This is a genomic window from Leptolyngbya sp. Heron Island J, from assembly GCF_000482245.1.
Lineage (GTDB): Bacteria > Cyanobacteriota > Cyanobacteriia > Phormidesmidales > Phormidesmidaceae > Leptothoe.
Genome location: NZ_AWNH01000036.1, coordinates 1 through 197,419 on the forward strand (window position 1 = coordinate 1; position 197,419 = coordinate 197,419).

Consider the following 197,419-nt stretch of genomic DNA (forward strand, 5'->3'; position numbering starts at 1 on the left):
CCTTTCGCTGACCTATCTATGTCGCAACCTAAGGCCGGTTCACTTATCGTTTATCCGCGGATACTTCCTCTCACCGGGGCACCGAATTGGGGCTCTCAGTTCCCTTCGGCTTTATCCATCGCTTCACACCCCATCGTTACCGATGACGCATGGATGAATTGAGGACTCACCTAGACACTGGTTTGGCTATTGCAATGTTTCACAACAGCACTCGTTCGAGCGACTTCGTGTCGCACAGGCTTGGGATACTTTATCCTATTGCTGCCCCGGTTTGCATCACATAATCGGGGCAGCTAAATTTGAGCTTTGGTTTCTTACCGAGCTGCCAGACTGTAGGTGTTTAGCTACAGCTTTCAAACGCGGTAACGGTTTAACAACTCTAGATTTGGAGACCAAAGCTTATGTTTCTCGATATGACTCAGGGCGCTGTTGCGTCCACATTATCTGTTAGTACCGCACCATTGCCCGACCACCAATACGAAACGGTGCGCCATCTGCTGTTTGGCAGCCTTACTGCCGTGCGACTGACCATTCAAGACCTGCACAAAAAACGCTACGCCGAGCCCAACGACTGGAGTAAACCCATCTCCACCGGACGCCCCAATGAGGTCATGGCCATTTTGACCAAACGTGTGGCTATCAAGCCATAGGCGAGGCATAAACTGGGTACGTTTTGCGATCGCAACAGGCCGCAAAATCTTCAAAGAGAGCTTCTCGACCAAAGCCACCATGGATCTAATCGCAGCCCAAAACCTGCACTGCGGCTGGATACTGTCAGCCATTGTTGAACCGACAACAACACTGTTGTTCAACAAATTACTGACCCACTATCCAGCCACAGTAGCTTCCTAGATAAAAAGCCTCAGACAGCCCAATCCCTAGCGTCTAACCCCAACCAGTGCTGGTTGTTTAGAAGACCTAACCAAAACTTGAGCATCATCATCTAGATCAAAGATAGCCGTATCGCCATCGGCAATGGTTCCAGCTAACAGAGCCTCTGCTAGATAATCTTCAATTAGACGAGAGATAGCACGACGCATAGGTCGAGCACCGTAGGCCTGATCATACCCTTCATTCACCAGATGTTTCCTAAAAGCATCAGTAAGTTCTAGGGAGATATTGCGCTCAGTTAGACGGGCAGTCACTTGAGAGAGCAAAATATCGGCCACCTGAGCCACCTCACTCTTAAGCAGCTGACGGAAGACAATGATCTCGTCAATACGATTCAACAACTCAGGTCGGAAGAACTGCTTCATTTCTTCATTGACCAGGTTACGAATGTTGTTGTAGCGAGAGGTCATCTCGTCATCGACGTTGAGTTCAAAGCCGAGGCCGCCACCACCCTTTTCAATCACCTTGGAACCAATGTTGGAGGTCATGATGATCAAGGTGTTTTTAAAGCTCACCTTGCGCCCTTTGGAATCGCTCAGATGGCCATCATCTAGCAGCTGCAACAGAATATTAAATACATCGGGATGGGCCTTTTCAATCTCATCGAGCAAGATCACGGTGTAGGGCTTGCGCCGGACGGCCTCGGTGAGCTGACCACCCTCGTCATAGCCTACATAGCCTGGAGGAGAGCCAATTAGCTTAGAAACTGACTGAGGCTCCATAAATTCCGACATGTCAATGCGAATCATGGCGTCCTCTGCGCCAAAGACAGCCTCAGCCAGGGCTTTGGCTAGCTCCGTTTTACCCACGCCGGTGGGCCCCGAGAAGATCAGACTGGCAATGGGGCGATCGGGATTCCGCATGCCTACGCGAGAGCGGCGTATCGCTTTGGACACGGCTTCTACGGCTTCATTCTGCCCCACTACTCGCTTATGAAGGGTGTCTTCTAGATGCAGAATCATAGCGGATTCTGACTCGGTCAGGCGGCTAACCGGGACGCCAGTCCAGGAGGCAACAATATCAGCGATGTCTTCATCGGTCACTTCGGGATGAGGCGTACCATTGGGCACTAGCTCAGCCAATAATCCTTGTTCCCGAATCCGGAGAGCGGCCATGTCATTGAATGACTGGCTTTCCAATCGATCCGTAATCTCAGTTTGAACCTGACGCAGCTCTGTGCGCTTATCTCCAGCTGGAATTTTCTGTGAGTAGCGCAGCCGCACCCGTGAACCGGCTTCGTCAATTAGGTCGATGGCCTTATCGGGCAGGTGACGGTCGTTGATATAGCGATCTGCCAGAGTAGCAGCGGCTTCCAGGGCAGCATCGGTAATGGTCAAACGGTGGAACTGTTCGTAACGGCCTCGCAAACCACCAAGGATTTCCAGGGTATCTTCAACGGAGGGGGGGGCTACGGTCACCCGCTGGAAACGACGCTCCAGGGCGGCGTCCTTCTCGATGTACTTACGATACTCTTCTAGGGTGGTGGCTCCGATGCATTGCAGCTCACCTCTGGCCAAGGCAGGCTTGAGCAGGTTGGCTGCATCCATGCTGCCTTCTAAGGAACCGGCACCGACTAGGGTATGAATCTCGTCAATCACCAGGATGATGTCCTGGGATTCGCGAACTTCGGACAGTACCTGATTGAGCCGCTCTTCAAAGTCGCCTCGGAAACGGGTGCCCGAGACTAGCATGGCTAGGTCCAGACTAATCACCCGACGTTCAAATAAGGCTTCAGGGACATCCTGGTTGATAATGCGCTGGGCCAAACCTTCTGCGATCGCAGTCTTACCCACCCCTGGCTCACCCACCAGGACGGGATTATTCTTAGTACGCCGACCCAGAATTTGCACTACTCGCTCAATTTCCTCAGCGCGACCAATCACGGGGTCAAGCTTACCTGCAGCTGCCAGTTCCGTCAGATCCGTGCTGAATTCCGCCAAAACGCCACTGCGCTTCGATGTTTGGCTAGATTTTTCACCATCACGGGAGCGACCACCCGCAGGTACCGCAGACACCTCACCAATGGTACGAATCAGTTGGGTACGTACCTGGTTGGGGTCTACTCCCAGGTTATTCAGAACGCGATAGGCAACACTCTCCACGTTTTGAGTCAAACTCAGTAGCAAGTGCTCAGGTTCAATATAGGGATGATCCAGCTTGCGAGCTTCCTGAAACGCCTGCTCAAAAACTTGCTTAACCTTGGGCGTAAAGGGAATCTCTGTCGGACCATTGCCCGAGCCACGCCCAATAATTGATTCGACTTCAGCCCGAGAATTTGCCAGGTTGACTCCAAAATCGCTTAATACTCGCGCAGCAATGCTAGAACCTTCCTTCACAATCCCCAGTAGCAGCTGTTCACTACCAACGAAATTATGACCCAGGCGTCTTGCCTCTTCTTGGGCTTGCATGATCACCGCAATTGCCGCATTGGTGAAATGTTCAAACATGTTTTATGGACCTCTGCCGGGATATGGAGTCGAAACCTATAAGAGAAACAAACTCAAGTAATTTGGTGTAAACCAAGATTACTGTAGACATTAAGTTTTTTAACTATGTAATAAAAATATACCCATCTTCGAGCATCTCGACAGCCTGGAGAGCCGAATTTGGGTAAGTGGGGTAATCCGTATAGCCCTGTAGGCAACGGATATGGTTTCAGTTTGCCCGAAGGATAAAAGAATTTATAGGAATAAGAATAAACAGGTGTCGAATCTCCATGATCCACGCAACGTGGATAAAAAGTTTATAAAGAAGGCAGATTCTTACCTGTCTCTGCGGGGCTATGGGCAGAGGGGCCTTAGGACTAGCGTCTAGGGTTAAGTTATGAACTTTTACAGGTGATATTGGGCCGTTGACATATCGACAGCCATAAAGCTTGTCTATCCCTGCCAGCCGGGTCACCGTGGCCCCATCTTGCAGCAGACCGTCTAATTTCTATTGGTAAAGCAAATAATAAGGAGTAATCCCAGTCCCATTTAGCCGGGTTAAATGGTGTCAGCTTGCACAGTCTGACAAGTCTCTAAAATGTGCTCGTCAATTTCAGAGAGCGCTTCAATCCGAGTAAATCCATTAATGCTAAATTCGGCCCCTGCCTGACCCGCCGCCAGAACAGGCTGGGTTTGAACGGCCAGGGAGTATGGATGACTGGTTTGCTCGTAGCTATCAATCACGGTTAAATCCAAACGCGTGGATGAAATATCGCCAGAAAAACAATCGAACGAAGAACTGGGCATGTAAAATCCACCGACAGTCTGACGACCCGTTACCTCAAACACCATATAGATAGAACCAGGCTGCGCCGCCGCCGGGGACTGACCATATAGATACACACCATCAGCGAGCGGTGCACTTGACTCTGAATTAGCAAAAGCAATAACAGGAGCTAAGCCACTTAGCAACGTAGCACCCAGAACAACCAGAGCAGACTTGACGAATTTCGGACAACGGGGGTGAACTGACAAATGAGTCATGGGATACGTGATTACACCTCTTACATGTTCAGTATTCATGAAGCTCAGAATTAACTAAGTGATGCCTCTGGACCTCACTGATGACGTTCAACACAGGCTGATGTGATTGCTGTCACAACTGACCGTATTGCTTGGAATTTGGGACTTATACAGGTTTGATCCGATTGGCAAAACCCGCTTTAACCGTAAAATCATGGTTGCTTGGCCCCATGCTGATCCCACGCCAACTACCATGCCAACGATGACGTCACACCACACTCTTGGGCAGCAGTTAGAAACGCTTGATGGTCGCAGCTACTCTGCCTATAAAAGTCTGAAGGGAAAATATGCATTTCCTGACTTTAAACTCACCCTGGCCCATATTCAGGGAGATCCGTTTGCATCCCCTAGCCGCGTCCGCATCTGGATCAGTCATGGGTGTAGTCGGTGGCCCCAAGACTACTGGCGTGACCAGGCCCGTCGCGTCGCTCTGGCAGATTTTTTGCATCGCAAGATTAGTGATGCTATTCCCAAGATTGAGCAACGTCGGGGGTCAGGCAAAAGCGGTCGTTTGATAGTGGCGTCCACCAGTCAGACAATCCTGGCCCGCACAGCCCTCCAGGTTACCCCCGAGGGGATCGAGCTACGTCTGGCTGTGGGGCTACCTGCCTTTGGCCGGAGAATTGCTGGTTATGGGGCCAGGGAGTTGCTGACTCAGGATATACCTCAGCTGGTGGCTGCCACTCTGCACCATCAGCCCCAGTGGAGTCAGGCCCTTGAGCAACATATTGCCACTGTCGAAGATGCCAATGCCCTGAGACAGCAGCTTTCTGCCCACAATCTGGTGGCCTTTATTGCTAACGGTGCAATTTTGCCCAGACGTAGCGGTGTGGATGCACAGCCTTTGGCGGCAGCCATTCCTTTCCAATCACCCAGCTCCCTGGAGATTACTCTGCAAACCCCCCATGCTGGCTCGATCACGGGTTTGGGAATTCTCCAGGGGGTTACTCTGATTGTTGGCGGTGGCTACCATGGCAAATCGACGGTGCTCAAGGCGATTGCCCAGGGAGCCTATAATCACATTCCTGGTGACGGTCGTGAACAGGTGGTGGCTGCTGGGGCGACGGTCAAAATTCGGGCGGAAGATGGTCGTAGCGTGACGGGGGTAGATATTTCGCCGTTTATTGATCGGTTACCCCAGGGGATTTCTACCCAAGCTTTTAGTACGACGAATGCCAGCGGCAGTACCTCCCAGGCGGCCAATATTTTGGAGGCGATCGAGGCGGGGGCGCAGGTACTGCTGATTGACGAAGATACGGCGGCAACAAATTTGATGATTCGCGATCGCAACATGCAAACCTTAATCACAAAAGATAAAGAACCGATCACCCCATTTATCGACAAAGTCAGACAGCTGTATACCGATCATGGTATTTCTACGGTGCTGGTGATGGGCGGCAGCGGCGACTATTTTGAGGTGGCCGATCGGGTGATTGCCCTGGATAACTACATGGCCCAGGATGTGACGGCTCAAGCCAAAGCGATCGCTGCTGACTACCCGAGCGATCGCAGCGCAGAAGGCGGTCAACAGTTTGGCACCATCACCCCACGACAGATTCAGCTGCCGCAATTTAACACCGATCGTAAACCGGCCAAAGTCAAAACCCAAAGTCTCACTACCTTAACCATCGGTTCAGAGGACATCGACCTGCGCGGCATTGAGCAACTGGTGGAACCAAACCAAACCAGGGCCATTGCCCATGCCATTCTTATCTGGCAACAACAAGAACGAGCACACCCACTGCAGGCCCTCTTAGACGACATCATGGGCTGGGTAGAGCGCCAGGATTTTGACGCCTTATCTCCCTATCCCATGGCCGATCTCAGTGAATTCCGTCGTCATGAACTTGCCGCTGTGATCAATCGGCTGAGAAATCTCAGGGTGATTGCGGATCAATCGGCTGAGTAAGAGGAAACATGTTGTCGCGAGGGGTAGTCGGTCCATGCAGGTGGGCACGTTGAGCTAGACGTGTCTTTTTATACTGCTGACCCGATGAGTTCTACGCAACATCCCCAAGCACCCAACTGCAAACGTCCACGGATTAAATGGGCCTGGTTGACCCTCAGCTGTGTGAGTCTCTGTGCTGGCTTTTTACATCTGGCCATGGTGGATATGACAGGTGCTGTGCAGCTGTCACAGCAGCCAACCGAGCAGCAGCTAACCGAGCAGCAGCCATAGGGCAGGCTAGCGGGGTTGCCAGGTGCCATGAAACCCAAAGGGAATAATTTCCGGCAGGGCTAACACGCAGACAGGACCAGCCGCCAGGTTATCTGCCGAGAAAATCTGGAGAGTGCTCTGGTCTTGATTGCCATCAAAAACAACGGTGAGCAGCCAGCCAGTGCCTTGGGGGCCTGGCACATAGACAGGTTCGACGGGATAGCAGCCGCTGGCCAAGGTGACTTGATGCAGTTGGCCCCTGTCGGGGTCTAAACGGCCAATGCTGTCAAAGTATTCTTCGTTGCGATTCTGAGATTTATAACAAAAGCAGAGAGACTGGTGATGCTGCCCCACATCCTGGGGAGATATGATCGGAAACTCGCATTCGAGGTCAGACAGAGGCTCATTGGATAGCACGCTACCTGCGATCGCATCTAGCCGCAATCGATATAGCCTGGATGACACCTGGGTTTTTGGATAGCCCGTGACAACCTCTTTGAGCCACTGATTGGTGTCAAAGTTGGCATAACGCACGTAGTCGATCACCACTGTACCATCAGCGGTTTGATATCCGTTGCCAAAGTGCCACTGATACCAGGGATCGGTCTCAAAGCGCGAGACTGCTTGGAGGGTATGACGATCAACAACAATAATCTGGGTGCCATACTGGGGTCGCCACTGCATAGCATCGCTAAATCCCTTAGTTCCCAACAGAATCGGTAAAACCGACAAGACTACAGGCGGCACGACAAAAACTAGATAGGCTCCTGCTATGACAAAATCATGCACCAGGGCCGGGCGCGGCAGTGGAATCTGGCTTTGCTGATAAATTTGGCCAGACGCGTCACTGCGATAAAGCTGTAGATAGTTACGGGGACCAAAGACCACCCCAAAATTATAGATCTCTCCACTATGTGGGTCCGCTTTAGGATGGGCCGAATAGGGCTGACCAGGCTGAAGTGAGCCTAGATTCTCTAAACCCAGGGTTGCCAAAGTATCTAGATCTAAACTGTGGGGATTGCCCGCTTCCCAGAGCGCTAGGAGTTTATCTGGCAGGGCTAACACCGCAGTATTAGCCGCATTTTTGGGCTGAGCCCCCCAGCGTTTCCAAAAGGGGCCAGGAGCCATTTGTCCATAGCCAGCATAGAGAAAGTCGTCAGCGGCGGCTTCTGCCTGGAAACCCTGGGTTTGCACATAGCGATACAGGGCAGTGGCCTCCGCATCCCTAAAGTGAACCGCCAGGATACCCCCATCCCCATCAAACCAATGGTCAACAGACTGTCCTCCCCGCTGCAAACGACCGGCTCCATTGCGATACAGGCTACCTCGCAAATCGGCTGGGAGCTGCCCGCTGAGCACTGGTAGGGTAACTGGTCCAAATTCAACGGCAGGGGTGGCAATCGATCGCGACCAGAGAGGTTTACCTTGACTAAAGGTGTCACGAACTTGGTCTCGCGTTGAGGTTGGCATTGCGGCTGGTCAAGGGTATGAACATTAACCAGTATAAAGAGGTGGGCGCTCAACTTGCCTAGGATGAGATGAACGCTTGCAGCTCCTGTTGTAGTTTTTGATACAGTTGAGTCTGGGCCTCATCTAGCGTTTCTCGGGCCGCTTTACGCTTTTGTAAACTATAAAGCAGTGCGAGATTACGTAGCTTTTGGGCATCAGCACTCGCTGTGTCAAACTTGGGCGGTCTGACCGTGTCATCTAGTTGTCCCTCCATCGTGCTGAGGACAGTGGCTACTTTCTGGTGTTTGAGGGCCAGGGCTTCGTTGCTACCGACGCGAATGGGGATTGGTACCACTTTAACAACAACATAATCGTGGGGAACAGGTCGGGTCGGGTCGTCTGCAACCAGGGGTTTTAGCTGTAGCTTATGCAGTTTAAACTTGGCACCATCCACCAGCGTTTTGAAGAAAATATAGGCCCCGTAGCGTAAACGCGCCTCGCCTTCTCCTCCGACTCCATAGAGATCTAGATTGCTAAAAAAGATGCGATCGCTTTGTTTTCTAAAGGTGTTGACATCCTTAATCACATCGTAGGCAATCCCCCCAAAGGGAACCAGGGAGCTTAAGACCATACCAAAAGTATTCTTGATGACCCTGAGACCCTTGCCAATCTTACCGTTCAGGCTAATCTTACCCGGCAGTTCCATGACCTCGATTTCCAGATGGACCCGGTCGAGTTTGGAATAGTTCTCTTGACCGTAAATATACTCACACAACAGATTGCTGATCACGATGCCAGCGGGAACATCGTTGGCAAACAAGTTAATTGCTTCTACAACTGGGGCGTTGCCATACTTAAGTCGCGATCGCACCAGCAAATCGTTATTACTTTTGCGATCGTGCTTTTCAACAATCAACAGACTTTCCAAGGTCACCAGAAACGAATCCTCTTCTTTTGCCAGCGGGTCGTCGTCAGCTGGTTTCATGTCTGCCGGTCTCAGCGGTGCCCCTCGCTCCGCATCCAACTCGTTCAGAGGTACAAACCAATGGGCGGCGGGGTGAAAGTTGTCAGTGGCGATTTCCATAGTGTTTTACATCCACAGACAGTGTGCAAAGCGTTTAACCCAATGCCGTAACCGCCCGATGGTCTCAAAAAATCAACAAAATTAACGATATTAGACGATGCTGCCTCTCTTTTCAGCTTACCCGCGCTTTTAGCAACCAGAGAGCAGATTTTAGGTATCTTCACCTGTTTCCCAGCCCATAGGCTACAAGCGGCCAATGCCGCTATCTCCGGGCAGGCCGATATTCAAACCGCGCACACACCACTCCGTGGTCTGAAGACCCATCTTCCTGATGGTTGTCCCAGTTGAGATGATCATTGCTGACATCCATGCCCTTAAACGCCCACAGCCGCTGGCGAGAATTGTCATAAAATTCTTGAGAGACCAAAATGTGGTCCAGGGACTCTCGAAAATTTTGATAAATGTGGGTATAGAACACGTTGCGATCGCTACGGTACTGCTGTAGTCGACTGACGGCGTAGAGATCGACATCGCTGCCACCCTGTTGTAAACCACTGAGGATATAGTTGGGCTGCCCCGTCAAAATGTTGAGGGTATTGCTGTTTTCACCATCATTCAGATCGCCGAGCACCACCACTGGCTCATTCGTATTTTTCATCTGCTCAGTGAGAATCATTTTTAGCGCCGTTGCTTCTGCGGTGCGGCGAATGGTGGAGATAGCTGCACCGAGGGCTTCACCATGCTGTCTGTAGTATTCATCGTCTGCCCGATACCAGCCTTCACGATAGACTTTGGTGGGAGCCTTCGACTTAAAGTGAGCCACGTAGACAGAAATCGGAGCAGATTGTGTGTGCGCCTGCACCTGAAAATGGAGTACTGGTCGAGAGAATCTATTTACACTGACTGAGATATCAGAGGTTTGGGCATCATCGCCACCGCTTTGCAAAATAAATTTCTCAGGAAACGCTTCAATCCAATGGGGTTCACCCACCAGCAAATCTTTGCGTACTGCACCAGCGCAGACAATCCGCTGACCGGCATGATTTTTAGGCGCTAGCAGCTGATAGTCGTTTAACTCTTCATGGTTAAAGATATCTTCTAAAGCCCCTAGATGCCACAGCTCCTGGAAGCCCCAAACATCAGCCTTGTGGTCGAGAATTGTGCGACGGCTCCACTCTAGCTTGCGCTGATAGGCTGCTTGATCCCAACCGTCTTTATCTGAATAAACTCTCAGACCCGGACGGTTAATGTTGTACAGATTAAACGTTGCAATGGTGAACTGGGTACGTCTGGCCATGACGGTGATTACAGATAATGCTAGAAATCAGACTATTTGAGCAATTTTGCCACTCTTTTCTAACCTCTACAGTGCCAGAGTTTGAGATTTCTGACCTGGTCTATAGATTTAGCAACATGTCTGGCCTTCATGGGCGATTATTGTGGGTTTCTGCGGGATTTTATCCGTTTCTGTGGCGGCAGAGGATTGACAATTTCGTAGGGGGCACTCCATTCGGTAAACGATAGCTGTAGCCCGGTCAGGGGCAACCGAATATCGTTTAGAGTCAGCTGACCAAAGCGCTCTTGCTGTTGACGATGTTGCTGTTGGCGATGTTGCCAGCGATGATAGTTGTGATAAGTACGGTGACAGGAACCGCAAAGAACAACCATGGCCTGATGGGCAGAGGATGCTGTTGTTTCAACCGGCTTGAGAACACTGTAGCTATGTTTGGCAACCTTGGTTAGATGCAGGGTCCAGCGGCGGGGGTGGGCTGCGATCGCATCTCTCTCATTACCAATCCTGACCGCAAACTCATCTAACGATTCATCATGACGCCGACAGTGCCGTCCACATGCCTTGCACTGCCAACCCGCCGCTTGCTTTAGAGCAAGGGCCTGAGGCAGTTTGGCATTTTTGCTGGACGATGGCATTTAAGTCGCAACACACTGTTCTGCGCCATAGCTTAGCGCTAAATGGCCATTTTGCCAGGGGGTGAGCGAAAAAATATAGCCTAACGAGACTCAATTACCCGCACAAAATCAGACCCCACAATGCGAGGCTGACCATCAACCAACTGCACCGTAAATGTCCGTGCTTCCCGTTGCATTGACCCATCAGCATATATATAAGTATTCTGCCCCAAAAACTCGATGGTGTCTGACGTTTGGGATTGCACCTGTAAATTTTCGACAGAAACTTGCTGAAACTTTTGAAAGAAATTGGGGTTAAACTGCTGAGCTACCCTGCCACCGATTTGAGTTCTTGCCTGCTCCCAAGACTGACTGGACAGATAGTCATAAAAAGTGGCCACAGCGGTTTGGGCCGTAGTTGGGTTTAAGGCCCCTGTTTCCGGTGGCTCCGCTGAAGCCGTTTCCCCAGGGGCAGGGTCTGCTGGCTCCACCGGTGGAGCTGCAGTCACAATTTCCTCTGGTTGTTCGGTTTCAGTATTTTCATCCAGGGGTTCAATGGGAACTGCTGGAGTAAACTCTTCCGTTGCAGGCTCAATGGGAGCCGCTTCGGTCACTGCAGAAGGCTCGCTGGAATTGGTCTCTGCAGGTAGAGAGACGGCAGGCGGTGTTGACGTCGAGACCGTAACCTCAGGATTACTAGGGGCTGCCGAGGTACAAGCGCGTCCAATTAACAGACCAAGACCCAAAATAGCAGCACCAGCAGCAATGGCGGGCATCTTTCTGGGTGAGGGTGGTGGTGATGACACCACTTCCGTCGCCATAGAACTTTTCGGACGGTTGGCCACAGGTGACGGTTGAGGAGGGCGGGCCATCGCAGGGACCGTCACCTGAGTAGGTGGCGGGGCCACAGGTCTATTGACCGGCGGCCTGTAGGCAGCATTATTCAGCGCTGATGGTAGCGACTGCAGAGCGTTCAAGGTCGCTTTTGCCGTAGGATACCGAGCCCGAAAGTCGTAGCGTACCATGGTATCCAAAATCGTCATCAGCTCCAGCGGAATGTGGGGCGCATAGTGATGCCAGTCCAGCTCTCCGGTTTGGGCATTGGGTGCAAGCTGTTTGGGGGAACGACCGGTCAGAGCCTGAATACCCATAATGCCGACGGCATAGACATCACTGCTGAACTGAGGCTGACCAGCCAGTTGCTCACTGGGCATGTAGCCCTGGGTGCCAATGGAAATGGTGTGGCTGACGCCGGGACTTGATGCAGCCAGTTGGGTACCCGCGCGTTTGACAGCGCCAAAATCAATCACAACGATGCGATTATCGCTGTGTCTGCGGATCAGGTTTGAGGGTTTCAGGTCTCGGTGAATCACCCGATGTTCATGGACAAAGGCCAGTGTGTTTAACACATCCTTAAGAAAGTCCACTACCTTAGGCACATCCCAGGGAGCGAGTTCAAATTCGTCTGCCAAGGAATGGCCTTCTATCAGCTCTTGGGCCAGATAAAACTCTTTATTATCTTCAAAGTGAGCCAGCAGGTGCGGAATCTGGACATGGGACCCCAGCTGATATAGCACTTTGGCTTCTGTATCAAACAGACGGCGGGCGACCTGCAACCGCTGTGCATCGTCTACCTGCGGTTTGAGCTGCTTGATTACACACAGGGGATGCCCCGGCAGGTGTAAGTCCTGGGCTCGGAAGGTTTGACCAAAGCCTCCGGTGCCTAGTTGTTCTACGATTTTGTACCGACCGCCTAGGGGCTGGTCTGATCCGGGGCGGGATCGTAAAAAGTTTAGAGCCATAGGGGTAAGAAGTCAGGGGGAGTAAGTGGCTGTAGTGATCGGTATCGGACAAATATACTTCGGTGACGTCTTTATCTGAGGTTACAGGATCTGCAGGGGACTCTATATTTTTCTCTAGGGTGACTGATGAATCTTGATAATATTCATATTTTTCACTTATACAAGGGGGGCAACCGTTGTTGATAAATAGGTGCCTCTTTGTGCGTGGTTTCTAAGGTACACAGCACAAGATTATGACTCTAGGTCGGTGCAGCGCTTTGGATAGATAAACTCTATGGTCAACTTAGGGAGTGTCTATGGGTAAGGCGTAATGGTCCAGCGCTGACCAGTCAGTTGGCAAATAAAAACCCCAGTGATAAACACCGGGGTTTGGGTAATACGTAGAATTTTCAGCTAGACCCACTTAATATGCCTGCTTAGCGAAGAAAACTATCGCAACTGAGTAAAAGTACTTTTGTATAATTGGCAGCATGATAATAAACGTGAATAAGCGTGAGTAGTATTGATTGGTTTAACCTGACTGCCAGTAGCGCAAGTATTGTTGGTCTAGTTTTAGCTGTAGTCGGCATATTGTTAGCGATTTACTTCTTTGTCAGAAGCAATAACGTAAAATCATTAGCCTATACATCCAAAACTGTTCAATTTATAGATGCCATACCTGGTGATAAACTTTTAAGCTTGACTTTCAATGGCCAGCAGATCAATAAAATATCGCTCACCAAAATAGCTGTTTGAAACAATAGCAACAATGTTATTGAAGAAAGCGATTTTGCTCGTCTAAGGCCACTCATTATTACTATGGAAAATCCTGATTTAGAACTAGACACATACAAGATATATAGTGGAGAAGAAACTAATAATTTAAGATTTCTAAGGCTTGAAAATAAATCAATAAGACCTTTATTTGATTATTTTGGCCCAAGAGAAGGATTTATTGTTACAGTTCTACATCAAGGCGATACAGAGACAGAATTTAGTATCCAAGGTGTTTTCAAGAACAAGGCACACAACAAGATAAGATATGAAGCAATTTCAGATGACTTAGAGTCTTCTTTCAGAATAAATCCATTTTTGTCATTTCCATTTATGTTTTTACCTATATTGGAGAAATATCTGAATTACATTGCGACTATGTTATACAGAAGGTTAACAAAACAACCCATTTGGTTGGACAAGTTTAGATCGGATGATTGGTCTATAGGCGAAGAAAATCTTATCAATTGGGTTCAATAAATAAAAAATATACTTGATTTAGTAAGATTCTTTATTCTCATATTTACTATCTAAATGTCATTTGATTCTATTTCTATGATCAAAAATATTAGCTAATCAGTCAGTTTCATGTATAAGAAATAAATTTATATGAGTGATCTTCAGCCATTGTTTTCAGTTACTTTCCCAACAGGTGGATATAACCCTGAAATATCAATAAATGGTCAAACTCTAGATAAAGAGAAAGCTTCTTTTGATATTGAGTTTGAGCAAGGTAATCCTAACTATGCTCATATAGCCATAAATGATCGTAAAATTTACGGAGATATAGTTAATCATCCAATTTATCGAATACTTCTGGGTATCAGAAGTTTGACTTTTAATTCTCCACCTGGTCTAAATTTTGAATTCGAAAGTTTTCGATTTTATCGTTTTAGTTTAATGCCACATAAAGCAAGAGGAAAATTCAAACTGAAGTTTGAATTTCATCTTGACATGTTAGAGCACAATTCTATTTTTTTGTCCGCAAGAGAGTTCTTAAATAAATTTACTATTCTTATTGGTGATAATGCGTTCATTTCAAAACATTTACAAAATATAGATTTAGATTCTGATGAAGATGCACTTAAAGAAGCAATATATACAGTGACTACAAAATGGAGGAATGACTCTGAAAAACCTCTGAGATACATTGTCGACAGTTATCTTGAAATCTTTAAAAGAGCATATAAGTTAATACTAGAAGAACAGAAATCGTCCTTAAATCATGATTCTTTGACTGAGAAATTCAACTTTCCACCAGAAGTTAAAACGGCATGTGAGCAATACCTTTTGTATTTTTCAGAGTTCTTAAAAGATATTGGCATTGAAGTAACGGCTAGTATTACTGAAGAAGTTGAAAATGTAATTCTTGCAGTTGAACCTAAAAACAAGGAAGAAGCATTAGAAAATATAAGCCAACTTCTACAACTCTATTTGCAGCTACCCACTAGTTCTGTAGTTAATTCATATCAGCCAGCATCAGAACTCAGCTTTCCAGCACAAAAACTACAAGCTCAAGTTCTACAACTGCAAAGCCAATTAGCCTTAGCGAATGCAGAAAAACAATATTTAAATGCAACTATTCAACAGCAGAGTAATTTAATTGCTCAACAGGCTCAAACTATACAAAGTCAGCAATTTACGGCTCAAGTATTAGTGGATTCACTTCAAAAGCAGGAAGACGATGAAGAAGAGTTGGTAGGAAAAATCATACGGATCAAGGATTATGAGGCGGGTCCAGTTTCTATTGGGCTTCCTGAATTACTGAGAAGGCTAAAAGCGTTGTTTGGCAGTAGTTAGGTAGCCTCGTTAGGCATACATTCTTGCTTTGTTAGGTCAAATATAGTGATGCCTAGGTGACTGCATAAACAATTTCGGTTGAGCAAGTAGGTCTACAAGAGTCCTCCCTTACTAAGGGTAGGTGCCGTAGGCGGAGGGGTCTCGACTGTTTGCGCTAGTTATCCAGACCCCTCCCTGACGGTTCCCCTTGCCAAGGGGAACCAAATATCATCAAGCATCTCAAAACGGCAGATTATCTACAAGCAATCAGGGCTCTTCTGGAAGACTTTTCCTTTTTAGCCGCACTTTCAAAAATTCAACAAAAACCTAATTGATAGCTGGAAGCTTTGCTTCCTTAAGGTTTTCAAAATCCCTTAAAACTGTTGAAAAACTCTTCGCAAACCTCGATCATCAGTTTTGATAGAACCGATAAAGAACCTGACTATCCTCAAAGTCTTGCCCCTCTATTTCTGCAATAATCAGACCTTTATGCAAAAGCCATTGACCTACTAGCATTGCCCCATCATGGGTGTAGTCCCGCTTTTGCTCCAGCCAATCCACAGCATCTGTTCCTGTAAAGTAGGTAGGCTGAGTCAATTCAGTCTCCTCGGTCTCTGGCTGCTCTGGATGAGCCTGCAGTTCAATCCCGTATGGCCCCTGCATCGCCTCAGCTAACGCTTCCAGATCGAGATTAGCTAACAGATCCGGTAGCGGTGACGACTGTTCTGTAGTTTGTTCAACCGGTGCTTCGGCTGATAGGTCGGCTGACGAGAGCGATAGCGAGCTGGGCTGAGTGCTAGCCTGACCAGATATACCAATAGCCTGTTGTTTGAGTAGTTCCAAAATCTCGTCTAGCTGGGGCGATCGCAAATGCAGATCCTGTTGAGGAAACGGCACCTCAAGGCCATGACGTCGCAGACTATCTTCGATCGCATAGTTCAAATCACTTTTCACCCGAAACTGTTTGCGCGGGTCACCAGTCCACACCATAATCTCAAAATTGAGCGAACTATCCCCAAAACTTTGAAACCAGATCTCTGGTTTCGGGCGTAGCAACACTTCCGGATGTCGTTTGACCGCTTCCAATAACGCAGTTTTTACCTGGGCAATATCAGACCCATAAGCCACACCCACCGGCACCCGCAGCCGAGAAACCGGATCGCCATGGCTCCAGTTGATCACCTCGCTTTCTAAAAACCGTGAATTTGGCACAATAATAGTGACCTGGTCGAGAGTATTAATCTCCGTACTGCGGGCTCCCACCTGTTTGACAATACCCACCAGGTCACCAATTTTGATAAAGTCTCCTACCTGAATCGGGCGCTCCAGGGTGATGATAAAACCACTAATAAAGTTGTTGGTGATGTTTTGTATACCAAAACCAAGACCTACACCTAGCAGACTGGCTAAAATGGCAAGAGAACTAGCGTCTATGCCCAGGATCTGGAGCAGCACTATCACCCCTAAAAAGAGCAGGCCATATTGCACCAGGATGCTGAGAATATCCTGGAGTCGGGGTTCTATCCGGGCTCTTTGCAATACATAGTTACGGAAAAGTTTGGAGATTACCTGGGCCGCCGACCACAGACCAATGGTGAGGGCCAACAGCAGCAGCAGGTTCAGGGCCGAGTACTGGTTATCCCCCAGGGCAATATTATTGGCAGTGAGCAGTGTAGAAACCGTATGACGCCAGCTGCGTAGCTGTGGAAACAGATCGGTAATGTAAATGGCAACAATCAGCCACAGACCTACTTTTAGACCGATTAACCCCAGTCGCCAAAAGAATTTAGCTGGCTCTTCCCAAGCGGTTGAGGCATGGTTGGGGGAGAGAAACCATTGGTTTAAAGCCCGAGTAGCGCGGCGACCGACAATGCGCAGGAGCAGATGGATGGCGATCGCACCCCCTAACACCACCAGCCCATAAAGCAAGGCCCGCTGCAAATAGGCTGGACTGCGTTCTCGCTGGCCATCGCGCAGGGCCTCTTCCAGGAGGCGAGCCCAGTCGTTTGCCTGTTGCTCCAGCTGATAGCCAGGGGTCTTTAGATCAACCTCTGTTACTGTTGCTAGCAGGACTCCCCGACTTTGCAAAGTAACTAGACCCGTTTCCTCAACAATAACCACCTCAATTTCAGGCGGTTCAGGTTTTTGCACCTCTTCCTGCAGCCGCTGATTAATGCTGCGGGCACGAGCGGCGGCTGTAAAATTGCCAACTCCCTGGATGTCAAAAACGCGACTACCATTGACCACAACCTTCGCTGTTGGCTCCCTGAGCGGAGATGGCTGCGATCGCACCGGGGAGCTCAAACCTAGCCAAATGCAAACCATCAGGGCCAGACCGAGCCAAACCCAGGGTTTAAAGCGGCGTAGCAGGCGTTTAGACCGTCGTGGAAATCTCAAGGGCACCAACTTCCGGATTAGAGATATTTAGAGAGGATTCTGCTGGGTCAGAGTCAATCGTAGGCCGAGCCCGGTTGAGTAATACCTGGGCAGCAAACCACAGACCAATCCCGAGCAGTAGCAAAACACCTCCCCCCAAGACCCACCCCAAAATCGCATTAGGTTCTGTAGCCATCTCACTTTTAGCAACGTGGCTATACTCACGATTCAATTCAGTAGAGTTAGCATCCGTGTCATTGACAATCACAGCCGTTAGTTTAAAAGGACCAATCCTAATGGTGTCTTTGGTCCTCAATGCTTGACCCGTTTGCTGAATTAATCGACCGTTGAGAAATGTGCCGTTAGCACTTTTGTCTGCAATATGTAGCTGCCGATTGACCATGGAAATAATGGCGTGGCAGCGCGATACCTGTTGGTGGCTCAACTCCAGATGAGATACCGATTGATGGTCTAGCTGGGTGGGCATCTTGCTGGCCTCACGGCCAATAGCAACCGGCAGCTGACGTGACGCATACTGGGATTCTCCAGTGACCGGATCTTCCCAATTTAGTTGAATAACGACCGGCTTACCTGACATAGGGATGTCTGTTCTTAACTACACGACTCGTTTGAGGTCAATCTTACTGTATCCAATGTCGCCCAAGTGGTCGGTCACCAGGACTGTCTATTGGCCAGTCTAGTTCCTACGTAGAATCGCTAGGTTAACACTGTCCATCTGCCGATTGACTGATTCCCCGCTCGTGTCGAGGGTATGGGGCATTGAGACCAATGCAAGCATAACTGCTCTGGGGACTGCCACATGAACCTGATGCAATTACTGGGTGTTAAATCCAAACAAACACTTGGAGGCCGCTACAAACTGATCCAACCTTTGGGTCAGGGAGGTTTTGGCCATACCTTTTTGGCGACCGACTTACATTTGCCCGATCATCCCACCTGTGTGATTAAGCAGCTTAAGCCTCATCTGCAGGATACTGCCAGCTTAAACACCGCCAGACGGTTGTTTGAAACCGAAGCCCGAGTGCTTTATCAGCTGGGGGAGCATGACCAGATTCCACGGTTGTTGGCCCACTTTGAAGATGGTCAAGAATTTTATCTGGCCCAGGAGCTGATTGAAGGGGACTCGCTGTCTGATGTGATCCGCTCGGGACAGCTCTGGTCGGAAGCCAGGGTGCGGCACTTGCTGACTGAGATTCTGACACCGCTGGCGTTTGTCCATGAGCAGGGGGTGATTCATCGGGATTTGAAGCCGTCTAATTTGATTCATCGACGGGCGGATGGTCATATGGTGCTGATTGACTTTGGGGCAGTGAAGCAAGTCAGCGAAAACCGTAACAACGGTGAGGTCACTCGGACGATTTCTATTGGCACTCAGGGGTATATGCCCAATGAACAACTGGCGGGCAACCCCTGGTTTAGCAGCGATATTTATGCTGCGGGTATGATTGCTCTCCAGGCGTTGACGGGCACATCCCCCCATTTGCTAAAGCGTGATGTTCGCACCAGTGAGGTGCTTTGGCAAAGCCCGGATTTGGAGCTTAGCGACGGCTTCCAGACGGTGCTGTCTCGTATGGTGCGCTATGACTATCGCGATCGCTATGCCACGGCAGCGGATGTGTTAGCCGCTCTGCAGTCATTGCCAGCCATAGCGAGTGAACCCATTGCCACCAGATCCACGAGCTTGCCAACCCAGGTGGTTGCCCCGGCCAGCCCCTCCCAAAATGAACCCTCCCAACATGAAATTGATACAGCCCCGTTGCCCTCCTCCCCAACGGTAGCGGCGGAAAAATTGGGGCTGCCGGTGGTGACCCAGTCTCTGCAGACCCTGACTAAAGCCACAGCGGCTGTGCCCTCCATGCTGGCCCACAACCGGCGCTCACTTTTAGGATTGAGTGTTGTGACTGTGGTGGCCCTGGGGCTGGTGCGCAATAGCCAAACATCGGCCAACCTGTTTTCTCAGCCTGCAGCCATCCCAAACGTAGAACTGTCTTCATCTGAGTCGGCCAATACCACCACCACGCCAGCGGCAGACAGTGCGCCTGAACCGACAGCAGCAGCGCCACCCACTGAAACGTCGGCTGAACCAACCTCCGAAACATCGACTGAATCACCCACCGCAACGCCCGCTGAACCATCGGCGACTAATGCCCCGCCCACTGCTGCTGCTCCCAAACCCAATGTGGATGAGCTATTGGCTAAAGCTGATCAACTGCGCGATCGCAACCAGTACCAGGAGGCCATCCAGACCTACACCCAACTGCTGGAACAAAACCCGGACCAGGTGGCAGGTCATTGGGGTCAGTGCTATAGCCTGAACCAGCTGCATAACTATGGTCAGGCCATTGCCGCTTGCGATCGCGCCCTGGCCATCGCACCTGACAACCCCCAGGCCCTGTGGAGTAAAGGCTATGCCCTGGAACAACAGGGACAACCCCAGGCGGCGCTAGCACTCTATGACCAAACCCTGGCACTAGACCCGGACTACACCGAAGCCTGGAATAATCGCGGTGGCATTTTGCTCAAACAGCAGCGATTCCAGGAGGCATTTGACGCCTTTGATCATGCCCGTAAGCTGGACCCAGACTTTGCCCAGGCTTGGAGTAATCGCGGGGCAGCCCTGTGGGGGCTGAGGCGGTTTGACGATGCGATCTCGTCCATTGACAAAGCCATTGAACTACAGCCAGACTATCCAGAAGCTCAGGCCCTACGAGAACAAATTCGTCAGAAGTTAGGTCGCTAAGTGGAGCTCGTTTTTTTGTGCAGTCCCCTGATGTGACTCTAGGACCTGTTCAGGTGAGATGGCCTCTTTGAGTCTAAGTATCAGCAGCTAAATCACTGTATCCTGTAGGTCATCATGAATCTTGTAACGCGCTAGATCCTGTGACTAACCACCGAACCCTAGCCATCGACTTTACTCAAGAGACATCTGTACTTGATGTTTATCCTGATAAACCACTGCTTTCTAGCAAAGATTTATCTTGGCAAGGAATTCATCTTGGCTATTACTGTCAACCGCCTCACGAGACGCCAGAGTATCGGCCAAAGCAGTGTTTGATCAGCATCCATCTCGGTCAGCCACTGACCCTACAGCAGGCCTGGAAAAACGGGCTCGCTACTAACGAATTTCAAACCTACGGTAGCGTTAGCATTTATCCAACTACTCATTCACTCAAAGAAACTTGGAACGCGGATGCAGAATATGTTGAGATTTACCTAACCCCTACACTGTTTTCGCAAATTGCCTATGAATCGCTCGATGCAGATCGTTTAGAAATTCTGCCTCAACCTAATATCCGAGATCCACTTATTCAACAGCTTGGTCTCTCGCTCAAAACGGAGCTAGAAAGTCGGCACATTGATACATCAGTCATAGAAGCTAACAAGACTCGCCTGTTAGCTGAGTCCATTTCCTCAGTCCTGGCCATTCATTTGATCAAGACGTACTCGTCACAACTGCCGGTGATCCGAGACTATTCAGATGGGTTGCCCAAACATAAGCTGCAGCTTGCGGTCGACTATATTTATACACACCTAGCGACAGATATCTCTCTCGACGAGCTGTCTCAAACGGTCGGTATGAGTATGCACCATTTCTCCAGGTTGTTTAAGCAGTCATTAGGGTGCTCTCCCTATCAGTACGTTTTAAGGTGTCGCGTTGAGCGGGCCAAGCGGCTGTTACTCCAAAGGAAGCTAAGCATTGCAGATGTTGCGCTGGCAGTTGGGTTCTCTAGCCAGAGTCACTTGACACAGCACTTTAGACGTCAAGTTGGCGTTACACCGAAGCGGTTTCTCAAGCAATAGCAAGAACCTGATAAAAAGCGCGAAGAGCTGATATACCTGTATTTTTAAGGTTCGTATCTTAAAGACACGCCATATTTAGATACGAACTTTAGAGACATCGTGACTATTCTTTTATCTTCTTCGGTTCGGGCTGAAGTGCGATCGCTATTTAAGCTGGCCATTCCCCTCGTGAGTGCCCAAATGGCCCAGGCTGCAACTGGCTTCGTCGATACTGTGATGATGGGCCATTTGGGATGGAAAGTTTTAGCGGCGGGCGGACTTGCCTCTTTCACCTTTCAAGTGGTTCTCAACACACTCAGCGGCGTTGTCATGGGGGTAAGCCCACTAGTGGCTGAAGCCTATGGTGCAGGTTGCAAAGCTCGGATAGAGCAGGTAACGAGACAGGGGCTTTGGTTGACAGCAGGTGTATCGGTTTTAGCGATGTGGACACTCTCCCAGGCCAACACCCTCATGTTATGGCTAGGACAAACACCAGAGACAGTCACCTTAGCAAGTCGCTACCTCGACTTTATTTTGTGGGGTCTGTTTCCTGCCGTTGGTTTTGCGATGCTCAGAGGCGTGGTATCCGGACTGTCCCAAGCTCGCATGATTATGTTCATCGTGATCGGCGGGACGCTCTTCAACATTATGGCCAACTATGTTCTAGGCTTTGGCAAGTTCGGCTTTCCACGGATGGAACTAGCCGGATTAGCCCTAGCGAGTGCGCTCTCCTGGTGGGGTATGTTTGCTGCGCTGATCATCTATCTGCTCAAGCATCCAGAGCTAAAAGCCTACCGTTTATTTCAAAAATGGTATCGCCTGAGAGTAGATCTGTTGAAAGTGCTGATAGTTGTTGGAGCACCCATTGGCATCTCTATCTTTTTTGAGTATGGTCTAGTTCTAGCAATAACTTACCTGATGGGAATTCTGGGTACTGATGTTTTAGCCGCCCATCAGATTGCGCTGCAGACGGGGCTGATGGTTTTCATGATTCCGCTGGGTATGTCATTTGCGACAACTGCTCGGGTCGGTCAGTGGTTTGGTCGTCGCGATCTAAAGGGAACCGAGCGAGCGGAGCGCACTAGCATTGGCATTATCCTTGTCACAGCAGTCTTAGTGGCCAGTGTCTTAATGATCTTTCGTGAACAGATCGTAGGACTCTACATAGACATTAGCGAGCCTGAGAACAGAGACGTTCTCCGACTAGCGGTGCCGATGCTCATGGTAGTGGCCATTGGTCATATCTTTGACGCCGTGCAAAAGACCACATTAGGAGCGCTCTATGGCCTTCAAGATACTCGTATTCCAGCAATAGTCGGTATCGCTGCGTTTTTAGGCGTTGGCTTACTGAGCGGCTATGGGTTGGGCTTTATCGTTGGCTTCGGTGGTGTGGGTCTGTGGAGCGGCTACTACTTAGGTAGTGTCACGGCTGCTGCGATCTATATCTGGCGCTTTAAGCGATTAGTTACTGAAAAAGCTGGTAAGACCACTGTTGCTTAAGGAAACAACATTAAAGAGCCTAGAATTCCATATTAAAGAGATAGCAGATAGTTTGAAGCGTATAGTAGTGGTACGTTTCAAACTATCTGCAATAAATTGTACGTTGACTAGACACCAGCAGCCTGCATTAGATGCATGAGTACACCTAATGCAGGACGACCCGCCATACCCCCTAGAAAACTTTCCTAAAACTGAGCCCTATTACCAGCGCCATAGGTAGAGGCCAGCAGATCAAAGATCTGATCAAGCTGCTCCAGGCTAATCAACCCATCCTGCCATAGGACTATGGGAAAGAGACTGGTATCTTGATCGCTTTGTTGTAATGCTGATGCGATAGATTTCTCTGGCACAGCAAGTTCATCCCGTAAAAACTTGAGCAACCGGGTATTCGGAAATATCTTCATCGGCTGTGATCCTCTTGATGTGCTACACGATGACAAGGAATCTTGTCAGACAAAATTGAGCTAATCGGAGAGCCCGTATGAATTTCTAAGTGATCGTTTCGATCAGCTTCAAAGATAAGCCTGGCCTGAGGCATGATCATTCGTTCGAGAAAATTACTAGAGACATCTGCCACCCGAACAATCTGAAACCGTGTACTGGTGTTAACGTAGCAGCATTGAATTCGGTGATTAAACTGAGGCTGTGCCTGCTGTTGGCAAGATGATTTTAAAACGGTGGAGTTGAGTTGTTTTTTTGAATTACGTTCATAATCTTCTGTGGGTTACTAATCATACTCCTCTTGCTGTCAGAGAGAACAACAAGTTCCCTACTGGCAACGAGAGCGCAATTTAGCAACCTCAGTGAGGTAATTAACGCTGACCATAGCTAGTGCCTAGCTACCAACGGATTTACCCTAGCGGTAGGAGATGTGGATTGTATGTTGGTGGATTTTGATCAGCAGCTCCGCAATAACTTAGAAACAACACTTTTGTAGACCAAATAAGATAAGACGTATCCGTCATTATCTCAATGGCATCACTCCTCACACTGTCTATAGATGTTCCCGTGGCAGACTCTGTCAATAGAGTCGAGAACTCTACTTTAAACAACACTGATGTTGTTTAAAGCGATAGTGACTACTTTACCAACAAATTCTTTGCTAACGTCAGGCGTCTATCATAAAGTTTTATAACGGATCGGTATATACAACTCTCCATAGGATGTCTGTATTTCCCTAATAGGCTTTATGCGCTTGAAAGCGATAAGTGGGCACAACGCGGTCTTTCTGTTTGAGTTGCCGATCGCTTCGCCAGAACTCAATCTGATTACGATCCTTTGGCGCTTTATGCAGTATGAGTGGATCGAGATCATGGCCTATGAGAGCTGGCACAGTCTGAAAAATCACGTCGAAGCCATGCTCATAGGGTTGGGAAAAGACTGTGTCATTAAGTTTGCATGACTACTTAGCAAGTCGGTTTAATCTGGCTGAGCTAAGGGAGACTTACCGCCCACAGCACTGGTTGGCAGCACCCACAGCAAAGCAAAGCCAGTGATGATGCCATAGACGGCCCACCCTTTACTTTCCACAATGCCAATGAGTGTACTCGGGAGGGTTTGGCAAACGCTATGACAGATGAGCGCACTAACAGCGCCGTGAAGAGCAGCCCCCAGGCAGCTTGCCAACAGCCAGACACCAATAGTACGCAGCCGGTAGCGAGCATGGTAGCTCAGAATCATTCCCTGGGCGATGGCCATACAGATAATGTACATCGGCTGATTAATGAAATTTAGCCAGAAGATCTCCCCAGTGCTTGTTGCTGCTGACGACAAAACTCCAGGTATTATTGGTGACACCAAAATTCCTATCATGGTGCTGATGATCCAGCCCAAGGCACTGGCGACTGGCCAGAGGGTCCAGCGTAGTCCTTTAGCATTTAACCATCTGAATATCAGCCATTGTGACGTCCCCAGAATGGCTCCCGACAACAACAGCGTTGCCATAAACTGAGCCCCGTTATTTTCTAGAAATCCCACTAAAAATCCACCAATGGCATTAGCCAAAATCCAGGCTAAAAATAATTTTGTTTTTTGTGTGTGCCAGACGATCATGCTGAACTGTCTCCTTATGTAGTTTTTTGTCGTTTTTTTCAAGACGGTGAGCGACTGTGCGATCGCAACTAACTGCAATGGTGAGAACCGGCAGTTGGCCGGCGCATTCTAAGAGATCTCTTAAAAATCTTTTCGTGGGGCACCCAAAAACTGGAGCACCTGAGTATTAAAATCTGTCGGATTCACCAGATTAGATGGATCTATCGACTTTTCTAAGGTTACGAATGTAGCATTGGGTAAGGCATCGGCAATCTTTTGATTGATCCGAATAAAGGACGCTCCCAGATCAGCCCCAACCATTACCAGGGCTGGGACAGTGACGGTTTTTAGCTGTTCTAAAACATCCACACGGTTTATGGCTTTTCTAGCCAAAATTAGCTGATTGAGGTCAGCATGCAAACAAACTTGACAAAAATAGTCTCGGGCAGTCTGGGTATGGTCAGCGCCATAGGTAGCGTCCATCATCTTGACCAACCATTGTTTTCCCAATAGTTTGAATAGATTAAATCCAATGACTTGAGAGAGCCCCAACAGCTTTTCTGTCAGGGTACGCAGTTCTCCAAACGAGTCGGCAACAATGAGATTAGCAACGCGCTGGGGATACTGAGTGACAAATGATTGAGCAATCACACCACCCATGCTAACGCCCATGACTGTGCATGTTTCTATGGCGAGGTGGGTTAACAGCCAGTTAATTTGATTGTGCCAGTTAGATAGCTGTGGGGTCTTTAATTTAGACGATTGCCCATGGCCAAACAGGTCAGGTACAAGTAGATGAAACCCCGCATCTACATAGGTTTGCATTTGAGGTTGCCACATGGCATGGTCTGCACCGATGCCATGTAACAACAGTAGAGTTTCAGACGAACGATCGCCTAGTTCTATACAATAGGTTTTACTATTGTCTGGGTTCTGGAATATCACAATTAATGCCTTACGTAGAACTTTGAACCATAGCTCTCTTGAAGAAAGGGGCTAGAAACGTTAAGTGTCTTCTAGAGTGAAAATTAGTTCCATATCAAAAAGTCATGGCGACTAATGACTTTTGTCATGGGAATCTGAGGCTGGGGCTTTTAAGGTGGAAGTACTTGCCGATTTTAAAAAACTCCTATGGCTTGGTTTTTTGGATATATCATTTTTATCGGTCTAGTTTTGGGGGCTGGCTACCTGATAGTAGCCAGAACAATGGGGCAACCCGTTGCCAAACGCAATATAGGCTATGCGTTGCCCTGGATGTTAGTCGGGCTGGCAATCGCCTTGATCCCTACCCTAGTCACCCTGGGAGGACCAACTATCTGGAACTCTTTCTACTTAACCTATGTGATTCTCACTGGCCTTTGGTTAATCAGCTGGCCCTTACGCAAACGCAAGGCAGGTGGGCTACTGCTCAATGCTGGCCGGACCTGGCACAATAAATGTCTGTTCTGGATTGGACTGGTCGAGGTGGTAGTTGCCGCAATTATTACCTGGATTTCATGGGTCTCGCTGACAGATTTTCCCAATGCTTCAAATACGGTTGTACACACATCTCTTAAAATTGCCTTTTGGTGGATGTTGGCTATTTTAATTGTCTCACTTGGTCTAAACAGACTTGAACTTAGAGAAAATGGCCTGTGCTTTTTATACAATTTTATTCCCTGGCAGCGCATGAAATCCTACGCTTGGGAGACAAACTATCCCAATACCTTAACCATTCGCTTGCAGCCCCGTATGGTTTTCTTACCTGGGATTATGAGCATTAGAGTCCCCGAAGCTCAGCGCGATCGCATCGATCAAATTCTCAAGGACTGTATCTCGTTCTCCCCACCTGATTCGTTGGCCCTTTCTTAACCCCTGATAACCCCTTAAAAGGTCAATGAGTATCATAGAAATCAGTCTCTAGAGACTAGTGTACAGCAAGTATTTAAGAGCACTCCATGGTACTTAGACGAGAAAGAATTTGGCTCAAAGGATGCCTAATTGTGCTTTTAATTAGCCTATCTTTTGGCCTGATACATCGGTTGACCACACCAGCCGTATCACAGCAGCTAGAGTTGTTTGAGGCTGTGTGGAAAACGGTCAATGACAACTTTTATGACTCTGAGTTTAATGGTGTAGATTGGTCAGCGATGGGAGAACAGTATCGGTCTCGTGTGGCTACCGCTGAGTCTCCTACAGAAAAAGTAGCTCTGATTAATCAGATGCTAGGTTCGCTGGAAACATCCCATACGCATTTGTATACCCCAGAGGAACCGGCCTACTATCAGCTATTAGGCATTTTTTATCCACGTATACCTGACTTTGAAACTCAGTTGGCAGAGCGGTTTCCAGAGGGCAGGCTGGAATATGCGGGCATCGGCATTGTTACCCGTGAAAAGGCTGGCACAACTTTTATCAAGGCCATTTTTGAGGGTAGTCCTGCTGACAAGGCTGGGTTACAGGTGGGTGACCAAATTCTCAGTGTGGCCGGTCAGCCGTTTCATCCGATTCAATCGTTTTTAGGTAAGGCGGGGCAACCCGTTAACCTGCAGGTGCAGTCTACGTTAAACGCTAGCAGCCAGAAACAGGTTCCGGTCACACCTGTACTGTATGACGGCATCACCATGTTCTTAGAGGTGATGGACAACAGTATTGAGGTGATTGAAAAGGCTGGTAAACAAATTGGCTATGTTCATATTTGGTCCTATGCAGGGGATCAGTATCAGGAAAAACTAGAGGATGAGCTGCTGTATGGTCGCCTTAGTGAGGCTGATGCGTTGGTGCTGGACCTGAGAGATGGGTGGGGCGGTGCCCCCTTGACGGCCCTGAATCTGTATACGGCCAGAGGCCCGAGCTTGACCAGTGTTGGTCGCGATCGCACCCGTGTCACTCACCACAGTCAGTGGAAAAAGCCGGTGGTCATGGTGGTCAATGACGGCAGCCGCAGTGCCAAAGAGGTTTTGGCCTATGGTTTTCAGCAATACGACATTGGCCCGGTTGTGGGCACAACCACCGCTGGTGCTGTGACTGCCGGGCGAGCATTTATCATGCCCGACGACAGTTTGTTATATGTGGCAGTGGCGGATGTGTATGTGGATGAAACTGTGCGTTTGGAGGGTGTGGGAGTAACCCCTGATGAAGTGATACCGTTTCCGATTGAGTATGCTCAGGGCAGCGATCCTCAAAAAGAACGTGCGATCGCAACTGCCCTGACATTGGCTCAATAGCCATCAACAGATGTATGCACCATGGGCACTCGATTAGTTTTCCTAGACAATCTGCGCGTCTTTTTAACCATGCTGGTGGTGGCCCACCATGCGGCCCAGCCCTATGGTCCCACCGGCGGAGCATGGCCTATTTTCAATCCAGAACGTGCAGCTATTCTCGGAGCCTTTTTCGCAGTCAATGCCGCATTTTTTATGGGACTGTTCTTTTTTATTTCCGGCTACTTGTTGCCCGCCGCCTATGCCCGCAAGGGAGCCCAACAGTTCCTACGATCTCGGTTTCGACGGTTGGGAATACCCCTGCTGGGTTTAAGCATAGTTGTTTTTCCTCTGGTACTGTATAGCGTGCACGGAGCATCCGAGTCTTTTGTTGAATTTATCCTGCAAACCTATATTCAACCACTCAGCCTCGAAGTCGCTCATCTGTGGTTTTTGGTGCATCTACTGGTTTATGCAGTTTGTTATACCCTATGGCAACAGATGAATCGAACAGATGAACTGACCAGGGCTACACCCGAGGATCAGGGCTCTGTACCAGGGCATCGAACCATTTTGATCTATTTACTGGTGCTGAGCACCGTGACATTTATTGTTCGGATTGTCTATCCGATTGATCGCTGGGTGCAATTATTTGGCCTGATTCCAGCAGAAATTGCCCACCTGCCCCAATATGTTAGCCTTTTTGTCTTGGGAATTGTCGCTTACCAATACAATTGGCTCAGACGGATGGGTACCCTACAGGGATTGACCTGGCTAGGAATTGGGCTAGCTGCCGCAGGTCTGCGCTATGGCTACAGCATTGGCCGGGCCAGATATGGGCTAGCTGATGTCATTGAAGGCGGTGGCTGGGACTGGCGCTCGGCACTATGGAGTGGCTGGGAAGCAACAATTTGTGTGGGACTTTGTATCGGGTTAGTAACGTTGTTTCGCAAAAAAAACGATTTTCAAAGCAAAATCCTCCGAATACTGTCCGATAATGCCTATATGGTTTATCTAATTCATCTTTTGCCGATTCTCTACCTACAATTTATGATTGATAGTATCTCCATTAGTCCCCTGGCTAAGTTTGGTATAGTCACGTTGGTGGGTCTGCCGCTTTGCTTTGGCTGTAGTATGCTGCTAAGAAGAGTGCCGTTTGTTAAATGGGTTGTTTTATAAACAAGCAATCTCAAGTTATTTTAGGAAGAATTTGTACTATGACACCGCAAGAAGAACAACGCCGTACCCTGTCTGAGTTGGGCTACCAATTTTTATTGGGTACCGCCCTTGGCCTCATATTTGCCCTGATTCCATTAGCCATCACGACACCGGCATTAACGCTGTGGAATACGGTGGCCACTATTGTCATTGTTTTATTGTTTGGGTTGCTGTCTGTAACCTTTGGGAAAAAGTTTCTAAGCGCTCTGATGCAGTTTCTAGAATCGCTCCCTCCTGTGGCCTAGTAATATTGTCGTCATTGCTGAGCAGCGTGAGCAGCCTCCTGGCTAGCAGAGCCGTCCATCTTCAATGTGTAGCGTTCGCTCAGCAATATCAAGAATACGAACATCGTGGGTGACTAGTAAAACCGTGCAGTGTTGCTGGTGAGCCAGTTGCTGGATCAAGTTGACTACATCGCGTCCAGAATGGCTATCTAGAGATGCTGTGGGTTCATCCGCCAAAACAATTTTGGGCTGAGATACCAGCGCCCGCGCGATCGCAACCCGTTGTTTTTGACCACCGGATAGCTGATCGGGATATTTGTGACCATGGTCATCCAGGCCAACCAATTGCAAAATTTGGTCAGTACGTCTGTGCCGTTCTGCCACGGATAGCCCACTATGTAGTTTGAGGGCCATGCCAACATTCTCGGCAGCCGTCAGACAATCCAGTAGATTATGGGACTGAAAGATAAACCCAATCTGATTCCGCAGACGCACCAGCTTCCGTTTGCGGACACCCCGCAGTTCCTGATCAAAAATTTTTAGACTGCCGGTTTGTACCGAGCGCAACGCCCCCATTAAGGTCAGCAAGGTGGTTTTACCACTGCCCGATGGTCCGGTTAGGAGAACAATTTCTCCTGGGTAGAGTTCCAGGTTAATATCTTGGAGTACCGAACGACGGAGGGTACTCTTACCAAAGCTGTGGTTGAGATTATTGATCCGAACGGTAGGAGAGATGGCCATAGTTCTAAAAGACATCAGCGGGGTCAGCAGATTGAAGACGACGCATTGCGATCGCGCCCGACACATTGCACATCACCAGGGTGAGCATAAACACCTGGAGTGCTACTGTACTTTGCATAATCAGCGGAATGCGAGTCAGCGTTGTCAATATCTGATAGAGCCCCAGGGAAGTAAAAAAACCAGGGATAAACCCTAAAACCGCTAACAATAGGGCTTCTAATAACACCACCCGCAACAAAGAGCCATCACTGTAGCCCATGGCCTTGAGGGTGGCATATTCTGGCAGATGATCGCTGATATCGGTATACAGTACCTGATAGACAATAACAATCCCGACAACAAATCCGACTATGCTGCCAAAGCCAAAAATAATCCCGATGGGGTCGTTTTGGGTAAATTGATGCTCTTTCTCAATCAGTTCATCCAGGGTCAACACAGCCACTTTATCAGAGGGGAGATGTGCCTGTAGCTGAGTTTTGACCGTTTCGATATCGCTGCCGGATTCTACGGTTAAGACCCCCAGAGTGATATGATTCAGGGCCGTTTCACCAAACCACTGAATATAATTTAAATCACTCATGACCACAGTCCCTTTTTCAATCACGGTACTGCCCAGGTTAAATAATCCCACAACATAGACCCGTCGCCCTGCCATCAGCGTCTGCACACTGTCTTCAGACTCTAACAGGGCTGGAATATCTCCCAACGAGGGCTGGGAGAGACGATCAAAGAAAACCGAATTGGCTGCACTGAGGTGTTCGCGCTCCTGATTCACCTCGGGAATATTCAGCACGGGCTGGGATGGATTAAAGGCAATCACCCGCACCTGATTACCAAAAACATCGCCACTGTCCTGATCCGCTGGCGTTTCGCCAAGCTGACTGGGGTCTGTCCAACTGGCCATATTGAGGTATAGCGGTGCCGCCGAGGCCACCCCATTGACGGCATTAGCCTGCAGCAGATAAGCCCGTGGTAGGGCAATTGGAATTCTCAGACTCGGGCTAAACGGCGATATCAAAAAGAGATCACCCTTCAGGTTTTCATGTAGGGTAGTTGTCCCATCGGCGATCAGACTCTGCAGCCCCATCATGGTAAACATGAGAATATTGGCAAAGCTAACTCCAGTGATGGCGACGGCAAGACGTACTTTTTGATGAGATAGCTGCGCCCAGGCCAGGGGTTTTTCGAGCGGCAGAAGCGATCGAATTAGTTTATACATAGGGAAAAAGCAAACAACGTTATGATGCCTCAAGCTGAATGGCTACCCGTACCTGCATCCCGGTCAATGCGGCCACTTGTTCACTAGCCTGAGCGTCCAGCCGGACTTTAACAGTGACTACACGAGCGTTAACATCCTGGGTTGGATTAGCCGCCTGCGCTTCACCAAAGTTGGCCTTGCCAATTTGTAAACCAATCTGTTCCACAGTGCCTGTTAGTTCTGTTGCTACACCGCCATATTCGCTAGTAATCTTGACAGGCTGGCCCGATTTCACTTTGCGAATATCTGTTTCGTAGACTTCAGCAACTACCATCATCTGGTCAGTTTGGGCCAGTTCTACAATGCCCTGCTGAGTATTCACCTGTTCGCCAATCTGGGTATTGATTTTGAGAATTTGTCCGGCTACGGGGGAACGCACAAGCACATCGTCAAGGTCAGCCTGGCGCTGGGCTACTTGGATTTGGGCCTGTTCTAGCTGGGCGGTTGCGATCGCAATATCCTCTGGCTTTACCTGGGTCAGTTCCACCAATCTCGATCTCGCTTCTGCAATTTGAGCCCTGAGGGTACGCTCGGTCTCTTCTTTTTCCGCCATCGCCACTGCCAAATCCGCCTGGGCCGTTTCATAATCTCGCTGAGCAATATCCAGTTCTGAACGACTGGTAGCACCCACAGAGGTCAGCTGCTGATAGCGTTGATAATGGGTCTGAGATTCTTGGAATGTGGCTTGAGCTCTATTGATCGATGCTGCACGCTGCAGGGTTTGAGCCGCTAGCTGGGCCTCTAGCCGAGCGATAGTTGCCTGTTGAGTCTCAATTTCCGCCGGTTTAACATCACCAGTTTTTTGTTGGCTCAGCTCCGCCTGCCGCTGCCGCACCAGGGCATGGGCCGCCTGTAAATCCGCCTGTCGTCGTTCAGCCCCCTGCAATACCGCAATCACCTGTTGGGCCTCGACCCAATCTCCCTCATTTACCCGAATCTCATTCACTCGACTATCTGCTGCATTAGACACCGATAGTCGAATCACTTCTCCCTTGGGCTCAATGCGCCCCAGAGCCACTACCGACTCAATTTCAACTTCAACGGGGGTAATGTCATCTTCGTTTGGTTGTGAATTAAAGGGCACATTACAGCCAGTGGAGAGCAGGGCCGTTAGCAGCAGGAACACACCCCAGCGAAATGATAGTTTGTGCAACATAGATACACTTGCAGAGTTTAGCGGATGAAGAGCGTTGTTAAAGCAATATAGGTGTTATATCGTGTCAAGCCAAGCGTATTTCTGTTTTAGCCAATGATGTTGAACAACGACCATGACAAAAGTCATGCAATTGTATGACTCCTGGCTGTGGGAAGAGTTAAGTCGGTTCGTTACGCTGTGAGTTCAATTAAACAAAACCGATCAGGAGACGGAAACAATGGCGAAAGATCATGCAAATATTGAATTGTTAAAACAGCTAGAAACCTACTTAGACAAAAATGATTTTGCCAATGCGTCAGTACTTTTCTCCAAAGGATTCGTTTGGCATTTTTTTAATTCTCAACTACCCAATATCCAGGGTGACTATGTCGGTGCAGACGGATTGCAAACATTCTTTGAAAAACTGGCCGTCGTCACTGGAGGGACGTTTCACGTTGAGACAGTTGCTGTTATCCCGATTGGCAATGAGCTGGTTGTTACCCACGTACAAGACAGTATGACGCTAAAAGGGCAGCCCATTAAACTAGACGCTGTTGTTGTCTGGCGCATTGTAGATGGCTGTATTGCTGAAGCCTGGGACATTCCAGCCATACATACACTGCATACACCTCAGCCACCCATGGCGACCGCAGCGTAGATCTTGGCAAGAAGCATCAATCATTGCAGGGCGCACATCGTTGCGCTCTGCAATAGGCCTATAAAAGCCCAAGCATCTCAAAGCAATGCCGGGTGACTTCTGCCCTCAGGCTGGGATCTACCCCATCAAGCATATTGATATTGGTGGCAAAGAAATATACGTTGTTGTTTTGCTCCACATAGCCGACATACCAGCCGAGCTCCTCCGCCAGTGCCCAGCCTGTTTTGGCACGAATGGTATAGTCTGGCGTTTGTTCAACAATCATAATGTCTTTGACCATGGCCACTGTTCTTTCTGAGAATGGCAGGTCATTGTTGTACAGACGACGCAAAAACTGAATCTGTTGTTGAGGTGTGATCCGGATATCGCCCGTGAGCCAAAACGTGTCAATCTCGTCTACACTGCCGATGGTTTGATTGCCATAGTTAGCGTTAGCCACCCACTGTTGCATGCGCTCATGGCCAACACGACGGGCAAGCACCTGATAAAACCAGACGGCTGATATCTGAAACGCGGTTCTTAGATTCAGGTCACGGTTCCATGTGGGAAAACTTCTTTCTACGCCATCCCAGGTGAGAATTGCCAGATCGTTAGCGATAATGCCAGTCTCTAATGAAATCAGAGAATTGAGGATTTTGAAGGTGGAGGCTGGCAGGAAGGGGGTGGTATTGCGATCGCGATTGTGCTCATAGGTCACATCCTGATTTTGGTCATAAATGATAATTGACCCTTCTACTCCCAGGTCTTGGAAATGTTGCGCGAAGTTAGGTTGTGCAACTTCTTGCTGGGCTTGGGCAATGGCCGTTGCCGGTGGAGAAGGTGTGGCAGCAAATGAGGGGAGCGCTACCAAACAGCTACCTAGAGTTAAACAGCCGAGCCAATGAGAAATATGCTTCATAAATGTGTCTAGCCTTAAAAGGGGCTGTTGCATGCTAGACCATTTACCGTTACAACTCCATGACAAAAGTCATCAATTAATTCAGCTGTATGCGATGCCGTTTTAGATAATGGCTACTGTCAAAGAGGACGTGCCATTAACTTTGAAGTATGCGATCGCACTCAAATCCTTAGACCCAAGTATTTCACCACCTATCCAAACAGAATTGGCTTATTTTCTTTCCGTGCCTGATCCCCTGAATAGGGATAATCCAGCACCATATCCCCCTCTGGACTACGTAGCCGGATGGTGCCAGCCTTATTGCGTAATACACCTTGGCTTGTCGGGACAATAAACTTAAACACATCCCCCGGTGCCACCGCAATATCCGCCAGCTCAAAGCGGGTGCCATTAGGTGCTACGACTTGCCAACCCAGTAACGAAGCCGTCTGTTGAGACGCATTAATAATCTGGATAAATTCTCTGCCACCTTCTGGATTCTGGGGATTGACCATAGCGGCAACAATCCTGAAACGACTAGACTCTGTGTTGCCAGGTGTTTGATCTTTATCCTGGTCCTCGTCTTTGTCTTTGTCTTTGTCATCGTCAATATCAATCACATCGGCTCGGCGAAACCGTGGGAAAAAGGTGCGGATGGCATTACGGTTGTTGTCCAGACGGTGTAAGTCAAGCTGATACTCAGCACCATTGATCCGGGTGATTTTATTACTCTGGGTACGACACCTGACCAAGCCTAGGGCAATTAGCCCCTCAGGACTACAGCCAACAAAAAAGCCGCCAATGGGCTTATGCAAACGCTTAGTATTGTGACTGCCATCACCTAGGGGAGCATGCCACGTTAATTCTAAGGTAACAACCTCAGGAACCAGCACTCCCTTTTCAGGTTCCTTTGCTTTTTCATATCGAGTACCCAAATACTGGATTCTATCTTGACCATCATGGCCAGGTATAACACTCTGGCCAGCATCATCTAGATGGTACTTATACCAAAAATGATAACCGCCAGCTTTACTCGCTTTACTGGATTGTTCTCCCACAAAAACATGCTCAAAGCCTGATGCATCTTGTTGACCACCAGCGGTGCCCATGTCAAACCAGGTCTCTTTGATCATGGCCGCCATCAGGCTTTGAGAAATGGTTAAATCCAGAGAAGCTTCTAAAAACTGTTGCGCCTTTTTAATCGGTGGAGTCGGTAGAATCGCATCAATAAAGTCCAGCTCTTCCTGGGTTTCCTCTGGGCTAACCTGTTCGCGTACGGCGCGCTCCAGGGCATAGTTATCAAAAATTCGCTCACATAGCTGATAGGTTTCCAACTTGTCGGCAGGGATAACCACTTCCTTTAGCACCTGGTGCTCAGAATCAACCTCAGTGGCGCGTTCATCCACAACAACATACCCCTGAGTCTCGTTCCTGGCTTCATCAGGTCTGAGGGCAGGCACCCCATTGCCACCCTGGTCCGCATCCCAGATTTCTTGAAAAATATTGTCTGACATGGTTATTCCTGCCTCATCTAGCAGGTACTGTTATGAAGTGATTAATAATTTTCAGTATGGAACTGACCATAAAGCTTTGTCATGCCCCTGATGGGTACTTTTTGCCACCCATACCAAATTTTCTGAAAAATCGTCATTAGAAGGAGATCTGGATTGGCCGGTCCTAAAAAGGCTCGCTACTATTGAGCCAAAGCAATTAAACCGCTAGGGTGTATAGGGCATGCCGGCACACGATAAAGCAAACCTAGAATGCGATACCTGATCACCAGCGCACTTCCCTACATCAATGGAATTAAGCACTTGGGCAACCTGGTGGGATCGATGCTGCCCGCCGATGTGTACGCCCGATTTCTACGCCAAGAAGGCGAAGACGTCCTCTATATATGTGCCACTGACGAACACGGCACCCCAGCCGAAATTGCTGCCTTAGAAGCAGAGCTAGATGTAGCCGAATTTTGTACTCGTCAGTACCAGAAACAAAAAGACATCTACGAACGCTTCGGCCTATCCTTTGACTACTTTGGCCGCACCTCCGCCCCCGAAAACCACGAACTAACCCAGCACTTCTATCGCCAGCTAGCCGAACACGGCTTTATCGAAGAACGAGAAATCAGCCAGATCTATTCACTAGACGACGAACGCTTTCTACCCGATCGCTACGTTACCGGTACCTGCCCCCACTGCGGCTATGACAAAGCCCGAGGCGATCAGTGCGAAAACTGCACCAAGGTGCTGACACCTACCGAACTGATTGACCCCCGCTCTACCATTTCCGGCAGCACTAACCTGGAAGTCCGCAGTTCCAAGCATCTATTTTTGCTGCTCGACAAACTCAGTGACGAAGTCCGCACCTGGGTCGAAAAACAAGAACAGTGGCCCACCCTGACCAAATCTATCGCCCTCAAGTGGCTCAACGAAGGATTGCAAAGTCGGGGCATCACCCGTGATTTAAGCTGGGGAGTACCCGTACCCGTCGACGGCTTCGACGGCAAAGTTTTTTATGTGTGGTTTGATGCCCCCATCGGCTATGTGTCCGCCACCAAAGCCTGGGGCAACGCCACCGGCAACGACTGGGAGAGCTGGTGGAAAGGAGACGACATCCACTACACCCAGTTTATGGCCAAAGATAACCTGCCCTTCCACACCATCATGTGGCCTGCGACGATCCTGGGCAGTCGTGAACCCTGGAAGCTAGCGGACTACATCAAAGGTTTTAACTGGCTTAACTACTACGGCGGCAAGTTCTCCACCAGCTCCAAGCGTGGCGTCTTCCTTGATCAGGCCCTGGAGATTGCTCCCGCCGACTACTGGCGCTATATGCTGATGGCCAGCGCCCCTGAGTCGTCTGATTCTGCCTTTACCTGGGAGCAGTTTCAAAATCGGGTCAATAAAGAACTGGCGGATAATCTGGGCAACTTTGTCAACCGCATTCTCAAGTTCACTGCTTCTCGGTTTAGTAAAGAACTGCCTGAAGGCGGCACCCCTGGCGAAGCGGAAGCTGAGCTGCAAAAGACCTGTCGTGAGCTAGTGGAAAAACTGCGGGGTCACCTGCGCAAGCAAGAATTCCGCCGCGCTACGGAAACCCTTAATGCCCTATGGACAGCGGGTAACCAGTATATTGACGTGCGTGCCCCTTGGGCTCTGTTTAAGACGGACAAAGAAGAAGCCGCTTTGGTGATTCGTACCTGTATTAATTTGATTCGGCTGTATGCGATCGCAAGCGCCCCCTTTATTCCCCACACCGCTGAAGCCCTTTACGACGCCCTCCAACTTACCGAGGACGAGCGCAACAGCTCCATGGCCGCTGCCACAGACTTGGCTATCCTGGCTGCCGGTCGCCCGTTTGAAGTCCCTGCGCCCTTATTCCAAAAGCTTGACGATGATCGAGTGACCGAGCTTAAGGCCCAGTTTGGAGGTGAATAAATGTGGTCAAGAGCCTTATGGTTCAAAACTGTCTAAGGTACATTGTCCCCCTTGGTAAGGGAGACGACAGGGGGGATCGACCGATACGCTCATGACCGACAACCCCTCCGCCTGTGGTACCTCCCCTTTGTAATGGGAGGACGTTCTTAAAATCTTTCTCCTTAAAAAGCTAATTAACCATGACACGCACCCGCTTTTTAACCAAAACCCTAATCGCACCCGCTTTACTTTCAGCTACGCTGCTGGGCTGTGGCAACAACACTGTAACGGATGAAAACGGTGATCCAGCCGCGACGGAGGCTCCCCATGTCGCCGTTACCCAGATCGTGGAGCATCCGGCTCTAGATGCCGTCCGCGACGGGCTGCAAGACAAGCTTAAAGAAGCAGGATACGACCAAGCCGATAACTCACTGAAGTGGACATGGGAAAGTGCCCAGGGGCAGGCAGCTAATGCAGCGCAGATTGCTCAGAAGTTTGTGGGTGATAATCCAGACCTGATTGTGGCGATCGCAACGCCTTCAGCCCAGGCAGTGGTAGGTAATACCGACACAATTCCGGTGGTCTTTTCGGCAGTGACTGACCCGGTAGCGGCTGAACTGGTGCCCAGCCTGGAAGCCTCTGGCGGCATGGTAACCGGCGTCAGCGATCTGTCCCCCATTGATGAACATCTGGCCTTGATTGCCGACATTGTGCCCGCCGCTAAAAGCATTGGTGTGATTTACAATGCCGGAGAATCTAACTCAGCCAGTCTGGTGTCATTGCTGAATCGAGAAGCAGAAGAACAGGGGTTTGTGGTGGAGGCAGCCACGGTGTCGACCTCAGCGGATGTGGTAACAGCGGCTGAAAGCCTGGTGGGTCAGGTGGATGCGATTTATGTGCCCACTGATAATACGGTTGTCTCGGCACTCGAATCGGTGATTCAGGTAGGTAATGACAATCAGATCCCAGTGTTTGCTGGGGATACGGATTCGGTGGAGCGGGGTGCGATCGCAACCGCCAGCTTTGACTACTACGAAGTCGGTCGCCAAACCGGTGATATGGTTGCCCGCATTCTCGGGGGTGAAAACCCTGGCGATATGCCTGTAGAGCTAGCCAGTACCGTCGATTTAGCGATAAATCTAGCCGCTGCCGAAGCCATGGGTGTTACCGTACCCGATGCGATCAAAGACAGTGCCGATCAGGTCTTTGAATAACAAATTTTGTAGGGGCACACCATGTTGTGTCCCTACACGACCCTCGTATCCTTCAGCATCCCCAACAAAATCCCCAGCACAATTTCAACTGGGGGTACAGCATAGTCAGCCAAATCAATTTCAACCGTTTGTCCCGATAAACGCAGAAAGCGCCAGAGACTGCCTGTGGTCACAGCACCATATACTGCAGTGATTGACTGCTCATTTTCCTGATTAAACCGCTGAGCCGCCACAAGTTCAGCAATACACTGACCCAAACCAGGATTCAGATCCTCCTTTTTGGCCTCCACAATGATCACCGCTGGAGCCTCAATTAAAAGCTGCTCCTGGGATTGGCTAATCAAAAAATCGCAAATGCCATTGAGACCAACGGACGGATCTATAGTAAAGTCTGTGCCTGAAAATAAACTAATCTGGCGCTCTAACCGTTCCCTAACTTCCACCAAAATAGGACTAATCAACAGTTCAGACCTGGCTTTCTCAGTACCTACAGCAATAGCGATTGATAAATTTCGCTCCAGTGTCTGATTCAGGTAATCACTGGGCTGTACCGGCGGAAAACCCTGCAAAAACGAGCCAGTTTCAACTAACTGAAGCTCAAAATCAGTTTTTACTTTACGTAGAGTAAAGTCGCTGTAGGCCATGAGACTAGGATATCCTTCGATAATCTAGTTTATCGTGGGGGCGCGGCATGTTGCGCCCCTTGCCCATCTACGTGCTACCGCTTGTCTTTACATGTCTTTTGTCGCCTTTCTCGGAGCTATTGAAACCGGTTTGCTCTACGGCTTTCTCAGCCTGGGGGTATATCTCTCCTTTCGGGTACTCAAATTTCCAGACTTAACGGTAGATGGTAGCTTCCCTTTGGGGGCAGCAGTCGTAGCTACGCTCATTACCCAGGGCGTGAATCCTTGGGTGGCGACAGTAGTGGCTATGATGGCTGGGGCCCTGGCCGGGCTGTGTACTGCGTTTCTTAGCGTCAGATTTAACATCCTAAACCTGCTGGCCAGCATTCTCACCATGATTGCCCTGTACTCGATTAATCTGCGCATCATGGGTCGTCCCAATGTGCCGTTACTCAATCAGCCCACCCTCTTTGATGGCCTGGAAACGGTGCTGCCCATTTGGGTCCTTCTGCTGGTGGGTTTGGGACTCACAAAATTAGCGATCGACTTTTTCTTAACGTCAGATCTAGGGCTGGCCATGCGGGCTACGGGTATGAATCCGGTGATGGCCAGTGCCCAAGGGATTTATACCGATCGGCTGATTCTGTTGGGCATGGCGATGAGTAACGCCCTGGCAGCCTTATCAGGAGCATTGTTTGCCCAGGTCAATGGCTTTGCTGATGTGGCCTTGGGGGTGGGCACGGTAGTGGTGGGTCTGGCCACCGTTATTCTGGGAGAGGCAATATTTCCCAGTCGCACCGTCCGCTGGGCAACGCTGGCCGTAGTTTTGGGCTGTCTGATCTATCGCCTGGTGATTGCCATCGCCCTGAATGCAGATTTTCTAGGGTTACGGGCCCAGGATTTGAATTTAGTGACCGCCATGATCGTGGTGATGGCCCTGGTGTTGCCAAAGGCAAACCTGCTAGCTAAATTTAAGCGCTAAATGCTTTCCACTACCTACCCTACGAACATATGATTTCTCTAGCCGATATCGATGTCACCTTTAACCCTGGAACGCCCCTGGCAAAACCGGCACTACTGGGGCTTAATCTCGATATTGCGGCGGGAGAATTTATTACGGTGATTGGCAGCAACGGTGCCGGTAAATCGACACTGCTGAATGTGATTAGCGGTGACACTGGGTGCGACCGGGGACGGATTATGGTGGAATCCCAGGATGTGACGGCCTGGCCCACAGCGCGGCGGGCCATCCTGGTGTCACGGGTCTTTCAAAATCCGCTGGCGGGCTCCTGTGCGGAGCTGACGATTGAAGAGAATCTGGTGCTGGCGTTTCGGCGCGGCCAGCTGCGAGGGCTAAGACCGGCACTCAATCATCGTTTGCGAGATCAGTTTCGGTCACGACTGGCCAGTTTGGAGCTAGGATTGGAAAATCGCCTATGCGATCGCATTGGTTTGCTTTCCGGCGGACAACGTCAGGCCCTCAGTTTGGTCATGGCGACCCTCGCCCCGGCCAAAATTCTATTGCTCGATGAACACACAGCGGCATTGGACCCCAAAACAGCTCATTTCATCATGCAGCTCACTGCACAATTGGTCAGCGAGCATCACCTGACTACTCTCATGGTGACCCACAGCATGCGCCAGGCACTGGCCGTCGGTAATCGTCTGCTAATGCTACACGAAGGTCGGGTGGTCTTTGATGCCAAAGCTTCTCAGAAAACAAGCCTAACTGTGAATGATTTATTAGAACGCTTTGCCAGCGATGGTCTCAGTGACGACAGTCTACTGTTGGGATAACAGCAATGACCCATAACGTCTCCCTCTGTCATAAGATGCCGGGTGGTAGCCAAGCTGCAATTCTTCAGGATGGGCGAAAGATAGAGAACGCGCCGTGGCTATAGTGCCTTTCACTCAGATTTCTAAGCTTAATCGTTACAAACTGGCTCAAAATAACGCAAATAGAGTCTAGAAACTTAATAAAGTCACTCATTAAGCACCAGTCTCTTAAAAAAGAATTCATGACTTCTTCGTACTTTTGTCACGGATGATGCAGCCCAGCCCATGTAAACCAATTACTCTAGACCTGAAATTAGCAAGCTCAAAATTAAAGTTAGAGATTACACTAGAAGAATAAAAATTAATTCTAATAAACGTTACATTACTTAAAATATGGTAGTCTAGATTTACTATTAAAGCAGCATCACTACTCAGTTAAGCAGCACGTATGGTTTTACCCCTGATTTAACGCTCGAACCATTGCCCTGTTCATTTATGTAGTTGTCTTAAGTATTTGCAAATCTTCTCCTTGATTACGAAACATCTTGCGGACTCGCTACGACTGGTGTTTCAAGGGTTTTCAGGTATTTTTACTCCCATACGTTTTTGTTTGCCTTGCATCTGTGTACCGTGTCTTCCGCTGCTCTTTTCAATGGAGCATATTGATCTCTCTCTGTAGTCTGTGATTTCTCATATTTATGAAAGCTGCTCAAACATCCAGCGATTTAGTTCGCACATACCTTAAGGAAATTGGGCGAGTACCGCTATTAACCCACGAGCAAGAAGTTGTTTATGGGAAGCAGGTTCAAAAGCTCGTGGCTTTGCAGGTTTACAAGACTGAGCTTGAGGAACGTCTGGAGCGTGAGTCTAGCAAAGCAGAATGGGCTGAAGCCGCTAATATTTCCCTAAATGAGCTAACTCGAGCCATTGATGCGGGTGAATTGGCCAAGCGTCGGATGGTGGAAGCCAACCTGCGTCTAGTTGTGTCCGTTGCGAAAAAGTACATTAAGCGCAACGTTGATTTGTTGGATTTAATCCAGGAAGGCACCATCGGGATGCAGCGTGGGGTGGAGAAGTTTGATCCACTCAAAGGCTATCGATTTTCCACCTACGCTTACTGGTGGATTCGTCAGGCCATTACTCGTGCAATTGCGGAGAAGAGTCGGACCATTCGTCTACCGATTCACATCACCGAGAAACTCAACAAAATTAAGAAAGCGCAGCGTCAGTTATCTCAAAAGCTGGGTCGGGCCGCCACAGTGGCAGAACTAGCCGAAGAGGTGAGTCTGACGCCCAAGCAAGTACGAGATTATTTAGAAAAGTCTCGTTCTCCCTTATCTCTTGATCTGCGCATCGGTGATAACCAGGATACCAATCTAGGTGATTTGCTAGAAGATCCGGGGCAATCCCCTGAGGACTATGCAACCCAGTCCTTGTTGCGTAAAGATTTAGATCGGTTAATGGCAGAGCTGACACCACAGCAGCAGCGGGTGCTCAACCTCCGATTTGGTTTGGATGATGGCAAGCACATGACCCTAGCCAAAATTGGTGAACTGCTCAGCATCAGCCGCGAGCGCGTACGCCAAATTGAGCGTGAGGCACTGACTCGATTGCGCAAGCGTCAGGCGGATATGCGTGAATATTTAGCCAGTTAGTGGGGAGATATTTCAGGCAACGCTGCATATGTAATAAGCCTAATTGGCTCCTGTTAACGGGTTAAGGGTAGGTTGCAATCTAATCAACAAAGGATGCGTAGCAGCGCATCCTTTGTTTTTATGGTTAAGAACATAGGTGGGAGATTATGGAAAATATGGCTGAATCACCGCAGGTATCAGCGCACCCAGTCGTAAAATTAATACCCAACGGACCTGAGATCCCCCCTCTGGGTGTTGGCACCTGGTCATGGGGAGATTCTTTATTTTGGCAGTATGGCAAGGACTATGGGGCCAGCGATGTCCAGCGGGCCTTTCAGGTATCCCTGGCAGCTGGGATTACCTTTTTTGATACGGCTGAGGTGTATGGTTTGGGTAAGTCTGAGGAATTACTGGGGCAGTTTATCCAAGCAACAGAAACTCCCGTCATGGTGGCAACCAAGTATTTTCCTTTGCCATGGCGGTTTAAACCTCAGGCGGTTGCAGATGCCCTCACAGCCAGCTTGAAACGACTACAGCTGCCGACGGTAGCACTCTACCAAGTTCATTGGCCTTTCGACTTTTTGATGGGGCAGAAGGCTTTGATGAATGCTCTGGCGGATGAGGTCAAGCAAGGACGGATTCAGTCGATTGGTGTGAGTAATTATTCAGCCAGTCAGATGCATCAGGCCCATGGCTACTTGGCTGAACGGGGGATTCCCCTGGTGGTTAATCAGGTGCAATATTCTCTTTTACATCGCAAGATTGAGTCCAATGGCGTACTCAGTACGGCGAGAGATCTGGGGATGACTATTCTGGCCTATAGTCCCTTAGCCCAGGGATTGGTAACTGGTAAGTATAGGGTTGAGACTTACCAGACACCTGCCGGAGCCCGTCGTCTTGATCCTCGCTTTAGTAAAGATGGGTTGCGCAAAATTGAGCCCCTGATTAACGTGCTGCGAGAGATCGGCAAGGGCCATGATAAAACACCGGCCCAGGTAGCGCTGAACTGGTTAATTGGTCAAGGCAATGTGGTGCCGATTCCAGGGGCAAAAAATGCTCAACAGGCAGAACAAAATGCGGGGGCATTGGGATGGTCGCTGACATCAGATGAACGGCAACAGATTAGCGAGGTCAGTGCTGCCTGGCGTTAGCTAGTTTGAAAAACGGAGGAATAGCAGCTTCCTATTGTTTGATGGGGAGGGTAATTGTAAATGTGGTGCCCTGGCCTGGAACTGAATCATAGCCAATGGTACCGCTATGGGTTTCGGTAATGATCTGGTAACTAATGGATAAACCGAGGCCAGTGCCTTTCCCTACAGGTTTGGTGGTAAAGAAGGGATTAAACAGATATTCGCTGGCGTTTTGGCTGATGCCAGGGCCGTTGTCGGTAATTGCGATCGCAATGGCTGGTTGATTCAACTGGCTCAAAAACTGAGTTCGAATCACAATGGTACTGGGCTCATGTTCCATCTGTTGCCAGGTGCGTTGTTGATCGCGTTCTTCTAGAGCATCCACTGCATTACTCAACAAGTTCATAAACACTTGATTGAGCTGTCCGGCATGGCATTCAATTTGTGGCAGCTCGCCATAGTCCTTCACCACTTGAATGTCCGGACGCCAATGCTGCGCCCGCAGACGAGTTTTGAGGATAGTCAGAGTACTATCAAGTCCGTCATGCAGGTCAACCTGCTTAATTTCTGCCTCATCCAGCCGGGAAAACAACCGCAGGGATTTAATAATTTCTCGGATACGCTCAGTGCCCACCTCCATAGATTGAAACAGCTTGGGCAAATCCTCTTTAAGAAAGTCCAGCTCAACTTCATCCATCATGGCCTGAATATCAGCGGGAGTCTGAGGATAATGGTACTGATAGCTCTCAATCAGGTGTACTAAATCGTGGGTGTAGTTTTTGGCATGGGTGAGATTACCATAGATAAAATTAACCGGATTATTAATCTCATGGGCTACACCAGCCACCATTTGGCCAAGACTGGACATTTTCTCGCTCTGCACAAGCTGAGATTGCGCCCGCTGTAGTTGATTCAGCAGTACTTCTAATTCCTGGGCGCGGGCCTCGGTTTGGGTCAATAAATCCGCCTGATTTAAGGCAATTTCTAATTGGGCAACAACCGATTTAAGCAGCTTGACCTCATCTGTTAGCCAGGGTCGGATCCCCTGGCTATGAAGACAAGAAATGATGCCAACTTGCCCAGATTCCGCCTTGACCGGCAGTACAAGCATGGATTTATTCCCTAAGCCAGTCAAAATCCTCTGGACCTCTGCATCATGAATAGTGTCAATATCATCCAATCGTAAAATTTGTTGGTCTAAGATTCTATCCGTCAGCGACCCAAAAATTGTGGCCGTATATCGACCAATAAAGCTAGGTAAATGAGGTGCCTGGACCTCTGCGATCACATCCCAATAGGTTTGGTCGTGGGTTTCGACATACCAGGCAAAATGACAGCGGTCTACCCCCAGAAAAGCCTGAATTTCTCGAACCGCAGTATTAATAATGAAATCTAGATTGAGAGATGTCCGAATTTGGTTGGCAATTTGGTTGAGTAATTGTTCACGCTGAGCCTGTTGTTGAATCTTCTGATTTGAAGCAATTAGGGCTTTCTCAACCTGCATACGTTTTATTTCTGCACCGACACGAGCTGCAAAAATCTCTAAAATAAATACCTGCATCTCCACGCCTGCTTCCATGGGCTCAGTATTAATGACAGAGATATACCCCAAAAATTGATCGCTGGGGCCTAGAATCGGGATGCCCACATAACTTTCAGCATTGAGGTTAGCCAGTTCTTTGTCGTCGGGAAAATGTTTTTGAACTGAATGGCTATAGCGACAAACTGCATGGGTCTGAACAATATTGGCGCAGGGAGTGCCCACTAAATTGTATTCAAAGTTGTCGCCAAGGTCAGTATCATTCCAAAAGGCCACGGTTCTACCTAGCAGATGGTCGCCAACGTCAATCACTTCGGCAATCAGAGCATAGCGCACACCTAAGGCCAGGGCTAAATGTTTAACGCAGGCCTGGAAAAATGCCTCACCGGTTTGGGCGGCGGTTCCTTTAACAATGGCATGGAGAGCTTGTTCCTGACGTTTCCGTTCGGCTTCTAGCTGCAGTCGCTGAGTAATGTCGCGCAGGATACATAGGGCATGGGGACGACCTTGATACAAAAACGGAATCCCCTTAATATCCAGCTCAATTAAGGTGCCATCACGATGGATATTCGTGGCATGAGCGCTGTAGGTATGTCCGGCTTGTACAGCCGTCATCAACTGTTGATAAATATGCCGAGAATCGGGATGAACATAGGTTTCAGGTGAATGAGTGAGAAATTCTTGATAAGAGTAGCCGTGCATTTGATAGCAGGCTGGATTTGCCTCTAACAGTTTTCCAGTTTCCAGATTCAGAATTCCTAGGCCATCGGTAACAGTTTCAAAAATCTGACGATATTGGGCTTCTTGCTGACGTAAGCGTTCTTCGGCCCGTTTACGATCGGTAATATCGCGAGAGACACCTACGGTGAGGATGATGTCCCCTTGGGAATTGCGAATTGCGGATTTGATGGTGTTAAACTGTCGAACTTCGCCATCATGACGGGTGACAGGTTCTTCTATTTCAATGGGTTGCCCTGATGTAAATACATGGGCATCGTCACGGGTGTAGCGTTTTGTGTAGTCAGGAGGGTCAAAACCGACATTAATCTGATTCGGGAGATCCTGGTTAATGCCGTAGTAGTCTCGAAATGCCTGATTTGCCCAGACTATATGGGATTTCTCACGTTTTACCAACACCATATCCGTGATGGAATCGAGAATTTGCTGGTACTTAACTTCACTCTCCTGGACCGCTTGTTCTGCCGCTTTGAGATCACTAATATCTCGCATCACTGAGGACAAGAATTCGAGATTACCATCCTCATCTCGATGGGCCAAAATCACTTGGGAAACAGGGAAGTCTCGACCACTTTGGCTGCGTAGATAGGACTCCCCTTGCCACATACCCGTTTGGATTGCCGTTGGCAGTGCTTCGGCCTCAATTTTTTTGAGGGTTTTGGCTGGATGACAGAATTGAATACTGGCCTGTTGCAAATCCTCTGGGGCAATTTCTAAGAGTGTTTGTCCGGCCTGGTTGAGGTAGAGGTGATTGCCCTGGGCATCCCAGATACCGACAATATCAGGGGTGGCTTCAAGGATTGATAGCAGCCGTCGCTGTTCTTTTTCGGCTTGTTTGCGATCGCTAACCTCAATGATCAACCCGTCCCACACAATCGCATCATCTGGCTTGTGCTCTGGTCGGGCAATGGTTTGCACCCACTTCAGCTGACCACTGGGGGTAATAATCCGATGCTCGTGATGGAACCCCGACAGGGTCAGGGCAGAGACCTGGATGGCCTGCTCCAGGGCGTCGCGATCGCGATCGTGCACTAAATCAAAACACCGCAGGAAATCATCCGGTTCCAGCTCATGGATATCACGACATCCTTCCGACACATAGGGAAATGAACGCGTGCCATCAGCCGCCAGCCGAAATTGAAAAATCAGCCCCGGTAAATTGGTCGCTAGCCGTTGCAAACGGGCCTGGCTAGTTTGTAGTTCCTGGGTTCTTTCGTCAACCCGCCGTTCCAATTCTTCATTGAGCTGTTTTAACTGATTTTCGGCTTCAATCCGAGCCGTAATCTCCATAAAGGTGCCTAAAATGCCAACAACGCTACCTTTCGCATCATGAAGTGGAATTTTATTGGTTTGCAGCCAGGATTGACGACCATCCGCCTGGCGTATGGGTTCGATAATGCCTAATTCAGGGGTATCCGACTCCATCACCTGGAGATCGCACTGCCGGAACCATTTCGTTTCTTCCGGTTTCCAAGGCAAATCAAAATCAGTTTTGCCAATAATTTCCTCCGGGGAGTCTAAACCTGCAGCCTGACTAAACTGACGATTACAGCCGAGATAAACAGAGTTACGATCTTTCCAAAAGGCTGCTTCTGGCATATGGTCTAGAACCAGCCGCCAGGCCTGCTCAGAGGGTCGGGTTTGCACGTTGTGTAGCTGCTGACGCACCTGCTGCAGTTCTTGGATCGTTTGCTGATGGGTGGTTTGAGTCTCAGCTAATTGACGTTGTAGCTGACGATTTTCAGCCTCTAGCTCAGCCACTCGTTTCTGATATCTTTCCAAGTCGTCAGCCATCAGCCTTTTGCATGGGATAGAGCAGTTGGATTGCTAAATGATAGGCAGATGCGGTATTCGATAGATTTTCCCTATTGTAAAATTAAAAAATCACTACAACACTAGATTCAATTATGGCCGCATCCTGCCGGTCGATACCTTAGTTGTTCGTGGGATTAGGTTCCTGATCCGCTATCTTGGAGAAAAATTACGGTGGCTGTCAATACATTATTAGAAACTGCCAACAAAACAGCCATTTTTGAAGTTTTAAGTCAGGTGCGACGACAGCGAGTCAGTGATGGTGCAGAGACTGCACTGGTGACGCCGGATCTCAAACAGCTCATCTTAGTCTGGCCCCAGCTAGGGGATTTTGATAGCTTGGAATATGCCTGGTGGCTGCAGCGAGGGACAGAGCAACTCACTGAGAAAGGGCTGACAGTCAGAGCTGTGGGCATTGGCGATCGCAACTCAGGCAAAGCATTTTGTGCCTACACAGGGTTCCCCGAAGAGTCCCTATGGTTAGATCCCCATGGCGCTCTACATCAGGAATTAGGCCTCTATCCAGGACTGACGTGGACCTTACCAGGGTTCAATCAACGTCAAAATGCCTGGCTGAATCTATTGCTAATGTGTGCGGGCATTGGCAGCCCCGGTACCCTGGCAGAGGTATTCCGTGGCTATCTTGGCGATCGCCATGCGCCTCAGCTCATTGAGGATGATGAAGTGGTGCAGGCCACTCCGCTACCCCCAATTAAAGGAGATTTTTTTAAGCGGGCTGGAGGCAAAGGGTTCCAGCGACCGTTTGAGTTAGCGACGCTGCGGCTGCGGAATATGGCCGAGGTACTGGGTAAGTGGAACACCTATGTCCCGGATGTGAGTCACATTACCCAGCGGGGAGCCACCTATGTGATTGACCAAGGTGAGGTGATCTATCAGCATTGCGATCGCAATATCCTTGGCTTTGCTAGTAATATGAGCCGTCCGCTTTCATTCCTGGAAGATCTCCCCTAAGCCAACTCTGCTGACGTGATGGCAGCAAAGCCATATTAAACAGGGGAAAGCTTAAATTCAGGATTAGACATTGGCCAGGTGTCGATGCACAAACTGCACACATATCGAGCCTTCACCCACACCAGAAGCCACACGTTTTACCGAACCATGACGGACATCTCCCACCGCAAAAACCCCTGGCACATTTGTTTCTAACAAAAACCGATCTCGCTCTAGCGGCCAAGACAGCCCATGGGGAATATCCGGTCCGCTATAGATAAAGCCGCGCGGATCTCGCTGAACAACGCCATCGAGCCAGTCTGTACTAGGAGTTGCCCCGATGAAGATAAATAATGAATTGGTCTTAAATGTTTTCACCTCACCCGTCTGAGAATCTTCGACCAAAATCTCTTCGAGCCGGTCGTTCCCTTTAGCCTCAACCACACTGTGAAACGGCATCACCTCAATGTTGTCAGTACCAGCAATCTGGTCAATTAAATACTGCGACATACTCTTGATCAGCGACTCACCTCGCACCAGCATCCGCACCTGGCGAGCATACTTCGAAAAGTACATAGCTGCCTGGCCTGCTGAGTTGGCACCGCCGACTACATACACATCCTCATCCTGACAGGCCGCTGCTTCAGTTTGGGCCGCACCATAGTAAACCCCAGCCCCGGTAAACTGTTCCACACCTGGCACACTCAACCGTCGCCACGCCACACCCATGGCCAAAATCACGGTATGGCAGCTAATTTCACTGCCATCTGATAGCGTCACAATCCGGTAATTATCCTCCAACCGAATGCCCCTTGCCTCCTGGGGGGTGAGAATTTCGACCCCAAATCGCTTGGCCTGGGTGACTGCGCGTCGAGCTAAATCACCACCGCTTAAGCCCACTGGAAACCCTAAATAATTTTCAATACGGGAGCTGGTACCGGCCTGCCCACCGGGAGCCTCCCGTTCAATCATCACCGTACGCAATCCTTCCGAAGCGGCATAGACCGCTGCCGCCAATCCTGCCGGGCCGCCACCCACTATCACCAGGTCATAAAACGGATTTGTCGCCGTCGTTTGCATACCTACCTGCTGAGCAAGATCAGCCGGGGTGGGCTTCACTAATTTCTCCCCACTGGGTAAAAGCACCAGCGGCAAACATGGGTTGTCCTTCTCTCCTGCATAGGTAACTAGCTGTCGAGCTTCCTGGTTTGATTCAATATCTAACCAGCGATAGGGTACCTGATTGCGAGAAAGAAAATCTCGCAGCGCATGGGAATCGGGCGACCAGCGATCGCTAATCACTTTTACTCCCTGAAAAACCGGCTTAAATGTTGCTTGCCAGTCTTGTAACAGATCATCTAGGACAGGGTATAGCTTCTCCTCCGGCGGGTCCCAAGGTTTGAGTAAATAGTAATCTAGCTGTGCCATATTAATGGCATCGATGGCCGCATTGGTATCCGCATAGGCCGTCAACAATGCTCGCTTAGCCCTGGGAAAAATTGCTGATGCCTCGTTTAAAAACTCCACACCGCTCATACCGGGCATCCGCTGGTCAGCTAAAAATAGGGCCACCGTATTGCCGCGTAGCTTCAGCTGCTGGGTGGCGTCCAATGCTGTTGCCCCCGAGTCAGCCCGCACAATGCGAAAGCGCTCGCCGTACCGCTGACGCAGGTCACGGGCAATGGTTTGTAATACGGCAGGATCATCATCAATCGTCAGAATAACAGGCTTATCCATAGTGGGGGGCTAAAGTGGGGGGCTAATTCGTTGCTCGCATTCTTACAAATTCTAGGTATTCTTTGCATGAGAATGACTAGACTTTAATCATAAAAAGAATCAGCCGTTAGATACAGTCATTTCCTACCAAAACCGATGGATGCGCGTACACAGTTTAAGCACCAGGGTCACACTATTCTGAAGCAGTTCTTGGGGGCGGATGAAATCCAACAAATCACCCGTATTGTTAACCGCATCTATGAGCAATGGCGGGCGGAAAATTATTATGCGCTAGTTGAGCAACAGCTCATCAACATGCACTCGCTCACCCATCCTCAATATTTCCAGGGCTGCGGTCAGGAACGAATTGAGTTTTTTGAACTGATCGCTTCGGTCAAACTGACTCATGCCATGCAACATCTCTTCAATACGGAGATCTATTTTCACAATACGCAACTCTTTTTTAATCCCCATAACAATGAGAAACAACCTTACTGGCACCGTGACTTGCAATACAGTCCGATTACAGATGCTGTGCAAGAGGCTGAACACAACAATATGCTCAGCCTCCATATCCGCATTCCCCTGGTGGCCGAAAAAGGCGTGGAACTGATTCCCGATACCCACAACCGCTGGGATACCGAACTCGAAAAAAATGTACGGTTTGAACTAAATGGCCATAGCAATTCTGAAGCGTTGCCTGACTCTGTAATAATCGAGCTACACCCTGGAGATATATTAATTTTCAACGCCCAGATGATTCATCGAGGCAACTACGCGCTAAATCCTACCCGCAAAGCGTTAGACCTCTGTTTAGGGAAGCCTCACCCTTTAGTGGAGGGGTTTTTAGACCCCATGGGGTTACCAACCGATGAAGAAATAAATCACATTCATAATCGCACCTGGTACGACCTGGCACGAGAGCTAGCCGCTACTCAATCTAAGAATAAAAGTGCCTACCTCTGAGCAGCCTGTTTGAAAAACGGTTTTGGGGCTTTAGATGTCAATGGACAAGACCAAGCCACCTGATGGCGCTCAAACCCATAGAGTTCTGCTAACTGCATGGGAGAGAGTTCTGGTACAACGCTGCTTTTAGAACGATTGTTGTTCATTTTGAACCCCTCAACTGAATTCTCGTGTCATCAATATGAAAGTCAAACTCTTACCAAGCAGGTTATTAGTCAATTTGTATTTTTCAGGTCTGGCCGCTAAGTAAGGTGGTCATGCTTCAATATTAAGGATTGAGGCTCTCTTTTTCCACTTTTGGGTAAAACTAAGTAAAGACCCCCAAACTTTACGTTTAGGGGTCAGAACACCTTAAAAAAATTAAGGGTTATGTGTCTAGGGAGAGTTTTGGAAATATGTTTTGAGCCATGGGCTGCTGCAAGCCAGGGACGCTCTCTATGGCGGGTGATTAAACGTTAGCTTCTTCCCTCACCAGTTTATTCCACCCTAATTCTTTTAAGTTGCTGTTTCGGCGTAGCGGTCGGGTAACCAACTCAAGAATATCGCGAGTATTGGCAAACCCGTGGATCTGAGCAAAGGTAAACTCCACAGACCATTTGGTGTTAATCCCTCTGGCTTCTAACGGATTAGCATGGGCCATACCCGTAATCACTAAATCGGGTTCAATTGCCAGGATGCGCTGAATCTGATTGTAATTGTCCGGCTTTTCAGTAATCTTGGGTGTTGGCACGCCCATTTCTTGACAGGTTTTCTCCAGCAACAGCAGTTCGGCTCCCTGGTAGCGCTTATCCATATAGGGAATACCAATTTCCGGCACGGTCATACCACAGCGGATCAAAAAGCGGGCCATGGCAATTTCCAGTAGATTGTCGCCCATAAAATAAACGGACTTGCCACGAATCAGGCTGACATAGTCTTCTACTGACTGCCAAATTTGGGCTTCGCGTTCTTCGAGCCCCTGGGGTTCTATGCCTAAAACTGAACAGATTTTTTCAACCCAGGCGCGGGTGCCGTCAGGCCCAATGGGGAAAGGCGCACCGATCACCTTGGCTTTACGTCGTCGCATCAGTGTGGAGGCGGTGCGTGACAGGAATGGGTTAACTCCCGCTGCAAAGTAGCCTTCCTTGATGACGGGCAGATCGGTGTAGCGGTTGGCAGGCAGCCAGCCAGAGACCTTGACTCCTTGCTTTTTGAGTTCCAGGGTGAGCTGAGTGACTACTGGATCGGGGACAGATCCAAAGAGTACGAGCGGTGTATGGTCGTGATACTCGGCAATAGCTTCGTCCGGGGCTGCAGCTTCGGTTTTGCGACCCATGGCAAATAGCTTGCTAAGGCCATTGCGATCTTGCTTCTCAGATTCTGGGACTTTAGCCGCAGGCTCCTCAGTGGGACAACGCTGGGCCATAGCTGCCAGCACCGTGTCTTCTCCTTGAGTAAAGGCGTAGTCTAGACCGTTAGCACGAGCGACGACGATGGGAATGCCGATTTCGTCTTCTAGCTTAGGGGCAATGCCTTCCAGGTCAGTTTTGATAATTTCGGTGGTGCAGGTGCCAATCCAAACAATGACGCTGGGGTTGCGATCGCGTTTAATCTGCAAACACAGCCGCTTCAGCTCCTCATAATCATTCAGTTTGGCAGAAATATCCCCTTCTTCCAGCTCAGCCATGGCATAGCGCGGCTCAGCAAAAATCATCACCCCCATGGCATTTTGCAAGAAATAGCCACAGGTCTTAGTGCCAATCACCAAAAAGAAGCTGTCCTCAATTTTTTGATACAGCCAGGCCACACAGCTAATCGGGCAAAACGTATGATAATTGCCCGTATCGCAATCAAACTCAAGGGCAGAAGTATTCGCAGTTGTTGTCATCGTGATTAACGTCCTTAGAACAATATAGATATGCTGGAAAGACATCGCCAAGAAACGTAGGAGGCCTTTCCAGTAAGTGTTCGCCGGGAAATAATCCGATAGGGTGTACTTTGTTAACTCGGCTTAGAGCCCTTCCAATCCTTCTAAAAGCGGAGGTTCTTCACCCGGTGAAGCATCCAACGTTGGGCCATCATCACCGTTGCCGTCCAACGCCATCTCGGGATCAAAATTTAGACCCAACACCTCAACCAGGGCATCTTCATCGGAGTTGAGCTTATAGAACGGCACCATCAGGTTAGACAGTTTAGGTTCTATCGCATTGATGACCCCCAAAATTAGCAGCGAGGATGGCCGACGACCACCGTCAGGCGTTCTAACGGAGACGTTGCTCATCTGTAGCTCTAACCAGGCACGATTATCTTGTACATAGTTCAACCACTTTTCGCGGATGGCGGTGGTGAAATTCTCAAAAAAGGCCATATCTTGAGACTGTTTCTAACTTGGCTGGCACGCAGCAATTTAGCACCTCAGCGTCAGAATGGCCAGTCTTTTGAGAAAATCAAAGGGAATAAAGGGTTAGCAACCTATCGGATCAACCAGAGAATGTTGACTTAAACCATCATTAGGTCCATTTCATTTTGCTGAGGAGCCGCTGCCGGCGGGTTGAGATAGAAGTCTGACAGCAGTGAGAATAGCTCACGATCAGCCGCATCCTTAGGCACCACACCCTCAGGTTGCGCAATCAGCTGATCAGCAATATTTAAATAGTACTGACACACTGGCTCCAGGGATGGGTCAGACTCAGCCATCTCAAACATGGTTTTACCCTTCACCCGTGAGACGCGGATATCTTCAATCAGAGGCAAAATTTCCAAAACCGGCATGGGTACGGCTTCGATGTACTTATCAATCAGGTCTCGCTTAGAAGTACGGTTGCCGATCAGACCTGCCAGCTTGAGCGGATGGGTGCGAGCTTTTTCCCTGACCGATGCCGCAATGCGATTGGCTGCAAACAGGGCATCAAAGCCGTTGTCAGTGACGATCATGCAATAGTCGGAATAGTTTAAGGGGGCAGCAAAGCCACCACAGACCACATCGCCGAGCACGTCAAACAGAATGACATCATACTCATCAAAGGCATTCAGTTCCTTGAGCAGCTTGACCGTTTCACCCACCACATAGCCACCACAGCCAGCACCAGCAGGAGGTCCTCCAGCTTCTACACAGCTAACCCCGCCATACCCCTGGTAGATAACATCTTCAGGCCAGATATCTTCGTAGTGGTAATCCCGTTCCTGCAGGGTGTCAATAATCGTTGGAATCAAAAAACCCGTCAGGGTAAAGGTGCTGTCGTGTTTAGGGTCACAGCCGATTTGCAGGACTTTTTTGCCGCGTTTGGCGAGGGCGACAGAGATGTTGCAGCTGGTGGTGGATTTGCCAATGCCGCCTTTTCCATAGACCGAGAGTTTCACGCTCGTTGTCTCCTTTGGGTGAGTGGTCTCAGCGACCATATCTGTGGGCCATTGTGGGCAATAAGCGGAGTGTTGGATAGAGTATTGACAATTGTTTAAGGCAGAAAAATGACTTAAAAAGCACCATAAAAATTCAAGAAAGCTCCAATAGCTCTCTCAGACTTCCCAGACTCTTTATAAATGCTTAAATCAAGTTTTAGGGTCTAATTCAATAAAATATCGATCAAAAAGCAAAATATCGCCAACATCCAACCCCCTTGCTGTTAAAAGGGTTGCATGTTTATTCAAGGGTTGATGCAAGGAATAACAACCATGAAGGCCACTAGCTTTCAAATCGGAACTGTCCTCTGTCTTCCTGGGGTTACCCACAGCTGACCTGGATTTGAGTCGGCTAATCTGACAGTTTTGGTTCAGATTATTGTTAAGAATCTTTTATTTGTAGAGACATAAAACAAAATGCTAAGCATCTGTTTCGTCTTTTGAAGTTTTTTCAGCTTGATTGTGGGATAACCCGCTGAATTCATTACTAGCAGTGGCAAAACTGCCGGAGGTAAAAAAGACACTACTCACTGACAGTTCGTCCTCCCATTGGGGCTGAGTGATCTCGGTAATGGCATGATACTTAGCTCTAAACTCGGTAATTGCTTGCTTGATTTGTTGGGCGATGGCCAGCTCCGATTTGGCTGCGGACGGAGTTTGAAGCTGGCTTTCAAACAAGAGCGCCTTTATGAAGTCGCCTAGACTGTCTTGGCTATCTAAAGCAGGCTCGACAATAATGTTGTGAGCTTTAAATACGTGACGAATTACGTCAGGACTGAGGTGCTGAAGTCTATTCTCTGGCGATAGGGAGACTAACTGAGCGCAGACAGCACTGACTCCATCAGTGCGCATTATTTTTTGATATCGCACCAGTCGAGCCACAAACCTGGTCACTCCTTTGGGTACCTGTTCACCTAAGACAGGGATGGGTTGAGATAACTGAGTCCCAAAGGTTCGAAGCACGACGTACAACAAGTGTTTGCGCTCAACCAGACTGACGTTTAATTCCGGTCGAGCATCCTCTAGGAGAGCAACAGCCGCTTTGGTCAATACGACAAATTCCATGGCTGACAGTTTTGACGAAACCCGTTGTAAATAGGTGCGAATTCTCAGGATAAGCCTTGCTTCTAGAGAAGCTAAACGGGTTTTAGCCTGTTGAAGGATCGCTGTTGGAACAACTTGCCTCGTAGCCTCAACGGATGCCTCTAACTGCTGTAAACCATCGAGCTGACGGCGATAATGGTCCAACTGTTGGATGAAGACATCAAAGTTTGGGTCGGTTATCCCCATCCCTATAGCTAAGGCTGCCAGCGTCGCCTGACTCTCCAATTCAGACGAGCGTGTACCGTAGGTTTGCTCAAACAGCTCAAAGGCTAGTAAAAGTCTATGAGCCTCAGGATTGAATATGGCTAGCGGGTCCGCCATAGCTATCTAAAGGGGATGGATGGCCTATCAACTGATGAGTCAAACACGGCAGACTCTAGATGCAGATACTTGGATAACCAGTAAACGCACAGATAAAATGGCCCCGTATCCAACAGTGCCGCCACCAGCTTAAAGCCATAGCCATAGGCAATAAATAACAGTAGCTGAGTCCATAACTCTTGGTCAGGATCAATGGGCAAGACACCGGCAAAAAAGTGTGTAATCAGGACCACAGCTGAGGTATCCACCAGCTGGCTCACCAAGGTTGACCCGTTGTTCCGCAGCCACAGATACTTGCCCTGGGTCAGCTCCTTCCAAAAGTGAAACAGCTGCACGTCGACAAATTGAGCAGTTAGATAGGCCACCATCGAAGCGGTGACCGCTCCAAATGTCAGGTTGCGAATCTCAAAAAAAACAGGTAAGCGTCCGGCGACATCTCTTACGAGTTCTCCTGTGATTGGATCAATTGTCTCGAAGCCAGGTAAAACACCGCCTAGCCAGACAATAAAAATGATCCACAGGTTAAGCAACAGTCCTACCCACACCACCTGATTGGCACGCTGACGCCCATACAGCTCTGAGATTAAATCAGTACACAAAAATGTCAGTGGATAGGGCAAGGCTCCAACCGCCACCGTCACTGCAAAATCTTTCCAAGTGAAAACGTTGACAAACCGGCTGATGCCGAGAATGTTTAACATTCCCAACGTGCCCAGAAACAACCCTGCTAGAACGAGAAAAACAACGGTACGGCGCTCTTGAATATGCTCGGGGACAAAACTGGGGGCAGCGTCCGAGATCGAGTCTTGTATGCTTGCTGTCATTGCTAATCTGTACCACCCCAGGCCCAGCGTGGATTGCCCTCACGCATACCCTGAAAAATGATCACAGAGGTAAATCCATTGGGATCGCTCATGCCAGTCATATCCAAAATTGCCCTGGCTTTGCCGTCGCTCAGCTGAACTCGAAGATAGGAATGTCCCTGGAAGTCTTCACCATCCAGGGTAGAAATTCCGGCTGTTGCTTCGCAGTCAGCATACTCAGGCTTGAGGGTGCCCACCCAAACAACGCTCAAATCATCTGCCTGGGCCACACTGATATCCGTCGCAATTTCGGCCAGTTGAATCATGCCGTCCGTTGCATATCCACCGGGAGAATAGGGTCGAGGCGTTTCATAGGCCACTAGCTTTTCAGGACAGCCAGTTACGGATGAGTCTAGGGCCGGCAAAATAGTTAAGTCGGCTTTTCTGGCGAATGCGACACTCCCCAAACTACTCAACAGACTCAACGGCAGTGCCCACAGTAATGCTTTGCTCAGATTCATCGATTCATTCTAGAGCTGTAGTTAATGCCTATTTTATATAGCTGATAGCGAATTCTGGCGGCGTCAGCCTAGAAAACCGTGTCATTTTTTATGACGGTTTTTAGGGTTGAATGCCTGACTAATGCCATCCAGATGGACAACAGACGACTAGAATTGATCATGCAATTCTGCAAGGTTGCTGAAATCAAGCAACCGCAGATGTATCTAACAGAACATCTTTAATTAATTAGGAAGGGGAAACCAAACGTGGAATCTCGATACAATCCGGCAGACATCGAGAAAAAGTGGCAGCAGCAATGGGCTGAACAGGGTCTAGATAAGACACCTGGTACCCCAGGGCAGAAAAAGTTTTATGCCCTGTCCATGTTCCCCTATCCTTCTGGCAACCTGCACATGGGGCATGTGCGCAACTATACGATCACCGATGTGATTGCCCGTGTGCGTCGGATGCAGGGGTATAACGTGTTGCACCCCATGGGCTGGGATGCCTTTGGTCTACCAGCAGAGAATGCGGCCATTGACCGGGGGATTCCCCCGGCTAAGTGGACGTATCAAAATATTGGTCAGATGCGATCGCAGCTCCAAGAGCTGGGGCTTTCCTATGACTGGGAGCGGGAAGTCGCCACCTGTTCCCCCGATTATTACCGCTGGACCCAGTGGATCTTTTTGCAGTTTTATCAATCCGGGTTGGCCTACCAAAAAGAAGCCGCCGTCAACTGGGACCCCATTGATCAAACCGTATTGGCCAATGAACAGGTAGATAGTGAAGGCCGCTCCTGGCGTTCTGGTGCCAAGGTAGAACGTAAGCTGCTACGCCAGTGGTTTCTCAAAATTACGGACTATGCCGATCAGCTATTAACCGATCTAGATCAGCTCGATGGCTGGCCCGAACGAGTGAAACTGATGCAGGCCAACTGGATTGGCAAATCCACTGGAGCCCATGTGGTGTTTACCACTGAAACTGGTGACGAGATCAAGATCTATACCACCCGTCCAGATACTCTTTGGGGCGCATCCTTTATGGTGCTTTCGCCAGAGCACCCCTTGGTGGAAAAACTCACCACCGCTGACCAGGTGGATGCCATTCAGGCCTACCAGGAGATGGCAGCAGGCATGAGCGAAATGGACCGCACGGCTGAGAATCGCGAGAAAACTGGCGTATGGACTGGAAGCTATGCCATCAACCCGGTTAACGACCAGAAGATTCCCATTTGGATTGCGGACTATGTGCTGATGGACTATGGCACCGGTGCGATTATGGCAGTACCGGCCCATGACCAGCGGGACTTTGAGTTTGCCAAGAAGTTTGATTTGCCCATCCAGGTGGTGGTGCAGCCTGAGGATGAAACCTTGGACGCGGCCACCATGGCAGTCGCCTATCCCCACGATGGGGTGATGGTGAACTCGGGACCGCTTGATGGGATTGCCGCCGGTAAAGGCGAGGGTCAAAGTGTGCCCGCAGCGATTCAGTGGCTCGAAGATAACAACAAGGGTGAAGGCACGGCCAACTATCGTTTGCGCGATTGGTTGATTTCCCGCCAGCGCTACTGGGGAGTGCCGATTCCGATGATTTACTGCGACAGCTGTGGCACGGTGCCAGTACCCGACGACCAGCTGCCGGTAGTTTTGCCAGAAGATGTGGAGTTTAGCGCTCGCGGTGGGTCTCCATTGGCGAAGATGGCCGATTGGGTCAACTGCCAGTGTCCCAGTTGCGGTGCCGATGCAAAGCGAGAAACCGACACAATGGATACGTTTATCGACTCATCGTGGTATTTCTTACGCTATACCGATGCCAAAAACGAAGCCTTGCCGTTTGCCAAGGACACGGCGGATGAATGGCTAGCGGTTGATCAGTATGTGGGCGGGATTGAGCATGCGATTTTGCACCTGTTGTATTCGCGATTTTTTACTAAGGTATTGCGCGATCGCAACCTCGTCTCCATCGACGAACCCTTCCAGCGGCTGTTGACCCAGGGGATGGTGCAGGCGATCACCTACAAAAACCCCACCACTGGCAAATACATTGCCCCAGGCGACATTGCCGACCTCAATGAGCCCAAAGATCCTGAGACCGGCGACCCCCTCCAGGTGTTCTACGAAAAAATGTCCAAATCGAAGTACAACGGCGTCGAACCCCGAGCCGTGCTAGGTAAATACGGCGCGGACACCGCCCGTATGTTTATCCTCTTCAAAGCCCCTCCCGAGAAAGATCTCGAATGGGACGATGCCGACGTTGAGGGTCAGTTTCGCTTCCTCAACCGCATGTGGCTGTTAGTTACCGGGTTTACTGAATCCCAGGGTCACCAACCCCGGATTACCGACATTGATGCCAGCAACCTCAGCAAAGTCGACAAAGACTTGCGTCGAGCCATCCATACCGCCATTAAAGAAGTATCAGAGGACGTAGAAGCAGGCTATCAGTTCAACACGGCGATTTCTGAACTAATGAAGCTGAGCAACGCCCTCAAAGATGCCAAACAGCTAGACAGCGACATTTATGCTGAGGGTATTCAGACCCTGGTATTGCTATTAGCGCCCTTCGCCCCGCACCTGGCTGAGGAGCTCTGGCAGCAGATGGGCTTTAGCGAATCGGTCCATCGTCAAAGCTGGCCACAGTTTGAAGCCAGTGCTCTAGTGGCCGATGAGATTACCTTAGTGATCCAAATCAAAGGCAAAACCCGAGGTACCATCACAGTCCCAGCAGGCGCTAGCAAAGATGAGCTAGAGCAGTATGCCCGCGATTCTGACATCGCCCAAAAACATCTTGCCGGTAAAGAGATTAAAAAGGTGATTGTGGTACCCGGTAAACTGGTGAACTTCGTGGCTATTTAACGGGGGCAGGTTTAAGAGCGCTCTAGCAGTCACCTCCACTGCTAGAGCCAATTCTTCTGCAGGGATGTTACAGATAAAACCTGCGATTAACTGTGATTAGGTGAATGTGCCCGATTGTGGTTATGATGAATGTTGCGATCGCGCATTATCCCATCCACTCGGAGCATTTCCTAGCTATGGCTGCCGACTACATCACCGATGAAGCCGCTTTTGACACCCTCATCACCAGTAACCCCTTAACTGTTATCGACTTTACGGCTTCCTGGTGTGGCCCTTGCAAGTTGGTTGGCCCGCTGATGGATCAGCTCGCCACAGAGTATGGCGATAAAATCACCGTCGCTAAGCTTGACATTGACAATAATAAACCTGTTGCCAAACGCTTTGGCATCAAGAGCATTCCTGCTGTGCTGTACTTCAAACAAGGCGAGCAGGTGGATATCGTCATTGGCGTAAAACCTTACAGTGAATTTAGCACTACGCTAGAAAAACACCTTTAGATTAAATAGATTTAATAGTTCAGCCGTTATCTCCAGCAAAAATCAGCTATATCGCTTAAACGCTTAGCGCTGACGGCCACTAGACTGTGGGTATATCGATTAAACGAATGAATTAGTGAGAAATCACACCATTTTTCTCGCTTGACATAGAGCTGGTTTGTGTTCCCCTCTTTTCTTCATTCTCTGATACGTGTGTGTTTTCTGTCCCCCAATGAGCCCTTAGAGCTCATTGGGAATTTTTTTTGCGATCGCATTCATCAAGATATCGGCCTGGAGCAGTAATATAGCTGTGTTAGTGTGCTTAAGCAGCTAATAAATTCCTTAAATATACTGATGTCGCTCCAGGTCAGCTGTATATTTGGGCAGCCAGCTTACAGCCACTAGCTCGCTAACATGGCCGCGACATCCGGCGTCAGGTGTGTCCCTCCAACAGGCTGGGTAAACTATGACAGATAACCTACCCCATCACCACACTGACAACCAAAACTCAAGGATGTTAGCGCTCAGCAGCTATTTGCGTAAACCTACCTAAGTATTTGTTCAACTTTATCGATTTTTTAACAAATACAGCGAGTATCTAAGAAAATTCCCCCACCCTGTTTTTTGTGCCACTGCTGCCCACGCGTAGATCTACTATATGACTACACTTAACCTGAAAAAGTCCATGCGGCCTGATCTCCTAAGTGAACTCTTTCCTCTTTTTAATGCCGCAAATCCCGACACCTTAACAGGTCTGTTATCCGCATCCACCGAACTTAGCTATCCAGCCGGTCGCACCGTCCTCATGGAAGACTCCTGGGGCAATGCCATTTATCTGATTGTGGCTGGCTGGATTAAAGTCCGCCACGATACTGGTGGTGACTACGTGACCCTGGCCGTACTCGGTAAGGGCGATTTTTTTGGCGAAATGGCCATCCTTGACGAATCCCCCCGCTCTACCGATGTCGTCGCCCTGTCGCCCGTCAAATTGCTGAGTGTTCCAGCCCAACACTTTATCGACCTGCTGTTCCAAGATCACCATCTACACCACCGGATGCTGCAGCTGATGGTACAGCGCTTGCGCCATACCAATAGCCACTTTCAGCGACGACGTAAGCCAGCTGCCATCAAGCTAGCCCATACCCTCACAGCCCTGGCCGAAGCCTATGGCAGTCACAAAGACACGGTGCCAGAAATTTTCAACCTAGCCATCGACGACCTGGCCGCCATTGCTGATATCCCCAAAGAGGATACCGCTAAAATTATGGAAAAGCTGCATGAAAAAGACTGGGTGGCCACTGACCAAGATGGGCAAACACTGCAGTTAAAGGGATTTAACCAACTGGCACAGCTAGCCCAGAAGTAGTAGGTCCAGAAGTAGCAGGGAAAAGCAACAGGGCAATGATTTCCCACTCCCTAATGCCAACTTCTCAGCCCTCTGATTACAGATCATTGCAACATATTGAAAAAATCTTGTTGTCCCAAGGTGTCCTTGAAAGTTAGGCAGATACTTAAGATGCCGTGCCGCACTGAACACCATGGGTACCCAACTGCCTCCTTCGATTACACCTCGTCAGATGAACCTGCTACGCATTGTGCTAGCACTAGCCTGGGCTGATGGCAATCTAGCCAAAGAAGAAGCTGATGTCATGGTTACCCGCCTGAGTCAGGTTTTTGCCACTAACCCTGAATATCAGACTGCCATCAAACAAGAACTCCAAGGCTATCTAGTCCAGGATATTCCCCTAGACGAGCTGGTCCCCAAACTAACCACCGAAGCCGAAAAAGAGTTTGTCCTACGCCTGGGTTACGAAGTCATTAGCGCCAGTGCCCGCACCCCAGACGAAGACCTGATCAACCAAGATGAACAAGCTACCTATCAACAGCTGGTCGCTCTGCTCAACTTGCCAGCTGGAACCGTCCAGCGAATTGAGCAAGCCGCCCAAACAGCGCTAGGACAAAACCAAGCGAAGGGAAGCAATGTAGTGGATTTGTTGACCTATCAGCTCCGAGAACATTTAAGCGTTTAGGGAGGGCAGGGCTGTTTGTCCTCCGATGGTATTCAAGAGAGCTTAAGCACTCATAGTCAACATCCGCTGAATCGGCAACAGCGCTTTCTGCTGAATGTCAGTCGGTAGGGTAATCTCTGGAGTGCGATTTTTCATCGCCAGATAGAGCTTCTCCAACGTGTTTAGTCGCATATGAGGACACTCATTACACTGGCAGTTAGCATCAGGGGGTGCAGGAATAAACAGCTTACAAGGTAGTTGCTTTTCCATCTGATGGATAATGCCAGGCTCGGTCACGACAATAAACTGCTCAGTCTCACTGCGTTCCACGTACTTGAGCAGAGCGGTTGTTGATCCAATAAAGTTGGCATGGCGCAAAATCGCTGCTTCACACTCTGGGTGAGCGACAATTTCAGCATTGGGATGCTCCATCTTTAGCTGCAGCATCTTCTTTTCCGAGAAGGTTTCATGGACGATGCAGCTGCCTTGCCATAGCACTAAATCACGCCCAGTCTGAGCTGCCACATAACGCCCCAAATTACGGTCAGGGGCAAAAATAATCGGCTGCTCCGGCGGAATTTGATTCACAATTTTGACAGCATTGGAGCTGGTGCAGATAATATCGCTCATCGCCTTAATTTCAGCGGTGCAATTAATATAAGACACCACAATATGATCAGGGTGAGCCGCTTTGAACCGGGCAAACTCTGGCGGTGGACAGCTATCAGCCAGTGAACAGCCCGCCGCTAGATCTGGTAACAGTACCAGTTTATTAGGGTTCAAAATTTTCGCCGTCTCAGCCATAAAGTGAACCCCAGCAAACACAATCACCTCGGCATCAGTAGCTGCAGCTTGCTGCGAAAGTCCCAGCGAGTCGCCAATATAATCAGCAATATCTTGAATATCTGGCTCCTGATAATAGTGGGCCAAAACAATGGCATTAAGTTCTTGTTTTAAGATCTCAATCGCCCCAAATAAGTCCTTAGGTAGCCCAGTAGCTGGTGCTGATGCAGTTGTGAACATGGAGATGAACTCACTCGCTAGTTTTGGTCTTGAATTTTATTTATGGGTGACTTAATTATAGTTATTTTAACCATAAATGTCAGCCAATCTTTTGCCCTTAACAGCCAGGAGCAAGTTTTGATATTAGCGCGATCATTTTAGAGCACTAGCCTTGAACAGTTCTGCCCATGCCCGCTTTAACTCAGACCGCGTGCAGATGAGCCAAGCTATTAACGTTCTAGCCCTTGAGCTCAACATCAAACTGCTGACAAATAGCGATTACCGCCTCAACCCATCCCTGGGGAGCCGGTGAAGGTGCAATAGTCCAGCCGCGATCGCCCAGCTGAGGATGGGGGCCCTGACTGCCCGGCAACACAATCGGATAGTCAACATGGTCCAACATGGCCAAGTCATTGGGACTATTGCCCAGACCAATGGTGACGATGGTTTCCCCTGGAGACAAAATGCTTTGATAAAGAGCAACCAGACGCTTGACCGCATTGCCCTTACCAGCTTCAGGACCAATCAGATGGGAAAATCGGTCACCCACTACCACTTTGAACCCTACCGCCTCAACCGCAGCCACTATTTGTTCAGAAGTAACCGCTTTGGGGGTGATAAACGGTTCGCTAAATTCACGGGCCTTCGCTTCTTGGGCGTCTTTAGCTGAGAGCCCCGTATACTTTTGCAGCCGCGTAATGGTCATATCACCAAACCCCAATAGAGAATGGTGTAGCTCGTTGGCAATCACCCGTAAACCGGCCCTAGCTTGCACATAGGGACAGCCTAAATCCACTACGTAATAGCCTTCCTTTTGTTCACCGGGCGATTGATTAAAGGGATTATGATTAATTTCAACAAAAATACCGCTACCATTCTCAGTGACAAATGGATCACTCAGCCCCACGTCTTGACGCAGCGTGGAAACCTCAGCTCGCGTTTTACTGGTCACGGGGATAACCGGTATCTTTAGTGCCTTTAATTGCTGGATAATGGGCACGGTCACCCCATAATCGTAAGTCTCACCGTTGAGGAGCGTACCGTCGAGGTCGGTAAAAATAATCAGCTGGGTCATAGGAAGTAAATGTACCTTGGACCAATCAGAACATATTTAGATTAAACAACGATTTATGACGCCGATAGAGGCAAATAAAGTTGGAGTTAACGCAATCTCCCCCGCATCGGCCGATCAGTCTGCCCACCAGTCAGCCACAATCGCCATTATTGGCGATGTCCATGACCAGTGGAGCCGCGCCGATGCTCAAGCCCTAGAGGCCCTGGCTGTAGATCTGGCACTGTTTGTCGGTGACTTTGGCAATGAAGCGATCGACATTGTGCGTCAGGTAGCGGCGGTATCAGTACCCAAGGCGGTTATTTTAGGTAACCACGACGCCTGGTACACCGCCAGTAAGCAGAACCGCAAAAAGTGTCCCTATGATCACACCCAAGAAGATCGCGTCCAGCAGCAGCTAGAAGCCCTAGGATCATGTCATGTTGGCTTTGACAAACTGGAGGTGCCTCAGTGTAATCTCACTGTGATTGGCGCACGTCCTTTTAGCTGGGGTGGAGCTAACTTGCGTCACAAGCGGTTTTATCGAGAGCGGTATGACGTCTCCAGCTTTGAAGACTCCACTGCCAAGATTTGTACCTCTATAGATACTGCAGAACATAACACGCTGATTTTTTTGGGACACAACGGTCCAGCGGGTCTAGGTGATCAGATCCATCATATTTGCGGTCGAGATTGGAAACGTAGTGGGGGTGACTATGGTGACCCGGATTTTGCCGCTGCGATCGCACATGCCCAGCAATCAAACCGCCATGTCTCTCTGGTCACCTTTGGCCATATGCACCATGAACTCAGACATGACAAAACTCGACTGCGAGAGCGTCTAGTCGTAGACAACTACGGCACGGTGTATATCAACGGAGCCCAGGTGCCTCGGGTGATTGAAACCAACAGTGGCTGGCATCGCAGCTTTACCCTGGTAACACTGCACCAGGGCCTTGTCCAGACAGTCCGTTTGGTTTGGGTCAATAGCACAGACACAATCGTATCTGCAGAATATCTCTATGGCTCTACCCCAAAAACTAACACCCCTCTAGACGTAGTGATGAATTTGGGCTAGCATAGCTGATGCTTCTGGCGCTTGTCAGCAAGCTGTCTTACCTGGAGAGGTGGCAGAGTGGTCGATTGCGCTCGACTTGAAATCGAGTGAGCCGAAAGGTTCCGAGGGTTCGAATCCCTCCCTCTCCGTTCAAGCGTTTCAATGGCTTCAAGACTTGTTTGGGGGCTTTTGCCTCACCCAGATAAGTTAGTTTTAGATAGCAAAAATATTGCAATTACCCAGAAAAACGGTCCAGTGGTTTTAAGGTTTTTCGCCTCAGTCCTCAGAGCCGCCGCTCTGCCCCGCCAACCACTCCAACATCGCCTCCCGCAGTAGCTCGCCCCGAGTTATCCCTCGTTCCTGTGCGATCTCAATGAACTGCTCCATAGCTGGCGTAGGAAGTTTCAGGAGAGTCCCACGCTTATCCAGTGCCTCCTTTCCATTGGATCGTATTTTTCGGCTCGTCCATGAGCATCAAGAATGACTGTGATCGGCTTCTCGATTTCAATGACCGTTTCAGGCTTGCCAAAAGTTAGAGCGGGTAGCGCTGGATTGATGGCAGAGAGCATTTGAGTAGCTAAGTAGCTGAGGCTAGGCGCTCACGAGACTGAGATAGAGTTTTGACCGTCCTAGAAAATAACTTGGCACAAAATTAAACATTTATCTTACAATCGTAATATACCTAACGGTCGTAAATACAGCATTGAAAATCTACCTATCTAAACTAGCTGTCGACTAGAAAGTCACCAGCACTACCACCACCATCACCACCACCACAGACATGCACAATAAACAACCAGATCTATCTAATACACAAGAGCTGATAATGAGCGTTATCGAATTTAGACAACTGTATGGGCTTGAAATATCCGATTCAATTGACAAAGCTACAGATGGGAAAAAGAAAATACCTGTAGGTTCTCTCTACCCAATATTGAAGCGACTTGAGTCTAGAGGGTTCGTCAAATCTGAATGGGGCGAGTCAACAGAAGCTCGTGAAGGTGCTAGACGGAGATACTACTCTCTTACTGGTGTCGGTCGTAGCATGCTAACTGAAACAAGAGCTATCAGAGCTGCTGTAAACGCTTACTCTCAACCAGTCGGGAGTATTTAAGAATGTCACCAGAAGTAGCAATTTTAATAGGTTGGGCAGCAGGAGCGATCATCATGATTATGATGGGGATCGTTACATTCATCGGACTATGGCGAATCATCCGTGACCATCCAGAGCCTGCACTAGCAGGATTTAAGGCACTAAAATCCTTTCTCAAAGTTCGAACCCTAAGGTTGAGAAACATATTCCTGTCTTCCGACGAACGTGAGGAATGGTTGGGCGACTTACGAGAAAAACAAGCCAAGATGCGCTATGAAGAAAATCGCTCAAAATTGGCTGTTATGCGCTATACAGTATCGACGCACATAAGGTTTGGGTGGAGCAAGTTAACCATCTTGGCTTTAAACCTGTTTTCACAAATCAGTAGGGGATGAAGATCTAGGAAATGGAAAAAATAGAAGTAGAAGGGTTTGAAGAGATAGATAATGGAAGACTGGTTAGAAAATTGGTGGCTTTTAAGGAAGAGGAAAATATACAAAAAGTATTTCATGAAGAAATTGAAAGGTTAGGCGATCTTGTAGATACTTATCGTGTGATACACACCAATAGCGGTTCAATATTATGGATATACAGTTCAAGTGCCCGACAAAAAGTAGAGACAATAACTGTCTACAACTCACCCAGCCAGCTCTGGTCTTATAAGTGGATTGGCAAACCGCTAGGATATCTACTATCCACAGATGAACGTGAAGAGTGGTTAGGCGACCTTCTGGAGATACAGAATAGGATGATAAAAGAAGATGAATACCCAAACCTAGTTATCAACACAGTAATCTCTCTAAAGGCTTTTTTACTCATATTTAGCAAAATAAGATGTTTATGTATTGAACTCCTTAATATAAATGGCTAGTCTCATTTTCCTGCTGGGTGGTGTGAGTTACCTTGACGGGTTTCTCTTTAGCATCCTCAGGGTTCGGTTGGCCTGACTTTGGAGCGTAGGCTATTAAGTTTCCTCACGTCGGTTAGCTATATATATTGAAATTTACTGGGGTGAGATCGCAGCTTGCATTGACTCCATAGTTAGTGAACTAACTATGGAGTCAAAACTATGCAGATAACCGTTGACTTACCCGAAGAACTAATCCAACACTTCAACCAAGACCGCCTTTCTCGTGAAATTTTAGAAGCGCTGGCAGTGCTAGCTTATCAGACCGAAAAAATTACCCATGCTGAAGTCGGACGCATTTTGGGACTACCGTCTCGCTGGGCCGTGGATGCATTTCTCAAAGAGCATAATGCCGACCTACACTATGATAAGGCTGACTTAGAACATGATCGTGAAACTCTCCGGCAACTCAAGATTAAGGCGACTAATAACACCCCATGATTGTCGTTGCCGACACCTCTCCAATTAATTACCTATTGCTCATTGGGCAGATTGACCTACTGCCTCGCTTGTTTCAGCAAATCATCATTCCTGATATAGTGCGTGATGAAATGAGTGATCCAGGCGCACCGTCAGTTCTTCAGTAATGGATTGTGCAACCTCCTGATTGGCTCAAAATTAAAACTGTTTTGGTGACGGATAAGAAACGGGATACTCTCGATCCAGGAGAACAAACTGCTATTACCCTGGCTCAAACCTTGCCAGCAGACTTACTCATCATCGATGAACGCTTAGGAAGACGGGTAGCGAGCGAAAAAAATCTAAATTCGTTAATTTTTTTATTGCCACCTTTAGAGGAGCAAAAGCTGATTGTTCAAAAGATTTATCAGATTTTTGATTGGATTGAACCTATCTCCGACTCGGTCATATCAATGACTCAAGATTGTACCTAACTCGATCAGTCCATCCTCGCCAAAACCTTCCGAGGCGAACTCGTCCCCCAGGACCCCAACGATGAACCCGCCAGCGTGCTGCTTGAGCGTATTCGAGCAGAGCGGGAGAAGTTGGAAAAGAAGGAGAAAGGGGAAAAGAGTGAAGAGTGAGGGGATAAGTAAGCGGTTCAAAGATCTTTCAGGTAAAGAGTCTTAAAATCTTCTGCAGCTTTTGGTTGAATCTGCTTTAGAGCCTTAATAAGGCTAATTACCGTTTCAGAGCTAGGATCACGTACCTCATTGGCCCAACGATAAATATTAGATGCACCGATGCCCATGACGGCAGCCAATCGCCCCTGGCTAATGCCGTGGTTCTCCATTACCACTTTAAGTACCTTACCCGCTCTGCCCATGCCTTTGATCCTTACAAAGGCTGTGACGTTTCGTATACAGTCCAATTGGACTGTGTTATTCTGATTTGGTCCAATTGGACTGTACCTATTTTGTAAGGTAAGCATAGTCTTTATCGCTATAACCTTCTCTATGAAAACCTAAGCCTTTGTGACACTCCCTCAGCCTGACGTGACTCCTGAATCTGCCCTCCAGCTCTACTCAGTCCCTAAACCCGACCGCGAGCCGGTCAAAATCCTGATCATTGGCTCCCAGTCTGCCGTCAACACCATCATCCATAGCCTGCACCATCACCGCTTCGCTGAACCCTTTGAGTGGACCCCGTTTTTACCTACGGATCGTCCCATTCAGATTCAGGCTGGGGAGTCGTTGCGATCGCTAGTGAAATACCTGCCACGTTAGTAAACTTCTTGCTAGTGGCAGAGCCACCACCCACGCTCCAGGCAGAGCCTGGGAGCGAGTTAGGAATAGACCTCAAACCTATGACTTGACATAGTTGCTTCAGACCCCATAATTTACTCAATATTCACTGCACTACTTTAGCCCTGAGCATCCCCATGAAACTAGCCCCGCTGACGTACAGCTATTCTTTGATTTGATGTTGCCACTGCAATGGTACGTTAGCCAGCCAGCAATGGTGCGATCGCAACCCATCCCCAATTACTGAACCTAAATTTGCCATACTAAAACTACTGATCCATCAGCTCTTTTCCAGTGTGAGGCCAGGTTCTTATGACCATCACCACCTACAAATGGACCATAGACCGTTATCACCAGGCCATCCAAGCTGGCATATTCGATGACCAGCCCGTCGAACTACTACGTGGAGAAATCATCATCATGCCCCCAGAGGGTGAACCCCACGCCTATTACAACCGTGAAGCAGGCGACTACCTACGCAGCCTGCTCGGTAACCGAGCCAAAGTCAGCGAAGCCCACCCCATCACCCTCAGCGATGAGTCAGAACCCATCCCCGACCTGGCCATTATCAAACCCCTGGGCACCGTATATCTAGAGCATCACCCTTACCCCAGCGACATCCACTGGCTAATCGAATTTGCCAACGCTACCCTTACCAAAGACCTAACTACTAAGAAAACCACCTACGCCACATCCGGAATTCAGGAATATTGGGTCGTTAATTTAAAGGCTAAACAGCTCCATATCTTCAAAAATTTGCAGAATGGGCAATATACCTCGGAAGATATCCTGAAAACTGGCACCGTATCACCCATGGCCTTTCAGGATATAAAAATCCAGGTATCTCGCCTGATGACCCCATAGCCAAAGGTCCAACGATGAAGTTATTTGTCACTAGGACAAACTGTTACTGATTCTCTCGGAGAATTCGGTCAAGCGCCAATGGGTAGAACAGAACGTTGAAATGGTCCTAGAGAAGGAACGAGAGTGCAATAAGCAGGTTGTTCTGTTTCCTATTCGGCTAGATAAGGCTGTAATGAACTCGGGTAATGGATGGTCGAGACTGATCAAAAACACTCGCAAGATTGGTGACTGCTGCCAGTGGAAAAACCATGATACTTATCAGAAAAGTTATAAAACGCCTGGTTCGCGATTGGCAGGCATCTCTGGCAGCTAAGGAGTAATGTTGAGAGATTGAGGCTTCCGTAGTTTCCCCCATACTAGTGCTTAAAAGTATGAGTTGTCTGTTAATCTCATTATTGCTGAAGATGCGCATCAACCCTGCTAAAACGTCTCTATCCACAGTTTTTCGCCCCCATCCACAGTCGTTTGAACGATCCGGAACGTTTCATCAATTTAAGTTGATTATTTTTCTTGCGTGAAGACACGGATTTTAATTTGAGTCAATCCGCCAAACAGCTTATAAAGAATTTGCAAGGTATGAGTCAGGACTGAATCCAGCAAAGCTGATTGTAAGCGCTCCCTCGCTTGCAACAATACGTTACTCAGTGAATGGCGAATCTCCCCAGATTGAAGGAAACGCCTGTCATTAGTGCTATTTGAATGTACCCGCAGCGATTTCAGCAGCTGATTATTTTCTTCAAGTTAACCACTTACTAAACACTCATTAATTAGTTTTTTGGAGATGAATTTCATGACCAATTCAAATTCAAATCTCGTGAAAAAGTTATCAATGGCTGCTAGTGGAGCAGCTGTTATGGCTTTAGGGACAACATTCGCAGCACCAGCACAGGCAGTACCTGTTGCACCTGGGTTTGACCTTGAGGCAGCAGGTGTCGTTTGGGATGATGTAGAAGACAACGACGGGTTTCTCTCGATCGATGACGGTAATACCTCCAACATCGGAGGAGGGGGCGACCATTTTGACGAGGCTTTGGCTGTGCGCATTGGCGGTGAGGCTTATGGTGTTCCTGGCACCCTCGATTTGGTTGACACGACGGTTACAGGAACACCTCAGCTACTTGACAATCTAGATGTAACTGTCCAGTTGCAGGCAAACACCGTCAATCCTATTATGCGGCAGCTGGTCGAGATCACTAACAACACTCTTGATGACATTAACACTGTTGTTCAGTGGATCAACAATACTGGAAACGACTCTAACCAACGCAACATTGGTACCAGCAGTGGTGACCTGGCTGAAGGTCTTGATGACCGCTGGATTGTCACAGCCGACAGTAGTGACTTAGCCCAGTCAAATACGGAAACGAATGCTTGGATACTTTACGGGCCTGGTAGTCCCTCAGTCACTACCAGTAACGTTGTTATGTTTGAGAACGAATCCGCTTTTGGCTTTGCAGGTAGTGAGGGCTTAACTGCCGATTTTAATCTGACTGTAGGAGCTGGAGAAACTAACTATCTGATGTGGTTTGTCGGGATGGCTCCAACTGGCAACGATGGACTCTCACTCGCTGCCCAATTCGATGATACCGAGACAGACTTCTTCAATTCTCTGACCAGTGATTTGTCGCAAGAGCAATTGGATAGAATCGTCAATTGGGACGTCGCTTCCACGCCTCCTGAATCTGTACCCGAACCTGCTTCTCTGTTAGGGCTACTGACTGTGGGTGCTTTGGGTGCTGGTTCTGCATTCAAGTGCAAGCGGGGACAAAAAGCTTAGGAGAGAGATTGCTTTCAGCCCTTAAGGCTTACCGGAAGTGGTCATCTTAAAACTTCGAGCCGTTAGCCGCAGCGATCGCCCCAATCTTAGAGCTGGAGCGATCGCTGCGGTCGCTGAATCGCGGCTTGAGTTTTATCGATGTGACACTGGTTGTAGAGCCAGGCATTAGCTAAATCAACAGCGGTCAGATCAGGGGATTCTACCCGTAGATCACTGATAGCTGCAGCTATCAGAGCCCCAGGTTATGGGCGGCTATCTTCTTCATTAGTAGTATCTAACCTCACAGCTAGGCCCTCAAGTGAATCAGGCTTCATAAAGGGCTCCAGCTTGATTGCATAGCAGTTACTTAGTTAGAAAACTCTGATGTTCCTTGTTCTGAGACCTCTGCAGCGCGTCTGTCTAGAACAGTTTGCCAAACTTCAATGCGGCTTTGGGCGGTGTCGTAGGCATTGGATTGGGAGGGGACTTGCTCGGCCAGCTGGATAGCACTCTCCAGACTGGTGTGTGCTTCGTTGTCGGCCAGATTTAGCAGGTCCCAACTCCAGCGGTTGATTTGTTGTAGGGCACTTCTGTGCTGACTACTGTTGGACGAAATCCGGCCAGCGGTCGCGATCGCACTCGCTAAAGCATCTGCTGTGCCTGCACGAGCAAGATTGTTGGCTTCCTGCATCAGTGTTTGGCTTTGTTGTTGATCGCGCCAAATGACTAAGTCACCTTGGGCTTCTTGATAGAGAGAACGGCCTGGGGAAATGCGAGACGCGGTTGCGATCGCACTGGTTAAATCCCCCGATGAGGCTAGCTGCCGGGCTTGTTCAATTAAAGGACGATCTTCAATTGCTTCAATCCGCCCTTGCCAACCGTCAATGCGTTCCTCAGCATCATCACTTAGTGCCCGGCCCGGCTGGATTGTGCGAGCCTCCTGAATCGCCTGGCGTAGAGCTTCAGGGGTGCCAACACTGGCCAGCCGATCGGCACGGGTTAAGGTGGGCATATCTTCTGTGGTTTCTACCCGTTCTTTCCACTGATCAATCTGGGTGGACACCTCTTGCCAGCGTGGATTATTGCTACCGATCTGTCTGGCTTCATTGATAGCCAATCGCAAATCATTGATGTTCCCCGGCGCAGCAATTTGACGGGCTATATCTAACTGAGCCAAGGCCTTGATTTCAGCACGCCACTGACCGATCAAGGTTTGAGCCCGGTCATACAAGGGACGGTCGCGCCCCATACTCTGTAGCCGAGTAATGGCCGCATCCAGTCCCAAGGCATCACCACTCCAGGCTCGTCGATAGGCTTCTGTAAAGACCTGAAAATCTGCAATTTCTTGGTCAAAACCTTCATTTCTAGGAATTGCCGTCAAAATAGCTTCTGCCTGGGGCAGCTGTTTACGGGCCAAAAAGGACTCGGCTACCTCGAGCATATCTTTGGCGATGGTCTTTTTCATCGCCTTTGCTTCGTCGTAGAGTACGCTCTCGGACTGAATCGAAGCGAGGAGCTTGAGGGCTTCTTTAAAGCTGTCGACGGTGCCCTTATCAACCAAACCCTCGATTTTGCCTAGCTTACGACTGTCTTCTCGGGCCATGGCAATGAGTTTGGTCAGTTCGGTATATTTTGTATCTGACCAATAGTCATTACTGACGTCCAGTAACCGTACCGACAGCCCAAATGCGTCTTTAAATTTGCCATCCGCCAGCTCTTCTCTGGCTTGTTCAAAAATCTCTGAGCCTTCTCCCCACACTCGTTGCCAGCGGCGAATGTTGGTTTCTACTCGATCGGCAGCCGCAGTATTGGCGGGAATTTTCTGGGCAGTTGCGATCGCAATCTCCAGCTCCCCTTGATGAAACAGATCGTCTGCTTTTTCTAAAATTTCATTGGACCAGCCTTCCACCTTGGCATCAATCTCAGCCCGCAGCGGATGATCGTCGGGCAGCTTTTCCACCAGTGCGATCGCTTCTAGCAAAAAGTCAACGCTGTCCTGCTCTGCATAGGATTCAGCACACTGTAGCCGCATTGCGGCTGAAGCCGTTGGCCAAAAAATTGCCCGACAGTTAGGCAAATTTGGCATCCGAAATAAGCTGGTCACCGCCAACGATAGCGTGCCCGTCAAAATTACCAGAGTGGTCAGCAACAGAAACTGCCAGCTACCTAGCCACCGAAAAGCAGCCAGCCCTTTCCAGCGTGGCTGGGGCTCAGCCGCCGCCGTGGGAGCAACATCTGTGGCCACACCAGCATAGGAGGGTGATGAACTAGTGGGCACGGCCTGAGACCGACTACGCGGTACCGAAACAGGCTTAGACGGACGACGACGATTACGTTTGGGGCTCATAAAATTATCAGCCAGAGAAAATTAGTGCTGAATCTGGCGCTACTTTAGCGTACTGAAACGGCAGTGTATACCACTCACTCGCTAATGTCATCAGCTCATGTGAGACAACAAGCACAGGCACAGGCCTTCACGCCCATAGTATCTTTTCAATAAGATTTTCAGCTTAGTGGTGCTAAACCCGGTAAAGCACTACAAATTAACATCCCCTACCTTTAAAACCCTAACCAGCGTTCCAGCTGGAATCAGCCTTTCCCCCAGGGGCACCCTGGCCAGACCATTGGTGCGGCTGAGATTCACCAAATTGCCAGAGCTATGGCCTCCTGGAGCCAGGTTAAACCGATAGCCATCATTCCCCAAGGATAGCTGTCCCCACAGATAGGTTTCTCGCTGACCGCCTGCTTTAAGATCGGTGGCTGTTGTAGCCCAAACAAAGGTCGGTGACCAGCCGCTACTGCACCCTGACAGCTTGCGCAATGCTGGTTGCACAAACCGCCAGAAGCTCACCAGGGAGGACACTGGATTACCTGGCAGCCCAAAATAGAGCTGCTGACGATTGGGTTGGGCAAATGTAGCCACCGTTAGTGGTTTGCCCGGTTTAACGGCCACGGAGCGAATGTGAATAGTGGCCCCCAGTTCCGCCAAAATCTGATCTACATAGTCATAATCCCCCACGGATACACCGCCCGACGAAATCACCATGTCGGCCTGGTTGAGGGCAGCGGCAATGGCCTGCCGCGTTGCCGCCCGCTGGTCTGGCACAATTCCCATGGGCACAGGTACCCCTCCAGATTGGGCAATCAGTGCGGCTAAGGCATAGCGGTTAGAATCGACAATTTGGCCGGGGCCTAAAGGTTGATTAATGTCTACCAACTCATCCCCCGTGGATAAGATAGCCACGCGGGGACGCCGATATACTGGCACTGCCACACATTGAGCTGCTGCCAGTACGGCAATTTCAGCGGCTTCAATGTTGGTCCCCGCTGCCAACAGCTCGGCCCCAGCTTGATAGAAACTACCTTGTTTACGGACAAATGCTTGAGCAGAAGGCGCTGTCACTACGGTGACTTGCTCACCCGCTCGCTGGGTATTTTCCTGCATCACAATCGTATCTGCCCCGGTTGGTAACATGCCCCCGGTGAAAATGCGAGCCGCCTCACCCGGTTTGACTGGACACTGGGGGACCTGGCCTGCCGGAATTTCCTCTACAACCGTCAGCGTTGCCGGCACTGTGGTCACATCCCCATAGCGCACCGCATAGCCATCCATGGCCGAATTATCCCAGTGGGGAAAGTCTAACTGGCTGCTGACAGACCGACCGAGTATCCGACCCAGACAGTTTTCTAAAGGCACCGTCTCGCAGTCATTTACAGGCGTTACTAAGTCTAAGATCAACGTCTCCGCATCGTTTGCAGGCATCATAGGCTTAAATTAGATTCAACTCGGTATCAGCCACACCTAACCATATCAAAGGCCCCGGTTACGATAGAGGATGAATGGCGATCTCACCATATCAAGTTCACAGCTTCTAACCTCCCCTCTCTCCCTACCTTCCCTGCTCTCCTTGCTTGCCAAATGCCCCTTGCCAAAACCCTCAAACAGCGCCGTCAGCAGTTAGCTAAGCACCTCGATACTCCGGTCTTACTTTGGTCTGGCCAGGCTACCCCCCGCAACTTCCCGGCCAATACTCATCCTTTTCGGCCCAGCAGTCACTTTCTCTACTTTGCAGGTCTGCCCCTGGAAAATGCTGTAATTCATCTAGCGGATGGCCATCTCACCTTATTTATGGATGAGGCAACTCCGGCTGAGGCCCTGTGGCATGGTCCCAGCCCGACCCGTAGCGAACTGGCCCATCAAATTGGTGCTGGCAAGGCATTACCCCTGGAAGACTTAAAGTATTTTATCCATGACCAGGTGGCCACCCTTAAGGTGCAGGATAGTGTGACAACTCAACAACAAGAACAGCTATTAGGCCGTTCGCTTCCCATTGCTAAACAAGTCCAAGATCAGGATCTGGCCCTGCTGAAGGCGATTGTTCAACTGCGGATCTGCCACGACGACTATGCCCTGGCTGAAATTCGGCGTGCGGCTAGGGTTTCTGTAACAGCCCATAAGACTGGCATGGCAACAACGGTTCTGGGTAAAAATCTGACGGAAGCCCACATCCGGGCGGCAATGGAGCAGGTAATTATGGCCAACGGTATGACCTGCGCTTACAACAGTATTGTGACGGTTCACGGTGAGGTGTTACATAACAATCACTATCATCATCCGTTAGGGGAACATGATCTGGTCCTGGCGGATGTTGGGGCTGAAACTGATACTGGCTGGGCCTCGGACATTACCCGCACCTGGCCCACGAGTGGTAAGTTCTCATCCACCCAGCGAGACCTGTACGATGTGGTGCTAGCGGCCCATGATGCTTGTATTGCGGCAGCGAAACCTGGGGTGGAATATCGAGAGCTGCATTTGTTGGCCTGTCGTACTTTAACGACTGGTCTGGTGGATCTGGGGATTCTTGTTGGTCAACCGGATGATTTGGTGGAACAGGATGCCCATGCGTTGTTCTTTCCCCACGGTGTGGGGCATTTGCTGGGCCTGGATGTTCATGATATGGAAGATTTGGGCGATCTAGCTGGGTATGCGCTAGGTCGCCAGCGTAGCGATCGCTTTGGGTTAGGGTTTCTGCGACTGGATCGGCCGCTACAATCAGGTATGGCGGTCACAATCGAGCCGGGATTTTATCAAGTGCCTGGGATCTTAGCGGATCAGGGTAATCAGGAACGTTACGCCACCATGGTCAACTGGGAGCGGCTGGCTGCATTTGCTGATGTCCGAGGTATTCGTATTGAAGATGATGTATTGATTACTGACAATGGCTGTGAGGTCCTAACGGCAGAATTACCTACAGCTGTAAGTAAAATTGAACACTTGGTCAATTGACAAGACGGTTTCAACTAGCGAACAACATAGACCGAAATCAGTCATAAGATGCAAACTCTATAGTTTTGCATCGATTTCCCCGCAGCACCATCACGTGATATTCCTACATTAGAGTGCCGCGAAAGAAAAAATGACCCTAGACCATGAAACTTTTAATATCATCTGGATTGCCCTGCCCTTATTTGTAGGATTCAGCATCTATCTGCTGCCCAAATTAGATCGCGCTCTGGCCATCATAGTTTCATTGATTTCGTTGGGCTATGGGCTATGGCACGTGCTTAATCCAGCACCCATGGCGTTACAACTGCTGGATAGCTTTGGCGTCAGCTTGCTCATCGATGGTCTGAGCGGCTTTTTTATTTTGACCAATGCCGTCGTCACCCTAGCGGTTCTTCTCTATTGTTGGCACAGCGAAAAAGGCGCTTTCTTCTATACCCAAGCTATTATTCTCCATGGCAGCGTCAACGCCGTCTTTGTGAGCGCAGATTTGATCAGCGTCTATGTGGCCCTAGAAGTTATTAGTATTGCTGCCTTTTTGCTTATTGCCTACCCTCGCACTGATCGTTCCATTTGGGTAGGGCTGCGTTATTTATTTGTGAGTAATACAGCCATGCTGTTTTACTTGCTTGGAGCAGTACTGGTCTATCAAACTAGTCATTCGTTTAGCTTTATCGGGTTATCAAAAGCGCCAATAGAAGCCGTTGCCCTCATTTTTGTTGGCCTTTTGACCAAAGGCGGCATCTTTGTTTCAGGACTGTGGCTACCGCTGACCCACTCCGAATCGGAAGCACCCATATCTGCTTTGCTGTCAGGGGTTGTGGTCAAAACCGGTGTTTTTCCCCTCGTCCGGTTTGCATTGATGATGCCTGAAATTGACACACTCGTTCGCTTCTTTGGGGTGGCAACTGCGCTTTTGGGGGTCAGCTACGCTGTATTTTCTAAAGATACTAAGCGTATCCTCGCTTTTCACACGGTTTCTCAACTCGGGTTTATCCTGGCGGCACCGGCGGTAGGTGGCTTTTATGCCCTCACCCATGGTCTGGTGAAATCGGCTCTTTTTCTAATTTCAGGCAAGTTGCCTAGTCGCGATATCAAAGTGCTGAAGAAAAATCCTATACCGACATCTATATGGGTTGCACTGGCGATCGCAAGTTTTTCGATCTCAGGTTTTCCATTGTTAGCAGGGTTTGGCGCTAAAGTACTCACCTCAAAAAATCTAGTTCCCTGGCAAGTCATCGGTATGAACATTGCCGCGTTAGGCACCGCAATTTCATTTGCCAAGTTTATTTTTCTGCCCCATGGGCATAAGCCTACTACAGACACTTTCAAGCCAGGCTTTTGGCTAGCTTTAGTGGTATTACTGGGCGGATTAGTGCTGGCAAATGGTCTTTACTATGAGGCCTATAGCTTGAGCAATGTGGTTAAACCCCTTGCTACCATTGCCGCCGGTTGGTTAGCGTATCTTCTGATTTTCCAAAAAATCTCAATCAAATTACCGCGTGTGGCCGAACAGTTCGACCACCTGATTGGTACCATGAGCCTGATGTTAACCTTCCTGTTTTGGATGGTGCTTGCGTAAATTGGCTCACGAGGATAGAGGCTCAAGTCAGATGGTTATGAGCTATCGCATGGTGACAAACTCTTCTGCTGAGCTGGGATGAATGCCCACCGTGGCATCAAAGTCAGCCTTGGTCGCTCCCATTTTTACGGCAATGGCGACACCTTGAATAATCTCGGCAGCCGCATCTCCTACCATATGTGCACCCAGAACTTTATCGGTTTGCACATGGACCACCAGCTTCATTAGGGTTTTCTCTTCCAGCTTGGGTAGGGTATAGTACATCGGTCTAAATCGGGAACGATACACCCGAATTCCTGCTTCGCCATACTTTTCGATGGCCTCAGTTTCGGTCATCCCTACCGTGGCGACCTCCGGTGTGGTAAACACGGCAGACGGCACATTTTCATGGCTCATCACTCGACGTTTACCGCCATAGTGAGTATCGGCAAAGACTCGTCCCTCATTGATAGCAACCGGTGTCAGATTAATCCGGTCGGTGCAGTCTCCTACCGCATAGATGTTAGATTCTGCAGTTTGGCTATGGGCATCCACCACAATAGCGCCGTTCTTCACTTCAACCCGAGTGTTTTCTAATCCTAGATTCTCCAGTCGGGGGATGCGACCAAGGGCTGATAGCCCCACAACATCGGTCAATATCAGGTTGTTGTTTTCTAGGTTCACCTGCAGCCCTTCGTCAGTTTTTTCGAGGCTGATCAGGTTGTCATTGATGATGTGAATACCATGGCGCAGCATGGCATCTTGCACCTCGGTACGAATATCTTCATCAAAGCCGCGCAAAATCTTATCGCGACGTATTATCTGAGTGACTTCTGTGCCCAATGCATTTAAGACACAGGCAAACTCACAGCCAATATAACCACCGCCAAAAATCACCATGCGTTTGGGCTGCTGGGCTAAATGAAAAATCTCATCGGAGGTGATTGCCAGTTCGATCCCTGGAATATCGGGGCGACTGGGCTTACCACCCACTGCAATTAAAATTTTCTCGGCTGTTACGGTTTCGCCAGCGACTGCAATGGTGTGGTGATCAACAATTCGCGCATGGCCCTTGTACAGCGTCACCTCCGCATTGTCGATCATCCGCTGATAGATCGCGTTTAACCGGGTCACTTCATCATTGACGGCCTTGATCATGGTCGGCCAGTCAAATTTGCCAGGATCAAAGCTCCAGCCATAGCCTGCGGCCTCTTTGACATGGCTAGCAAAGTGAGAGGCATAAACCATCAGCTTTTTGGGCACGCACCCCCGATTAACACAGGTTCCACCCAGGCGATCAAACTCTGCTACGGCAACCTTTGCACCATACTGGGCAGCGCGTCTAGCGGTGGCAATACCGCCAGAACCCGCACCAATTGCAAACAGGTCAAAATCGTAGGCCATATCAAGGGTTTCCTTTGTAATTACCGGGTAACAAGTTTTTTAATCTGAGCTAGCTTGGAGGGCTTATAGGGGGCATAGCGCCAGTCTAAATCGAACCAAAATGTCTTTTTAAGAACGCTCTTGTAGTGGGAAAAGGTATCGAATGTGGCTTTGCCGTGATAGCTACCCATACCGCTTTGCCCTACCCCTCCAAAGGGTAAATCCGGGACACCAATGTGCAACACCGTATCGTTGAGACACACTCCCCCAGATGAGGTATCCGATAACACCCGCTGTTGTTTATCCTGATCTCGCGAAAAGAGATATAGGGCCAAAGGCTTGGGTCGGGCATTAATTTGAGCTAGAGCTTGGTCAAACTGGTCGTAGGTTAATACGGGCAGGATGGGGCCAAAGATCTCGTCCTGCATCACTGGAGAGTCCCAGGTCGCGTTGTCCAACACGGTGGGAGCAATGTAGCGACGGCTGGCATCGGTTGCGCCGCCAATGAGAATCTTGCCGCTATTAAGCAAACCGGTTAACCGGTCAAACTGTCGCTGGTTGATAATGCGGCTGAAATCAGGGCTTTGCGAGGGATCATCACCAAAAAATTCGCGAATGGCAGCGGTGAGCTTTTCTAGAAAAGCCGCTTTGATGGTGCGATCCACCAGCAGATAATCCGGGGCGATACAAGTTTGTCCTGCATTGATAAATTTGCCCCAAGCAATGCGTTTAGCGGCGTGGTCAAGGTTGACATCGGCGTCGACAATGCAGGGGCTTTTGCCGCCTAGTTCGAGGGTGACCGGGGTGAGGTGTTTGGCAGCGGCTGCCATAACGATGCGGCCAATGGCGGTGCCGCCGGTAAAAAAGATGTGATCAAATTTTTCGGCCAGTAGCTGCTGACTGACGCTGGCGTCTCCTTGAAATAGGTTGATATAGCTGGGGTCAAAGGTGTTGGCAATCAGATCAGAAACAACCTTAGCCGTATGGGGGGCATGTTCTGACGGTTTGAGGATGGCACAGTTTCCGGCTGCGATCGCACCCACCAACGGTGAAACCATCAGCTGAAACGGATAGTTCCAGGGACCAATAATCAGCACTACTCCGAGGGGATCAGGCTGTATCCAGGCCGACGATGGAAAATTCTCCAGCGTAGACTTGACCCGTTTGGGTTTCATCCAAGTTTTTAGCTTTTTGAGCGCCAGGTTAATCTCAGAAAGAGTGGCAATTTCAAAATAGGCTTCAAACTCGGGGCGGCCTAGGTCGGCCTTAGCCGCCGCCACAATATCCGCCTGACGGTCAATAATCGCCTGCTTAAGCTTGGTCAGCTGAGCCAAACGAAACTCCAAGGGCTTAGTTTGCCCCGAAGCAAAGAACGTTCGCTGCTGTTCAAGGGCAGTCGGAATGGGAGCAGGTTTGGCCAGCTGAGCTGTCATGGAGCGCCAGGGTAAATTGAACAAGGGTTACACCATCTATGATGTCGCGAACTTACCTATCTGACCAGCCTCTGTTACGCATGTTTTCTGTCAGGCTGAAAGAATAACCACTCCCCACTTTCCCAGGAGACTGCCACTTGACCCCATCTCCCATGTTTCAAACCACACGTCGGCGTCTGGCCCTGTGGTACACAACCGTGACCGCTATTCTGCTGCTGATTTTTGCCAGCGGCGTCTACTTCTACGTACGGAATACATTAGTAGAACGTGTAGATGACACCTTAAACCACGTGGTGGAGGTAGTGCAGCGTTCCTTAGTGATTGAAGCAGCGGCCCCTTCAACCGGGCGTGTTTTAACCGCTGCAGGGGTCAAGGGTCGGCCGCCCCTACAGGTGAATGTGGAAGATAGCTTTCGCGATAATGCCCAGACCCTGGAAGATGACCACATCGATATCGAGTGGTTTGACCCCAGCGGTCGGCTACAGTGGAGCACCCTGTCTGTTCCGAGTAATCTGCCGCTGCAGGTCAACGCGGCGGGGGAAACGGTCCATCTCAGACATGGGGCAAACTATCCCCAGGCGGGGCAAGAGAATCAGGATCAGGTGCTCCGACAAATTAGTCGCCGCATCCAGGTGAACAATCAGGTGTTGGGGTATCTACGGGTGAGTCATCCCTGGTTTGAAGTCAGCAAACCCAGTCGTCAGCTGGTGATCGACCTGAGTATTTGGTCCGGGTTGGTGATTGTGGTGACCGGCACCATTGGCTGGCTGCTGTCGGGACTGGCCATGGCTCCGGTCCGTCAGTCCTATCAGCAGCTGAAGCAATTTACTGCCGATGCGTCCCACGAACTGCGTAACCCCATTGCGGTGATTCAAACCAATGTGCAGGTGGCCCTGGCTGATCCAGACGCAGATTTTCAGCACAGTCAGCTGCAGGTGGTAGAGCGGCTGACGCGTCGTCTAGGGCGACTGGTGGATAATCTTTTATTTCTGGCGCGGCAGGATGGGGGACTGATTCCGATGCAGTGGGAAGAGCTGAATTTACAAAAACTGCTGTTGGAAGTGGTTGAAGAACAGGAGTTGGTGGCCCAAAGTCAGGGGTTGACTCTGATGTATAACCCCGACCAGCTAGACGCTCAGACGCCTCTGCTCACGGGCGATCGCGACCAGCTCATCCGTTTGTTTACTAACCTGATTAGCAATGCGATTCAATATACCCCTGCAGGCACCGTCACCATTACCTTAGACACTACTCACTGGCAGAATCAGAAAGCCTATCGGGTAGCAGTATGTGATACCGGGATCGGGATTGACAAGGAGCTACAGCCGCAGGTATTTGACCGGTTTTATCGAGTGGATAAAGCCCGCAGTCGTCGGGAGGGGACTGGATCAGGGTTAGGACTTGCGATCGCAAAAGCTATCATCACCAACCATCAAGGTCAGATTCAACTAGACAGTCAGCCAGGTAAAGGAACAACCATAACCACAACTTTGCCCTGCAACATCAAACCACATTCAGCAATCCCAGGACCAACCGAATGAGCCCGCAGGGGATGCACCTACGGAGTTAAGCTAGCTAACTCGCCAGATGTACCGGGTTTAAATGTCTGTTCAACAACCGTGCCAGGTTTACCCATTGGTTTGGCAGTCCCCTGGTTATAGGCCAAAACTACACCGCCAGCATTGCCTGCCCGAATCGTCAAAGATTCTGTTGCGGTCCAGGAACGCTCAGTGCCCTCTTGCAAAATCCCCTCATAGGCTTCATCACCATCCGCCGTTACCCGCACCCAGGACTGCTGTACAAACTCAACCTCCACCACAATTGGGGCTTCAGGCTCTGGAGCGGTTTCAGTCTGTTCAACACTTTGGGGCGCTGATGGGGGTGCCCGTCTCGGCGCTAGCTGTTCAGCCGTCGCAGAATCAACAATCGGTTCAGCCGCATTTTGAGGAATGGCTCGTTGCATTAAGTACGACAATCCACTCACCGAAATTGCAATTAGGGCAACATAGGCGGCATATAGGTGATAGGGACGTAGTTGCACGGCTTCGTGAGACCAGCTGTGCCCTGTTCTTTTAGGAGACGGAATGGCCACATATTGCTTCGATAGAGCATCACCATCTAGCCCTAATACATCACCGTAGCGCCTGATCAAACCGCGCACGTAAACAGGCTCGGGTAGCTCATTTGTCCGGGCTTCTTCCAAAGCCAAGAGCAGCTTGGAACGAACTAAAACTTTGCTAGCAACTTCGTCTAATGTCTGCCCATTGGCTAGGCGAGTATCGCGCAACATTGACCCTAAAGCCAGTAATTGCTCTTGCTGCTGATTACCCGTGTAGCCCTGCCGTTTCATAGGAAAAAATGTCTCTTAATAATTTAAGCACACTGATGTGATCCAAGCATACGTTGCTGTCAACAGTGAATCAGAGAAGCGCGAGGAGTTTTTTAATCTCCTCTGAGGTCAGTTGACGACAATGTCCAGACGGTAAGTCCCCGAGTGCCATAAACCCGATGGCACTACGGTGCAAACTGATGACTGGGTGTCCCAATTTTTCAGCCACACGACGAATTTGACGATTTCTACCCTCCCGCAGGACAATCTCCAGCAAAGCCGGAGGTTTGGGATGCAGCATTTTAACTTGAGCAGGGGCAGTCATTTTTCCTGCCAGGTTTACACCGCGTCGCCATTTTTCTAAACAGCTGTCGGTCGGAGAACCCTGCACCCTGACGCGATAGGTTTTGGCAATATGGTGACGGGGATGGGTCAAGGTCTGGGTGAGCTGTCCGTGGTTGGTTAACAGGAGGGCTCCGGTGGAATCTGTATCTAAACGACCCACAGGATGCAAACGAATATCTCCCTGGCGCAGCTCCTGGGGTAGTAAGTCAATCACAGTTTCTCGCCCTTGGGGATCATCACAGGTGGACACGACACCTCGGGGCTTATTGAGCAGAATATAGTGATTCTCTGGACGATTCTCTGGGTTGATTGGTCGACCATCAATCCGAATATCATCTATGGCTGGGTTGGCTCGCTGCCCAATATGGGCCTTCACACCATTGACCGTAATATGTCCGGTGGAAATGAGCTGTTCTGACTGACGACGTGAGGCCACACCCCACTGTGACAGCAGCTTCTGCAATTTTTCATCGGAGGACGATGGTTGGGACAATGGCGGCTTGGTCAAAACTCAGCAAATTTACAGATGTAGCGGCTTGTGAACGAACCTTGAGTGCATGGTACAGCACTTTAACTATGCGTGTTAAGACTGTGTCGGCTCAAGGATGTTCCTAGTGTAGCTCAGTGATTCTACGTAGTTATGGCTGTCAGGCCGATACGGTGTATGCGGGATCGGCTCCAGGGGGAGATTGGGGCAGCCAGACCTGTAACCAGGCTCCCCCTGTGTCAGGATGATTTTGGGCTTGCACCGTACCCTGATGAAATTCAACAATTTTTTGGACAATGGATAGGCCCAGACCGGTACCTTTTGCGATCGCATCATCCCCCGAGCGAGTCCGCGATATATCGGACCGATAAAAGCGATCAAATATATAAGGAAGGTCTTTTTCAAGAAAGCCGGGGCCACAGTCAAACACATCTAACAGCATGCCGGGGATCTCTCCTCGATCACAGGCTTGCAGATGCACATGGACGCGCTGGCCCGCAGGGCTATATTTCAAAGCGTTATCCAACAGATTTAGTAGCATGCGATAGACAAGACCGCTACTCACCGATGCGATCGCCTGTGCCGGACCTTGATACTCAAACTGTTTGTCCTGGAGCTTAGCCTGGGGTTCTAAACTCTGCCATGCCTGATAAAGCAGTTTAACCAGATCAGTTTCTTCTAGATGCTTCTGCTGACGCTGCTCTAAATGACTCAGACTCAGCATGTCATCCACCAAAGCACTCAAGCGATTCACTTCCCGCAGCAATCGATCGGCCCAGCTCACTAACCCAGGATCAATTCGATTACGCAGAGTTTCACCCACTAAGCGAATTGACGTGAGCGGTGTTTTCAGTTCATGGGCAACATCCGACGTCCAACGATCCCGCTGTTGGGCCAACATGACTGCTTCTTGCCGATTCTCCAAAAACACCCCCACCTGGCCAAGGCTCAAAGGAATGCCATAGCCGCTCAGCGGATAGACCGGTCCTTCCAGCACATTAGCTGGGTCCGGGGAAATAGACCTGAGCGTCCATTCTTGTTTGCATTCAGTCTGACTTTCACGGGTTTGCTCAATCAGATGATCCAACTCATAGGAGCGAGCAATGGCCAACAGCAGCTTAGGCGCAGCCGCATAGTCAGCTGGTTCAATCCCCAAAAGCTGTCTGGCTTTGGCATTACACCAGAGCAAACGATTTTCCTGATCGATTTTCAAATACCCCAATGGAGAACATTGCAGTACGCGATTAAACTCGTCAATCTCCGTCTGTAAGTCTCTCACAGTGGTGCTCTGACTAGCCATGGCACTGGCAATCTGGGCTTCATAGGAAAACGACTGAGCCTCAGGTTGAATATGAATGCGTTCGAACAGAGCCTTGCGCCTTGCACCAGAGCGGAGATGGGTAATCAAAAGACACAATAACCCGATCGATAAACCTGCTAAAAAATAGAGCACGGCAAACCAGAATCATTGTTCCCAGCATCATACCCCAGGGGCATTAGCAAAGAGAGCCTGTAGGTTAATGAGGAGCTAACGGGTCTCACTAACCTTTCAGCTGTTGCGGGAAGCAGAATGCCGAATAAAAAAGGGCCCTTCAATCTAGAAGGAACCCAATAACATAAAAGCAAATAACTGACCAGTCTAGCTGATCTATACGCACCCTCGTAACGAAAGGGAAACGCTAACGGACCTGAGCACCGCGGTACTTAAGACCATGGACATGGCCACTGGCATGACCCACAGCATTCTTCACACGATAAGATGCGCCACGATAACGAACAACTTCACCATCTGCGACAGCGACGTTGCGCTCAGGAACAGTGTATTTAACTCCACGGTAAGACAGTTGCATGGACTTCGCCTCCTTAATAATCAACGAACGTAGAGAGTTAAGATGAGGCGCGTTCCTTCGGTCAAATAGCTAAACTATTTTTCCCTACTTCCGTTCCTTGCAGGACTAACAGCAACCGGTAGATGCAATCAATCCGAAGAGGAATGAACGTTTCTTTTCTGTATTCAAATATACAGAACGTCAGGTCGTGTTGTCAACTTTTTTTTGTTTTCTGCCAGATGCTTACGTGTATTAACTGAGGCTCGTGTAGAAAAACCCTTGCTGGTTAAAGGGGTAAGGAAATTACGCTACAGACTTTCGCCTAATCAACTGATGGGGCGAGAAGATGCGGGAGGTGTGATGGATCGGCATCCGCCGCCGCGATCTCGTTATTGAAAAAACGTCATACATAAGACTGGCTTATGAAACAGGTCTGCAAATTTGAGGCCAGATTGCCTCAAAAAACCGCGCATAGGCACAATGATTACATAAACTAAACTATATGGTTCTTAATAAAACCATATAGTTTTAACTATGGTCTAGATTTGGCTAACTCAAAGCTGTGACCCTGTTTCTGAATACGCTACACCCAACACACAGGTGAATTTTGAAGGTGTTCCGTGCGATACAGGCATTGGCCTGTTAGCGATACACATGATAGGCATGGAGTGGAAATCATGAATAAGTTTGAACAGTCGCAACCCAAACTGGATGCTGATGAAGGCTGGGTCGTGCAGGTATATGGCAGTAACCGCCGCTTGCTCTGTGTCTTAGAGCCTTCCCACGGCTGGATTTTTCTGGCTGGCTGTTGCGTGGGCTTGTTGCTATCAGTCATTTGGATCAACGCAGCACGCTACAGCTCTCCGGTGGAAGCACCAACCACCCCAACTGAAGCGCCGGCATTGCAGGTAGATTAGGACACCATCCTGTGAAGGCGTTTTTTCTCTCACTAGTGTGCGGTACAACAGCGTGCTGCTAACCCGTACAGGTTAGGGAGAGATGATATCTCCGCGACAGGATTGTTGCTTAGCGATCGCAGTTGGTCAACGGTTCTAACGGCGTTAAGTCTTCCATTACCAAAGGCAAAGAGACTGTGCAACTGAGTCAGGCTCGACAGTAGTTGCAGGCCACGGATGGAGAAAAATTTGCGATAGCCAGCGCGGGCCTGGCAGTTCCGCAATTTACATTAACCAAAGCAATACAGAATCTCTGAAATCATAAGTTTTCCTTTTAATTCTGATTTAGCATTGCTTCGCTAATTCGTGGTAAGCGCCGAAAAATGGAGCACGTTTCAAGATAGACTTAAGCATATAGAGATTTGAATTTTAATAGATTCTTCTCTATGGAAGGTGCTGCAGGACAGCGTCACATTCCAACACTGTTCAGAGAACGGCCACCTCTGAACACTCTGTCGACAGGTTTTCGCGTAACACCTGTGCTGTAGGAGTGAAACGCTTCGCCCCTATTTTCTTCGACTCTTGATTCTTAACTTGTTGCAATACCACTCCTCTGCAAATGAGGAGGTGGAAGGAGGTACGATGGCAAATTTCTCTCCCATGACTCGTCGGAACTTTCCATGCACCGCAAGGGCTGCCACAGTCGGCTATATCTTCATCTCTGGTTGGCCGTGTTTCCTACAGTCTGGATCTGGTTTGCGACTTTGGGGGTGAGTGCGATGGCGTTTAACCTGAATGGTTTTAACTTTAATCACTCGGTGCTGGATGCTTTGGGTTGTCCGGTGCTGACCTATTCTGATCAAGGAGGAATTACAACGTGGATTTTTTGTCCGGTTTCTTGATGCGCTTTCTAGCGCAGTTGCAGTCCCCGACGCTCGGCTTTCTAATTGGTGGCATGGTCGTTGCCTCCCTTGGTAGCCGACTGGCAATTCCAGATGCGGCCTATAAGTTCATCGTCTTCATGCTGCTCATGAAAGTCGGCCTGACCGGTGGCCAGGAGATCCGCAATGCCAATCTGGTGGATATGCTGGTACCCGCGGTGTTCGCTGTAGCCATAGGGATCATTATTGTGTTCATCGGGCGCCACACGTTGTGCAAGCTGCCGAACGTCAAAACCGAGGATGGCATTGCGACCGCGGGCTTGTTCGGTGCCGTAAGTGGCTCTACCTTCGCCGCTGGCCTAACGCTACTGGAAACGGATGGCATCCCATACGAGGCTTGGACTGCCGCCCTCTATCCCTTTATGGATATCCCAGCGCTCGTGACTGCGATCGTCTTGGCCAGCATTTATACCAGCAAGCAGCGCGCCGCCGCAGACGAGGCTCTTGGCAAAGAGGAGTATCTCAGCAAGGAGGAGTATCTCGGCAACCAGGGCGGTGGTACCGCAGTCGCGTATCGCAGTAAGCCGCAGGGTGGTACCTCAAGCAATCGGGTCAGAATATGGCCTATCGTCAAGGAAAGCCTCCAGGGCTCTGCCCTATCGGCACTGCTGCTCGGCATCGCTCTAGGCTTGCTAACCCAGCCGGAAAGGGTCTATGACACCTTCTTCGATCCCCTCTTCCGCGGCCTGCTTTCGGTACTGATGCTGGTAATGGGTATGGAAGCCGCCGCCAGACTTGGTGAGCTGCGTAAAGTGGCCCAGTGGTACACCCTATATGCCTTGATAGCGCCGTTGCTACATGGGCTCATCGCCTTCGGTTTCGGCATGATTGCCCACGTCACCACGGGATTCAGCCTTGGCGGCGTCGTGGTCCTGGCCGTCATCGCCGCTTCCAGTTCAGACATCTCAGGGCCGCCCACGTTACGAGCCGGTATCCCAGCGGCCAATCCCTCCGCCTACATTGGCTCGTCCACAGCCATCGGCACGCCGGTTGCGATTGCCTTGGGAATACCGCTTTTCATCGCGCTCGCTCAGGCGCTGGGTGGCTGATTTTGGACCGCGGTCTGCCGGTGCTCCCCTGGCCCGGCGACCAACGCGGCGGCTAGATCAGCGCTGCCGTTTTCCTCAGTTTCTATGTAGTTTAATGAATACACACGTCGAGAGGTAACCAACATGACCCAGCAAGCCAGCAAGCTCGTCATCGTCACGGAAAAGGTGTTGCAAAAACAGATCGCCAAGATTATCGACGAAGCCGGGGCTACCGGGTATACGGTGGTGGATGCAGGCGGTAAAGGTAGTCGCAACGTGCGCTCGTCGGGACGACCCACCGTTTCCGATAACTTCTCAAATGTCAAGTTCGAGGTGCTCACTCCCAATCGAGATATGGCCGTGAAGATTTCGGATGAAGTCGCAACGCAGTTTTTCGAAAATTATTCGGGCATCGTCTATCTCTGTGACGTGATGGAAGTACTGCACGCGCACAAGTTCTGACTTAAAATCCAGTTGATTAAACTAGAAAAGCCGGGGTTATGCCCCGGCTTTTTTGATGGCTGTGCTTTTACGTATGTATGTTAGGTTTTGTGCCTCAACCCAATCTACAGATATACCAATGCATCAAGCTATTCCTCCACATCGCTTCTATCCCTATCTCACCTGGCAAGATATCGCCACCATGCCCCATAAGGACCAGGTGGTGATTATTCAACCGATAGGGGCAATTGAGCAACATGGACCTCATCTACCAATTGCAGTGGACACAGCCTTGGGATTAGCCATCATTGGCCGTGCCCTAGAACAGTTATCCCCATCAATTCCAGCCTATTGCTTGCCGCCCCTGTGCTATGGCAAATCCAATGAACATTGGGGTTTTCCTGGCACAATTAGTCTGTCCGCCTCTACATTGATGGCTGTGCTCAATGATGTGGCCGACAGTATCTATCAAGCTGGCTTTCGCAAATTGATTCTGCTTAATTCCCATGGCGGGCAGCCGCAGGTGCTTGAGATTGTGGCCCGTGATATCCACCAGCGTCAGCCCGATTTTTGGGTATTTCCCCACTTTGTCTGGCGGGTTCCCCACGAAGTAGGTGATTTGCTGAGCCCCCAGGAACGTCAGGAGGGTATCCACGCCGGGGACGCTGAGACAAGTCTAATGTTGGCGATTTTGCCCGATCAGGTTCACATGGAGCGAGCTGTCAAAGAATATCCGCCCAAACCTGACCAGACAAGCCTCTTAAGTCTGGAGGGTGCACTGCCCTTTAGCTGGACCACCCGCGATATATCTAAGAGTGGCGTTGTCGGTGATGCCACGGTGGCCACTGCGGACAAGGGTCAAAAGATATTGGCAGATGTCGCAGCGGGTTGGGTAACGGTTTTGGAAGAAATTTATCGGTTCGAACCACCTGAGCGCTGGCGGGATTAATCGGGGGGCAGAATAGGAGACACCTTTGCATCGTTTTCACATGACTCAAGGAGTTTCCATGCTGACCGCCAAACAACCTGCCGCTGACCAGCCAACCCCTGAGACTACTGATCCAAAATCCGTAACGACTCTGGCCATTGATATTGGAGGTAGCGGGACCAAAGCCATCTTGCTAGACGCAGCCGGAACCCCCCTGGGCGAACGGTCGCGGCTCAAAACGCCATCTCCGGCCACCCCTAAAGCCGTGATGGATACGATCGCAAAATTAGTCACCGATCAGCCCGCCTTTGATCGGGTTTCTGTGGGATTTCCGGGAGTTGTACGCCATGGTATTACCCATACAGCGGTTAATCTTGACAAAGCCTGGGTCGGCTATCCTCTAGCAGAAAAATTAAGTCAGCGACTCCAGCGTCCGGTCAAAGTAGCTAATGATGCTGATATTCAAGGCTACGGAGCAATTTCAGGCAGTGGGGTAGAGCTAGTCCTGACCCTGGGAACAGGATTTGGGTCAGCCTTGTTTGTCAATGGTCACCTGGTGCCCAATTTGGAAATGGCCCACCATCGCTTTCGTAAAACAGAGTCCTATGAAGAGCAGTTGGGACGGGTGGCGCTTGAGAAAGTGGGTAAGGAAAAATGGAATCGCCGTTTGCAAAAGGCCATAGAAGCGCTTGAGCATTTATTTAACTACGATCGGCTCTACATTGGTGGCGGGGAAGCCAAGCAAATTACCTTCAAGCTACCGGCCAATGCGACGATTGTGCCAAACGTATTGGGGTTATTGGGAGGTATTGCCCTGTGGCAAGACTAGAAACAGTTTGAGCGTTCTCATCCATTCAGGCCATCAATTCGATTTAATAGAAGGGGGATATTCCTGCTGTCTCAATATGGGCCAGCGGGCATTATGTATCAGAAAGTTTTGAACTTTGGTTTGCACTCAGTTAACGCTTAAGGTTCATCACTGACACTATTTTGATTTTTAATTACTGACCAACTAATTCATATGACTGGCCAGGTAAAGGACTCATCGGGAGAACACCATCCGCTTTTTGGGGGTCCGACCATTGCTCTATTTTTTGCCATTTGTCTCATCTATTTGGCCTTTCTAAAACCCGGCATTTGGGGGGTGGACGGCAATGACATGCTGCACATGTCCCAATCCTTGATTGCCAAAGGTAATTTTTCGATTCCTGCTGGAGCGGGAGGTATTCAGGGGCCTGATGGCCAGTTTTACTCAATTCGCTATCCGCTGCTGCCGATATTCGCGGTGCCATTTGTTTGGCTGGGTACGACCATCGGTGATCTGCTAAACCTGCCGGTGCGGTACACGGCAGCCAGCTTTGGGCTGGTGCTCAATATTCTGCTGACAGCGGCTACGGCCATGTTGGTCTATGGTTTGACTCTTGAACTGGGAGGGCAGCGTCGCGGAGCCTTGATGGCGGTGATTGGCTATGGCTTTGGCACAACAGCGATGGTTTATGCCCGTGAGTTCTTTGCCGAACCGCTGTTAGCGTTTATCATCACGCTGGCCCTATACCTGGCCTTTGGTACCTCTCGCTGGGCGCATTGGACAGCGGGTTTACTGGTAGCGTTGGCCATTGCTACCAAACCCGCTGGTATTTTATTAGGGCCGGTGCTGGCGCTATATTTCTTACTCCGTCGCTGCAGCTGGGACCGAATTTTGGCCCCCTGTATTGGCACCGTTGTTGGTGTCGGTCTTTACTTGGGCTACAACTACATTCGGTTTGGCAGCTTTCTTAAATCGGGGCAGGATACGTCGCAGCTGGGCACCGATGGATTTTTGATGCGGGCCTTGGGGCAGTTGATTAGCCCTGGTAGCGGTGGCGGTTTATTTTGGTACTGCCCGCCGACTATTTTGGCTCTGGTTGGGCTCTGGGTGCTATGGCAGCGGCGTCAGCTAGAATTTGTGGCAATTTTTGGGATTGTGGCTAGCTTCTGGCTACTGCACAGCGGCTGGGATTTTAATGGTTGGAACTGGGGACCCCGGTTTTTAGTGCCGATTCTGCCGGCATTGATGGTCACCGTGGGGCTGCTGGGTAAACGCTGGCGGATACCGTTAATTGTGCTGATTACCCTGGGCTTTTTGGCCAATGCCCCCACACTGCTGACCTACTACCAACGGTACTTTGCTGAGGTGTCTGACCAGAGTATGGCCTTGCTGATGCAAACCGTGTCTTTGTGGAGTGAGCCTTCCCAAGCGCCTATTTTTAATGTGTGGGCTGCAGCTGGGCGACAGTTGACGGATGCTTTTAATACTCCTGTTCAGGAGATTATTAGCAATGTTGGTGAACCGCCACCCAGAGGAGAGTTTACTAAAGCTGAATTGCTCAGGATTGTGGCGGTCTGGTGGTGGTTTTTGCCAGCCGTGGGCATTCCTATTTGGGTTGGAGTTGCGATCGCAGCCACCATGGTTAGCATTGGCATATGGCTCTTTCGCCTCAGCTGGCTGATCGGATTAAAGCCACCCCTCAAACTAAAATCAAGCCATATTCCCTTCTAGGCGAACATCACAGGCATCTTCCTATGAAACTGATTATTCAAATTCCTTGTTACAACGAAGAAAACACCCTGGGAGTCACCCTGTCAGAATTGCCCCGTCAGGTCCCTGGGGTGGACCAGGTAGAGTGGTTGATTATCAACGACGGCAGTATCGACCGCACAGTTGATGTGGCCAAGGAATGGGGCGTCAACCACATCGTCAGTTTTGACCATAACCAGGGGCTGGCTCGCGGATTTATGGCTGGGTTAGATGCGTGTCTGAAAGCTGGAGCTGACATCATTGTCAATACCGATGCTGACAATCAGTACTGTGCTGCCGACATTCCCAAGCTGATTGAGCCCATTATTCACGGCGATGCGGAAATCGTGGTCGGCGAACGCCCGATCATGGAAATTCAGCATTTTTCGCCCATTAAAAAAGTGCTGCAGCGCCTGGGCAGCTGGGCCGTGAGGGTCGCCAGCAATACCCCCGTCGCCGATGCCCCCAGCGGGTTCCGCGCCATCAGCCGCAATGCGGCCATGCAGCTCAACGTATTTAACGAATACACCTACACCCTCGAAACCATCATTCAGGCCGGCCAAAAGGGCATGGCGGTGACGTCGGTACCCATTCGCACCAATGGTTACCTCCGGCCTTCCCGTCTGGTTAAAAGCATTGCCTCCTATGTGCAGCGGTCCTTATTTACGATTCTGCGCATTTTTATCACCTATCGCCCCCTGTCGTTTTTTACGATTCTGGGAGCCATTCCCTTTGGCCTTGGCTTTTTGCTGGGTTTGCGCTGGCTGTGGCTGTTTTTTACCACCTTTGATCAGACCGGTCGCAGCCATGTTCCTAGCTTAATCTTGTCGGCCATGCTGATTCTGATCGGTGTCCAATGCTGGATCTTTGGCCTGATTGCCGATTTGATGTCCGCTAACCGCAAGCTGCTAGAAGATATTCAGCTGCGGCTGCGGCGTTCAGAGATTGAGGAACATATGGTCAAAAATCGGCAGAAGGAGGTGAGGTGATCTTAAGTTATGACCTCCCGTGCTAGGGGGATGCCTGAGCCGGGACTGCCGTTCTCATACCTAGATGGGGGGTGTTTCTCAACCGCAACTAGCTTTTCTACTAATATTCTCTACTAACTATATGAAAGATTTATTTGCAAGCGCGGCCCTGGCTGAAATTCCTAAAATTCTGACGCTGCAGGACCGTAATCCCCATAGCCCCAACTATGGCTGTTTTGACCGTAACTATTGGCAATATAAGATCATCGATTTTCCCAGCGGTATGTCCCAGGAGTTTGTATGGCCCCTGGCCCTGGTCTACGATATGCCGCTACCGCATAATCCCTACTATCAGCAGCCTAATATCAAGGCCTGGGTGGAAGCTGGCATTATGTTTGCCGCCAAAAGTGCCCACCCCGATGGCTCCTGTGATGATTATTTTCCCTTTGAGCGAGCTGGTGGAGCAGCGGCATTTTCGCTACTGGCCTGTTTGGAAAGCTATCGGTTGCTGAAGCTGAATAATCCTCAGGCCCTCAGTTTTTTTGAAACACGGGCGGATTGGCTGGCCCATCACCAGGAAAGTGGACGGCTGACCAACCATCAGGCGCTAATTGTGCTGTGTTTAGAACTAGCATCGCGGGTGCTCAATACGCAAAAGTGGCAGTCTGCCATTCAGCAACGGCTGGAACAGGTGCTCTCCTGGCAGGATTCAGAGGGCTGGTTCCAGGAGTATGAGGGCTGCGATCCGGGCTATCACACCCTGACGATTGCCTGTTTGGCGCGGGTGTATGACCTGGGCGATCGCATCAATGAACGGTTACGAGATGCGATCGCAAATGGTGTGCGTCTGGCCAGCCACTTTGTCCATCCCGACGGTTCCTATGGAGGCGAATACACCAGTCGCAACACCTACAACTATTTTCCCCACGGCTTTGAGTTAGTGGGCCGCTGGATGCCCGAAGCCTTGAGCATCAACGACCGTTTTCTCAAAGGGTTACAAAACGGTCGGGGTTCCTGCTACGCCGATGACCACATTGTTGGGCATCACACCTGGAACTATCTACTCACCTGGAAAGACTTTGTAGACGTTCGGCCACCCACCCAGCCACCCCAATCAGGACGGGTCTGGTTTCCCAATGCTCGCATTTTGATTGACCAGCGAGTAGATACAAAACTCTATCTGGCCCTCAATAAAGGCGGTGCCTTTAAATTCTTTCGCAACAACCAGCTAGTGCTGTCCGACACCCAGTTTTCATTACAGGTGAAAGACAGCGGCAAGGTCAAAAATGCGGTGGGTCATTTGGTAGGCGACTACCAATACGATATTCAAGACAGCCAAATTATTATTGAAGGCCCCCTAGGCTGGGCTAAACAAAAGCAAATGACCCCCTTAAATCTGATGATTCTGCGGGTGGTGATGCTGAGCGTGGGCCGATTTTTCCCAAATCTGATCCGCAAGCTGTTACAAAAAATGCTGATCACCGGCAAAAATGATGCCCCCTTCAGATTTCAGCGGACTTTTCAATGGCAAGATGGCCACTGGATGCTGACAGATCAACTGATGGCCACCAGCGGGTGGAACAATGTGCTGACCGCTGGTATCGGTAGTGACCAGACCTCCATCTATGTCGTCATGAGCCGGACATTTCAGCCAGGGCAGCTGCAGCCCTGGAAAGACCTAACCAATGAGGTGCATGCTCTCTCTGCCGCTCAACCTCTCCAGGTAGAACGGCGATTGTAAATCGGTTGCGATGGGCACCCACAAGGGGAGCCCCTACGGAATTCCCCCTTATTCCCTATTCCCTATTCCCGAATGAAACGATTTATATCTATCTTTGTTAGTACTCTTATCCTGGTGATCTTGTATAACAAGATCGATTTTGCCGAGCTGATTAAAGTTTTACGAGAGTGCGATCCGTTCTGGCTCACCGTCAGCCTGGGGATGGTGATTCCCATCACATTTTTTACCGGTTGGCGGCTGAAGCAGTTGGTACCTGCCCAGGCAAAGCTGGGTATCTGGGAAGCCAACAAATTAATTCTGGCGGCTAGCGTGCTGAATATGGTGTTGCCCTCAAAAATGGGCGACATTGCCAAATCCTATTTTATGAAAGAACGAGGGCATTTGAGCGGCAGTTTGTCTCTTTCCATTGTCATTTTTGAAAAAGCCTGTGACATGCTGTCACTACTGCTGTGGTGTGCCTTTGGACTGCTGCTCTATCCCCAGAAAGATGTGTTCTTTTGGGCCATGACGGCTGGCATTCTGAGCGGTTTGATTTTTGGGCTGTTGATGCTGGGGTCCAAGGGCTTTGCTCGATTTGGGTTTACGATCTTGCGTCGCATCGCCCCTGGCAAAATTGAACAAAAGCTAGGTTCATTACAAGCGTCCTGGGGTGAAATGCATGATTACTTTTGGGGTAATCCCGCCCAGCTTACCCGCATTGCCAGTATGTCGATTTTTGTTTGGTTTTTGCACCTGTTGCAGATTTGGCTCTTTATTTTGGCATTAAATGCCTGGGCTCCCCCAGTCATTAGTTTTGCCCTCTCCCCCCTAGCCATTTTGGCCGGTTTGTTGCCCCTAACGTTTGCCGGGGTGGGAACCCGTGATGCCGCCTTGATCACACTCTATGCACCTTATTTTGGTGCTGCTACTGGAGCTGCCTTAGGGCTCCTTTGCACCTCTCGTTACTTTTTACCGGCCATTGGTGGTTTGCCGTTTTTGAACCAGTATTTGAGTACGCTCAAGCAGTTTAAGAAAGCCTCAGCTCGATAGATACTCTGGTTTAGGTTTCTGTTTTCAACTGATGAAAACCATTGATGTTTTTGTCTATGGCACCCTCAAACCTGGCGGTCAATACCATCAAACCTACTGTGCCCCCTATCTCAGGCAGGCTCAGCCCGCCCAGGTGCAAGGACGGCTCTATGATTTGCCCCATCTAGGCTATCCGGTGAGCACCCTGGGCACTGACTGGGTGAAGGGCTATTTGTTTACCTTAGATGCGATCGCACTTTCAGGCTTAGACTACCTAGAAGGGTATTTTCCCCCTGAGCAGTCAGTCTGCCAAGCGCAAAACGACTTTATCGAAGAATATAGGCGTCAGCAGGTAACAGTTTTTGACCGGGCGGGTCAGGTGCTAGGAGACGCCTGGATTTATATGATGGATTCACCCCCAGAGGGAGCCATTTGGTTGGCAGCAGGAGAGTGGCTAACGGCGTAGTGCGCCAGGGGACGGATTTGATCAACGGCGTGAGCGCAGGCTGAGGGTGGCCACACCCCCGGTAATTAAGGCAATGCCTGCAATCTGTTGTGTCTGTAACGCCTCTTGCAACACCCACCAGGCAAACAATGTGGTCAGCCCTGGGTTGCTGGCGCTAATCATGGCGGTCAGTGCAGCGCCGATGTAGTGAATACCAAAATTGTTTAAGACATAGGCAATCAGCGTCAGCGACGCTGACAGGACGGTCATGAGCAAAATAAAGGGCCAGGCGGTTGAGGTAATGGTAATTTGCTGGCTGAACAATAGGGTGAGACCAGCGGCCACAGCGACAACGAAAAAGGTACATAGAGAAAAGGGGACTGGATGAATCGGGGCATAGCCTGATTGGGGCTGTAGAGACAGTTCGGCAAAAATGCCATATAACCCAAAGCTGAGCCCGGCTCCGGTAGCGCTGAGCCCCCCTAAAATCGGATTGGCTGATATGGCCCCTGATGAGTTCAGAGTGGTTAAGACGACACCGGAAAAAATTACCCCCATCAGCCATAGCTGGTAAGGACGGGGACGGTGGTGAAAACAATACCAGGCCAGTAGGAGAGTGATAGCTGGATAGACAAAGAATGTGGAGATCGCAATTCCCGTTGCAATCTGGCTCAGGGCCGTATACAAAAGCGTTAGCCCCAAAAACAAACATCCACCGCTGGCGATGACGGCCCCCAAAAGTTTGGGAGTAGTTGGTAGGGTGCGCAATACCCGAAAGGTACTGGGATAGAGCCAGGGGGCAATCCCTGCCAGCAGCAGCACCATGGTGGCCATACGCATGGTCAATAACACCACCACATGACTCAGCTGCGGCGTAACAAATCCACCAAAAGAAACTTGACCCCATAAAAGACTGGGGGTAAAAAACAGCCGCAAAATCACATTCTGCACCGAGAGTGCCAGGGCACTTAGCAAGACTAAACCAATGCCCAACAGCTGGCGAGAACGGATTTTGGTCATTGAGGGGATGCAGGATAATGACAGGCCACCTGATGATAGTCGTTAATAGGCTCCAGGGTCGGTAACATTTGCTGACAGCGTTGGTCTCCTTTGGGGCAGCGGCCATAGAGCCGACAAATGTGTGGCGATGGGTTGATCGGGCTGCGGGGTTCTCCGGTCAGGGGAATCGGGTGAGGCTTGGCCTCAAAGCTAGGAATCGCGGAGATCAAGGCTTGAGTGTAGGGATGCCTGGGATGATTGAACACTGCGTCCACAGGCCCTGTTTCTACCAGCTTGCCAAGGTACATGACCAGGATGCGATCGCACAACAATCTCACCACGTTTAAATCATGGGAAATAAACAAATAGCTAATATGCATCTGCTGTCTGAGTTCCGCCAGCAGATGCAAAATAACCGCCTGCACTGACACATCCAGGGCTGACGTGGGCTCATCCAAAATTAACAGAGTAGGCTTTAGCGCAATGGCGCGAGCAATGCCCACCCGTGCTTTTTGTCCGCCTGACAGCTGATGGGGAAAACGACTTAACAACTCAGGGGGCAGACCTACCTGGTGGGCCAGTTCCACGGCCCGCTGCGGGAGCTGTTGACGCTCCTGTCGAGAGCCTAACCGGCGAATGGGTTCTGTGACCGTGTCAAAAGCAGTAAAACGCGGATTCAAACTATCGCTTGGGTCTTGAAACACCATCTGTAGTTGGGCGCGATGGGGGCTGCGAGCAAATTCCCTGACTGAGACATTACCAATGTCAGTCCCATTAAAGACAATGTTGCCAGCCGTCGGCTCAATCAATCGTGAGATTAACCGAATCAAGGTGGATTTACCACAGCCAGATTCCCCGACTAAACCCACACTTTCACCTGATTGAATGGTCAGATCTAAGCCATCAACCGCATGGAGATGTGGCCTAGATGCGCTACCAGGAAACCAGCTGGGTGTTTTAGAGGCAACGGGAAAGTGCTTGGTGAGATTGGTGACGTGCAGCATAAGGAAATAGAAAAAAGAGAGTTTTAAATACCAGGTTTAAGTCCTTAATTTACCAACGGATGCCAACATCTCACCCAATGGTCTGGCCCCACTTGTTGATGGGTGAGTGGCTGTTGTTGACAGGTCTCCGTAGCGCGATCGCAACGGCTAATAAACCGACATGGGGGTAAATTAGTCTGTCGTAAATCTGGCAAACTACCGAGAATCGGAATCAGCTGATCAAAGCCTTTGTGGGGTTCTGGTGTGGCGGCAATTAGCTTGGCCGTATACGGGTGATGCGGCTGGTTAAACAACGGATGGGTGGGCGCACTTTCCACCACATGACCCGCGTGCATAACAATAATGCGATCGCAATATTCCGAGGCTAGAGCCAGATCGTGGGTAATCACAATCGTCGCCATCTGTTGTTCTGTAGCCAAACCTTTTAGCAGACTCATAACCGTAGCTTGAGTCGTCACATCCAGCCCGGTTGTCGGTTCATCCGCAATCAACAATTGAGGAGAACACGCCAGGGCCAGGGCAATCATAATCCGCTGACATAAACCACCGGATAGCTCATAGGGATAGGCATTGTAACGCTGTTGTGGATCAGGAATTTTGACACTGGCCAACAGTTCTAGCGCCCGCTGCTTTAGCTGGTTACGAGGCAGATCCCCATGACAGCGCAAGACATCCACCAGTTGTTTACCCACTTTACGAATCGGATTTAGAGCCACCCGAGGATTTTGGAAAATCATCGACAGATCCTTCCCTCGCAGCTGTCGCAGGGTTTTCTCAGGCATTTTGAGAAGATTGTATGTCTCGGTTTGCTGACTCCATAAAACCTCTCCTGCGGTGACATGACCCGCCCGGTCTAAAATACCTAAAATGGCCAGGGCCAGCACAGATTTGCCTGAGCCACTTTCGCCAACGATACCGACCGTCTCACCTTGCTCAATGTGGAAGCTAATATTTTCTAGAGCTTTGACGATGCCATTGCGAGTACGGAACTCCACTGAGAGATCTCGTACCGATAACATAGATGTTCGGACTGCTTCAGAGGTTAGTGAGGTAAGCATGGACAATTCTCATAAATGTATTAGGACTGTTTGTTGCTAACCATAAGGAAGACAACTAATCTTTTACGGTGTGGAGCGTATGCGGAGCAGCGTAACCACATCACCAAAACCCCATTCTCCAACCACTAAAATGAAATCTCTGACGTGTCTTCGTGGGGTCCTAGCCCTCGACGAGCAAGGGGGTAAACCCCAGTATGCCTAGATGAGATAACTCGAATATTTCCGAAAAAGAAGCAAGCCCTGAGCAACCCACATTGCCATCAACCGGCTACCACAGCTAAGGCTCCCGCGCTTAAATAATGCCCCCGTTACCCTATCACTCATCCACCCATCTACAGCCCCAATCTGGGACTTTATTGTTGTGCAATCCCCTAAGTTCTCATCCTTGGATCAATCAAATCCCTCAACCCATCTCCGAGCAAATTAAAACAAAACACTGCCACCATCAGCACCGCTCCAGGGAAAATCGCTAACCACCATTCCCCCGAAATAATATAGGTGGCCCCTTCGGCCACCATAATCCCCCACTCCGGCGTCGGTGGCCTCACCCCCAGCCCAATAAACGACAGCCCTGCCGCATTCAAAATAGCCCAGCCCATATTTAAGGAAATATGCACCATCATCACCGGCAACACATTGGGAAACAAATGAATCGCCATAATTTGTAGATCATTATTACCTGCTAATCTGGCCGCTTCTACATACCCAGCATGACGACGGATCAAAACCTCAGCTCGGACTACACGGGTGTAAAGGGGGAGATTAATCACCGCTGTCGCGTAGATAATATTCTCGACGGTATTACCCAAAGCCGCCACCAGACCCATGGCCAGGATAAATAGTGGAAACGCCATCAGGGTATCGATAATGCGACTGATGATGCGATCGCACCAGCCGCCAAAGTAGCCAGCACAGGTCCCCAAAATACTGCCCAGGGCAAAGGAGAGTACCACAGCCACCACAGCAATCCCCAGATCGAGACGAGTCGCCACCATCACCCGACTGAGTACATCCCGCCCGAGGTCGTCGGTGCCAAACCAGTGGACTGTAGATGGTGGAGAGAGGGCAACGGTGGCATTGCTAGCAACCGGATCATAGGGTGCGATCGTATCACCCAACAATGCAAACACCACCAGTACAAAGAACAACAAAAATGCCCCAAACGTGACAGCATTTTCGCTAATAATATAGCGAGCCTGAGCCAGCACAGACTTGGGAGCAGTTGGAGATAACGTCATGAATCAACTCCAGCCCGAGGATCAATCACGGTGTACAACAAATCAATCAATAAATTAAGCACCACATAGAGCAACGCCATGGTCAGCACAAATCCCTGCACTGCCGCATAGTCTGAGGCAATTAAAGCTGACACTGCATAGGAGCCAATCCCTGGCCAGGCAAAGACTTTTTCCACAAGCACATTGGCCCCCAGCAAAAAAGAAAACACCACACCCAGGGTAGTCACAACCGGCAACAGAGCATTGCGAAAAGCATAGCCAAACAAAATCATCTGGGGGGCTAGCCCACTGGCGCGGGCAGTCCGAATAAAATCACTGGATAATACGCTCAACATCGAAGCTCGCGTTACCCGAGCCAGAGGAGCCAGGGCAAACAGCCCCAAGGTCACAGCAGGGAGTATAAGCTGTCCAAAAGCCGCTCGAAATGTTTCAAACTCTCCAGCCAACACACTGTCTACTAAAAACAACCCAGTCACCTGTTCAGGTGAAGAGTATAGAATGGCCAGTCGTCCTAAAGGGGCTGGTGCCACACCCAGACGAAAATAAAACACATAAATCAGTAACAATCCTGTAAAAAATGTGGGTAGAGATACCCCTGCTGTCGCCAGTACCCTGACCCCATGGTCAATCCATGAACCAGGACGAGTCGCCGCCAAAATACCCAGAGGTAAGGCCAGAATTAGAGAAAAGATCAGCCCTGCCAGGGTAAGTTCAAGCGAAGCCGGTAATCGTGTAAGTAGATCAGACACAACTGTTTGCCCTGTGGTGAGGGAATTACCCAAGTCTCCTCGCAGGAGTTCTCCTACGTAGATAATGAATTGCTCAGGCAGACTGCGATTCAACCCCAAGGTTTCTCGGATCTGATCGATGGCTTCTTGGGTGGCAGCAGGTCCAGCGAAATAGGCGGCAGGGTCACCGGGGAGAGCACGGGTGAGAACAAACGTGACGATGATGACGCCAAGAACACTGGGAATAGCTGCAATAATGCGGCGAATGACAACAGAGAGTGTGGAAGGACGAGACATAAGCTTTAGGAAGGGTATAACCCTGTTATAGAGGCCTGGCGATACCTGGTTCCCCTTACCAAAGGGAACCGTCAGGGAGGGGTCTCGACCGTTAGCGCTACATTTCGAAAACCCCTCCGCCTACGGCACTCCCCTTACCAAGGGGAGGACACTCCTAAGCCTTCTTCAACTGTCGATAATCCAACTGTCTATGGAACCAATACTGATACCCCTCTACTCCAGGCTGCATTGCCACCGACAGATAGGGCTGCGCCACAACAATCCGTGGCATTTCCTCAAAAGCAATTTTCAAGAATCCCTTAACACTTTCCTCATAGACCGGATCGCCTGGAGCCGTAGCCAGGGCCGTATCCACCAGCTTATCTAGCTCCGGGTTCTGATAAGAACTGCCATTAAATGTGGCATTTTGCCCATGGTAAGAGTAGAAAAAGAAATAGTCTGGATAATTGAGCCAACCACCAAAGTTATTAACAATCATCGGTCGACTCTTCTCTACCAGCACCGCGCGAAAGTTAGACCCCGGCACTTTCTCCAGGGTGGCATTAATACCAATCTCAGCCAGAGCCTCTTGCACCAGGACACAAAACGGCTCAGCCCATTCCTGGGTACCCAGGTTAAACGCTAGAGTCGTATCAAACCCGTTGGGGTAGCCTGACTCTGCCATCAAGGCCTTGGCCTTGGCCATATCAGTGTTGTAAGGATACGGTTGCGGCCAGTCAATAGTGGCAGGCTCAAAACTCTCTCCCCCATACATTTTGACACATTCACCATAGAGAGCAGTATCCACGATAGCGTCATAGGGTATAGCATAAGCAACGGCCTGACGCACCTTTACATCACTAAAGGGGTTAGGAGTGCCCCCGAGTTCTGGTTGTGAATTCAGGTCAATGGTGTAAAGACAGTTTTCAATGGGAGTAGAGACAACCGTATATTTTCCAGTTGCCCTCAGTTCACTAATATCCTTTTCAGAGACTTCGTAGTTAATATCGACATCGCCTTTCTCCAACAGAGCGCGGCGGTTACCAGCCTCAGGCACATTTAGCCAAATGACTTTCTCCATCGCAGGCGCAGGGCCTGACTTCCACTCCTGATTACGCACCAAGACTACCCGTTCTTCAGGTTTAAAGGTGTCTAGCTTATAAGCACCACTACCAGCAGGATTAGCATTAGCCCATTCCAAACCCCACGGGTCCGCTTCAGTAATGTGAGGTTCGATCAGCGCAGAATTCATAATGGCAGGAATGGGCACTGCCATATCCATCAGGGTGAGCTTATCCTGGCGGATAAAGTCCACCTTAAAGGTGTAATCATCTACCATGATGAACTGTTCGGGGGTTTCTAAAGCCCCTGCTTTCATCTGGAATGAAGGAAAACCACCCACGGACACCGCCCGATCGTAGGACCATTTCACATCCTTGGCCGTAACCGGCGTACCATCGTGGAACGTAGCATCCTTGCGCAGATTAAAGGTGACAGATAAGCCATCGTCAGCGACGGTCCAGGATTCAGCCAGCTCCGGTTCAATGACGGTATAGTCATAGGAAAGAGAGCCATCCTCTAAGGTTTTGGTGCCAAAGGTAACAAGACGATCGTAAAGACACCAGGAGATACCGTAGGCAGGCCGGTTGGTGCCCACCTGATGCAGGTCTAGCCCGTTGGGAAAGCCGCCGCCCTGGACGACAGTAACAACAGCCGGTTCAGAACTCTCGCCCGCGTCAGCTGTAGTATCAGCTGAGTCAGCGGCTGGTTGTGTTCCGCCGCCACCGCAGGCATGAATGAGTGCTGCTAGGGATACGCCTCCGGTAAAAGCGGTGCCGCGTTTTAGTAGGTCTCGTCGCCGCATTGTCTGACTCCTTCGCCAATGGGTTGATGCGTGGTTGGCTGCAGGTTAGAGCAGACATGCGAAGTTTTTCAGGAAAAATTCGGGAAGAAATCGGGAAGATTATAGATTTGATTAAAGAGATGCACAAATACAACTCACTGGTTATATATGTTACATTTTGGTGGTTCTAGTATAGGTTTACTATCAACCATTTATTTTTCATTCTCACTTTGACAAGAACCAGACATGATTGAAATATTTATTAGTCATAGTAGTCAAGATGCTGAACTGGCTAGAGATCTGATTTCTTTGATCAGGGATGCATTTAACATTCCTCCAGAGGATATTCGTTGTACTAGTGTTGATGGTTACAGATTGCCTGGTGGTGCAGATACAGATGAACAGCTAAGGACTGAAGTATCAGAATGTGAGATGTTTCTGGGTCTTTTGTCTAATGTAAGTGTGAGATCTACCTACGTTATATTTGAACTTGGGGCGCGATGGGGTGCCAGCAAGAAGCTTATTCCCTTACTTGCGCCTGGATTTGAGCCATCAAGCTTAGAGAGACCAATTTCAAATCTCAACTCACTAAGATGTGATAGTGCGGCTCAACTACAACAATTATTAACCGAGCTATCAATTCAATTGGCTCTTACCCCTAATCCCCCAGCATCCTATCAGAGGTGGATTGATCATATAACCTCACACAACTCAGATACTTTTGGTAAATCACGCAAATCAACCAACAAGCAGTCTACATCAAGGATGTTTAAGACTGAAACGGAAAAGCTGCGAACTAGCCCAGAAGTGAAAATTTTGGAAGAGATTAGACTTAAAGCTGCAGAAGATTATCCTGATAATTTTTCTACTCAAAAATACTTCATTAAGCAACAAACTAAGGCTTGGCAGCATCTAAAGAATTTTTCTGACTCTCAGTTGCCTGATGATATATTGCAATCAATTGTCAGTAAAGCAAAATCTGATTACCCTAACGATTATTCTACACAACTATATTTCGTCAAGAAACAAGTGGAAGCTTGGAAAGCTCTAAATACATCATGATGTATTTAGAGCTGAATTTATAACTGTTAAATCTTTATTTTTGTTTAGATTAGCGTTTTTGAGGAGAATTAATGTCTACACATCCTGTTAATGAAGCCGCCAAAAATCTCCAGCAGCTAATCGACGAGGTTATCGAATCTCATAAACCAGTAATTATTACCAATGAGGGTAATAATGCAGTTCTTCTTTCAGAAGAAGACTGGTCAAGCATTCAAGAAACTTTATATCTGCTCGCTGTACCAGGTATGCGTGAGTCCATAAAAGAAGGATTAGCCGCTCCCATTGAAGACTGTGCTGATTAGCTAGATTGGTGAGTTAGAAACTCGTTTATACCAAACAGGCTCAAAAAGATGCAAAGAAACTAGCTGCAAGTAATTTGAAGAAGAAAACTCAAAAACTGCTGGATATCCTGACTAAAAATCCTTATCAAAATCCTCCACCCTATGAGAAATTAGTTGGCGATTTATCAGGATCTTATTCCAGACGCATCAACATTCAACACCGTCTTGTTTACGAGGTACTTGAGTCACAAAATACAGTGAAAATTATTCGTATGTGGACTCATTATGAATAGCTTCATAAAAGATGTTCACAATGAAAGCAGGTCAAGATATTCCTAGGAGGGAGGAGTCTTATAATGCCTAGAGCCCCCATTATCCATCCCGATCAGTCCTACACCTTCGCTGACTACTTCAAACTCAATTTTGCACCACAAGACATCCTTGCCTATTTCAACGTTACGCTTCAGCGTTAGTCTCTCACTTTGCCGCATCATGCTGGCCCCCTCGACCGCCTCAGCGACCTAAAAAATCGCATTGAGGAAAGCCTACCCCGCCTCAGTCTTCCCGGCGAAATGGCTCGCCGGGAGTTCCTGATCGCTCCTGTACTCACTGATGTGCTCCACTACACTTAGGCAACCCTCAATGTGGAATACCCCGTAGCCGTTAGCAACCAACTTAAAGGATCTCTAGACTACCTGTTACAAAACCACCAGACATTTGTAGTCATTGAAGCCAAAAAAGAAGACCTTGAACGGGGCTTTGTACAGCTTGCGATAGAACTTATTGCCCTTGACCAATGGATCGACTCAGACCAGCTTATTCTGCAAGGGGCCATCTCCACAGGCAATATCTGGCAGTTTGGTCAGTTTCACCGTCAACAGCGTACTATTACCCAGGATTTGAATCTGTATCGTGTACCTGCTGACCTAGATGACCTGTTATGGATATTAATTAAATGCCTTGAACCATGAACTATTATCCTGACTATTGGGGCAATCAGCCTTACCCCCAGCTTTGTGATAGTGGCCCGAGTGGCTTTGGCTACATCATGTAGAAATGGTCTGGCAACTGCTGTAGGCATGGGGTTGGGGTATTTTTGCTGCGATCGCACCAGTTGTCGGGGGTAACAATTGCTCTAGGCTTTGTGTATAGTGTTGCCAGAGACGGTGGTTTAAGCAGACTGGCCGACACGATATAACTCGGTTGAATCAGAAGCTGACGGGCTTGACGTTCCAGCATAGCCAACCCCTGGTCGGGGGAGTGATCTAACAGCTCACGCCCAAACGCAACCGCACGTTTGATTGCAGCCTTATCGCGGTTGAGCTATCGCTGAGTTGACTAGATAATGGGCTATCCAAGGCTAGCGAGAACAAACACTACAGTATGCTCCTTACCTTAGACTCACGACCCTAAAGACGTGTTGGTTGATTACCGCATATGTACGCTAAACACATACCAATGCTTTTATTGTCGTAGCCCACATCTGTATCAATTACAGGCAAATACTAGGCAAGGTTAGAATGCGCCTAAATCGGCTTTTACAACGGTGACATCGTTGGCCAGGTCAAAATTACCATCGTGCTTAACGTTAATCACACCCAGCACATCCAGATCATGGGCACCGCCTCCGCGTACACCGTCACCTCCTTGATCAGTATAAACACCAAGCACAATGCGCTCATCTAGCTCCTTGATCACCTTGTAAGTGACGGTATGGCCAGTGATGATAATTTGGTCCCCTTCGCCACCGGTACCGCTAAAATCAGTGATTGTATCACGACCAATACTCTCAACCCAGTGGTCATGGTAGTTGTCATTTTCCCCAGCAACAGCCCCCATGCCCCAGTTGACCAGGCCGTCGTCTTGCAGATGCTGCGTATAGATAGCAGCAGGTGCGTTCATGAGGATGTCAAATTTAAAGGTGTCTGCACCAGCACCGCCAGTTAGCCTATCATTAGCTGCCAGACCATCGGGGTTATAGAATTTTTTCGCAAAGACAAGTTTATCAACATCATTGCCATCATCCTGGTTAGCAACAATTCTCGTGTTCTCAGCCGGAGCATTCGCATCACTGATACTTACCAAAACATCATCTCCAGCTCCGCCAATTAGACGATCACTACCTAATTGATCTTGTAGAAAGTCATTGCCATCACCACCTACTAGGCGATCATTGCCATGGAGAGCATTGGTAGTATCTAACAAATAGCCATCGGCATCATAGTCTTGGGCTGTGAGTCTTTCATCACCAATGATAATGTCATCACCAGCTTGGCCTGCCAGGCGATCATTACCAAAACCACCCAAAAGAGAGTCATTACCTTTTCCACCCCGCAGATTATCATTGCCGATGCCACCCAGGAGAATGTCATTATCACGACCGCCAAATAGGTTGTCGTCACCTTCGCCTCCTAAAAGAATGTCATCTCCAGCTCTCCCGCGAAGGGTGTCATTGCCCGCTTGGCCAGTCAATTTGTTTTGTTCTCTATTGCCAAAAAGTGTATTGTCTCCACCATCACCAATAATTTCTTCAATCTTGGCTAATAGAGTCAGTTCAATGTCGGCAATAAGTGATGCGTTCCCTTGTGTACTCATATATCTCTCGACTGATAGCGGTTTTATTGGCTTTAGAGCCTGTGCCGATTCTATGAGTTATTGATAGAGAGGAAATCGGTAATAGCTCCTTATCTAATATCAGGAGAGAATAAAGCTAACGAAACGAGATTTTCAAGAACAATTACTTAGTCTGGCAAAAAAACAACTACTTTACTAATTTATTACGTTAAACACAACCGTAGAAATCACGATTAAATAGTTTACTTATGCTAAAAAATCACCCTCTTTCTAGATCAATAAGGCCGTTGATGTAGGAATATCTACAGTACGGACTCTAGGAACTGGAGAGGATGAAAAATCTACTAGTGTTTAAAGGCTTTCTAAAGATACTGGTTGGCCTGAATAAAATATGTTTCGTTAATCGCTATAACAGTCTTGTGCCAGGTAGGGTGCGATGCATCGCAACACTTCCAACCAACTCCAACCCCTAACCAATTCCCTCTTCACCCCATATCCAACCTCCCTGCCCAAATCCCATCCACCCAGTCCTATTTCCCGTGGGAAGGCTACGCCAACGACTCCGCTCAGGACAGCCATCCATTCCTTTGACTCCGCTTAGGACACCACCTATCTACCCTTGAGCATCCTGGCTGACACGATAACTGTCTAACCAGGATTGGCTTAGGGACCTCAGCTGATTTCTCTCAGCAGCATCAATACCCTCGGGGTCAAAACGATAGCGATAATGCAATTGGATAATGGGTTTGAGTGCTTCCACCTGAGCGATAGATAGTTTTTCGGTAAGTCGTTCTAGCCAATGCTGTAGGTTCTCCGTAGGTCTGCGCCTCAGTTTTAATTGCTTGAAAATCTGTTCAATTTGGTAAAACTCTGAATCAATACCGGGGAGAGCCGGTTGCGATCTCACCTCAAAACTCGCACTTGTAGCCATCATTCTCTGTCGCCGTCGTCTCCACCACCAGAACAAGAGACCACCAATAATGACAACACCTAAGAAAATTAGCAGAAGCAGCACTCTAGAATTAGGATCTTGCGGTAGTTGTTCCTGGATCGGCGCGAATAGTTTCTCCCCTAATCTCCGTAACATCAATTCCAGAGGACTGTCTTGTTTAGGGCCTTGAGAAAACTCATTACCTTGTCCATAGCCGCCTTGTCCATAGCCGCCCTGTCCATTACCTTGTCCACGACGACCATCATTGAGCCAGCTATAATCCAACTGAAGCTGGCTCAACTGTCTATGGGCAAAAATGCCCAACACCCCAGCCAAACATATTAAACCAAGCCAAGCCATCACTTTAGATTTTGCAGGCCGCAGGTAAAAGAACAGTATGGCAACCACCAGCCAAGCTAAACTATAAAAGAGAACTCTATTGGCGTTTGCGGCACTGGCTGATAACAAACATAGGCCAAAGTAAACATAACCAAAGTCAAAGGAGGGCCGTTTCCACTGAATTCCTCGCTTGGCAAAGTAGGGATTCATGAAGAAATCCTGAATCTGCTGAGAAAGGTTGACCGTATAGATTTGAGCCAACATCAGTGGAAACATTGCCAACGGCAGAAATAGCAGCATGCCCTGGAAAGCACCCGTGAGTTGGAGTGCCACAATGCTCGCGGAAATGCAGATGAACACAATCCATACGGTTGCCTTTTTAGAGAGCCTCCAGCGCTTGGAGAACACCTGTCTCCCTTCGATGCACAAAATCATCGACACTACCAGACCCCACAGCCCCGTTTGAAATCCCCACAGGCACAATGCCAGACTGCACAGGCTGGCTATATGGAATTGCATATCGTTTGAAGCCCCGGCTGAATGTGACCTAACGGTAACGGATAAACTCGCATTAAATGACTTTGATAATCTTCTAACATCGGCGATAGTGTGTGTCGATCACGGGTCAGGATCAAAACCCATGTGGGGATATTAGCGGACTGTAATTGCTTAACCAATGTCTGGCGCGCCTCATCCCAGGTGAGTAAAATGCAGATGCAGCTACTGAATAGTGGCAAACGATTTTGCATGATTGGCAACAATGAGTCAAAGGGCTGATCCTGACAGGGGACTACCGACGCTAACAACTCAAGGATACGTTCTGTTTGGCCTAACCCTCGACCCAGGGTAACGTATCCGCCGCCTAATCCTGAAAAGATTAGATCCAGTAAGGACTCCTGGTTTTGCATTTCACAGGCCAACGACGCGGCCACTGAGATCGCCTCTTCTAAAATTTCGCTAAATGACTCCGGTTGAAATGTGTCTAACACCAGAGCGTGATGTACAAAGTACTCAGCTTGTTCTTCTCGAACCACAGGTTTACCCAATTTGGCCCAGCTTTTCCAGTGAACCTTGCGCGGTGAGTCGCCGGGGCGATAATCTCGCAAGGACCAAAATTCTTCTGATTCTCCCACCGATAGGGCAAGCGATAATCCTCCCGGTTGATACCATTGACGTTCTGGTAGTTGAAAAGAGGGTACCGGGTAGCGCTTTGGCAAGATTAATACCGATTGGGGCAGGGGGAGCCTGATGCAGGCATTAAATATGCCAAGGGGATCGGGGCAGGCCAGGGTCATTGTTTCAAACTGTAGTAACCCTCGTCGTAGGGGCGTAATCTCACCTTTAATTTCAGTCATGGCCTGAGCGGCCAATACAGGAATCCCGACGGCAGGTGCGATCGCACGCTGAGCTTGAACGATTAGTTTGCCCCATGATTGAGCCTGATTGCGGCCTTTGCGAGGACGACTAATGTCAAGATAGTCTTCAAAGCTAGGAAATGAATGGGCAAACGCTTCAATCAGGCGCAGTTTCCTAAAATTCTTGGGAGTAGTATTCTGTATCGTTACTCGGTAGGGTAACGGCAAGCCTACCGTGCCAAAGCGCGGTAGCAGTCGCCTGACCTGGAACCGAGGCCGGGAAAAGGCGATAGCTACTATAGACACAACTAGCAATAAACAGGCCAGGGCAAAGACCTGGTAAGACAAACTCCGCTGGGTATCCAGACCTACTAGCCCAGAAATGATCACAAACACTAAAACACCTACACCCAGCGGCGTAAATCGCCTTTTTAACCATTGCCGGAGGCTGTAGCCCAAGAATCGAAATAGACGATAAAAGAAAAGATTCATGGCTCAGGCAGGCACAGGCGTCGCATTTAAGATATCTTGAATCACCGCATCGGCTGTTTGGCCCGAAAATCGGGCCTGGGGTTCGAGGACCAACCGATGGGCTAGGACTGACAGCGCCATCTCTTGCACCTGCTCTGGCAAAACAAATTCGTACCCATCAAAGAGGGCTAATGCCTGGGCCAGTTTCATCAAGGCGATGGCTCCTCTGGGGCTAGCACCTAGCTGTACCCCTTCTGTCTGGCGGGTGGCCCCGACAATATCAATGATGTAACGCTTGAGTTCATCGCTGACTCGTATCTGCTGCACCTGTTGCTTGAGGGTAAAAATATCCTCTTGTGAGAGGCAGGGTTTAACCTGGTCAATGGGATGTTGCTGGATCTGACTTGATAAAATCTCCATTTCTTCTTCTGGAGAGATATAGCCCAAACTAAACTGCAGGGCAAATCGATCCATTTGGGCTTCTGGTAAGGGATAGGTGCCCTGGGCTCCCACAGGATTTTGGGTGGCAATTACAAAAAAAGGTGCGCTTAGCTTTCTCAGGGTGCCATCAATGCTGACCTGAGATTCGGCCATGGCTTCCAGCAGCGCCGATTGGGTGCGGGGAGAGGCGCGATTAACCTCATCTGCTAGAACGATATTGGCAAAAATAGGACCTTCGTGAAACTGAAAGGACTGTTCGATGGGGTTTAAGATTGAGACGCCCAAAATGTCAGAGGGGAGCAAATCAGGCGTAAATTGAATCCGCTTGAAGGAAACATCGACGGAAAAAGCCAGCGCTTTAGCCAGTGTGGTTTTACCCGTGCCAGGGTAGTCTTCTAGCAGCACATGCCCGCCACTGACAAAGGCGGCCAGCAGCTTACGCACAGCCCCAGTCTGCCCTTTGACTACCTGCTGAATATTCTCGGACAAACGTGCATAAATTTCTTGCCCAGAAGCTTGGCTAGAAATAGTATCTGATTCTACAGTTGACGATTCCATAACTGGGTCCTTGGTGTCCATGACTCAAGATAACTGAAACTTTGGGATTGGGGCACTAAGGGATGAGGATTCAATGAGGTTCTATCTTTTGCCGTACAGGCGTTCCATGGAACGCCTCTGCAGAAACTTTTTGGGATCTTATGGCTTTGGCTACATCACGTAGAAATGGTCTGACAATGGCTGTAGGCATGGGGGTAGGGTATTTTTGCTGCGATCGCACAGCTGGAACAATTTTGTCATGATTAAACGCTAAGCTGATCTCTGAGGCTAACAACCCATAAGCCTGATAGCTCAAGATTACCTGTGCGTATGCGTCGTCCCCCGCTACCCATTGTTCTTACTCTGCTGTTAGGCACGGGTCTATCTATCTTGGCCGCATTTGCAGTTGCCCGCTGGGAACGTGCCAACTATCGTCTTCAGTTTCAGCGCCAAACCGATGGTCTGGCCACTGCCCTGCAGCGTAGCGTTAATCGCTACACAGATTTACTCCTGGCCCTGGGGGATTTCTACACTGTCTCTGAGCAAACCATTTCTCGAACTGAGTTTAATCGCTTTGTTCAACGGGCACTCAACACCTATCCGGGTATTCAGGCCCTAGAATGGGCTCCAATTATCTCCGAACAAACTCGTACATCCTTTGAAACAGCAATTCAGGCTGAAGGCTATGGCGAATTTCAAATTACCGAACGAGACAGTCGCGGTGGTTTAATTCGTGCCGCCTCTCGCCCGTACTACATTCCGGTGACCTACCTACAACCTTTAGCTGGTAACGAACTTGCCTTTGGCTATGATCTGATGTCTGATCCTACGCGGCTGACTGCGCTGGAAACCGCACGAGATACTGGTCAGATTGCCGCATCAGGAAGAATTCGGTTAGTGCAAGAGCATAAAAATCAGTTTGGTTTTCTGGTCTTTTTGCCGTTATACAATACGTCTACGGTTCCTGGCACGCAAACATTACGTCAGGATCAGATTCAAGGTTATCTCCTCGGTGTTTTTCGGGTTTCAGATGTGGTTGAAGAGTCTTTAGAAACCCTCAATTACAATATCGACTTTACGCTAAGGGATCAAAGCGCTGCTGCATCTGAGCAGTTCCTGGGGCATTATGATGCGATCGCACAGGTTGTAACGACGGCGGCAGTTCAACAGGAGAGACAACCTGATGAGACTGTAAATGAAAAATTGCAATGCCTCACAACCACTGACTGTAGCCATCTCCTTGCAGTGGGTGGTCGTCAGTGGATCATTACCTTTACCCCAGCAGCGAACTATCCTGTGCTCACTCCATGGCGTGCCCTCTCTACACTGATCATTGGCTTTTTAATAACCACAATTATTGCTCGCTATCTTGCCCAAGCCCAGGCAGAACTGACCAGAACTCGCGAACTGAGTCAGGTCAAAATTCGTCTTTTTTCTATGGCGTCCCATGAATTACGAACGCCTCTGAGCACGATTTTACTCTCGGCTCAGGCATTAGAAGCTATCCCTCAGGATGACAATCATCATCGTATCTATAGTCGAATACGAGCAGCCGCCAAGCGGATGAACCAGCTCCTAAATGACCTGTTGACGCTTTCTAGAGCTGAATCTGGCAAGCTTCAGTTTTTGCCTGAAATTGTTAATCTGCAACACTATTGTCAACAGCTCATAGAAGAAGTGCAATTTAGTTTTCAAACATCGCCATCGATTGACTTGACAGTATCCGGCGATTGCCAAAAAGTCTATTTAGATCCTCACCTATTGCGAGCAATCCTAACCAATTTATTATCCAATGCCGTCAAGTATTCTGACAGTGTCCCCAGAGTCAGGCTAAGTTTAGTCTGTCAGCCTCCCACGATTACATTCGAGATTCAAGATCAGGGCATTGGTATTCCAGATGCTGATCAAGGTCGACTCTATGAAGCGTTTTATCGCGGAGCTAATGTTGGTACTGTTGCCGGTACGGGGCTTGGCCTATCAGTGGTCAGTGCTTGTTTACAGCTGCATCAGGGGACTCTGACATTTGAGAGTCAGATGGGCAAAGGAACAACGTTCAGGGTGATACTGCCATATATTGAATAATCTGATGAGGGACAATTTCACGGTCCCTGTAGCCGATACCCTACCCCATGCACTGTCTCAATCAGAGTTTTAGGGGCTCCAGACGTTTTCAATTTGTTACGTAAACTTTTAATATGTGCTTTAACAGTCTCTTCATCTGGCGGACGTTTCATAGACCAAAGCGATTCTAAAATAAATGCACGGCTGAGCACCCGTCGACCATTGCGCATTAACAGCTCCAAAATAGAGAATTCTTTTGGCGTTAGCCTGAGGGGTTGTTGATCGTAGCTAACTTCGTATGTACTGGGATCTAGGCTCAGGTTTTCCCAGCTGAGCATGACTGAAGAGTGTGAATTGCCCCGCCGTAGTAATGCCCGAATCTGGGCTAACAGTTCAGACAGGTCAAACGGTTTCACCATATAGGCATCTGCACCAGAATCTAAGCCGCGCACTTTATCCTGACTGGTGTCCCGTGCCGTTAGCATCAATACAGGTAGCTCGTAACCACGACTGCGTAATCGCTGGCAAAGTTGAATGCCGTCTAGATAGGGTAATGTTACATCCAACAGTGTCAGGTCATAATCCATCAGCTGCATCTGACACCAGCCTGCTTCACCATCTTTGACCGTGTCCACCACATAATGTTGGGCTTCTAATATCTCAGTCAAAGACTCTGCAAGCTGGATATCATCTTCTACCAACAGCAGACGCATGGTGACCAACTCCAGAGGAGCTGCTAGAAAAACTAGACTTTAGTATGGGCTAACTGATGGGGTTGGATTGTGCAATGAGATACATTTCCGTCGATTCGCTTGATTATTCAACGATATGGGTAACTTTGAAAATTTGCTCAGGTGGTTTGCTGGCAGTTACTGTTTCCCAATTTAGGCCTGCTAAAAACTGTTCGGGAGAGATTGTTTCTACCACATCTACCCCCCATTCACCGGGCTGCAATGATGTGGGAGAGTTGCCCATAGCAGGGGTCGTTTTAATGCCACCCAGGAGCATGATCCTATAGCTGTTTATTTGCCGAGCGGGCTCAGCCAAACGTTGAGTACCCAGACTTTGAGCACACAGGGCAGCAACGTCTGTAGGGGTTTTCTGCTGGGCATCAAAAAGGATTTCTACCATCCAATGGGGGTTGTCAATCAGACTACACTGGATGTCTGTATATGTTTTTAGCCCTTCGATAAAAACATTGGCGAAGTCCTTACGACTCAGATTGGATACGTGTCCCTCAAGAAGAGTACAGTTATGGGACAGAAGCATCCGGGTAAGCGTTGACATGTGCTACTTTGAAAAAATTTGGATGTTAATTAGGATATCAGGAGTTTGTCAGGTTACGTCCTTGAATAGGCGAGTCAGTTCAGATGTGGATAATGTGAGATGGATTGCCACAGGGTTGCATAAAAAACTCCCCTAGCTGATACTAGGGGAGTTTTTTAGAGAAGCTGACCAACAGCCATGTTAGCCGGATCTTAGGAGCTGATCAATATGTGATGATCCGTGAAAGAGCAATCACTAGGCTCAAAAAGTCTAGGCAAGAATACTAGCGGTTTCGATGACTGTATTATCACCGATAAAGAACAAGGACTCAATATTCTTGAGCGTATCAGTGCCAATGGCAGTCCCCTGAATCGTGAAATTATCGGCTGTTCCTAAGAATACATAGTCAGCGGCTGTCCCAGCAAACTGCACGGTGTCGGCTCCCAGCCCCCCGTCGACGATGTCATTACCCGAACCGGTTTGGATAAAGTCGTCACCGCTGCCAGTGAGAATGTCTTTAGCGCCATCACCCAGACCGTTAGGATCGACCATGTAGATGATGTTGTTGCCATCACCCGCAATGACAGTATCTGTACCGGTACCCAGACCGATGGAGTCGTTGCCTGTGCCAGTAATGATATCGTAGTCTCCGTTCTCAACGTAGACGGTATTGGTGCCGTCACCCAGATTTAGGCTGTTTACACCGCCACCACCGTTGACGGTATAGACAAAGTCGTCTCCGTCGAGAGTAGTCACTGTATCATTGCCGGTACCGAGACCAATGGTATTGTTGTCAGACCCGGTAATGGTGTTGTCGCCTGCAGTGGCCCAGAAGTTGTCATCACCTGCGCCTAGTTCAACGACGTTTGTGCCAGCGCCACTGCCAGCGCTATAGACAAAATCATTGCCAGCACCGGCATCAACGGTAACGTTACCGTCACTCATACCAATGGTGTCATTGCCAGTACCGCCGTCGATCAGGTCGTTGCCCTCAAGTCCACCCCAGATATTATCAGCATTGCTGGTACCTAAGATCACGTCGTCTGGCAACTCACCTGTGTTGAACTGGGCATCGGTGTTACTGAATAAACTGCCAGCATAGGGTTGACCGGCCTCAAAGGCATTGCCAACAACAGTACCATTGCTATCTACAAAGATGGTTGCCGTTACAGTGGGAGCAAAGGCAAGTCTGGTCACCACTGGATCGTGGTCACTGGCTAGACTGTCTGTGACAAAGAATTCAGAGTTGGTATGGACAATATCAATCTCTGCATTGTTCGCCAGGCTATCACTAACTAAAATGTGATCGAGTGTCTGGGAGTTCCCCTGGAAGATAAAGCTATAGCGCTCGCCTTCAGGAATGTTGTTGGTCAGGTTAGTTAACCCTGCTGATTCGAGACCGGTTACAGGGGAAACAAACTCAAATTCGTTCAAGTCACCCAGAACAACCACATTGGCACTGGGGTCTGTGGCCAAGGCATTAGAGACAAAGGTCTGAACTTCAGCCGACTGAGCCTGACGTTCGTCTAAGCTACCGTTGACGCTAACGTCTTCCTGACGGGCGGCAAAGTCTTGTTCAATACCCAGAATGGGGGCACTACCGCCTTTGGATGAGAAGTGATTGTTGACCACAGTCACCTCCTCGCCATTAAAATCGAAGGTGGCTACCAGCGGTAAACGACCGCCATCAAAGGCTTCTCCAGGAGCCTGGCTACCAACGGTCTGTACGGACCCAGGCACCAGACTAACTCGGTCGGGGTTGTACAAAAAGGCAGTGCGGATGTTACCACCGGGCTGACCGCCGCTCTCTCCTTCAGTAATGAAGGTGTTGTCGATAAACTCATAGTTGAGGCTATCGTTATCGAGGCCATCATCGGCTAGGTCAATGGCATCGATCAGCTTTTGTAAGGTGTCACTGGCGGAGGTAATGCCGTCGTTAATTTCAGCGCCGCTGTTATCCTGTACTTCCTGCAAACCGATGATGTCAGGACTGCCCAGATTGTTGACAATTTGGTTAGCGATCGCAGCAAAACGACCATCTCCCTCATCGTCATCTACATCATCAGCACCATCTTCGGTCTTAGTGGGGTCCTCCACAATCGGGTCAAGATTGAGCACGTTGTAGGTGGCAATGGTCAGCTGGTCCGCTGTGCCGACCAGGCTAGTGGTCTCTGGTTGCAGACCGGCTGAGACAATATTGGGCGTAAAATCGACCGTGGGAATAATCTCAAAGTTACCAAAGCTGTAGTTAACAACCCCAGTCACATCCCCTAGCAGGTCCCCTACATTCACATCCGGGAAATCAAAGTTGAAGACCCCAGAATCTTCGTCGATCTGAATTTTCTCAGGATTAAAGTCATCGGGGCTAATATTGAGCGTACCGCGCTGACTAAGACCAGAGGCATTAGCTCCCTGGTCAACCACGCCAAAGATTTCGCCAAACCGGTTGGTACCCGCCACCGCTTTCACATCCTGAGCCGTGACCAGCATGCCTTCTAAGGACTCAAAAAAGTCAATGCCATCGTTGACTGCGTCGTAGGTGGCAAACGCATCATCATCGATGTTGGCATTAGGCGGCATCCGGCCACCGGCACCAATGATGGTGGGGTTGACTGTAACGGTAGGACCGGGAACCACGGTGACCGTCGGACTGGTCAACTGGGTGGTTGGCAGGTTCCGAGTATCGGTATCGCCTGGGAAGAACTCAGCCACAGTGGCCGCAACTTCAACCGTATTACCCACCACTAGCTGATTCAGGATGGGCGCACCTGAACCCGTGAAAACAAAAATTCCATCCGACGTGGCGATGTTGCCATCCCCAACCGGATCTTGCAAATAGAAGCCATTGGTATCAATAGCCGTGACCACCCCAGTGGTGACCACATCATCCCCGGTGATACTAAACGTATCGGCGGGTAGTGTGTTAAAGAAATCAGCTACTGTTTGGCCGTTAAGCACAAAAGGAGATACCTGGCTGGCCCCCTGGATATCGTAAATTGGGGTAATGGCCACTGGAGCCTCGGTGCCGTAAATGGAGATTGTGTTGCTATCTTCATTGGCAACCACCAGCAGATTCTCTCCAGTGGGACTATCGGCTGCCGAGATAAAGGTTAATCCTTCCGGCTCGCTGTCCCCTGCGTTAGTGAGAAATTGCACAAAGGTAGGAGCCGTGGGGTCGGTGACATCGTATACGGTGACCCCTTCAGCTCGCTCCAGACCAATAAAGGCATAGGTGCGGCCATCAATTACCCCCACGGTTAATCCCTCAGGTTCGGGGCCTTTGTTATCGCTACGACCGTCCAGGCTGGCGGGGTCGCTAACATTGGCAAAGGCAATGGCCTCTAGCTGATTGCCGCTGTCAAATACAGTGTTGCCGCTAGCATCGCGAATGGTAAAGGAGCGACCACCATAGGAGAACAGCTGGTCGAAGTCGCCATCGCCGTCGGTATCCCCATCAATGGTGGAGACTTGCAGACGACCCAGGTTTTCATCTAGCTGCAGTGTCGCCGCATCGGGAAAGGCGGTGGGATCCAGGGTCAAGCTGCTAATGCGAGCATCTTCGTCACGGGCATCGCCTTCGTTAGCGGTAATGGTGTAGGTTTGACCGTTGATATCAAAGGTTGCGATCGCATCCGGTTGGAACAACCCTTGCACCGGCTGAGTTTGCAAATTACCGGCAATGCCATCCTCATCACTGGCATCCAGCTCATTCCCAGGCACACTGTGGTCTTGAGTCCCCAGGGGCTGAATGTCTGTAACTGTCGCCGTTGCAATATCAACTACCGCGATCGCATTGTTTTCCTGCAGAGTCACAAAAGCCGTACTGTTATCCTCAGACACAGCAATATACTCAGGTTCCAAATCTTCTGCAGCCGACTTACCCGGAAAGATCCGTACACCTGCTGCCCGCAAAGTATCGGCATCAAATCCAGTAAAGTCTGCTGTGGAAACATCACTGCTGGTCAGGTTGTTAATCCCACCAGACAGATCGATGATGCTGATAGACCCATCTGGATCGATCCCAGCATCCGGTTCTCCTTCGTTGGCCACCAGGATTTTGGTGCCATCGGGGGTAAACGTCAGCATATCGGGTAGTGAACCCACCGTCACGCTACTCAAAAGAGCACCATCTACCGTATTAAAGAAGGCAACGGTGCCAGGGTCAGTTGCTACAGCCGCCTCAATAGCCACAGCAACCACACCGTTATTCACCGCAATGCTGTTGGCAATGCCAGTGAGAGTAATTGGCATCAGCGGTGTGGGGTTAGCTGGATCACTGAGATCAAAGACCTGCAGTGTAGAACCCCCATCCACCACAAACAGACGGTTGCTAATCGGGTCAAAGGCAGTAATCTCGGCCCCGCTTAAACCACTAATGCTGCCTTTCAGCTCAAAGAAGTCAGGGTCACTGGGCACAGGCGCGTCGACATTAGAAACAAAACCACCGGGAGAACCGATGTCGTTACCGCTGTTGCCGCCTGCCGCCCGACTGGTGTAAGCATCGCCAGCTGGAGTCACAACACCATCGCCACTCAGGGCAAAACTGTTTTGATCCCTCAGATCCGTCAGATAAATTGAACCGGCTCCATCATCTAAGGTGCCATCATAGGAGACAGAAATCAGAGCATTAGCCTGGGTTTGATTGTCGCCGCTGTAGCTTGCAAAACTATCCCACAAACCAATGGTGTCTCCGCCGTTATTTAACCCCAAGGCTGACCAATCAGTCACCGCTACCAGATTAATCCCTGTCCCCCAGGCGGCGGTAAAGTCTGCTTCAGAAACCGCATCGGCATTGTAGAGAATAGCAGTCTCTCCTGCCTGGATCACACCGCTGGCAATGTTAGCACTGGAGACCGCCGTCCCGTTGTTGTCATCAATGACATAGCCAGACAAATCAACGGCATTAGCACCGGCATTAAACAGCTCAACCCACTCCCAGTCTGATTCTGCACTGGCTGGGTTGAACATGATTTCGCTGATGACTAAATCAACCGTGGGGGTAACCGCAATCGGAGCACCATTCCCCGGAGAACCTACAGCGGGCTCTGTACCAGAGGTGCCTGCCAGAGCGAGGGTTTCAACGGCACCATTTTGCCCAGCAACACTTTCAGCCGCCAGGTCCACATCATAGGAGACTCCGGACGTTGCTGCTGGGTAGGCTTCAACATCGGCTAAAACCCCCGTTGTGGTCGGATCACCCACCCAGAGAGTCACTGCATCACCGCCGCTACCCAAGCCAGCGCCATCAACAAAACCAACTTCCACACCGGTTAGGTCGATGACAGGGCTCCAAACATTAATAAAATCGGTAACAGCCGCTGCATTATCAATGACAACAATGGCTGAATCTCCTGGCTCCAGTTGAGTAATGCCTTGAATTAAATCGGCAGCAGCAGCATCTTGAGATTCATCATCATAGAAAAGGTCAGGATCAACCCCAGATACCCAGGCCGTTGTGCCCGTATTGGTAATTTCAAACCAGTCTGCAGTCAAGTCATCGCCACTCTGACCGGACCAGATTTCAGTAATCTGCAAATCAAAGCTAGCTGTGGCCACAGTGCCATTGATGGTGATGTTGTCGATACCCATGGGTTCGCTGCCGGAGGGAGTTCCCTCATAGCTCACTCGAATATCCAGGGTAGATCCAGACTGACCGGCCAGCAGTGTTGACATATAGGTATCAAAGTTGCCAGTGGTGGAGTCAGCCTTATCCAGGAAGCCAGTACTTGTGGTAGCCCCATCAATAAAGAGTGCCAACGGATCATCATCGGCAAAAACAGCCCCCCCATCCAAGGGACGATAATCCTTAAAGGCAGATTCATCGGTCCGAGCTAGAAAAATGGTCTGAAACTCGCCTGAGTCAATCCGTGCTTCAATCTTAAAACCGTCGCTGGAGCTAGCTTCAAAATCTCCAATGGCCGCTAAATCGATGGCAATATTGTCGATGGACGTGGCCGAAGAAATGTCAAAGGTCCAGGTGGCATTATTAATACCCACCGCATCAGCATCGTTCAAAGCAAAAAAGGCGGTTGTATTCTGACCAGCCAAACCGAGGGAGTCATTTGGGAAAGGAGAACCTGTGCCTCCTCCACTCACATCGGCAACAGTGTCATCTGCCACGTCAAACGGCATACCAATGCTGCTGCCATCTACTTGTCCAAAAACGTCTCCACCAGTGCCGCCACCAGAGTCGTAGTCTAATACGTCAGCTGTGCTGATTAAATTAATGGCACCGCCATCAAAATCCTCAAATGCAATCTTTGCCATGTCTGGCGTTTCTCCTATGCAATGAATCTGGATTACTTGAACTGGTATGTCAGAGAGACCTTTAAAGTACCAGCTGAATGCTACTTTAAAAGCGCTCTCTAAGGACTGTGATTAAAGGTTGTGAGCACTGTTGTCCCTGCCATCAGTCAGCCGGTACAGAGAACAACAAAATCGTGCGACTCCCTTATGGTTATGACAGTTAAAACATCAGCAATGGAAATGGCTTATTCGATCATTGCCGTGTCACGTCCCCACAACTGCGTCCATTTGACCGTCACAGACCCAGGTAAAGAAAAGGTAAAAAGACAGGACAAAATTAGCGTTCTTTAGGCTGACTTCATGTTTTTGATAGATCCTTGACTAAATCGTTATTATTAGTTTTTGTAAGAACTGAGTGGCCCAGGGAGACTAGGCTGATGTTCTGATTTTGCTCCATTAAGAAATGCAGGGAACAAACTCTCTTGGCATAGGTCTAATTGCCACAATAGTGATAAAGAGACTGGCAAATTCTCGGAGTTTAAACCCTTGTGCGCCTCTCATAAAAGCTTAAAGCACCGATTGCAGTGAGGGTGAAAACCTGATTTGATTGGCTGTTGGGAAGTTATGTAAAAGGATAAACAGTCTGTTGCGATCGCTAACTGATGGACAGAATAACAGTCTGTCTATAGGCAACTTTATCAATGCTTTCTAGAATCTTTATAAACGGACAGACTGTCCTGGCAAGGACTGAGAGGGTGGTGCGATTTCAATAGCGGCCCTAGTCAACCCAAATCAGATAGACAGCTATAATAAAATTAATAATTCTGATTTGAACTATATAGGCAGTAAATCTGAAAGATTCTGTTTGATTTTGGTATGCCAGCTGCGCCTATTCCCGAAAATGATGCTGATCGCCTAGCGGAACTACACTATTACAGGATTTTAGACACTCCTGCTGAAGCATCCTTTGACGAATTAACCCGTTTGGCAGCCTACATTTGCCAGTCACCCGTGGGCCTGATCAGTTTGGTAGATAAGCATCGGCAGTGGTTCAAATCTGTTTGTGGTCTCGATATTAGTGAAACCCCCAGACAGCAAGCGTTTTGTGGCTACACCATTTTGGATAACGCTCCATTCGTTGTAGAAGATGCCAGCATCGATGCCCGTGTTAACGATAATCCTCTGGTGCTGAGCGACCCTAAGATTCGCTTTTACGCAGGTATTCCCCTGGTGTCCCCTCGGGGGCATGCGCTGGGTTCGCTTTGTGTGATTGACTTTGTCCCTAAAAAGTTAAATCAAAGTCAGATCGACGGGCTGAAAACATTGGCATCTCAGGTGATGCAGCTGTTGGAAGCGCGGCTATTTTCTGAAAAGATTACCCACTATACCAATGTTTTAGAAGATGCCCATTTTCAGGCCCTAAAAGCCAATCAGGCCAAGTCTCAGTTTTTAGCCATGATTAGCCATGATATTCGGACACCGCTCCATGGCATCGTTACTGCATTGGATTTGCTATCGGATTCACAACTTTCGTCACAGCAGCAAAATTATGTAGCAACAGCTAACATATCTGCTCAAATACTGCAGGCGATTATTAGTGATGTGCTAGATTTTTCCAAAATTGAGGCCAATAAGCTCACGCTCAACCCCACATCGACCTCGCTACTTGAGCTATGTGCAACAATTAAGCAGATTCTCCAAGAGGAGATTTCACAAAAGCAATTAAAGTTTGCCATTGACTTTGACCCAGCCATTCCAGAGAGGCTATCCATTGACAAAAATAGACTTTCTCAGATTCTGCTAAATTTGTGTAGCAATGCGGTCAAATTTACGCCGATTCAGGGCTCCATTAATCTGAGCTGTCATTTACAGCACATGGACGCTGACAGTGTCTCTGTCAAAGTTTGTGTTACCGATACCGGCATTGGCATTGCTCCCGATCAGCAACAAGATATTTTCTCTCCGTTTGTACAAGCCGACAATCATAACTATCAAGAGCATGACGGCACCGGACTGGGGTTAGCGATTTCGTCCCGGTTGCTGGAGTTAATGCATTCCAAGCTACACCTGAAAAGTACCCTAGGGGAGGGCTCCGCGTTTCACTTTGATTTGAGCTGTCCAATTGTTAATGAAGCTCCCGATCACGCCCCTGCTCAGAACCCCCTAGAGGCTATTCAACAGCATTTAAATCGTGCAATTCGAGTATTGGTGGCAGAAGATAATCCGGTAAATCAGAAACTGTTGCACCATCTATTGCAAAAAAATGGCTGCATCGTTAGCCTGGCGAGGAATGGTAAAGAGGCCTGCCAGCGTTTTTTGGAGCATTCCTTTGATGTGGTACTGATGGATTTGGAAATGCCGGTGATGGCTGGCGAAGAGGCTGCCCAGGAGATTTTTGACTACTGTCAACAGCAACAAAGACAGGTGCCCATTATTATAATTACGGCCCATGCGATCGCAGAAACCCAGGAGCGGATCATGGCCAAGGGTATCAATGGGTATCTGACCAAACCGATTCGAGCCAAGGATTTGCTAGGTGCGATCGCGCAGGTGCTGACCTAACAGCACTACAAGCGCTAGCTCAGCTAGGGGATGAACTGCTCTAGAGCCATTGCTATTTGACGATGTCTCGCAGCTAAAGTCATCCCGAGGATCAGCAGTGCCCAATACAAAAACAGCGGACAAAGCTACTCAAATGCTCTGTCCGCTGTTTTGATCAAAAAAGACATTAACCAACTTACTCGTCGTCGTCCTCGTCCTCATCATCCTGAGGATACTCAAAGCTGTTTGACCGATTAGTCAAAACCGACTTACCAAGACTCAATGCACGCTGAGCCTGCAATTCTGCTTTCCGCTTCCAAACAGCGCGATGCATGTTGCGCTTAGATTTGGAGCGTTTCTTCTTAGGAACCGCCATGGACCTGCTGGGGTAAATTTAGACAACCTATTGATGATAAACCAAAGTTGCACTGATAGCACAACTTCTAAAACGAGGGCCCCGCCCCCGACCTGAGCAATGACTCAGCGCCTCGAAAATACGTAGCCCAATACTCAGTGATGGGCTGCTGGCTCCATTCTTGACGGCTCACCCGCAGATTGAGTACCGGCACAGCAATACCATCACTGTTTTCGCCCGTCACATTAATCACCACTTCTGTGATCAGCAAATCCTGGTCAAAACTACGCTGTGCCCCAGCCCGAGCCGCCATATTGGCTCGCCGGACCAGACTGCTATACGGTTCATCCCCCTCCAGGGTCAAAAATAGATTTAACCGAGATGTATAGGCATGGGCTGTCTTGGGCATAATCAGCGCTTCAGTTAACCACAAAGCACCGGAAGTCCCTAGCAGCAGTGCCAGCCCAGCAGGCGCAAACGAAGCGCTGAGACGTCGAATGGGGAGACGCTGACGTCGCCGTCTGGAATATGGACGGGAGAGAGATGTCGTAGACATGTAAGTTAACAGATACTAGGAGTAATGCCCTACGGATAGAACTGTAATATAAACCGTATCCAGAAGCTTGGTTTCAGGAAAAATCAAGCTTCTGGCTATCAAAATGCAATCAACCCAACCACTAAACAACTATTGTCAAACTTTCCCACTTTTGTACCTGGAATCATCAGATATGAGCACGCCACTAAGGCCACAATTTTGATTGGATGGTGGATCTGGCCCCGAACACTAACCAACAACCGCCCGACTGATCAGAATCTATAAGTTGATACTGTATATCAACGCAAGCGGCTCAACTTGCAGTAATATATGGCGCTGAATGCATCTGTTCCCTTCAACGTCCAATCTGTATTTGGTGGTCTCTGATGTCGAATAGCTGGGCAATTATTATTGGAATCAATCAGTATCAGGGGTTTCAGCCGCTGATGCAGGCTCAAAATGATGCGGTGGGTATTCGAAGATACCTGATTGAAGAGGCTGGATTCCCACCAGAAAACTGCATCTTGCTGAGTGATTTGTCCAAATCGACGGACCAGGAAGCTGTTTTTCCTGACCGGGTTGCCATTTATGATTGGATCGAAACGATCTGCCAGGGGCGAGTCCAGGAGGAGGATACGCTCTGGTTCTACTTCAGTGGCTATGGGGCGCAGGCTAACAATCAAGACTATCTGATGCCCGTTGACGGTGATCCGGCTCAGGTTAAACAAACTGGCATTGCGTTGCAAGATGTCGTCAAACATATCAAACAAGCACCGACTAAGAACACGATGATGGTGCTGGATATGAACCGCAGTCAGAGTGCCTTAGCGGGGCAGGCGATTGGAGAACAGGTGATCAAACTGGCCCGTAAAGCCCGGATTCCCCTGATCTTGTCCTGTCAGCCCAATGAATTTTCCCATGAAACCCTGGCTGTGCGTCATGGGTTATTTACGGCAGCACTCCTAGAAGGGCTACGCTATGACGGCTGTGCTACTCTCAGTCACTTGGAGCGCTATCTGATTGAGCGGATTCCAGAGCTATGTGAACACCATTGGCGACCGATTCAAAATCCAGTGGTGATGCTTCCCGAAGAGCAAAAGTTTCAGCTGCTGTGGCATCAGCGAGATGCAGCCGCTGTGGCGACGGCTGAGGCAGGGGCAACGACGGCTATGGCTACCCCGGCGACCGATATGGCCATAGGTGAGCAGGTGCCAGATACCGAGTTTCTCATCCCCGATAGCCCGGAGTCTGATTTGATTCTGGATAATCCCGACGCTGATTTGATTCCAGATAATCCGGATGCGGACCTGGGGGATGAAGCCAATCTGATTCCAGACCCTACCCCAGTTCTGAACCTGGAGGAGGAACTGCCAGAAGAGTCGCCACAGGAACCGTTTTTGGTGGAGACGGATACCCCTGTTGATGGGGATATCTATGGCACCGCTGAGGTGGATGAGCTGCCTGAGGAGAAACCCGTCAAGGGCAATTGGGGAGGCTGCATCGGTCTGCTAGTGGCGTTTGCGGCGTTGGGATTATTGCTGGCGGTACTGTTCCGCAATCAGGCCCTGGTGCAGAGTACGCTCCAGGATCGGGTGCCCCCAGAGTGGTTGGCCCGGATTGGTCTCGGGGAGACAGATGGGGAGGGGGAACCAGATGGGGAACCAGAGGGCACCGACACGCCAGACACGGCAGCAGGGGAGGTGCCTGCTGAGCCAGGTGATGATACGGCGGCCCCGGCTCCAGATAACCCGGACGCTGAGACACCAGATAACCTAGATGCTGAAACGTCAGCCGAGACTGATACCCCCGTTGTCGTAGAACCAGATGGTGCAGAGGCCGAGACTGAGGCCGAGACCCCGGATGGGGAGGCTGAGGGGGCTGAGGATGCTGGGACACCAACCGAGCCGGTAGCTGCAGCGGGTAACACGGCGGCGTCACCGACTTCGACGGATGATGGGGCTGCCACAGCGGCGCTGCTAGAGGATGCCCGTCGGTCACTGCGGCCAAGTCAGGCCTCTCGATTTGCTAGCGCGATCGCAACCGCCCGTCAGATTCCCCCTGGCGATCCCAACTATGCCCAGGCCCAGGCAGATATCCAGCGTTGGAGTCAGGTAATTCTCGACCTGGCTGAAGGCCGAGCTGCTGACAACGAACTAGATGCCGCCATTAGTGCGGCCCAGCTAGTCCCCAGGGAACCCGCCAATCTCTACAGTCAGGCCCAGGACCGCATTGGTCTTTGGCAAGAGCGGGCCGGTGTGCGGGCGCTGATCCGTGAAGCCCAGGCCATACCTCGGATGGGGCAGGCCAGCACCTATCAAAGGGGAATTTTGAAGCTGCAGGAAGTACCTGACAATCTGCCCACTGAGCATGCCGATGCCCAGCGACTGATTACAGAATGGTCAGGGCGAATGCTCTCCATTGCTCAGGCTCGGGCCGCCCAAGGGCGATTCTTTAGCGCCATTGAAGCAGCTGAATTAATCCCTGAAGATACCGCCAGCTACGACCAAGCCCAGGCCGAGATTCGCCGTTGGCGGGGGGAATAGGCTTGCTAATCTGCTAGCACCGTTTGCACATCCCTCAGGATGTCAACGATACTCTGTAGTTTGGTCTCAATTGCCTGCTTCTGTGTCATCAGCTGATTGAGCCGCCGATAGCGGGCAATGGCCATACTTAAGACCGGCACCTGATCGGGAGGACACTGTTCTGCTTGGATGGTGCCACAGCTGGTCAGACGGCAGAGATAATACTGGCTAGGGTTGCTGCGAGTGTCGGCTGCAGCACTGGGGCAAGACTCCTGAGCCAGCACACTAGCCTGATTCCCAGAGGAAGAACTCGCCGCCGATGACGTGCTTTTGAGCGATCGGCCATTCTCCAGCACGGCGTTTTCGAGGGCCGATAAATAATTCATCAAATCATTGGCATCACCGTGGCGAAAGAGAGCCAAATCAGCATCGCCAAAACCACGGACCGGTTTAGCTTGGCCTGGGTGGTGTTGCTCGCCCTGGCGATTTGAGTATTTAACCGCTGCATTCAAGCTCGCCTCGGACGCTAGCCAGCCTGACACTACCGGCCCCTCTGCATAAATCTGATGAATCTTTTGGGTAAGCTGCCGCAGCTGCACCTGGTATTGCTGAACTTTAGTGTAGATTTCAGTCAGCGTATTCAGGGCAATAGCGGGATTAACTTCATGGCGGAGACTGTTGACTTCGCCATCGTCTGTGTGTGGAAGCTGGGGAATCTTAGAAGTAAAAGACATTACATACGCTACCAAACCGCCAGTTTGATCAAGTGAGATGGATGCCAGCCCTGATAAGCTCTACACAGCCGTTGCCAATTCTAAAGCAACCCAGATAAATCCGTTTGAAACCGATAATAGTTAATAGAATCTTTGAGTAATTGGGGGGCAATACATCTTTAAATCTGGATTAAAGTCTGGCATTAATCCAGAGATAGATACAGAAATAACACCCACCAATTCCAGCCATAGTATACTGTGGCCTTTTGGTAGCGCCACAGATGCCTGAGCAATCCGATGACGCGATAGAGACTTGGGCCATGGCCTATAATCTTCCACTAGGGTATAGTAGAACGCTCGCTGGCTGTGCCACTGAAGTGATTGTTACGTTTCTATAGGCAATTTTTTTTGATACATGCCAGCATAGAGGTGCATCCTGATGGGTAGTTATCTGCTCTGAGGGCATGGTTTTATTGGGGACATGGTTTTTTCCATTTTGCTGTTTGACTGCCCATACGATTATTGATCGTTCATCTGGGTCATTAAATTATGCGTTTACCTCCATCTGTTCGATACTTTCCGTCTCGACTGCAGGGCCTTATGAATCCCTGGCTTTGGCTAGGTATCCTGGTGACAGGAATTGTGGGCGTATATGCCTGGGAGTATCGTCAAAATCCGGGGCAGCTCCCTTGGCAAATTGGGACCACTGGCCGAGGGGTCACGGGCGATGCCACGTCTACCGATGTTCTGCTTGAGTCGCTCACGCCTGAAGAGCAGGCCGTAGCCGTTGAGCTAGACAATGTAGAGTTGTTGCTAGCCCAGCTCGATTCCGATGTGTCTGCCCTCACCTCTGGCGGTGAATCCAGTGCAGCAGCATCTCTAAATGCAGCCTTGGCTGATGCGGCTGGAGAAACCAGAGAATCTAGTGTCGAGCGCTTAACTCGCTACATTGACGAATATAGTTTTCTAGGTGCTGGTGCCCGAGGCTCAAATATTGACCAGGCTGACGTACAGGTACAGCAGCCATCTGAATCAGTATTAACCTTCCAGCCAGATGCGGATACTCAACCAGAAGAAGCGCCGCCATCAAATGTTTTGGCTGAAGCCTTGGCACGGCAGCAAGCGGCAGCGGAGACAGCCACCTCTCCTGAGATCAGCGTCGATTCTAGGGGGCTGCCCGTGACTGAGGAAACGGCAGATGACGCCGCTGATACCCCAACGTTCTCGTTTGATCAAACAGGGGTGGTGCCCGGTAGTTTGGATGGGTTGAATCAGACATTTATTCGCACTACTCCTAGTATGTCGCCGCCACCGGGAACCACTGGGTATGTACCGCCAGCCTCACTCCCCACTTTTAGCCAGCAAAATCGAGCGGCAGGCATTGCCCCAGTACCAGCGCAGTCATCCTTTGGTTCCTTTGATCAGTCATCACCGGCAGTACCCGATCGTTCTCAGGCATTGCCCCCTGGTGAGATATCGACTACGCCTCAATTAGAGACACCTGTATTGGGTGGCGCTTCACAAGCGGCACCTACTCAGCCAAGGAATGCTTGGGAGAGCTTTTGGGATTAGGATATGGCAAAACAGAAGGGTAAAAAAACTGGCCAGGCAACTAATCGAGTGGTGTACTCTGAGTTTGGTCAGAACCCAGCGATGGCTAGGGCGGTACCTGATCGCCCACCGGCCGAACAAGACCTGCGGGTAGAGGTGAGTGGCAAAGGTCGTAAAGGTAAAAAAGTCACGATTATTACTGGATTTCACCATGGGCCCGAGACATTAACAAAGCTAGCTAAAGCCTTAAAGGCTCAATGTGGCTCCGGTGGAACAGTCAAGGACAACACCATTGAGATTCAAGGGGAGCATGCCCCCAAGCTGGTGGCGCTACTGATTGAAAAGGGATATCGTGCTAAGCGCAGCGGAGGCTGAGCTTGGCTATGGGTTTCTGGCGATTTCTGACCCGGTCAAAGCGACTGCGGTATATGCTTGTCAGTGTGTTTATCTGTAGCTGGCTTGTCAGTATTGACGTCGGCGCACGGGCGGCAAACAACTGGCACCAGCAGCCTTGTGTTAAGGCTCTGAGCCAACGTCAAATCTTGCCGGTCGATAGGGTACGCTACGGGGCTCAACCCATATCACAACAGCAGTTTGCCGCAGCGGTTTTAAGAGCCTTTCCAGGTAAATTCGCAACGGCTAATCAGGCGTTGGGGTTGACCTTTGAAGGGGCAACTGAAGTGGAGCAGCTGTTGGTGGCTGCCTTGGGAGATGTCGCCCTGGGGCAGCAGGCGGTGTTGAGATCGCAAGCCCTAGCCATTTTGACCACTGGAGCCGCCCTACCCTACCAAGCAAATGCCACCCGCCTGCTAGCCGCAACCTTTCGCGACAGCGCCTTGATTTCTCCCGAAAGCCGTGAAGGCGTGGCCGCCGCCCTGGCCCAGGAGGTGATTCCCAAGGAGGCGGATTCCCGCTTATTCGGCACCCAGCCCAGTTTGTATCCCAACCGTAGCGAATCCTATGGCATGGCCGCCAAGCTGCTATGTGCCGCCAGTGCTGACCCAGCCGTGGCGGCTCTGGTGAGCGATCGCATCCAACCGGCTACGGTGTCTCCTGGTCCCATTCCCCAAAACGAAATTCGTGGAGCCTGGCTCACCAATATTGACAGCCAGGTCTTGTTTAGTCGAGACAATCTGGAACCAGGGCTACAGCGCCTGGCCGCCCTGAATTTTAATACTGTGTATCCCACGGTTTGGAACTGGGGGTATACCCTCTATCCCAGTGCCGTAGCCATACGCACCTTTGGCTACCAGCAAGGTCTGTACCCCGACGTAGAAAATACCGGAGAACGAAATGAATCCCTGGAAGCCGCCCAGGGCGATCGCGATATGCTCCTGGAGCTGATCGAACTGGCCCATCCCCTGGGACTGCGGGTAATCCCCTGGTTTGAGTTTGGGTTTATGGCCCCAGCGGACTCAGCCCTGGTCCGGGCCCATCCAGAATGGCTGACCCAAAAGGCCGATGGTACCAAGGTTAAAGCCGAAGGCATTCACGATCGCGTGTGGCTGAATCCATTTCACCCTGAGGTACAGCAGTTTATCCTCGACCTGGTGAGTGAACTAGCGGCTAACTATCCCATCGACGGCTTTCAGGTGGACGACCATTTTGGTTTGCCAGCTGCCTATGGCTACGATCCCTATACCATTAACCTCTATCGCCAGGAGCACAGTGGCCAGGCTCCTCCTAGGGATATCTATGACCCGGAATGGACTCGCTGGCGGGCCGATAAAATCACTGATGTCATGGGCCGTACCTTTGCCGTTGTTAAGGCGCGACAGTCAACAGCTATTGTGTCGGTCTCTCCCAATCCCCATGAGTTTGCCTATAAGCACTTTTTGCAAGATTGGCATACCTGGGTTAACCAGGGCTATGTTGAAGAGTTAATTATTCAGCTTTACCGTAGCGATCTGGGTCGATTTGTGTGGGAAATGAACCGTGAATCAGCCCAAAGCGCTCGTCACCATATTCCAACAGCAGTGGGTGTGCTCAGTGGTCTGCGGGGGCGACCTGTGGCCATGGATTGGATTCAAGAACAGGTGGCTGCTATTCGCGATCGCAGCTATGCAGGCGTCTCCTTTTTCTTTTACGAATCACTCTGGTGGTCAGATACCGAGACATTAGAGCAACGTCAGCAATCCCTGCTAGAGCTATTTCCCAACAAAGCAAGAGCTCCCCAGGTGTGATTCAACAGGTGTGATTGAATCTATAGCCGAATAATGGTTGCTTATGGGGAAGGAGCCACCGGTTCTGCTGCTGGTGCGATTGGTGCGGCTGGATTGGCAGGGTCAGCTAATCGGTTTACCTGCACCCCTGTTGCTGGTTCCGGCACCGTTTCAATCACATTGAGATCGTTGATAGTTTCATCGATTTGGATTACGTTCTCTGTCGGAATAGCCGTAGCTTCCACTGGTGGGGCAATGGCTTCCACAGGTGTAACCGGCTCGACCGGGGGGGCGGGAGCTGTTTCAGGGGGGGTAGGAGCAATCACGTTGGGCTCTGGTGCTGTGGGCACGTTGGCATCAGGAATAATAGGCGTCGGTGGTTTTTCAATCGGCTGATTCGGCCCCTCCCCAGGGGTAGGACCACCGGGAACCGGATTGGGTGCTGGGTTAGGAGCTGGATTGGGAGCCGGATTGGGAGCTGGATTGGGAGCCGGATTGGGAGCTGGGTTGGGAGCCGGATCGGGCGCTGGTGGTTTAGCGGGTGGCCCAGCAGTAGGCGGCGGTGGCTCGGCAGGGGGACGTGGTGGACGGGCATCTGGCTCCGCTGGTGGTACCGGCTGATTGCCCGGTTGATTACCTGGTTGATTACCCGGTTGATTACCTGGTTGATTACCTGGTTGATTGCCCGGCTGGTTAACGGTGGCACTAACCACACTTTCAAAGCCGTTTTGCTGCAAAAAAGCGGCGGCTGGAGAAGCAGCAAAATCAGGGATCGCTCTGTTGGCAGCAACCGATTCGTCCCTATTCGCTGAGAGAAATGCCGGATTCTCAATCACGGTATCATCATTTTCAAAGCTCTGCTGCTGCTGGAGCGCATCCTGGATTTCTTGCCTGACCGCATCAATGGCTTCATCACCGGTCATAGCTTCACTATCATGCAGCTGCAGATCAGCGGCTAAATCACTGGTCTGGTAAAACAATTCCAGATCAAACGAAAATCTCTCTATGCTGCCATCCTCTCGCAGTACGGCCATTTCTCCAGCGTGCAGAGGTTGTTGCTGAGAGCCATCCTGGTTAAAGGCCATCATCGGACCTTCTGGATTATTAGTCAGAGCGCCAATGATAGTGACGTTTGTTTCAGGAATAAACCGCACAAACAATGCTGAGCCATGGATACCGGTCACCGCATTGGGGGTTTGGATCGTGGTGCCACCTTGTCCCGGAGGAATGAGCAATAGGACTGTGCCGTTAGATAGACTGAAGTTGCGAGTGTTGGGGGTAAACTGAAAAACCGCACTTTCGCCAATCCGGGCCAATGACCCATCGTTAAAGCGCAGTTCGGCTCGTGCCCTGCGGGCGGTGCTGAGTGCATCCCCAATCCCTAAGACATCAGAAACTCTGGCCCTACGGGAGCGGCCATCGGTAAACAGCTCTACCCGATTGCGTGTGAGTTCTACCCGAGCCCATGTCAGAATAGACTGGGCACTGGCAGACCTGGGCACTGACAACAACATCCCCACGGATGCGCATACCAGGGACAGCCAGCGACCAGTTGTCGCTACATTCAGTTTTTCCATTACAGTCGGTTAATGAACCAGCTTAAGCCTCAAGGACGACTATTCAATCACCTCAGTTCAACTAATCGCTGTGCGGCACTGGAGTAATTAGAGCCAGTGCTATGCCCACAGGAACAGTGAGATCATTGAACCCCCCGCATATGTAAAGTTCTGAATACACCCTTAAATTTATGCTACCGGTGTTATCCGCAAAGGTGGGCAAGATTTGATGAAGTGTCCGACGTTAGTTCACACTTTTTTTAAAGATTGTGTTGAATTTCTGATCAACCTCCAGGTCAAAAATCATCCAACAACGGCCCTAAGCGAGTCAGTATGGGGTCATCCACGGGCTGGGGGGCGTCATTGGCCGTTGCCGCAGCTGGTTCAGAGGTGGTCATGGCTCCAGGGTCGGTCGGTGATATCTCGGATAAGGGACCATCGGCTTGATGAAATGCTGATGAAATGCTGGTGTTATCCTCAAGCGCGGCAATTCGCACTCCGAGCTGGGCAATCTGATGCTGCAATTCCATAAACAACATGACAGATGGGGTGGGCTCCCGACTCAGTAAGTACTGGTGTAGTGCTTGTTTGCATAGGTCGCTAAAGGACTGCTGATGGTTGGCCTGATGGGTTGCGATCGCATCCAATAAAACCCGATCCCCATCGCTATCATCGAAGGAGACACTCTTACGGATGGATTTAGCAGCCATGATCAACCAGGGGCAAGAAGTAACACTGCCCCTAATAACTCATAGCCTGGGGTAACCCGTCAATCTAGCCAGCTGCTGCCGCCGTCAGGTTAGCCAGCTGCGCTTCACCATAAATATATTGCCCCAGCGCATTCGCCTGCCGTGATGGCTTCGCCAAATGCCCCTTGAGCTTTGCTTCCTTTAATAAAGGACGTAATTCATTCCAGAAAAATTCGCCCCCACCCCCGGTCACAATCACATCCGTAGACCGCTCCGGCAACCAGTTTAAAAACCGTTGCGACAGCTCACGGGCAAAACTCTTCCGCAGCGTCGGCAAAATCTCATCTAGATCCGTCGGTCTAGACGCCCCCTTCGGTCGATAAAACCGTTCCCCTTCTGCCTTATGAACCGCCTCAATTAGCGAAAGCGATTGACTATCCGCCCCATCAATCTGAGCTGCCACTCGTTCATAAAACTGAGCCATACCAAAGGATTCACTTTGAGACGCCCCACGAGCAAACCGAAAGCGATCAATGGCCAAAAAGTCGGTCGTTTGATGACCAATATCAACGATCGCCACAGACAAATTAGGAAAATCAGGACTTGACGTGCGTTTATTCTGAGCCTCACTCCAAATCAGACTGCCATACCCCTCAGGCATGACCCAAACCTTGTCAACACTGATCTCCATAGACTGCCCCCGATACACCATCACATGGGGAGAACTCAGCAAACTAACAATTTCCGACTTTTCGCTATCAAACTGCTCTTGGGAGTGATATGGCAAGCCTAAAACAATGCCAATACTGCCCTTCAGGCCAAAATAGCCCACACAGGCCAAGGTTTTCACCAAAGCATCATCCACCTTAGATTGCCCAACCCCCAAGTCAGCCCCAAAATCCGCCGCCAGCTGGCCTACCGCGTAGCCCTTCCCCTGGTATTCCAACCACATATCCAGCAGTGGATCACTCGGTTGGGACTCAAAACCCCCACGTCGCACCTGTTCCACCGTCAGATGGGCGACATTAGCAGGAATTAACACTACATCGTTCTGATGACGTTTAATACAGGTTTTAGTGGCTGTACGACCCAGGTCAATACTCAGGAGCTTCATCTTAGGAGTAGGCATAACGCAAGTTGGTAGCTAAAAAACCTTTAACAACGAAGTAAATAACCAAAACCGATACTAACTGCGAAGGAGCACCAGGTAAAAGCCTTACAGAAAAGCGACAGCTTAAGTTCTGGTACATCATGCCGCAAGCTTGGCCAACGGTGAGTCGTCTCTATGACAAAAGTCACCGTTGAAAATTTAAGTTATATAATACTTAACCCTAAGCCTGGTTCAAGTGTACTATATATCACAAAGCTTATTGAACCACCCATACACAGGCTGGGTTACCAACAAAACTCCGAATACCGCTTTCAGTAGTTGGAGTTTGAAGAAAACCTATGAGTCCGTCCACCTTTTAGAAAATTGTGTCTAGGCTGGTACCCAAGACAGCGCCAAAGTCACATCTAAAGTTAAACATTGAATTTTCCTCCGCGCAAAATTCAAGTTCTAGATGCGGGCATTAAGTAGACACTAGGAAACAGGTTATGGCACAAAGTTTTGGAGTAATTGGACTGGCAGTGATGGGGGAAAACATTGCCCTCAACGTTGAACGCAATGGCTTTCCAATTGCCGTTTACAATCGATCGCCTGAAAAAACCCAGGCATTTATGACCAATCGAGCCGTGGGCAAAAATGTCGTAGCCGCCTATTCCCTAGAGGATTTTGTGGCTGCCCTGGAGCGCCCCCGACGGATTTTGGTGATGGTCAAAGCAGGTAAGCCCGTCGATGCCGTCATCGATCAGCTAATGCCGCTGCTTGATCCCGACGATATGATCATTGACGGTGGTAACTCCCTATATGAAGACACCGAGCGCCGAGTAAAAACTCTGGAGTCCGCTGGCTTCCGCTTTATTGGTATGGGTGTGAGCGGCGGCGAAGAAGGAGCCCTCAACGGTCCTAGTCTAATGCCCGGTGGAACTCAGGCTGCCTATGAGTCTATTGAACCCATCGTGCAAAAGATTGCCGCCCAAGTTGAAGATGGTCCCTGCGTCACCTATATTGGCCCTGGTGGTGCCGGACACTACGTCAAGATGGTCCACAACGGCATTGAATATGGCGATATGCAGCTAATTGCCGAAGCCTACGACCTGATGAAAAATGTCTTGGGTTTGAGCCATGAGCAGCTCCACGAGGTTTTTGCTCAGTGGAATACCACCGAGGAGCTGGATTCATTCTTAATTGAAATTACGGCTGACATTTTCACCAAAACCGAAGGAGATGTCGCCCTGGTGGAAAAAATCTTAGACGCAGCCGGTCAAAAAGGCACCGGACGCTGGACAGTCATGACTGCGTTGGAAATGGGGGTCAGTATTCCTACCATCACAGCGGCGGTCAATGCCCGCATCATGTCTTCGATCAAAGAAGAGCGTGTGGCAGCATCCCAAGAGATTAATGGACCCAGCGGTCAGATTACTGAAAACACGACTCTCTGGATCAACAAGATTCGCGACGCCCTATATTGCTCCAAGATCTGTTCCTATGCCCAGGGTATGGCCCTGTTGCGTACAGCCTCAGACAACTTTGGCTATGACCTCAAACTCGATGAATGTGCTCGCATCTGGAAAGGCGGCTGCATCATTCGTGCCCGCTTCCTAAACAAAATCCAGCACGCATTTATCGAGAATCCTGCCTTGCCTAACCTGTTATTGGCTCCTGAATTTAAACAAACAATTCTGGACCGTCAGGCCGCTTGGCGTGATGTCATTGCCATGGCGGCTCAGTATGGCATCCCCGTACCGGCCTTTAGTGCATCCTTAGATTACTTTGACAGCTATCGTCGGGCTCAGCTACCGCAGAACCTGACCCAGGCCCAACGCGACTACTTTGGCGCTCACACCTACAAGCGTGTGGACAAAGAAGGCGTCTTCCATACTGAGTGGACCAAAGAAACAGCTGCGGTGTAGCACATTAGAAGCTACAACTATTCTGTTCGGTCTATGGGGCTCATGTATTTAATATACATGAGCCCCATAGATATTTTTCAATCTAAATTAATCGTCTTTTATTTTCACCTTCACACCATCTGTAAGGTAGTCAGCAAGGGCATTACCTAACTTTTTCTCCTTTGAGTCCGGCTTGGGTTTGTGAAAGACGCTACGTGTAAAAAAGTACAAAACGATTGTGGCCATAATGATTGGTTCAATCATGTTATCTCCTAATTCAATGCGAAAAGACAATTTTTAATCAGCCAAATCAGTGCCAACCTGATGGCTGGCAACAACAAGAGAATCCGAGTAGCATGACCAGTAGCACCTTTTCTGTGGCGATGAAACGTCTGTTCCCAAGAGAAATATGCAGGCTTCAGCCATCACCTCCAACAAAACTGAAGGCTTGAAAGAAGTTGCTCAAAGCAATGCAGAAATGAGACCCTAGCATTTTGACTGAGATAAATCAAAATGCCTCTATCCCGCAAACCCACAAAGGGTTTGCAATTCCACAGCTTGTCAAATTGTCAAATTGTCAAACCTGACGAGTCTCTTAGAGAGACTGAGAGACTTACAGTGAATGAATTGCTTTTATTAATCTTGAAAGGTATTGTTGCTGCTTAGCGTAGTAAAACGGTTCCTTAAACATCTAAGCAGCCATTACACCAATAGCCATCAAAGCCAACAGAAGCTACGTGAATACTCTCAGAATTTTCGTTTTTTAATGTTCGCTTTTATACATATTCGCTGATTGGAGTATAACGCAATTTATTTTCTATGTAGTATTAAAGTTAAATGAGCGTAGAATCTTTCGTGTCAAGATAATGTGAGCTTTTTTTGTTTTAGTTGATCACTGTAGTTCTGCTGTGCTTAGAAAGCAGTTCAAATATCCTGAGCGAAAAGCTTGTATACTTTGATGCCTAATCAAAGAAAAGAATTCTTACGTGTTAGAAGTAGCATGTCTTTGATATCTTCTGTCGAGTTACATGCAGGTTATCAAAGATTAGACTCCACACCTGATGCAACTATGCCTTAGAGTCTCTCAAGACAACTGCTGTGCGATAGACTAAGCGATCGCACAGCAGTTGAAGCCTTGATCAGGGCAAATTGGAATGCCAAAATGCTTGTACTTCAGGCATCTTCTTTGATTTTTACTCTGTTGTCTTTTTCTGTAACCTGCTCTGACACCTTATTAAGAACAAAGTTCATTATGCCAGGCCTGGCGGCCTCGGCCAGAAACACAAGAAAATTGTTGCCCAATCCAATCAATCCGCCACTGTTGCCCATCAGCAACAAACTCTAAGCGATAACGCTGGGCAGAGACCGAATCATCCCCCAATCGCTTTTGAGTAACTGCAATGACCATCCGCCGCTCACTTCTCGCCAACACTTCAATCATGTGGTCATGGCGTGTTTCCTCATGTGGCTCTGATGTATGACCCAAAATTCTCTGCGTCAATACCAGCGGCTCATCCACAGCACCTGCCTTCAAAAAGCGAGAATTCTGCAAATTATAGTCGAAATATTGCTCCCTCTCATCAGGAAACGGAATCTCATCAAGATTCAACGAAATACGATTTATTTCTTCTAGACCTGCAGCCGTCCAGCGATAGGTAAACGTTTCCTCATTGCCCCATTGTTCTGCAGAGCCTTGAACCACAATCTGATTATTGATATGCTTTATTTCATAAATCATGTCAAAGAATACGGTATCGCTATGAACTGGTTGTCCTTGCTGGTTTAATACCGTAGCCAGCGCCAGGTAGCCGCCGTCGCTAGCGGCATCTTGTTCATCCTGAGGCAGCACCATCAGAGGCACTAAAACATCTTCAAAGCCATCTCCATTCAAGTCATGGTGAATCAGTTCAAATTGATTATCCGCCTCATGACTCGGCAGGTAAACCACTGCACCATAGTCAAATCCCTCAGAGTCCATAAATTCCGTAAACGTGATGGTTGAAGTGACTATCTGATCACGCCCCGGCACATCCAGGTGATATTCTAGCGATCTCAAATTTGATACCGACAATTTCTGGAGACCTACATAGGTCGAATTATCGTTAGCACCACTACTAGCAACACAGCTCGTCCAGTTAACTAATCCTAATAAAAGGGTGAGTTGAAGTGCATATTTCGAAAAAGCTGCCATAAATGCGAAAATATTTTTGATTCAGAAGCCTACAAAGACAACCGCATCAATTTCAGAATTCATCAAAACTAACGACTAAAGCTTTAAACAAAATCAAGGATAATGTTTGTCATCACTTTGTTCAGCTAAGTGAATAGACAAAACTATCAATCAATCCGGGCTTCGACTCCGCGGTTCGGCTGAGCGTTCGACTGAGCTCACGCCGAAGTCTCACCGTCGAAGCCTCAGCCCTCGTTCCTCTAAATTAGCTGGTTGAGCGGAGTCGAAACCAGCGGTGTTAAGGACGTTTGCTTTCGGCTATCTACCTTACAGACGTTCCATGAAACGTCTCTCAACGCTACTGCTTTGTTTTAGGCAATTGCCCCTGGGGTTTCAGCCTACGTTCACCCTGCGCCAGTGCTTTTTGCACTTCAAACAGTTGTTCTTTATCCACAGCCTCAACAAAAATCCTCAGCAAAAACAAACTAGCCCCATCCGATAGCGTCTCAAGACCATTGGGATAAATCGCTAAAAACTTTTCTTTTTCACTCTCACTCATCCCCAGAGCAATACTTTTACCATCCACATAGATCTCCTTACGTCGTCCAACAACCCTGGATCTAATTTCAAATTTTTTCTCCCATATCTGCCAATTAATCCACACCTCCTCCTGTTCCTGAAGTGCTAGATCAAACCCATAACGTCCAACAATATAATAGGTCGGCTCTTGAGCGACAGGATCAAGGGCTTGCATTTCAATTTGGCATAGCAACATAGTTTGCTGTGACTACTCCTCAAAATAAACGGCTTATATCTGCACAGAAAAAATCGTTTGCCTCGCTTTGTTCCATAGTCTCTGGGAGCTCCAAGAATTGAAAAGTCAGGATAACCCTACAAAACAATGGGGGCTGTCTGCTTGGATGCAATCACAACCCATTGTTTCTAGCTACTATGTAGACGCATCTCATGTTGAACCTCAATATTCTGGTGAACCAAAACTCACTAAAAAGCCGGGGTCAGACAGTCTGTCTGGCTCCGGCTTTTTCATTTATGTGACAGTTAATCTGCGGTCTCCTCTAGGCTAGTTGTTGACAAGATCTAATAGCTTTAAAATCTGAGCCGTCACTGCCAGGCTTTCTTCAAACAGCACATCTTCACCCCATCGCTGTAGCTGCTGTTCGAGTAACAGGTCAGACCGCTGGTCAGAGATGGCTGTAACTTCTTGAATGTAACAAGATTGGGCTCCACCACCCGATTCCATCCGCATACAGCCTGCGGTTTCAGAACACAGAATAGTGCAGCAGTTGGCATCCAGGTTCGTCGACGACATTCGCAGCCCGGTTAAATCACCCAGGACTTCTCCCACGTCGGCGACTGGGATAGCGGCTAGCTCCACATCAATGGAACGTCCATGTTTGTCTTTGAGGGTGATGCGCCGTAGATCGTAGTCGCCACCTTCCAACTGATAGTCTTCAGGTTGCCACTGGAGACGACTGGCGAGCCAACCCAGATAAAGTAGGGCCTGGGCCGCGTTGCCCTTTTCGTAATCAACACCGACCTGGTCCATTTCCAGCAGTGCCAGGCGTCGCTCAGGCGGATCAAAGGAGGCGGCAGACAGTTCCTGCCATGGTGCGAGGCGATACCAGTTTAGATCGGCTACATTGGTGCCGCTATCCACCAGCTGATGAATTTTTAGCAGTTCTGATTCAGGATTGCCGTAGTAGCTGGAATCTAAAATAATGCAGCTACTCAGCTTGGCCATGGATTGGAACAGCAGTTGTTCAGGGTTTGGTGTTGCTTTCCACCAGACAAACTTGGGCAGATCATCAATTACCAATGATTTAACCAGGTTATCGACTCGGTCTAGTGCTTGTTTTGTCCCTCGTAGCGTAATGTACTCGCAGCACACCAACCGGCTACCACTGCTTTTCTGGATCGGGCAGTAAGCGGATACCTGGGCCGTGACACCGGTATCTTCATCGTCAAAGGTGGGGCAAAGGGTAATGACCCGACAGGGGTTCTGGGCAGCTAAGGCTTCGTTGAGGCTGAAGCCGCGCAGGTCAGCATTGCTGTAGTGTCGCTGTTCAGGTAGCAAAGCCCGAAATTCTTGGCGCAGACGATTTAGGGTTGCTTGATCAACCCGATTAGTAATCGGTAGGTCATAGGTTTGTTGAGCTTTTGCGATCGCATTCCTGGTCTCTGGCCCATGCTGCCCATCGATGGGTTTACTGTAAAAGCCTAGAGCGGCCAGCAGCTGCTGAATCTCTTCAGGCTCATAAATAATCACATTGAACGTGGTTGCCCGCGTCGCTACACCGGAGCCATCACTGGCATAGTTATGCCATATATCCCGTAGTTCAGCTTCAATGTCATCAACTGAAATATCTTTAGGCTTTTGTAGCGTAAGTAGAGAGGTCACCATAGCTTTACCGCGCGATTGGATAGTAAGGTCAGGGGGATTGAAAGTTATTGGTTATTCGTTCTTAGTGACTAGTTATTGGTTATTCGTTCTTAGTGACTAGTCGTTTCAACACGCAGAACCAATAACTAAAGTCTGCGCCAGCGACGACCGACTTTGTTTAGCAAGAACTCAGCCTCGACCGGTTCCCACGTACCTGCTTCATATAAAGGAATCTGGGCCGGATCTGCCGGACTATCCCAGGCTTCTAGTACCGGCGTTAATACCCGCCAGGACTCTTCTACCTCATCGCCTCGGGTAAACAGGGTTTGATCCCCAAGCATAGCGTCTACCAACAAACGGGCATAGGCATCAGTACTGGGTTTGCCAAAGGCCGCATCATAGCGGAAGTCCATGTCCACAGAGCGTGTCCGCAAAGAACTACCCGGCGTTTTCACTTCAAACCGCATCGAGATCCCTTCATCAGGCTGAATTCGCAGGGCCAGAATATTATCATTCATCTGCTTTGCTGCCGACTGAAACATCAGGTGGGGCACCTGCTTGAAGTGTACTGAGATTTCCGATACTTTTTTGGGCATCCGTTTACCCGTACGTAAATAGAAGGGCACCCCTTGCCAACGCCAGTTATCTACCCGCATTTCAATGGCAGCAAACGTATGGATGGTGGACTTTTCCAGTCCTTCTTCTTCTTCACGATAGCCAGGTACCGCCTTACCCTTCATCCAACCGTTGGTATATTGCCCTCTTACAACACATTGGTCCAAATTCAGGGGGTCTGCCAGCCGTGTCGCCTGCAGTACCTTAACTTTTTCATCTCGTACGCTAGAGGCCTCTAGAGAATTGGGTGGCTCCATGGCCGTTAGACAAAATAGCTGCATCAGATGGTTTTGCACCATGTCCCGCAGGGCTCCAGCGGTTTCATAGTAACCAGCTCGACCTTCTAAACCGACCGTCTCTGCCACCGTGATCTGGACGTGGTCTACAAACTGACGATTCCACAACGGCTCAAAAATGGCATTAGCAAATCGAAATACCAGCAGGTTCTGAACGGTTTCTTTACCCAGATAGTGATCAATGCGATAAACCTGCTGTTCCGGAACAGCAGCGCGCACCTTTTGGTTCAAAGCCTGGGCTGAGGCTAAGTCACGGCCAAAGGGCTTTTCAATAATTAAGCGCTGTTTGGTTGGATCGGCCAGCATACCCGCCGCTCCCAGCTGCTGGGTGGCCTCAGCAAAAAAGCGCGGTGCCACCGATAGATAAAACAGCCGATTTCCTCGCGTATAGCGTTTCTCGTCTAACTCGGATAAAAAGGCTTTGAGCTTCTGGTAGCTTTCCGGTTGATCAATATTGCCCGGACAGTAAAACAACCCAGACGAAAAGTTCTCCCACAGCATCTGGTTATTGATACCGCCGCCGTAGTCTTCAATTCCTTGCTTCAGATGCTCCCGAAAGAATTCATGACTCCACTCCCGGCGAGACACCCCCACAATGGTTAGCTCCGGAGGCAGTCGCCGCTCCTGACGCATTTTATACAGGGAGGGCACCAGCTTACGCTGGGTTAGATCCCCGGATGCGCCAAAGATCACTAAGATCTGGGGCTCAGGAATACGATCTTGTTGGAGACCAACGCGTAGGGGATTTTCGAGGAGAGAAACCATGTGGGGGAATAGGGAGAATGAAAAACGGTAGGGGCACCCACAAAGGGTGCCTGAGATAGAGAACTGGGCACCCACAAGGGGATGCCCCTACGTTTGTTGTTACGCGGGTGACAGTTGTTTAACCTTCATCACTAGCGAATCCATCAGCTGGTCAAAAGGCTTGATAAATTTGTCGATGCCCTCGGCTAGTAGCTCGTCCATCACCTGGTCAAGGTCAATGCCAACGGTAGGCAGGGTCTCAAGCACAGCATAGGCTTGATCTACATCGGTTTCAATACGGCTGGTGACGCTGCAGTGGTCGGCACAGGCTTCAATGGTCTGGGGTGGCAGTGTATTGACGGTATCAGGGCCAATCAGCTCATCGACGTACATAACGTCGCTGTAGGCTGGATTTTTGGTGCTAGTGCTGGCCCACAATAGACGCTGCACCTTGGCTCCGTTGGCAACCAGGGTCTGCCAGCGATCGCTTTGGATGATCTTTTTGTATTCTTGGTAGGCGAGTTTGGCATTGGCGATCGCAACCTTACCTTTTAACCCAGCAATCTGATCCCGCTTATTCTGGTCAGACTCAGCCAGCTGATCCAGGGTGTCATCCACCTTGCTGTCAATCCGGCTCAAAAAGAAACTGGCCACCGATGCGAGCGAGCTGATATCGTTACCATCAGCCAAACGGCCTTCCAAACCGCGAATGTAGGCCCAGGCGGTATCAATATAGCTCTGAACTGAGAACAGCAGTGTTACATTGACGTTGATCCCATCGCGGATAGTCTGTTCAACGGCCTTTAGTCCCTCGGGTGTACCGGGGATCTTAATCATCAGATTGGGCCGACCGATAGCAGCGGCATAGCGGCGGGCTTCCTTCAGCGTACCCTCTGCATCGTGAGCCAGGTTGGGGGGCACTTCCAGGCTGACATAGCCATCCAACCCATTGGTGGATTCATAGATGGGCTTAAGTACATCACAGGCGCGACGAATATCGTCAAAAACCAGTGACTCATAGATTTGATCAACGGACTGACCCGCCCGGACACCGGCTTCAATCTCCTGGTCGTAAATCTGATTACCTGCGATCGCTTTTTCAAAAATGGCTGGGTTAGACGTGATCCCATGCACATCCCGACTATCAATCAGCTGAACCAGCTCGCCTGAAACCAGCAAATCTCGGCTCAGATTGTCCATCCAAACACTCTGACCATAGTCCTTCAAATGTAAAATTGGGCTGTCATTTACCGTAGTCATGGGTGAGTTAATCCTATGTAATTTATCCGTTTAATCTGTCTCAGATCGCTTTAACCAATGCGACCAGCACCGTCGGAAATACGTTTTCCACCGGTCCTAACCAACAACGGCGATCTCAGCTTCACGCTCGCGAAACCGATCTTGAATAAACGATTCCACTAAGGCCACATCTTCTGTACTGCCCAGTACCAAAGGTGTACGCATGTGTAGCCGATCAGGAGACACATCTAAAACTTCCTGAGTACCGGTCGAAGCGCGTCCCCCGGCCTGCTCTGCCAAAAAGGCTAAAGGTGATGACTCATACAGCAAGCGCAGTTTACCCTCAGGGTTTTTAACGGTGCCTGGATATAAAAACACACCGCCCTGGGTCAAAATACGGTGAAAATCTCCTACTAAAGCGCCACTATAGCGAGCTGAGTAGCCTTCATGACGATGCACGTACCGAATATAGTCTCGAATAGAGTCATCCCACTGCCAAAAGTTACCTTCATTTACACTGTAAACAGGGCCATGGGCTGGGATTTTAATGTTCTCTTCCGAAAGGATAAATTCTCCCAGGCTGGGATCAAGGGTAAATGCATGAACGCCGTTACCAATGGTATACACCAGAACAGTACTGGGACCATAGAGAATATAGCCTGCTGCTAACTGCTCTCGACCCGGTTGCAGCAAGTCTTGCCCAGTTTGTCCTTCATCATTTCCCCGTTGTTGGCGGATAGCAAAAATTGAACCAACATTGAGATTAATATCTACATTTGAAGAACCATCAATGGGATCATAGAGCAACGTGTACCGACCAATTGGACAATTTTCTGGGATATAAAACGGGGCTTCCATCTCTTCAGACGCTAAGCGACAGACCAAACCGCTTTGCTTAAAGACAGAAATAAAAACGTCGTTGGCATAGACGTCCATTTTCTTGACCGATTCCCCCTGCACATTTTCGCGTCCGGTAAACCCGAGGGCATCTTCTACCAAACCGGCCCGTGATAAATGTCTAGAAATTAGCTTGCCAGCTAAGGCAATACGATTCATTAAAGCGCTTAGATCTTGAGCATCTGGCCCAAAACTTTGCAGCTGCTGTAATATATGGCGCGACAGCGTCATTGAGTCACGATCTAACGTGGCCTCGTGGGATGGTTGATAAGTTTCAACCATAAAACCTCCATTACCTCTATCAACAAACTGAGGCGAGCGAGGAAGCATCTAGACAGATACTCCTACTGCCATGTTAGGAACCCGATCTGAGAAATGAAAAAAATTTTTAGATCAGTTACAGAAACATCCCTAAATCCATAATCTGAATCAATTAGTGAAGTTTAAACCAGATTAATAAGAACAGATGAGTTTAGGCTGAGCCATATTTTATCTGTCTTAAGCATTTATCCTACAGGCCGATGTTTCTATGACCAAAAATAAGTGAATTTACCTAGAAACCATGAGGCTCACCTAAAAACACCTATCTCCACCTAACCCCTATTATAAATCTTGTTACTGCCGTCAGTATTTGCACAGCTTCAGCTATCAGGGAGTTGTCCAACAAAAACCCGTGTCATTAGGGTTACATTTCAATCATAAGTTAGCTGTGATTAAAAAGGGAAAGTTGTGACTATTGCAACTTGACTGCGTTCGGCATTAGCATTTTCAACATTATGGGCCACTCAGGATGGCAACGGCTAAATACTCTGCAGCTAGCAGGTTGCTTAGGTATTTTTGCTCTGGGGATTGCACCTGCCTGGGGACAAATAACACCGACAGGAGCGACATCAACGACTACAAAAGGTTTTCAGATTCAGGTCACCGATGGTATTCAGTCAACAGATGAAATCAATCTCTTTCATCAGTTTGAAAACTTTAATGTGCAGCCTGACCAAACAGTCATATTTATGGCTTCAGACCCAGTTCAAAATATTTTGGGTCAAGTTACAGGTGGGCAAGCATCGATCATTGATGGTGGATTAGCTGTATCCAACAATGCTAACTTGTGGTTACTAAACTCCGCTGGCATCCTGTTTGGACCCGATGCCCATCTTAATTTGCAGGGAGATTTTACGGCGGCCACGGCTGACGCCATCGGATTTGAGCAAGGCTGGCTAGCAGATGGAGCAAACTATCAAGCGTTGGTCGGTGCGCCCCAAAGTCTCGCATTTATCTCTAGCCCCGCCCATCTGGTTAATCTGGGAGACTTACAGGTAGACCCTGGCCAGCGTTTAAGTTTACTAGGCGGCAGCGTCATTAATGCGGGCACCTTAGTGGCTCCTGCCGGCACAATTACTGTTGCTGCGGTGGCAGACAACAGTCGGGTACAGCTAAGTTTAACCAACCAGATACTAACCTTAGATCTTGAGCCCTGGACCACAAGCGGTTGGGAGACTGACATAACACCCGTGAGCTTGCCTGCTCTGCTCACAGGTAGCCGCTTTGCAGATGCCAACACGCTTATCCTTGAAACAGACGGTACAGTACGGCTCACCCAAACCGAGACGATTACCCCTGCCGCAGGTCATGTGGCCATTACTGGCACTATCAACAGTGCTGGAGATCAGGGTGGACAGATCGCGATTTTAGGAGACCAAACCTCACTTGTTAATGCAGACATCAGGGCTGACGGCATTAATCAAGGGGGGCAAATTTATGTTGGGGGCAACTACCAGGGCAGAGGTCCACTGCCCAACGCCAGCCAGACGAGGGTGAACTCAGGCTCTGAACTCAGCGCTAATGCCCTACAGCAAGGTAACGGTGGCCAGATTATTGTTTGGGCCGATGATGTGACTCATTTTAGCGGCAGTGCCTACGCCGAAGGGGGGAGCCTCAATGGTAACGGCGGCTTGATCGAGATTTCTGGTAAATCCCACCTGGGGTTTGATGGTCAGTTCTCCCTGAGTGCCCCTCAAGGAGAGTCAGGCTCCATCTTATTTGACCCTGATAATATTCGCATTGTCAGTGATGGTACCCCGGCAGAAGTTGCAACAGAATCGCTTTTACTCCCTGATATTAGCGCTATTGATAACGATTTCGGCACGCTCACCCTCCATGCCAATACCTTAGAAAGCTGGGACGGTGATGACAACATCATCTTCCAGGCTAATACCAATATTGAGATTGATTTGGGTGGTAATAACGAACTGACATTTCAACCGGGCACGGGCTCCATCACCTTTATCGCCGATGCCAATAACAACTTTATTGGTAGCTTTTTTATGAGCGGTGCTGATGATTTGCTGAAAACATCAGGACGAGATATCAATATATCTGGAACAACCATTACCCTCCAGTCCATTGACGCTGATTCGGCAACGGGAGCAGGTGATGTCAATCTTACAGCTCCGCTGCTAACCTCCATCGCAGGTAGTTTGAATGCTGAAAATATCACAGTCAGAAGCAATGAACTCAATCTTAATGGAGGTAATAATTCGATTATTGGCACAACGCTATCCATTGAACCGGATAACCCAGCAACAGCAATTAACCTAGGACCGGGTACCAACACGCTATTTGACTTAGACCTATTAGAAACAGATATCTCGGCCCTCAAAGATGGATTTACCCATATTGCCATTGGGCGTTCTGATGGTACGGGGACCATTACCCTCCACGATTCTGTTACCGATAGAGGGGCAACACCGTTTCAAGATCCCGTGAATATTCTGGGTGCAAACAGTCTGAGGGGACCTGAGCAGGTCACTGACTGGACCGTAACAGCAAATAATCAGGGCAATCTAGATCGTCTTTTTAGTAACGGTCTGAGTTTTGAAAATGTTGACTCAATTGTTGTCAGCAATGGCACTAACGATACCCTCCAGGGTGCTGATGGGGATGATATAGCCACGTTCTCAGGGGTTGATGCGGGCACGTTTAACGGCATTAATTTTGCGGGTATTCAAACAATTAATGGGGCAGGAGGTAATGACCAGTTTATTTTTGGTAATGGCGCGGTTATTAACGGTAGCCTGGATGGTGGCACTGGCAACAATACCCTAGACTACAGTGCCTACATCACCGATATTACTATCGACTTAGCCACAGGCAGCGCGCCAGGAACTGGAGGCATTAGCAATATTCACCATGTGATTGCCGGTAGTGGTGCCAACACGCTGCAAGGAACCGCTGCTAACGATGTGGTCACTCTAACTGATGTGGGTGCTGGCATCCTGAATGGCACGGCATTTGAAGGGTTTGAAACAATTTTACCGGGAGATGGGGACGATCGTTTTATTGTTAATGGTGGCACATGGACTAATTTGGATGGCGGTGCTGGGACTGATACGCTGGACTATAGTGCTAGTGCCGTAGGAGTGACTATTGATGTTGAAAATCAGACGGCCAACAATGTTGCTGGTTTTGTTAGTATAGAAGACTTCTGGGGTGGCAATGGGGCTGATATACTACTGGGGACTAGTGGAAATGATGCGATCGCAATTACTGGAAATAACACCGGCACCTTAAGCAACAAGACATTTGCCAACATTGAAACGGTAGACGCCAGAGCTGGCAACGACACATTTAGCTTAAATAATGGCGCATCAGTCACTGGCACCCTGATCGGTGGTGATGGTTTTGATACTGTTGACTACAGTACCTATACCAGTGATATTACTGTTGATCTACAAACTAACAGTACTACCAATATCACCAGTTTTAATACCCTCGAATCCTTTATAGGCGGTAGCGGCAATGATAACTTTAAGCTGGATGGCACCGCCTCTATTGCATCTATCGATGGCGGTGCCGGTAATAACACTTTAATTGGCGACAATATTGCCAGTATTTGGCACTTAACAGCTAGCAATACAGGCCATGGTCCAGGCATCGACAATTTTATAAATATTCAAAGCCTCGTAGCAGGCAATCAAGCAGATCAAATCAACAGTCTTGCCAACGACGCCGGTTTTACCGGTACTGTAGATGGAGGAATGGGTCCACTGACATTTAGAGGCGATCGTATCAATCTGGGTACAGCCATTACAGGCAGCGGCGAACTTATCATTGCACCCAGCTCTACCTCCAGAGATATACAACTAGGTGGGGCTGATGTGTCAGCTGCTCTTACCCTCTCCACAACGGAATTGGCCAGCATCTCGGCAGGATTTACAAGCATCACCATTGGCCACGCTGAGAGCAGCGGTACGATCACCCTGGAAGCCGATGTTACCCTGCCCTCCCCTACTACCCTCTCTTCTCCCCAGGCGGAGGGAAGTATTGACACTCAAGGCTTTAACCTGAGCGCCCCTGAACTCATACTGTCAGCAGCCCAAGATATCACAACGGCCAGGCTGACGGCTCCAGCTGGCATTAAAATCAACAGCGGTGGTGCCGTCAGCACTCAAGATATTTTGACCAATACCGCCCTGGATGGGGGTGATCTGGTGATTAATGCGGCGACAACAATTACTACGCAACAGATTGATACAACTGGTATAACCGGTGTTGGGGGAGATGTTACCCTCCAGTCTGCAGACACGATTCAGGTTCACACCGTTCGCGCTGAGGGTGGGCCTGCAGGCGGTAATGTCGATATTACCACTGATCAATTTTTCCGAGCTCTCCATAGTTTTACTAATTTAGACGGTTACAACGCTAGCATTTCTACTGCTGCCACCAACGGTACAGGAGCGATTACTATTCGCCACGGCGGCAACAGCACTGTTCCCTTTCAAGTTGTTGATAGTAGTGTCCTGGGCAGTACTGCTGGCCTTGCCAGCGGAGACTTTTACATCCCGGCAGAAAATTTTTTTCTAAATAGCTACACGCTAGGTAACATTGCGCTGCTGACCCAGGATATCATTGCTCCGCCAAGCGTTACTCCACCACCGACCGCTACCTCGCCTATAATTTCTAACCCACCAACTGCTGCCCTCCCAGCTGTGGTTATTAATCCGTCTGTAGGGACAGACGTGCCAGCAGTTGGGCATATCCGGTTACCGCTGCTTGGCAGTCATAGCCATTCCCTGGATGAATCAGGCGCTTTAGCCGGTACTAATCATGACAATAGCACTCTATTTGAGCAGTTAGAAAACTCTTTTTCAGACCAGTTTAAGTCTCATTTAAATTTATACGAACGGGTGAGTATCTCATCCGTTAGTTTAGCCTCAGCGACAAAAATTCTGGAGGATGTCGAAGACGTTATGGGGATAAAGCCGGGTGTCTTATATGTATACTTTTTAGTGCCAGATCAAGCAGAAACCGCCCTGCCAGAAGCTAATGAACTCAATCCTGAGGATGAGCTAGGACTACTGTTGCTAACCCCTACAGGTGAAACTATCCGACGTAAAGTTGAGGGGGTTACCCGTAGTGAGGTCATGGCAGTAGCTGAGGCTTTTTACACCCAGGTGACCAATTCCATATCTGCTCCCTCCCAATATCTCCCGCTTGCCCAACAGCTTTACACCTGGTTAATCACTCCCGTCGAAGCTGAATTACAGCAATACGGCATCAATAGCTTAGCCTTAGCCATGGACACCGGCTTACGTACACTTCCGGTTGCTGCTCTCCACAATGGCACCGAGTATTTAGTTGAACGGTATAGTTTAGGAGTCATTCCTAGCCTTAGTTTGACCGATTTTGCACCAGATAAGTTTCTCTACAGCCAGCTAGAAAGTACACAGCTACTGGCCATGGGAGCTTCTCAGTTTCCATCACAGCGGATTCTACCAGCTGTGCCTGAAGAACTCAAAGTTGTCACCCAAGCATTTGATGATAGTAAGGTTTTTCTCAATGAGAGATTTACTCTGGGTAATTTGCGATCGCAAATTACCCAGAGTAACTATGGAATTATCCACTTAGCCAGCCATGGAGTATTTGAGCCCGGCGAACCCGACAATTCATACATTCAACTTTGGGACCAGCCGCTCCAGCTTGATCAGGTGCATCGGTTAGGCCTACAAGACGCCAATATTGCCCTGATGGTATTAAGCGCTTGCAATACCGCCCTGGGCGATCGTGAGGCCGAGTACGGCTTTGCTGGGCTAGCGGTTAATGCTGGGGTTCAAACATCCGTTGCTAGCCTTTGGCCCATTAGCGATGAAGGTACCCTGGGGTTAATGACCTACTTTTATCAACACTTACAGCAACAGTCGGTACGCGCAACAGCTCTGCGTCAGGCTCAGCTAGCCATGCTACAAGGCGATCTCCAGTTTGCAAACGGCACTCTCTATGGGACTGATGGGCAAGTTCTAGCCCATTTTCCAGAGCTGGAAAACCACGGACGTTGGAACTTTACACATCCCTTTTACTGGTCTACTTATACTTTGGTCGGCAGTCCTTGGTAAACCAAGGAATTCTCTTTAACCTTACGCAAAACAAACAACGTACTTACAATACTAATAATGATGGTGCGTTTCCGTGAAAGTTGAGTAGAAACAGTTCTAGGCCGGTTCATCCCCTAGATCAGCAATCGCACTTTCTCCAGCTTTTTTATCATCAGATACCACGCGATAGGCACAGCGTCTGGCTCCCGCCAGCAGATGTTCTGTACGCTCCACTTCAACTCCCAGCACAGTCTGAAACACTTCGAGTTCTCGATCACACAACCCAGTACAGGTTGCGGCGGCGGCACAGATAGGGCAGTGATTTTCAACCAGCAGCATCGAGCCATCCTCCTGGGGTAAAACATTGGCCATATAGCCCTCACTGGTGCGGATATCTGCCAGCGTTTCCAGGCGTTCCTGCCAGGAGTCTTGTGCCTTCATTTGGGCACAATACGCCTCAAGTTGTTGCTTGGTGCGGATATCAAGCAAACGATCTAATCCTTCTGCTCCAAATGCTTCTGTAACTGAGTGAATCAGACTCAGGGTTAACTCGGCATAGCCTTCTGGAAAAAAGCGATCAGCCGCCGCTGTCAAATGCCAGAGTTTTGCCGGACGTCCCATGGGACGAGCTTCCTCTTCGTAGGCGATTAGCTGTTCATCTTGAAGTGCATAGAGATGCTGTCTGACCGCCATGGCTGAGATCCCTAGCTGTGCAGCAATGGTATGGGCATCTGCCGCTCCCGCTTGCTTAAGTAGGTGAATAATAGCCCGCCGTGTGCGCCGGGGCTCATTCTTTTTACTACGAGTTTTTTTCGGTGGCTTTGTGGTCATGATTACATTCTAAAGAATTTTCTTTACAAAGTCGAGTTCAATCGCTAGAGTAGTTTGTAAAGGAAAAACTTTATAAAGTCGGTCGCGTCTGTAGACTGACAACGGAGGCTTTATGGCGACGTTAGTGACCTCCTGGTTTCCCAAACTAAACCCACAGGTTTGGATACTGGTTATCGGTCGATTTCTCTCGCAGATTGGGTCGGGAGTTGTCCTGTTTTATGTGCCGATTTATTTTGTCAATCAGGTCGGGCTATCGCCGACAAAGGTTGGTATCGGCTTGAGTAGTGCTGCCATGGCCAGTGCCGGTGGCTATTTTCTGGCAGGCTCTATGACAGATTCTCAATTTTGGGGACGTCGCCGTACGCTGCTGCTTTCCTGCTGTATTTCTATTCTGGCTGATGGCGTATTTTGGTTCGCTCGCGGTTTCTCTCTGCTGGTTTTGGCCAATGTTTTAATGGGGCTAGGAGATAGTCTCTACTGGCCGGCCTCAGGAGCGGCGATTACCGATAATTCTAGCGATCATCAGCGTGAAGAAGCTTTTGCTGTTTCTGGATTAGCGGATTCCCTGGGATCAGGGTTAGGAATTGTTCTTGGTGGCTTACTGTTGACTACTGGCAATGCTTATCAACAGTTGTTCGTCGTGGATGGTATCACTTTTTTGATCTTTCTCGGTGTGTTGGCATTTGTATTTAAGGACGGTAGTGATAGACAGTGCTCTGCTGAATCAGCTCAAGGGATGACAGCCTGGAGGAAAGCGCTATTCAATCCTATTTTCTTAGTGTTTGCAGCGGTCAACATTTTGTTTACCACCTACATTAATCTGATGGAAAGCACGATGCCGCTATACTTTACGAACTTTGTTCACAACGCTACAACACCCAGGATGACGCCTGAAAATGTAGGGATTTTGTTTTCTGGCTATGTACTGATAGCCGCTCTATTCCAGTTGCCCATAGTTCGCGCCATGCAAACCTATCGGCGTGTCCATGTCTTAATGATATCCATACTGTTATGGGGTATGGGCTTTATTTTGGTTTGGTTTGTGGGTATGTCGGTTGGAGCCCAGGGCGTGTTAATGGTAATGGCGGTGGTTGTGTTAGCGATCGCAAATGTTACCTACAATCCCTTTTCAGTGGCATTAGTCACAGAATTAGCTCCAAAATCGTCTCTGGGAGTTTACCTATCCTTAAACGCCCAGTGTTGGACTGTTGGCTATTTGTTGGGACCGCTGATCGGCGGTTGGGCCTTGGATCAAAACGCAGACACGGCTCGGGGACTATGGATGACGGCGGCCTTCAGTGCATTGGTTGGGGTACTCATTCTCAAGCAGCTGGACAAGTTTCAATCAACCTGCGATCGCTGAGCAAAAAATCTAAGGATCGCAATTCCTATCAAGCGTGCCTTGGTCAGCATCACTAGGATAAGAAAAGATGTCAATCATCTACCCATCTATAGCCTCAACCTGGGACTTTATTTTTGTGCAATCTTCTTAGCGGTCTTTCTCCGGACCCTTTGATTTGACAGATCTGTCCACTCTACGTTCTCAGCCGCTGATTTCCTGCTGTTGAGAACGTAGAGTGTTATGTTTCTCTAAATGGCTAAAATTTGGCGAGCCAGTTGCTTTTTGGTTAAATTCCCTAAGGTTTTCATTGCCTGGTCGATCTCATCGGACCAGGGTAACCCAGTGTTTAGGCGAAAACAATTTTGATATTGATTGGATGCCGAAAACATGGGGCCAGGAGCAATGCTAATGTGATGTTGAATCGCTTCTTCAAATAGCTCTAGTGCATCGAAACCACCCGGAATCTCAACCCAGAGCACATGCCCCCCGCTAGGACAAGTGACTCGCGTTTCAGCAGGGAAATAATCCAGAATTGCCTGGAGCATGCGGTTCATTTGTTGTTGATAGGCACGACGTAAGTTGCGCAGGTGACGATCGTAACCGCCGTTGGCAAAGAAAGCAGCTACGGCCAACTGTGGTGCGGTGGCGGTCATGTGACTGACAACAACTTTCAGATGTTCCACCTGTTGCTGATATCGACCTGGAATACACCAGCCTACCCGGAGCCCAGGGGAGAGGGTTTTGCTGACCGATGAACAGTAAATCACTCGTCCTTCTGTGTCAAAAGCCTTGATAGCTTTGGGGCGATTGCCCTCAAAGTTGAGGTCTCCATAGACATCATCTTCAATTAGGGGAATATCATATTGGTTGAGTAAATCGACCAGAGCCTTTTTTTTGCGATCGCTCATACAGCTGCCGATGGGGTTACTAAAATTTGACACCAGCATACAAGCCGACACCGATTGTTTTTTTAGAGCTGATTCTAAGGCGCTTAAGGAAATTCCATCCTGTGGATGTGTTGGCAGTTCCAGGGCATTTAACCCCAGAGAATTCATTGCCTCCAGCACCGCATAGTAGGCGGGGGACTCAATCACAACAGTATCCCCAGGCTGAGTAACCGTACGTAGAGCCAGATAACAGGCTTCTGTAGTTCCCGCCGTGGCGATGATCTGATCCGGTGTAATAGAACAGCCTGCATTGAGCATGCGTTTGGCCACTTCTCGGCGTAGAGGCTCACAGCCTGGCACTGTATTATAGCTATGAACCACCATGGGATTGTTCCGCATCACCTGTCCCATTAACCGATTCAGGGTATTAAGCGGAAAGTGCTGTACACCAGGGACTGCAGCCCCAAGATGAATAGTTTCAGGGGAGAGGTCTATGCGCAGGAGTCGCAGCATCAGAGAAATATCAACCGGGCGGATCTGCGACGGTGGTGTGGATTGGGACGGCTCCTCTGGTAATGCCAGTGCTGTGGTTTTAACGTAATATCCCGACTGGGGACGAGCCACAATGAAACCGCGATCTTCTAACAGACGATAGGCTTCAAGCACCGTAGACGTGCTAACCGATAGCTGCTGCTTAAGTTTGCGCACAGACGGCAGGCGCTCCCCTGGCTTCAGGGTGCCCTCTCGGATCAGGGCTTGGATGCGCTCGGCCACTTGTTCATAGAGGGTTTGGTCAGTGGCTGCTTGTAGCGGGGTGAGCTGCGAGGAAAGTGAACGCGCGGTCATCGGTATAGACTCCATCCTGAGCGAACGGGGGTACAGTTAAGCCTCAAAAAAACCAGTACAGTTTATTTTTATGAAACTGTACCCATAACAATTTAACCTAATTGCCTCTGTTCTGGTCATGTTTTTTTCGCAAAAATAGGACCTATATCTGGCACAGGCGATCGCAGCCAGAAGTGATCTAACAAACGGAGATATCACTAATGAAATTTCAGCGTCGGTTATCTGAGCCCCATATCGTTAGGCTGGAGAGGCAACTATCCGAGTCCCGCTGGCTTTTTTCAAAAGCCTGGTGGCAGCATCTGAGCTCTCCGGTATTTCGAGAGAAATTCTGGGCGTACCTTTTGAAGCTGGCAACGGGATCGTCTGAGCCAATTATTGAAAAGCGGTGCGATCGCCAAGGGCAAACCTACTACACCATCTATGATCCGGTCACTGAGCAACAATCGGCTCGGTTATCTGAAGCTGAGGTCCGAACCTGGCTTGAGCAGCGATATTACCAATAGTGTCGATGGGGAACAGATGATTATCCCGCCCAACCGATAGACGACCTGGGGATTGCGATTAAATAATCATGCCAGTAGCATCGTCAACAGAAAGCAGGATCATACACGTTAGCTTTTCCACTAACCGTATCTACCATCAAAATCCCCTCTGAATTACTATCCATTTGCATAAGCAACTCACCCTGATTGTTCCAGACAGCCGACTGGCCAACACTGGTGAAGTTATCGCACGGGCCAATGGCGTCAGACATGATTACATGCATATTGTGCTGACGTGCAATGGCAGGGTAGTGCAGTATGGCTTTAGCCATGCCGGTTGCAGGTTTGGCAACGCTGGCAAGATACACATCTACCCCCAAACTTGCAGCATGATCAGCGTGATTTGGCTGTAGCGATTCGTAGCAGATTGCTGGCACAAGTTTATGGGCGGATGTTGTCAACACCAGTTGTCTATCACCAGCCACAAAAAAAGGCAGCTCATCACTGTGCAGCTGCTGTTTAGCATAGCTGTGACGGGGTGTTTTGGGTTCAAACCAAATCATGCCAATTTGCACTTTTGATGCTGCGGGGATTGGCAAACCGACCCCGATAACAATGTTGTGCGTGTCGCTGTATTGCTGAAAAATATCAAGTCGGGGATCTGTTATGTCGGTGGCAAGGGCCTGCACAAGCCCCGGTTCATAACCCGTGAGTGACAACTCTGGGAAGAAAACGAGGTCAGCACCTTGGGCGGCAGCAACCTTGATGAAGTCTAAATGTTTAGCGATGTTTGACGCGATATCGCCTGTAAAAGATTGAAGTTGGACGGCACTTATTTTCATACTGAGTTTCTTGTCCCCATGCATAGAACCCTTTTTAGCAAAGCCTTAAAGAGTTTCTTCAAAAAAGTGACTGCAGTGGCTTTAGAATAGCATTGTTGACCAGTGCGATCGCATCACTGCACAGACTCGATCAACGCAACGAATTCAGTTGGGCCAGCTATCTCGTGACTGATACAATGCCAGCGCAAAACCCGCATGTTCGCTTAAACCCTGGGGTGGATAGCCTAAGGCATGGGCCGCGCGATCGCCATATAAACAAGCCATAATCGTCGGATAATCCAGGGTAGACAGATGCGGTACGATCACCTCCTGCATATAGGCCATATCATCCTTCGCAAGAGTGGGCTGCTGACAGCCAGCCATTGCCATGGCATAGCCTTCCTGATGTAGCATCTCTTGCAAGGTATGGGCAATACCATGATGCCGAATGTATGCAGTCCGATACAAAGTTATCAAAGTCTCTTCCCGCACTGTTTGCACAGATGGCGTTTCGCTGGTCCACAGCATCACAGTTAGCCACTTTCGCTTAAGACTTGGTTCTATCTGGAAGCGATAACTAAATTCGGCTGTGTAGCGGTTGGTCCATCCTCCCATCAGATCATCGGCAACCACCAGCCCCAGCTTAAACGTGGCTGAATCTTCCTGAAGCTGATCTGACACATCTGCAATTGCTTGAGCTGCTACTGCTTCTGCATTTATTGCCAATAAATTATCAAGCATTGCCGGTATATGCTCTTTACCCATTGGATTCATCGTCGCCATCGGCAACAGTTCTGCATCAGAAGCGTCAGCGTTAAGCATCGTTTTGAGATAAGTACGAAATCTCTCTTGTCCATCTGAGATATCGTAGAGATCTCGCTGAAGTTGTAATAATGGAACAAGTTCAAGCTGCATGATGGACCTGTTAATAATGCTTTGTCTTACTGCCAATATTACTCATACACTTTCAAAATGACATCAGTTATTGACTTCTGAGGGTTACCACCAGAAAAACTATCACTTGCCATAGTTGATTTTTGGGTTAAATCAGAGGTTAAAATAAGATATGCACTTAACGTCTCAACCCTGACCATTGGCAGCCGTGACTCTATTCAAAAATCTACGTGGTGGCGCACTGCTTAGCTTGGGCTACATGTTATCCCCACTCTCATGGTGGAACGATCTGTTTTTTAACTTGCCCATCGCCCTGGTCTTTGGCTATGGGGTAAGTTGGTTCAATTCCCATTGGTTCATCCCTGGCACAGTCATGGGCTACTGGCTTTCTAATGTTCTAGGTATGGTGATGATTCAGTTTGGGGCGGTTGATATTTTTCTAACCGATGAGAAGCGCAACGTCACGCGGGATACAGTGATTGGGTTTGGTGGTGCAACTCTGTATACAGTCATTGTGGCGGCGTTAGTTTATTTCCATATACTGGACATTCCTGACTTCTTAACAGATTTACATCCCTGAGTTATCTTTCTGTTTGCATAGGGTTGGATAACTCTCAGTTTGTTAAAAGTAGAGGTTATCTCATTGCTGGCTGGCTAGATTTAAAAACTTTATTGATGTCTTGTTGGGTCATGCCTGGTCTTACTTGCTCACTGTACAAAACTTCGATTAGATGTTTATCCATCTCTGAATATTCTGTAGTTTGCGTCCAGTCTTGGTAGAAAATACTCTCTGGATATTGATAAGAATCATTTAACAATCCTAATGACTGGGTGAGTTCTTCCCTTAATAAATGCTTTTGGGCAGCCTGATCGCTAGTTCTGACAATATCAACGTACATTGAACCTTTATAGATCTCATTGTCGCCATTCCAATAAATCCAGAGGAGACCAAAATTATCATCTACATAGGCCCTGGCATTGGGTTCTATTTGTGAATACTCCTCTCCGGTACCAAAGTGTATGAGATAATTGGCTTCTTGTTTTGAGGGGGTTCGTGATAGCTGGATGGAATCACTTAACGTGTTGATCTCATTGATGATTTTGGTTAACTCCGTATCTAAATAGTCAGGATACTGTCCAGATACAAATATTCTAATGTCCGTCACCCATTTATTTATTCTTTGGGTTGAAGCACCAAACTCTGCTCCAAAAGCCACTTGATCAAAGTAGTCAAGAATTTTGTTCGCTTGCTGAGCCGACAGGTCAGTACCCTCAGCTGGAGAGGGATCCGTCGTAATAGTTGAGGGCAGCTCATGGTTAGACTGCCAGCAACTACTCAGGCTAACTATTAGAAAAACAGTGCCAACTAAAAAACGGAGCATCAGTGGTCATGTCGCAGGACGATTGGGCAACCATATCTTAGCCTAATCATTCTCAGCGTCTAATAATTAGTGCATAGCCTGTGGCGATCGCTCATTTTAAGGTGGGGTAGTCGATGTATCGACGTTCTCCAATCGAAAATGAGCACAATTTTCAATGGAACCGTCATAGTGGAATATTCACTAACGGGGTTGGAAGCAGGGGTATACCCCTGCTTGCGATCGCAAACTGGTCCAGACAATATTTCCCAAGTATTGTTGAATCTCGTAATTAATCCGATCAGCAACAGCTATCCTAAAATAGGCTCACGCTGCACGTTCTAAATTTTCCATGGGTTACTTTCGTTCTGCCATTGATGCCATGACTGGCTATGTTCCGGGTGAACAACCTGCTCCAGGAACCAAAATCATCAAGCTCAATACCAATGAAAACCCCTATCCGCCGTCGCCACAGGTGGCCAACGCTCTACAGACCCTCAATATTGATGAACTCAGACGCTATCCTGATCCATCGGCCACAATGTTTCGTCAGGCTGTTAGCGATGCCCTGCAGGTGCCTGCGGACTGGGTGATTGTCGGTAATGGCAGCGACGATATTTTAAATCTGTTGGTGCGAGCCTGTGCGGAAAGTCGCGATCGCCAGGTGGTGTATCCAACCCCCACCTATGTGCTGTACAAAACGTTGTCGGCAATGCAAACAGCCGATGTGGTTGAGATTCCCTATGCTCAAAATTTTCAGCTACCTCTCGATGCACTGATTGCAGCCAATGGTGCAATTACGTTTGTGGCCTCGCCCAACAGTCCATCGGGTCATATAGTACCGCTAGACGATTTGCGGACCTTAGCAAAAAATGTGTCAGGCATTGTTGTCATTGATGAAGCCTATGTGGATTTTGCAGAGTTCTCCGCTCTGCCTTTGGTGCATGAGTTTGAGAATGTTGTTGTTTTGCGTACGTTGTCAAAAGGATATGCCTTAGCGGGGTTACGCATGGGTTTTGGGATTGCCAACCCCAAGCTATTGGCAGGATTGTTTAAGGTGAAGGATAGTTATAATGTGGATGCGATCGCAATTGCCCTGGGCACAGCCGCTATGCGCGACCAGACCTACAAAAACGCCCGTGCCGAGCAGGTTAAAGCCTCCCGTGAAAAGCTGTCCAGCGACTTAAAACACCTGGGGTTTTCCGTACTTAAGTCCCAGGGCAACTTCGTCTTAGCCACCCCCGGCAGCAAGCCTGCAGAGTTCCTTTATCTCGCATTAAAAGAGCGAGGCATTCTGGTACGCTACTTTAATCAACCCGGACTAGCCGATAAGCTACGCATCTCTATTGGTACAGAAGCAGAAAACAGCATACTCATAGAGGTATTAGCAAGTTTGCTCAATGGATAATCAATCTCATTTGTGTAGGAAATCTTACATCGTATGTCCCAGCTCGGTAGATCTGACGTTACAGACGCATCTGAAGTCAACACTCTAAAACTGTAACTTTTGTTTTCCAATTCTCCAAGACTGAAAATAGAGGAAACTCACAACAGCTTCAATTAATACGGCAGCCAAGATACCTGGACCTGCATTTCCTCTCAAAAATTCAAAAGTACCTAATAATGACAAGGCACCCATAGAGATAAACACACCAGCAGATATTGCTTGACGAGCTGGGCAATGTTCAACGTCTCGTGACAGAAAAGTTGTAATAGAAAAACCTAAGAACAGCAAAGCAGCTCTCTTCATAATCAAAATTGCTGCATTATTTCCTTGGATATGAAATAGCCAAAACACAAGCTCAGGAAAGAATAGCAGCATGACAGACAAACTAAGAAATAGAGCTGCCGTAAGGGAACTAAGGGTGTAAAAGTTCATCTATAATTCCACCTGATCAAAGTATTTTATCTCTGGTGGTGCTTCTAGAAAAGTGGCAAGTTCTTTCAATACACCATTTTCTGAGATAGCGTTGATATATTTCCGATGATGTTCAATGCTAAGCCATTCTTCATCAAAAATCATCGTCCTATTTTCCGGATCGAGATAGACTATGACCTGCTGGCAGCCTGAAAAACCGCGAACATTAGGCAAATTTTCTGCGAGAAATGACATTAAAGTGTCTATACTGTCTGATTTTACTTTTGATTCGATAATTACTTTTTTACTCATATTGCTTCCTACTGGATAAAGACCAATAAAAACAACAATAAATGCATAGGCTGACCGTTACTACCCAAAAACAGACAAAAATACTGTTTTCTGGTCAACTCTCCGTTTTTATTTGATGCGGTGTTTGGTTATACATTTTTTTGAATGCTGTAATGAAATGAGAGACGTTCTCATACCCCACTTCATTAGCGGTTTCTGTCACCGACAATCGTTTGTCTACCAACAACATACGAGCATGGGTTAGACGTTTTTGTACTATCCATTGTTTGGCTGTTGTCCCATAAAGCTGCTTAAATTCTCGATTGAAGGAGGAAACACTGCGACCGGATAATGCAGCAAAGTCTTTTACATTTAGGTTGGAAATGATATATTTTTTCATCAATCGTTTGATATTTCGCTTTGGGTTTTCCTGCTGTTTTGAAGCCTGTTGTTGCAAAGATAAGCGCGATCGCAATTGCTTTTCATGATCGTTGATATCAATCAGGTGCAATATTTCTAGCAGTTTGAGCTTGAGGAGATGTGGAGAGTTATGCAAAGACAAGTAAGTCGCCTGCAGTGATTGAAAGAATAAAGTTATTAATGGGTGCTGATTGATTTTGAAGATTGTTGCTTCTTCGGTGGATGATGGGGAAATGTTAGCGCCTGTTGCCAGAAAATCAGTGACGATATCATCGCTAAAAAAAAGTAGGTACGCATTCAATGGATCGCCTGAATTGATGTAGTCGGAATGCAGATTGAGGCCTTTGGGCAAAAAGATAGCCTCATTCAACCCCAGAGTAAATGTCTTGTTGTCACAGGTTGTAATGACTTCCTGACCAGTCTTGATGTAGACGAGGCAGACCTCACTTGTATAGAATTCTATATCTACTAGATCCTGCTCAAGTTCTTTATAGAAAATAGCTGCATGGGGGCTGTGTAATAAGGGTTTTACATCTCTCATGCAATACAGTGCTGCAGGAATATAGAGAATATTATTTTCACAATGTTGAGCAACTGATTTCTTTGTAGCCATAGTCTTTTCAGCGAACCCTTTTCACGAAATTATTGTCTCATCGGCTAATAGTTCTTTGATTGATAAGACTAACTGTTTGAGCTTAACTGGTTTACTGAGATACAGGTTAGCCCCAGCCGCTAGACATTGTTCTCGATCTCCTTTCATGGCCAGCGCTGTCAGCGCAATGATGGGGGTTTGAGCCAAATCAGGAAGTTGGCGGATGTGTCGGATGGCCGTCAACCCATCCATCTCAGGCATCTGAATGTCCATAAGAATGACATTTGGCGGTTCAGCCTGCGCTAGTTCAATGGCCTCTTGACCATTATTGGCTACTTGAATGCGATAGCCTTTGGCACGTAGATAACTGGATAGGGTGATGAGATTGGCCTCGTTGTCTTCTGCCAGAAGAATGAGGGGGGCAACGATGGATTGTTCGATATTAGGGGTTGCTAGACTAGACTCTGGCTCAGCTTTAGAGATGGGATCACTACGCTCTGAGAGAGTTGTATAGGGCAGCTCAATGATAAAACTACTGCCCACACCGACCTCGCTGATAACGGTCACCTGCCCCCCATGGAGTTCAATAATCTGTTTTACCAGAACTAAGCCAAGCCCGGTGCCCTCGAATTGTCGATTGAGATCATTGCCAATCTGGACAAAGGGCTGAAACAGTTTTTTCAGATTTTCTGGGGCAATGCCAATGCCGGTATCAGTCACGGTAAATCGCAGCTGTTTTTGGCTGTGAGTTCCGTTTGGCGATAACGGCATGACTTCAAGGGTAATGTGTCCCCCTGTGGGCGTAAATTTTACGGCATTGGTCAGTAGGTTAATCAAAACCTGCCGCATCCTCCGTTCATCGACCGTAACATCCGGTAAGCTGGTAGGCAGTTTCAAATTAAACTGAATTTGTTTTTTAAGAGACTGTTCTTTGACAAAGGCCAAACTAGAGTTGCAGAGATGCGTCACTGCAACTGGAGAATATTCTAACTCGACAAGTCCTGATTCAACCTTGGCCAGGTCTAGAATATCGTTGATCAGTGCTAGCAAATGCGTTCCACCCCGTTCAATAGTCTGTAGCGCTTTTAGTTGTTTCTCATTAATCTGACCGATAATCTTTTCTTGGAGTACTTCGGTCATCCCGAGAATCGCATTCAAAGGAGTGCGCAGTTCGTGGCTCATATTGGACAAAAAAGTACTCTTGGCTAAGTTGGCTTTCTCTGCTCTGATCCGGGCAGCTTCTGCATCGTCACGGGCGACCTGTAAATCTTGCGTTCGTTCTTCGACCAGTGCTGCCAAAGCACTCCGTTGCTGCCTAAGACGGGCTGTCCGACTTTGTAGGATACCCCAGAAGATGAGAATTACGGCCAATCCATATAGTAGATAGGCCAAGGGCCGCTGATACCAGGGCAGTTCGATGGCGAACGCAAACGCCTCGCTGTCACTTTGTACGCCATAAACATTACGGGCTCTGATTTGGAAACGATAGTTGCCCGGAGGGAGGTTGGTGTATTCTCGACTCGCCTGTTTTTGCCATGGAGACCAGTCCGCATCAAAGCCTTCCAAACGGGTCTGATAGCGGGTGTATTTCTCGTAGCCTGGAAAGGGGGCGGCGTAGGCGAACTGGAAGTTGTTCTCTGTATGTAAAAACGATTGGTTGTTGTTTAATAAAGGACCATCTCCCCCATATACTAAGGTGTCACCTTGACTCACCTCTCTGATCAATGTCTTAAAGTCAACAGAGGGTAACGAGTTGACCCGACGGTCATATTGAATTAGCCCTGAATAGGTAGTAAACCAAACAACATTGCCATTCGTACTGGGGTGGATATGATGTATCTTCTTGTCTGCCAGTGGCTGAAATAGGGTCTTCTCTATCTGGTAGGTGCCATCCGGTTGTGGTGTCGCCAGACGTAAATTTTTTCTCCCCTTTGACATGATCCAAACCCGTCCATCTAGGTCTGGAACTACATAGGCAGCGTCCTCTCCAAATCGCTGATCGCGTTGAAATCGTTGCTCAGCTTCATCCCACACGAAAATACCATGATCAGAGGTAGACACTAGTTGACCGTCAATCCAGCTCACCCAGAAAAAGTTTTTGTTATTGCTTGGCAACCCAGACGCAATTTCAATTGTTTCGACCAGCGGTGAATCAAGGTTAGGCCATTGAGGAAAGCTGAGTCGATAAACTACGGGTTTATTCGTACTGATCCATAGCCGATGTTGATCATCTTCGGCCATACTGTGAACAAATCCATCAAACCCTGACAGCTTACCTGCCTCCTGCCAAAGGCCATCATTGTCTCGCCGCAGTAATTCGATTCCTTTTTGGGTGCTCCAATAGGAAGCGCCAGCAAATAACAGGTTTTTATCGCGGGCAGCCGGGTGTAGAAATGCGATCGCAGAACTCCCTGTGGCTCTTTTCAACACAGGCACGACCTGTCCGTCCTGCAGCTGGTAAACCCCAAAATAGCTAGCCAACAAAAGCTGTCCGTCTACTTCGCGCACATGTTCAACACCCTCAATACCCTGGCTACCCGGCACTGACTGGAAACTACGTTGGGTCTCATCCCAATAAGAAAAACCAAGCCCCCTGCCAACATACAAGCTACCCTGATGTTCAATCGAGGTGTGGGGATATTCCCCCAGTCCCAATCGGCTATCGTACCAGGTAAAAGGAGAGACGGTTTCTATGCGATCAATTTTGTTGCCCAGGAGTCCAAACAATGACCACAAAGTCCCCTGGGGATCCAGGTAAAGTGTCTCGATGTCGTCACCAGCTAGTCCTTTGCGGTGGTTAAGCTGTTGTATTAATTTACCCTGGCGGTCGATCACAAAAAGGCCCTGCCCCAGAGTATTCAGTGCAAAATTGCCATTGGGTAGAACCGCTCCTGGCCAGGAGAGGCTGGTTAAAATGCCGTCTAATTCTGTTTTGAAGGGCTGAAAACGACTGCCATCATATAAAAAGAATTTTTGCGAAGCATCACCCACTAAAAGACGCTGCTCATCATAGGGTAACAGGGTATAGATAATGTCATCAGCGAACCGGGCACCATCAGGTACCAGCACCAACTCTTCATCCTCCATCTTTAGTAGACCCTGCCCACCTTGCCATACATATAGTTGATCTTGGACCAAAAAGGAACTTCGGAATCCCTCCCCCTCGGCCTCCCATATTTTCATCGCACCGTCCCTTGGAGACCAACGGACTAAGATCGAAACGAGATTAAAATAAATATCCTGTCCAATGGTGTGAACCCGCCATGCGCCGCCGTTCTCCTTCTGGTATTCAGGGGGCAAGCGCTCATGCAGTGAGACATACTGCATCTGTCCCTGGGCATTCGGTTCCAGGTAGCCAAAATCATCGACAGCGGCGACATAGATCTGGCCATCTGGATGTTTGCTAAACATCCAGGGTTGCATCTTGGCTTGTAGTGTTTTGGGAATATCGACTTGACGCCAACGCACACCGTCATAGGCGGCGATACCGTTGTTTGTCAGTGAGATATAAAGGATACCATTGTCATCCTGTATGACACCCTTGACAAAATTATCGACGGGGATTTCATCCATCTGGTACCCAGTAATGGGTGGCAGACCAGGCGATATGGCGGCGGAGAGCCTCTGAGCCGATAGTAAATAAGACGCAAGAAACAATAGGGACAGGAGAGATTTGTGCCAGGGCGTTTTAGAGAGACACATAGAATGTTGGAGCTGTCAATGATTCAAGCTATGAATTTTCAATGATGACTAGTGGTAGATTTACAATTAATAATAAGTAGTCTCTTAAGAATTACACCCTGAGTAAGCTTTTATTTATAAAGTTATGATTTTTATCGCTCATCCTAAGAAAAATCGAAGTTCTCACACATTCATTGCCTTAATTGGATTATATTTTTTTCATATTTCTCCCCAAAAGGTATTACTCATAGCGAGATAGATGAGTCTCGTTATGAGTAGTAGGTTTACCAACTGTTGAAGAATTGCTTTGATATCAATGATTTCAGGCTGCCGATTGAACTCACAGCGGCCATAGAAATTGATATGTTGCCAGGCAACTGGCGATATCTGGCTGATCAGGACAATCCTGGCCGCATTCCCTCTGCTACCACTGTGGGGTAAGGAATCAGACAAGCTGTGTCGCAGCCTGGGTCAACCAGCGAGCACACTTGCGTCATACCTGTTGTTTATATTCTGCTTATATTCAGTTTTGAAGCGAAGCTTGCCGAAATTGTTATGGGAAAAGGCTCTGCGTAGCGGGTGATAGCTTTCAGCTCGATTCAAAGGTGCTGGACATTTTGATGCAGGAGCACAAAATCAACGCAATCTAGCCAGTAGGGACTGTTGCTCATGGGATCGTACTCTGACAACGCCTGTCGATTCTTATGCTTGCGGGCAGCTATCTTCTGCCTTATCCTGTCTTACGCTGCATTAACGGCGTTAAGCTTGCTGGTTTGTCCGATGCTGGTTGATAACTCAGCAGTTTGTTGTTTTCAAACTCAGCGGTATATCGCTGTGGACCGTGTTTTGGTAATTGAAACCGAAGTTCAGCCCATAGATGGCCTTGATTTTGGTTAAGAATATGGCCCGCTACTTGTGCCTGCAGCCATTCCCACTGATAGTGTTTGAATAGCTCGGCTTCTAAAATCTGGAGCGGCTTAGGTAACAGACTCCACCCTCGATAGGTGGAGAGTAACGGTTCGATGTCTCCTTGCTGGGTCAATAAGCGGTGTAAAGCATCCTGGTTGAGGTTGCCGTAGTAGCGCCCCTGGGGAAAGTCAATCAAGGTGGGGGCAAATCGATGGCCGCCAATGTGGCTGATTTGCCAGGGATGAACCTGCTGGGTAAGCCCTAGCTGTTGGATGGTTGCGATCGCATCCTGGTAAAACGGATAGCCATATAGACCGCAGCACTCATTGTGGCTGGCATGGGTACAAATCATCAGGTGACGTTGACCAGCCTGGGTGAGACGCTGACCCACGCGCCTATTATTCTGCCAAAACTCCGCTAACGCCGGAGCCATCTCCGCTGCGCTATCGACCTGAATCTCCCAGGTTTTATAGGTGCCCTCCAGCTGCTTGCCTGCATCACTCGATCGCTGAAAAATCAACATGCGCCGCTGGGTTTGAGCCGGTGTCTCCTGATTGGCAATCAGATGCACTCGCACACCCAAGCCCAACAGCGGTTTCAGCAGCTGCCTTAAGGTCTCGGGTACACCAGGCGATAGCAGGGCTGGCTTCTCCCAAGGCTGAGGCGTTTCCAGCAGAATAAATGTATCGGCAGGGACCGCCGTACCAATTAGAGATTCAGATAAAGCAAATGACGCCGCAGACATGGTTGATTGTGAAAACGTTCTGTCGCGCCGACATCTATCGATGCAGACGCTAACTTAATGATATCTATTTTCATTAAAATCGTGATATTTAAAAGGTAAGTTTTTGGTTGGAATACCTTCTATGGGCAAAGTCTATAGGGCTAAATGCCTTTAAAAAGTACTTGTAAGCCCTTACTTTCGTTCAAGTAGCCACACCTCAACACTTAGCTATTGACAATAAATTTTGTTTTTGAGGTAACCTGATGCAGCTTCTGCTGTTGATTATTAGAAGCAATTACACATCAAGGTGCATCACTATGAGTTATCTATCCACTGAGCAACCAGCGAGTCGCTACCGATTTGGTTTAGAGCATGAAGTTGCCTTTTGGGAGCAAGCCACGGATCAATTTGCCGATTTTTCCAATACGTCTTTCGAACGGCTAGCTGATTTGATTGCGCAGCTGCCTGAATATGACTCTGATTATCCGCAACTGCGGATTGGGGATGCGGGCATAAAACGCAAGCGTTGGTATATCGAGGGCTATGAGCGATTTTCTGAAAGCGGGGAGCTGACGGGCTGTATGCCGAAGGGGATTGAAATTCGGACCACTCTCCAGCCCACCATTGCTGGCGTTGTCCAGGAACTCCGTGAGAGTTTTGCACAGCTTTGGGAGGTAGCACTACCAGCGGGGTTATTGCCGGTATTGACCAGTTTTAACCCAGTGCAGACAGAGTTTGTGCCCAAGCCTCCTCTTAATTGCTATGAAACCGAACGACGGCAGGCCTCCCCAGAAAAACAAACGGCGCATATTCCGATGATGACCTACGGACCGGATCTAAATTTTTCGATTCGGGGGATGTCCACTGAGGCATTGATTCAGGCTGGTCAAAAATTAACGTACTACAGTCCGGCTATTGTTCCCTTTAGTTTTAGCTCGCCGTTTTATGGACAACAACGCTGGTCAGGGTTATCAAAACGGACCCATGTGCGTACAGGTCAGCGGCCAGCCGCCATGGTATTTGTTGAGCATACTGACGAACTGATTGCCAGTTCCCCCTCACTGACTAAAATTGCCCGACTGCCGGCTGAAGTGGGACGGATTGAATTTAAAGCCTGTGACAGCTGCGGTGACTTTGCCCTCTATGGTAGTCTGCTGGCTTTGCTCAAAGGGATTGTGCTCGATCAAAACTTGCCAGGAGTGGCCCTGGTGCCAGATGCGGCCAGACATCAGCATGCAGCCCTCTACGGTTTTCGAGATCCCGAGTTACGCAATCAAGCCTTGACGCTTTTGGCAGCGGCAGATCGGGCTTTACCCCAGGACCATGAGCGTGATCTGTTGCAACCCTTGTGGCAGCTGGTTGAGCAACAGATCACCCCGGCCCAGGTCATGTGCGATCGCTGGCAGGCTGGCGAGAGTTTAGGCCATATTCTCAGCCAGGGCTATAGCCAGGAATTAGCCACACTCCAGCAGACTAAACTGCTCTCATACCCCCGTTAAGCGACTTTTTCTTCTTTGATCCAGGTTTGCTGGGCCCAGCTACCATCGGCTGCATACTCGCGGGTTAGCCGCAGTCGCACCGTTGGCTCAATTAACCAACCCACTTCACATCGGAAGGCTGTCTGCCGCTGGATATGCTGTGGACAAAGGGATGAGCCACCGTTAGGCAAAAACAGCAGTTGATACCCGGTTTCAAATAATAGACGGGAGCCCTGTAGTTGGGCCTGGGATTGACCTGTGGCCGGGCCAGCTCGCCAGGTTTGGGTAATTGTATGAGGCGATGTTTGTGAGACCGTTAGCTCTGTTGCCAAAGGCTGTGAAACTGACCAATCCGTGCGGTAGGTAATCGCCTCACCCCGCCAGGTACCTAGCAGCTGATCTAGGGAGAGTTTGGATCGCACGACATCGGATGTTCCTTCGCGCGTTTCTCGAATCAGCACCAGGTCAGACAGCTGACCACCGGGTGCAAACAGCTGTACCAACCTAAAACGCGCATTGGATAAGGTTAAGCCAAATTCCGTTCCAAACTTGGAAAAGGGACTCCACTGAGTTGATCCTTTGGTAAACGAACCATCCTCACAAAACAGACTACTCTGGTTGATGCTGACAAATTCTGACTGTGTTTGCTGGAGAGGTTGTCCGGCGGGGTAGCGGTTAAGTTGAAAGCGTGCGCTTGATTTGCTGGTGCGCTCCAGGGTCAAACACGAGGGCACGTCGCTCATTTCGGTACCGTCCGCTGTCAGCTTGGTAAAGCTACCTTTCCAGATTCCTTCGTTTTTAAACAGGTTGTCCCACTGGTTTGGCATATTGAATCCCACGTGCAACCCTTCCATTTTTACCCAGGTATGGAAAGAGACGCTAAAAAAGTAGCCGTAGTTGATGTCTGAGAGGTGAACTAATGATGATCTTGCGTGCGGCTACACCGGATGATTTGGCGCTGCTACTGCACTGGGATGAGCAGCCCCACGTGGTGGCCTCTGATCCAACGGATGATTGGCACTGGGAGCTGGAGCTGAGCCGCTCACCGGATTGGCGTGAGCAATTGATTGCTGAACTCGACGGGCGACCGATTGGAGTGATTCAAATTATTGATCCGGCCCGTGAGGAGAGCCACTACTGGGGGGATATCGCAACAAATTTACGCGCCATTGATATTTGGATTGGTGAGGCTTCTGACCTGGGCAAGGGCTATGGGACTCAGATGATGCAGCTGGCGCTGACCCGGTGTTTTGCGGACCCGGCTGTGACGGCTGTATTGCTTGATCCGTTAGTTAGTAATATCCGAGCACATCGATTTTATGAACGGTTAGGCTTTGAGCGCATTGAGCAGCGTCGGTTTGGTGAGGATGATTGTTTTGTTTATCGTCTGAGCCGTAATGACTGGCATGATTAATAGGATAAAAGACTGATAGTAATTACAGAATTCACTCACCGTTGCGGATTATGGAAAATGTTATTGTCATCACCGGGGGTAGCCGTGGCATTGGAGCTGCAACGGCTTATTTGGCTGCAGACCGTGGCTATCGTGTGTGTGTGAACTATCGCAACAATCATGAAGCGGCAAGTGCTGTGGTTGACAAGATTAACCAACAGGGCGGGCAAGCAATTGCGATCGCCGCGGATATTGCCATTGAAGCCGATGTTGTCACTCTCTTTAACACAGTAGATAGTCGGCTGGGCAACGTTACTGCCCTAGTCAACAATGCCGGTATTTTAGAACAGCAAACACGGCTAGAAAACCTGGATGCCGACCGTCTGAACCGCGTCTTTGCAACCAATATTACCGGAGCATTTCTATGTGCCCGAGAAGCGATTAAACGCATGTCCACCCGCCATGGTGGCCCAGGGGGAGCGATTGTCAATGTCTCGTCAGTGGCGGCTCGTCTAGGTGCACCAGGAGAATATGTTGACTACGCAGCATCTAAAGGAGCGATGGACACCATGACCCTAGGATTAGCCAAAGAGGTTGCTACAGAGGGAATTCGGGTAAACGCAGTGCGTCCAGGCTTCATTTATACAGACATCCATGCCGATGGGGGTGACCCCAACCGGGTTGACCGGATTAAAGAATCTCTGCCCATGAAGCGAGGTGGACAGGCAATGGAAGTTGCCCAGGCCATCCTCTGGCTATTGTCAAACGAAGCGTCCTACACAACCGGCACCTTTATTGAAGTCGCTGGCGGCAGGTGACCAGAACCTACTTCCTCAGGACACTAGCTGTGCCACCATTTCAGCTCGTGATGAGACCTTGAGTTTCCGAAACATCCGTTTCAAAGCTTGTTTGACTGAGTTCTCTGTAATCCACAGCTCTGCCCCGATCTCCTTGTTGGTCATGCCTTGAGCAACTAGTTTGGCAATTTGAGCCTCCCGAGGAGTCAGACAATCATCTTTGAACTGAATAGGAGCTGGCTGGGTCTGTAGTACAGCTAACCGTGTTGACACATGCAAACACAGGGCGTTTAAATCCGCTAGATTTTCAGCGGTAAATTTAGGGTCCTGACGGTGTCGCGTCACAGCGATGCCGCCTACCAGCTGTCCCTGACTAATAATCGGCCCCACCATCACATGACCATGGTCAGCGCGGGGACAAATTGTTTGCCAGACCCCTGGAGGCAAAATCACCTCATCGTGAACCGCCGCATGTTTCTGAACCAGATACCGTAGAACAGGATTATGGTCCAAAGATAACGCTTTTTTAAGCATTAATGGCGAGCTATCATTAATACTGGGCAACTGGTCTAAAAAATATAGACTTCGACGCTTAGCCGCAAAATATTGACCCACCTCCATCATAAAAGCCTGGTGCAGCTCTGCTTTAGTCTGTGTCTGGGCAATAGTTTGAAATAAGCTCTGTAGGGAGGCTTTGATGAAGGTTTCCATATAATTTATCTCTTGCCGCTAGACAAAAGTGTACCCGATCGAGGTCTAGTCGACAGGGCAAGGGGACGCTTAGGGTGGAGGTGTTGTGCACTAAACATGTATGAGCTCTTCATCCTCATCTGAAGCGATAGATATTGCACCGATGATCGCTGAAACAACTCGTCAACCTCGATTCGGCATTGTTGGTTTTTATGTTGTGACCGTTCTGTTTAATATTTGCCTGAGTGCGCAACTGTTGACAGTTGGTGTGGCTTATTTTGAAAACCCTAGCTGGTGGCAAGCGCATGTATGGTTGGTCAGGGGATACAGCGGGTTATCCCTGATTTTGTTGGTATGGGTCTACAGAATGACCTGGCCTCGACGAATTCGCATACTGACAGTAAGTATGTCTGTTTTGTTAGGGCTACAGTTTTTGACAATTCATTGGCACCCACCGTTTCTACCAGTGCCCTTAGCCATTGTTCATCCCTTGCTGGGTTTCTCTGTATTTTTGGTATCTTCCACTTTGGTTCATCGGGTCTGGCGAATTGTGTCACCGAGGCCAACTGCTGATTTCTTAGGAGAAAATGATGACTGACTATGCTTATCCCAATGTTCTCGTCGATACTCAATGGCTGGCCGATCATCTGGATGATCCCAATGTGCGGGTTGTAGAACTGGCGATGAGCCCAGATCTGCTCACCCATATTCCAGGAGCTATATTTTGGAGTATCTTTCCTGACTTGAGTCAGTCAGATATGAGCATCAAGCTGGATCAAACGGCGATCGAAAACATACTCTCTCGATCTGGTATTACCCCTGAGACAACAGTAGTCGCCTATGGTAGTGACATAGCGATCGGCGGTGTTGTTTTCTGGTTACTGACCCTATTTGGCCATCAACATGTGAAGGTTTTAAATGGCGGACATCAGAAATGGATAGCGGAATCTCGCCCGGTTACGGCTGAGTTCTCAACGTTTGCACCCACTCAGTACCAGGCTAAGCCCCTGGATTCTAACTTACGGGTCTTGCAACCTGAAGTAGAGGCATCTTTAAAGCATCCTGATCAAGTCTTGTTGGATGTGCGCACGCCTGAAGAGTATCGTGGTGAGGTCTTCATGATCAAGCCTCCGGAAGGTCAGGAGCGGGCGGGGCATATTCCTGGAGCTGTGCATGTAGAGCATAGCGATACAGTTAATGATGACGGCACATTTAAATCATTTGATGACCTTAAGACTCTCTATAGCCAACAGGGAATTACGCCGAATAAAGAGGTGTTCCCCTACTGTGCCATTGGCGGACGTTCGGCGTTTATCTGGTTTGTTTTGAAATACTTGTTGGGTTATCCAAACGTGCGCAATTACGATGGCTCATGGAATGAGTGGAGTCGTTTATCTAATGGACTGCTAGAGCCATAAAGAGATAGTAATTATTTTGCATACGTAAAGTGAATTATAGAGGTCCAGGCAGTGTGCTTGGACCTCTCATCATGCTTACGGCACGTATCCTACCTCCATAGCCAGACCCACTTTTTTGCTCTTAATCATTTTTGAGCAAATGTTTGACCAAGTTATCTTTTACCATCATTTGTTGCATGACCTTAAGTACATAATTCTGGGCATCTTCGCGCGAAAGATGGCGTACTTGCTCTTTCAACACCTGTAACTGAAACTTCTGTTCTAACGTTAATTCACCTGGCATATCCATACCGTATACCTCATCTGTAAAGCACAACAAACAAAATAATAAAAATCGTTTTCCACAAGAATTGATCGTTTGCTGAACTCAACGATCGATTTCATTTAACTGAGATTTTGTAAATAAGAGAAAACAAGCCATGGAGTATGGCTCCTCCAACTATTTGAGTAATTGTACTATGTAAATTATTTTCAAGTTGATTTGACATCCCCACTAACTGGCTGACTAAATTTCTTAGCTGTCAATGTGCATTGTCTAAAGATAAATTTCCTAAGTATTCGAGAATATTTTGTAAATTCGAGAGATATAGGGATTTTTTTTAGGATTTTAGTTAGAGGAAATTGGTAGTTAGGGGGCAAACATTTACCAATAACCGTTGGCAATGAATGATATTACAAATATGCCTGTTATTCAAGGATCCATATCGGTGGGTAGGCTTGTCACCAGTGTAACGCTTGTAGGGCTAGTGTTTACAGGTGTCAGAATTACACTAGGGGCCGGAGATTCCATCAGCTATGATATTGCCACTGGTCGTTACAGCTGGGTACAGGTGGCCCGAGGGATTATTATGCTCAATGGCAATGAACTGCGTGAGGGTGATGGCATCCAACTTGTAGGAGCTAAGGCTTTAACCATTGAGGCGCAAACTGGAGCTGAGCTATTGTTGTTTGATCTGGCCTGACGGTCATTGACCTACTAATATCTGACAACACCTACTAACGCCTGATAACAATGGCTAACTACGTTTATATTGCTACCAGCCTCGACGGTTTTATTGCCACCCCTGACGGTGGGGTCGACTGGCTCGACGAAATCCCCAATCCTGAGCAGAGTGACTTTGGCTATGGTGAGTTTATCAGCCATATCGATGCTATTGTCATGGGCCGCAACAGCTTTGAAAAAGTCCTTACGTTTGGTGACTGGCCCTACAGCAAACCTGTTTTTGTTTTGAGCAATGCTTTAAAGACTGTTCCTGAAAATTTAGTGGACACTGTCGAAATTGTCAGTAGCACGGATATCAAAACCCTTGTTCATCAGTTGAATAAACAAGGATACCAAAATCTATATATTGATGGCGGTCGTACAATCCAAAGTTTTTTAGCGGAGGATATGATTGATGAGCTGATTATTACCAGGGTACCAATCCTGCTGGGCCAGGGTATTCCACTGTTTGGTACGCTGAGTAATTCACTTCAGTTTCAGCACGAAAAAACTGAACTGTTTAATAATCTGTTGGTAAAAAGTGCCTACCGCCGACTCAGAGAATAGTGGCTACTGTGGACACACAAGCGATCGCAAATAGCATTTATGGTTGCCTAATCCCCTCTAACTCTCCTTGGGTAAGTGGTAGGGCTGGAGCTGCCACCCTCATCTGATGCTTTAGCGCCTGGCCAAAGGGGTTGGAAGTAGGATTGACAGGAGTTAATGCAGAATATTGAGATTCAACATGGGATGTATATACACGGTAGGAAAATAGCGGACATTCTACTTTTTCTCCGTTGGATATATATCTATTTTGTAAACTTGTCGTATTCAGACATGAGAACCCAGATTAGGGAGCATTTCAAATAATATCTCTGTTTTTCCTGAGACCGACAGTTTGCCACTGTTAAATTTAGCCAAAGATCTGACTTACCAAAACTCACACGAATTGTAGATTGTTAGCGTTAGTTAAAAACTGGTGATTTAGGTTTTTGATCGTAAGTAGGAAATCCCAGTTAGGAATCAGGATTTTATCAGATCCAAAAATGTTTCTGCAGAAGCATTCCATGGAACGCCTGTAGGGCAAAAGATAGGACCTAATTGAATCCTCATTTTTTAGTTATTAGATAGATATCGTTAGATACCACGACTTCTTTAAATGTATTCATCCGATAAAGGGTAGGGCTAAGGCTAAGGCATTCAACAGCTTGTTTGTATCTTATAAAAATTAAGTTCGCTTACTTAAACGCTTGTTAATAGACAGTTTCTAAATTAAATCTTTGTTATGCTAACTCTCTTTTTGAAGTCCATCTTTGGCGGTAGTGTTGTTTCAATTTCGTTGCTTTGTCTAGGAAGTGCTGCTTTAGCACAGCCTGTTGAATTTAGTCGGGCTAGTCAGCTAGCAGATATTGCCTTTGGCTATGGGCTTGCCAATCGGGCGGATAAAGCGATGCCGCTGTTGGAACAGGCCGCCACCTATGAGGGTGGAGACTGCTCTGAAGCCAATGTCTGGTTAAGGATTGGGGTGGGTTACCAGGCCGTGAATCAGCCGAACAAAGCAGAAGAGTTTTTCACTCAGGCCGTAGAGATCGCCCGAGATCGCACCCTCGAAAACTGTGCATCTAGCGGCACCTCACCGAATGAATCCTTGCTCAACCGAGCCGAAAATTATGCAGAGGCCGGTCACCTGGACCTGGCTTTAAACATTGCCAACCGGGTCGATTACCTTTTTCAGCCAATCACAATGGCGGAGATTGCTGGAGAATTTTACGATGCTGGCCAGCAGGCCGAGGCCGAGCAGCTCGTCATGCAAGCTGTTGAAATAGCCCAACAGAGCCCAACAGAGCCCATAGTTTATCAGATGATTACCCTGATAACTATGGCAGAACAGCTCACAGAATTAGGGCAGACAGAACTGGCTCAGCTGGTTGTAGAGACCAGTAAACTCAAACAGCCTGAGGCATTTGAAGTCCCCGATTCCTTTGCAGCGACTTTGTATAACTTTCATATGCTGCGTTTAGCCAGACTGTTGGTAGACCTCGACCAGCCGCAGCTGGCCCTCAGTATTGTGGATGATGTGGTCCCCAATATTCAGCCCTTGCCAGAATTTCCCTTGGATGCGGTGAACAACTGGATAGACGCTGCTGTACTGTACAACACATTGGACAGCGACCAGGCCGAGACGCTCTGGGCAACCATTAATAACCACATACAGCAAATAACCAATCCACAGGAACTGGCTTCTGCACAACGTTCTTTAGTGCAAGGGTATACGGAAATGGGTGACTTTGAGCAGGCCAAGACCCAAGCCCAGGCGATTGAGAATACCCGTGAACGTCAGGTGGCCCATGAGACCATTGCTAGCGCCTATGCCAGGGCAGGGCAAGTTGAGGCCGCAAATAGTTTAGTGCAATCAATGGGCAATCCCCAATCTGTGCGACGCTCTCTGGTGCGTGTCTACCTGGATACCGAGCAGTATGACCAAGCCGAGCAGCTGGCGCAGCAGCCTGACATGTTAGAGGCACTACCTGAGATTGGCTCTAGGTATTGTAAGCTGGGTCTGTTTGAGCGTGTGGTTCCCCTCATTGACCTGAGTCCGTCGGCAGATGGGTTGCGAAGCTGTGCAGCGATCGCATTTGCAAAACAGGGAGAGATTGAGCGAGCATTAGAACTCACTGAAACCATTGCAGATCCAGGAAATAGGTCTAACACACTAGTGGCGATCTCAGCTCAATACACAACCGAGCCGGTGTCCTGGCAACGGCTCATCGGCTGGTTACCAAAGTCAGTCAAAACCTGGCTGGGTGTCCATGACTCCGCCAAAGCTGTTGAACTGCTCGATCAGGCCCTCGAACTGATCTAAGAAATGGGGATCAAATCCTAAACAAGTTTAGACAGGGCAACGCTCCCTCATTCTGTTTCAAACAATATTTCTGTTTTTGCTGAAATCGGTAATCTGTAGCTGTTAAATTTAGCAAAAGATCTGACTCAACAGAACACACACTGATGGGGTGTTGTTAGCGTTAGATTGAACGCTAGCGACCTAGTTTTTTGATCATAGACACTTGCCAATAGACAGTTTATAAATTAAATCTTTGTTATGTTACCTCTCTTTTGGAAATCTATCTTTAGCAGTAGTGTTGTTTCAGCCACTTTGTTCTGTTTAGGGAGCGCTGCTTTAGCACAGCCTGTTGAATTGAATCGAGCTAGGCAGCTAGCGGATATTGCCTTTGGCTATGGGCTTGCCAATCGGGCGGATAAAGCGATGCCGCTGTTGGAACAGGCCGCCACCTATGAGGGGGGAGATTGCTTTGAAGCCACTGCCTGGTTAAAGATTGGGGTGGGTTACCAGGCCGTGAATCAGCCCGATAAAGCAGAAGAGTTTTTCACTCGGGCCGTAGAGATCGCCCGCGAACGCACCCTCGAAAACTGTGCATCTAGCGCTACCTCACCGGAAGAATCCTTACTCAACCGAGCCAACAATTACGCAGAGGCTGGCCATTTAGACCTGGCTTTAACCATCGCCAACCGGGTCGAGCACCTTTTTCAGCCAATCACAATGGTTAAGATTGCTGGAGAATTTTACGATGCTGGCCAGCAGGCCGAGGCCGAGCAACTGGTCACACAAGCTATTGAAACGGCACAACAGAGTCCAACCGAACCCATGGTCAATCGGATGATACTCCTGATCGCCATGGTAGATCAGCTGATACAGTTAGAACAGCCAGAACTGGCTCAGCTTGTGGTGGAAACCAGTCAACTTCAGCAGCCCGAGACATTCGAAGTGACGAATTCCTTTGAATCGGCTTTATATCACTTCCAGGTGCTGCGTTTAGCCAGACTGTTGGTAGACCTCGACCAGCCGCCGCTGGCGCTCAGCCTTTTGGATGGGGTGGTCCCCAATATTCAGCCTTTGGCAGAATTTCCATCAGATGTAGTGAACAACTGGATAGACGCTGCTGTTCTATACAACACATTGGGCAGCGACCAGGCCGAGATGCTCTGGGCAACCGTTAATAACCACGTACAACAAATAACCGATCCGCAGGAATTGGCTTCTGCACAACATTCTTTGGTGCGAGGGTATACGGAAATGGGTGACTTTGAGCAGGCCAAGACCCAAGCCCAGGCGATTGAGAAAACCAGTACACGCCAGGCGGCCCATGAGACCATTGCTAGCGCCTATGCCAGGGCAGGGCAAGTTGAGGCCGCGAATAGTTTAGTGCAATCAATGGGCAATCCCCAATCTGTGTGGATCTCTCTGGTGCGTGCCTACCTGGAGACCGAGAAATATGATCAGGCCGAAGAACTTGCCCGGCAGCTAGTCCCACAGCCCGATATGTCAAATGCCATATCAACAGTTGGTCGAACCTACTGCAATGATGGGTTGCCGGAGCGTGTGGTACCTCTAATTGACCTGAGTCCGTCAGCAGATGGGCTGCGGAGCTGTGCTGCGATCGCATTTGCAGAACAAGGCGAGATTGATAAAGCACTCCAGTTGACCCAGGCGATCACAGCCCCAGAGTCTCAGGCATCAACGCTAGTGGCGATCGCAGCTCAATGCACAACCGATCAGGTGGCCTGGCAACGGCTCATCGGCTGGCTACCAAAGTCAGTCAAAACCTGGCTGGGTGTCTGTGACTCTGCCAAAGCTGTTGAACTACTCGATCAGGCCCTTGAACTGATCTAAAGTATTTAGGCAGTACTTACTCGATCTGTTTTTGTAGTATGTATACTACAATTTTCAGTAATGCGTTTGTGCGATGTTGTATCTGCCCTTGAAAAGAACTGAATGCTAAGAGGCTTTATGGCCACTGTATCTACCTTTCGTCCTTGTCAATACTCTAGTGAGGCCGATTTAGCAGCTATTGCTAGTTTGATAAATGCCTGTCGCATTGCTGATGATTTAGATATCAGAACTTCTGTTAAAGAGCTGCGGGAAGAGTTTGCCAACCCTCAGTTTGATATTAATCGTAATCTACAGCTGTGGAGAGATGGAACAGGGAATGTGGTTGTGATCGCAAAAATCTGGCACCATCCCCCAGAACCCAACGAAACCCAGGTACGCGGTTCCCTATACTTTGATATCCATCCCCAGGTGCGAGGAGGAGGGTTAGAAGGGACAATTATGGACTGGGCCAAACAGCGCCTACGCGCTATTGGTCAGGATTTTGCCTTACCCCTGGTTTTGCAAACAGGCTGTCGCGACCAGCTGACAGAGCGCCGAGAACTGCTAGCCCAAGTTGGCTTTATCCCAGAACGCTATTTCTTTCAGCTGAAGCGATCGCTTCAGGCACCGTTGCCAGAACAGCCCATTCCAGCTGGTTGGCAAATTCGCTGTGTCCGTGGCAAAAGCGAGACTGAAGCCTGGGTTGAAATGTTCAACCAGTCCTTTGTGGACCATTGGAACTACATCCCAATGACGATAGCAGAGTACTGTTACTACATCAGTCTCTCAGACTATGATCCAGCATTGGACTTGGTGATTGAGACCTCCACAGGCAAGCTGGTTACCTTCTGCTACAGCTATATTGACACTGAACGTAACCAACGACTGGGTCACCAGGAAGGTCACGTCTGTTTTCTGGGGACCCGACGCGGCTATCGTCGCCAGGGATTAGCACGAGCGCTATTAATTGAAGGGTTAAAACGTCTGCGGTCTCAGGGTATGGAGACTGCCACCATCGGTGTGGATAGTCAAAATCCTAACGGTGCCGTTGCTTTGTATGAATCAGTTGGGTTTGTAGAGGATTTTCGATCAACCGTTTATCAACAAGAGGTGACTCCATAATTCTGGAGTGATGGTGTTGTGCCACCGCACAAGAGATGCATACAAGAGATAGAACACTCTGAGGAGTAGTCTATCTCTTGTATCCGCCATTTAATCGAGATTTAAGACCATTTCATTACTGTCTACATAGCCCAAGCGGGTATACAGCATCCTACCCTGATCAGACGCATGTAGTACTGCTTTTGTGCAGCCAATTCCCTTTAGATAAAGCATGGCTTGTTTCATTAACGTTGTTGCAATTCCTTGTCTGCGGTAAGCCGGCTTCACATAAACACCCCAGATGTACCCTTTTTGGTATGCTTCACTGACCATTGGATACAGCTCTAATAGTTGGCAGCTGGCTGAGCCCACAGTTTCACCCATAACTTCCGCAATAAAGCTTTTGTAGCGCAGCTCTTTACAAGCGTAATCAATAAATTTAGTTGTTTTTTCTAGCCAATCCTGTCGAATGGAGTCAGAAGGTAACCCTAATCCAAGGGCAATATGACACAGATGCTCAGCAATTATATTGGTATCACTCTTAATAGCTGAACGAATAATCAAAGATTTCTCTGACATAACAATCTAATGCATTTTACCTGACTGTATTTTATACATAGCGTTTTCCGTCTTTATTCCGCATCTCAACAGCTCGATTATGCATTTCTATAACACTTAGAGGACCTGACACTTTTTCTGGCTCTCCATTCCTTTCATAAACACTTGCAGCCAAACGATAGTCGTCGAATGCTTTTTCTTGATCACCATTCAAATACTTCGCATGCCCCCTTAAAATATAGGCTTCAGCATAACTAGGCTCAAACTTTATCAGCTCATTTAATATCGCAATAGCTTTGTCATAGTCACCTGCCGCACCTTTGAGACGGGCTTGTTCATATAGCTCCTTTGCTCTTGCGGTGCTCTCGTTAGCAACCATTTTCTTGCCTCAGTTATAGACCTAGTACTCTGTGGCGTAAGTTTGCCCACTAGCAAATGTGGATGAGTCGATGGGTGGATGGGTGGATGAAATAGCTGCTAAATTTCTGCCATTGGTAGTTCTAGCTTGAGCATAAAACATTGAATATAAGCTAAACAAAATTTGTATAGTCGGTTAAGGGATGTGAGTTGAGGCCGTTTAGAGTTCCATATTTTTTCTACTACGAGCATTTTGCTTATTTCTCCGTCCTTAGGGGTTACTGTCCTTCGCTAGAACGTTACCCATAGTTTTTTCTCAAAACCATGCCAATCAGAATTTAAAGATTCCTTAACGTCCTTAAAAAGGATACAGCCATTTTTGCCATTGTTAATTTAGAGGAGCAGCTGGTCTGAAAGGCTCAATTAGCTCAGCTTTGCGGATGAAATCATAGTTTGGAGTAGCAATGCTCGATTTTTTGTAGAAGACTTTCGAGCCAACATAGGCATGCTGTAGGCAGTCACGACATCAGCCAAAGGTTAAATACTTATAAAGCTGTACTGATCGCTACCATTTTTCTGTGAATAGTGCTAATGCTGTTTTTGGTTTACATGGAGCGGTAATTCATGAAAGGTGCGTTGAAGTCAATCCCAATGTGGCTATGGGTCAGCACCGTCTTTTTGATCTTGGGTGTAATTGGTTTGATACTTCCACAAGAGTCTAAACAAACCCAAGCATCTGAGCCCGATACTATCCCAACCCAACCAAGGTTTATGTTGACCCAGTCGGAGCTTGCCAAGTTTGACAATAAGCTCGTTGAGATCGACCCTGATCAACGTTTAATTAATAGCGTAACTCAGTGGAAAGATTCCGTGTTAGTCAATGTATCTGTGACACAGGAGTTTATGGAGTTGCCCAGAGCAGAAAGAGGGGAGATGGCGATTACCCTGCGAGATGAATTAGCGACCGTATGTGAGTGCGCACCTTACCTATACCTCAACAACGAAAGTGGGGAGCATGTTGTTGAGATTGGCGTTGGACTACCGAAGTATAGGTTATAACTTGATGAGTGCACCTCTTCTTGAAATGCTCTTGAAACCAGAACGTAGCCTTTATAGAAATCATAGCAAGGTGGGCAGTTTTGCCCACCTTGCTTGGCTTAGAGCTGTTCCCACAGAATCTTGATGCCCTCTGGGAGATACCCCGAAATCTCTTTTACGATGTCTGAGGGCAGCTCGTCTCTTACGGTTGAAAAGACAGCAATGACGACACCCTGAGGCGTGACATCCTTGGGAACACTGGCCTCCTGTGCGATACGGCGCATAAATACTTCTGACTCAATTTTAAGGGGAGGACGTAACCGGCTGAGCAATCGAACAATAACATTGTCGTCCCTCCAGAGCTTAGCAATCCCATCATTACTAAAAGCGGCTTCAATTCGATCAGAGGCTTCAGTGGTCATCATGTCGCGCATGGTACGAAACACCACTACTGTCGTGTCGCGAGCATCGTAAATATCAGGAAAATTGGCCTTTTGCATGATCTGCTCTAAAAAGTCTTTTTGAGAGTCATTAATCGTTACTCCCGCCATAATATTCTCCTAATTTTATCAATTTTGATTAAACTGGTTTGAAAATTTTCAGTACTCTATTTTTGGATGGTAGCAAACTCTTTGTTAGGGGATCCTAACGTTATGTTGCATTGTAGTTTGCATGACTCTCCCGCTATGGAATACAGAGAAACAGTTTAGGGGATTGCACAAAAATACAGTCCCAGGTTGAGGCTGTAGATGGGTGGATGAGTGATGGGGTAACAGGGGAATTATTTAAGCGCGGAAGCCTTAGTATTACTCATATGCGCAGCGAAGTTGTTTTATATTCACGATTGTGGTGGTCAGGACTTAAGCTTTTGCTGATGGCTTAGAAGTCGCAGATGAGTCTATAAACAATTTAGGGATTAACAATCCAGACGTTGTTTTGTAGGCTGCAAATTCTGGATAACGGGAGAGAGATTTGTCTTTTTTGAGAATATTGGGGACAAAGAGCCCGGCGACAAAGCCTCCTAAGATAACAAATGGGAGCCAGTGCATAGCCAACATGGCAAAAGCCAGGTAAATGAGAATTTCACCCAAATAGTTGGTATTGCGACAGCGGGCAAAGAAACCTTCTGTAATCAGACCCGATTTATATTTTAGGGTGTAATATTTCTGGGCATCGCTCACATAGTGAAAGAAAACACCGAAGATGTTAAGGGCGATAGCGGCCGCCACCAGTGGCAGGGGTGGTTCAGCATAGCTGCTGATTAAAAGAAAAGGAGCTATCCAATACAGGCTGACAATGCCAAACCCCATCAGCCCCAGCGGCAGCGGCACTTCTTGCTCCCACTGTTTGTCAGGGTAGAGCTTATCTTTAAGCAGCCATAAAAGGCCATAGGTGCCATGTAGTGCTAGATATACCCAGGGACCCAGGGTAAAGTTCTGATACACCAGCATCAACCCCAGGACAAAAAAGCAGGTGGCTCCCTTGTGCAGATTGATAAAGTACTTGACTTTCATGGTGCTTTCCCTGGGTATCGATGCATCAACGATAGCGTAGGAACCATCAGTTGCGATCGCACCAGCGCCAGCGCAGGAAAAACATTGGTTACGACCAGCTAGACGCCTAAATCATCGCTACTTCAAGTATTTTCCCCTTCCTCTATCCTCATGCTTCCGCCCTCATGCCTTCATAGAGTCCCTGATCGTGTTGCCAAGGTTTCTTTCACAAACGCCTTAACCACCGCCTGATCATTTTCCAGCACCGTAAACTGCTCTTCCCGCTCAAATAGATCACCGAGAAAGGAGGGTAGTTTGGGAAAAACGTCGACCGCCGCCTGGATGGCAGCCGGAAACTTAGCCGGGTGAGCACAGGCCAGGGAAATGCGCGCAGACTCCTCCGGGAGAGCCTGCACCAGATGGGGAGCACAGGCAATGGCCGTATGGGGATCAATTAAGGTACCGCTACGTTGATAGGTTTCCTGAATCACCTGAGCAATGCTGTCATCGTCTAGTCGAGCGCTGACAAAGGTTTCACGTAATTTTGCCAAAACATCAGGGGACACGCTGAATACCCCCGTCTGATCAAAGGTTGCCATCGTCTTAGTCACGTGTTCAGCATTACAGCCATAAGCTTCAAACAGCAACCGCTCAAAATTGCTAGAAATCTGGATATCCATGCTAGGCGCGATGGACGGAGAGACCACATCGGTACTCATCTCGCCAGAGTTAAAAAAGCGAGTCAGGATATCGTTTTTATTCGTCCCCACCGCTAGCTTACTAATCGGTAAGCCCATACGCTTTGCTACATAGGCCGCAAATACATTGCCAAAGTTACCTGTGGGTACAGAGAACGACATCGAGCGGTCTGGAGCACCCAGATTTAGCGCCGTATAGACGTAGTAAACCACCTGGGCCAGAATCCTGGCCCAGTTGATCGAATTCACCGCTGACAGGTTGTACTGGTCGCGAAACTCTAAATCGCCAAACAACCGTTTGACAATGGTCTGGCAATCATCGAACGGAGCGTTTAAGGCAATATTATGGACATTGGCCGAAAGCACCGTCGTCATTTGCTTACGCTGAATCTCTGAGGTGCGATTGTGGGGATGAAGAATAAAAATATCAATAGTATCCTTGTCACGGCAGGCCTCAATGGCAGCAGAGCCGGTATCACCCGAGGTGGCCCCAATAATAGTGAGCCGCTCCCCCCGTTCCTGCAACAGATGATCAAAGAGCTTACCGAGGAACTGTAGCGCATAATCCTTAAAGGCTAAGGTTGGCCCGTGGAACAACTCCAGCAAAAAGTGATTGGTATCCAGCTGGATGATGGGGGCAATGGCCCGGTGATGGAAACCGGCATAGGCCTCATCAATCAGCGTTTTGAGGGTGTCGGGTTTAATGGCACTGCCAATAAACGGTGTCATCACCGCATATGCCACCTCCTGGTAGGATTTGCCACGCAGTTTTCGCCATTGTTCGGATGAGAATTGTGGATAGCTTTCCGGCACATACAGACCGCCATCTCTGGCCAAGCCAGTGAGGACGACATCGGCGAAATCAAGAACGGGAGCCTGACCACGGGTGGAGTGGTATTTCATTTATTCTCCTGAAGAACGATAGGTTGTATGCCTCGCATATTTTATCTGGTTGCAGTTAGGATTAAAGGCTGGATTAAAAATAGGCCGCTGCTTTGTGAAAGGTAGGGCTATTGATTTTGTATTTGATGGCGGTGGTGACGCGGGGAAGGGCAAATGCTGAACGTGTTCGTCATCTTGAACCTGGTACGTGCAAACTGATAGGTTTGGTGCGATCGCACACGCGTCAGGTTTGTCAAATTCCACTGAGCTGTTACTGCAATTATCCACACTGTTGAGGCATTTGTTAATGGGTTGTTGTTGCCAAAGTGTTCTTCGCTTGAAAAAACAACCGACAAACCAGTTGAAGTACTACGTAGCTTTGGGCATAGCCTGGTCAGTCATCGATATCTTTTGCTCACAGCACAATTGTAGCCATGGACGATGTTTGGCAAATAGATACTATCTGGTTGTATCCTCCACTAATATCGGGGTATTCCAGATGTAATGCCCTGTATGAAATCTTCTCAAGAAAATAAGAAAAAATATCGACAACTGCTGATTGTTCTGGCTACAACCTTTGTAGTTTCTCCCTTTTTACAAGCTGGAGTTGGCAATATTTTCCTGATCTCGCTACTGTTGTATACGATTCTGCTGATTATCAACAGCTTTCCATTGCCTCAAAAGTTGTTGACTATATATGGCGCGATCGCAATTATCGCCTTTAGTCTAGAAGCCATTGCCAGTCTAAACGGAGGCTTTTATCTAAATCAAACATTTAGTCTCATATCTCAAATCGTCTTTGCTATTTACCTGGCAGGAGCTGCCTACTGGATTGGACGAGATATCTTTACTACACCCGAAGTTACCGTAGATATAGTACGAGGTGGCATTAGTGTTTATTTACTAATCGGGTTTGTCTGGGCGTTGTTATACGGCATTGTGAATACCCTGGATGCCAATGCCTTCTCGCAACCGCTTGTACGCATGGGTTCTTATCTCAGAACGATTCATTTTAGTTTCACCACCCTCACCACCCTGGGATATGGCGATATTGTTCCCTTAAGTGAAGTTGCTCAAGTATTAACAAATTTAGAAGCTATCGTAGGCCAGATGTACTCTTCTATTTTCATTGCTATTCTGATCGGTAGCTATCTCAGTCAGCGTTCCAATCAACATAGGTAACACGATAAAGCATGAACATTAGGTGACCTGAAAATCAGATGTTAAACTCTATGTACTTGTGCTTTGTTGGCTAGCATTCAGTAAATTTATTTGGCAACATTAGGCAAATCTAATTCGGGACGCTCCATAGTTATAGTTTCACAACTACCTACTCCATGTCCTCTGACGGTATCAGTTCTCAACCGCCAATTGAGCAGTCATCAAATACTTCATCAAACACTAATGTAGAGACGGCAGTCGAAACGCCGCCCACATCTACGGATAGTGATGCTCAGTCCAGTGCTTCACCGGGATGGCGTCGTAAGTCTAAGAAACCGCTGTGGCCAGCCGTTGCTCTAGCCATGTTAGTGGTAGCTGGATTTGTGGCTGTCAAAGCCTATCGAACATTGACAGCGGTTCCCCCATCGGAAGACACAGAAGAGACAGCCAACCAATCCCGTTTACCAGTCAGGATACTCAGAGCCCAGACAGGGCCAATCCAAGGATGGGTATTTGATGAAGGTGCCGTTTGGCCGGTCCGACGGCGGATACTTAACTTTCAGGCCAGTGGTGACATTATTTATGTCGCTAAGGTCGATGGCATTGAACTGCGGGAAGGAGATTTTGTCTCTCAGGGGCAGCTACTGGCCACCATTGATGCTCGCAGACAGGAATCTAGCATTGCTACCGCTGAGGCTGATATCCAGGTTTCGGAAACCCAGCTAAACCAGTCCAGAGCCAGTTTATTGCAATCCCAGGCGAATCTAGAAAAGGCCAAGTCGGACCTGGCTTTGGCTGAGACTGAGTTACAACGTTATGAGAATTTATTTGAGCAGGGGGCGGTATCGGAAAGCGATCGCGACTCCTACATCAACCGAGTAGACCAGGCCGCCGCCGCCCTGAAGACCGCTGAACAAGATGTCCGCTCTGCCGACGAGAGCATTCGTTCTTCCGAAGCAGGGGTGAATGCGTCAGTGGCTCGCCTTAATCAGAGTGCCGTTGACCTAGAAGATACACAGTTGGTCTCTCCATTAGATGGAGTAGTGGCTTATATCAACATTCGAGAAGGGGAGTATTGGAGCACCCAATATCTCAATACGAGCAGCGCCCAAGATTTGATTGAGTCTGCCCCAATCGTGGTGGTTGATCCTCAATCCTTTGAAGTGGAGATCGAACTACAGGCAGGGGAAGCCGGAGAGATTACGCCAGGTCAGCGAGCCTATGTTGTCTTAGAAGAAGAGGTCAGTGCGCTGCAGGCAGCTGGAGCTAACTCCCAGGGATTACTTGATATTGCTAGACAGCGGGGCAGTGGTGGGCGAGTATTTGCGGTTAGCCCCTCCCAAACACCCGGCAGTCGCGGCACTGAAATCACGATTCGAAACCTGGAACAGGTCGGTAATTTAAAGGTAGGGGGCCGGGTTTATGTATGGATTGAAGTGGCTCGCGATAATGATGCCGTAGTTTTACCCCTCGGGGCTCTAGTCTCCAGAAATCAGCAATATTATGCCTTTGTGGTCAACGAAGCTGACGGCACCGTCCAACAGCGACGAGTTACCGGCGGGATTGAAGGATTATCTGGCGTAGAAATTCTCTCCGGTATTGAACCCGGTGAGCTGGTGGTAATCGAAGGCCAAAACCGTCTGGTAGATGGCACCCCCGTCGAGATTGTTGACCGGAATTAAGCCCTATGCAAATTGACGAGCGCGTTACGGCTGCTCCTGAAACTGAGAAGGGTGCTGATATCTCGTCAGTGCCCGCCTGGATGGAGTTCTTCTTTACTCAGCAGATCTTTGCCATTCTCCTCTGCTTTATGCTGCTGATGGGGGGGCTGATGGGCTATTTCTCCATGGTGAAAGAGGGCGATCCCGAAATTAAAATTGCTCGGGCCATGATCACCACCACCTGGGGGGGGACCGATGCCGAGACCCTTGAAAATCAGGTCACAGACAAGCTAGAAGAAGAAATCAAAAGTCTTCAAGGTCTAGATGACTTTACCAGTGCCACCTTCAATTCATTTTCCATTATTAATGTTGCCTTTAAGGCAGAATCCCCCGTTGCTGAATCCATTCAAGAACTGCGGGGTAAAGTTGACGACGCTGAGACAGAACTCCCTGAAGAATCCACCGGACGTGAAAAGCCAGATTTTGAGCAGCTATCCCAGCAGGATTCACCGGTTCTCACCTTAGCTCTAACAGGAGAAGGGCTAGATATTGGCTTACTCAGTCAGGCTTCAGAAGATTTACAAGAACGTCTAGAATCTGTTCAAAACGTACGAGAGGTAAATCTAGGCGGTCAGCGCGACGAAGTCATCCACGTACAAATGATTCCCAGCCGGTTGACCACCTTGGGGATTGCGGCCACCCAGGTGCGCGATGCCATCCAGGGGGGCAATATTGACCGCTCCTGGGACCTGGTACGGGATGATGAGATTGGGGCCCAGGTGCGTCTATACGGTCGTTTTCGTACCCTGGAAGATTTAAAGAATTTGCCCGTAACCCGCTTGGATGAGAATCGGGTGATCTTACTGTCGGAGGTGGCCGACGTCTACCAGGGACTGGAGCGGGAAACCCAACGGGCCTTTTTAAGCTGGGAAGGGAGTGAGTTTAGCCCCACCATCAACCTGGAGGTGGTCAAAGTTGCTGGTAGCGATACCATTCAGGTAATCGAAGACGTCTTGGCAGAAATGGAGCTGGTGAAAAATGATCCCAGTATTTGGCTCCATGGCATGGATTATCAGGTGCTCACCAATGATGCCGATACCATTCGCAGTGACCTGGCAAATTTGGGTAGTAACGTACTGCAAGCATCGCTGTTAGTCTTCGCCATTTTGTTTGTTGCCCTGACCTGGCGAGAGGCACTGATTGCAGGCTTAGCGATTCCCATGACCTTTGCCGGGGTGTTGTTTATTCTCTGGATGCTGGGCTACACCCTCAATACCATGGTCACCGTGGGGATGATCTTAGCCCTGGGACTCTTGGTGGATGTATTTATTCTCATGTTAGAGGGTCTGCACGATGGCATTTTTGTACAGGGTTTGAGCTTTCCTAAAGCGGCTATTAAAACTGTGCAAACCTATGCATCGCCTGCCTTTACCGGACAGCTTACCACCATTTTGGCCATGGCTCCGCTGATGGCAATCTCCGGCACCCTGGGTAAGTATATTCGGCTGATTCCCATTAGTGCCATTACCTGTTTAGTGATGAGCTATGCCCTGGCCCTGTTGGCAGTGATTCCCCTATCCAGATTTCTGCTCGATAATCAAGGTGGCAGCGGTGAGTCTAAAACCTATGTCGATCGTCTAACAGAAGCTGCATCTGAAAAGTTTTCCCACTGGAGTTTACGCATGACCATTCCCAATCGTCATGTGGCTCGTCTGTGGACAGCTGGTGCGATCGCGCTGTTTGTCTGCGCCGCTATTTTATTTAGTCAGCTACCCAGTTCTTTGTTTGCCGTTAGCGACGACAACAAACTCAGCCTCAATGTGGAACTGCCCCCAGCCGCTACCCTAGAAACCTCTCAAGAGGTGGCCGATCGCATGGGTGAAGTGGTGCGCAACTACAGTGACCCCAATGGCGAGAAGGTGTTTGAAAGTGTGGTGAAACTGGTGGGGCAGCGCAGTAACCTGGTTGCTACCAGCGAAATTAAACCGGGCAATGCCGATTATTTTGTCGGTCTGTCAGCAGTCTTGGTGGATCGTAACCAACGGGCACGAGATTCCTTTAAATATGCTTACGACCTCAAAGTTCAACTAGAAAAAGAGATTATCCGTAACTATCCAGGGGCTATATTGAGTACAGGGTTTCCCCTGTCTGGTGGTGGGTCTGATCCGATTCAAATCGAGATTTTTGGCGATGACTTACAAACCCTGAGGGAAATTTCCAGCGAAGTGCAACAGGCACTGCGAGAAATTCCAGGCACCATGGATGTACGTGATGACCTGGGTAATTTGCGAGAAGATTATAAACTTGTGCCTAAGCGAGAGTCTCTTAACTTTTATGGCATCAGCCAGGATGAAGTGGGTTTGCAGGGACGTTATCTGATGATCGATAACGATGTGGGTGACTTCTCCATTGGTAGTGGTGAAGAGGATCTTGAAATTCGCCTGAGTACCCAGTGGCCATCTCAACAAGGTCGGATTGGTGGGCCTTCTCGCCTGGATGAATTTGCCACTATGCGGTTTATCAATTCAGACGGTGAAGCCATATCGCCCGATGCCCTGTTGGAAGAAGTGCCAGGAGCTGTTCCCCTGGCGATCACCCACCGTGATACTCAGCGCAGTGTAACGGTACTGGCTAAGGTGATACCGGGACAGGACTTCTACGACTCCCAAATCCTGGCTGAACTGACGCCGAAGCTAGATGCAATGCAATATGACCCCAACGATGAGGGCAATTCTGACCGCTGGCCTCGGGGGTATTCCTATCGGTTTGGTGGGGATGCGGATACCAGCAGTGAGACCTTTGGTTCTGCGGGTCAGATGCTGGTAGTGGCTATCTTCTTGGTGTTTGCGGTGCTGGTGTTGCAGTTTGGTTCCTACACTCAGCCGTTGATTATTATTCTCACGATTCCCTTTGCCTTAATTGGTACTTTGTTTGGGTTCTTTTTACTAGGTCTGTCATTCTCTTTCCCAGCGATGATTGGTGTGATTGCGTTGGTGGGGATTGTGGTGAATGATGCGATCGTGATGGTGGAGACGATGAATGAGCGGCGGAAAGAAGGGTTGGATGTGCGCCATGCGGCGGCGGCTGGAGCCAGTGATCGACTGCGACCGATTTTGACGACGTCGATTACGACCATTATTGGTTTACTGCCGTTGGCGCTGAGTGATGCGCAGTGGTTTCCGCTATGTATGGCGATTGTTTTTGGGTTGTTGTCGGCGACGTTGATTGCGTTGCTGGTGGTGCCAGGATTGTATTTGCAGTTGACACCAAATAACTCTAAAGCTGTTTCCTAGGTCATTTCTGGCAAAGGAGCTATCAGTTGTCCAGGCCCCCAAACCCCCAATCTTGGAGGTTTTGAGTTGAGACGTAATAGTTTGTTTACCAAATGTAGGATAGTTTCAGATTAAAATCGGGCAACACGGCTTCTCCTGATAGTTGAGTTGGGTTTTCCAATCGTTCAACTGGCTGATTGGGGCGGTAGATTTCAACAAACCGCCCCTTGCGATTAATTAACCAACCAAGGCGCAGCCCATTATCTAGATACTCGGCCATTTTTTCTTGAGCCTTGCTGAGGGCATCACTGGGCGACATTAGCTCCACTACAAAATCAGGACACAGGGGGACGAACTGTTCTTGTTGTTCAGAGGTGAGGGCCTGCCATCGCTCTAAGGCAACCCAAGCTGCATCAGGTGAGCGGTCGGCTCCATTGGGTAGTTTGAAACCAGTAGATGAGTCAAATACGATGCCTGATTCGTTATTATCGGACCAGTTGAATAGCTGCTGGGTTAGACGACCATTACGGTTACCCGTTTCTCCACCTGTCGGTGACATAATCACTAAATTTCCTTCGGCAGTGCGTTCAAACTTCAAGTCGGGGTTCTGACGACAAAGTTGATAGAACTGCTGGTCAGTTAGGGTAATGGCCGATTCAAGATTAACGGTAAAAGCAGTCATCAGATGTACTGATTGGTCTACTGTGCTGAACCACGTCCAAGTTGAAAACGATCGTTATCCTCTACAGAAAAACTACAGTTCTGGAAATGGACAAGGTTTAGCCCATTCTAGCAGTTGTAAAAATGAGCATAAAGACCGTAATAGGTATTGGGGGGATAGAATGGTACATAGCTTCTGATATGGCAGGTGGAGGGGTAAACCTAAATGGTACAGTCACCATCTAAAACGCTGATCTTGGCAGAGTTTTTACAGCTGCCAGAGACGAAACCTGCCAGTGAATATATTGATGGCCAGATTATTCAAAAACCGATGCACACTGGAATATTTCCACTCTTGCGGTCTTTCGTATAACCCGTGGCGGACTGGGTGGTAATGAATATAATCGCAACGGATTGCAAAGTCTTTTCCGTTACGAATAATATGCTTCCAATAACGACGCTGCCAGAGATTTCCCTCGCTTCGCTTCTATCGTGATTGAGAAATCGTCTGTTTAATCTTTAATTCAGCCTCATACCGTTTAATGACATAGGTTTTTATCAACCGGAGTCTGACCGAAGAATCCGCTTAAGTAGATTAGAATAGCCAAGAAACCTGAAACTTGTACTAAGCGAATTATAAAGGTGCTCAGAACATAGATAGGAGCAGATATGAGAGTTCAACACGGGTATAGTGATCTATTGAGAGGACTCACACATTATCTTTCTCGCGGTCAGTTACTTCTGCTATCGGCTTGTTTAAGCCTTGGCCTGGTACTGTTGGGTAACAGTGCTCTGTCACAACCCAATTCTATTGAGGCTGTCTCCGAAACAGCGCCCACGAACGCCGCTGTCTACCACTTCAAGGTGGGCGATTTAAAGGCCATGGTGGTGAGTGACGGTACACTATCCTTTCCAGCTAACTTTTTCGTCCCTAAGGCTGACCCCAATGCAGTGACATCGGTACTGACAGACCACTTTCTCTCAACAGAAGATGTCTTTGCCCACGTCAATGCTTTGTATATTGAAACCGATGAACATCAGGTGCTGATTGATACGGGTTCAGGGGATGCATTTGGTCCTACCGCTGGTCATCTGTTGAAAAATCTTCAAGCGGCAGGTGTGGCTGTCACAGATATTGACACGGTTATTTTGACCCATGCCCACCCGGACCACATTGGCGGCATTTTAGACGCTGATGGTCAACTACGTTTGCCTAATGCGCAGTTTTATATCTCCCAGGCAGAAGCTGACTTTTGGACAGCGGACACCGTAGAGCTGCCAAAATCTCTATTAGATGAAGAGACTAAGGCTGGATTGATAGCAACAGCAAAGGGAACTATGATGGCGATTCGCGATCGCACCACCCTATTTACCATGGGCGACGAGGTCATTCCCCATATCCAAGCGGTTGATTCTGCGGGACATACGCCAGGGCAGGCTTCGTATTTAATTACCTCTGGTGAAGAAAGCTTATTAGCCACAGGCGATGTTTTCTTTAGCGACCCTCTCAATCTGGAAAATCCGGACTGGGAAGTTGCCTTTGATGGTGATCCTGAGCAGGGTGTGATAGCTCGTCGTAATCTGCTTGAAACAGTTACAGCAGAGCGTCGTCTATTGTTGGTGCCCCATATGCCCTTTCCAGGGCTGGGCCATGTGAGACCCCAGGCAGATGCCTATGGTTGGGAACCCATTGTTTGGCGGTTTACGGTTTAGAAAGATAAGTCAACTAACAAAATAAAAAGATAAACGCACCACGGATGTGGTTAGGGGTTGGAGGATTCTGGCCCCTCGTTCTTTCCTGAAGGTGAAAATAAGCCACAAAACATTGCCACCACCTATTCTGAAGGCAGATGGGATAGTCCTATGGATTGTCTCATCTCAGCATAGACTCGTGCTAGGTCATCAACCTGATAATGAGCGTTGAGACCACTCGGATTAGGTAATACCCATAGGATAGCGTCATGTAACCCATGGGGCTGCCGCCCAATAACTGCCTTGGGCTGATTAAATGTCGTGCGATAGGCTGTGATGCCCAGGATAGCCAAAACCTTAGGCCGATAGTGCTTGATTTTCTGCTCAAGTGTTTGCCGTCCCGCCAATAACTCTTCTTTAGAGAGTTCGTCAGCCCTAGCTGTAGCGCGGTCACCGATGTTCGTCATACCCAGTCCCAATGACAGTATTTCTCGATCCTCTGACGGATGAAACAGCCGAGGAGTGAACCCTGCCGCATGGAGCGTTTTCCAGAGGCGATTGCCTGGACGGGCAAAGTGATACCCCACTGCAGCACTATAAATACTGGGGTTAATTCCACAAAAGAGCACATTTAGATTTGGAGCAATGATATCGGGAACGGTTTTACCGTAAGCTGCCTGAATTTCAGCTTTGGTAGGTTTTGAAAAAGAGGGCATGGAAATGAGAGTGAGTCGAACTGCCAAGACAAGATTCATACTATCGCTGTTAAAGCTATATCTTCTGCTTATTCTGTTAGCTGCAGAGGCACCCTTTGTATAGGCTTGAGGACGATGCGTTGCCACACACTTTATCCGACTAACTCGTGCAATTACTTCTGAGGTAATTGCGTGGATAACTTGCTCACTCAACACTAAAAGTACATGACTAGAAAGTAACTAGAGGTCACTATGGAAACTAAGAAACACTTCCAGTTGCTTGCATACAGCTTTATTACTTGGCTCAGTTTTTACATCATTGGCCTTCCCGACTATTATCAGCAGTGGTACTTTTGGGCAAAAATTACGATTTGTGTCTTCGTCACACTCATCTATTTTCCGATTACGCAATACACCCTCAAAAGCTACTGGACTGACGGCAAGCATTTGGTCAACTCATGTTGGCTGGCCCTATACCTAACGCTTCCGCTTTTTGTATATGACTATCTGCTGCTGGCCGTTTACAAGGGTCTGGGAATCGGGTTTGTTATTCCATACTGGTATTTGACATTCTTCTACTTCTCTTTTTGGATTCAATTTCCTCTTGTTGGTTGGTGGATGCAACGCACCAAAAAGCAGAGCGTAGAAGCAAACGCAGGCTAATCCAGCTTAAATAGGAGCAATAGGCTTTAGGCAAGGACGGTTACTATTTCAAACCGCAAAGATTCTGTTTGAAAATGGGCAATTCCGTGTTTAAACAACAAGTTTCTTGGTTAAACACGGAACGATGCAGGTTGAAAAGAGAATGGTATTGTTTGAAAATGGAATGGACGGTTATGCGATCGCAAAACACACCAAGCCTATGCCTCGTCTACTGCTGAATAGCGACCCGTTTAGTCAAAATGGCCATGACTTCATTCGGGCGTCCGGTGGAGATGGGTTTGCTCCAGTCGTTGGGCTCGGCATAGTGTTTGTTATGTAGCTCTTGGATGGTAAGCCGCACAGCGGTGAGACTGCCAAACAGCATATGGCGGACGGTTTCGTATTGATGATCGGGCAGCGGCTCGGGCTTAAGCGCAGACGCAACCGGACTTTGAGGTGTATCAAGAAACATAAGCTTTGGTCTCCAGACGTTTAGGAAGAAACCAAAGCTCAAAACTTAGCTGCCCCGATTATGTGATGCAAACCGGGGCAGCAATAGGATAAAGTATCCCAAGCCTGTGCGACACGAAGTCGCTCGAACGAGTGCTGTTGTGAAACATTGCAATAGCCAAACCAGTGTCTAGGTGAGTCCTCAATTCATCCATGCGTCATCGGTAACGATGGGGTGTGAAGCGATGGATAAAGCCGAAGGGAACTGAGAGCCCCAATTCGGTGCCCCGGTGAGAGGAAGTATCCGCGGATAAACGATAAGTGAACCGGCCTTAGGTTGCGACATAGATAGGTCAGCGAAAGG

173 protein-coding genes, 1 tRNA gene, 2 pseudogenes and 1 riboswitch are annotated in these 197,419 nt (G+C 48.9%); of the genes and pseudogenes, 87 read left to right on the plus strand and 89 right to left on the minus strand.

The window, feature by feature from the left end:
- The first annotated feature begins 401 nt into the window (after positions 1-401).
- Entirely contained in the window at positions 402-650 is a 249-nt protein-coding gene (locus N836_RS49465) for a hypothetical protein (RefSeq protein ID WP_023072183.1), read from the plus strand.
- Positions 631-852 (plus strand): hypothetical protein, encoded by a 222-nt coding sequence (locus tag N836_RS75745; RefSeq protein ID WP_152532114.1) that lies wholly within the window; start codon positions 631-633, stop codon positions 850-852. Before N836_RS49465 ends, N836_RS75745 begins: the two co-directional genes overlap by 20 nt.
- A 26-nt stretch (positions 853-878) precedes the next feature.
- Here the strand turns inward: N836_RS75745 and N836_RS49470 are convergent, their stop codons facing one another.
- Positions 879-3,338 (minus strand): ATP-dependent Clp protease ATP-binding subunit, encoded by a 2,460-nt coding sequence (locus N836_RS49470; RefSeq protein WP_023072185.1) that lies wholly within the window; start codon positions 3,336-3,338, stop codon positions 879-881.
- Between the two features lie 537 nt (positions 3,339-3,875).
- Entirely contained in the window at positions 3,876-4,361 is a 486-nt protein-coding gene (locus N836_RS0137740; protein ID WP_023072186.1) for a hypothetical protein, read from the minus strand.
- A gap of 193 nt (positions 4,362-4,554) precedes the next feature.
- On the opposite strand from N836_RS0137740, the gene N836_RS49475 reads away from it, so the two are divergent.
- Together N836_RS49475 and N836_RS49480 are read left to right on the plus strand one after the other, a co-directional pair.
- Positions 4,555-6,309 carry an ABC-ATPase domain-containing protein gene (locus tag N836_RS49475; RefSeq protein WP_327058691.1) on the plus strand — a complete coding sequence of 585 codons (1,755 nt, stop codon included), beginning with the start codon at positions 4,555-4,557 and terminating at the stop codon, positions 6,307-6,309.
- A gap of 84 nt (positions 6,310-6,393) precedes the next feature.
- Positions 6,394-6,579, plus strand: a complete 186-nt coding sequence (locus N836_RS49480) for a hypothetical protein (RefSeq protein ID WP_023072188.1) — start codon at positions 6,394-6,396, stop codon at positions 6,577-6,579.
- A gap of 6 nt (positions 6,580-6,585) precedes the next feature.
- Here the strand turns inward: N836_RS49480 and N836_RS49485 are convergent, their stop codons facing one another.
- From N836_RS49485 to N836_RS73170, 5 genes are all read right to left on the minus strand, one after another.
- Positions 6,586-8,028, minus strand: a complete 1,443-nt coding sequence (locus N836_RS49485; RefSeq protein ID WP_023072189.1) for a carotenoid oxygenase family protein — start codon at positions 8,026-8,028, stop codon at positions 6,586-6,588.
- A 58-nt stretch (positions 8,029-8,086) separates the two neighbouring features.
- Positions 8,087-9,091: a hypothetical protein gene (locus N836_RS49490; RefSeq protein ID WP_023072190.1), complete on the minus strand. Its 1,005-nt coding sequence runs from the start codon at positions 9,089-9,091 to the stop codon at positions 8,087-8,089.
- Positions 9,092-9,293: 202 nt separating this feature from the next.
- On the minus strand, positions 9,294-10,328 hold the full coding sequence (locus tag N836_RS49495) for an endonuclease/exonuclease/phosphatase family protein (protein WP_023072191.1): 1,035 nt from the start codon (positions 10,326-10,328) through the stop codon (positions 9,294-9,296).
- Between the two features lie 137 nt (positions 10,329-10,465).
- On the minus strand, positions 10,466-10,960 hold the full coding sequence (locus N836_RS49500) for a hypothetical protein (RefSeq protein WP_023072192.1): 495 nt from the start codon (positions 10,958-10,960) through the stop codon (positions 10,466-10,468).
- A gap of 80 nt (positions 10,961-11,040) precedes the next feature.
- A complete protein-coding gene (locus N836_RS73170; protein ID WP_023072193.1) occupies positions 11,041-12,741 on the minus strand; it encodes a serine/threonine-protein kinase in 1,701 nt (566 codons plus the stop codon).
- Between the two features lie 492 nt (positions 12,742-13,233).
- On the opposite strand from N836_RS73170, the gene N836_RS49505 reads away from it, so the two are divergent.
- The 3 genes from N836_RS49505 to N836_RS49515 all read left to right on the plus strand — a co-directional run bounded on the left by N836_RS49505 (position 13,234) and on the right by N836_RS49515 (position 15,294).
- Complete coding sequence (locus tag N836_RS49505) at positions 13,234-13,476, plus strand: hypothetical protein (RefSeq protein ID WP_023072194.1); 243 nt, start codon at positions 13,234-13,236, stop codon at positions 13,474-13,476.
- Between the two features lie 63 nt (positions 13,477-13,539).
- Positions 13,540-13,974, plus strand: coding sequence for a hypothetical protein (locus N836_RS49510; protein ID WP_023072195.1), 435 nt, complete (start codon positions 13,540-13,542; stop codon positions 13,972-13,974).
- A 129-nt stretch (positions 13,975-14,103) separates the two neighbouring features.
- Positions 14,104-15,294, plus strand: coding sequence for a hypothetical protein (locus N836_RS49515; protein WP_023072196.1), 1,191 nt, complete (start codon positions 14,104-14,106; stop codon positions 15,292-15,294).
- Positions 15,295-15,684: 390 nt separating this feature from the next.
- On the opposite strand, the gene N836_RS49520 is transcribed toward N836_RS49515, so the two are convergent.
- Together N836_RS49520 and N836_RS49525 are read right to left on the minus strand one after the other, a co-directional pair.
- Complete coding sequence (locus N836_RS49520; RefSeq protein ID WP_200867405.1) at positions 15,685-17,670, minus strand: mechanosensitive ion channel domain-containing protein; 1,986 nt, start codon at positions 17,668-17,670, stop codon at positions 15,685-15,687.
- The gene (locus tag N836_RS49525; RefSeq protein WP_023072198.1) at positions 17,648-18,247 is read right to left on the minus strand and encodes an FHA domain-containing protein; all 600 of its coding nucleotides are present in this window, start codon (positions 18,245-18,247) and stop codon (positions 17,648-17,650) included. The genes N836_RS49520 and N836_RS49525 overlap by 23 nt, the downstream gene beginning before the upstream one ends.
- A gap of 222 nt (positions 18,248-18,469) precedes the next feature.
- Between N836_RS49525 and N836_RS49530 the strand changes: the two genes are divergently transcribed.
- The 3 genes from N836_RS49530 (at position 18,470) to N836_RS49540 (ending at position 22,950) form a co-directional block, all read left to right on the plus strand.
- Complete coding sequence (locus N836_RS49530; protein ID WP_023072199.1) at positions 18,470-20,410, plus strand: protein kinase domain-containing protein; 1,941 nt, start codon at positions 18,470-18,472, stop codon at positions 20,408-20,410.
- 140 nt (positions 20,411-20,550) lie between these two features.
- Positions 20,551-21,471 (plus strand): helix-turn-helix domain-containing protein, encoded by a 921-nt coding sequence (locus N836_RS49535; RefSeq protein ID WP_023072200.1) that lies wholly within the window; start codon positions 20,551-20,553, stop codon positions 21,469-21,471.
- A gap of 99 nt (positions 21,472-21,570) precedes the next feature.
- Complete coding sequence (locus N836_RS49540; protein ID WP_023072201.1) at positions 21,571-22,950, plus strand: MATE family efflux transporter; 1,380 nt, start codon at positions 21,571-21,573, stop codon at positions 22,948-22,950.
- 185 nt (positions 22,951-23,135) lie between these two features.
- Here the strand turns inward: N836_RS49540 and N836_RS49545 are convergent, their stop codons facing one another.
- The gene (locus N836_RS49545) at positions 23,136-23,354 is read right to left on the minus strand and encodes a DUF2949 domain-containing protein (RefSeq protein ID WP_023072202.1); all 219 of its coding nucleotides are present in this window, start codon (positions 23,352-23,354) and stop codon (positions 23,136-23,138) included.
- Positions 23,351-23,575, minus strand: a complete 225-nt coding sequence (locus N836_RS0137750; RefSeq protein WP_051394551.1) for a DUF1830 domain-containing protein — start codon at positions 23,573-23,575, stop codon at positions 23,351-23,353. The genes N836_RS49545 and N836_RS0137750 overlap by 4 nt, the downstream gene beginning before the upstream one ends.
- A 564-nt stretch (positions 23,576-24,139) precedes the next feature.
- On the opposite strand from N836_RS0137750, the gene N836_RS49550 reads away from it, so the two are divergent.
- Positions 24,140-24,352: a transposase gene (locus tag N836_RS49550; protein ID WP_023072204.1), complete on the plus strand. Its 213-nt coding sequence runs from the start codon at positions 24,140-24,142 to the stop codon at positions 24,350-24,352.
- A gap of 17 nt (positions 24,353-24,369) precedes the next feature.
- Here the strand turns inward: N836_RS49550 and N836_RS49555 are convergent, their stop codons facing one another.
- The gene (locus N836_RS49555; protein ID WP_023072205.1) at positions 24,370-25,002 is read right to left on the minus strand and encodes a hypothetical protein; all 633 of its coding nucleotides are present in this window, start codon (positions 25,000-25,002) and stop codon (positions 24,370-24,372) included.
- Positions 25,003-25,122: 120 nt separating this feature from the next.
- A complete protein-coding gene (locus N836_RS73175; RefSeq protein WP_071789039.1) occupies positions 25,123-25,926 on the minus strand; it encodes an alpha/beta fold hydrolase in 804 nt (267 codons plus the stop codon).
- A 186-nt stretch (positions 25,927-26,112) separates the two neighbouring features.
- Here N836_RS73175 and N836_RS49560 point away from each other — a divergent pair, with 186 nt between their 5' ends.
- The 4 genes from N836_RS49560 (at position 26,113) to N836_RS49575 (ending at position 29,626) form a co-directional block, all read left to right on the plus strand.
- Positions 26,113-26,832, plus strand: coding sequence for a hypothetical protein (locus tag N836_RS49560; protein WP_023072207.1), 720 nt, complete (start codon positions 26,113-26,115; stop codon positions 26,830-26,832).
- An 86-nt stretch (positions 26,833-26,918) separates the two neighbouring features.
- On the plus strand, positions 26,919-28,187 hold the full coding sequence (locus N836_RS49565; RefSeq protein WP_023072208.1) for a S41 family peptidase: 1,269 nt from the start codon (positions 26,919-26,921) through the stop codon (positions 28,185-28,187).
- Between the two features lie 21 nt (positions 28,188-28,208).
- Entirely contained in the window at positions 28,209-29,342 is a 1,134-nt protein-coding gene (locus N836_RS49570) for an acyltransferase family protein (protein WP_023072209.1), read from the plus strand.
- A 38-nt stretch (positions 29,343-29,380) separates the two neighbouring features.
- Positions 29,381-29,626 carry a hypothetical protein gene (locus N836_RS49575; RefSeq protein WP_023072210.1) on the plus strand — a complete coding sequence of 82 codons (246 nt, stop codon included), beginning with the start codon at positions 29,381-29,383 and terminating at the stop codon, positions 29,624-29,626.
- Positions 29,627-29,668: 42 nt separating this feature from the next.
- Here the strand turns inward: N836_RS49575 and N836_RS49580 are convergent, their stop codons facing one another.
- From N836_RS49580 to N836_RS49590, 3 genes are read right to left on the minus strand one after another with little or no spacing between them, the layout of a single operon-like run.
- A complete protein-coding gene (locus tag N836_RS49580; protein ID WP_023072211.1) occupies positions 29,669-30,346 on the minus strand; it encodes an ATP-binding cassette domain-containing protein in 678 nt (225 codons plus the stop codon).
- A 4-nt stretch (positions 30,347-30,350) separates the two neighbouring features.
- The gene (gene devC, locus N836_RS49585) at positions 30,351-31,565 is read right to left on the minus strand and encodes an ABC transporter permease DevC (RefSeq protein WP_023072212.1); all 1,215 of its coding nucleotides are present in this window, start codon (positions 31,563-31,565) and stop codon (positions 30,351-30,353) included.
- Between the two features lie 19 nt (positions 31,566-31,584).
- On the minus strand, positions 31,585-32,760 hold the full coding sequence (locus tag N836_RS49590) for an HlyD family efflux transporter periplasmic adaptor subunit (RefSeq protein ID WP_023072213.1): 1,176 nt from the start codon (positions 32,758-32,760) through the stop codon (positions 31,585-31,587).
- A 217-nt stretch (positions 32,761-32,977) separates the two neighbouring features.
- Here N836_RS49590 and N836_RS49595 point away from each other — a divergent pair, with 217 nt between their 5' ends.
- Positions 32,978-33,397, plus strand: a complete 420-nt coding sequence (locus N836_RS49595; protein ID WP_023072214.1) for a nuclear transport factor 2 family protein — start codon at positions 32,978-32,980, stop codon at positions 33,395-33,397.
- Positions 33,398-33,455: 58 nt separating this feature from the next.
- On the opposite strand, the gene blaOXA is transcribed toward N836_RS49595, so the two are convergent.
- Positions 33,456-34,295, minus strand: coding sequence for a class D beta-lactamase (gene blaOXA, locus N836_RS49600; protein WP_023072215.1), 840 nt, complete (start codon positions 34,293-34,295; stop codon positions 33,456-33,458).
- A 191-nt stretch (positions 34,296-34,486) separates the two neighbouring features.
- Positions 34,487-35,788 carry a poly -specific endoribonuclease-b gene (locus N836_RS49605; RefSeq protein ID WP_023072216.1) on the minus strand — a complete coding sequence of 434 codons (1,302 nt, stop codon included), beginning with the start codon at positions 35,786-35,788 and terminating at the stop codon, positions 34,487-34,489.
- Positions 35,789-36,037: 249 nt separating this feature from the next.
- On the opposite strand from N836_RS49605, the gene metG reads away from it, so the two are divergent.
- Together metG and N836_RS49615 are read left to right on the plus strand one after the other, a co-directional pair.
- Positions 36,038-37,711, plus strand: a complete 1,674-nt coding sequence (gene metG, locus N836_RS49610; protein WP_023072217.1) for a methionine--tRNA ligase — start codon at positions 36,038-36,040, stop codon at positions 37,709-37,711.
- A 179-nt stretch (positions 37,712-37,890) separates the two neighbouring features.
- The gene (locus tag N836_RS49615) at positions 37,891-38,904 is read left to right on the plus strand and encodes an ABC transporter substrate-binding protein (RefSeq protein WP_023072218.1); all 1,014 of its coding nucleotides are present in this window, start codon (positions 37,891-37,893) and stop codon (positions 38,902-38,904) included.
- A gap of 32 nt (positions 38,905-38,936) precedes the next feature.
- Here the strand turns inward: N836_RS49615 and N836_RS49620 are convergent, their stop codons facing one another.
- Positions 38,937-39,548 (minus strand): hypothetical protein, encoded by a 612-nt coding sequence (locus N836_RS49620; RefSeq protein ID WP_023072219.1) that lies wholly within the window; start codon positions 39,546-39,548, stop codon positions 38,937-38,939.
- A 91-nt stretch (positions 39,549-39,639) separates the two neighbouring features.
- Between N836_RS49620 and N836_RS49625 the strand changes: the two genes are divergently transcribed.
- The 4 genes from N836_RS49625 (at position 39,640) to N836_RS49640 (ending at position 44,088) form a co-directional block, all read left to right on the plus strand.
- Positions 39,640-40,509, plus strand: coding sequence for an ABC transporter permease (locus N836_RS49625; RefSeq protein WP_023072220.1), 870 nt, complete (start codon positions 39,640-39,642; stop codon positions 40,507-40,509).
- A gap of 29 nt (positions 40,510-40,538) precedes the next feature.
- Positions 40,539-41,324: an ABC transporter ATP-binding protein gene (locus N836_RS49630; protein ID WP_023072221.1), complete on the plus strand. Its 786-nt coding sequence runs from the start codon at positions 40,539-40,541 to the stop codon at positions 41,322-41,324.
- A 677-nt stretch (positions 41,325-42,001) separates the two neighbouring features.
- Positions 42,002-42,958: an RNA polymerase sigma factor, RpoD/SigA family gene (locus N836_RS49635; RefSeq protein WP_023072222.1), complete on the plus strand. Its 957-nt coding sequence runs from the start codon at positions 42,002-42,004 to the stop codon at positions 42,956-42,958.
- A 146-nt stretch (positions 42,959-43,104) separates the two neighbouring features.
- Complete coding sequence (locus N836_RS49640; protein WP_023072223.1) at positions 43,105-44,088, plus strand: aldo/keto reductase; 984 nt, start codon at positions 43,105-43,107, stop codon at positions 44,086-44,088.
- 31 nt (positions 44,089-44,119) lie between these two features.
- Here the strand turns inward: N836_RS49640 and N836_RS73180 are convergent, their stop codons facing one another.
- Positions 44,120-48,139, minus strand: coding sequence for a PAS domain S-box protein (locus N836_RS73180; RefSeq protein WP_023072224.1), 4,020 nt, complete (start codon positions 48,137-48,139; stop codon positions 44,120-44,122).
- Between the two features lie 192 nt (positions 48,140-48,331).
- Here N836_RS73180 and N836_RS49645 point away from each other — a divergent pair, with 192 nt between their 5' ends.
- Entirely contained in the window at positions 48,332-49,129 is a 798-nt protein-coding gene (locus N836_RS49645; RefSeq protein ID WP_023072225.1) for a peroxiredoxin-like family protein, read from the plus strand.
- Between the two features lie 63 nt (positions 49,130-49,192).
- On the opposite strand, the gene N836_RS49650 is transcribed toward N836_RS49645, so the two are convergent.
- On the minus strand, positions 49,193-50,845 hold the full coding sequence (locus N836_RS49650) for an FAD-dependent oxidoreductase (RefSeq protein WP_023072226.1): 1,653 nt from the start codon (positions 50,843-50,845) through the stop codon (positions 49,193-49,195).
- 135 nt (positions 50,846-50,980) lie between these two features.
- Here N836_RS49650 and N836_RS49655 point away from each other — a divergent pair, with 135 nt between their 5' ends.
- On the plus strand, positions 50,981-51,790 hold the full coding sequence (locus N836_RS49655; protein ID WP_023072227.1) for a phytanoyl-CoA dioxygenase family protein: 810 nt from the start codon (positions 50,981-50,983) through the stop codon (positions 51,788-51,790).
- Here the strand turns inward: N836_RS49655 and N836_RS76450 are convergent.
- The 7 genes from N836_RS76450 to N836_RS49685 form a co-directional block, all read right to left on the minus strand.
- Positions 51,781-51,936, minus strand: a complete 156-nt coding sequence (locus N836_RS76450; RefSeq protein ID WP_023072228.1) for a hypothetical protein — start codon at positions 51,934-51,936, stop codon at positions 51,781-51,783. The genes N836_RS49655 and N836_RS76450 overlap by 10 nt on opposite strands.
- Positions 51,937-52,238: 302 nt before the next feature.
- A complete protein-coding gene (locus N836_RS49660) occupies positions 52,239-53,657 on the minus strand; it encodes a ferredoxin:protochlorophyllide reductase (ATP-dependent) subunit N (RefSeq protein ID WP_023072229.1) in 1,419 nt (472 codons plus the stop codon).
- A gap of 123 nt (positions 53,658-53,780) precedes the next feature.
- Positions 53,781-54,137, minus strand: coding sequence for a DUF5331 domain-containing protein (locus N836_RS49665; RefSeq protein ID WP_023072230.1), 357 nt, complete (start codon positions 54,135-54,137; stop codon positions 53,781-53,783).
- 131 nt (positions 54,138-54,268) lie between these two features.
- A complete protein-coding gene (gene bchL / locus N836_RS49670; RefSeq protein ID WP_023072231.1) occupies positions 54,269-55,129 on the minus strand; it encodes a ferredoxin:protochlorophyllide reductase (ATP-dependent) iron-sulfur ATP-binding protein in 861 nt (286 codons plus the stop codon).
- 459 nt (positions 55,130-55,588) lie between these two features.
- Positions 55,589-56,593: a hypothetical protein gene (locus tag N836_RS49675; RefSeq protein WP_023072232.1), complete on the minus strand. Its 1,005-nt coding sequence runs from the start codon at positions 56,591-56,593 to the stop codon at positions 55,589-55,591.
- Between the two features lie 2 nt (positions 56,594-56,595).
- Positions 56,596-57,417 (minus strand): queuosine precursor transporter, encoded by an 822-nt coding sequence (locus N836_RS49680; protein ID WP_023072233.1) that lies wholly within the window; start codon positions 57,415-57,417, stop codon positions 56,596-56,598.
- Between the two features lie 2 nt (positions 57,418-57,419).
- On the minus strand, positions 57,420-57,917 hold the full coding sequence (locus N836_RS49685) for a hypothetical protein (RefSeq protein ID WP_023072234.1): 498 nt from the start codon (positions 57,915-57,917) through the stop codon (positions 57,420-57,422).
- A 246-nt stretch (positions 57,918-58,163) separates the two neighbouring features.
- Here N836_RS49685 and leuS point away from each other — a divergent pair, with 246 nt between their 5' ends.
- The 4 genes from leuS (at position 58,164) to N836_RS49705 (ending at position 63,255) form a co-directional block, all read left to right on the plus strand.
- The gene (gene leuS, locus N836_RS49690) at positions 58,164-60,749 is read left to right on the plus strand and encodes a leucine--tRNA ligase (protein WP_023072236.1); all 2,586 of its coding nucleotides are present in this window, start codon (positions 58,164-58,166) and stop codon (positions 60,747-60,749) included.
- A 122-nt stretch (positions 60,750-60,871) separates the two neighbouring features.
- Complete coding sequence (trxA, locus tag N836_RS49695) at positions 60,872-61,246, plus strand: thioredoxin (RefSeq protein ID WP_235071080.1); 375 nt, start codon at positions 60,872-60,874, stop codon at positions 61,244-61,246.
- A gap of 637 nt (positions 61,247-61,883) precedes the next feature.
- The gene (locus N836_RS49700) at positions 61,884-62,591 is read left to right on the plus strand and encodes a Crp/Fnr family transcriptional regulator (RefSeq protein ID WP_235071076.1); all 708 of its coding nucleotides are present in this window, start codon (positions 61,884-61,886) and stop codon (positions 62,589-62,591) included.
- 172 nt (positions 62,592-62,763) lie between these two features.
- A complete protein-coding gene (locus tag N836_RS49705) occupies positions 62,764-63,255 on the plus strand; it encodes a tellurite resistance TerB family protein (protein WP_023072239.1) in 492 nt (163 codons plus the stop codon).
- Positions 63,256-63,297: 42 nt separating this feature from the next.
- On the opposite strand, the gene nadA is transcribed toward N836_RS49705, so the two are convergent.
- Together nadA and N836_RS49715 are read right to left on the minus strand one after the other, a co-directional pair.
- Positions 63,298-64,257, minus strand: a complete 960-nt coding sequence (gene nadA / locus N836_RS49710) for a quinolinate synthase NadA (RefSeq protein WP_023072240.1) — start codon at positions 64,255-64,257, stop codon at positions 63,298-63,300.
- 217 nt (positions 64,258-64,474) lie between these two features.
- Entirely contained in the window at positions 64,475-65,311 is an 837-nt protein-coding gene (locus tag N836_RS49715; protein WP_023072241.1) for an HAD-IIB family hydrolase, read from the minus strand.
- A gap of 55 nt (positions 65,312-65,366) precedes the next feature.
- On the opposite strand from N836_RS49715, the gene N836_RS49720 reads away from it, so the two are divergent.
- Complete coding sequence (locus N836_RS49720; RefSeq protein WP_023072242.1) at positions 65,367-66,365, plus strand: TIGR04168 family protein; 999 nt, start codon at positions 65,367-65,369, stop codon at positions 66,363-66,365.
- A 43-nt stretch (positions 66,366-66,408) separates the two neighbouring features.
- Positions 66,409-66,493: transfer RNA gene (locus N836_RS49725), tRNA-Ser, on the plus strand.
- A 127-nt stretch (positions 66,494-66,620) separates the two neighbouring features.
- Here the strand turns inward: N836_RS49725 and N836_RS75750 are convergent.
- Positions 66,621-66,797 carry a ribbon-helix-helix protein, CopG family gene (locus N836_RS75750; RefSeq protein WP_327058692.1) on the minus strand — a complete coding sequence of 59 codons (177 nt, stop codon included), beginning with the start codon at positions 66,795-66,797 and terminating at the stop codon, positions 66,621-66,623.
- Positions 66,798-67,170: 373 nt separating this feature from the next.
- Here N836_RS75750 and N836_RS78190 point away from each other — a divergent pair, with 373 nt between their 5' ends.
- The 6 genes from N836_RS78190 (at position 67,171) to N836_RS73185 (ending at position 69,237) form a co-directional block, all read left to right on the plus strand.
- Positions 67,171-67,458, plus strand: coding sequence for a PadR family transcriptional regulator (locus N836_RS78190; protein WP_023072245.1), 288 nt, complete (start codon positions 67,171-67,173; stop codon positions 67,456-67,458).
- Positions 67,459-67,460: 2 nt separating this feature from the next.
- A complete protein-coding gene (locus N836_RS49735) occupies positions 67,461-67,832 on the plus strand; it encodes a hypothetical protein (RefSeq protein ID WP_023072246.1) in 372 nt (123 codons plus the stop codon).
- A gap of 11 nt (positions 67,833-67,843) precedes the next feature.
- The gene (locus tag N836_RS49740; protein ID WP_023072247.1) at positions 67,844-68,308 is read left to right on the plus strand and encodes a hypothetical protein; all 465 of its coding nucleotides are present in this window, start codon (positions 67,844-67,846) and stop codon (positions 68,306-68,308) included.
- Between the two features lie 198 nt (positions 68,309-68,506).
- On the plus strand, positions 68,507-68,785 hold the full coding sequence (locus tag N836_RS49745; protein WP_023072248.1) for a UPF0175 family protein: 279 nt from the start codon (positions 68,507-68,509) through the stop codon (positions 68,783-68,785).
- A complete protein-coding gene (locus N836_RS76455; RefSeq protein ID WP_023072249.1) occupies positions 68,782-68,931 on the plus strand; it encodes a hypothetical protein in 150 nt (49 codons plus the stop codon). Before N836_RS49745 ends, N836_RS76455 begins: the two co-directional genes overlap by 4 nt.
- Positions 68,932-68,937: 6 nt before the next feature.
- Positions 68,938-69,237: a hypothetical protein gene (locus N836_RS73185; RefSeq protein ID WP_023072250.1), complete on the plus strand. Its 300-nt coding sequence runs from the start codon at positions 68,938-68,940 to the stop codon at positions 69,235-69,237.
- 167 nt (positions 69,238-69,404) lie between these two features.
- Here the strand turns inward: N836_RS73185 and N836_RS0137770 are convergent, their stop codons facing one another.
- Positions 69,405-69,629 carry a helix-turn-helix domain-containing protein gene (locus N836_RS0137770; RefSeq protein ID WP_031292476.1) on the minus strand — a complete coding sequence of 75 codons (225 nt, stop codon included), beginning with the start codon at positions 69,627-69,629 and terminating at the stop codon, positions 69,405-69,407.
- A gap of 148 nt (positions 69,630-69,777) precedes the next feature.
- On the opposite strand from N836_RS0137770, the gene N836_RS49755 reads away from it, so the two are divergent.
- The 3 genes from N836_RS49755 (at position 69,778) to N836_RS75760 (ending at position 72,688) form a co-directional block, all read left to right on the plus strand.
- Positions 69,778-70,029 (plus strand): hypothetical protein, encoded by a 252-nt coding sequence (locus N836_RS49755; protein ID WP_023072252.1) that lies wholly within the window; start codon positions 69,778-69,780, stop codon positions 70,027-70,029.
- A 330-nt stretch (positions 70,030-70,359) separates the two neighbouring features.
- A complete protein-coding gene (locus N836_RS49760) occupies positions 70,360-70,911 on the plus strand; it encodes a Uma2 family endonuclease (RefSeq protein ID WP_023072253.1) in 552 nt (183 codons plus the stop codon).
- Between the two features lie 853 nt (positions 70,912-71,764).
- A complete protein-coding gene (locus N836_RS75760) occupies positions 71,765-72,688 on the plus strand; it encodes a PEP-CTERM sorting domain-containing protein (protein WP_200867406.1) in 924 nt (307 codons plus the stop codon).
- A gap of 346 nt (positions 72,689-73,034) precedes the next feature.
- Here the strand turns inward: N836_RS75760 and N836_RS49770 are convergent, their stop codons facing one another.
- Complete coding sequence (locus N836_RS49770) at positions 73,035-75,014, minus strand: hypothetical protein (RefSeq protein WP_023072255.1); 1,980 nt, start codon at positions 75,012-75,014, stop codon at positions 73,035-73,037.
- Positions 75,015-75,203: 189 nt separating this feature from the next.
- Entirely contained in the window at positions 75,204-76,433 is a 1,230-nt protein-coding gene (locus N836_RS49775) for a molybdopterin molybdotransferase MoeA (RefSeq protein WP_031292488.1), read from the minus strand.
- Between the two features lie 153 nt (positions 76,434-76,586).
- Here N836_RS49775 and N836_RS49780 point away from each other — a divergent pair, with 153 nt between their 5' ends.
- Positions 76,587-77,954 carry an aminopeptidase P family protein gene (locus tag N836_RS49780; protein WP_023072257.1) on the plus strand — a complete coding sequence of 456 codons (1,368 nt, stop codon included), beginning with the start codon at positions 76,587-76,589 and terminating at the stop codon, positions 77,952-77,954.
- 130 nt (positions 77,955-78,084) lie between these two features.
- A complete protein-coding gene (locus N836_RS49785) occupies positions 78,085-79,533 on the plus strand; it encodes a cation:proton antiporter (protein WP_023072258.1) in 1,449 nt (482 codons plus the stop codon).
- Positions 79,534-79,575: 42 nt separating this feature from the next.
- On the opposite strand, the gene gorA is transcribed toward N836_RS49785, so the two are convergent.
- Complete coding sequence (gorA, locus tag N836_RS49790) at positions 79,576-80,916, minus strand: glutathione-disulfide reductase (protein ID WP_023072259.1); 1,341 nt, start codon at positions 80,914-80,916, stop codon at positions 79,576-79,578.
- A gap of 20 nt (positions 80,917-80,936) precedes the next feature.
- The gene (locus N836_RS49795; RefSeq protein ID WP_023072260.1) at positions 80,937-82,328 is read right to left on the minus strand and encodes an aldehyde dehydrogenase; all 1,392 of its coding nucleotides are present in this window, start codon (positions 82,326-82,328) and stop codon (positions 80,937-80,939) included.
- Positions 82,329-82,480: 152 nt separating this feature from the next.
- Between N836_RS49795 and N836_RS49800 the strand changes: the two genes are divergently transcribed.
- A complete protein-coding gene (locus N836_RS49800; protein ID WP_023072261.1) occupies positions 82,481-83,869 on the plus strand; it encodes a sensor histidine kinase in 1,389 nt (462 codons plus the stop codon).
- 17 nt (positions 83,870-83,886) lie between these two features.
- On the opposite strand, the gene N836_RS49805 is transcribed toward N836_RS49800, so the two are convergent.
- The 4 genes from N836_RS49805 to N836_RS74555 all read right to left on the minus strand — a co-directional run bounded on the left by N836_RS49805 (position 83,887) and on the right by N836_RS74555 (position 87,339).
- Complete coding sequence (locus tag N836_RS49805; protein ID WP_023072262.1) at positions 83,887-84,678, minus strand: helix-turn-helix domain-containing protein; 792 nt, start codon at positions 84,676-84,678, stop codon at positions 83,887-83,889.
- 70 nt (positions 84,679-84,748) lie between these two features.
- Positions 84,749-85,495, minus strand: a complete 747-nt coding sequence (locus tag N836_RS49810) for a pseudouridine synthase (RefSeq protein ID WP_031292493.1) — start codon at positions 85,493-85,495, stop codon at positions 84,749-84,751.
- A 154-nt stretch (positions 85,496-85,649) separates the two neighbouring features.
- Positions 85,650-86,942 (minus strand): PAS domain-containing sensor histidine kinase, encoded by a 1,293-nt coding sequence (locus N836_RS49815; protein WP_023072264.1) that lies wholly within the window; start codon positions 86,940-86,942, stop codon positions 85,650-85,652.
- A 226-nt stretch (positions 86,943-87,168) separates the two neighbouring features.
- On the minus strand, positions 87,169-87,339 hold the full coding sequence (locus N836_RS74555) for a DUF4278 domain-containing protein (protein ID WP_081716841.1): 171 nt from the start codon (positions 87,337-87,339) through the stop codon (positions 87,169-87,171).
- 46 nt (positions 87,340-87,385) lie between these two features.
- Positions 87,386-87,491, minus strand: a riboswitch (Glutamine riboswitch).
- Positions 87,492-87,995: 504 nt separating this feature from the next.
- On the opposite strand from N836_RS74555, the gene N836_RS49820 reads away from it, so the two are divergent.
- The 11 genes and pseudogenes from N836_RS49820 to N836_RS49870 all read left to right on the plus strand — a co-directional run bounded on the left by N836_RS49820 (position 87,996) and on the right by N836_RS49870 (position 98,292).
- The gene (locus tag N836_RS49820; protein WP_023072265.1) at positions 87,996-88,235 is read left to right on the plus strand and encodes a hypothetical protein; all 240 of its coding nucleotides are present in this window, start codon (positions 87,996-87,998) and stop codon (positions 88,233-88,235) included.
- Positions 88,236-88,927: 692 nt separating this feature from the next.
- Positions 88,928-89,074 (plus strand): annotated as a pseudogene (locus N836_RS76460) (Photosystem Q(B) protein 1); the annotation flags it as partial.
- A gap of 17 nt (positions 89,075-89,091) precedes the next feature.
- On the plus strand, positions 89,092-90,204 hold the full coding sequence (locus tag N836_RS49830; RefSeq protein ID WP_031292496.1) for a sodium-dependent bicarbonate transport family permease: 1,113 nt from the start codon (positions 89,092-89,094) through the stop codon (positions 90,202-90,204).
- A gap of 123 nt (positions 90,205-90,327) precedes the next feature.
- The gene (locus N836_RS49835) at positions 90,328-90,645 is read left to right on the plus strand and encodes a P-II family nitrogen regulator (RefSeq protein WP_023072269.1); all 318 of its coding nucleotides are present in this window, start codon (positions 90,328-90,330) and stop codon (positions 90,643-90,645) included.
- A 118-nt stretch (positions 90,646-90,763) separates the two neighbouring features.
- Positions 90,764-91,573: a creatininase family protein gene (locus tag N836_RS49840; RefSeq protein ID WP_023072270.1), complete on the plus strand. Its 810-nt coding sequence runs from the start codon at positions 90,764-90,766 to the stop codon at positions 91,571-91,573.
- Between the two features lie 40 nt (positions 91,574-91,613).
- Positions 91,614-92,381 carry an ROK family protein gene (locus N836_RS49845; RefSeq protein WP_023072271.1) on the plus strand — a complete coding sequence of 256 codons (768 nt, stop codon included), beginning with the start codon at positions 91,614-91,616 and terminating at the stop codon, positions 92,379-92,381.
- 192 nt (positions 92,382-92,573) lie between these two features.
- Positions 92,574-94,091 carry a hypothetical protein gene (locus N836_RS49850; RefSeq protein WP_023072272.1) on the plus strand — a complete coding sequence of 506 codons (1,518 nt, stop codon included), beginning with the start codon at positions 92,574-92,576 and terminating at the stop codon, positions 94,089-94,091.
- Positions 94,092-94,114: 23 nt separating this feature from the next.
- Complete coding sequence (locus tag N836_RS49855) at positions 94,115-95,098, plus strand: glycosyltransferase family 2 protein (RefSeq protein WP_023072273.1); 984 nt, start codon at positions 94,115-94,117, stop codon at positions 95,096-95,098.
- A gap of 121 nt (positions 95,099-95,219) precedes the next feature.
- Positions 95,220-96,818: a hypothetical protein gene (locus N836_RS49860; protein WP_023072274.1), complete on the plus strand. Its 1,599-nt coding sequence runs from the start codon at positions 95,220-95,222 to the stop codon at positions 96,816-96,818.
- Positions 96,819-96,890: 72 nt separating this feature from the next.
- Positions 96,891-97,847 (plus strand): lysylphosphatidylglycerol synthase transmembrane domain-containing protein, encoded by a 957-nt coding sequence (locus tag N836_RS49865; protein ID WP_023072275.1) that lies wholly within the window; start codon positions 96,891-96,893, stop codon positions 97,845-97,847.
- 31 nt (positions 97,848-97,878) lie between these two features.
- Positions 97,879-98,292 (plus strand): gamma-glutamylcyclotransferase family protein, encoded by a 414-nt coding sequence (locus N836_RS49870; protein ID WP_023072276.1) that lies wholly within the window; start codon positions 97,879-97,881, stop codon positions 98,290-98,292.
- Positions 98,293-98,313: 21 nt separating this feature from the next.
- Here N836_RS49870 and N836_RS49875 read toward each other — a convergent pair whose 3' ends face one another.
- The 6 genes from N836_RS49875 to N836_RS49900 form a co-directional block, all read right to left on the minus strand.
- Positions 98,314-99,291 (minus strand): DMT family transporter, encoded by a 978-nt coding sequence (locus tag N836_RS49875; protein WP_023072277.1) that lies wholly within the window; start codon positions 99,289-99,291, stop codon positions 98,314-98,316.
- Positions 99,288-100,274: an ABC transporter ATP-binding protein gene (locus N836_RS49880; protein WP_023072278.1), complete on the minus strand. Its 987-nt coding sequence runs from the start codon at positions 100,272-100,274 to the stop codon at positions 99,288-99,290. Before N836_RS49880 ends, N836_RS49875 begins: the two co-directional genes overlap by 4 nt.
- Positions 100,275-100,318: 44 nt before the next feature.
- Complete coding sequence (locus N836_RS49885) at positions 100,319-101,332, minus strand: ABC transporter ATP-binding protein (RefSeq protein ID WP_051394554.1); 1,014 nt, start codon at positions 101,330-101,332, stop codon at positions 100,319-100,321.
- A 371-nt stretch (positions 101,333-101,703) separates the two neighbouring features.
- On the minus strand, positions 101,704-102,570 hold the full coding sequence (locus N836_RS49890) for an ABC transporter permease (RefSeq protein ID WP_023072280.1): 867 nt from the start codon (positions 102,568-102,570) through the stop codon (positions 101,704-101,706).
- Positions 102,567-103,595, minus strand: coding sequence for an ABC transporter permease (locus N836_RS49895; RefSeq protein WP_023072281.1), 1,029 nt, complete (start codon positions 103,593-103,595; stop codon positions 102,567-102,569). The genes N836_RS49890 and N836_RS49895 overlap by 4 nt, the downstream gene beginning before the upstream one ends.
- 154 nt (positions 103,596-103,749) lie before the next feature.
- A complete protein-coding gene (locus tag N836_RS49900; RefSeq protein WP_023072282.1) occupies positions 103,750-105,438 on the minus strand; it encodes an ABC transporter substrate-binding protein in 1,689 nt (562 codons plus the stop codon).
- 225 nt (positions 105,439-105,663) lie between these two features.
- Here N836_RS49900 and N836_RS49905 point away from each other — a divergent pair, with 225 nt between their 5' ends.
- From N836_RS49905 to N836_RS77520, 5 genes and pseudogenes are all read left to right on the plus strand, one after another.
- The gene (locus N836_RS49905) at positions 105,664-106,479 is read left to right on the plus strand and encodes a toll/interleukin-1 receptor domain-containing protein (RefSeq protein ID WP_023072283.1); all 816 of its coding nucleotides are present in this window, start codon (positions 105,664-105,666) and stop codon (positions 106,477-106,479) included.
- Between the two features lie 71 nt (positions 106,480-106,550).
- Positions 106,551-106,781 (plus strand): type II toxin-antitoxin system Phd/YefM family antitoxin, encoded by a 231-nt coding sequence (locus tag N836_RS49910; protein WP_023072284.1) that lies wholly within the window; start codon positions 106,551-106,553, stop codon positions 106,779-106,781.
- 29 nt (positions 106,782-106,810) lie between these two features.
- Positions 106,811-107,053: pseudogene (locus N836_RS74560) on the plus strand (Txe/YoeB family addiction module toxin); the annotation flags it as partial.
- A 189-nt stretch (positions 107,054-107,242) separates the two neighbouring features.
- On the plus strand, positions 107,243-107,392 hold the full coding sequence (locus N836_RS77515; RefSeq protein WP_235071078.1) for a hypothetical protein: 150 nt from the start codon (positions 107,243-107,245) through the stop codon (positions 107,390-107,392).
- Positions 107,393-107,404: 12 nt separating this feature from the next.
- Positions 107,405-107,731, plus strand: coding sequence for a hypothetical protein (locus N836_RS77520; RefSeq protein ID WP_023072286.1), 327 nt, complete (start codon positions 107,405-107,407; stop codon positions 107,729-107,731).
- A gap of 70 nt (positions 107,732-107,801) precedes the next feature.
- On the opposite strand, the gene N836_RS75765 is transcribed toward N836_RS77520, so the two are convergent.
- The 6 genes from N836_RS75765 to N836_RS49935 all read right to left on the minus strand — a co-directional run bounded on the left by N836_RS75765 (position 107,802) and on the right by N836_RS49935 (position 113,724).
- Entirely contained in the window at positions 107,802-107,999 is a 198-nt protein-coding gene (locus tag N836_RS75765) for a hypothetical protein (protein WP_023072287.1), read from the minus strand.
- A 276-nt stretch (positions 108,000-108,275) separates the two neighbouring features.
- Complete coding sequence (locus tag N836_RS0137790; RefSeq protein ID WP_023072288.1) at positions 108,276-109,355, minus strand: calcium-binding protein; 1,080 nt, start codon at positions 109,353-109,355, stop codon at positions 108,276-108,278.
- A 592-nt stretch (positions 109,356-109,947) separates the two neighbouring features.
- Entirely contained in the window at positions 109,948-110,937 is a 990-nt protein-coding gene (locus N836_RS49920; protein WP_152532115.1) for a hypothetical protein, read from the minus strand.
- 170 nt (positions 110,938-111,107) lie between these two features.
- Complete coding sequence (locus tag N836_RS49925; protein ID WP_023072290.1) at positions 111,108-112,451, minus strand: DUF58 domain-containing protein; 1,344 nt, start codon at positions 112,449-112,451, stop codon at positions 111,108-111,110.
- Between the two features lie 3 nt (positions 112,452-112,454).
- Positions 112,455-113,429 carry an AAA family ATPase gene (locus N836_RS49930; protein WP_031292507.1) on the minus strand — a complete coding sequence of 325 codons (975 nt, stop codon included), beginning with the start codon at positions 113,427-113,429 and terminating at the stop codon, positions 112,455-112,457.
- A 70-nt stretch (positions 113,430-113,499) separates the two neighbouring features.
- Positions 113,500-113,724 carry a hypothetical protein gene (locus N836_RS49935; protein ID WP_023072292.1) on the minus strand — a complete coding sequence of 75 codons (225 nt, stop codon included), beginning with the start codon at positions 113,722-113,724 and terminating at the stop codon, positions 113,500-113,502.
- A 14-nt stretch (positions 113,725-113,738) separates the two neighbouring features.
- On the opposite strand from N836_RS49935, the gene N836_RS49940 reads away from it, so the two are divergent.
- Positions 113,739-115,490, plus strand: a complete 1,752-nt coding sequence (locus N836_RS49940) for a CHASE domain-containing sensor histidine kinase (RefSeq protein WP_023072293.1) — start codon at positions 113,739-113,741, stop codon at positions 115,488-115,490.
- Positions 115,491-115,507: 17 nt separating this feature from the next.
- Here N836_RS49940 and N836_RS49945 read toward each other — a convergent pair whose 3' ends face one another.
- The 3 genes from N836_RS49945 to N836_RS73190 form a co-directional block, all read right to left on the minus strand.
- Complete coding sequence (locus N836_RS49945; protein WP_023072294.1) at positions 115,508-116,182, minus strand: response regulator transcription factor; 675 nt, start codon at positions 116,180-116,182, stop codon at positions 115,508-115,510.
- Positions 116,183-116,285: 103 nt separating this feature from the next.
- Positions 116,286-116,756 carry a DUF2656 family protein gene (locus N836_RS49950; protein WP_031292509.1) on the minus strand — a complete coding sequence of 157 codons (471 nt, stop codon included), beginning with the start codon at positions 116,754-116,756 and terminating at the stop codon, positions 116,286-116,288.
- Positions 116,757-117,005: 249 nt separating this feature from the next.
- Positions 117,006-123,002 (minus strand): choice-of-anchor I family protein, encoded by a 5,997-nt coding sequence (locus N836_RS73190; protein WP_023072296.1) that lies wholly within the window; start codon positions 123,000-123,002, stop codon positions 117,006-117,008.
- An 855-nt stretch (positions 123,003-123,857) separates the two neighbouring features.
- Between N836_RS73190 and N836_RS49960 the strand changes: the two genes are divergently transcribed.
- Positions 123,858-125,543 (plus strand): hybrid sensor histidine kinase/response regulator, encoded by a 1,686-nt coding sequence (locus tag N836_RS49960; RefSeq protein ID WP_023072297.1) that lies wholly within the window; start codon positions 123,858-123,860, stop codon positions 125,541-125,543.
- On the opposite strand, the gene N836_RS76465 is transcribed toward N836_RS49960, so the two are convergent.
- The 3 genes from N836_RS76465 to N836_RS49970 all read right to left on the minus strand — a co-directional run bounded on the left by N836_RS76465 (position 125,514) and on the right by N836_RS49970 (position 126,433).
- Positions 125,514-125,666 (minus strand): hypothetical protein, encoded by a 153-nt coding sequence (locus tag N836_RS76465; protein ID WP_161634960.1) that lies wholly within the window; start codon positions 125,664-125,666, stop codon positions 125,514-125,516. The genes N836_RS49960 and N836_RS76465 overlap by 30 nt on opposite strands.
- 52 nt (positions 125,667-125,718) lie before the next feature.
- Positions 125,719-125,898: a 50S ribosomal protein L32 gene (gene rpmF, locus N836_RS49965; protein WP_006519493.1), complete on the minus strand. Its 180-nt coding sequence runs from the start codon at positions 125,896-125,898 to the stop codon at positions 125,719-125,721.
- Positions 125,899-125,965: 67 nt separating this feature from the next.
- The gene (locus N836_RS49970) at positions 125,966-126,433 is read right to left on the minus strand and encodes a hypothetical protein (protein ID WP_023072298.1); all 468 of its coding nucleotides are present in this window, start codon (positions 126,431-126,433) and stop codon (positions 125,966-125,968) included.
- Positions 126,434-126,798: 365 nt separating this feature from the next.
- On the opposite strand from N836_RS49970, the gene N836_RS49975 reads away from it, so the two are divergent.
- Positions 126,799-128,955 carry a caspase family protein gene (locus N836_RS49975; protein WP_023072299.1) on the plus strand — a complete coding sequence of 719 codons (2,157 nt, stop codon included), beginning with the start codon at positions 126,799-126,801 and terminating at the stop codon, positions 128,953-128,955.
- A gap of 5 nt (positions 128,956-128,960) precedes the next feature.
- Here the strand turns inward: N836_RS49975 and N836_RS49980 are convergent, their stop codons facing one another.
- On the minus strand, positions 128,961-129,668 hold the full coding sequence (locus tag N836_RS49980) for a hypothetical protein (protein WP_023072300.1): 708 nt from the start codon (positions 129,666-129,668) through the stop codon (positions 128,961-128,963).
- A gap of 579 nt (positions 129,669-130,247) precedes the next feature.
- On the opposite strand from N836_RS49980, the gene N836_RS49985 reads away from it, so the two are divergent.
- The 3 genes from N836_RS49985 to N836_RS49995 are packed head-to-tail and all read left to right on the plus strand — an operon-like array spanning position 130,248 to position 133,381.
- Complete coding sequence (locus N836_RS49985; RefSeq protein ID WP_023072301.1) at positions 130,248-131,219, plus strand: hypothetical protein; 972 nt, start codon at positions 130,248-130,250, stop codon at positions 131,217-131,219.
- A gap of 3 nt (positions 131,220-131,222) precedes the next feature.
- The gene (locus tag N836_RS49990; RefSeq protein ID WP_023072302.1) at positions 131,223-131,573 is read left to right on the plus strand and encodes a translation initiation factor; all 351 of its coding nucleotides are present in this window, start codon (positions 131,223-131,225) and stop codon (positions 131,571-131,573) included.
- Positions 131,574-131,581: 8 nt separating this feature from the next.
- Positions 131,582-133,381 (plus strand): glycoside hydrolase family 10 protein, encoded by a 1,800-nt coding sequence (locus N836_RS49995; protein ID WP_023072303.1) that lies wholly within the window; start codon positions 131,582-131,584, stop codon positions 133,379-133,381.
- Between the two features lie 41 nt (positions 133,382-133,422).
- Here the strand turns inward: N836_RS49995 and N836_RS50000 are convergent, their stop codons facing one another.
- The 3 genes from N836_RS50000 to N836_RS50005 form a co-directional block, all read right to left on the minus strand.
- The gene (locus tag N836_RS50000; RefSeq protein ID WP_023072304.1) at positions 133,423-134,937 is read right to left on the minus strand and encodes a FecR domain-containing protein; all 1,515 of its coding nucleotides are present in this window, start codon (positions 134,935-134,937) and stop codon (positions 133,423-133,425) included.
- A gap of 275 nt (positions 134,938-135,212) precedes the next feature.
- Positions 135,213-135,626 carry a hypothetical protein gene (locus tag N836_RS73195; protein WP_023072305.1) on the minus strand — a complete coding sequence of 138 codons (414 nt, stop codon included), beginning with the start codon at positions 135,624-135,626 and terminating at the stop codon, positions 135,213-135,215.
- A gap of 64 nt (positions 135,627-135,690) precedes the next feature.
- Positions 135,691-136,734 carry a ParM/StbA family protein gene (locus N836_RS50005; RefSeq protein WP_036052968.1) on the minus strand — a complete coding sequence of 348 codons (1,044 nt, stop codon included), beginning with the start codon at positions 136,732-136,734 and terminating at the stop codon, positions 135,691-135,693.
- Between the two features lie 467 nt (positions 136,735-137,201).
- Here N836_RS50005 and gndA point away from each other — a divergent pair, with 467 nt between their 5' ends.
- Complete coding sequence (gene gndA, locus N836_RS50010) at positions 137,202-138,620, plus strand: NADP-dependent phosphogluconate dehydrogenase (RefSeq protein ID WP_023072307.1); 1,419 nt, start codon at positions 137,202-137,204, stop codon at positions 138,618-138,620.
- Positions 138,621-139,833: 1,213 nt separating this feature from the next.
- Here the strand turns inward: gndA and N836_RS50015 are convergent.
- The 6 genes from N836_RS50015 to fbp form a co-directional block, all read right to left on the minus strand.
- Positions 139,834-140,790, minus strand: coding sequence for a hypothetical protein (locus tag N836_RS50015; protein WP_023072309.1), 957 nt, complete (start codon positions 140,788-140,790; stop codon positions 139,834-139,836).
- Between the two features lie 337 nt (positions 140,791-141,127).
- Positions 141,128-141,544 (minus strand): hypothetical protein, encoded by a 417-nt coding sequence (locus N836_RS50020; RefSeq protein WP_023072310.1) that lies wholly within the window; start codon positions 141,542-141,544, stop codon positions 141,128-141,130.
- A 306-nt stretch (positions 141,545-141,850) separates the two neighbouring features.
- On the minus strand, positions 141,851-143,191 hold the full coding sequence (gene opcA / locus N836_RS50025) for a glucose-6-phosphate dehydrogenase assembly protein OpcA (protein WP_023072312.1): 1,341 nt from the start codon (positions 143,189-143,191) through the stop codon (positions 141,851-141,853).
- Positions 143,192-143,316: 125 nt separating this feature from the next.
- On the minus strand, positions 143,317-144,846 hold the full coding sequence (gene zwf / locus N836_RS50030) for a glucose-6-phosphate dehydrogenase (RefSeq protein WP_023072313.1): 1,530 nt from the start codon (positions 144,844-144,846) through the stop codon (positions 143,317-143,319).
- Positions 144,847-144,945: 99 nt separating this feature from the next.
- Positions 144,946-146,085, minus strand: a complete 1,140-nt coding sequence (tal, locus tag N836_RS50035) for a transaldolase (protein WP_023072314.1) — start codon at positions 146,083-146,085, stop codon at positions 144,946-144,948.
- 96 nt (positions 146,086-146,181) lie between these two features.
- Positions 146,182-147,243, minus strand: coding sequence for a class 1 fructose-bisphosphatase (gene fbp / locus N836_RS50040; RefSeq protein ID WP_031292525.1), 1,062 nt, complete (start codon positions 147,241-147,243; stop codon positions 146,182-146,184).
- A gap of 494 nt (positions 147,244-147,737) precedes the next feature.
- Here fbp and N836_RS50045 point away from each other — a divergent pair, with 494 nt between their 5' ends.
- The gene (locus tag N836_RS50045) at positions 147,738-153,353 is read left to right on the plus strand and encodes a CHAT domain-containing protein (RefSeq protein WP_023072316.1); all 5,616 of its coding nucleotides are present in this window, start codon (positions 147,738-147,740) and stop codon (positions 153,351-153,353) included.
- Between the two features lie 96 nt (positions 153,354-153,449).
- On the opposite strand, the gene N836_RS50050 is transcribed toward N836_RS50045, so the two are convergent.
- Positions 153,450-154,163 carry a helix-turn-helix transcriptional regulator gene (locus N836_RS50050; RefSeq protein ID WP_023072317.1) on the minus strand — a complete coding sequence of 238 codons (714 nt, stop codon included), beginning with the start codon at positions 154,161-154,163 and terminating at the stop codon, positions 153,450-153,452.
- Between the two features lie 112 nt (positions 154,164-154,275).
- On the opposite strand from N836_RS50050, the gene N836_RS50055 reads away from it, so the two are divergent.
- Entirely contained in the window at positions 154,276-155,526 is a 1,251-nt protein-coding gene (locus N836_RS50055) for an MFS transporter (protein ID WP_023072318.1), read from the plus strand.
- Between the two features lie 227 nt (positions 155,527-155,753).
- On the opposite strand, the gene N836_RS50060 is transcribed toward N836_RS50055, so the two are convergent.
- Positions 155,754-157,238, minus strand: a complete 1,485-nt coding sequence (locus N836_RS50060) for an aminotransferase-like domain-containing protein (protein ID WP_023072319.1) — start codon at positions 157,236-157,238, stop codon at positions 155,754-155,756.
- A 200-nt stretch (positions 157,239-157,438) separates the two neighbouring features.
- Here N836_RS50060 and N836_RS50065 point away from each other — a divergent pair, with 200 nt between their 5' ends.
- Entirely contained in the window at positions 157,439-157,741 is a 303-nt protein-coding gene (locus N836_RS50065; protein ID WP_023072320.1) for a hypothetical protein, read from the plus strand.
- An 83-nt stretch (positions 157,742-157,824) separates the two neighbouring features.
- Here the strand turns inward: N836_RS50065 and N836_RS50070 are convergent, their stop codons facing one another.
- On the minus strand, positions 157,825-158,562 hold the full coding sequence (locus N836_RS50070) for a carbon-nitrogen hydrolase family protein (protein ID WP_031292527.1): 738 nt from the start codon (positions 158,560-158,562) through the stop codon (positions 157,825-157,827).
- Positions 158,563-158,706: 144 nt separating this feature from the next.
- The gene (locus N836_RS50075; RefSeq protein WP_023072322.1) at positions 158,707-159,456 is read right to left on the minus strand and encodes a hypothetical protein; all 750 of its coding nucleotides are present in this window, start codon (positions 159,454-159,456) and stop codon (positions 158,707-158,709) included.
- A gap of 187 nt (positions 159,457-159,643) precedes the next feature.
- Here N836_RS50075 and N836_RS50080 point away from each other — a divergent pair, with 187 nt between their 5' ends.
- Positions 159,644-160,015 carry a hypothetical protein gene (locus N836_RS50080; protein ID WP_023072323.1) on the plus strand — a complete coding sequence of 124 codons (372 nt, stop codon included), beginning with the start codon at positions 159,644-159,646 and terminating at the stop codon, positions 160,013-160,015.
- A 55-nt stretch (positions 160,016-160,070) separates the two neighbouring features.
- Here the strand turns inward: N836_RS50080 and N836_RS0137820 are convergent, their stop codons facing one another.
- On the minus strand, positions 160,071-160,817 hold the full coding sequence (locus tag N836_RS0137820; protein WP_023072324.1) for a DUF2927 domain-containing protein: 747 nt from the start codon (positions 160,815-160,817) through the stop codon (positions 160,071-160,073).
- A 328-nt stretch (positions 160,818-161,145) separates the two neighbouring features.
- Here N836_RS0137820 and hisC point away from each other — a divergent pair, with 328 nt between their 5' ends.
- A complete protein-coding gene (hisC, locus tag N836_RS50085; protein ID WP_023072325.1) occupies positions 161,146-162,201 on the plus strand; it encodes a histidinol-phosphate transaminase in 1,056 nt (351 codons plus the stop codon).
- An 84-nt stretch (positions 162,202-162,285) separates the two neighbouring features.
- Here the strand turns inward: hisC and N836_RS50090 are convergent, their stop codons facing one another.
- The 4 genes from N836_RS50090 to N836_RS77015 all read right to left on the minus strand — a co-directional run bounded on the left by N836_RS50090 (position 162,286) and on the right by N836_RS77015 (position 167,656).
- Positions 162,286-162,672 carry a hypothetical protein gene (locus tag N836_RS50090; protein ID WP_023072326.1) on the minus strand — a complete coding sequence of 129 codons (387 nt, stop codon included), beginning with the start codon at positions 162,670-162,672 and terminating at the stop codon, positions 162,286-162,288.
- Positions 162,673-162,963 carry a putative quinol monooxygenase gene (locus tag N836_RS50095; protein ID WP_031292539.1) on the minus strand — a complete coding sequence of 97 codons (291 nt, stop codon included), beginning with the start codon at positions 162,961-162,963 and terminating at the stop codon, positions 162,673-162,675.
- A gap of 94 nt (positions 162,964-163,057) precedes the next feature.
- Entirely contained in the window at positions 163,058-163,975 is a 918-nt protein-coding gene (locus N836_RS50100) for a helix-turn-helix domain-containing protein (protein WP_031292540.1), read from the minus strand.
- Between the two features lie 21 nt (positions 163,976-163,996).
- Positions 163,997-167,656, minus strand: coding sequence for a hybrid sensor histidine kinase/response regulator (locus N836_RS77015; protein WP_200867407.1), 3,660 nt, complete (start codon positions 167,654-167,656; stop codon positions 163,997-163,999).
- 273 nt (positions 167,657-167,929) lie between these two features.
- Here N836_RS77015 and N836_RS76470 point away from each other — a divergent pair, with 273 nt between their 5' ends.
- A complete protein-coding gene (locus N836_RS76470; RefSeq protein ID WP_023072330.1) occupies positions 167,930-168,076 on the plus strand; it encodes a hypothetical protein in 147 nt (48 codons plus the stop codon).
- 289 nt (positions 168,077-168,365) lie between these two features.
- Here N836_RS76470 and N836_RS50110 read toward each other — a convergent pair whose 3' ends face one another.
- Entirely contained in the window at positions 168,366-169,289 is a 924-nt protein-coding gene (locus N836_RS50110) for a sucrase ferredoxin (RefSeq protein ID WP_023072331.1), read from the minus strand.
- 296 nt (positions 169,290-169,585) lie between these two features.
- Between N836_RS50110 and N836_RS50115 the strand changes: the two genes are divergently transcribed.
- Entirely contained in the window at positions 169,586-170,767 is a 1,182-nt protein-coding gene (locus N836_RS50115; protein ID WP_023072332.1) for a glutamate--cysteine ligase gcs2, read from the plus strand.
- On the opposite strand, the gene N836_RS50120 is transcribed toward N836_RS50115, so the two are convergent.
- Positions 170,764-171,573, minus strand: coding sequence for a DUF3598 family protein (locus tag N836_RS50120; protein WP_031292546.1), 810 nt, complete (start codon positions 171,571-171,573; stop codon positions 170,764-170,766). The two genes, N836_RS50115 and N836_RS50120, sit on opposite strands and share 4 nt — an antisense overlap.
- 92 nt (positions 171,574-171,665) lie before the next feature.
- Here N836_RS50120 and N836_RS50125 point away from each other — a divergent pair, with 92 nt between their 5' ends.
- Positions 171,666-172,160, plus strand: a complete 495-nt coding sequence (locus tag N836_RS50125) for a GNAT family N-acetyltransferase (RefSeq protein WP_023072334.1) — start codon at positions 171,666-171,668, stop codon at positions 172,158-172,160.
- Positions 172,161-172,210: 50 nt separating this feature from the next.
- Complete coding sequence (locus N836_RS50130; RefSeq protein ID WP_023072335.1) at positions 172,211-172,957, plus strand: SDR family oxidoreductase; 747 nt, start codon at positions 172,211-172,213, stop codon at positions 172,955-172,957.
- A 15-nt stretch (positions 172,958-172,972) separates the two neighbouring features.
- Here N836_RS50130 and N836_RS50135 read toward each other — a convergent pair whose 3' ends face one another.
- Entirely contained in the window at positions 172,973-173,647 is a 675-nt protein-coding gene (locus N836_RS50135) for a LuxR C-terminal-related transcriptional regulator (RefSeq protein ID WP_023072336.1), read from the minus strand.
- A gap of 100 nt (positions 173,648-173,747) precedes the next feature.
- Here N836_RS50135 and N836_RS50140 point away from each other — a divergent pair, with 100 nt between their 5' ends.
- Positions 173,748-174,224 (plus strand): DUF6220 domain-containing protein, encoded by a 477-nt coding sequence (locus tag N836_RS50140; protein ID WP_051394555.1) that lies wholly within the window; start codon positions 173,748-173,750, stop codon positions 174,222-174,224.
- Positions 174,214-175,044 carry a sulfurtransferase gene (locus tag N836_RS50145; protein ID WP_235071079.1) on the plus strand — a complete coding sequence of 277 codons (831 nt, stop codon included), beginning with the start codon at positions 174,214-174,216 and terminating at the stop codon, positions 175,042-175,044. The genes N836_RS50140 and N836_RS50145 overlap by 11 nt, the downstream gene beginning before the upstream one ends.
- A gap of 121 nt (positions 175,045-175,165) precedes the next feature.
- Here the strand turns inward: N836_RS50145 and N836_RS50150 are convergent, their stop codons facing one another.
- Complete coding sequence (locus tag N836_RS50150; RefSeq protein WP_023072339.1) at positions 175,166-175,333, minus strand: NblA/ycf18 family protein; 168 nt, start codon at positions 175,331-175,333, stop codon at positions 175,166-175,168.
- Positions 175,334-175,706: 373 nt separating this feature from the next.
- Here N836_RS50150 and N836_RS50155 point away from each other — a divergent pair, with 373 nt between their 5' ends.
- The 5 genes from N836_RS50155 (at position 175,707) to N836_RS50175 (ending at position 181,817) form a co-directional block, all read left to right on the plus strand.
- Positions 175,707-176,006, plus strand: coding sequence for a pirin family protein (locus N836_RS50155; protein ID WP_023072340.1), 300 nt, complete (start codon positions 175,707-175,709; stop codon positions 176,004-176,006).
- A gap of 50 nt (positions 176,007-176,056) precedes the next feature.
- Positions 176,057-176,593 carry a dihydrofolate reductase family protein gene (locus N836_RS50160; RefSeq protein ID WP_023072341.1) on the plus strand — a complete coding sequence of 179 codons (537 nt, stop codon included), beginning with the start codon at positions 176,057-176,059 and terminating at the stop codon, positions 176,591-176,593.
- Positions 176,594-177,311: 718 nt separating this feature from the next.
- Entirely contained in the window at positions 177,312-178,889 is a 1,578-nt protein-coding gene (locus N836_RS50165; protein ID WP_023072343.1) for a tetratricopeptide repeat protein, read from the plus strand.
- 237 nt (positions 178,890-179,126) lie between these two features.
- Positions 179,127-180,716, plus strand: coding sequence for a tetratricopeptide repeat protein (locus N836_RS50170; RefSeq protein ID WP_023072344.1), 1,590 nt, complete (start codon positions 179,127-179,129; stop codon positions 180,714-180,716).
- A gap of 117 nt (positions 180,717-180,833) precedes the next feature.
- Positions 180,834-181,817 carry a GNAT family N-acetyltransferase gene (locus N836_RS50175; protein WP_023072345.1) on the plus strand — a complete coding sequence of 328 codons (984 nt, stop codon included), beginning with the start codon at positions 180,834-180,836 and terminating at the stop codon, positions 181,815-181,817.
- 90 nt (positions 181,818-181,907) lie between these two features.
- Here N836_RS50175 and N836_RS50180 read toward each other — a convergent pair whose 3' ends face one another.
- Positions 181,908-182,375 (minus strand): GNAT family N-acetyltransferase, encoded by a 468-nt coding sequence (locus tag N836_RS50180; RefSeq protein ID WP_023072346.1) that lies wholly within the window; start codon positions 182,373-182,375, stop codon positions 181,908-181,910.
- Positions 182,376-182,406: 31 nt separating this feature from the next.
- Complete coding sequence (locus N836_RS0137825; protein ID WP_023072347.1) at positions 182,407-182,733, minus strand: tetratricopeptide repeat protein; 327 nt, start codon at positions 182,731-182,733, stop codon at positions 182,407-182,409.
- A 602-nt stretch (positions 182,734-183,335) separates the two neighbouring features.
- Here N836_RS0137825 and N836_RS50185 point away from each other — a divergent pair.
- A complete protein-coding gene (locus N836_RS50185; protein WP_023072348.1) occupies positions 183,336-183,770 on the plus strand; it encodes a hypothetical protein in 435 nt (144 codons plus the stop codon).
- Positions 183,771-183,868: 98 nt separating this feature from the next.
- On the opposite strand, the gene N836_RS50190 is transcribed toward N836_RS50185, so the two are convergent.
- The 3 genes from N836_RS50190 to thrC all read right to left on the minus strand — a co-directional run bounded on the left by N836_RS50190 (position 183,869) and on the right by thrC (position 186,843).
- On the minus strand, positions 183,869-184,300 hold the full coding sequence (locus N836_RS50190; protein ID WP_023072349.1) for a DUF2267 domain-containing protein: 432 nt from the start codon (positions 184,298-184,300) through the stop codon (positions 183,869-183,871).
- 309 nt (positions 184,301-184,609) lie between these two features.
- Positions 184,610-185,263 (minus strand): methyltransferase family protein, encoded by a 654-nt coding sequence (locus tag N836_RS50195; protein WP_023072350.1) that lies wholly within the window; start codon positions 185,261-185,263, stop codon positions 184,610-184,612.
- Positions 185,264-185,433: 170 nt separating this feature from the next.
- Positions 185,434-186,843: a threonine synthase gene (gene thrC, locus N836_RS50200; RefSeq protein WP_023072351.1), complete on the minus strand. Its 1,410-nt coding sequence runs from the start codon at positions 186,841-186,843 to the stop codon at positions 185,434-185,436.
- 492 nt (positions 186,844-187,335) lie between these two features.
- Here thrC and N836_RS50205 point away from each other — a divergent pair, with 492 nt between their 5' ends.
- From N836_RS50205 to N836_RS50215, 3 genes are all read left to right on the plus strand, one after another.
- On the plus strand, positions 187,336-188,004 hold the full coding sequence (locus N836_RS50205; RefSeq protein WP_023072352.1) for a potassium channel family protein: 669 nt from the start codon (positions 187,336-187,338) through the stop codon (positions 188,002-188,004).
- Between the two features lie 155 nt (positions 188,005-188,159).
- On the plus strand, positions 188,160-189,665 hold the full coding sequence (locus tag N836_RS50210; RefSeq protein ID WP_023072353.1) for an efflux RND transporter periplasmic adaptor subunit: 1,506 nt from the start codon (positions 188,160-188,162) through the stop codon (positions 189,663-189,665).
- Between the two features lie 5 nt (positions 189,666-189,670).
- Positions 189,671-192,937, plus strand: a complete 3,267-nt coding sequence (locus N836_RS50215; RefSeq protein WP_023072354.1) for an efflux RND transporter permease subunit — start codon at positions 189,671-189,673, stop codon at positions 192,935-192,937.
- Positions 192,938-193,022: 85 nt separating this feature from the next.
- Here the strand turns inward: N836_RS50215 and N836_RS50220 are convergent, their stop codons facing one another.
- A complete protein-coding gene (locus tag N836_RS50220) occupies positions 193,023-193,598 on the minus strand; it encodes a Uma2 family endonuclease (RefSeq protein ID WP_023072355.1) in 576 nt (191 codons plus the stop codon).
- A gap of 647 nt (positions 193,599-194,245) precedes the next feature.
- Between N836_RS50220 and N836_RS50225 the strand changes: the two genes are divergently transcribed.
- Complete coding sequence (locus N836_RS50225) at positions 194,246-195,289, plus strand: MBL fold metallo-hydrolase (RefSeq protein ID WP_023072357.1); 1,044 nt, start codon at positions 194,246-194,248, stop codon at positions 195,287-195,289.
- Between the two features lie 122 nt (positions 195,290-195,411).
- Here N836_RS50225 and mug read toward each other — a convergent pair whose 3' ends face one another.
- Entirely contained in the window at positions 195,412-195,984 is a 573-nt protein-coding gene (gene mug / locus N836_RS50230; protein WP_051394560.1) for a G/U mismatch-specific DNA glycosylase, read from the minus strand.
- Positions 195,985-196,215: 231 nt separating this feature from the next.
- On the opposite strand from mug, the gene N836_RS50235 reads away from it, so the two are divergent.
- Positions 196,216-196,626: a hypothetical protein gene (locus tag N836_RS50235; RefSeq protein WP_023072359.1), complete on the plus strand. Its 411-nt coding sequence runs from the start codon at positions 196,216-196,218 to the stop codon at positions 196,624-196,626.
- A 208-nt stretch (positions 196,627-196,834) separates the two neighbouring features.
- Here N836_RS50235 and N836_RS50240 read toward each other — a convergent pair whose 3' ends face one another.
- Positions 196,835-197,077 carry a hypothetical protein gene (locus tag N836_RS50240; protein WP_023072360.1) on the minus strand — a complete coding sequence of 81 codons (243 nt, stop codon included), beginning with the start codon at positions 197,075-197,077 and terminating at the stop codon, positions 196,835-196,837.
- Positions 197,078-197,419 lie beyond the last annotated feature (342 nt).

What these genes read in the sequence shown, in the direction of transcription:
- N836_RS49740 (WP_023072247.1), top strand. Translation starts at nt 67,844, where the DNA reads ATGGAAAAAATAGAAGTAGAAGGGTTTGAAGAGATAGATAATGGAAGA.
- nadA (WP_023072240.1), bottom strand. Translation starts at nt 64,257, where the DNA reads ATGTTCACAACTGCATCAGCACCAGCTACTGGGCTACCTAAGGACTTA.
- N836_RS49970 (WP_023072298.1), bottom strand. Translation starts at nt 126,433, where the DNA reads ATGTCTACGACATCTCTCTCCCGTCCATATTCCAGACGGCGACGTCAG.
- N836_RS74555 (WP_081716841.1), bottom strand. Translation starts at nt 87,339, where the DNA reads ATGCAACTGTCTTACCGTGGAGTTAAATACACTGTTCCTGAGCGCAAC.
- N836_RS49595 (WP_023072214.1), top strand. Translation starts at nt 32,978, where the DNA reads ATGGCGAAAGATCATGCAAATATTGAATTGTTAAAACAGCTAGAAACC.
- N836_RS49865 (WP_023072275.1), top strand. Translation starts at nt 96,891, where the DNA reads ATGAAACGATTTATATCTATCTTTGTTAGTACTCTTATCCTGGTGATC.
- N836_RS50115 (WP_023072332.1), top strand. Translation starts at nt 169,586, where the DNA reads ATGAGTTATCTATCCACTGAGCAACCAGCGAGTCGCTACCGATTTGGT.
- N836_RS49495 (WP_023072191.1), bottom strand. Translation starts at nt 10,328, where the DNA reads ATGGCCAGACGTACCCAGTTCACCATTGCAACGTTTAATCTGTACAAC.
- mug (WP_051394560.1), bottom strand. Translation starts at nt 195,984, where the DNA reads ATGCCCTCTTTTTCAAAACCTACCAAAGCTGAAATTCAGGCAGCTTAC.
- N836_RS49700 (WP_235071076.1), top strand. Translation starts at nt 61,884, where the DNA reads ATGACTACACTTAACCTGAAAAAGTCCATGCGGCCTGATCTCCTAAGT.
- N836_RS50045 (WP_023072316.1), top strand. Translation starts at nt 147,738, where the DNA reads ATGGGCCACTCAGGATGGCAACGGCTAAATACTCTGCAGCTAGCAGGT.
- N836_RS50100 (WP_031292540.1), bottom strand. Translation starts at nt 163,975, where the DNA reads ATGGCTACAAAGAAATCAGTTGCTCAACATTGTGAAAATAATATTCTC.
- N836_RS49635 (WP_023072222.1), top strand. Translation starts at nt 42,002, where the DNA reads ATGAAAGCTGCTCAAACATCCAGCGATTTAGTTCGCACATACCTTAAG.
- blaOXA (WP_023072215.1), bottom strand. Translation starts at nt 34,295, where the DNA reads ATGAAGCATATTTCTCATTGGCTCGGCTGTTTAACTCTAGGTAGCTGT.
- N836_RS49590 (WP_023072213.1), bottom strand. Translation starts at nt 32,760, where the DNA reads ATGTTGCACAAACTATCATTTCGCTGGGGTGTGTTCCTGCTGCTAACG.
- N836_RS49620 (WP_023072219.1), bottom strand. Translation starts at nt 39,548, where the DNA reads ATGGCCTACAGCGACTTTACTCTACGTAAAGTAAAAACTGATTTTGAG.
- N836_RS49630 (WP_023072221.1), top strand. Translation starts at nt 40,539, where the DNA reads ATGATTTCTCTAGCCGATATCGATGTCACCTTTAACCCTGGAACGCCC.
- N836_RS49845 (WP_023072271.1), top strand. Translation starts at nt 91,614, where the DNA reads ATGACTCAAGGAGTTTCCATGCTGACCGCCAAACAACCTGCCGCTGAC.
- N836_RS50215 (WP_023072354.1), top strand. Translation starts at nt 189,671, where the DNA reads ATGCAAATTGACGAGCGCGTTACGGCTGCTCCTGAAACTGAGAAGGGT.
- N836_RS49860 (WP_023072274.1), top strand. Translation starts at nt 95,220, where the DNA reads ATGAAAGATTTATTTGCAAGCGCGGCCCTGGCTGAAATTCCTAAAATT.
- N836_RS49885 (WP_051394554.1), bottom strand. Translation starts at nt 101,332, where the DNA reads ATGCTTACCTCACTAACCTCTGAAGCAGTCCGAACATCTATGTTATCG.
- N836_RS49650 (WP_023072226.1), bottom strand. Translation starts at nt 50,845, where the DNA reads ATGGATAAGCCTGTTATTCTGACGATTGATGATGATCCTGCCGTATTA.
- N836_RS49485 (WP_023072189.1), bottom strand. Translation starts at nt 8,028, where the DNA reads ATGCCAACCTCAACGCGAGACCAAGTTCGTGACACCTTTAGTCAAGGT.
- N836_RS49500 (WP_023072192.1), bottom strand. Translation starts at nt 10,960, where the DNA reads ATGCCATCGTCCAGCAAAAATGCCAAACTGCCTCAGGCCCTTGCTCTA.
- N836_RS50210 (WP_023072353.1), top strand. Translation starts at nt 188,160, where the DNA reads ATGTCCTCTGACGGTATCAGTTCTCAACCGCCAATTGAGCAGTCATCA.
- gndA (WP_023072307.1), top strand. Translation starts at nt 137,202, where the DNA reads ATGGCACAAAGTTTTGGAGTAATTGGACTGGCAGTGATGGGGGAAAAC.
- trxA (WP_235071080.1), top strand. Translation starts at nt 60,872, where the DNA reads ATGATGAATGTTGCGATCGCGCATTATCCCATCCACTCGGAGCATTTC.
- N836_RS49665 (WP_023072230.1), bottom strand. Translation starts at nt 54,137, where the DNA reads ATGGCCTTTTTTGAGAATTTCACCACCGCCATCCGCGAAAAGTGGTTG.
- N836_RS49625 (WP_023072220.1), top strand. Translation starts at nt 39,640, where the DNA reads ATGTCTTTTGTCGCCTTTCTCGGAGCTATTGAAACCGGTTTGCTCTAC.
- N836_RS49930 (WP_031292507.1), bottom strand. Translation starts at nt 113,429, where the DNA reads ATGGAATCGTCAACTGTAGAATCAGATACTATTTCTAGCCAAGCTTCT.
- N836_RS50145 (WP_235071079.1), top strand. Translation starts at nt 174,214, where the DNA reads ATGATGACTGACTATGCTTATCCCAATGTTCTCGTCGATACTCAATGG.
- devC (WP_023072212.1), bottom strand. Translation starts at nt 31,565, where the DNA reads ATGTATAAACTAATTCGATCGCTTCTGCCGCTCGAAAAACCCCTGGCC.
- N836_RS50060 (WP_023072319.1), bottom strand. Translation starts at nt 157,238, where the DNA reads ATGACCGCGCGTTCACTTTCCTCGCAGCTCACCCCGCTACAAGCAGCC.
- N836_RS50195 (WP_023072350.1), bottom strand. Translation starts at nt 185,263, where the DNA reads ATGAAAGTCAAGTACTTTATCAATCTGCACAAGGGAGCCACCTGCTTT.
- tal (WP_023072314.1), bottom strand. Translation starts at nt 146,085, where the DNA reads ATGACTACGGTAAATGACAGCCCAATTTTACATTTGAAGGACTATGGT.
- N836_RS49640 (WP_023072223.1), top strand. Translation starts at nt 43,105, where the DNA reads ATGGAAAATATGGCTGAATCACCGCAGGTATCAGCGCACCCAGTCGTA.
- N836_RS49960 (WP_023072297.1), top strand. Translation starts at nt 123,858, where the DNA reads ATGCCAGCTGCGCCTATTCCCGAAAATGATGCTGATCGCCTAGCGGAA.
- opcA (WP_023072312.1), bottom strand. Translation starts at nt 143,191, where the DNA reads ATGGTGACCTCTCTACTTACGCTACAAAAGCCTAAAGATATTTCAGTT.
- N836_RS49615 (WP_023072218.1), top strand. Translation starts at nt 37,891, where the DNA reads ATGACACGCACCCGCTTTTTAACCAAAACCCTAATCGCACCCGCTTTA.
- metG (WP_023072217.1), top strand. Translation starts at nt 36,038, where the DNA reads ATGCGATACCTGATCACCAGCGCACTTCCCTACATCAATGGAATTAAG.
- N836_RS49975 (WP_023072299.1), top strand. Translation starts at nt 126,799, where the DNA reads ATGTCGAATAGCTGGGCAATTATTATTGGAATCAATCAGTATCAGGGG.
- N836_RS50055 (WP_023072318.1), top strand. Translation starts at nt 154,276, where the DNA reads ATGGCGACGTTAGTGACCTCCTGGTTTCCCAAACTAAACCCACAGGTT.
- N836_RS49985 (WP_023072301.1), top strand. Translation starts at nt 130,248, where the DNA reads ATGAATCCCTGGCTTTGGCTAGGTATCCTGGTGACAGGAATTGTGGGC.
- N836_RS50050 (WP_023072317.1), bottom strand. Translation starts at nt 154,163, where the DNA reads ATGACCACAAAGCCACCGAAAAAAACTCGTAGTAAAAAGAATGAGCCC.
- N836_RS49655 (WP_023072227.1), top strand. Translation starts at nt 50,981, where the DNA reads ATGGATGCGCGTACACAGTTTAAGCACCAGGGTCACACTATTCTGAAG.
- N836_RS49900 (WP_023072282.1), bottom strand. Translation starts at nt 105,438, where the DNA reads ATGCGGCGACGAGACCTACTAAAACGCGGCACCGCTTTTACCGGAGGC.
- N836_RS49555 (WP_023072205.1), bottom strand. Translation starts at nt 25,002, where the DNA reads ATGATCGTCTGGCACACACAAAAAACAAAATTATTTTTAGCCTGGATT.
- hisC (WP_023072325.1), top strand. Translation starts at nt 161,146, where the DNA reads ATGGGTTACTTTCGTTCTGCCATTGATGCCATGACTGGCTATGTTCCG.
- N836_RS49895 (WP_023072281.1), bottom strand. Translation starts at nt 103,595, where the DNA reads ATGTCTCGTCCTTCCACACTCTCTGTTGTCATTCGCCGCATTATTGCA.
- N836_RS50220 (WP_023072355.1), bottom strand. Translation starts at nt 193,598, where the DNA reads ATGACTGCTTTTACCGTTAATCTTGAATCGGCCATTACCCTAACTGAC.
- N836_RS49715 (WP_023072241.1), bottom strand. Translation starts at nt 65,311, where the DNA reads ATGACCCAGCTGATTATTTTTACCGACCTCGACGGTACGCTCCTCAAC.
- N836_RS50130 (WP_023072335.1), top strand. Translation starts at nt 172,211, where the DNA reads ATGGAAAATGTTATTGTCATCACCGGGGGTAGCCGTGGCATTGGAGCT.
- N836_RS50150 (WP_023072339.1), bottom strand. Translation starts at nt 175,333, where the DNA reads ATGGATATGCCAGGTGAATTAACGTTAGAACAGAAGTTTCAGTTACAG.
- N836_RS73190 (WP_023072296.1), bottom strand. Translation starts at nt 123,002, where the DNA reads ATGGCAAAGATTGCATTTGAGGATTTTGATGGCGGTGCCATTAATTTA.
- N836_RS50205 (WP_023072352.1), top strand. Translation starts at nt 187,336, where the DNA reads ATGAAATCTTCTCAAGAAAATAAGAAAAAATATCGACAACTGCTGATT.
- N836_RS49795 (WP_023072260.1), bottom strand. Translation starts at nt 82,328, where the DNA reads ATGACAGCTCAGCTGGCCAAACCTGCTCCCATTCCGACTGCCCTTGAA.
- N836_RS50140 (WP_051394555.1), top strand. Translation starts at nt 173,748, where the DNA reads ATGAGCTCTTCATCCTCATCTGAAGCGATAGATATTGCACCGATGATC.
- N836_RS50235 (WP_023072359.1), top strand. Translation starts at nt 196,216, where the DNA reads ATGGAAACTAAGAAACACTTCCAGTTGCTTGCATACAGCTTTATTACT.
- N836_RS0137820 (WP_023072324.1), bottom strand. Translation starts at nt 160,817, where the DNA reads ATGCTCCGTTTTTTAGTTGGCACTGTTTTTCTAATAGTTAGCCTGAGT.
- N836_RS49870 (WP_023072276.1), top strand. Translation starts at nt 97,879, where the DNA reads ATGAAAACCATTGATGTTTTTGTCTATGGCACCCTCAAACCTGGCGGT.
- N836_RS50180 (WP_023072346.1), bottom strand. Translation starts at nt 182,375, where the DNA reads ATGTCAGAGAAATCTTTGATTATTCGTTCAGCTATTAAGAGTGATACC.
- N836_RS49675 (WP_023072232.1), bottom strand. Translation starts at nt 56,593, where the DNA reads ATGGCGGACCCGCTAGCCATATTCAATCCTGAGGCTCATAGACTTTTA.
- N836_RS76455 (WP_023072249.1), top strand. Translation starts at nt 68,782, where the DNA reads ATGATTGTCGTTGCCGACACCTCTCCAATTAATTACCTATTGCTCATT.
- N836_RS50160 (WP_023072341.1), top strand. Translation starts at nt 176,057, where the DNA reads ATGGCTAACTACGTTTATATTGCTACCAGCCTCGACGGTTTTATTGCC.
- N836_RS49780 (WP_023072257.1), top strand. Translation starts at nt 76,587, where the DNA reads ATGCCCCTTGCCAAAACCCTCAAACAGCGCCGTCAGCAGTTAGCTAAG.
- gorA (WP_023072259.1), bottom strand. Translation starts at nt 80,916, where the DNA reads ATGGCCTACGATTTTGACCTGTTTGCAATTGGTGCGGGTTCTGGCGGT.
- rpmF (WP_006519493.1), bottom strand. Translation starts at nt 125,898, where the DNA reads ATGGCGGTTCCTAAGAAGAAACGCTCCAAATCTAAGCGCAACATGCAT.
- N836_RS49550 (WP_023072204.1), top strand. Translation starts at nt 24,140, where the DNA reads ATGCGCTTGAAAGCGATAAGTGGGCACAACGCGGTCTTTCTGTTTGAG.
- N836_RS49685 (WP_023072234.1), bottom strand. Translation starts at nt 57,917, where the DNA reads ATGAATCTGAGCAAAGCATTACTGTGGGCACTGCCGTTGAGTCTGTTG.
- N836_RS49800 (WP_023072261.1), top strand. Translation starts at nt 82,481, where the DNA reads ATGTTTCAAACCACACGTCGGCGTCTGGCCCTGTGGTACACAACCGTG.
- N836_RS49910 (WP_023072284.1), top strand. Translation starts at nt 106,551, where the DNA reads ATGTCTACACATCCTGTTAATGAAGCCGCCAAAAATCTCCAGCAGCTA.
- N836_RS49775 (WP_031292488.1), bottom strand. Translation starts at nt 76,433, where the DNA reads ATGATGCCTGCAAACGATGCGGAGACGTTGATCTTAGACTTAGTAACG.
- N836_RS49560 (WP_023072207.1), top strand. Translation starts at nt 26,113, where the DNA reads ATGGCTTGGTTTTTTGGATATATCATTTTTATCGGTCTAGTTTTGGGG.
- N836_RS50185 (WP_023072348.1), top strand. Translation starts at nt 183,336, where the DNA reads ATGAAAGGTGCGTTGAAGTCAATCCCAATGTGGCTATGGGTCAGCACC.
- zwf (WP_023072313.1), bottom strand. Translation starts at nt 144,846, where the DNA reads ATGGTTTCTCTCCTCGAAAATCCCCTACGCGTTGGTCTCCAACAAGAT.
- N836_RS49840 (WP_023072270.1), top strand. Translation starts at nt 90,764, where the DNA reads ATGCATCAAGCTATTCCTCCACATCGCTTCTATCCCTATCTCACCTGG.
- N836_RS49530 (WP_023072199.1), top strand. Translation starts at nt 18,470, where the DNA reads ATGAACCTGATGCAATTACTGGGTGTTAAATCCAAACAAACACTTGGA.
- N836_RS49905 (WP_023072283.1), top strand. Translation starts at nt 105,664, where the DNA reads ATGATTGAAATATTTATTAGTCATAGTAGTCAAGATGCTGAACTGGCT.
- N836_RS49510 (WP_023072195.1), top strand. Translation starts at nt 13,540, where the DNA reads ATGGAAAATCCTGATTTAGAACTAGACACATACAAGATATATAGTGGA.
- N836_RS78190 (WP_023072245.1), top strand. Translation starts at nt 67,171, where the DNA reads ATGAGCGTTATCGAATTTAGACAACTGTATGGGCTTGAAATATCCGAT.
- N836_RS49805 (WP_023072262.1), bottom strand. Translation starts at nt 84,678, where the DNA reads ATGAAACGGCAGGGCTACACGGGTAATCAGCAGCAAGAGCAATTACTG.
- fbp (WP_031292525.1), bottom strand. Translation starts at nt 147,243, where the DNA reads ATGGTTGAAACTTATCAACCATCCCACGAGGCCACGTTAGATCGTGAC.
- N836_RS49565 (WP_023072208.1), top strand. Translation starts at nt 26,919, where the DNA reads ATGGTACTTAGACGAGAAAGAATTTGGCTCAAAGGATGCCTAATTGTG.
- N836_RS50120 (WP_031292546.1), bottom strand. Translation starts at nt 171,573, where the DNA reads ATGCCAAACCAGTGGGACAACCTGTTTAAAAACGAAGGAATCTGGAAA.
- N836_RS50075 (WP_023072322.1), bottom strand. Translation starts at nt 159,456, where the DNA reads ATGCAGCTTGAACTTGTTCCATTATTACAACTTCAGCGAGATCTCTAC.
- N836_RS49855 (WP_023072273.1), top strand. Translation starts at nt 94,115, where the DNA reads ATGAAACTGATTATTCAAATTCCTTGTTACAACGAAGAAAACACCCTG.
- N836_RS50125 (WP_023072334.1), top strand. Translation starts at nt 171,666, where the DNA reads ATGATGATCTTGCGTGCGGCTACACCGGATGATTTGGCGCTGCTACTG.
- N836_RS49850 (WP_023072272.1), top strand. Translation starts at nt 92,574, where the DNA reads ATGACTGGCCAGGTAAAGGACTCATCGGGAGAACACCATCCGCTTTTT.
- N836_RS50015 (WP_023072309.1), bottom strand. Translation starts at nt 140,790, where the DNA reads ATGGCAGCTTTTTCGAAATATGCACTTCAACTCACCCTTTTATTAGGA.
- N836_RS50090 (WP_023072326.1), bottom strand. Translation starts at nt 162,672, where the DNA reads ATGAACTTTTACACCCTTAGTTCCCTTACGGCAGCTCTATTTCTTAGT.
- N836_RS49875 (WP_023072277.1), bottom strand. Translation starts at nt 99,291, where the DNA reads ATGACCAAAATCCGTTCTCGCCAGCTGTTGGGCATTGGTTTAGTCTTG.
- N836_RS49545 (WP_023072202.1), bottom strand. Translation starts at nt 23,354, where the DNA reads ATGAAGATATTTCCGAATACCCGGTTGCTCAAGTTTTTACGGGATGAA.
- N836_RS50190 (WP_023072349.1), bottom strand. Translation starts at nt 184,300, where the DNA reads ATGGCGGGAGTAACGATTAATGACTCTCAAAAAGACTTTTTAGAGCAG.
- N836_RS49990 (WP_023072302.1), top strand. Translation starts at nt 131,223, where the DNA reads ATGGCAAAACAGAAGGGTAAAAAAACTGGCCAGGCAACTAATCGAGTG.
- N836_RS49605 (WP_023072216.1), bottom strand. Translation starts at nt 35,788, where the DNA reads ATGTCAGACAATATTTTTCAAGAAATCTGGGATGCGGACCAGGGTGGC.
- N836_RS49945 (WP_023072294.1), bottom strand. Translation starts at nt 116,182, where the DNA reads ATGCGTCTGCTGTTGGTAGAAGATGATATCCAGCTTGCAGAGTCTTTG.
- N836_RS49525 (WP_023072198.1), bottom strand. Translation starts at nt 18,247, where the DNA reads ATGTCAGGTAAGCCGGTCGTTATTCAACTAAATTGGGAAGATCCGGTC.
- N836_RS49735 (WP_023072246.1), top strand. Translation starts at nt 67,461, where the DNA reads ATGTCACCAGAAGTAGCAATTTTAATAGGTTGGGCAGCAGGAGCGATC.
- N836_RS50175 (WP_023072345.1), top strand. Translation starts at nt 180,834, where the DNA reads ATGGCCACTGTATCTACCTTTCGTCCTTGTCAATACTCTAGTGAGGCC.
- N836_RS75765 (WP_023072287.1), bottom strand. Translation starts at nt 107,999, where the DNA reads ATGCTGGAACGTCAAGCCCGTCAGCTTCTGATTCAACCGAGTTATATC.
- N836_RS76450 (WP_023072228.1), bottom strand. Translation starts at nt 51,936, where the DNA reads ATGAACAACAATCGTTCTAAAAGCAGCGTTGTACCAGAACTCTCTCCC.
- N836_RS50095 (WP_031292539.1), bottom strand. Translation starts at nt 162,963, where the DNA reads ATGAGTAAAAAAGTAATTATCGAATCAAAAGTAAAATCAGACAGTATA.
- N836_RS49760 (WP_023072253.1), top strand. Translation starts at nt 70,360, where the DNA reads ATGACCATCACCACCTACAAATGGACCATAGACCGTTATCACCAGGCC.
- N836_RS50020 (WP_023072310.1), bottom strand. Translation starts at nt 141,544, where the DNA reads ATGTTGCTATGCCAAATTGAAATGCAAGCCCTTGATCCTGTCGCTCAA.
- thrC (WP_023072351.1), bottom strand. Translation starts at nt 186,843, where the DNA reads ATGAAATACCACTCCACCCGTGGTCAGGCTCCCGTTCTTGATTTCGCC.
- N836_RS49745 (WP_023072248.1), top strand. Translation starts at nt 68,507, where the DNA reads ATGCAGATAACCGTTGACTTACCCGAAGAACTAATCCAACACTTCAAC.
- N836_RS49475 (WP_327058691.1), top strand. Translation starts at nt 4,555, where the DNA reads ATGGTTGCTTGGCCCCATGCTGATCCCACGCCAACTACCATGCCAACG.
- N836_RS49470 (WP_023072185.1), bottom strand. Translation starts at nt 3,338, where the DNA reads ATGTTTGAACATTTCACCAATGCGGCAATTGCGGTGATCATGCAAGCC.
- N836_RS49515 (WP_023072196.1), top strand. Translation starts at nt 14,104, where the DNA reads ATGAGTGATCTTCAGCCATTGTTTTCAGTTACTTTCCCAACAGGTGGA.
- N836_RS49980 (WP_023072300.1), bottom strand. Translation starts at nt 129,668, where the DNA reads ATGTCTTTTACTTCTAAGATTCCCCAGCTTCCACACACAGACGATGGC.
- N836_RS49940 (WP_023072293.1), top strand. Translation starts at nt 113,739, where the DNA reads ATGCGTCGTCCCCCGCTACCCATTGTTCTTACTCTGCTGTTAGGCACG.
- N836_RS49580 (WP_023072211.1), bottom strand. Translation starts at nt 30,346, where the DNA reads ATGGCCATCTCTCCTACCGTTCGGATCAATAATCTCAACCACAGCTTT.
- N836_RS49880 (WP_023072278.1), bottom strand. Translation starts at nt 100,274, where the DNA reads ATGCTGCACGTCACCAATCTCACCAAGCACTTTCCCGTTGCCTCTAAA.
- N836_RS73195 (WP_023072305.1), bottom strand. Translation starts at nt 135,626, where the DNA reads ATGGCTGCTAAATCCATCCGTAAGAGTGTCTCCTTCGATGATAGCGAT.
- N836_RS50225 (WP_023072357.1), top strand. Translation starts at nt 194,246, where the DNA reads ATGAGAGTTCAACACGGGTATAGTGATCTATTGAGAGGACTCACACAT.
- N836_RS49575 (WP_023072210.1), top strand. Translation starts at nt 29,381, where the DNA reads ATGACACCGCAAGAAGAACAACGCCGTACCCTGTCTGAGTTGGGCTAC.
- N836_RS49720 (WP_023072242.1), top strand. Translation starts at nt 65,367, where the DNA reads ATGACGCCGATAGAGGCAAATAAAGTTGGAGTTAACGCAATCTCCCCC.
- N836_RS49995 (WP_023072303.1), top strand. Translation starts at nt 131,582, where the DNA reads ATGGGTTTCTGGCGATTTCTGACCCGGTCAAAGCGACTGCGGTATATG.
- N836_RS49570 (WP_023072209.1), top strand. Translation starts at nt 28,209, where the DNA reads ATGGGCACTCGATTAGTTTTCCTAGACAATCTGCGCGTCTTTTTAACC.
- N836_RS49785 (WP_023072258.1), top strand. Translation starts at nt 78,085, where the DNA reads ATGACCCTAGACCATGAAACTTTTAATATCATCTGGATTGCCCTGCCC.
- N836_RS50165 (WP_023072343.1), top strand. Translation starts at nt 177,312, where the DNA reads ATGCTAACTCTCTTTTTGAAGTCCATCTTTGGCGGTAGTGTTGTTTCA.
- N836_RS50070 (WP_031292527.1), bottom strand. Translation starts at nt 158,562, where the DNA reads ATGAAAATAAGTGCCGTCCAACTTCAATCTTTTACAGGCGATATCGCG.
- N836_RS0137740 (WP_023072186.1), bottom strand. Translation starts at nt 4,361, where the DNA reads ATGACTCATTTGTCAGTTCACCCCCGTTGTCCGAAATTCGTCAAGTCT.
- N836_RS50135 (WP_023072336.1), bottom strand. Translation starts at nt 173,647, where the DNA reads ATGGAAACCTTCATCAAAGCCTCCCTACAGAGCTTATTTCAAACTATT.
- N836_RS49925 (WP_023072290.1), bottom strand. Translation starts at nt 112,451, where the DNA reads ATGAATCTTTTCTTTTATCGTCTATTTCGATTCTTGGGCTACAGCCTC.
- N836_RS77015 (WP_200867407.1), bottom strand. Translation starts at nt 167,656, where the DNA reads ATGTGTCTCTCTAAAACGCCCTGGCACAAATCTCTCCTGTCCCTATTG.
- N836_RS50155 (WP_023072340.1), top strand. Translation starts at nt 175,707, where the DNA reads ATGAATGATATTACAAATATGCCTGTTATTCAAGGATCCATATCGGTG.
- N836_RS50005 (WP_036052968.1), bottom strand. Translation starts at nt 136,734, where the DNA reads ATGCCTACTCCTAAGATGAAGCTCCTGAGTATTGACCTGGGTCGTACA.
- N836_RS49835 (WP_023072269.1), top strand. Translation starts at nt 90,328, where the DNA reads ATGACCCAGCAAGCCAGCAAGCTCGTCATCGTCACGGAAAAGGTGTTG.
- N836_RS0137825 (WP_023072347.1), bottom strand. Translation starts at nt 182,733, where the DNA reads ATGGTTGCTAACGAGAGCACCGCAAGAGCAAAGGAGCTATATGAACAA.
- N836_RS49490 (WP_023072190.1), bottom strand. Translation starts at nt 9,091, where the DNA reads ATGGAAATCGCCACTGACAACTTTCACCCCGCCGCCCATTGGTTTGTA.
- N836_RS49890 (WP_023072280.1), bottom strand. Translation starts at nt 102,570, where the DNA reads ATGACGTTATCTCCAACTGCTCCCAAGTCTGTGCTGGCTCAGGCTCGC.
- N836_RS49680 (WP_023072233.1), bottom strand. Translation starts at nt 57,417, where the DNA reads ATGACAGCAAGCATACAAGACTCGATCTCGGACGCTGCCCCCAGTTTT.
- N836_RS49480 (WP_023072188.1), top strand. Translation starts at nt 6,394, where the DNA reads ATGAGTTCTACGCAACATCCCCAAGCACCCAACTGCAAACGTCCACGG.
- N836_RS0137790 (WP_023072288.1), bottom strand. Translation starts at nt 109,355, where the DNA reads ATGAGTACACAAGGGAACGCATCACTTATTGCCGACATTGAACTGACT.
- N836_RS49465 (WP_023072183.1), top strand. Translation starts at nt 402, where the DNA reads ATGTTTCTCGATATGACTCAGGGCGCTGTTGCGTCCACATTATCTGTT.
- N836_RS73170 (WP_023072193.1), bottom strand. Translation starts at nt 12,741, where the DNA reads ATGGCTCTAAACTTTTTACGATCCCGCCCCGGATCAGACCAGCCCCTA.
- N836_RS50000 (WP_023072304.1), bottom strand. Translation starts at nt 134,937, where the DNA reads ATGGAAAAACTGAATGTAGCGACAACTGGTCGCTGGCTGTCCCTGGTA.
- N836_RS75760 (WP_200867406.1), top strand. Translation starts at nt 71,765, where the DNA reads ATGGCTTTAGGGACAACATTCGCAGCACCAGCACAGGCAGTACCTGTT.
- N836_RS49820 (WP_023072265.1), top strand. Translation starts at nt 87,996, where the DNA reads ATGAATAAGTTTGAACAGTCGCAACCCAAACTGGATGCTGATGAAGGC.
- N836_RS50065 (WP_023072320.1), top strand. Translation starts at nt 157,439, where the DNA reads ATGAAATTTCAGCGTCGGTTATCTGAGCCCCATATCGTTAGGCTGGAG.
- N836_RS50240 (WP_023072360.1), bottom strand. Translation starts at nt 197,077, where the DNA reads ATGTTTCTTGATACACCTCAAAGTCCGGTTGCGTCTGCGCTTAAGCCC.
- N836_RS0137770 (WP_031292476.1), bottom strand. Translation starts at nt 69,629, where the DNA reads ATGGGCAGAGCGGGTAAGGTACTTAAAGTGGTAATGGAGAACCACGGC.
- N836_RS73180 (WP_023072224.1), bottom strand. Translation starts at nt 48,139, where the DNA reads ATGGCTGACGACTTGGAAAGATATCAGAAACGAGTGGCTGAGCTAGAG.
- N836_RS49950 (WP_031292509.1), bottom strand. Translation starts at nt 116,756, where the DNA reads ATGTCAACGCTTACCCGGATGCTTCTGTCCCATAACTGTACTCTTCTT.
- N836_RS49770 (WP_023072255.1), bottom strand. Translation starts at nt 75,014, where the DNA reads ATGAGCCCCAAACGTAATCGTCGTCGTCCGTCTAAGCCTGTTTCGGTA.
- N836_RS50170 (WP_023072344.1), top strand. Translation starts at nt 179,127, where the DNA reads ATGTTACCTCTCTTTTGGAAATCTATCTTTAGCAGTAGTGTTGTTTCA.
- N836_RS49660 (WP_023072229.1), bottom strand. Translation starts at nt 53,657, where the DNA reads ATGACAACAACTGCGAATACTTCTGCCCTTGAGTTTGATTGCGATACG.
- N836_RS49705 (WP_023072239.1), top strand. Translation starts at nt 62,764, where the DNA reads ATGGGTACCCAACTGCCTCCTTCGATTACACCTCGTCAGATGAACCTG.
- N836_RS50110 (WP_023072331.1), bottom strand. Translation starts at nt 169,289, where the DNA reads ATGTCTGCGGCGTCATTTGCTTTATCTGAATCTCTAATTGGTACGGCG.